This is a genomic window from Paenibacillus sp. Root52, assembly GCF_001426865.1.
Lineage (GTDB): Bacteria > Bacillota > Bacilli > Paenibacillales > Paenibacillaceae > Paenibacillus.
The window spans coordinates 57,672-288,357 of sequence record NZ_LMFO01000030.1; the positions used below are offsets into that span (position 1 = coordinate 57,672).

The window sequence follows — 230,686 nt, forward strand, 5'->3', positions numbered from 1 at the left end:
AGGGCGTAAGCTGAATCATCAATGGTTTATAGGTTATGGGCCAGTGGAGAATCCCAAATATGCAGTTGCTGTGTTAGTTCAACATGTCGCTCCGGGAAGCTCTCACCAAGCCACGGCATTGTTTCGCAGCATTATGGATTACTTGGCAGAGGGATCGCCATCGTCCGCAGGTTGAGACGCCTGTGCAGAAGGGGTGCCATGACGTTCAGGTTCTTCTGAATGATGACTTGCTGCTCCGGCAGCAACTGGTGTATCCATGACGAGTGGAGAGGAATCAAACTCATCTTTTGGCAAGTGAATCCATTGTTGTAGATATCCCTGTTGCAGCAATTCTTTCAGCAAGATTAATAACACGGGAGACAATACCACGCCTGCAAGTCCGAAGATCGAGAGCGAGATAAGCATAAATGAGAGCATCAAGTAAGCCGAAGAGACACCGATGGAATTACCTGATATTTTGGGCTCAAGCAACTGGCGTGTCAGCATCGTTACTGCGAGCAGGACAACTAGGCCGATGGCTAATGTACTGTTTCCAACAATAAACAGATAGACGATCCAAGGGATGAATACAACCGGAACACCGAGCAGCGGAACAAGGTCAAAGACTGCACAGATTGCCGCAATCGTAAAGGCATTACTTGTTCCTAAGATCAATAATCCAGCATAGATCAATACAAAGGTGATTAACATCATGATCATCTGTGCTTTTAGATAGGAACGAATGGTTTTGAACACATGATTGCGCATGAATTCAATCGCCAGCTTTAATGTTTTTGGTGTTTTGGCACGGGCGAATTTACGCCAGGATTCAATCTCAATACTAAGGAAAAAGGCGAGAATAATGGCGATCCCGAAGTTGGTAATAAATGAAGAAAAGGAGCTTAGGAATCCAATAAGATACTGAGCACCACTCGTTACCCATGTCGAGATGAATCCAGTCAGTGTAGCAAAATATTCATTTACTTTGTCCATGATGCTTACAGGCAAGGCATCCGATTTGTCCTGTGCGAAATGAACCAAGTTGGTGAATTGCTGTTGAACCATTTCAATATAGGATGGAAAATTATCCTGTAGGTTGGAGATCTGAGAGATAATGATAAGCCCCAATCCAAAAAACAGAGCGACAATGACCCCGAGAAATAACAAAACCGATATAGCCGCCCCTAACGTTTTCGCTAATCCTCTTCGATGTAAGAAACGAGCCAGTGGTTCGATCATCCAATAAACGATAAAAGAAAGGAACACGGGCGCAGCAATTTGATACAAACGGCTGAATCCGTACATGATGAAATAAACGGTCAACACGAGTAACGCAATGTCGAAGACGGTGCGTCCATATTTTTTGTATAACGGTAACATAGGCTCTACTCCTTCGTATGTATGAGGTGAAAGGTAAAAATAGGAATGCATTCATTGTACACGATCATACTCTTTTTTGGAAAATAGGATTCAAGATAAGTCTGAATTGTGATAAAATTATAGGTGGTTTCTTTTCCATAGCACATAGATTGGTAGCCATAATTCAGCGAGAGAGACGGGGAATTGAAGCATGACGAGTCTACTTCATAGCCTATTGATATGGGCATTGTATATTTCATCATTTTACGCCTTTATTCCAAGTTTGATTAGTAGGCTTTTTGGTTTTCGGGTATTCAGGCGAGGAAAAAGCGAGACCGAATTTGCCCTGACATTCGACGATGGGCCAGATCCAGTGTATACACCAAGGCTGCTGCAGCTGCTTAAGCAATACGATGCCAAAGCGACGTTCTTTGTTGTTGGAGAGCATGCAGCCCATCATCGGGATTTAATCCAGCGAATGCATGAGGAAGGGCATCTGATCGGAATTCATAATTATATTCACAAGACGAACTGGTTAATGAGACCTCAAACCGTTCGGAAGCAGATTCAGCAGACGGGACAGATTATTCATGAAGTGACCGGGGTGAAATCCTGTTATTACCGCCCGCCATGGGGCATCATGAATTTGTTTGATTTTTTTAGCAAAAAAGATCGGAAAATTATATTATGGTCATCCATGTTTGAAGACTGGAAAAGCCGAGTAGGGGTGCAGAAGCTAACCGAACGAATGCTGAAAGAGCTGAGGGGTGGCGAGGTCATGTTATTGCATGATCGCGGTACAACGTTGGGAGCTGACGCACAAGCGCCTGAACATATGCTTGAGGCTCTGAAGGTTGTTCTCCAAGAGGCCGACAGACGAGGGCTGCATAGTGTGAGGGTGGATACTATAATGGGAGGAGGCGCTATAATGAGTGAATCCCAAGAGAACAATCAATCTCAGGTTCAGTTATCCTTCTGGAAGAGAGGTATTGTCGCGTTATGGTTGCTCTGGGAGAACGTGTTTCACTGGATGTATCATCTGAGAACAGCTTCTCCGGGAGATCCGTTATTACATTACCGCCCACGTGTGTACCATGGTGCAATGGTTGAGATGACCGATGGACATGTGATGCAGAATGGGGATCAAGTGATTGAACTTCATTTTGATAATAAAAAATTATTCGAATTAGGCATGACCTCACGTTCCAGTATGCACTTAGCGATTCGTATGATTCGTGCAATCGAACAGCAGTTACCTGATTTGGCTCGGCAGATCGCTTCCGATCCGAAGCTTAGCTCAGCTAAAGCATTGTATGGTGTCAGCATGATTAATCGTGGGCCAGAGAAGTTTGGCTTTACGGTTCGGGATTTACCCCCTGGGCCGTTTAGTGCGGCTTCTAAGATCTATCTGAAATTACTGCTCAGTGTGATTCATCCTGCAGGCACCAAGCGTCTGAAACAGCGTTCGGAACAGCTTGTACCTAAAGTCATCGCCATGTCACTGGAACATCTATTGCAGCACTATGGAACGAGAAGCTTCGCTGCAGCGTCGGTTGAGCAGGTTCATACTACTGTGAAGGAGCCACAACAGGATTTGTTGTCAGGAGCTGAATTGAGAAACGTTCCTCCAATGTGATAAGAACGCATGTATAAGTAGATAAGTAGAGATACAAAAGTCATGATTTCTTTTTTTTCTTCCTAATGTTAAGAAAAAAGGGTGGTTCCTTACCGTGTTGGTAAGAAGCCACCCTTTTGTTATTGTTTCTGATAAATGTTATGGAACCATTTTAATTAGATTTTCAACACGCCGCCGTTACTTGCGTTTGTTACAAGTTTGGAGTAACGAGCCAGTAATCCGGTTTTCACTTTTGGTTCAAAGCCTTTCCAACCTGCACGACGACGCTCGAACTCCTCGTCACTGATGTGCAACTCGATAATACGGTTGTTCAGGTCAAGCTCAATGATATCTCCTTCTTCAACAAAGGCGATTGGACCACCTTCAGCCGCTTCTGGAGAGATATGTCCGATACTGATTCCGCGGGATGCGCCAGAGAAGCGTCCATCAGTGATCAGGCCGACTTTGGCACCGAGACCCATACCAACGATTTGAGAAGTTGGAGCAAGCATCTCAGGCATACCTGGTCCGCCTTTTGGTCCTTCATAACGGATAACTACAACATGACCTTCTTTAACTTTGCCATTCGCAATGCCTGCCAGAGCTTCATCTTGAGAGTCGAAGCAGATTGCGGGACCTTTGTGATATCCGCCAACCGAAGCATCTACTGCACCAACTTTGATAATAGCTCCTTGAGGTGCAAGGTTACCGAACAATACAGCCAGTCCACCTTTTTCAGAGTGCGGATTATCTATTGTGTGGATACAGTTGGTATCCTGAATTTCGTGACCTTCAACGTTCTCACGGATCGTTTTACCTGTCACGGTAATGCAATCAGCGTGGATCGCGCCTGGTTTCTTCAGCAATTCGTTCAGAACTGCACTTACGCCGCCTGCATTGTGAACATCTTCGATGTGCAGATCAGAAGCTGGAGCAAGCTTAGCCAGATGCGGTACGCGGTTAGCTACTTCATTGATGCGCTCGATTGGATATTCAATGCCTGCTTCATGAGCCAATGCCAACGTATGCAGTACCGTATTGGTAGAACCACCCATAGCCATATCCAGAGCGAACGCGTTATCGATTGCTTCGACAGTAACGATATCGCGTGGTTTCAGGTCAAGTTTGATGAGTTCCATCAATTGTTTAGCAGATTGTTTAACAAACTCACGACGCTCAGGAGCAACAGCCAGAATAGTTCCGTTACCTGGCATAGCCAGTCCCATTGCTTCTGCTAGACAGTTCATGGAGTTAGCCGTGAACATACCGGAGCATGAGCCACAAGTTGGACAGCCAAACTGTTCAAGCTCAAGCAAGCTCTTGTCATCAATTTTACCCGCTTGGTAAGCACCTACACCTTCAAATACGGAAGTCAGGGAGAGAGCTTTACCGTTGCTATCACGACCGGCTTTCATCGGTCCACCACTTACGAACACGGTAGGGATATTACAACGAAGTGCACCCATCATCATACCTGGTGTGATTTTGTCACAGTTCGGGATACATACCATACCGTCGAACCAGTGAGCGGATACTACCGTCTCAACGGAATCGGCAATAATATCACGGCTTGGAAGGGAGTAACGCATACCAATGTGTCCCATTGCAATCCCATCGTCAACACCGATTGTGTTGAACTCAAATGGAACGCCGCCAGCTTCACGGATTGCATCTTTTACAATTTTACCAAACTCCTGCAGATGTACATGACCAGGAACGATATCAATGTAAGAGTTACATACGGCAATAAACGGCTTGCCAAAATCTTCTTCTTTAACGCCTGCGGCACGCAACAAACTGCGGTGCGGTGCACGGTCAAAACCTTTTTTGATCATATCGGAACGCATCTTATTGGCTGACATGGTGTATTTCCCCCCAAATTATATAGTGTATTCGAGCAACATGAATGGAAATAAAATGGCAGTGGCTCTGTCGTTAAATTTCATCCGTACTCTAAAAAAATAGACCGACAATTGCCGGTTCGAGCTTCCCGTAGTTTGTGAAATTCTTTGCTGCTTTAAACCCGTGAACAACCCGGTTTTTTTATAGAGTCTATCACAATCGTCGTCATATTTCTACAATCAATAGAAAGAAGCCGGCTTCCAAATCCATGGAGTTCGACTTCTAAGTTTGAACACAGCTATTCATATATATCGGATCGAAATGTTCAAGATAAGTTAGTTGCTTCCGCCTTTGCGTCCAATTTCCCGATAAAATTCCTTATCATGTGTCTCGGAAGTGGCGTTCCCGCCCTTGCGCCCTATCTCTTTATAGAAGTCTGTGTTATGGGCATCCGAGGTCGCTTCACCGCCTTTTTTACCAATGGTTTGGTAGAAGCTACGATCATACTTTTTGGAGGTGGCTTTACCACCCAGTCGTCCCGCTTCTTCGCGAGTCATTTTGTGTTCAGACGTTTGTGGACGTGCCATTACAAATCACTCCTTAGATCATAAGTTGTTTTTTGTAGCGCGTATGCCTATTTACCACGGTCTTTGCAGGCTGAAACAAAATGATTCGGACACATTATAATCATGCAGAGCGTTTGGAAACCTCCTGACGATGGAAGGTGAAACGCGAAAGATTGGGTTCAATAAGCGGTCTGAATGTATGGCGAACCGCCGGATGTGCAAGCATAACAGCAAACAGGACTGCGATCACAATGATGACCGGAATATATAAGCTGCTTTCCATATAATTGTATACGCCAGACCAGATCACCAGACGAACGAGAAATCCGTGCAACAGGAACACATACAGGGTGCGTCGTCCCATTTCTGTTATTTTAGAAGTGAGTGTAGGAACCCAAGCTAGAAATAATGCAGCTGACCCAAACTGTACAGCGTACATGCCTAGGCGGTAGATGCCCGCATACCACTCGGAATGACCCAGTTCAGCATAAGTCATGCTTCCCAGCAGCCAGCCAGGTGAGAGCGGAATTCCGCCTACGCCAATCAAAATGAGTACACCCACGGAGAATAGTGCAGCTACATAACGACTCCAGTTTGATTTTAGATGGGAGCGAATGGCTGTTCCGTAGTCATAACCAATGATAAAGAACGGAAGGAAAACAAACGTACGACAGAAGCTGAGCCAGAAACCGTCTACAGGTAGATATCCAGCGATGATTCCAAGAATAATGGAACCAATCAACCGGTAGATCGGTTTCCAAGATAATGTGACACGAAGTAAGAGCCTCCAGCAGAAATGACTGGCTAGGAACCATAATAACAAGTAAGGTGCAAAAAAAGATAAGCGCATATGTGGCGTATGGAACACCGTGAAATCCATCAATGCGTATAAGGATTGAAATAGTACATACTGGATGGCGATGTGCTGAAGCACACGTTTACCGGATTCTCCTTGAAGAGTGTGTCTAGCAAAATACCCGGTTACCCACACGAACAGTGGCATATGAAACGTATATATCCACAGGAACAATGTCTCTGCTCCAGCAAAACGTGTAATAATTGGTTCAAGCGCGTTCCCTACAAGAACACATACGATGAGCATGAATCTTAAATTGTAAAAAAATGAATCTGGATCATCACGATGTGTTGTCCGAATGTTCATGATGTAGCCTCCTGTTACCCCTTTGTATGCAAAAAGTACTTCTGCAATAAGGGTAATATGAAAGTGATTAATTTATTGTGATATTTTTCACAATAGAAAGCGTTATCCTTTCACCAAGCTGTGACAACAAAATGAACGCTTTGGGATTGACAACGCTTGCATACGGGATGACAATGGTACAAGAAGATGAGAAACTGTAAATATAAGGAGGGATGAAATATGTCAACGAAAACGAGCCAAAGCCCTGATATTATCACGTTTGGTGAGAGTATGGGGCTTTTGACCGCGAAGGATACTCGTGGATTGGAATACGCAGCTTCATTAGATAAATCATTTGGTGGGGCAGAGAGCAATCTGGCGATTGGTGTCGCACGTCTTGGCCATACAAGCGGCTGGTTTGGACGACTTGGTAGAGATGCATTGGGTAGTATGATCTTGAAGGCGATTCGGGGTGAAGGTGTAGATGTATCTAGAGTGACCCTAAGTGATACGGAACCTACTGGTCTTATGATTCGTGAGAACGCTTCCGGGAAAGCATCGGTTCATTATTATAGGAAACTATCTGCTGCCAGCGCGATGACACCTCAGCATCTTGATCAGGACTATATCGCAGGTGCACAAATTTTGCATATCACTGGCATTACAGCAGCGATCAGTCCAACAGGTCTTGCTACCGTTGAAGCTGCTATACATATCGCCAAGCAGGCTGGTGTGAAAGTAAGTTTTGACCCGAATCTGCGCTTAAAGCTCTGGTCGATTGAAGAAGCACGTCCTGTTATCCTTCGGCTGGCTGAACAGGCGGATTATTTCTTGCCTGGTCTGGATGAGATGAAACTGTTATACAACGAAGAAGATGATCAAAAGGTGCTTGATCGTTTATCCGCTCTGGACGCAGTCTGCATTGTGAAAGGCGGTCCTGATTTGACCTATGTATTAGTGAATGGTACCCTAACGGAAGTTCCGTACTTCAAAGCGGATCATGTGCTGGATACGGTCGGAGCGGGTGATGGTTTCTGTGCAGGATTTTTGTCAGGCATTATCAAAGGTTATTCCCCTCAAGAAGCTACTCGACTAGGAAACCTGACAGGTTCTATGGTGATACAGGCTGTGGGGGACTGGGAAGCACTCCCGACGTGGGAGCAGGTAGAGGCTAAGCTGAACAACGTAGCTCATGTTGAGCGCTAGTCGCTGCTGATATCATGAATGTCTCATCTTCGTTCTAAATGTAAGGATTGCAATGACGATCACATTGACAAGGGAGAGAATGAAATGAAGAAGCTTCAGCTACTGCAAAAAATAACGGACAACGGTGTCGTTGCCGTCCTGCGTGCGGATTCTGCCGATCAAGTTATTGCTATGGCGGAACAAGCCATTACTGGTGGGATCAAAGTCATAGAGATCACCATGACAGTTCCCAGTGCCCTCAAAGCGATTGAGAAATTAAGTCGTGTCTATCATTGGAATACACAAGATCCTGAGAAGTTTGCCATTATTGGTGCGGGCACCGTTCTAGAACCCCAAACAGCGCGTGCAGCTATTATGTCAGGTGCTGAATTCGTCGTTGGGCCATCTCTGAATCCAGATACCGTTCAGATCTGCAACTTGTATCGTATCCCTATTTTGCCAGGTGTGATGACGATTGCAGATGTTCAACGTGCTTTGGAACTTGGCGTGGACATTGTGAAATTATTCCCAGGTAATCTGTATGATCCTTCAATTATTAAAACAATGAAAGGTCCAATGCCGCAGGCGAATTTTATGCCAACAGGTGGGGTTTCTTTGTCTAATTTGGGTGATTGGATCAAGGGTGGCGCGGTAGCGGTAGGAATTGGTTCCGACTTGACGACCGAAGCAGTAAAAACGGGGGACTTGAGTCATGTCCGTCGCAAAGCGGAACAATATATGGACGCTTATCGTAAGGCCAAAGCCGAATAGGATGAATATGCGGAGAATGGGAGCCGGGACGTATGAGGCTCTCATTCTTGCGAGCCGCGGCACCTGCGGAAGCGAAGAAAGGTGAATGAAGTTGAGAAATAGGAATCGGTACAACACAGGGCGCAAGAAAAGGGGCATATGGAAATTCCTGCTCGTTCTTCTGGCGCTCATTGTCATTGGTTTAGGATATGTTGGTTATAAAGTGTTAACCCCTTATGGACCACAGGAAATAGCTCAAACGGCTATGGAAACTGCGGATCAGGTCACGGTAAGTGAACAAGAGAACTGGATTGATTTTGCTCCTGAAAAGCCTGAAGGTGTGAGTGTTATCTTTTATCCGGGTGGATTGGTTAAACCGGAAAGTTATGCACCGTTCGCCCATAAGTTAGCGGAAGCAGGCCATCATACCATTATCGCCAAAATGCCTGTCAATTTGGCGGTGCTTAAGCAAGATCTAGCTGATGAGATTCGAAATGCATATCCTGACGAAACATTCGTCATGGGTGGACATTCTCTAGGTGGTTCAATGGCTGCTCGTTATGCAGCTGCCCATCCTGATGCGCTTCAAGGCATATTCTTCTTAGCATCATATCCAGATGAAAAAGGTAGTGTGAAATCATTAGATATTCCAGCGTTATCCATTCTGGGAACGAATGATGAAGTTGTAAATTCGACGAAATATCAAAGTGGGCGTGCTTACTTACCTGAAGATACCGTGTATTATACCATCGAAGGAGGAAATCACTCCCAATTCGGTGATTATGGTCACCAGAGCGGTGATGGAGAACCTGGAATCAGTGAAGAAGAGCAGTTAACACAGACGGTAAAAACCGTTTTGGATTGGCTGAAAGGCATTCAATAAATCGATGTTGCTAAGGGAGGAAATCATATGACCTTCAAGCTTCACGTTCACGATGTAGCGTACCCCTGTGAGGGTATTCTCTTTGACAAAGATGGAACTTTACTAGAGTTCCTGCATCTATGGGGGCCTTGGGCAGAGACCATGCTACGGCAAATGGAAGAGGCACTTACCGAACGGGGGGCTACGTTTACAGTTGATCGTGGTGACGTGTTAGGCACGAAGCATGACGGTGCAGGCAAGATCATCGGATACGATCCACAGGGACCATTCGTGATTGCTACAGTAGATGAAAGCAATGGATTATTGGCTGGACAGTTGTATGCGGCGGGCATCCCGTGGAACGAATCAATCACGATGATTCGCAAGTTCTCAAGTGTAGCTATGCGAGAGGTGCGTCAAAATAAGCTTGCAGAGCCTATGACAGGTCTCATACCATTTTTGCAGCAATGCAGAGATGCATCCATTCCGATGGCGGTTGTAACCTCCGACAGCACCGCAGCAGCAGAAACACATCTGGATTGGATGGGGATTCGATCCTATTTTACATCCATCGTCGGCTCTGATCGGGTTACATTAGGCAAACCAGATCAAGAATCGGTTATGCTGGCTTGTAATGAATTACATATTCGTCCTGATCGAGCGATTGTTATTGGTGACAGTAACGGGGATATGCAGATGGGACGTAGTGCAGGGGCATCCTGCGTTATTGGGTTCTGTCCACAAGATCAAGCTGCTGACCATTTACATGATGCCGATGTCATAATCCGAGCTTATGAGGAGCTAGGCTTGTTTCCTAACGAAATTTGAAGGTTCAGCGGTTCATTTCAATAGAAGGAGGAGAGAGAGGATGAACGCAACAGAACAATTGGTCTCTTGGATTCAGGAAAGTAAGAAAATTGTCTTTTTCGGCGGGGCAGGGACTTCAACCGAAAGCGGAATTCCCGACTTTCGTTCTGCCGCAGGCCTTTATCAAACGGAGCAGCATTCACCTTATCCACCGGAGGAACTGCTGAGCCGTCATTTTTTTGATCAGCACGCGGATATCTTCTATGATTTTTATCGGGGGAAGATGCTCCATCCACAAGCCGAGCCGAATGGCTGCCATCGATTGCTTGCACGCTTGGAGAATGAAGGGCGCCTACAAGCTGTTATCACGCAAAATATCGACGGTTTACACCAGAAGGCTGGTAGCAAGAACGTGCTTGAATTGCATGGATCTGTTCATCGTAATGCGTGTATGGATTGTAAACGATTCTATTCACTGGATGATATCATTCGTTCTCAAGATATCGTTCCTCGCTGTATCTCCTGCGGCGGGGTAGTCAAGCCAGAGGTAGTGCTGTACGAAGAGGAGTTGGACCAGAATACGTTGTATCTCTCCGTGGATGCGATCTCTACAGCGGACTTGTTACTGGTAGGCGGGACATCACTTACCGTACAGCCTGCAGCCCAACTTATTACGTACTTTCAAGGCAAGCATACCGTACTGCTTAACGCTACACCTACCGCGTATGATCGTCAGGCTGATTTACTGATTACAGAGCCCATCGGTGAGGTAATGAATACTGTGGACCAGCTTCTGGGTTAGAAGGCAAATTAAATAACCGCACGCTCCGGTATGGCGCCGGATGAATAGAAGCGGAATCTGGGGAAAGAAGGGATTCAATATGGTCTACGTGGCCAGCGATACACGCTACGAGGTAATGAAATATAATCGAGTTGGACGTTCCGGCTTGAAACTTCCGGCTATTTCACTTGGACTTTGGCATAATTTCGGTGGTATCAATAATGCGGAGAATGGACGTAACATGATTACACGTTCGTTTGATCTTGGCATTACACACTTTGACCTCGCCAACAATTATGGACCTCCGGCTGGATCAGCAGAGCAATTGTTTGGACAGGTGCTGGCACAGGATCTGAAGCCCTATCGAGACGAGCTTATCATCTCCACCAAGGCTGGGTATTATATGTGGCCTGGACCTTATGGCGAATGGGGCTCCCGCAAAAATCTCGTATCTAGTCTGAATCAGAGTCTGAAACGGATGGGACTCGATTATGTGGATATTTTCTATTCCCATCGCTATGATCCTGAAACACCACTGGAAGAAACGATGATGGCTCTTGACCATATCGTGCGTTCGGGTAAAGCCCTCTATGTAGGGATATCGAATTACCCTGCAGAACAGACCAAGCAAGCTGCAGAAATTCTGAAGGGACTAGGGACACCGCTTTTGATTCATCAACCTAAATATTCGATGTTGGATCGTTGGATTGAAGACGGGTTACAGGATGTCCTGGAGGAATATGGTGCGGGTAGCATTGCTTTTTGTCCGCTTGCTCAAGGGTTGCTCACGAACAAGTACTTGAATGGTATTCCTGAGGATTCTCGTGCCAAAGGGCCGTCTGTATTTCTGAATGAAAATAACATCTCACCAGAGACGCTGCGCAAAGTCCGCGCGCTCAATCAGATTGCGGCTGCGCGTGGTCAAAGTCTGGCACAGTTCGCACTCGCCTGGGTACTACGGAGTGGCAAAGTGACATCTGCATTGATCGGTGCAAGCCGTCCTGCTCAGATTGAGGAGAATGTAGCAGCGCTAAGCCAACTGGATTTCTCTACCGAGGAATTGGATCGAATTGAATCCATCCTTCGTCCTGAACATGGAGATAAGTAATAAGCTCGCTCTTTCCATGCATTCCTAATAGCGGTTGTTCCAAAAAGTAAGCTTTTGAACCTTTTACTTGATAGGATCATGGCGACCGAAGCTCTGATTGAAATAAATGAAGTGAAAAAGGTGCATCTTAGCCATATCGGCGTGGATGCACCTTTTTTTAGATCATAGAATTTATAAGTTTTCAGCGGAGCTGAACAATTCAATTATCGCAAGAAAACCCACAACTAAACTCGGTCTTTCTTCTGTGAAAGTACGACGTTAGGCATTTTCTTATGTTTTCTTGGCTACGTTACTTCTCGAGAGTATGTTCTCCCTGTATAGACTAGGGGCTTCACCGTGAAATCGTTTGAACTGTTTGGAGAAGTATAGCGCATCCGCAATCCCTACAGAGTCAGAGATCTGTTCAATCGATAGGTCTGGTCGTTCGCGGAGTAACTGCCGCGATTTATCAATGCGTAGCTTGAGCAGATACGTTACCGGAGTTAGGCCGGTTTCTTGTTTGAATATACGCGATAGATAGGCGCGATTATAACCTAGACTGGCTGACATCTGTTCAATGGAGACAGGATAGGCATATTGTGTCGACATGTATTGGATCATCTGTTTAACGGTTCTGCGAATTGAAGATTCACCTGGAATTAAAGTTTGATCCTCAGCAAGGTGATTTTGCGCTTCAGCGAGAATCATATACAGTGTGCCCAGAGAGGTAAAATGAGAGCTTTCTTTGCGCTGGGCAAAAGCCTCCTGCATGACAGACAGCCAGTCGGCAATACCGCATGCTGTCCCAGCATGAAACACGGATTTCTCCGGGCGAAATCCGGCAGCTTCCGTATGCTGACTTGCTTGGCTTCCCGTATAGGCGATCCAACGATATTGCCAAGGATTCCGGGCATGAGATTGGTAGCTAACTAATTGACCAGGATGAATAAGGAAGCAGTCTCCGGCGGCTAACTCGTATGAATGCAGTTCTGTACGGAATGTACCAGAACCCTTCTCTACATAATGTAATAGGTAATAATCGTACAATTTCGGCCCAAGGGCGTGTCCAGATAATGTCTGACTTGCTCCTGCAAACAGGACATGTAGTGCGCCTCTTTCATAATATACGGGATTGGAGGCCACCGAATAACTAAGAGCACCACTTTTGCCCGACGTCTCTTGAAGCTTCGTGTTTGGTGGGTTTGGGGTCTGCTCCGATCGGGACTCAGTCATGAGTACAAGCCTTCTTTCTATCTACATTAAGAATGTGTTATTTGCTCCATTATACGTGTTAAGGTCACATTTATCCATATGAAACACACATGGTTTCATTTCAAGAGGTATCGCTTTCTTATATAATAACATTAAGAAAACCTACAACATTGAGATGAGGTGCAGCAGCGGTGAACATAAATGAATTGAAACAAAAGTTTATCGATAAGTACGGAGAAAGTGGAGCGGACATCCGTGTATTTCATGCCCCTGGTCGTGTGAATCTGATCGGTGAGCATATCGATTACAACGGTGGATATGTACTTCCGGCAGCACTTGAATTTGGTACAACATTGGTTATTCGAGAGCGAGAGGACAACAAGCTGCAACTGTCCTCCACGAACATGTCCTACGAAGGAACGTTGACCACTTCTTCTGTTGGAGAAGAGAAAACAGGTGAATGGACGGACTATCCTGTTGGTGTCATGGTTGAGCTTGCAGGCAAGGGTGTGAAGGTAACGAAAGGGTATGACTTCCTATACCACGGCGAAATTCCAAATGGCGCAGGACTTTCATCGTCAGCTTCCTTGGAAGTTCTCACCGGATACGCGATCCAATCATTAGAAGGTGTGTCCGATATCGATACGGTGCAACTAGCACTGCTGTCGCAGAAGGCGGAAAATGAATTTGTTGGCGTCAACTGCGGAATTATGGATCAATTTGCCGTTGCCAACGGTGCAGAGGATCATGCGATTCTGTTGATGTGTGATACCCTTGAATACGAGAAGGTGCCATTCCGTACAGGTTCCTATAAACTGATTATTGGTAACACGAACAAACGTCGTGGTTTGGTGGATTCGGCTTATAATGAACGTCGTTCCCAATGCGAGCAGGCACTTGCCATTTTGAAGGAACAGCTGCCTGCACTGAATTACCTGGCGCAATTAACGCCAGAGCAGTTCGTAACACTTCAAGATCAGATTATAGATGAGAAAGTGAGACAGCGTGCACAGCACGTCGTCGAAGAAAATGCACGTGTACTGGCATCGGTAGAAGCATTGCGCGAGAACGACCTCGTTACCTTTGGCAAACTGATGAATGCTTCTCATGAATCGCTTCGTTCTTTGTATGAAGTAAGCTGTGAAGAACTGGATGTTATGGTGGAAGAAGCTCAGCGGATTCCAGGTACACTTGGTGCTCGAATGACAGGTGCAGGATTCGGCGGTTGTACAGTATCTCTGGTACATGAAGATGATGTAGAGCGTTTTGTTAGTGAAGTTGGGGCAGCGTATGAAGCACGTACGAGCCTCAAAGGTGAGTTTTATGTGTGCGGAGTAGGCGACGGCGTTAAAGAATTGAAGGAGGCGAAGTAAAATGGCAATTTTGGTGACAGGTGGAGCAGGATATATTGGTTCGCATACGGTAGCGGCTTTGTTAGAACGTGGTGAAGAGGTTGTAGTTCTGGATAACTTGCAAACAGGGCATCGCGAAGCATTACTCGGCGGTAAATTGTATGAAGGGGATCTTCGTGACAAAGCGATTCTGAAGAAGCTGTTCGCAGAGAACTCGATTGACGCAGTTATTCACTTTGCAGCGAACTCCTTGGTAGGCGAGAGCATGACAGCTCCGGTTAAATACTATGACAACAATGTCTTCGGTACATTGTGCTTGCTAGAAGCAATGAATGAAGCGAATGTGCGTAAGATTGTGTTCTCCTCTACAGCAGCAACCTACGGTGAGCCTGAGAAGGTGCCGATCGAAGAGAGCGACCGTACAGAACCAACCAACGTATACGGCGAAACTAAGCTCATGATGGAGCGCATGATGTCTTGGTTCGATAAAGTACAGGATATCAAATATGTATCCCTGCGTTACTTCAATGCAGCCGGTGCTCATGACAGCGGCAAAATCGGTGAAGATCACCAACCGGAAAGTCACTTGATCCCACTCGTGTTGCAGACAGCACTGAAACAACGTTCACATATCGCTGTGTTTGGTGACGATTATGACACTGAGGACGGAACATGTATCCGTGACTACATTCACGTAAGTGATCTGGCAGATGCGCATTTGCGGGCTGTAGATTACCTTCGCAAAGGCGAGAGCAGTAACGTGTTTAACCTTGGTAACGGTACAGGATTCTCAGTTAAACAAGTCATCGAAACAGCTAAGAAAGTAACTGGATTGGATATTCCGGTTGTACAAGAGCCACGTCGTGCAGGTGACCCAGCAGTTCTGGTTGCTTCGTCTGCTAAAGCAAGATCCGTGCTGGGCTGGAGCCCAACACGTACCAACCTGGAAGATGTCATTCAGAGCGCTTGGGGCTGGCACCAATCTCACCCTAATGGCTACGGGAAAAACTAGGAGGCGAATACCCATATGTCACAGACTCATAATGCAGCAGGTGCCACAGAGCGGACACCCGAGCAGCAGGAAGCACTGCATGCCATTGAACGTCTGGTTGCATTTGCTCTGCACAATAAGCTGATTGAAGAAGCAGATTGGGATTATAGCCGTAATCTCTTGCTGGAACAGTTCGGATTCTCGGAACCTTATGCTGGAGTATTAGATAATACTGTACCCGATGGTCCACAGGCGATGTTGGATACATTGATTGATTATGGATTCACCATTGGTCTTATCCCTGAAAATACAGATACGTACCGTGATTTGCTGGATGCCAAAATTATGGGTCATCTTATGGCTCGTCCATCCGAAGTCGTTCGTGCTTTCCGTCACACGGAGCAGACCGAAGGCATCGAGGCGGCAACCAAGCAATTTTATGAGCTATCGATTCACTCTAACTATATACGGATGGATCGGATCGCGAAGAACGTTTACTGGACACAGGATACGGCTTACGGCGATATGGAGATTACCATCAATCTTTCGAAACCGGAGAAAAGTCCGAAAGAAATCGCAATGGCAAAATTGCTTCCACCACCGGTCTATCCGAAATGTCAGTTGTGTCGTGAAAATGTGGGTTATGCGGGTCGGGTGAATCATCCCGCTCGTCAAAACCTGCGTGTAATTCCGTTGGAGCTGAACGGTGAGCCTTGGTTGTTCCAATACTCGCCATATGTGTACTACAACGAGCACTGCATTATTTTCCATCATGATCATGTACCAATGAAACTAACCAAAGACACGCTGCGCAGACTGCTTGCTTTTGTTGGGGAGTACCGACATTACTTTATCGGCTCTAACGCCGATCTGCCGATCGTAGGTGGCTCAATTCTGACACATGATCACTTCCAAGGTGGACGTCATACGTTTGCGATCCAGAATGCACAGCCTGAGGCGGTATTCCGCCATGCGGATGCACCTGGACTTACGCTGAGTCTTGTGAAATGGCCGATGTCTGTAATGCGATTGGCTTCCCACGATCCAGCAGAGCTGCTTGAGGCAGGTAATGCTGTATATGAAGCTTGGAAGGTCTACAGTGATTCTACAGTGGATATTGAAGCGTTCAGCGATGTGGACGGAGAACAGGTACCACATAACACGGTAACCCCAATCGTTCGTCGTAGTGCAGACGGTGGTTATGAGATGGATCTTGTTCTACGTAACAACCGGACGAATGATGTGCATCCTGAAGGTATTTTCCACCCGCATCGTGAGATGCATCACCTGAAGAAGGAGAACATCGGACTCATTGAAGTCATGGGTCTTGCGATTCTGCCAGGGCGTCTGAAAGAAGAGTTGGACGGCATTGCTAATATTTTGGCAGGAGACAACGAGCTGGCTGATGCGGCACAGGCTGTGGATCATGATTTGAACAAGCATCTGCGCTGGACTGAAGAATTGAAGCAGAGCCACGGCGCTAATTTAACCAAAGAGGAAGCCGTTACGCTTGTGCAGCAACAAGTCGGTTTGAAATTTGCTGAGATTCTAGAACATGCAGGTGTGTACAAACATGATGAAGCTGGACGTCAGGCGTTCCGTCGTTTTGTAACTAGCATGGGTTATACCGAATAACTTAGACATTTCTTTCTTAGGGAAATAAATATCTATGAAACCAAAAGCACCCGCTCAATTAGGAGCGAGTGCTTTTGGTGTTTGCCGATCGTTTGGAATGGGATTCTCACCCATGTATAATGGGAAGAAGTGTGTAGGATCACAATGAATATGAAGAAACGGGGATGAATAATTGGAAAAGCAGGCATTGAATATTCCGTTGATTACAGATGCAAAGGAATTGCAAAGCATGGTGGGGGAACCGCATGAACATGTACGTAATAAGGCGATTTCCTATGTAGATTCGCATGTTCAGAATTTTGTATCCATGTCACCCTTGTTTTTCTTATCTACGTCCGATCAAGATGGGAACAGCGATGTATCTCCCCGGGGTGATGAAGCAGGATTTGTGAAAGTGTTAGATCCATACCGTTTGGTTTATCCCGAACGGCCAGGTAATCGCCGTATTGACTCATTAATTAACATATTATCTAACCCAGGAGTGGGCATGCTTTTCTTGATTCCAGGTATGAACGAAGTGCTGCGCATCAATGGGACAGCCTCCATTACCAAAGATGCAGAATTTATCGAGAGTATGAATTGGAATGGTAAAACGATTGGTGCGGCTGTTATTGTCGATGTGGAAGAATGCTTTATCCATTGTCCACGTGCATTTAAACAGGCAGGATTATGGGATTCCGAAACCTGGACACAATCTGAGGATTTGCCTTCCTCCACTGAAATGTTCCGAGCACATTTGCAGATTAACGGATTGTTATAAAGTTAGCATCTATAGATTTGTTTTTCTAGATATGGGGTACTATAATGGGAGTTGCGTTACAAATATAAATCTCCAATGGAGGCGATATAGATCATGAGATCTTTTCAATTTTATAATCCAACCCGCTTGATTTTCGGTAAAGGACAACTAGAAGCGTTGAAGACGGAAGTTCCGAAATACGGCAAACGGGTTTTGCTTGTATATGGTGGCGGTAGCATCAAACGTAGTGGCTTGTATGATCAAGTCATCGGCTTGCTGGGCGAAATTGGCGCAGAAGTAACTGAACTGGCAGGCGTAGAGCCTAACCCACGTCTTTCAACAGTTCACAAAGGGGTAGACCTCTGCAAAACGAATAACATTGACCTCGTACTGGCTGTTGGTGGCGGTAGTGTACTCGACTGTGCCAAAGCAATTGCTGTTGGTGCGAAGTATGACGGTGATATGTGGGACTTTGCACAGCGCAAAGCTGTAGCACAAGATGCTCTCCCGCTTGGTACAGTGTTGACGATGGCAGCTACAGGTTCCGAGATGAACTCCGGTTCCGTTATTACGAATCAAGATACACAGGAAAAATTGGGATGGGGTAGTGCATATTCATTCCCAGCATTCTCAATCCTTGATCCAGTCAATACATACACGGTGCCTCGTGATCAAACGGTCTATGGTATGGTTGATATGATGTCGCATGTGCTTGAGCACTATTTCCATCTAGATGCCAATACACCTGTGCAACTCGGATTCTGTGAGACCATTCTTCGTACAGTAATGGATGCAGCACCTCGCCTCGTGGATGATCTGGAAAATTACGAGCTGCGTGAAACGATCCTGTACTGCGGAACGATGGCATTGAACGGCGTTCTTAACATGGGTCTTGCAGGTGACTGGGCAACACATAACATTGAGCACGCGGTCTCCGCTGTGTATGATATTCCGCATGGTGGCGGACTCGCAATCCTGTTCCCACACTGGATGAAGCATAATCTAGATGTGAAGGTTGATCGTTTCAAACGCCTGGCTATTAATGTGTTCGATGTGAACCCTGAAGGTAAATCGGACAGACAGGTAGCTGAAGAAGGCATTGAGGCACTGAGCCAGTTCTGGACGTCCATTGGAGCACCTAACCGTTTGGCTGATTATGATATCGATGACAGTCAGATCGATGTAATGGCCGATAAAGCAATGTTATTTGGTCCATTTGGTAACTTCAAAAAGCTGCAACGTGAAGATGTTGTATCCATCTACAAAGCTTCTCTGTAATTAAATAGAGATTAGTCGCATAGCTATGACTTAGTGAAACCGCCAGATTCCTCCTAGGAAACTGGCGGTTTTTCATGTTTTTTAATATGTGATGCGGGACGCTTAAGCTTGACTGAGCATTGTAAAGCATGAGGTGAAGAACATGATGATAATACCCATTATCGGCTTCTGAATACATTTGAGGAAACATTTTGAAACATTTTGCCGATTTGTACGTATTTATTTACATGTGGAATGCCCAGTTAGAATTGAGATTGCGGCAGAGGAGAGGAGGAACGGGGAATGGAGTCAATCTATTGGGGCTGTCTTATCGGCGGAGCCATATTTGCGGTCGTGAGTCTTGTGCTAGGTGACTTAATTGATGGCTTGCTGGACGGAGCCTTTGAGTTACCTGGTGTTGATTTTTTCAAACCCGTTGTGTTGGCTGGTTCCATTACAGCTTTTGGCGGGGCAGGCATTATGCTGACACGTTATAGCTCGTTAAGTGCGATGACGGGTCTAATATTATCCCTGCTAATAGGTATTGCTGCAGCTATACTGGTATTTTTTGCATATATCAAACCGATGCGCAATAGCGATGTCTCCATTGCATTCTCAATGAAGGATCTATCAGGCAAAATTGGGGAGATTACGATTCCGGTGCCAGAAAAGGGTTTTGGTGAAGTAATGATCCGTTTCGCCTCTGGCAGTACAATTCAAACGGCATCCAGTTTTGAACATCGTCCCATTGCTGCGGGAGCGCGTGTTGTTATTATTGATGTAGTAGACGGTGTGTTACGAGTGTCGGAATGGGAAGATGACGTACTTAAAGATGTGTAAGTAAGAACAGTAGTAAGATGAAGCATTCATCAATGATTAAAGGGAGAGATGTGGAATGGATTTGAATTGGGATGTATTGTTGATTCCGGTTGTTGTGGTAGGTGTAATTTTGATTCTGGGTTTGGCGTTCTGGGCGAGATACAAAACGGTTGGACCGGATGAAGCGATGATCGTTACGGGGTCATTCCTGGGTAGCAAAAATATTTCCGATGATGACTCTGGCCGAAAAATTAAAATTGTTCGTGGTGGCGGCGCATTTATTCTGCCGGTATTCCAGCAATCCGAGTTTATCTCATTGTTGTCTCACAAGCTGGATGTCTCCACACCTGAGGTTTACACCGAGCAGGGTGTACCGGTTATTGCAGACGGTGTCGCGATTATCAAGGTCGGGGGCGCTGTAGAGGATGTTGCTACAGCAGCTGAGCAATTTATCGGTAAACCTGTAGAAGCGCTGAGAAGCGAAGCACAGGAGGTGCTGGAGGGGCATTTGCGGGCTATCCTCGGTACAATGACGGTGGAAGAAGTATACCGGAACCGGGATCGGTTTGCACAAGAGGTTCAGGGAGTAGCGGCTAGAGATCTGAAGAAAATGGGGCTGCAAATTGTCTCATTTACCATTAAGGATGTTCGTGACAAACAGGGCTATCTGGATGCTCTCGGTAAACCGAGAATTGCCGCGGTGAAGCGTGATGCTGAGATTGCTGAAGCGGAAGCGATGCGTGATGCGCGTATTCAGAAGGCTAACGCAGAAGAACAGGGTCAAAAAGCCGAGTTGCTGCGTGATACGAATATCGCCGAGGCAGCTAAAGAAAAGGAACTAAAAGTAGCGACGTTTAAGCGGGATCAGGATACAGCGAAAGCAGAAGCCGATCAGGCGTACCATATCCATGAAGCTCGCGCGAGACAGACCGTGGTGGAAGAAGAAATGAAGGTTGAGCTCGTTCGTAAAGAACGCGAGATTGATCTACAGGAGAAAGAAATCGTCGTACGTGAGAAGCAATACGATGCGGAAGTGAAGAAGAAGGCAGAAGCAGACCGTTATGCGGTGGAACAGGCTGCCGAAGCGGATAAAGCCAAGAGAATGCGTGAAGCCGATGCTGTACAGTACTCCATCGAAACGCATGCCAAGGCAACAGCTGAACAGAAGAGACTTGAAGGCCAGGCTATGGCAGATGCAGAGCGTGCTAAAGGTACAGCGGATGCTGAAGTTATCCGTCTGCGTGGTCTAGCCGAAGCAGAAGCAAAAGAGAAGCTTGCTGAGGCTTTCCAAAAGTTTGGCGAAGCAGCCGTGCTCGATATCATTGTCAAAATGCTGCCTGAACTGGCTGGCAAAATTGCAGAACCAATCTCATCCATTGATAAATTGACGGTGGTAGATACTGGTAAAGGTGAAGGGGCAACGCGTGTTAGCAACTATGTAACTGAACTGATGGCAACAGCGCCAGAGATGCTCAAAAGTGTGTCCGGGATTGATGTCGAACAGTTAATTAAAGGCCTTACCAAAACCAAAACAGCTGCACCAGTTGCTGTGCAACAGAGCGATTCTGGAACGACTCCGTCCATCGTAGATAGAATTGTGGAAAAAACGAGAGATGACGAGTAAGTATTACAAGCATTGTAAGTGGTAAGCTCTATTGACCTTAAGGCGAATTTTTGTTACTTTTTAAGCAAGACGTCCGGCGCGGTTTGCCCGCTCCGGATGTCTTTTCGTTCGTAACAGGGTGTGACTTCATCACGCCCAAGATGGTGTGAAAAAAGAGGTGCAAACAATGAGCAGCCTGCATGTAGATAAAGCGCTAAACAATAATGTAATCATTGCACAGCATCCTGAACATGGGGAAGTCGTCGTCATTGGTAAAGGCATCGGCTTTAACCGCAAAACAAGTGACAATATCCCACTTATGGCTGTGGAGAAAATGTTTATTTTGAAGAACCAGCAGGAGCAGGAGCAGTACAAGCAGCTTCTTCCACAAGTGGATGAAGCGTTGATCGAGATTATTAACGAAGTCATTACGTATATTGCTGAACGTACGGATGTTCCATTAAATGAGCATATCCATATCGCATTAACTGATCATATTTCTTTTGCGTTGAAGCGTAAGGAACAGGGAATCGTCATTCAAAATCCATTTTTATATGAAACGCGCGAAATCTATCCGGAAGAATATCGTATGGGTGAATACGCTGTTCGTTTGATTAAAGAGAAGCTGGGCGTCGATTTAGGGATGGATGAGATCGGGTTTATTGCCCTTCATATCTATAGTGCTATGACGAACCAGAACATCTCCCAAGTACGAGAGCATTCTCAATTGATAACGGATTTGGTGAGTCTTGTGTCGAAGCAGTTGGACTATTCGTTTGAAACGGAATCGCTGGATTATTCACGTTTATTAACTCATCTGCGTTTTGCTCTAGAGCGTGTTCGTCGTGGAGACAAAGTCGAGGAGCTTCATAAATTGGATTCTCTTTTGAAATTGGAATACCCTGAAATGTACTCGCTTGCATGGAAGCTAACAAAAGTTATGGAGAAAAGGCTGAATCTGCCTGTGTATCCAGCTGAGGTGGGATATCTTACTATTCATCTTCAACGGTTGTATCAGAGGAAAGAAGAAGAGAAGAAGTGATATATTTCCACATGTGGAATGGTTTTTAGGAAATTTCCTGTAAAGGCTTGCACTGAAATTAAAGTGATGCTACAATGGTTTCCGTAATCAAGCAACTGAATAAACATAAGCGACGTGTTACTGACTCGATCAGGCATGAGTTATTAAAGTGTGATTGTTCTTACCTTAACCCGGGTATGCTATACCCGAAAAGGTTAGTTCGATTCCTTTATTAATTCATGCTTTTTTTGTGTCCCCTTGCTTGCATCAAGACATACTAACATAGAACGAAAGGGAGTAAACGACGCGATGTTCAAAAAGCTTTTTGGTGTTCTGCAAAGAGTTGGTAAAGCGCTAATGCTGCCTGTAGCGATCCTGCCTGCGGCAGGATTACTCTTAGGCATTGGTAACATGCTGGTTAATCCAGACTTTTTGCAATACGTTACGGCGCTAGACACCCCTTGGGTGAACTCGATCGCAACGATTATGATGAATGCGGGTCAGATCGTATTTGATAATCTTGCGCTGTTGTTCGCCGTTGGTGTAGCCGTAGGATTAGCTGGTGGTGAAGGTGTAGCTGGACTTGCAGCCATCATCGGTTATCTGGTCATGAATGTGACACTAGGTACAGCTGTAGGTGTTACGCCAGCCATGATTGGGGAAGTACCGGGGTATGCGAGTATACTAGGTATCCCTACATTAAGTACCGGCGTGTTCGGAGGTATTATCATAGGTATTACCGCCGCACTATGCTACAATCGGTTTTTCAAAATTGAGTTGCCGTCTTATCTAGGTTTCTTCGCAGGCAAACGTTTTGTTCCGATTATCACTTCAGTCGTTTCCCTCATCATTGGGTTACTTCTGGTGATTGTCTGGCCTCCAATTCAAAATGGACTGAATGCTGTATCTCATTTCATGGTAGATACAAGTCCAACATTGTCGGCATTCATCTTCGGTGTAGTTGAACGGTCATTGATTCCGTTTGGCTTGCATCACATTTTCTACTCACCATTCTGGTTTGAGTTCGGTGAATACGTGAATAAGGCTGGAGATGTTATTCGAGGAGATCAGCAAATTTTCTTCAATCAGCTTCGTGATGGTGCCGATATTACGGCGGGAACCTTCCAAGTAGGTAAATTCCCGTTCATGATGTTTGGTTTGCCCGCAGCGGCACTTGCGATGTACCATGAGGCAAGACCAGAGCACAAAAAGTACGTAGCAGGCATCATGGGTTCGGCAGCGCTGACCTCATTCCTGACAGGGATCACAGAACCACTAGAGTTCTCCTTCTTGTTTGTAGCGCCTGTGCTATTCGCAGTACACTGTATCTTTGCAGGTTTGTCATTCATGACCATGCAAATTCTTGGTGTCAAGATCGGAATGACCTTCTCCGGTGGGTTCATAGATTTCCTGATCTTCGGGATTATTCCGAATCGCACACCATGGTGGGACGTTATTATCGTTGGTTTGATTCTTGCGGTGATCTACTATATCGGTTTCCGATTTATTATTCGCAAATTCAATCTCAAGACGCCAGGACGTGAAGAAGCAACCATGGAAACAAGAGCAGGCGGAGGTTCGGGTTCGACAGACGACCTACCGCACAATATTCTTGCTGCATTCGGTGGGCAACAAAACATCAAACATCTGGATGCATGTATTACTCGTTTGCGGATTGAAGTGAACGAGAAATCGAATGTGAATAAAGACCGTTTGAAGCAATTGGGTGCATCTGGCGTGCTAGAAGTGGGTAATAATGTACAGGCCATCTTCGGTACACGTTCAGATACAATTAAATCTCAAATGCAAGACATCATCGCAGGACGTACACCTGCACCAACTCCGGCTTCTGATGTGAAGCCAACGCCAGAGGAAGAAAAGGCGCAAGGAGAGCAAGGTGAACGTATTGTTGCAGAAGATATCGTCATGCCAGTCAATGGTGAGCTACTGGATATTACGAATGTACCTGATCCGGTCTTTGCCGAGAAAATGACAGGTGACGGATTCGCAATTCTGCCACATGACGGAACGATAACATCTCCTGTGTATGGTAAAGTGTTTAATGTATTTCCAAGCAAACATGCCGTAGGTATTATGTCTGACGGTGGTAAGGAAGTGCTTGTTCATATAGGTGTGAACACGGTGAAGCTGAAAGGTCAGGGCTTCAACGTGCTTGTGCAGGAAGGGGACTTGGTATCGGCAGGACAGCCGATTATGGAAGTTGATCTGGAGTATGTAAAAGCGAACGCTCCATCGATTATTTCACCAGTCATTTTCACCAACCTGCCAGAGGGCTCTACAGTCACTCTTAAGAAGAGTGGTGTGTTGAAGATTGGCGATCAGTCAATCATTGAGATAAAATAAGAAGTGTTACGATGATGGCAAGCAAGTGTAAATATATGCAATGCCTAAAAAAAACAAATTGCGAAAGTGAGATGATTGTAATGCAACAAACATTCAGAATTACAGATGAAGATGGTATCCACGCACGTCCGGCGACAGCCTTGGTAAATACAGCAAACAAATTCAAGGGTGCAGAATCCTTTGCAGAAGCTAACGGTAAAAAAGTAACATTGAAATCCATTCTGGGTGTTCTTTCCCTCGGATTGGAACAAGGCGACACTATCAGCATCATCGTTGAAGGCGAAGGCGAAGCTGAAGCTCTTCAAGCTTTGACTGACGTTATGGTTAACGAAGGGTTGGGCGAAATTAATGCTTAATGTTTCCGGGATCGCGGCTTCGGCGGGTATTGCTATCGCCAAGGCGTTTATCTTGGAGCATCCTGATTACTCTGTAGAAAAACGCCAAATCAACGACGTTGACGCAGAGATCGCGAAACTCGACTCAGCTCTGGGTAAATCCCAGGCTGAGCTTGAGGCGATCAAAGAGCGTACTTTACAAGAGCTTGGCGAGAAAAAAGCTGAGATTTTTGCTTCGCATTTGCTCATTCTGAATGACCCGGAACTGATTGATCCGGTTAAAGCTAGAATTGCAGATGACATGATCAATGCAGAATTTGCTTTGAACGAAACGGCATCGCAATTTATCTCCATGTTCGAGAACATGAAGAGTGCATATCTTCAAGAACGTGCAGCAGATATGCGTGACGTAACCAAACGTGTGCTAAATCACTTGCTTGGTATCGACTTCATGAGTCCAGCGGAGATCAGTGAAGAAGTGATTGTGCTTGCGGAGGATCTTACACCTTCCGATACAGCGCAATTGAATCGCCAATTCGTTAAAGGTTTTGCAACGAACATTGGTGGACGTACTTCTCACTCCGCAATTATGGCGCGCTCGCTTGAAATCCCAGCTGTTGTTGGAACAAAAGACATTCTGGCTCAAGCGAAACAAGGCGATCTGATTATTGTGGACGGTCTGGATGGTCATGTCTTGGTTAATCCTACAGACGAGGTTGTTGCTGAATACCGCGCCAAACAGGAGCAGTATGACGCACAACGTGCGGAGTGGAGAAAACTGCGTGACGAGCCAACCGTAACTGTGGATAACGTTCATGTGGAGCTCGCAGCAAACATTGGTACTCCAAATGATGTTGCAGGCGTTCTAGAGAACGGTGGAGAGGCTGTAGGTCTGTATCGTACGGAGTTCTTGTACATGGGCAGAGACAAGCTTCCTTCTGAGGACATCCAGTATAATGCTTACAAAGCTGTATTGGAGAAAATGGAAGGTAAACCTGTTGTTGTTCGTACACTCGATATCGGTGGAGACAAAGAGCTTCCATACCTGGATCTGCCAAAAGAAATGAACCCATTCCTCGGCTTCCGCGCAGTTCGTCTGTGTCTGGATCGCCTGGATATCTTCCGTACACAATTGCGTGCATTGTTGCGGGCAAGCGTACACGGTAACTTGCGTGTCATGTTCCCAATGATTGCAACACTGGGTGAATTCCGTGAAGCAAAAGCTGTCCTGCTCGAAGAGAAGGAGAAGCTCGTTGCTGAAGGTATCGCTGTTTCAGACAGCATCCAACTCGGAATCATGGTCGAAATTCCTTCGACTGCAGTTCTGGCGGATCAGTTTGCTAAAGAAGTGGATTTCTTCAGTATCGGAACAAACGATCTGATTCAATACACAATGGCTGCTGACCGTATGAACGAACGTGTATCTTACCTGTATCAACCATACAACCCTGCCATCTTGCGCTTGGTTAAAATGGTCATTGATGCAGCTCACCGTGAAGGAAAATGGGTTGGCATGTGTGGAGAAATGGCAGGAGACGAAACCGCAATTCCATTGTTGCTTGGTCTTGGACTCGATGAGTTCAGCATGAGCGCAACATCCATTCTGCCAGCACGTAGCCAGATCACGAAGTTGTCCCGTGCGGACATGCAAGAGTTGGCTGCCAAAGCATTGGATATGCAAACGGCTGAACAAGTCGTTGAATTGGTTCAAAGCATTCAAGCGTAATTTTGCCGGGGTTTCCTCCGGAGCTTAAAGGTCTTCTTTTTCCGATAATGAGCTGCGTTGATGCAGCGATTTTGCCAGTATCCGCTGTTACAGCGGTTACTGGCTTTTTTTTGTTTCGAGCAGCATGTGCCGCGATCTACCTGACAGTAGATGCCGGCTTCTTTTGATTCAAGCAGGGAAACTATTCAGTCGGATTAGCTAAAAGTTAAGAGCTAGATACCAAGAGCCAAGTGCCAGTGCTGAGAGCTAAGGTCTCTCGCCAAATGCCGAGAGCCAAGTATCAAATGCTATGTGTAAGTGCAAAGAGCCAAGATTTAGCAGGCATTCAGTTCTAAAGAATCTGAGACGTCTTATTCAGGTGTTTGAAGCGCCCGCAGAAATCTAAAGAACTTGAGACACGTTATATCAGAAACACCAGCCATTTTTCGTGTTAATAGCCGGTGATTTCGAGAAATAACGTGTCTGGTGTTCCTAAAAATTGAAAAAATGAGCCTATAGGCCAAATAAGATGTCCTGGATTCCTTAGAATATCTTCAGAGTCAGTGCTATCGTTCAAAGGCATCAGCCAGTCTGGAGGAGAACTACGACGGACGCCACCATGTGTGAGCCTACGGGCTCAATAAGATGTCAGGGTTCATAGAGTATCTTATGGATCAGTGCTGTCCCTCCAGTGGCATTAGTCAGTCTGGAGTTAAGAACTACGACGGACGCCACCATGTGTGAGCCTACGGGTCACAATAAGATGTCATAATTCATAAAGTATCTTATGGATCAGTGCTGTCCCTTCAGAGGCATTAGCCAGTCCGGAGTTAAGAACTACGACGTACGCCACCAGTGTGAGCCTACGGGCTCAATAAGATGTCATGATTCATAAAGTATCTTATGGATCGGGCTTTCCCTCAGAGGCATAAGCCAGTCTGGAGTTAAGAACTACGACGGACGCCACCATGTGTGAGCCTACGGGCTCAATTAGATGTCATGGTTCATAGAGTATCTTATGGACCGGTGTTGTCGCTCACGGTTATAAGCCAGTGTCTGGAGCCGAAAATCCCACTGGACATCACCATGTGAGCCCATAAGCCAATCTAGACGCGAGTAATATAGACGCCATAATTGATCTGAATACAGCTTACCTACGTTCAAGATATGTTTTAACAGCATGATGGGGCGGCAACGCTAGTTTCCGTAAAAAGAGAAAGCATCGGGGTAGTAACACTGGTATCCGTAAGAAGGGGAAAGCGACTGGGCGGCAACGCTAGTTTCGTAAGAAGAGGAAAGCAACGGGGTGGTAACACTGGTATCTGTAAGAAGGGAAAAGTAACTGGGTGGCAACGCTAGTTTCTGTAAGAAGAGGAAAGCAACTGTGCTGTACAACTGTGCTGTAACAATGGTATCTGTAAGAAGACAAAAGCAACTGGCAGCAACAATGCCATCAGCAGAAGGGGAAAGTAACATACAAAAGCTCTTGCATAAGTATAATCCGCAAGAGCTTTTGTGTGAACAATGATTTGATTAGGCGAGTTCTATAACTCTGAAAGGTACAAAGTTTGCAAAACTTTTTGTTCCAAAAGGAGCAGATTGTGCCCAATTTACGTTCCAACCAAGGAAATTTCCACAGACGTACCGATCTACGCAAGAAGTAGCCAACACAGATGCAGTATGACAGAAAGTCAGCGGAAAGTCAGCGAAAAGGCAGAGATAAGGCAACGAAAAGACAGTGAATGGTGCCCTTAAATCTGATTTACCCTTAAGTCTGATTTGCCCTCAAATAAGATTCTAAATGTCCTAACTGCAAGCACAGTTCAATACAGGTTTACGAGCAGCGGTTGTTTCGTCCAGACGAGTTACCGGTGTGCCGTAAGGGGCGTTAAGCACCAATTCAGGTGTTTCTTCTGCTTCCTTCGCAATGCGGATCATCGTATCAATGAATCCATCTAGTGTTTCTTTACTTTCAGTCTCGGTAGGCTCAATCATAATGCATTCCTCCACATTAAGTGGGAAATAGACCGTTGGCGGATGATAGCCAAAATCAAGCAACCGCTTGGCAACGTCCAATGTACGAACACCATATTGCTTCAATCCACGGCCGGACATCACGAATTCATGTTTACATACACCTGGGTATGGAATTTCGTAATAAGGTGCAAGACGTGCCATCATATAATTCGCATTAAGCACAGCACATTCAGATACACGTCGCAGTCCCTCAGGGCCGTACGTACGCATGTAAGCATAAGCACGTACCAAGATGCCGAAGTTGCCATAGTATGCTTTGACACGTCCGATGGATTGATCGCCTTCATAATCCAGAGCATAGAGGCCTTGATCATTTTTGATCACCATCGGTTTAGGCAGATAAGGCACGAGGCGGTTTTTCACGCCGACAGGGCCAGCACCGGGGCCGCCGCCACCATGTGGGGTACTCATCGTTTTGTGCAAGTTCAGATGTACGACATCAAAGCCCATGTCTCCCGGACGGGTAATGCCCATAATTGCGTTTGAATTAGCGCCATCATAATACAATAATCCGCCTGCCTCATGCACAATTGAAGCGATCTCCTGGATATCCTTCTCGAACAGACCAAGCGTATTAGGATTCGTAAGCATCAATGCGGCTGTGTCGTTGCCCACTGCCCCGCGAAGTGCATCGAGGTCAACAAGGCCATCCGCTCGGGAAGGAATGGTTACCGTCTCGAACCCAGCAACCGTTGCACTGGCTGGATTAGTTCCATGGGATGAATCAGGCACGATTACTTTGGTACGCACTTCACCACGACTTTCGTGGTAGGCTCGAATCATCATAAGCCCCGTCCATTCGCCATGTGCGCCTGCAGCTGGTTGTAAAGTTACGGCATCCATACCAGTCAGACCAGCAAGATCCTTTTGCAGTGTGTACAGCAGCTCAAGAGCACCTTGAATACTGGACTCATGCTGATATGGGTGGATTTTGGCGAATCCACTGTAGCGTGCAACATCCTCATTAATTTTGGGATTGTATTTCATCGTACAGGAGCCGAGTGGGTAAAACCCATTATCTACTCCGAAGTTACGGCGGGATAGAGCTGTATAGTGACGAATGACATCGACTTCGAATACTTCAGGTAGCGCAGCTGCTTCTGCCCGTAGCATTTCCCGGGGAATCAAAGCTCCAGGATCTTGGCGAGGCACGTCACATTCCGGTAGGGAATAAGCCACCCGTCCAGGGCTGCTAAGTTCAAATATGAGAGTCTGTTCAGGAGCGGGAGATGCTGTTGAAGCAATATTCTTCAATTCGGTTTCGGTGTTCACCGGCGATGCAGTAGCAGACGCTAACTCGGTTTGCCCTAGTGATGTTTTCGTTTCTTGGCTCACAACGATCCCTCCAATGCTCGTACGAATTCGTCAATTTCTTCTTTGGTGCGTCGCTCCGTAACTGCGATTAACATATGTCCGGCAAGCTCGGGATACTCCCGGCCGAGTTCGTAACCACCGATAAAACCTTTATCCAGCAATGCTAGTTGCAGGGTATCAACGTTTGTTCCTTCAGGCAATTGAATGACGAACTCGTTAAACGTTGGTGCGTTGAAGGTTGCTTTTACACCAGGGATAGCTTTGAACACTTCGAATGCATAATGACTCTTCTGCAAATTGAGATCGGCTACATCGATCATGCCCTGTCTTCCCATGGTGGACATGTACACGGATGCGCTGAGTGCAAGCAAGGCTTGGTTGGAACAAATGTTAGACGTCGCCTTTTCCCGGCGGATATGTTGTTCGCGTGCCTGAAGCGTTAGTACGAAGCCGCGTTTGCCATTACGATCAGTCGTCTGACCTACGATTCGACCAGGAATACGGCGCATATGAGCCTGTGATACAGCAAAATATCCACATGTTGGTCCGCCCAGTGACGCGGCAATTCCCAAAGGTTGAGCGTCGCCGACAACAATGTCAGCACCAAGCTTGCCAGGAGCCTCTAGCAGTCCAAGTGATATTGGATTGGCACTGACAACAAGTAGGCTTTTATGTGCATGAGCAAGGTCAGCTGCTTGTTGGATCGGTTCAATGGCACCGAAGAAGTTCGGGCTTTGAATCATGACTGCGGCTGTATCTTCAGAAATAGCAGCTTGTAAGGCATCCCAGTCAGTTACGCCGTTCTGATACCCGATCTCGACCATATCGAGACTTAAACCATGAGCATAGGCTTTCAATACTTGGCGTGCTTCCGGGTGGACGGTACGGGATACGATCAATTGTTTACGGCGAGTAGCTGCTGCTGCCAAATTCCCTGCTTCTGCAAAAGCTGTCGCACCATCGTACATACTTGCATTGGCCACGGCCATGCCTGTTAATTCACAAATATATGATTGAAATTCAAATATGGCTTGAAGTTCGCCCTGACTAATTTCAGGCTGGTACGGTGTATATGCAGTATAGAATTCTGAACGGGAGATTACATGATTAATGACAGAAGGTATATGGTGGTCATAGATGCCTGCGCCAAGAAAGCTTGCGTGTGTCTCGAAGTTGGCATTGGCTCCGGCTTGTTTGGACATATGACGTGTAAGAGCATATTCATCTAACCGAGAGGATACGGGAAGCTCGCCCTGATAACGAATCTCCTGCGGGATATCTCGAAAGAGATCTTCAATCGTGTCTACACCAACTGTTGCCAGCATAGCGCTCTGATCCTGCTCGGTCATGGGAATGTAACGGTGCTTGGTCATACTTGATCAGCTCCTTGAGTAGGTGTCTTAGGCGTGCGTATCCGTTTATGAAAAGGGGTCTTTACGACCTCGGCTTTTAGTTTTTTGCCACGAATCTCAATCTCCAGTGGCGTACCTAGCGCAGCATATTTGCTGTCAATGAGGGCTAACCCAAGATTCCGTTTCAGCGTAGGTGATTGTGTGCCTGTCGTTACTTCGCCAATCTGTACACCATCCGCGTAAAGAGGGTAATGGGGACGCGGAATTCCACGCTCCAGCACTTCGATACCGACTAATTTACGAGCAGGCCCATCATTTTTCTGCTGGGATAAAACGTCGTGTCCGATAAAAGGCCCAGAATTCAGCTTCACAAACATACCAACCCCAGCTTCCAGCGGGGAGATCGTAGGTGATAATTCCTGTCCGTACAAAGGTAATTTTGCTTCAAAGCGTAGAGTGTCCCGTGCACCAAGCCCAGCCGGAACTAATCCGTGATCCTCCCCAGCATGCATCAATCCGTTCCATACCGTAGCTGCTTGATCTGCTGGAACATAAAGCTCAAAGCCATCTTCGCCGGTATATCCGGTGCGGGATAACAGCAATTTTACACCGCAGACTTCCGCATTCTGTACAAAACGAAACGGCTCAATAGTAGCTACATTGATGTCCGTAACTTTTGTGAGAATATCAACAGACAATGGGCCTTGCAGTGCTAGGAGGGCAGTCTGCTCAGAGTCATTTGTCATGGTTACCCCAGGAGCAAGATGTTCTACCAACCATGCCCAATCCTTATCGGTGTTGGAGGCATTAACCACTAACATATAATGCTGTTCCTCTAGCTTATACACGAGCAGATCATCCACCACACCGCCATCGGGATAACACATCAACGTATATTGTGCCTGACCGGGAACAAGTGCAGTTACGTCATTCGTGGTCATTTGCTGTAAAAAAGCCTCCGCTTGCTCACCCTGAACGGTGAATTCGCCCATATGGGATACATCAAACAGTCCAGCGCGTTCACGAACAGCCTCGTGTTCCTTCTGGATGCCACTAAATTGTACAGGCAGCTCCCAGCCACCAAAGTCAATGCAACGTACACCTTCATACTGCTGATAGAGTGGAAAGAGTGGAGTTCTAAGTAAATCAGACATCGAATCACCTCTTCATTAGCCGTCAAGCGGCTGAATGTGTTGCATATGGATTATCATTGAAAGAACATGATCGTTATTAAAAATGGTATAAGTATGTTGATTAATGAATATTAGTCTTACTTAAAGCCGTACTTCTGAGATGCGTTATGCCGCACGGTCTGGTTCCTGATGTCATCTTTTTTTGGGAAAAAGGAAAAGGACAGGCCAAAGAACCGGCATGCCAGAAGCACGCTGTATTCTTAGGCTCTGTCCTTGGTACCTGAGAGTTACCCCGCCGCCAATGCAGCAGGTTTCCCCTTGGGTGATCGTAACGCCCTACCGGGCGGGTAGATGCTCTCCAGAGTTGCGTCCCGTAAAAGTCCTTTTGCCTGAGAGATTCACCGCCCGCTTGTCGGGTGGTTTACTCCTTCGGCGTTACCGCATGAACATCCAGATTTGGGTGTTTGGGTAATCTCTCCCTTTACATTCATCCGCGATATTGCACACAACGAAAACAGTTTTACTCCTTCCATTAATACGCGAATTGCGTAGTAATGTCAAGAACAATGTCATCAGTTTTCTAATAAATACGAATAATATTGTTTAAATATACACTAATGTTCGGATAAATCAAAAGACTGCGCTTACTATTCCAATAATAACTAGTATATGTAAGTTCGTATTTTGATGAGCTTGTTTTTTAGTAGTAGAATATAAATAAATTGTAAGGTATCTTGACATTTGAATCGAAAATATCATACGCTATGTTCTGGGAAAAAGGAATGGCTGAAGAACGCATGCACTCATTAATGAAAAGCGAGGCGGATATCGATGAGCGAATTGAAAAGTGATTTCCTGTACAGTGAAGAGCACGAATGGGTGCAGACCGTAGGGGAGGATACCGTACGTATTGGTATTACCGAGTTCGCGCAGCATCAGCTGGGTGACATTGTGTTTGTTGAATTGCCTGATCTTGAATCCAGTGTACAAGCCGAAGAGAGCATTGGTACGATTGAATCTGTCAAAACGGTGTCTGATTTGTTTTCACCGGTTAGCGGCTCCATTATTGCGATCAATGATGCATTACAAGATGCACCAGAGCTTGTAAATAGCTCTCCTTATGAAGAAGGTTGGATGATTGAGATCCGGGTGAACGGGGATTTGAGTGCAGCCTTATCTAAGCTCATGAACGCGGACGCTTATCGCAAACATACCGAGGATTAAACTTGGAATGTAATTTAACATACCTATAATAAATATGAGCACCTTTTGTGGAACAAAGTAACCGCCTTTTGGGTGAAGCTTTGAATCACGAAGGTGCTTTTTGTTGTGGTTTGTCGTGCTGAATAAGCGAAGAAGGGATATTATTTGCTGATAAATGGATAGGTACTAAGTCCCTATTTTTGGTAAGGATAACTATAGTTTCAAAGGCAGGAAAGATGCCAACGATTGCCTATGGGACATGGAAGTTGATGGATGAACGTACAGCAATGGAATGACTTTAGTTCATTTGGGGCTATCATCCTGAATTCACGGAATACAGTTGTTTCTCGTATTGGAGCGTCTATAATGACATATAAGCAAGGAACGACAGCTTTCTTGAATTTAGAATTTAACAACATGTGGAGGTGTACAAGTCTATGAAAAATATCATTCAAAAAGTGTTGCTGGCTTCGATGGTTACGGCGGCTGTGTACCCGCTGGTTCCTGTCACTCTGAATCAAGCTTCTGCAAGTGATTACATTGGCACAGTTCCCCAACCTCAGTATTCAACGATCGCAACCTACACCATGGACAAAAGCACAGTAAAAGATTTAGCAGCGAACATGCGAGCATTATCCAGTAACACAGCCATTCTGGCAGAAACGATTGCACCGATCATTGCGACCAGGATCTCTCCTGTATTAGGGGGATATGTGTCGGCAGCGTCACTCGCAACAGCATTAAGCGTCAACTCACAATTGTCCACTGAAGTGTTATACGCAGCAGATCACAATATGAGAGTGAAGGTTGAGATCCAAGACCTGCCTTATCACACATCATATTCAACACGAACAATCTTTACTGCTGTTAATTAATGATGAACTAAAATTAATAAATAAATCTTGATAGGTCTTCTTGTCTTAAGCATCCTTCAGTGTAGGTAGCGAACACCATGGATCTGTTACGAAGCACTGCAACGTTGGAAGCTACAAATGAGATAAAAATAAAATCGTTAGATATCTTGCACACCGTGGATAACATAGGGCATAGAAATAGGCAGCGCAGAGTGATGTTACAATCACGCTGCGCTGTTTGGCTACCAAGAGGCGTTCATCTTCGCTCCAAACGCTAACGAACCTACCGCATCTTAATAGGCATATTATCAACGTATGCAGGATTTAACGAACCTCAGTATCGCTATTCCGTCATAGAGCGGTGTCAAAACCTCAAAATACAACTAAATTTACGAAATAGTGCCTCTGTGATTCGTTAGATTTCAGATCCCGGAAAATGAGAGCAAATAGCGTGTGTCAGATTCATTACATCAAAAAAACACTAAATGGGCTATCCCCGTCATATTTATGACTTATGGGACAGCCCATTTTGCTACCAAGAGGATGCCATTTACCCCCGTGCCTTAAACTCTGCCAGACATGTCTGACAAATGCACGACTTTCTTCGTTGCTCCGCAGGAATCCGGTCGAACACGCCTTCAGGAAATACAGCGTGATTACACCAGCACTCAGAATGCGGAGCGCCAGCGGCATACGAACATCCATTGGCTTCCCCACAGAGGGGACAGACCAGTGGATTCATCTGAGCCTCCTTAAGATTTGCATTTGCATCACGATCTGCGCCCACATCTGTATCTGAGCTTAAGTTAGACTCCGATTCGAATTGTAATTCTGATCTTAATTCTCTATTCAATTTGAATTCCACCTTTATCTCGGTCAGGTCTTTCTTACAGTATATCAGATACTAGGATCATCATTGTTGTTCAGGAGGCAGTTCTATCTGAAGTCCTTCCACATGTTTACGTCCCATAAGTTTACGCTTCTTCCGGTTCACTTTGCTCTCGAATACTATATCGAGGTCATAGTTGTCAGGGTAGAGTTGATCGGCAGCGATATGCAGAGTCAATCTCTTCTTGTGAATCTTAATCTTGCGACCGCGTAGCATCACTCCGATATTGCCACGAGCATCCTCAACGTCGCATACAGTTCCGGTTTGATCAAGATACCCGATGTAGACCCGGTCTCCCTTTTGGAATACGTAGGCTTTTACAGCTGTCTCTGATTCTTCCGGCTTCATAGACGTAAGCGCCGACTCAGCCACAGAAGGGGTGTTGGTAGGCACGAAAGGTTTGGCTATGTCACTTACAGGATGTTTTTCTGTTGATTGTGAAAGTGAGCTTTTGTGTGGCTTCTGTTCAGACTGGGAGGTTATGTGGTGATCCCCCTTCAATTCCAATAAGCTATCCGATTGAATTAATGGATCTTCTTCCGTTTCACCTGATAGGGTTGAAGAAGGTTCTGTTATCCATTTCTCTGTTGATGAATTGCTCTGTTGAACGCCCTGGTCGGAGATGGACTTCGAACGATCGATAATGTGTTGTGCCATTCCTAGTTTCAGTGCAATGGCATACGCATAACTTTGTCCAGCTTCCCCAATTCGCAACCGATATAACGGCTGAAGTGTTGCCGTGTCGAATTCCATCCGAGCATTTTCAAAACCTGGTGTAGCGGCAGCAAAATGCTTAATTTCTCCAAAATGGGTGGTGGCTACAACCGTTGCTCCTCGTCGATGCAGCTCTTCAAGCATGGCGATGGATAATCCAACCCCTTCCCCTGGATCTGTACCAGAAGCCATCTCGTCAATGAGAACGAGTGTTGAGGAATTAGCCTGTTCCAGGATACCGATCATGTTGCGAATATGGGCAGAGAACGTGCTAAGCGCTTGCTCCATGCTTTGACCATCTCCGATATCCACCGCAATTTCACTGTATACAGACATCGTACCACCTTCTCCAACAGGGACAAGTAAACCGGATTGCATCATAAGGGTAAGTAGTCCGAGTGTCTTGAGTGCTATTGTTTTACCCCCGGTATTCGGCCCCGTAATAATGAGTGAACGATAGTTCGTGCCAATTGTAAAATCGAGTGGAACCATAGATTCGCCCATCAATGGATGATGTGCACGTTGGATTTGAACTCTTCCTTCTGCATTAACTTGAACAACGCGTCCATCCATAGTGACCGCATATTTTGCTTTTGCCAGTAGAAAGTCTAGTATGCCTACCGTCTCGGTATTCAGAGCAATTTCACGACTATATGACTCAGTGAGCGTGGTCAACTCACCAAGGATTTTCATCTCTTCTCGAGATTCATCTCCCTGTAGTGCTGCGAGTTCACTATGAAGACTCATCAGTTCTACCGGCTCAATATATACCGTTTGCCCACTTCCTGATTCGTCCAACACACTGCCCTTGACCAGCTTGCGGAATTCCTTCTTGATCGGCAGAACGGTTCTTCCATTACGTTGACTAATAACATTTTCCTGCATGATGGAGCGATGTTTGCCGAGCAGTGAATCGAGCTTACGCTTCATTCGCTCTTCATTTACCATCATTTTTTTACGGATTCGTGTAAGCTCTTTGCTCGCCAGATCTTGAATACGTCCGTTATGGATACTACGTTCAATCTCGCTGAGCAATGATTCCATCAGCATCATAGATGCAGCATAACGGCTGACGGTTGGAGCGATCTCGGATTTGCCCTCCATATATTTCATCAGCTGTGCACAGCTTCGCAGAAATTGTGCAAGATGACTGAAATCACGTTCACTGAATAAATATCCTGTGCCTAGCAGATCCATGATGGTTTCCATCCCATCAAGGGATGGAATGGGGATGCTCGCGCCGTAACGGAGCATAAGAGCAGCTTCTGCTGTTTCTTCTAGCCGCGTCTGAATCCAATGTACATCATTCATCGGTTTCATGTTATGAGCATGACGTTTGCCCAAATAAGATCGCGCGCAGAAGGCTACGTTTTTTTGAATTTCAAAATAATTCAGTGTGCGTAAAGTGTTTTCGTTCATGGGAATCTCTCCTTAATATTAAAATATGGTGTTTGGTTATTGCAGCTGATTTATTCCTGTAAAACGCAAAAAGGGCAGAGAATGAACAAACGTCATTCTCCGCCCTAAGCTGTATGGGAAAGCAGAGTCCAATAAGGTCTATAACAAAAAAATCCACGCTGAACACAGCGCGGAAATAGACCCGGACAAGTACAATCCCGGAGGCGATTTATGATATCCGCTGTTCTTAACTAAGTACAGGGATCTGGCTCATCATGAAATACACGTATGCCTGAGGGCATATGCGAAATGAGAGGCCAAACTCCTGAATATGAAACTTGGTTAGTTAAGAACGCTCACCGACATCAAAATCTCTCCTTTGATTGAGGAATATGCAACTAATATAAGCTGGAAATTACCTCAAAGTCAACCCGGAAGTTCATCGTTCAGAAGAAATGAGTGGACTTGAATAAGAATGGGTTTTAAAATAACAATAGTAAATTAACCCAATGTAAGCGATATTATGAAATGGAAAGTTTGTAGAAGGAGGGTGCTCTTCTTTGCCAAAATACTTGCTGCGTCTGCTATGCTTCACCATGATCCTTGGAGCGCTTCCAGTCATCATTATTGGCTCTGTCTCATATACGATTGCTTCACAGGATATTGAGCAAAAGGTGCGCGAGAGTAATCTGCAGATATTACATCAGACTCAGATGAGGGTGGAGCAGGTGCTGCGCAGTTTGCAATTATCATCTATTCAATACGTAAATTCTCCTTTGGTTTTACAAGCGATGAAACATCCACTGGATAGTAGCGAATTTGAGCAAATCCGTGATCTGACATCTGGCTTTAACAATTTACAGGTAGTGACTAATATTGATCAGGCTTATTTAGTCAATCTAGATGAGGACTGGGTTGTTTCGATGCGTTCGTTTGGCAAATTAGACGATTTTAGTATCCGAGATCGAATCGGCTCGTATCTGAAGTATACGAACAGTTTATTCTGGGTGACGCAGAATGTAAACTCAGCAAAAGAAAGTGTACCTGCATCGGCAGGCGTGGGCGATTCAACACAGGAGATCGTTCCCGCACTCATTTCTTCGGACAATGTGGTTAGCATGGTGTTCAAAATCCCGATGATGCCGACGAATGTCAAACCGAAAGGATTTCTTGTGATTGATATTTCCGATACAGAGCTTAGCTCTTATTTGAGTCGGAATACGAATTCAGGAGATATGTATGTGCTTGATCGGGATCAGAAGTTCTTCCTGAATGATGCGGATCAAAATGGGAAGTACACTGCATTGAATGAGGAAATTCAAGAAAAAGTGCAAGTAACAGGGCAGTCAGAAGGCTTCTTCAATGCAGATGTAGAGGGGAATCAGGTGGCTGTTAGTTATAAACAGTCACAGCTTAACGGATGGTTGTACGTATCTGTTGTATCTCTTGGGCAGATTACTGCTCAATCTCAGAAAATTGCATTGGTAACGGGAGTGGCAACACTGGTGATGCTGGGATTAACCGGATTAGTTGCCTTTTACGGGAGCCGGCGGATGTATTCACCCATTTCGAGACTTCTTCAATTCACTAAAGGGCTGGACTCTCCTATGGATTCGAAAGGTCGAAGACAGGATGAATTCAGCTATATTGAAGAGCGATTATCGACCTTATTCAGTTCAGAACAGACCATGCGAGAGCAGATGAAAGGACAACACGTTCATTTACAGGAATTTTTTATGACGAAACTATTAACAGGCAAAATATCGGAAGAGGACTTCAGATATCAGGGTGATCTATATGATTTTCCAACCAACTGGTCGAGCCTTGGTGTGCTTACACTTCAGATGGATACCATTGAGGGGACGCGTTATGAGGAGCAGGATCGGGATCTGCTGCTTTTCGCTGTAAATAACATCGTTGGAGAATGGCTTCCTCCGGAAATTCGGTTCACACCAGTCATGATTGATGACGCCCAGGTTACCGTTCTGGCCTCTGAACTGCATGATGAATTGCAACTAAAAGAATGGATGCACACTCAAGCCGAAGGCATACGAGAACGTGTCGTCACTTATCTGAATCTGCCCGTAAGTATTGGGATCAGCCGATCTTATCAGGCCATAGGCGATACACCACAAGCTTATCAGGAGAGCCGGGAAGCACTCCAAGGGCGAGTGAGCCTGGGTAGCCGTATTATTTTGCATTATGAGGATATTCAGCCGCGAGGTCAGACGGAAGCCGCCCTATATACACAGTTACGGATGATCGAAGATCAATTGGCTTCTGCGCTGAAGCAGGGTGATGTGGAGAAAACGGATGCCTACTTCACGCAGTACTTGGGATTACTTGCAGATAAGAAACTACATTTCAGTGAGTATCCGGTCATTATGGTTCAATTGTTGTCCCGTGTATATCAATTAGTACAGGAACAGGGTGGAGATGTGGCGGAAGTGTTGGGGGAGAAGGCGTCGATGGCTCGTTTGTTGAAGCTGTCTACACTGGATGAGATGACGAATTGGTTCCGCAAACGCTTATTTCAACCGGTCATCCATTTCTGGCGGGAGCAGGAAGAGTCTCAATACATGAATATCGCTCGACGAATGATCCGATTAATCGAAGAACGTTATGATCGTGAGCTGTCACTTGAGGCTTGTGCGGAGGAATTGAATTTTCATCCTGTTTATTTGAGCCGTGTGTTCAAGAAAGAAGCAGGCGTGAACTTCACAGAATATTTAGCCCAATACCGTATGGAAAAAGCCAAGACCTGGCTACAGACAACGGATCTGAAAATATCAGAGATTGCAGAGAAATTGAACTACACTAATCCGACGGCTTTTATTCGCACATTTCGTAAAATTACAGGCACGACCCCGGGGAAATATCGGGAACAACAACGGTAGAAATAGACCTGCTTCGCCTGCTATGGCGGGCAGGTTTTTTTGAGGTAATGTGATGCGAATCATCTCTGGGCTAACTTTTCCTGTGGACTAGAAGAATTAGAAGATCACAGCCTCGTTTACAGATTGTCCTCATCTTTTCCCAGGAGTTAAGACAGAGATATTGAGGTTAAAAGCAGTTCATTACCGGTGTGAATTCAATTACACAAAAGCTGTAAACCCTTGCTACATAAGGGGAAACAAGAAGCTAAAATGAGACGATAGCCAGTGATGTGTTTATCCTCCACAATGAAGACATGAATTCAGGAAGTGATATTTTGTAATCGTTTCCAATGTGGGGAGGAAGACACTATGAAAGCCGAAACGGCGGCTCAGACACGGCCCGCTACCCGCAGTGACAAAAACCTACTGTGGAGGGACATCATCAAAAACCGGTGGCTCTATATTATGTTAATACCCGGTGTGCTTTACTTTATTATCTTCAAATACATACCTATGTATGGCATTACGATGGCTTTTCAGGATTACACGCCTTACAAAGGCATCCTCGGCAGTGAGTGGGTTGGTTTTAAGCATTTTTCACGTTTCTTCGGGGAACCGCAGTTCTGGACTTTATTCCGAAATACGTTCTTGCTTGCCATCTATAACATGGTGTTTTTCTTCCCACTGCCAATTGTACTGGCACTGATGTTGAATGAAGTTCGTCGTGAACGTTTCAAACGATTCGTACAAACACTTGTCTATGTACCACACTTTGTATCATGGGTTGTTGTTGTTGGTGTGTTCTACATGTTGTTCACCACTGAAGGCGGTGCCATTAATGAATTGCTCTACAATCTGACGGGACAAAAAGTTGCCTTCTTACTTGAGCCAGGCTGGTTCCGTACCATGATTGTTGGACAATCCATTTGGAAAGAAGTCGGCTGGGGTACAATCATTTTCCTTGCTGCCCTCTCTGGTGTAGATACACAGCTCTATGAAGCGGCAAGAATCGATGGCGCCAACCGCTGGCGTCAGACGTGGCACATTACGCTGCCTGCTATTCGTAGTACCATTGTTATTCTGCTCATTCTGCGTCTGGGCAACTTCCTGGATACAGGCTTTGAACAAATCTTCCTGATGCTGACTCCGACAAACCGCGATGTGGGCGAGGTGTTTGACACCTACGTGTACACGAAAGGTCTGACACAGGCACAGTACAGTTACAGTGCTGCCGTGGGATTGTTCAAGTCGGTCGTCGGTCTGGCACTTGTACTAGGTGCCAATAAGTTGGCCAAAAAATTCGGGGAGGAAGGCGTCTACTGACATAAAGAGCAGGCGCTCTTCACCAGACAGGAGTGAACATTAAGATGCAACAGGATAAAACGTGGGGTAACCGGATTTTCGACTTTCTCAATCATGGCTTGCTATTGTTAATCGGAATTGTGACCGTCATCCCATTCATTTATATTTTGGCGGTCTCCTTTACAAGCCCGAGTGAAGTAGCCAAGGGAGGATTCATTCTTTTTCCTAAAGAATTCTCACTTGCTGCATATCGCTATATTTTCTCTACAGATACCCTGATTCGTAGTTTGGGTGTATCCATCTACATCACCGTCATTGGAACACTAATTAACTTGTTGTTTACGTCTCTTATGGCTTATCCGCTCTCAAGAAGATACTTGCGTGGACGTCAGCCGATCTTGTTAGGTGTACTGTTCACCATGTTATTTAGCGGAGGCATGATCCCGACCTACTTCGTCGTGAAATCACTACACCTGACAGACACGTTATGGTCGCTCATGCTGCCTACGGCAATTAGTGCGTTTAACCTGATCGTTCTTAAAAACTTCTTCCAGGCCATCCCTGATGAACTGGAGGATGCGGCCAAAATAGATGGATGTAACGACGTCGGCGTATTATTCCGAATTGTGTTGCCTTTATCCATGCCGGCGATGGCAACGTTCTCCTTGTTTTATGCCGTAGCTCACTGGAACAGCTTCTTCAGTGCAGTTATCTATATCAACGATAGTCAGAAATGGCCGGTACAGGTGTGGCTACGTGAGATTGTCATTCTGGCACAGAGCCGGATTGGGGATACAAGTATCGAGGAAACGGAGATTCAGCCACTCACCATCCGTATGGCGGTTATCGTGTTCTCAACCATTCCAATTATGCTTGTCTACCCGTTCCTGCAAAAACATTTTGCCAAAGGGGTGATGCTAGGTTCGGTGAAAGGTTGAGTTGGCACATGTTAAGAAATCGGAACTTTAAAACAGTTAAAGCTGCATAAAAAGGGGAGGTTTCATTCTATGAAAGCAACAAAAAAGAAAGCCGTAGCCGTTCTGAGCACACTTGCACTGGTTACAGGTTTGCTCGCGGGATGCGGATCAGATGAGGGTCAGGCTGCTGAAGGCGGCGTGCAAAATGTATCCATTGCGATCGCACAAGTAGGGGACGTTCCAAGCAAGGATAATGAAGTACAGAAGAAAATTGAAGCGTATACCAATACGAAACTGGATGTCCAGTGGATTCCGGCTTCAGCGTACAATGACAAAATCAATGTCATGATCGCTTCCAGCGACATGCCTAAAATTGTGAAAGTTCAATATAACCCTACGGTAACAAGTGCGATGCGTAATGAAGTGTTCTGGGAAGTTGGACCGTTGTTGAAGGATTATAAAAATCTGTCTGCACAGAACGAGCGCTTTTTTGACAACATCAAGGTTGAAGGGAAAATTTACGGCGTACCTGTATTCTCCGATATTGCCCGGGCAACCGTCATTTACCGTAAAGATTGGTTTGAGAAGCTGAATCTCAAAGTACCGACAACACCAGATGAATGGTATGAGACGATCAAAACGTTGTCCACTTCTGATCCAGATGGAGATGGTCAAAGTAATACATTTGGTCTGATGCTGTTCAAGCGTTACAACGAGGATCAATATTCCTTCACAACTCGTCTTGGTGTAAGCTTTGGCGCGCCAAACAAGTGGAAAGTGGAGGACGATGGAAGCTTTACACCGGAATTTATGACGCCTGAATATAAACAAGTCATGGATCTTCTGAAGCGTTTGTATGATGAGAAGTTGCTTAACCAAGATTTTGCAGTATTTGATTCCACAGAAGCTGAGAAGAAATACGATTCCGGTTTAGTGGGTATGCGTGTGGGTGTTGCACAGAACGGTAAAAGTCAGCAGGAACGTTTATCCAAGAACAACCCAGATGGTGTAGTAGATATCGCTGGATTGTTAGGTTCAAATGGAGATCGCGTTGCAGGACAGACAGGTAACTCAGGTATTCTGGCATTCCCTAAATCCACGGTGAAATCGGAAGAAGAACTGAAGAGTTTGTTAGCATTCATTGATAAGTTGATGGATCCTGAAATGGCTACACTCTTGATGCGTGGTATCGAAGATAAACATTTCACCAAGGTTGGTGAAGATCAGGTAGAGATGAGCGACTTCGACGCTTTCCAACGTGAAGTGAAGCCGTATCGTGATAATTTCCCTTATGTTGAGGGCTATAATGTACCGAAACTGAAAGATACTGAGCTGGGTGAAAAAGGAACTGCACTCGCGAAAGAGCTTGCGGAGCACGCTGTTCCGAACCCTGCCCTTACGTTGTATTCTCCTACCTATGGTGATCGCGGCGCGGATCTTGATCAGATGATCGCGGATGCGCAGACCAAATACATTATGGGCAAGATCGATGAAGCAGGCTGGCAGAAGGAAATTGAGAATTGGGCGAATGCAGGTGGAAATAAAATTCGCGAAGAATATGCGGAGGACTACAAAAAGCAAGCTCAATAATGAGCTAGAAGCGGAGGAGCGCGATGAAAGAAACGTTACAATTTACGCCAGTGCGAATGGCTGAACAGTTCATGGAAAGTTATCGTAGCCATGACTTGTACTCCACCTGGCATTATGAGAATGGTTGTATATTAAAAGCTTTAGAAGAGTTGTACACCCATACGGGGGAACAAAAGTATTTTGACTATATCCAGGAACTAATGGATCATTTCGTGCAGGAAGACGGTACGATTCGAACCTATGGTGTTGAGGAATATAATCTGGATCAGATTAATCAAGGGAAATCGTTATTTCTACTCTTAGAAAAAACAGGAAAGGAGAAGTATCGCCAAGCGGCTGACCTACTTATGGTACAGCTCAAAGGCCAGCCGCGTACAAGCGAAGGTGGGTTCTGGCACAAAAAGATATATCCTTTCCAAATGTGGCTAGATGGGTTGTATATGGCGACCCCTTACCTGACGCAATATGGAGCCGTAACGGGTCAAGACAAGTGGTTTGATAAGGCAGCACTACAGTTGCTCTTGGTAGAGCAGCGCACACGTGATCCGCGGAGCGGTCTGTTGTATCATGCTTGGGATGAGAGTAAAGAGCAGCGCTGGAGCTCAGGGGAAACGGGTTGTTCTCCCCATGTCTGGAGCAGAGCCGTCGGCTGGTATGTGATGGCTGTGGTAGACACATTGGACTATTTGCCAATGGATCATGAACAGCGTGGACAGATTGTAGGTATTTTCGAACGACTGGCTAATGCGCTTGTACATGTTCAGGATCAACAGACTGGATTATGGCCGCATCTCTTGGATCAACCAGGTCGTGAACGCAATTACTTGGAAGCATCGGGGACTTCGATGTTTGTGTATGCCTTAGCTAAAGGTGTGCGCAAAGGATATCTGAGTGGTAAATTTAAGTCGATTGCGGAAAAGGGATATCAAGGTCTGTTACAGCATTTGCTGCAAACGGATCGAGAAGGCGTACTCTCCTTAACGCAATGTAATGGTGGAGCTGGCCTTGGCGGCAGTCCTTATCGTGATGGTTCATATGAGTATTATGTAACAGAATCAATTCGGATCAATGATCCGAAATCGGTCGCTCCGTTTATTCTTGCAGGAGTGGAGATGGAACTAGCTACATGCTAGTTCTTTTCTTCAGAACATTTATGATAGCGCATTCATTTATTGGTTTTGCTTCAATCCATCATATGGCTCCAACTACCCGTGAGCATCTTCTAGTCAATGGAGGCATGTAATGATTAGTTTATCCAAAAGGAGAGATGGTTCATGAGCCCAAAAGTACGGATGTCTCGTTTAAGCGGATTGGTTGTCATAGGTGCAATGTCCGCAGGACTGCTCGCAGGTTGTGGGGGAGAGAAAGCACCTGCTGCGACGGGAGAAGGCAAGTTTCCCATTTCCATCTCTTTAATGCAGGTAGGTGATGTACCTGCGAAGGAGAACGGGGTTGAGCAAAAGATTGAGGAATATACGGGTACCGATGTGAATGTGCAATGGATTCCGCAGTCTGCTTTTGATGATAAAGTGAACGTCATGGTTGCTTCGGGCGAGATGCCCACCATTATGCGGGTGAACTATGTACCGACAACATTTAATGCAGCCAAAACAGGCTTGTTCTGGGAACTTGGCCCTTACCTGAAGGATTATAAGAACCTGTCTGCCCAATCCGAGGCGTATTTTGAAAATATCAAAATAGAAGGCAAAATCTACGGTATCCCTAATTTCCGTGACATCGGCCGTACCGCGATTGTGTATCGTAAGGACTGGTTTGACAAGTTGAACTTGGAAGTACCCAAAACTTTGGATGATTGGTACAACGTGATGCATTCCATGCGCAAGGATGATCCTGATGGAAATGGCAAAGAAGACACCTATGGTGCATTGCTATTCAAGCGGTACAATGAAGGCGTATCTTCCCCACTTACACGGATTGCAGTGAGTATCGGAGGCGTAAATAAATGGGGCGTGGACGACTCGGGTAAACTGACACCAGAATTCATGACTTCGGAATATGTAGACACGATGAAGTTGTTCAAAAAGTTGTTTAGTGAGGGACTCATTAACAGTGATTTCCCTGCACTTGATCCATCGGAAGCGGACAAAAAGATGGATTCCGGTCTCATTGGCATAAAGCTGAACGGGGTAGCTCAGAACGGCAAGTCATCCCAGCAACGTCTCACACCGAATGCACCGGATGGAGAGATCGATGTCGCTCCATTCCAAGGACCGGATGGAATTCGTATCGCTGGGGAACCAGGTAACTATGGTATGCTCGTCATTCCGAAAGCTGCCGTACCTGATGAAGAGCAGTTGAAGAAGGTACTCACCTTCTTGGATCAGCTAATGGATGAAGAACTTAGTACGTTACAATTACGCGGTTTGAAGGATGTGCACTATACCGAGACTGCTGATGGCAAAACGGAGCTAAAAGACTTTGATGCATATCAACGGGAAGTAAAGCCTTACCGTGATAATCTTCTAAGTATTGAGGGTTACAATGTTGCTGAACTGGTGGACGTACCTATTGGTATGAAGGGTACAAAGATGGCACGTGAGAATGAACAGTATGCAATTCCGAACCCTGCCCTGACACTCTCTTCTGCAATCTATACGGAGAGAGGTCAAGAGTTAGATCAGATGATCTGGGATGCCCAAACCAAATATATTATGGGTAAACTAGATGATGCAGGCTGGGAGCAAGAAGTGGCAAACTGGAAGAAATCCGGTGGTGACCAACTGATCTCAGAGTTTGAAGCATCGTATAAGGAATTGAACGGTAAGTAATCAATTTTATCATCTACGTTCTAAAATAAGGGTTGCGAATCTTTAAACTGTACCCTATAAGATGGACACTTTAAAAAAGGTCATCTTGTAGGGTCTTTTTTGTGTACAATGAATAAAAAACGAGCGGTGGGCAAGCAAATGTCAAAAAAACACTTTACAACGCAAGAGCAAGATCAGTTAAGAAGAAACCCCTATGTGAAAAATGTTAGTGCTAAAGCTATTACGTACACGGATTCGTTCAAAGAACGATTTATTCAAGAACACCGTCAAGGTACGCTTCCCAGTGAGATTTTTCAGGAGGCGGGCTTTCCTATTGACGTCTTGGGTGCAACCCGGATTCGAAAGGCTTCCAATCGATGGCGTACGGCTTATCAGGAAAAAGGAGCTGCTGGATTAACTGACGGTAGAAAACACACTTCAGGCCGTCCTCTCACCCGTGAATTAAGTCTTGAAGAAAAATATGCCCAGTTGGAAGCAAAAATGAAATGGCTTGAAGCGGAGAATGAATTCTTAAAAAAGCTCGATCAACTCGAAAGGCAGATGAGAAGAAAGAAATCCAACTGAGTACACGACAAAAATTCGAACTGATTCAACAGATGATTCATGCATACTCTTTTCAACGCAAGGTTCACGCTCTTTGTACCATTGCTGGCGTTTCACGTTCAGGCTATTACCAATATTGTAGCGAAGATGCCAGGTTACATCGTCAAAAGCAGGAACAGGAAGATCAGAAGGTGAAGGCGATCATCCTGAAAGCTTATCATTACCGTGGGAGGAAGAAAGGTGCCCGTCAAATCAAAATGACGCTCGCACATCAATACGGCGTCATATACAACCTCAAGCGAATTCGTCGTATCATGCAAAAGTACAGCATCGTTTGTCCGATTCGAAAAGCAAATCCCGCACGTCGTATGGCTAAAGCGACCCAAGAGCATCGAACCTGTCCCAACACGTTAAAGCGAGCCTTTAAGCAAGGGATTGCTGGCAAGGTTCTCTTAACCGACATCACATATTTAACCTATGGGACAACCAAGCGAGCCTATCTATCGACAATTAAAGATGCTGAAACGAATGAAATTTTAGCCTATGAAGTCTCCGCTTCCCTTGGATTGGACATGGCGATCGAAACGTTGAAACAACTCAGAAAGCATCGTCATCTCTCTCCAGATGCCTTGATTCATTCGGATCAAGGATTCCACTACACCCATCCGAAATTCCAAAAGCTTGTGAAACAAATGGGGCTACATCAATCCATGTCACGCCGAGGAAACTGTTGGGATAACGCTCCACAAGAATCTTTCTTTGGGTATTTTAAAGATGAAACAAATTTCAAAACATGTATGACTCTGGAAGAGGTTAAGCAAGAAGTGAGGAGCTACATGATCTATTACAATCATTACCGAGGTCAATGGAACTTAAATAAGCTGCCGCCTGCACGATACAGACAGCAGCTTGAAGTAGCCTAACCTTTTTTAATTGTCCTTGACAAGGGGTACAGATCACTTCGGGTTCGTAACCTTTTTTATTCATTTCTATTATGAATGGACTGTGGAAGGGGTATAAGAGTAGAGGAGCACTTATAACATAGTCAACTTGACGCCCACAGAGAGGAGCACACAGACATGATAGAGCAATATGAATACGAGGATCAACGGTATGTTGAGGATGTAAACGATACATATGAGGGAGACGATCTAGGTATTACGATGCAATCAGCGTCATGTAGTTTCAAAGTATGGACACCGAAGGCTGCTGAAGTTCATCTGTTGTTATATCCCCCATCTACAGACGGGAGTCCTGAAGAATATTCTGATCGGTCGGGACAATTGAAACCTAAAGAAATTCCCATGAATAAACTAGCTCAAGGCATCTGGCACGTCGAGATGAGCGGTGATTGGTGCAGCTATCGTTATATGATTCAGACTACCTTCGGGGACGGAAGACGCGAGATAGCAGTAGATCCTTATGCCAGGGCTGTCACCATGAATGGAGAGATGGGGGTGATCGTCAGACTGGAGCATACAGATCCCGAGGGATGGAAAGAAGATGTTCGGCCAGAACTCGCGAGCCCGGTGGATGCGGTGTTGTACGAGCTACACGTGCGAGATTTCTCGATTCACCCTTCATCTGGGATGAAGTATAGGGGCAAATATCTGGCTTTTACTGAGACGGGTTTACTGGATTCAGAAGGTAATTCCATCGGTATTGATCACTTGGCTGAGCTTGGCATTACTCATGTGCATCTGCTACCCGTATTTGATTTTGCTACAGTAGATGAAGCTCAGGTAGATACATCCAATTCCGAACGATCTAATTATAATTGGGGGTATGATCCACTCCACTACAATGTGCCAGAAGGCTCTTATGCAACAAGGGCGGATGAACCAGAGACTCGAATTCGAGAGTTCAAATCGATGGTGATGGCTCTGCATCAAAAGGGGATCGGCGTCATTATGGATGTGGTCTACAACCATACTTTCGACACTGCGAGAAGTTCATTTGAGAAGCTCTATCCAGGGTACTACTACCGTCAATTGGAGGATGGCACATACAGTAACGGATCGGGAACAGGCAATGAAGTAGCGACGGAGCGTCATATGGTGCGTAAATTCATTATGGATTCTGTACGCTATTGGGCAGAGGAATACCATGTAGATGGGTTTCGATTTGACCTGATGGGGCTCATTGATACAGCAACGATGAAAAGTCTGGCGGCAGACCTCCATGAGAAGGTCTCACCATCCATCCTGTTATATGGAGAACCTTGGGGCGCACTGGAATCGCCTCTTGGAGACGATATGACGCTTAAGGGGGATCAACGTGAGTCTGGTTTTGCTGTCTTTAATGATAATTTTCGCGGAGCTATTAAGGGGGACAGTGATGGTGCAGGAACAGGGTTTGCAACAGGTGCAGAAGGAGCGGAAGAAAACGTGTGGGTTGGCGTAAAGGGAGCTATTACCGATTTTACTGCAGCTCCGACAGAAACCATTAATTATGTTACCGCCCATGATAATCTTAATTTGTGGGACAAGGTTGCGTATACGCAAGGACTGGAGGATACACTCGGTTTTATCAGCTATGATGAGGACGGCAGTGTCAAAGGATACGACAATGTGCAGCAAGCGGTTCAACAAGCGAGCCCGTATAAGCAGGTTGAAGCTGAACATGTGCTAGAGAATGAAATGGTACGGCGATGTTTGCTTGCCAATGGCATTGTATTGACCTCTCAAGGTGTACCATTTCTGGCTGCTGGTGATGAATTGCTGCGTACCAAGTTTGGTGACGCTAACAGCCATGAGAGCGGGGATGTAGTTAACGCTATCCATTGGGAATACAAAAAGCAGTTCAAACCGGTATTTGATTATTATCGCGGTTTGATTCGTCTGCGTCGAGAGCATCCTGTTTTTCGCCTTCGTACCCGAGGAGAGATTGAGCAGAATATACGTTTGCTTGAACAGGGCAACGGTATTCTGGCATATGAGTTACTCGGCACAGCATCAGGCGATTCGTGGAAGCGAGTCATTGTTGCCTATAACGCTGCCAAAGAAAGTCGAGCGCTTTCCATTCCGTCAGCACAATGGCATGTGGTTGTGGAGCAAGGACGAGCGGGTACGGATACGATCCGTACAGTAGTAGGTGGAGAGCTTAGCATTCCGGCCATCTCAATGACAGTTATGTATTGCTCATAATCACAATCAATAAACAGAATAGGTATAGAAATGATCTGCCTCTCTTCTTTGGAAGAGGGGCTTTTTTGGCATAAGACGTTAGCGTGTTGGATCATATTGAACATTTCATGCCTTTTTCGTCTGGACAGGTATAAATGCTGTCAATCTATGGCACTTGTTTACATATGCTGTATTTTGAAAGCGATTGCTGCGGGCGATAGAACTTTTGCCCAGATATGACTTCATCAAAAGCGAGCATAAACCGATATGTTGAGTATCAGACAACCTTGGGTTGACAAATGGCGTCCCACTTCGTAACATCGGGACAACATGAAATTCATGCATATAAAGGCGGTGGGAACGATGCCGGAATGGACATCTTTTCGTTATGATGGCAACGATCTTGGCTTAACATATACTCGTGCTGCAAGTTTCTTTAAACTGTGGGCACCAACGGTACAACAGGTTTCACTACTCCTTTTTGAAGGTGCTGGAATCTATGATGCAAAGGGAAAGGTAACTGAACATACAGATGGCCAAGAGCATTTGATGGCTCAAGAGCCAGATGGAATATGGAGCTTGAAGCTTGAAGGGAACTGGGCGGAGTATTATTACATGTATCAGGTCACCCATGCCGATCAGCGTATAGAAGTGGTGGCAGACCCTTATGCTCGGGCAGTATCTGCCAACGGGCAGCGGACAGCGATTATTGATCTCGAGGATACACATCCGGTCGATTGGGAGCAAGATGTGAAGCCTACTTTTCTGCACCCAGTAGATGCTGTGATCTATGAATTACATGTACGTGACTTCTCATCAGATCCACATGCTAACATTCCGTATAAGGGGAAGTATCTTGCCTTTACTGCTTCGGGACTGACAGATAATGCGGGCAATTCCATCGGCGTAGATCACCTTACTGAATTAGGCATTACACATGTACACTTGCTGCCTATAGCCGATTATCAGACGGTAAATGAATTGGTTGCTTCCGAAATTACTACGGCAGCTAAAGTACCTTATAACTGGGGATATGATCCGCAACATTATAATGTACCCGAGGGTTCTTATGCGACAGATCCGCATGATCCGGCAGTTCGGATTCGGGAGTTCAAGTTGTTGGTACAGTCGCTACATCGACAAGGAATACGTGTAGTGCTTGATGTTGTATACAATCATACGTACAGCATAGAGGAAGGTCCATTCGAACGCATCGTGCCTGGATATTTCTATCGTCATCGTGCGGACGGTACGCTGAGCAACGGATCAGGTGTGGGTAATGAGCTGGCTACCGAACGTCCTATGGTAAGAAAATATATTGTTGATTCTCTTTTATACTGGGCAGAAGAGTATCATATCGACGGTTTTCGTTTTGACCTAATGGGACTGATTGATACAGAAACAATGAATGAATTAACACGTGAGCTGCGAGAGCATATCGATCCGTCGATGTTGATTTATGGTGAACCTTGGACGGGGGGAGACTCACCGTTAGAGCGAAAGACACTCAAAGGAACACAGCGGGGCCAGGGGTTTGCCGTGTTCAATGATCACTTTCGAAGTGCCATTAAAGGAGATAGTGACGGAACGGGCACCGGATTCGCTACCGGGGCTGCCGGTAAAGAATACGATCTAGTCACAGGAGTAGCAGGAGCATTGGATGATTTCACATCATCACCTATAGAGACGGTCAACTATATAACGGCGCATGATAACCTCAATCTATGGGACAAAATTGCAACAGCAATGAACCTTCGACATGAACTTGGTTTTCCGACGTGGAAGGATGGTCAGCCTGTGGAAGGTGGCAGTGCCGAATCTGCGGTAAAAGCAGCCAACCCCTACCGATATGTTCAAGAGGATCATGTCCTAGATCATGAGATGGTTCGTCGCTCTTTAATAGCGTCAGGCATTCTATTGACCTCTCAGGGGATTCCTTTCCTGCATGCGGGCGATGAAATGCTCCGTTCCAAATCAGGAGATCAGAACAGCTATCGTAGCGGTGATGCGGTTAATGCAATCACTTGGGCGAATAAAGCTAAGTTCCGTCCTGTTTTTGACTATTATCGTGGCTTAATCCATCTGCGTCGTACACACCCGGCTTTTCGAATGATCGAAGCCCAACAGGTACGGAATCACCTGCGTATTATGCGTGCTGAGGGCAACGTTGTTGTTTTTATGCTCCACGATGGAGCGAATCAAGATACTTGGAATCAGATTATCGTCATCTACAACAGTTCCGCTAATCAGCAGCAGATTCATTTGCCGGAAGGAAACTGGCATGTGGTGGTGAATGATCAACATGCGGGTACGGAGCCGATCACAACCGTTAATACTAGCGTCTCTGTCGAGCGATGGTCGCTGATGGTGCTATATGATACAGAGCGTGCATGTGTTGCAGAACCGGCAGTGGTTGAGATTAATAGCCCACGTCAGGTGTATAGTCCTGGGGAGACAGCAGAGCTAAGAGCGGTCGTGAGGGATCTTCTAGGCAATGTCGTGGAGAACACTGAAGTACGATGGACTTCTTCTAATCCTGATGTGATGCGTATCCAGTCGAATGGTGCAATTCAGGCTGTGCAGACGGGAGAAGCATCCATCACCGCTCAATGTGGTGAGCTTACTTCAACCTGTACATTACAGGTGGAGCAACGCTATGCTGAACGAATTGAGATCGTGGGTGAGCCGATTATGTACACCACACGCATTAGCCGTTTTCGAGCATTGGTTCTAGATCAATTTGGTCAGCCTCTGCAAGGAACCAAGCTTCGTTGGAGCTCATCGAATCCGGAAGTAGCAGCTGTTAGTACAGCTGGTATTGTACGTGCGCTGACGCCTGGATCAAGCGATATCGTAGCCGAGGCAGGTGGGATTCGTGCCTCCGTCATGACGAAGGTGCATAAGCAAATTTCACGCGTTGTTACCCTTCGATATGAACGTGAGGATCAGCGCTATGAGGGATGGGATGTGTGGGTCTGGGGCACAGGTATGCAAGATGGAGCCGTTCCTTTAGAACGTGTAGGAAATGTGGCAGAAGCTCGATTCCGTGTTGCCGCAGGCCTGCATCATCTCGGCTTGATCATTCGACTGAATGAGTGGGAGGCCAAAGATACGTGTGGAGACCGTTATGTGGATATCGTGCCTGAGGATGGAGATGTGCAAATCATCGTGCGCAGCGGATCAGATCAGATGCAGGTTATTCGGGCAAATGCTGAAGAAGAACAGGATAGTGCATAATTCAATCCAGTTGTAATTGGCAGCATGTAATGTAAGACCACGTTGTGCAGGCAGTCGGGAGTGGTTCCGGCTGCTTTTGCTATACGTAGAGTTACGCTGATTAATCACTCGAACAGAGTATAGATCACTGCGATAAATATAGAAGTATAGTGCACTATATAGACTAAATTGGTAAAATTATGGAACTTTCCAGCGATTTGAAGCGTAATGAAAGTAACGACACTATTTTTGAGGTGATGAAATGAAGATTATAAGTAAATTGCTGCTCCTCTGTATGATCCCAATTCTATTGTCCTCCTGCTTACATAACGGGGAAAGTCCTCAACTGACCTCTGATTCGGATCTGAAGCCTCCAGTCGAAATTTCGATTGAAGAGGCGGAAGCCAAGATCCCATTTGACATTAAAGAACCGTCAGTTCCATTCCAAATGACTGAAAAATCGATAAGGATTCTAGCAGCCAATGACCCATACGATGCTGTAGAAATTACGTATGTCAATATAGACCAAGGAATTAACCTGATTATGATGATTACCAACTCAAAGGTTAAGACGTCCCCCGATGGAAAGAAAGGTCTAAAACTAGCTAATGGTTCGCAAACTTGGGATCAGGGAAACGATCATATCAGTGCCATTTATTGGAGGAATGAGGGATTAACATACTCTCTGGTTTCAGGAAAAAATAACAACCTCGAACCCTTATATGATTACAAAACATTAATTGAAATAGCAGATACGATCCGATGATTGATTCAGTAAAATTCATTATGGTAATGGGAGATTGTTATAGTCAAAAATAAAAAAATGTACAAGTAATGTTTGAGAACCTCTTTCAATGGGGTAAATATAGATATGGCTCCTAATTAGGCCACAGAATATAAAGACCCATTTGGTTTAATTGCGAAGCATCTGGCTTCCTCAAACCAATATGAAGTAGGGATCCCTTGAAGGAGGATGTTCAATCATGAAATCCAACGGAAAAATGGCTCAACTTACGGCAACCCCAAGAACTGAAAAGAAAGGTGCAGCCTTGCGCCTGTTGAGACAGGGCGGACGAGTTCCGGCTGTCGTGTATGGCCCGGGACAAGATGGCGCCCCAATACATGTAGATGAAAAAGAAGTGCTGAAGGTAGCGCGCACAGGCCGCTCCGAAATGTTCAACCTCAATGTAGAGGGTGGCAAAACAGTTCCAGTGTTGATCAAGGATCAACAGGAACGTAACGGACGTCTGTTGCATGTAGACTTTCTGCAGATTTCTAAGAATAAACCAATCAGTGTAAGTGTAACTCTTGATTTCCAAGGTACGGCTGCTGGCTCGAAAGCAGGCGGCGTATTCCAGACACAGGAAACTCAGTTGGAGGTCGAAGGATTGCCAGCTGACTTGCCTACTTCTATCGAGGTAGATGTAAGTGGACTGGAGATCGGTGATCGTCTAACGGCTGCCGATATTAAATTGGATAAAGGCTTGACGCTAATTACGTCTCCTGATTCCATTATCGCTTCCGTAATGCCGCCACAAGCGGTTGAGGAAGAGCCTACGGCTTCTGCAGATGAAGCAGAACCAGCGGCTGAAGAAGAGAAGTCTACAGAAGAATAAGCAAGGTATAAAATCCTGCGGGATTCTAACCTTACTCAAGCCCAGTCCATTGGACTGGGCTATTCTTAGTTGTTAAGACAGGAGAGTAAGATGCATGGATGAACAATCCTTAGCAGAATGACAAGATGTAGTCATGAACGGTTGAAACGAGGGGTTGTAACGCATCAGAGTGCTTGTGCGTTTATAATATATAGGTACGGCTAAGTATAGGTTAAGTTGAAGGAAAAGAAGGTAGGTATGTATCATGTTTGATCCGACTGTATTTGATAATCTGAAAGTAGGCTTCGAAAATACGCTCTATGACCTTGATAATTTAGATGAGCTCATTCTGATCACGGATCGTCGAGATCGCCTAGAGATGGCGAGCATGTCCAGAGAGTTTGTATTGCAATTCAGTTTACGTGCACATCCTGAAGTGACCGGAGAAGTGGTGTTAAGCAGTTCTCTTGAAGCCATTGCTGCTGAAATATTGGAAAAGCCAGATGGGGTGCCCGGCTGCCGGCTGCAACTTCGGTTTGCTATGAAGATTGTACAGCCTGATCCAGATTGTGAGAGAATACGTACAATATTACAGCAGAGCTGGCCGCAGCAGAGTATAATCCTGAAGCTCCAGTACGTGTATGAAGAGGAACCGAGGATATATGTTGTCTCCGCTGAAGTCTATTTTGACCGTAATGTGAACGAGGAACAGATGGGGGATATCCCAGAACTTGCTGAGCACATGATCGATGCTTTAACCCAATTGGTAGCGCTACATACCTCATAGGCTCAAGCCTTGTCTCTTGATCAAGAGACAAGGCTTTTTTGTGAAAATTAATATAGGTAATCAGACACAGGTAAAAGGGATTTGAATTATTAATTTACGCAAGCAAGTAAGAGAATGTATATTGGAATAGCGTTATAAGTGCAAGAGAACTAGATGTTAGTGGTGAAATTGCGAAAGTGAATTGGGTCTAAAGATTTACCAGTGTACTAAAGGAACTAGTTTTCCTTGCCGATAAAGTATCGAAGGGGAGAAACTACATGACAGAGAAATTAATTCGTCTGCTACGTATACTTCAGGCTATACAAGCAAATCCCGGTATTACAGCCAAAGAATTGGCTGTAAAATGTAATACAACGGTACGCACAATATATCGTGACCTACGGATTTTGGACAGGGTTGCCCCTATAACAAATGAAGGTTATGGCAAAGGTTACCGTTTTATTGGGGGATTTTCCATGTATCCTCTTGATTTTACGGAAAAGGAAGCGATGGTTTTCTCCATGCTTCCATCTGTCGTGGATACCTCTAAGCTGCCTCTTGAATTCGATTCTGCGTTTGATAAAGTGATGTCTGCTCATTCCAGATCGAATGCAAAAAGCAGTGAAATTGTGGAAGATATTGCAGGTATTATTCGTATGGGCACTCCTGCCTATCGGGAAGAAGGTAAAGATCCCAATTTGTTAATTCCGATTATTGAAGCTATTCTTCATCAACAAACGATTCGAACGCAGTACCATACACTGACGAATAATGAAATCACAATTCGGGACATTGACCCCTATTATCTTATACCGCGTGATCAACGCTTTTATCTAATTGGTTATTGTCATTTGCTGCAAAAGGTGCGTCTATTTCGAATCAGTCGATTTCTTGACGTGGTTCGGATCAACAATCATTTTGACAAAAGTGATTTCAACATAACGCAGTACATGAAGCATACATGGTCTATTGACCGTGGGGACGAACATATCCATTTCAAAGTTAAATTTTCGGATAAAATAGCCCCTTACATAAAAGAAGAGGAGATGTTTGTTCGTCCTCGTATGACAGATACGCCCGATGGTGGGTTGTTATTCGAAGTGACATTGAACAGCAGTCGTGAATTTCTGAAGTGGCTATATCAATTCGGGCCTCAAGCTGAAGTGCTAGAGCCCCGTGAATTCCGTAAGGAAATTCGTAATCAATTAACTCAATGGTTGAAGCATTATGATCGGGAAGCCTAAGTTCCCATGTGAACTGAAGAGAAAACGTAAAGGAGTATGATTCATGAGTAAAGAGTTATTCGCAGCCATGTATGGGATGGAACACTATCATGGTGTTAAGGCTTTGCATGTAGGAGACATGTTGTTTCTGGTCAAGGATCCTGATAATCGTAGGGATCAACATGCAATTAAAGTCGTCATTCCCCCGATTGGAACGGTAGGATACATTGTTAATGATCCCCGTCTGATTCCTCACGGCTGTTGGACAGGTTCGGACTTCTATGACATCTTCAGTCAACAGACCTGCGCAAAGGTAAGGTTTGCGATGAAGGACATGATTATCGTAGAGCTAATTGAGATTGTACAGGTTCCCGTTCCGCATATGGACACATTTATAACAGGCTGGCAATCACGAGAAAAGGCTTGATTTATCTCGCTTTTATTCGCGAATTAGCCGGGTATAGGCGGCTTCTAGATGTAATGCCGTACGCTCCCAGCTAAACTTATGGATGGCGTGTGCTCTCCCGTTTTCGCCTAAGGAGTGAGCCAGCGCTGGATTAACGGCTAGTTTATACAGAATTGTAGCAAAAGGCTCTGGCTCATGATATGGATGTATTAGATAACCATTATGCCCAGACTCAATGATCTCTCGTATACCTCCATTGTCTGAAGCAATTACCGGAATACCTGAGGCCATAGCTTCAACGTTCACCAGTCCAAAAGCTTCATGTTGCTGGGAGGGACACACAAGACAGTCCACAGCTCGGTATAAACGATCGATTCGTTTATGTGCAATCTGACCGCGAAAAGAAGCACGTACGTTCATTTTTTTGGCTAATTGACGCAGTTTACGAACGTATTGGAGGGGGCCTTTACCTGCAATAATGAGTTTGACTGATATGTGTTGTTGTAGACGTGCTATTGCACGAATCAGGACATCGATCCCTTTGCCAGGGATGAGTCTACCAACATAGAGGACGCAGAAAGACTCTGATATATTAAACTCCGTTCGGAGATCTTGACGTTCAACCGCTGTAGCAGGCTTGAAGCGTTCGAGATCCGCACCTAATGGAATAACGGACATGAGACTTGTTAATTGGGGGAATCGACGACTGAGGCGTTGTTTGAGTGAGAGGCTGTTGACAGCAATTAGATCAGCCTGTCGCATCAACGCGAGACGTGCTGATCCTGGCTGTGCGAACGTAAGAGAATGGAGATAGAGGATCACAGGGATATGAGGAAGGTTTTGTTTGATGGCAGCCATGCAGCGTGGTCGATTGTCGACTTGAATCAGGTCAAACGTATGGTGTTTCAATAAACGTATAACAGCTTTGCTGTATTGCTCTGTATTGGTGGCAGGCAAACGCCGTATGGTCATTCCTTCAGTATATTCCGTTGTGGGCAGACCTGGCATTTCACGACTGATGATAGTAACTTCATGCCGGAGGGAGAGTTCGCGAGCGATGCCTAAGATACAGATCTCGACTGATCCGTTTCCAGGTACAGGAAGTTTTTCCGGTGCAACCATAGCGATTTTCATCAACCTGTCTCCTCCTTGTCCCTCCAGCGTAAACAATCTTCGTCATATCCTATGTACAAATCAGGCTTTTGGTTCAAAAGCTGATGCCGTGGATAACATTTCCACTGAGCGCAGTTGGGAGTATGCCATGTTTAATGTGGTATACTGGTTGAATTCAATGGTATTGAATATGAGATAGTATTCAGGATAGGTATGAAGCCAGGAGGAAAGACATGTTACATTCAACAATGGGTCGCTTTCGATTGCTAATGTGGTTGCAGGGACTCTCTTATTTGTTATTGCTTTTTGTTGCTTTTCCATTGAAGAATGCCGGGATTATGCCGCAGGCTGTTACCTGGTTTGGTAATCTGTATGGTTTTCTTTTCTTGATGTATCTGCTGATTGTGGTCAGCATGCATACTTCGCAAAAATGGCGTATACGCCGATCATTGGCGCTATTCTTCATTTCGTTTGTTCCGCTCGGGAATTTTGTATATGACTTTGTGGTTTTTCGAAAAATGGTTCGTTAAATAAAGCTTGACTTTAATTAACGTTATGAATATGATGAGAACAGGTTATTGAAGCCTGTTTCATCTAAAAACTACATATCCTGATGTTAAAGGGGAGTAGCTTTCACAGTAAAGTCGTCAATTCGGGATTTATCCCCGGCTTTATTGGCAGCAATTTGTTGTTAGCGAGACCTTTACCAAGTTTTTATGCTGGGTAAAGGTCTCTTTTTGTGGATAAAAAGGATCTTTACCAGCGATGGTAAAGGTCCTTTTTTTTGTACATCATAAGGATACTAAGGAGGAGTCAATTTTGGAGTTGTCATTATTATTAGAGTATGGATGGGTGCTTGCCGTCTTAGTTGTCCTGGAGGGATTGCTGGCAGCAGATAATGCATTGGTGCTCGCGATCATGGTTAAACATCTACCAGATGAGAAACGCAAAAAAGCGTTGTTTTATGGTTTGTTAGGAGCATTTATATTCCGTTTGGGATCGTTGTTCCTAATTTCGTTCCTCGTTGATGTGTGGCAGGTTCAAGCGATTGGTGCGCTGTACCTCTTGTACATCTCCATCAACCATATCGTCAAGAAGATATTGGGTAGTCGTAACAAAACCGATGAAGCTGCTGATCAGACACCGAAGAAACCGAAGAAACAAGCCGGCTTCTGGATGACGGTCTTCAAGGTAGAAGTAGCGGACATTGCATTTGCTGTAGACTCAATCTTGGCCGCTGTTGCACTAGCTGTTGCGTTGCCGCCAAGTGGATTAGCTCCAATTGGTGGTCTCGACGGCGGACAGTTTATCGTTATTTTCTTGGGAGGATTCATTGGTCTCGTGATCATGCGGTTTGCAGCTTCCTTCTTCGTTAAATTGCTGCATTCCCGTCCTGGTCTTGAAGTAGCTGCTTTTGTTATCGTAGGTTGGGTTGGGGTTAAACTTTCAGTTATCACACTTGCACACCCTTCTCTTGGCGTACTGGATGAGCATTTTCCAGAAAATAAAATTTGGAAATTCGGATTCTATATTGTCCTGATTGCGATTGCCGTTTGCGGCTGGTTCTTCTCTTCTAAAGTACCGGAAAAAGAGAACGAAAATCCGGTCGAAGAGTTGGAGCAACAAGTAGGAAAGTAAGCTTGAGTTTTCTTGAAATAACATGTGAAATGGATAGGACAAAGGCAAGATTCGCTTACAGCGGGTCTTGCCTTTTTGTTATGCATCATGCGGACGAGCTACGCGATTCTTTAGGGTACCCGATAGCAGCGCTTATTTTAATTTCCAAGAATAGGGTTGACACATGGAAAGAAATCCGCTTAATATTGTATATATCATTTACGAAGGGAGGTCGCGAGTCATGACGCTGGTCTACAATTGGAACTACACGCAACAGAAATTACAACACAGCTCACACACAATTGCATATGCAGCTCATTGTCTCATCGGCCTCATACGGGCAACATAGGAGAAGGAGCGTATCTGTGAAGAGTCAGAATGACTCGGTATGGATAGGCTGTTCTCCGCTAATTTAGCGATGGAAACTAGAGTCGCAGCTTCTTCAAGCTGCAACTGTTTTCCATTATGGTGATGAAGAAGTCATGGGCATTCTGTCCATGGCTTCTTTTTTTGTGCCTTTTGCAGAAGAGGGACAACGAATCTGGATATTACAGCAATTTTAGAAAATGTTTAAAACTTACGGATAAATGAAAGGAACAAACCAATTTTATGAATACACAACCTAATTTATTTGCGGATGCCAATGATTCCTTGGGCGGATACCGGCATGAAGTCAAATTGCCGGCGGGGGATCTAACCGTATATGCCGCACAACAACTATTCTCCTCTCTGGACTATAAAGTGTTCGAGATGGCCAATAACAATTTGCAGATCCCCGGAATTTCGTATATGAGCTATACACCTGACGTGCATGTCGGTGTTGGTACATGTATTGGTACAACAGCGGTATGGGATGCGACCAATGGGTATGTATCCCCCTCGATTGTAGGCAGCGACATTGGCTGTGGCATGAGGGTGCATATGACTAATTTGCATAAAGATGATTTGAAAGATGTAAAATTGCGCCGAAAGCTCGTTAAAGCGATTGAAAAGGTACTGCCTATGGAAGCGAACCAGCGGGGGCATTATTCTGACATTCGATTAGAGCACATTGTTCGCAAAGGATTACATGGATTACCGAAGAAATATATACCTGACGGCTACACACCTAAGAAGTCTACGTCTATTACCCATGTGGAGAGCAGTAAATTCACATTTGATGAAGAAGTGCTGAACCTTGTCCCAGATATGACATGGCATCGTTCCCACCGCCAGCTAGGTACATTGGGTGGAGGGAATCATTTTGCCGAAATTCAAGCGATTGAGATCGCCGAGGAGAATCGTGATATTGCTGAAGCATGGGGGTTAGTGGACGGACAAATTGTAGTAATGATCCATTCCGGTTCTCGCACCTGGGGAGGGCATATAAGTCAAACCAGTTCATCAGCAATCGCCAAAATGATGCAGCGAAACGGTCTCGGAACATCTGACCCAAGACTAGTCTTTGCCCCACTGGAGCATGCCGAAGGACGCCATTACGTGAATATGATGTATTCCGCATTAAACTACGCTGTGGTGAATCGTCACTTGATTGCTTACTCAATTCGTGAAGCCTTCCGTGAAGTGTTCGGATCCAAGTGCGAATTCCGTACACTGTATGATCTGATGCACAACTATGCTTGGGAAGAATCCCATGCTGATCAAGGCTCAGTTTTCGTACATCGCAAAGGGGCAACACGTGCATTGCCAGCGCATCATCCTGATAATCCGAAGCCATATCTCGCCACTGGACACCCTGCGCTGATTCCAGGCTCCATGGGCACAGCTTCATATATCATGGTTGGTCAACCGCAAGGAGCAGATAACTTCTATTCCATCTGTCATGGTGCAGGGCGTATCCGTTCACGTAATGCAACGAAGCGTTTAGTCACTTTGGCGGATTTTGAACGCGCGCTGGGTGTAGGTACAGAGAATGAGATTGTTGTCAATCAGCGTTCACTAGAATCGATTATTGATGAATCACCACAGGCTTATAAAAATGTTGATGAAATTATTGATAGTGTTACCGGCGCGGGATTGGCTCAAGTTGTTGCCAAATGTAAACCGCTTGCCGCTGTGAAGGGAGCTAAATAATGACAGTACACAAGGAACATGTGAAGCAAACGAATTCACCGAGAGCGATCTATGCCTTTGATGAGCATAATGATGGTCGAATTGAAGGATACTCAGCATATGCACGTCTCATTCGCGGCATTTCGGAGGCGCTCTATGAGCGATACGGAACTCAATATGAACTGTTTGCGAGCGATGATCCCAATAGCGAATATTGGGATCTGCTGAGAGAGGATCTACGCACGGATAATCCTGAAGTAGAGATTGTGGCTCGAATTTTCGATGATTTGGAACTGCGCACATTACATTATGACGATGAGGGAGATGTGCCATCTTACGGCGTGCATTACTCCATCCGCAACAATGTATTTGCTTATCCAAGCTGGGGCGTGGCGCTTGTACGCATTCCTTTCTTCCGGGAAAATGGAATATATAACGAGGACTTTGTTTTTGCCATCGGAGAAGAAGAGCTGAAGCAATTTCTGGGCAGTGTACGTGAGCGTGAACGACAGCAAAATATGAAAAAAGTAACGGTATACACTGACGGGCGCAATGGCAGTGACCGTCATTCAGAGTCGATTACTCGTTCAGTGACCAGAGATGAGGTGGTATTATCGCCTCAGATCAAACAAGATATTTTCCGCTCACTGGATCAATTCTTCGAAGCGGATCGCTCCTTCTATCGGGATTACGATATCCCTTACAAACGTGGAATTCTCCTCTATGGTCATCCGGGTAACGGTAAAACGACATTGGTGAAATCCATTGCGGGAAGCATTCCAGGGCCTGCTGCTTATTGGCAGATTACGGAGTACACGAATAGTGAATCGGTACGTGATGTGTTCGACGCGGCGAAGCGTTTAGCGCCGATGGTGCTGATTATTGAGGATATTGATTCCATGCCGGAGGAGGTGCGTTCATTTTTCCTGAACACGCTGGATGGTGCTACGTCCAAAGAGGGTATTTTCTTAATTGGGACAACGAATTATCCAGAAAAAATAGATCCGGGTCTGATGAACCGTGCCGGACGTTTCGACCGGGCGTACGAGATTCCCATGCCAGACGAGGCGCTGCGCCTGCAATATTTGCAGCAGCGGGGCTTCGCAGTTTTCGCTGGTGAGGAAGGCACGAAGGAAGCAGCGCGTTTGACGGATTCCTTTTCACTCGCACAGCTAGGAGAACTATATGTTAGTACAGCATTGGAATGGCATCAGAACGGAGAGGCAGATATGATGAAGATCATTCAAGCCATGCGTGGTGAATTGGACAAGAGCCACAAGCATAATTGGATGACGCAGCCTGGAAAAGGACGTGCTGGATTTTATTGATCTGCCCGTATCCTGTTGGAGAATGATGATCGGATAACGCCCAAAATATTATAAATCTCAAATGGTTATACTAAGGTTGTCTGGTAAGACATACAATGACTTTCGGGAGGTACAAAGCAGCTCTGCTGTGTAAGTAATCAGTTACCGGAAGTTATACCGAGAATGAATCCGATACCGTCGTGGGTAGCAGCCTAGAAATGAGTGTTATGGAAATAAGGTAATATACAACAAATTTCGTATAGGTGTTTAAATGCTTCCGTAGCGGTTAATAGTAGACAGACAACAACAAAAACTTTTAATTAGAGGTGAATGATATGGGTTGGTTATGGTCATTAATTATCGGTGGTATCATTGGATGGTTGGCAGGACTTATCGTTGGTCGTGACATTCCCGGCGGTGTAATTGGTAACATCGTAGCTGGTTTCATCGGTGGATGGTTAGGTGGAGTCATTCTGGGAGATATGGGTCCAGAAATGGGCGGATTCTTCATCGTACCGGCATTAATCGGTGCTATCGTACTGGTAGCAATCGTGAGCTTGATCTTCCGTTCTATGGGTCGTAGCCGCGGGTAACGATATTCGAGATAATGCGAATTCTTGCAAACACATATGAAGCTGTGTAGTGGGTAACGCAAGGGCTCGATCACATAACGGATGACTACGAAGAGGTTGATGGAAGTCCACATAAGTGGATTTCCATCAACCTCTTGTTTGTTATTATATTTACTTCGATAGATGTATTTCTTATAATTTTGTTAGGGCTTGTTGCTTAATTAGAAAGGATGAGGTGGAGTGGAGAAAGCTACATTTGCTGGAGGTTGTTTCTGGTGTATGGTTACACCGTTTGAAGAGCAACCGGGCATACATGGTATCATATCCGGCTATACCGGCGGTCACGTCGATAATCCAACATATGAACAGGTCAAAACGGGAGAGACGGGGCATGTCGAGGTGGTAGAAATCACATTTGATCCCGAGGTATTCCCTTATGAACGGTTACTGGAGCTATACTGGCCTCAGATTGACCCTACTGATGATGGAGGGCAGTTCCAGGATCGAGGTTCACAGTACCGGACGGCTATTTTTGTGCATAATGAACGCCAACGTGAGCTTGCAGAACAGTCCAAACAGGTTGTAGCTTCTAGCGGTCGCTTCAATCAACCGATTGTAACGGAGATTCGGGATGCAGTAGTGTTCTATCCTGCAGAGGACTATCATCAAGACTATCATAAGAAAAACGAGAAGCATTACAAAGAAGATCGTGCGATATCTGGCCGTGATGAATTCATTGAAGAGAACTGGAAATAATGTCGTAGTGATCTGAAAGTGACGAATCTAAAAGGTAACGAAATGCGAAAATCCAGGGAGTTCCGGTTGGAACCCTCCTGGATTTTTGGTTTATCATATGATTACTTCATTATAAATGAAGCAGATCGAAAATAGATGTTTATAACCATTTACGTATTAATTGTTCGTTGTGTTTAGGACATATTTGGACAATGCCTCGTTCTTGAAGGTATAAATAATATCATTCGTATAGGTGGAGTAACCCTTCATATCTTCAGGAGATGAGGTAAACGTATATTCGTGAATGCTCTCCAAGGTAGTAGGATCAAGGATGTATCCTGTGTTAGCAAAATCAATTTTATAATTTCCATCCTGTGTATGTTCAATGACAGTTAATACATCTTGTTGATCCTTGAACATGCGCTCCGTTACCTTGCCTTTCATCGTATACAGCTCAAGCTTCTGGCCTGTAAACACGGTATATCCGTTACCTGCCGTTTGCACGAAAGCATTGCCGGCAATGGATCGACCCCAAGCGAGTTTACCATCTGAACCAAAGCCCATGAGTTTATTGCCTGTATTGTCGAAATTGGCACGCATGATGACTGAGCCGTCCTCCAGGATAGCCAGCGATTCGCCACCACCGTCACCGATTGTGTTAGCGTTGGTAGGGAATTGATAGAAGGAAAGACGATTCAACGTGAGATCATAAATTTCCAGCTTCGGATTCGCCGCTTGATGCCAGTAGTTGCCTACTTTGGTCTGCTTGCTGGCATCTACAACAATGCGGTCATTACCTGCTTTTAGCACAGCACCATTGATGGTTTTCGCTGTGATCAGCTTGCCCTTGGCGTCATAAAGTGAAATGGATGAACGAACAGAACCGTTCGATAAAGGCCCCGTACTGGAAGCAATCATTACTGTACCATTATTCATTAGATATAAGTCAGATGGCGCGTTGACCGTTTTGACCCAATTTGTTTTTCCGGAAGTATTGTAAGAATATACTTTTTTCGTTCCATCGGAATATTCCATGTATACATAGGCTGTTCCGTTATCGGCGTACAACGAATTGGAGTATGTAGTATAAGGGCCACTTTTCTCATGAAAAATAACGTTCCACTTCAGTTTACCTGTTGTAGCATCCAGTGCCTGGAGTGAGTCCAGATTCCAATCAAGCGTCGTTTTGCTGTTGATTTTGGTTACAGGCTGATAAGAGTGCACGTACACCAGATTTTTGGAGGGTACGGCGTGAATTTCCTTAATTCGAATGTCTTCCTGAGCGTTCACTTCAGAGAGCATGAGAGATGAGGAAGTCCAGGAAGGCTTGGTTAGCGCTTCCGTTGAAGTTGCTGCGTAGCTTGGTGTATTCATGCTGAAGAGGAGCACGCCGCTAAGTAAAAGGGCAGCCCATGTTTTGGTATTTCGTTTGCTGAGTGTATGCAAGTTATAAACCACCTTTCTTCGGTTCGAATAGAACCGATTGTTGAATTCTACCATTTATAGCAAGTTGAATTCAACCTAATGGGTTGTAACCTTTTATCAATATAAATAGGTAATTGTAGTTGTTTGCAGAATTTTGGCGGTTACAAGGAATTCATCTTCTTTCGGCCGAGGTGGAAGTCTGATATATTTAGTCCGGTGGCGAAGACGAATCATAGATTTGGTATCATTTTGATAAGGGAATGGACAAGGAGAACAGACATGAATTGGAACGACAATTGGACCACCTGGGTCATCGGCTGTATCGCTGCATTACTCATATTGGTATGGATTATTCGCCGTATTATTGGGCGAGGGCAGCGCATACGCAGAGAAGCCAATCCCCGCAAAATTACAATTCGAGACATTGATAAAATGCAGGATGGATCGGAATTCGAGCTGTATCTATTTCATTTGTTTCAACAGATGGGATATGCCGAGGTGCACAAGACGACAAGCAGCCGAGATTTTGGAGCAGACCTCGTGTTTACGGATAGATTGGGTCGAAGAAATGTCATTCAAGCGAAGCGATACGGGGCTAACCATCCTGTAGGGCTAAGTGCTGTGCAGGAGATATTTACATCCATGCGTTATTATGAAGCAGATCGTTCTATCGTATTGACGTCGGCTCGATACACGGAGGCGTGCCGAACACTCGCTGCTGTGAATGGTGTAAAGTTACTGGATCGAGAGGATCTAATGGACTTAATTACTTTGTTCAAATCGAGAAGAATCGAAGAGGCGATGGAATTAATTGAGGAAGAGGATCACGAACCGATTGAAACATGGCAATCCCGGCAAAAGAAAGCGACCAAAGCAGCCAAATAAGAATTGGCTTCCTGTTTACAGAATAATAGTTTGTTGAATGTGTCGGTAAGATGTACAGTCTCAAGGCACTCATACCTTCACATTCAACTGATGCACATGGTATATTGGGGATATCCCAATTCAAGGAGTGTGTTGTCATCATGGCACGAACCCAAACACAAAAGGCATTACGCAAAGCAGAGCTTGCAGGACAATGGTGTTCAGAACAAAGCAGAAGAAATAACAAAGATTACGGTGCAATCTCGCAGCATGTTCGCATCATGCCTACGAAACAAGAAAAATTACAAAAGGTCAAACACAAGAAGCGGATCCAGGATGGTGGTGCTTCTTTTTATTTTGTCTTTGCTCGGTTGAGTTGTTGAAAAGTGATACAAAAAGGGAGAGCCACAAGACTCCCCTTAAATTTAACGTATTATTTTCACAATTAGCGTAGGTGTGGAACCTCTACATTGGGATCAACGTCTGCTTCGTAATCTACGCCGTCGGTTTCAAAACCAAACAGTTGGAAGAACTCTTTACGATAACCTTCGAGATCAGACAGATCATAGATATTATCTGTAGTCAGCTCGTTCCAAATCTTCGCAACTTCCTCCTGCACGTCGCCCCTCATCTCCCAATCGTCAATACGAATGCGACCTTGTTCATCGGTTGGTACATCGCCACCTGTATATAGACGATCCGCGAAGAGACGCTGTAATTGCTCGATGCAGCCCTCATGCAATCCTTTTTCTTTCATGATTTTGTACAATGCGGAAATATACAACGGTACAACCGGAATCGCTGAGCTGGATTGAGTAACGAGTGCTTTGGCAACGGTAACGTAAGCACGTCCACCCGTAGCACTCAAACGATCATTCAGCTTGTGCGCTGTCGCTTCCAAATGATCCTTCGCCTGACCGATGGAACCTTCACGGTAGATGGCTTGCGTAAGCTCTGGTCCGATGTAAGAGAACGCGATCGTTGTAGCATCATCAGCAAGCACGCCACCTTGTTGCAAGGCATCCATCCACAGTTCCCAGTCTTCTCCGCCCATTACGGTTACGGTTTGGCGAATTTCTTCTTCGCTAGCTGGCTCCAAGGTAACTGAACTAACTTCACCTGTATGGAAGTTGACCGTTTTGTTCGTGTACGATTGTCCAATCGGTTTCAGAACGGAATTGAACACTTCACCTGTATTTGGATCAACGCGGCGTGCGGAAGCTACGCTGTAAACAACGAGATCGACTTGACCGAATTCGCTACGGATCAATTCAACGGCTTTCTCTCTCGTTTCGTTTGCAAATGCGTCACCTGTAATACTGTACGATTGAAGACCGGCTTTTTCGGCTGCTTTCTCAAAAGCGGCAGAATTGTACCAACCTGCGGAAGCGGTACGTTTATCAGTGGACGTGCTTGGGCGGTAAATACCGATTGTATTGGCACCTGCTCCGAAGGCAGAGACCACACGTGAAGCTAGTCCGTATCCGGTTGAAGCACCAATGACAAGCACATTGCGCGGGCCTTTGATTTCAGGTTGGGATTTTACATATTCAATCTGTTCCTGCACCTGTGCAGCACAGCCTACAGGATGGGAGGTTGTACAGATAAAACCACGTGTTCTTGGTTTAATAATCATATATTGGCATCCTTTCATGTTCAGCTCATATGTTACATACCTTCCTATTGTAAAACAATTGGCTCCGAAACGGAAACCGTTTGATTCATTTTTAGGAATAGTGTGGCAATCGGCATTTGAGTTTGCGATGATAGTACATAACATGAAGATGATCATATATCCATTTCATTTGTCAAAATAATAGGAAGGATACATAAAATTATGCTCAAGGAACGAATTGAATTTCTAAGTAAAAAGAAACAAATCTCGCGCAAAGATCTTGTGGATGGCCTGGTTACCCAGGCACACTTTGCTAATATTTTGGCAGAACGCTACGCACTTCCTGAAGACTTGGCAGAGGCCATCGCAGAGCGGTTAGGGGTACAGCCATCATACCTATTACTTGCGGCTGCGCAGGATGAGCAGACACTTTCGCGTGCCGAAGCGATCTTTGACCAGTTGTCGGTTGCCGCCTCGGCGATCCCAGAGGAGAAGGTACATGCATTGGATGACCGAGATGATACACTTACGGTGGAGTTAACCACTGCCTTAATGAAGGCAGTCTATTATCAGCAATTAAATGATGCATCCGCACATGAATATATACATAGCTCATACCTGAACTTTTATCTGGAGAAATACGGTCGTCCGGATGATTCGGATCTCCCACGTCCGTTATACAAGGCCTTGTTATACTACAAAATACAATACTATCGTTCTAAACATGCTTTTGTGGATGTTCTCACACATGCAACCCGACTTAGTTCGTTACTTCCTCAAGGAAGTGAGTTTTGGTTGTCTGTGCAGAACATCAAGATGGAAGCGTACATTCAGGTTAGGCAGTACGAAGAGGCCAAGCAGGTGTTTGAGCAGACGATGCGTCATGTTGTAGATCAGCGATTATTTCATCGTTTATCTGGACTATATGTAGCTTATAGTGGATATTGCTTCACCATGGGGTTTGTGCAAGAGGCGCTCTCGGCGCTGACTATGGCGGAGGCAAATTTGGTGTACACCAGTAATCAGGGGGAGCTGATGACCGCTATTGCGAATAACCGGATCGTCATGTTGACGATGACGGGGGAGCTGGATCAGGCCATGGGCGAGATTGAAAGATTCGATTCACTTTTGCAACAGGAGCCAGAAGAGACACAGTACGGCATGAAGCCGCTTATTCTCATTTATCGCTGTGAAATCGCCTTGGCTCGTAAAGATTGGGGTATGCTTGCTCTAAGCGTGGATCAACTGCTGCAGTGTGCGACGACGCAGGATCAACAGATGAGCGGAATCTTCTATCAAAGTCAACTTGCACTAGCACATGGGGATCAAGGCGTATTTGTGGAACGAGCTTTGGCATGTCTACCTTATTTTGAATCGGCACAGCATGCACTAAGGCTAGAACATTTATATGAAGGGTTAGCAGTTGTATCGGAGGATCAGCGCAAGTATAAGGAAGCAGCGATGTATTATCGTAAGCTTGTCTATCTGCTACGTAATAAATAAGATTTATCATCGAATTATCTGTCTGATCGATCAACAGAAAAAAAAGCATAGGATAGTTTGGTTAATCTTCCGGCTGTCCTATGCTTGGTGTACTAATAGATGAATTTGCTTAGTTATAGCTATCTTGATGTAGGTTCCTATTGATCATTTTTTGTGAGGTTCCCATTCTCTAGTAGTCTTTGAATTTGAGTTGTTAATTCTTCGTTGTGGATGTAATAGTGCCCACCCTGTGAATTGGGAGTGAACCCCAGCTTAATCTGGTTGTTTTCTAGCAGAGATACCGCGTATAGAAAGCCACTTCTGTCTTCTTGGTTTGAATCAGGCATGAAGGTCATGTCTTTTACTTGATTAATCCATTCTTGAATCTGTTTTTTGTTTGAGAATACTTTTCTCACGCCTGAGCTACCATCCGTAATCTCAATGGAATCTACATTTGCCATATCCCCTGGGTAGAATTGCTGTAACGTTTGGGTGGTGAGCTTCTCGACTTGAGGTTCGTTGCAAGCAGTAACCGTAAGCCCACTGAGTAACAGAAGTACAAGTAGACATAATTTCTTCATGTTGCTCCCCCTCGTTTGTAAAATTTGATAATCTTCATCCTCATATCCCATTTCTTTAGGGTGTGTACGCAAAAAAATATGCAGAAAGATAAATTGAAATTAGGACCGTCATCTCTTTTATTGTGATAATCAAGAAATAGGTGTCATAATGAGCGCGAAAGCGGAGGGTAAATCTCTTCATTCGTCGTTTCTTTTGTATGTACTCAGAAGTGTATTCAAGAGTATGTCGTTATGTTTATACTTAATATATAACAAATAACACAAATAAAAGAGGTGCTCACCATGGGATGGTTCAGTAGAAAGAACAAACAGGAAGATGCGATTGCAAAGGCTGACAAGGTCATGAACAAAGGACTTACTGGCATGATGATGAAGGGTCTGGTATCTAAAGAACATCGAGAGGCAATTAACCAGAGCATCCATTCAGCGAAGCAAGCACAATTAGGTGCGAGTGGTTCGCTTCCTTTAACAGCGACTGCTGTCGTGGTAGCGGCTACGGATACCGGGAAACTAATCAACTTCGACCCGATCGTTATACTGGTTCTGGATGTGACTGAGACGAATGGGACTACATATCAACGAACACTGGAGACGTTAGTATCGAAGATGCAGATTCCACGGGTAGGAGATCGTGTTGGGCTAGGTCAGAATCCCGCTAATCCATCTGAATTAATCTATATGGGACTACTACCAAGCTAGGTTGATAAGTAGGAACGTTAGTGAGAACAAATGCTTGGATGGACTAAAATAATATTACGTTTAACAACTAGACATAGATATTGAAAGGGTGGTACTTATGGTAGGGTTTTTGAGACTTATTGGGTTATTACTTGTATTTGGTGTTGGATTCTCGCCATTTTTGGCAGAAAAATTGTGGAATGATCCGTTTATTACGATGCAGGCTTGGTGGTATAGACCTGCAATTTATACGGGATTTGCATTGATTTTTGTCCCTTCAATTCTAAGCGCTATTTTCGGCAGAAGCCGTGTGAAGACAGGGATACCTGCCCTTGGTGTCATCACAAGTATACAACAGACTGGAACCTATATTAATGAACAGCCTGAAGTACGTATCGGTGTTACCGTCTCCCGTAAAGGACATGAGAAATACGATGCTACGTTCAAGACAATCATTCCGTTGACGTCTATGGCGCAATTCCAGCCAGGTAGCTTCATTCCACTGCTGGTATCTGAGAAAGATGAACGTAAGGTAGGTTTGGACCTGAATGGACAATTGTCGCAGCAGGATATGCAGGAATTATTGAATGAGAAAATGGTTCAGGAGGGCGTGTCTCCCGAGATGATGGATATCGCCCGTACTGGCGAGAAAGCAGTAGCAAAAATACTGGATGTCACTCCAATCGGCGGAGCGAGAGAAGGGAAAATCAAGCTCAAGCTTACTCTCCGCGTGACCAAGACGAATGGAGAAACATTTGATATTACTACAGAGAAGGAATTGCTGGCATCCGCGTTATCTCAGGTGCAACAGGGACATATCATTAACATCTTCTATTCTAAGCACGACCCATCTAAAGTAGTGTTGGCTCTGAATGTGCAGGAAGATCAGATGAATCAGCTGTTCTCCTCCTAATTAATGCTACACTAATAATCCCCAGATTTCCCTTGTATCAAAGGGTCAGAATCTGGGGATTTATTTCAGTATGAAGCTGTTTCGAGCTTGTGCTATAAATTGAACATTGCTGAGTAAAAGCTACGTAGCTGACTCCTCTATTAAATGCATTAGGGCAATAGAGAGGTTAGCATCGTTCGAAATGAAGGAAATAAAGGTTGTGCTAACGGAGCAAGCTGTGTCCGAGTCCATGATAGCTGCCCAACCAGAGCCTCATGGTCAAACCAAACAACAGCATAATCCCCATCCTCGCTGGGATTATGGGTATCCCAACACACAGGCCCTGCATCATCTTCGTAGGTTGCAAAAGGAATATACCCCTGCGCAATCAAGGGCTCCCATGTTTCCCATAACGTATGTAAACTCCGCAATGGATTGTCTGATGGCAAATCCGGGAGCCCAACCATGAAGTGATCATAACGCAGATACACATTTAGAACATGTCGGGTTGTAAGGTAGGCAAGATACAATGGAGGAACCGGAAGTGGAAGATCATGCAATTGTTCTAATCTTCGAACCTGGTCTTCTGTAACCGTAGAGGGTATCATCTTCCAACGAACCCAGCCTTCCTCATCGACCTCACCCACTTGCATGTTATGAGGTACTCCATAATCTTCCTCTTCCGTTTTGGCAGGATGAGACATTAGGATATCCCGATGTGGGGTGTCAAAATAAGCCTCCAACGTACTCACAATCAAGTTCTGATCCAGCTTCAATTCCTGCATTGTACATCATTCCTTATTCACAGATTTATATCATGATGCTTCATAAAATTATACGATTCCTAGGCGCATGCGATACGAAAATAAAGCTGATCTGGCATGCCCATCGAATACCTTCACTGCCAGTTGTCTGAACTCATCCGCGGCAGTCCGAACTTCATCTGCACCAAGCTTCAGAGCAGTTTGTAATCCACCCTGGCTTAGAGCCAGATTGACATAACGGTCTGCGTCGAATGTCTCTCGCTGATGGAATACAATCTCACGAACATAGCGGAACAATCCTGATTGCTGAATCTGCCCTAGATGTCCGTCTTTACTCCATTTATAAGCCTGACTCTCTGGACTGGATAGTTGCAATGCTCGGTTGTCTGCGGTAAGCACTAATTGCTGGTACGCCTGTTCAAGCTGCCAATCTAGCATAGGAGGCCAGTCACAGTCGTAAGCTGCGAAGATCCCTCCCGGTCGCAACACACGAGCGAACTCGGAGAGAGTCGATTGAGGCTCCATCCAATGAAAGGACTGTGAGCAAGTCAGTATGTCTACACTGTCGTCAGGTAAGCCAAGCTCATGCGATAAGCCAGATACAAATCGGAGGTTATCCGGTTTTCCTGCAGACTCCCATTTGGACTCGGCAACTGTTCTCATATCATCACTTGGCTCAAATCCGATAATACGATCTGCTTCATGAAGCCAGATCCATGAGGATAACCCTGTTCCACAGCCTACATCTGCAATCATACGTGGTTTATGACCTAAATACGTCGTTAGAATATCTACAACTTCGGTGGGAGCAGAAGGTCGATTCTGGTCATATAACGCACCAAAGCCTGTAAATCGATCTACATTGTTACGTCTAATGTCTTGCATGGACAAACCTCCTTCTGGGGATAGACGGACGGGATACCACAACATACAACTACAATGTTTCCAAACCCATTCTCTTACAGTATACCATTCATTCCTGATCTAGACTGGATTGATCGCTGCTTTGTTCCTGTAAATGTGCGACAGCCATCCGATGGCGATGGAGCAATTCCTGCCGGATATACGATGGCTCTAGAATCGTGAGTTCAGCGCCAAATGACATAAGGAAAGAATACAAGCGTTCGCCCTCATGAATCTCTAAGGATACAAGCAATCGACCATCAGGCCGTTTCTCAATCCGGGAGGGGTCAAAGTAATCGTATGCCCGATATGCAATTGCACTTGAGAATTGTAGCTTTAATGATATAGGTGTGTTGGCTGTGTGATCCTTCGTGTCAGAGCCCTCGCTTGTTGTGTTCTCGTCCATAAGTGTGGATCGCAGCTTGAGTTCAGATATACGTTTCATTTTATAGGTCTGGGCTTCGGGGTGGTGAGGTCGATTCCGGTCATAGCCTTTGAAGTACCAAGTATTGTTTTTGAAAATTAATTTGATCGGTTCGATCGTCTCTATACTAGACTCGCCGTCTGAATCGACATAATGAAATGTCATGAGCTGCTTGCTGAGGATGGCAAGCTTCACCTGGTTAAATAGTTCTCTCTCTTGCATGGGAATGCTACCCCAAGGAGAAAAATCAAATTCAATCCAGTCCAGCTCATGGTCAAACATGGCGGTGAGCCGTTTCAACATATGTGCACTGTTCAGATGCGGGATGGCACTCACGCTATAAAGACCTAACAAAATCTCATTCTGATCATCTTCAGATAGAAGCGACTTATCCATGACATAATTATCCATGAGATGAACACCACCATGTTTACCCGTTGTGGTATACACGGGAATGCCTGCCGCACTTAATCGATCGATGTCACGGTATACGGTGCGTACCGATATTTCAAACAGGCGTGCCAGTTCAGGTGCAGTCGATTTCTTTTTCTCCAATAACAACAGTAGCATTCTGAATAATCGGTTATTTTCCATGTTGTAATTATACCATGACAGAAGGTGTCAGGGTATGGATGTTAGACTGGGTATATAGTGTTGCTAAGCGAATAGAGACGAACAGAGGAGGAACGAAGATATGAAAATGAAAGATGGATTTTTCTGGGGTGGCGCTACGGCTGCCAATCAATTTGAAGGTGGATGGAATAAGGGCGGCAAAGGCCCAAGCACTTCCGATATGATGACAGGGGGTACGCATACGACTCCACGACGCATTACATCTGTATTGGAAGAGGGAACGTATTATCCGAGCCACGAAGCGGTTGATTTTTACGGTCATTACAAAGAGGACATTGCTCTTATGGCTGAAATGGGCTTCAAAATGTTCCGTATGTCGATCAACTGGTCAAGAATCTATCCTAACGGTGACGATCTGGAACCGAACGAAGAGGGATTGAAATTCTACGATAATGTCTTTGCTGAGCTGAGAAAATATAACATTGAACCACTCGTGACGATTTCTCACTATGAGACACCATTTGGTCTAACCGAGAAGTATAATGGCTGGGCATCCCGTGATTTGATTGACTTCTATATTCGATATTGTACAACCCTCTTCAACCGCTACAAGGATCAGGTGAAGTACTGGTTGACGTTCAATGAGATCAACTGTCTGACAATGCCGCTTGGTGCGTATATGGCGGGTGGTATTCGATTTGAAGGCAAAGAGACGCTGACGGATGGAGTCGATGAACCACAGACTCGTTTCCAAGCATTGCATCACCAGTTCGTTGCGAGTGCGAAAGCAGTTAAGCTTGCTCATGAGATCAATCCTGATTTCCAAATTGGCTGTATGATCGCCTTCATGACGACATATCCGAATACATGTAACCCAGACGATATGTTGCTCGCACAGAAGAAGGATCAGATTTCGAACATGATCTGTGGAGATGTGCAGGTTCGCGGCGCATACCCTGGATTTGCTAAACGTTTCTTTGCGGAGCAAGGTATCCAAATCGAGATGCACCCGGATGATGCACAGACACTGCGCGAAGGTTGCGTAGACTTCTACTCCTTCAGTTACTACATGTCTTTGGTTGAAAGTGCAGATGAGACGCTGGAGAGAGCAGAAGGCAACCTACTGGGCGGTATTAAAAATCCGTATCTGGAAGCTTCCGACTGGGGCTGGCAGATCGATCCGAAAGGACTGCGTTACACGTTGAACCACCTGTATGACCGTTATCAGGTTCCACTGATGGTGGTAGAGAATGGTCTGGGCGCGGTTGATGTGGTAGAGGAAGACGGCTCCATTAACGATGACTACCGGATTGACTATCTGAAAGGTCACATTGAGCAGATGAAAGAAGCTGTTGCAGATGGCGTAGATCTTATTGCGTATACGATGTGGGGATGTATCGACCTTGTGAGTGCTTCTACAGGGGAGATGAAAAAACGGTATGGCTTTATCCATGTCAACAAAGACAATGATGGTAATGGTGATCTGAGCAGAACACCGAAGAAGAGCTTCTACTGGTACAAAAAAGTCATTGAATCCAATGGTGAACAACTGTAATTCACTGTAATTGGCTGACGATATAATAAAAAATGTAACCCGCTTGTCCTGTAATAGGGATAGGCGGGTTTATTAATCTGTTGTTACGCTACTCTACTTTAACGTACTCTACAGATACATAGATAATAGATTCTCGACCATATGGTATAATCATGAAAAAAAGGAAATGGAGGCATGTTATGAAACGAATATCCTTTCTAACCATACTCATTGTCCTTGTTACATTAGGATTTACCATTTACCCGGGAGAGAAAGCCTATGCTTGTAGCTGTGTCGACAGTAATGCATTAGAAAAGCTAGATACCTACTCGGCGGTATTTGAGGGAAAGGTTACTGAAAAAGGCGCCCGAAGCCAGTTCGGATTTGGCGAATACCGCAAATATACTTTTGAAGCAGTAAGAGCATGGAAGGGAGTTCATGAGCAGAAGCTTACAATTCATAGTCTGGATCAAGGTTCCGCATCATGTGGATTTCAATTTACCAAAGGTGAAACCTATCTGGTGTTTGCTTCCTCGGATGAAAAAGACCAAACGCTGAAAACGACTCTGTGCAGCGGTAATAAACCCATTTCCCAAGCGGGTGAAGATGTAAAATTACTAGGAGCAGGAGAGTGGGTCACTGAAGATGACTCGGGTTCAACGAATTCAACTGCTAATTATTTATTCCCACTCGTTCTAGGTAGTATAGGGTTGTTTCTTGTTATTGTTGTAGCAGTAATTTATGTCCGTAGACGGCAGAAGTAACCACTTCTTTAATTCAGTTGTTTCATATATTCATAGGCGGTAATGCCAAAGAAACGTTTGAAATGACGGTTAAGATGCGTGAGATCCACGAACCCGCACTGAGCTACAGCAGCGTAGATGTCCTTATCGTTCTCCAAAGATTGGCGTGCGCGCTCTACTTTGCAATTCAGGAAAAACTGGTACGGAGAAATACCGGCTTGTGCTTTGAACTCACGAATGAATTGATATTTGGACATGCCAAGTTGGGTGCAAAGGTCGTCCAGTTTAAGCACATCGTCGATACTGTAGAACATCATTTCTTTTGCCGTACGCACAAGGCTGCTGGTAGCTCTATGCGGTACGATTACTTCGTTTTCTCTAGCTAACAGGCTCGCTAGATTGAGCAGTAGCTCGCTGCATAAAGCTTCGTCTCGGCCATGCTGAACAGCATCGTTCACCCTGAGAATTGCTCGCGCAAGTTCAGGGTCATAAACGATGGGTGTTGAGAAGTGTAACTCCTTCTTTCCCAGCACCTCGGCCATCCGTTCTGGCTTGAAATATAACATGACATAATCGATTCCTTCACGGTCATAGGAGCTACCATCATGCGTCTGCTCTCGATTGAATAACATGACGCCATTTTTGTGAGAAGCTTGATAATGACCATCCAGATTATATTGTTGAATGCCTCGAAGAGTTACCCCTACCGCATATTCCTCGTGACAATGTTTTTTGTATGTGAAATCTGTAAAGCTGGCGGAGAGAGCCAGCACATCCTCTGATTTTTTGTAATTGAACAATTCCACCAAGCTAACCTCCGATCACGAGATGATTCCCGATACCATAATGGCTGAGTATAACAAAAATAGAGCCATGAGGATACTCGTTGTTTTTTGATGATGATTAAGAAACGTTCTGAAGATAGACCCGAACACGACCCAACTGGAGTAGGCTAAAAATCCAATGAGTGTAATGAGCATAACGAACATAAACGAAGATAGAGAACTATTGTAATAGGGCAATACATAACTAGGAATGACGGTGAACGTAAACAGAATGACTTTGGGATTCAAAAATTGCATGATGAACCCGTTCAGGAAACCAGTAACTTGTTTCGGTGCATCCGAAGTGGAGCCCATTTTGTATACCTGGTAAGCCAGGTATAGCATGTACATACTCCCTACGATCTGCATCATTTTTATCATGCTGGGCAGAACGCCTGCGAGCAGATGATTAAGAAAGGCGGAAGCGGCAAGCAGCAGACCGAACGCAAGTGTGGCACCCCACACATATTGCATCGTTTTGCGTGCGCCTATCTTCTGCGTTGAAGACAGAATAACAATATTGCTAGGGCCAGGTGTGAAGGTAACGATAATGCAGTAGATCAAAAAGGATGTAATATTCATCTGAAGTCCCCTCTAGAAGTAATATGGTTCTATGATCATATGCCAGAGAGACTTCGAGCTTATAGTACATTATTGCAGCAGAATTATTGACTAGAGCAGCGGTAGCTTCTTTTCGAAAGCAAAGAGTGGTTTTCTTTTTGAATGATTGCGTTTACAATTTAGAACGAAGTGTAAGGTGATCAGACCACTTAAGGGAAGTGAACGGTATGAAGAAAATGCTGTTGGTATACATTTTGCTTATTGCAGCATTTGCATTATATGTTCTGAGATTTGAATACACCAGTCAGGCGAACAGTTCTTGGGAGAACCGGGGGCTGCGTGGTGATATTGGCGAGACATACATCATGATAACGTTCCAATCCGGTCTAGAGTATTGGAAGAGTCCGCTCAAAGGATTCGAGGATGCCGCGGATACGCTTGGCGTGACTGTTGAATACCGCGGAGCTACCCGATATGACGCGAAGGAGCAGACAACTGTAATTGAGCAGGCAATCGCGCGGAAGCCCGCAGGTATTGCTATATCTGCCATCGACCCACAATCGTTGATCCCGGCGATTAACAAGGCAATCGAAGCGGACATTCCCGTCATCCTGTTCGATGCAGATGCACCCGATAGCCAGGCCTATTCCTTCCTCGGGACGGATAACTACAAGTCTGGTGTAACGGCAGCGGATAAAATGGCTGAGTTGTTGGGGCGTGAGGGTGAGGTTGCCGTTCTGACCCTACCGGGACAACAAAATCATGAAGAGCGAACGAAGGGTTTCCGGGATACGATTCAGGAACGATACCCGTCCATGAAGGTCGTTGAAATTGCGGATGGACACGGAGATGCGGTGATATCTAGAGAAGAGACGGTAAGAATGATGAAGGCTCACCCGCAATTGGCAGGTATTTTTGTGACCGAGGCAACAGGAGGGGCAGGAGTCGGTGAGGCTGTGCAGAATGCAGGGGAAGGTCACGGACTGCAAATCATTTCTTTTGACACGAACAAAGTGACACTCGACATGATCAAGAATGGTACGATCTCGGCCACGATTGCGCAGGGAACCTGGAACATGGGATATTGGTCGCTTCAGTATTTGTTCCATCTTCATCACCAGTTAACAGTGCCTGCTCCATCCTCTTCTCGCGAAAATGCGCCGTTACCGGTAATGGTAGACACAGGGATTTCAGTAGTGACACGCTCCAATGTGGATGATTATTATGCCAAATAACAAGGAGCATGTTGAGGAAAATAATGCTTGGAATCGGCAAAATTGGCACTCTTCGCTCAGAAATGGTGTTAAGCGTTTATGGCTGCGTAATATGCCACTGCGCTACCAGTTGATGCTGTTATTTTTACTATTTGCTATCGTACCTTCGGTTGGACTCGGATTGCTTGTGAACTGGACGGTAGAGCGGGTGGTGGAAAGACAAGTTGAGGGACATACGATGCAGCTTATTGGCAAAGTGAATGAAGGTCTTAATACCAAAATGGAAAATTTGCAAAATATGACTTACTTGATTGCATTTGACCCGGATATCGATGCATTTATGCATGGAGATACACCTCCGGATCTGGATGAGGAACTCGATTCGATAAGCAATACAGAGAGTGCTCATTTAGAGCAGAAGCAGCAGAAGCAACTGTATGACATCAAGCAAACTTTGCAGGGATTCACAACGTTGTACCCGGAAATCGCTGGCATCGTGCTCGTCAATGGCAACGGAGACTATATTAGTAATGAGATGTATCCCCGAACGGAGCAGGGGTTGACCGAGGAGGCATGGTATCGAGAAGCTTCAGCTCACCCAGGTATCTTTACTGTACTAGGTCAACCGAAAGAGCGTAATATTACGACGCATGTCCGCTACAAGGATGATGAGATTGTATCGGTTGCACGCTCCATTACAGATGAAGAATCGGGACGTGTGCGAGGAGTCATTATGATTGATCTTAAGCTGAGATCTGTCTCGCAGGCTGCACGCAACGTGACCTTGGGTAAATCCGGGTATGTCATGGTAACGGATGCAGAAGGACAGAGCGTGTATAAGCCTCAACATCCCCTGATTAAAGATATCCCTGCGGATTGGTTTCCCTCCGAGGACAGCGGAACGTTTACCGCCGAGACGGATGGTGGCACGTTATTATTCATGTACCAGTCCTCCACCTTTACCGGGTGGAGAACCGTAGGCGTATTTCCAACAAGGGAATCCATTACGGAGGTTCGGCAGATACAGTTTTATGTGGTTAGTTTTGTGTTTGTGGTGTGTTTGTTCGGTTTAAGTGCGTCTCTATGGTTCTCGCGTTCTATCGCTCAGCCTATTTTTCGCTTAATGTCTTATATGCGCAGAGCAGAGACTGGTAATCTTAGAGCAGGTCGCTGGAGCGATCGTGCCGATGAGATTGGCATGTTGGGGAACAGCTTCAATCGAATGCTCGTACAGATTCGGCAGCTCATGTCGCTGAATGAATTACGGGAACGACAGAAGCGGGATGCGGAAATGCGTAGTTTGCAGGAGCATATTAAACCCCATTTTTTATACAATACACTGGACACGATTCACTGGATGGCTCGCAAAGAGGGGGCAGATGACGTATCGGGCATGGTGGGTGCGCTGTCTCGACTGTTTCGAATTGGGCTTAGTAAAGGTCAGGATTATATTCCGCTGCGTTCCGAGCTTGAACATATTAGCAGTTACCTGCAAATTCAGCAGACACGATACCGTGATCGGTTACAGTATACATTGAATGTTCCTGAGGAACTGCAGAACCTGTACATGTTGAAGTTGTTGCTTCAACCATTGGTGGAGAACGCTATCTATCATGGAATCAAAGGTCGACGTGGGCCAGGCCTGATCCGTGTGGAAGCTAGGGTAGAACGTGGCAGATTACTTCTTATGGTGGAGGACGATGGAGCGGGTATGTCCGCCGAGCGACTTGCAGAAATGACAGATTTGCTAGATGTTCCTCTAGAGAGCTTGGAGTCAACTTCTCCAGGTATGACCGGTAAAAGCTATGGGATGCTGAACGTACAAGCCCGATTACGACTGTCCTTTGGTGATGAATGCGGAATCGTACTGGCAAGTCGGGAAGGCGAGGGAACTTGCGTAACTATTATTCATCCGCTAATGCAAGAACTGCCACCACTCCCACGAGCGCAGCGACTTAATAATGAAGAGAGGCAGGAGAACGAATGAAGGAGTCTATTGAATCAACAACGACTACCAAGAATTATCGTGTGCTTATAGCGGATGATGAACCAATCATTCGGGAGGGCATTCGGGATGCAATTGACTGGGCCACTCTCGGAATGGAAGTGGTCGGTGAAGCCGAGGATGGTGAGGAAGCACTGGAACGTGCGGTCGACATGGATGTTGATGTCGTATTAGTTGATATGAATATGCCGTTTCTGAACGGAATCGAACTGATTCGGGCTCTTCAGCAAAAGTGTCCAAGATGTCGTTATTTGATCATCTCAGGACATGATGAATTCGCTTATGCTCAAGAGGCTGTTCGTCTGGGCGTGGAGGATTACATCCTGAAGCCTGTAGAAGCTGAGCAATTGTATTCTGCACTTGGGCGCTTGCGTCAGCGGTTGGATGAAGAACATCAGCGGACAGCCTATGTAAGGCAGGCTGCCCATCAGATTGAGCGCAATATTCCTCTGCTACGGCAGCGATTCTGTCTAGAGTGGCTTGAAGGGCAGATTGGAGGGAGAGATCTAAAGGAACAACTTACCTTTTTGCGTCTGCCCTCCACGCCACCTATTCAGATTGGAACGGTACGTTGGCCTGCTGCAGAAGCACGAAAGACCGTCATGAGGGAGAATGATCGTCAACTGTTCCTTTATGCTGTTGAAAATGTTGTTAGTGAGCTGCTAGGAGATCTCCCGCATGTCTTATTTCGGGACGCCAGCGGGTTAATTGGCATATGTCTATGGCAGGAAGCTCCAGTTGAAATCGCTTCTCTGTTAGAACAGCAGATCAGTGCCTGCCTAAATATCGCCATTCATGCCCATGTTGAGCTTCATACAGGCACACTGGAGGAAACCCCAAGCACGTATCGTCTTTGCCGTGAGCGGGTCTATGGGGAAGTTCGGTTGTCCCCGCTGGTTCGCAGGGCAAGACAACTTATTCAGGAAGAATATGCAGAGCGGGATCTAACGTTAGAATCGCTCGCCACTAGATTGCAAGTGTCCGCTGTATATCTTAGCCGAGTGCTTAAGAAAGAGCTCGACAACTCCTTCGTTACGCTCGTCACGCATGCTCGCATTCGCAAGGCTGTGCAACTGCTTGATTCCACAACGCTACCCATTCATATGATCGCGGAGCGTGTAGGTTATGATACGCAGCACTATTTCAGTACTGCATTTAAGAAGGCGATGGGCATCTCGCCAGCTCAGTATCGCAAAGATGGAGGAACGGGCAATCGTTCTTCGGTTACACAGTAATTATGAAAGTTAAAATATGAATGACACCATAACGATGACTATCATAAAGATGTGATCTACTTCCATGAAGTGAAGTAGAACATGTCTTTTTTGTTTTTCCTTGAAGATTGATTGCTAGGTTCCAACAATGTAACGATGTTTTCTTCTTTACTTCCATCAAAAGTTAAATTTTTATAAAAAAGGTTCAAAACCTGCAAAGACCTCTCTGCTGCTGAAATGCTACGATAATTCTCGAACAGGAAGTCGCAAGGCACATACTACATTCATTCGTTGTAAGCGTTATCTCAGTTGTTGTGAATAATCGTATGACCTGAGGAAAGGGGAACTTCATATGAAAAAAGGAGCGATATGGATCTGGCTTCTGGTGATGACCTTGATGCTCTCGGCTTGTAATCTAGCTGAAAGTGACCTGGGCAGCAAGGAAAAAGGATATGTCGGTATCTCGATGCCTACCAAATCATCCGAACGATGGGTCGGGGACGGAGAGAACATGGTACGACTGTTCCAAGAGCAAGGTTATAAAACAGATCTTCAGTATGCTGAGGATGTGGTCGAGAATCAGATTTCACAGATTGAGAACATGATTACAAAAGGTGTGGATGTGATGGTCATCGCATCCGTGGACGGTAACACACTAACCGATGTAATCAAGAAGGCGCATGATGAAGGGATACAGGTCATTTCGTATGATAGGCTCATTAGAAATACCCCGTATCTGACCTATTATGCCACGTTTGATAACTTTAAGGTGGGTGTGCTCCAGGCTTCCTACATTGAGCAGAAGCTTGGGCTTAAGGAAGGAAAGGGACCTTATAACATTGAATTGTTTGGCGGATCGCCAGACGACAATAACGCCTACTTTTTCTTCGACGGTGCAATGTCTGTTCTGAAGCCTTACATGGATTCCGGCAAGCTGGTTGTTCGTAGTAAACAGATGACGATGGCACAGATCGCCACTTTGCGCTGGGACGGTGCACTTGCACAGTCACGCATGGATAATCTCCTCAGTGCTTATTACTCTGGAGACAACCTAGATGCAGTCCTATCTCCTTATGATGGTATCAGCATCGGAATTATCTCGTCCTTGAAAGGGATTGGTTACGGAACAGCAAACAAGCCATTACCTGTCATAACAGGACAGGATGCCGAGCTTGCTTCAATCAAATCCATTGTTGCTGGTGAGCAGACACAGACGGTATTCAAGGATACACGGAAACTGGCGGAACAAACGGTGGAAATGGCTAATAGCATTTTGCAAGGTGAACAGGCGGAAGTGAATGATACAAAATCATATAACAACGGAATTAAGACAGTTCCAGCATATCTTCTTGATCCGATCTCTGTAGACCGAACCAATGTAGAGCAGGATATTGTTGGCAGTAAGTATTACACGAAGGAAGAGATCGGCTTGAAATAAGGAATGAAAGGAGCACATCCCATGGCCGGAATTATTCTGGAAATGAAGAATATTACCAAAACATTCCCTGGCGTCAAAGCGCTGGAAAATGTCAATCTGCAAATCCGTGAGGGCGAGATTCATTCGATATGCGGTGAAAATGGTGCAGGCAAATCGACACTCATGAAGGTGCTTAGCGGTGTATATCCATACGGCACGTATGAAGGTGATATTTTATTTCAAGGCAAACCGTGTGAGTTCAGAGACATCAAGCAGAGTGAAGATCTGGGGATCGTCATTATTCATCAGGAGTTAGCTCTGATCCCCTACCTTTCCATAGCAGAGAATATATATTTGGGCAACGAGCGTGCAAGTAAAGGAATTATTAATTGGAAGGAAACGTATGTGGGTACGCGTGAACTGTTAAGCAAAGTAGGTTTAAGTGAAGATCCGAATACGCTGGTATCTAGCATCGGGGTGGGTAAACAACAACTGGTTGAGATTGCGAAAGCACTCTCCAAAAAGGTGCGGTTGCTTATTCTGGATGAGCCCACTGCTGCATTGAATGAGGACGATAGCGAGAATCTGCTGCAATTAATGTTGGAATTCAAGAAGCAGGGCATCGCATGCATTCTGATCTCTCACAAGCTGAATGAGGTCTCCAAAGTGTCGGATGCCGTAACCATATTGCGAGACGGCAAGACCATTGAGACGCTGGATATGAGAAAAGATCAGGTTACAGAAGATCGGATCATTAGTGGAATGGTGGGACGTGATCTCACGAGCCGTTATCCTGAGCGTCATGCTGCCATTGGCGACATCGTTCTGGAAGTGAAAGACTGGACAGTATACCACGAGCAACATGCTGAACGAAAAGTACTGGATCAGATCAACATGAATATTAGACGTGGTGAAATTGTAGGTATTGCGGGGCTTATGGGCGCTGGACGTACCGAACTTGCCATGAGTATATTCGGCAAATCGTATGGACGCAATATATCAGGACAACTCATGAAAGATGGCAAGCCCATCCAAAACAATAGCGTTACCGAGGCCATTCAAAATGGGTTTGCTTATGTCACCGAGGATCGCAAGGAATACGGGCTTATTCTGATGGATGATATCAAGCGCAATATTTCATTGACAGGCCTCAACAAACTGACGAAAAATGCGGTTGTGAATGAGCACGAAGAAGTGCTCGTAGCGGAAGAGATGAAGAAGAGTATGAACATCAAAGCACCTAATATTTTGCAGAAGACCGGTAACCTTAGTGGGGGCAATCAACAGAAGGTGGTGCTGAGTAAGTGGATTTTTGCCGGACCCGATATTCTCATTCTGGATGAACCGACCCGCGGCATCGACGTTGGAGCCAAGTTTGAAATCTATACCATCATTCATCGTCTTGCCGCTGAGGGTAAAGGGGTACTGGTTATTTCATCCGAACTGCCGGAGGTTCTTGGCCTCTGTGACCGGATCTATGTGATGAATGCTGGGAGAATTACCGGAGAAGTTGGCCGTGAACAAGCATCGCAGGAAACGTTGATGAGATATATGACCAAGTCTGGAGGCGGGAAGCATGGAATCAATAACGAAACTGTTTAAAAGTAACATCCGTCAATATGGTATGATCATTGCCTTAGTCGTTATTATGCTTTTGTTTGAGGTACTGACCAACGGGTTGTTACTTAAGCCCATCAATATAACAAATCTAATTTTGCAGAATAGCTACATTCTAGTACTGGCCATCGGGATGGTGCTGGTCATCATTACCGGTCACATTGATCTATCGGTTGGTTCCATTGCAGCCTTTGTTGGTGCAGTTGCAGCCATTATGATGGTTGACTGGCAGCTTCCGGCATGGCTTGCGGTGATCGCGTCTTTGCTGGTTGGAGCCTTGATTGGTGCATGGCAGGGCTTCTGGATTGCATATGTGCGAATTCCCGCCTTTATTGTAACACTCGCCGGTATGTTATTGTTCCGCGGGTTGACGATGATTGTGCTTGAGGGTCAATCCATTTCACCTTTTCCAGGGGGATTCCAGAAAATAAGCTCAGGCTTTTTACCGGATATTCAATTCTCTGGGCTTGGGTTGGTGTCCATTATTGTGGGGATTCTGCTTACCTTGTGGTACATCTTCAATGAACTGCGTGAACGTCGTTCACAGCGCAAATACGGCTTTCAAGTTGTATCTCAGGGACTCTTCCTGCTTAAGTTGATTGTGGTAGCAGTGGTAACGAATTTGTTCACCTTTGTGCTTGCAAGTTATGCAGGTATTCCGAATATATTGGTGCTGCTGTTCGTCCTAATCGTTGTCTACTCGTTCGTCATGAACCGTACCGTGATGGGTCGTCACGTATATGCTCTTGGAGGTAATGAGAAGGCAGCGGGTCTGTCTGGCGTCAAAACGAAAAAGGTAACCTTCTGGGTATTTGTGAACATGGGTACACTCGCGGCAGTATCTGGACTGATCTTCGCTGCACGTCTGAATGCAGCTACACCAAGGGCAGGTACCAACTTTGAACTAGATGCGATTGCTGCCTGCTTCATCGGTGGAGCCTCAGCTTCTGGAGGGATCGGGACGGTCTTCGGCGCTATTATCGGGGGTCTGGTTATGGGTGTGCTCAATAACGGGATGTCCTTGATTGGTCTCGGTATTGACTGGCAACAGGGGATCAAAGGTCTGGTGTTGCTGCTCGCCGTTGCATTTGATATCTATAACAAAAACAAAAGAGCTGCCTAAGTGTAAAATGGTTATGGATGATGTCTGCATAAAGCAATAAACAGACCTAGATCACGGGATCAGGGTCTGTTTATTGCTTTACTTGTTTATGTTTTTCCAGTTATATTCCGGCTGCATTTACATCAGTGCGTCTAGGAAACGAGTGGCAATGCCGAAATAGATAAAGAGCGACAGAATATCATTTAACGTTGTAATTAGTGGCCCTGAGGCAACGGCGGGGTCTACCTTGAATCGGCTGAGTAGAAGTGGGATACAAGTTCCAGTCAGCGTACCAATCACGAGTGTGAAGAACAGAGATACCCCGATAATCGCACCAAGCAGCCAGTCCCCTTGCCAGAAATAAGCGATGACGGTAATCAGGATTCCGCAGACTAACCCGATCATCGTGCCCACCTTAATCTCCCGACCAATCAGTGCCAGCACGGTTGACTTGTCCAGCTTACGTCCGATCAGTCCACGTACAACGACAGCCAGAGATTGTGTACCTGTATTCCCCGTCATCCCGGCGATCATGGGCATGAAGAAGGCGAGCGCGACGACTTGGTTCAACGTATCTTCAAAAAAGTCTACAATACTTCCGGATATTAATCCGATCAGTAATAACAAGATCAACCAGGGAAGTCTGCGTTTGACCGCAACCAGTGGTTTCGTATCAAAATCAATATCTTTACCCCCGCCCCCCATCTTAGCTAAATCCTCACTCGCTTCATGCATAATAATATCGATGACATCATCCATCTGTATGATCCCGCACAGCCTATGATTCTCATCCACAACCGGGAGTGCCATGAACTCGTAACGCTGCAGCAGCTGCGCAGCTTCTTCCTGATCCATATCTACTGTAGCGTAGATCACACGCCTGGTCATGAGTTCTTCAACCTTGGTCTTATCGTCTGCCAAAGCAAGGGAGCGATAACTTACAACACCCACGAGTTTCCCCTCATTATCGGTTACATAGAGGTAGCTGGAGGCGGAGATATGCATCGTACCTTGCGATTGTCTTAGTGCTTCCTTGGCTGTCTCATGCGCGAGCAGGGTACGATAGCGATCTGTCATGATCCGTCCAGCTGTCTCTGGCGGATAATTAAGCACAGACCGGATGATGGCGGAGTGATCGAGATTCATATCAGACAGCAATTCTTCCCTACGTTTAGCAGGGATATCATGCATGAACCGGATTAGATCGCTCTTATCCATCTGTTGCATGACTTCAAGTGTTCGTTCTGGCCCAAGCCGTTCAAACAGTTGGATCTGTTCATGCAACTTCAAGTTCTCCGCTAGATCGGCTAGCGCATCGGGTTTGAACAGGAGTAGAAACCGATTTCTCTCTTCTTCAGGGAACTTCTTATATATAAGTGAAAGATCATAGGGATGCAGTTCCTTCACCAATTTATAGAATTCAGGTAAATTTTGGGACTGCACATGTTGGACAAGTTGTTCGGTGATCTCCTCCACGGAGAAATCTTTCTTGGTATGAGATCCGTTCATATCGACACTCCTTTCTGAATGGTCAACTTCATATTTTTAAACGAAATGGGTTGCCAGTTAAACAAGGCTTCAAGAAAAAGGGGAATGTATCGTATGGAACAGGTGAAGAGAAGCTTGAACACTTCGGGATGTATTAGGATATGGAAATCTTGCTCAACCATGCAATATGAGCTTACAAACATGCGCTGCAAGGATATACTTGATGTACAGCAACAAACGAGGGGGACATGTACTAGTGGAGGCAGATATCAGAACACAGTTACTCAGCCTGGCTGAGCCAGAGTATCAAAAGTTTACGGCAGCACTTATACCTAACATTACGAATCTATTGGGGGTTAGAATGCCTGAACTACGTAAGTTGGCAAAACAGATTATTGCAACGGATTGGCGTGCCTACCTGGAAAACGCAGACGATGATTACTTTGAAGAAGTCATGTTGCAGGCGCTGGTTATTGGATATATCCGTACAGATCCAGAAGAATGGCTGCGGCATATTGCTTGGTTTGTCCCCAAAATCAATAACTGGTCTGTATGCGATAGCTTCTGTGGTGGATTAAAATTGACGAAAAAAGAACAAGAACGGGTATGGCATTTTGTGCAGCCTTATCTGGTATCCGAGCTAGAGTATGACATCCGCTTCGGCGTTGTGATGTACTTAAACTATTATATGGAAGAGCCTTATATCCATCAGGTGTTGGCTTCATTGGACCAGGTTAGACACGAAGGATATTATGTGAAAATGGCTGTGGCATGGGCGATTTCGATTGCTTATATTAAATTGCCCGATATAACGATGCGTTATCTCAAGGACAATACGCTCGATGATTTTACGTACAACAAAGCGCTCCAGAAAATAACCGAATCGACTCGCATTGATCCGCATACAAAACAAATTATTCGTGGGATGAAGCGCAAGCTGAAGCGATCAGTTTGACCCTCATAAGCGTACAATTGGAACATGACATGGAAGGATGATGGATATGAGGCAAAAGATCATGTGGACCCCGTTGGAACTAGATGGTCTGCCCTGGATCGTACTCGCAACAGAGAAGGGTGTAAGCCGTATTATTATGCCTAATGAAACATTGCAGGACTGGGAAGGTTGGATTGCTCGTGTAGCTTCTGGGGTTGAATTAATAGAGGATGAACAGACGATTAACCATACAGGTATTACCGAGTGGCTCACATCGTACTTTGCCGGAGAAAAGGTAGCATTTAAAGCGGACATTCCACTGGATCTGATTGGAACAGCATTCCAGCAGCAAGTATGGACAGAGCTTGGACGAGTTCCTTACGGTGAGACTCGAACCTATGGCGATGTTGCGTCTGCAATTGGAAGACCATCGGCAGTACGTGCAGTCGGTGCAGCGAATGGAGCTAACCCCATTCCAATTCTATTGCCATGCCATCGCATTATTGGTGCAAACCGCAAATTGACTGGGTTTCGTGGCGGGCTAGACATGAAACGCAGACTGCTCGATATTGAACAGATCGAGGGCGTATCTGACGGTGGGCATGCGAGGTTTAGATTCTAGATCGTTATGCTGGTGTGTAGATGATAGGAGTTAGCCATGAGATATAACCACCAAACCACTAGAAATAGGATGAACAAACAGAAATACAGGCATGAATCATGCCTGTATTTCTGTCTATTAAGAGCGACTCCAAACGCTAAACGTATGGTATGCCAACGTTATACATATTTTTGCTACGTTACCCATTATGCTACGATAAATGAATCAATTTCATAATACCTTTAGCTGCTTAAATCAAGGCTAGATATAGATCGAAACGGTTTAATTTGTCTATATCTAGTTACATAAAACTCGGTTTAATGAGTTATGAAATTGATTCAAATATTAAATAAAACGGGGTGGGAGTGAAGGGTCATATGTTGAATCAGGCCTATTGGCTAACGAACGTAAATTTGGAGCAGAGTTATGTGATGGATGGACAAGAAGTGACCGGAACACGGACAAGCTTATGTCACCTTCGCATTGAGAACGGAGTTATTGCAGAGATTAGAGGTATTGAAACAGCGCTTCAGAGTGCACTACCCAAATACGATTGTCACGGTCTGTTGTTGCTTCCTTCGTTCGAAGAGGCCCATATTCATCTGGACAAAACATATTACGGAGAGCCGTGGCAGGCGGTTAAGCGCATAGGCAGCATCTTCGAACGTATTGAGGAGGAGCGGCAGTTGCTCCCGAAACTATTGCCTGAAGCTAGAGGTCAAGCAGAGCATATTTTACAGCTTATTCAGCGCTTAGGCTCTACGCATGTAAGAAGTCACTGTAACATTGAGCCGGTGAGTGGACTGAAACGATTAGAAGCAACCAAGCAGGCATTGGATGCATTCTCGGGCAAGCTTTCTTCCGAAATTGTGGCTTTTCCACAGCATGGACTTCTTCGCTCCGATTCTGTTGGATGGATGGACCAGGCCATGGCTGAAGGTGCAACGCATGTAGGTGGACTAGACCCAGCTACTGTGGACGGAGATGTCGAGAGATCGTTGCATGCGATGGTCGAACTGGCTGTCCGCTATCAGGCAGGTATTGATATCCATCTGCATGAACGTGATGAAGCTGGGAAGCAAACGTTACAACAATTAGTTAAGCTAACTGAACAGGCAGGGCTTCATGGAAAAGTCACGGTGAGTCATGCGTTCTGGTTCGCTAATGCGGACGCGCAGGAGGCAGAAGAGACGGCCATTCAGATGGCATCTCTTGGTATGAGTGTGGCATCTACTGTGCCAATTGGCAGAATGATGATGCCTCTGCCGATGCTTCATCGCCATGGGGTGAAGGTCAAGTTGGGAACCGATAGTTTGACAGATCACTGGTCACCTTTTGGGAATGGAGATCAATTGGAGAAAGCGGGACGTTACGCAGAATTGTACGGATATTCAGATGAACTTTCCTTGGCTCAATCGCTAGGATTCGTCACGGGCGGTATAACTCCAATCGACGCTCAAGGGAATCAGGTCTGGCCGAAGGTAGGCGATACAGCTAGCTTTATGCTGGTTCACGCGAGTTGTTCCGCCGAGGCGGTTGCTCGAAGAGCCAAACGGCAGACCGTATGGTATGAAGGGCAATTGGTGAGTGGATCGATATAAACGAAAATGATCAGCGCATTGTATAGAGATGGAGAATGCATCAGCCACGGGAAACCGTGGTTTTTTTGTTGCATAAATCATATGTCCATGGATGTAATTCTGGGTTATGATGGAAGCATATGAAATATTTCGATGAAAAGCAGCTGGAATCTTCGTGAAGAATAAAATGATAGATTTAACAAGAGAGGTGCAGAATGAGACCGAATACACCCTATCGTTTAATCCAAGCAGATCCATCTACATATGCAACGTACTTCGCCACGTATCGCAAAAATGTCTGGTTCAGACCAAGTTGGCCGGACATTCATTCTATGATGCTTGAAGCAACGGATTGTTATTGGATCTATAGAGCAGAGCATCGGATCGCGGGAATTTCTTTGGTTGATGATGAGCTAGGTTCCTTATTTATGATTCCACCGCATACGTTAACGAAGGAAATTGTTGAGTTTCTGAAAGATCATATGATTCGTAAGAAGAGCGTACCTGATCAATTACATGCCTATAATGTTATGCCTGAACATATTTCATTATTTGAACATGCTGAATTCAACAAGCTGAGCACGCGGAAATGTATGATCAGGCCTACTGAGCCATTGGAAAATCCTTTGACATCGAAGTTAAAACGCATTCGGCCTGAACGAGTTCACATGCCCAAACTAGCTGAGATGATGATCGAAGCTTATCGCGGCGGAGTAGAAGAACAGTCAATGGATCATTGTCAGAATGATCTCACATATTATTTTGATCATTATGAGCAGGATGAACTGCGCGCTGCTTCCTCTATTTTGGTTGAGCAAGATACAGAGCGTATGGTTGGATTCTGTCTTGTAAGCTTGTGGGAAAAGTTACCTCTAATCTATGATATCGCTGTGACACCAGCCTATCGATCAGAGGGACTTGGAGGATACTTGTTACATCATGCAATAACGACCTTAGCACCCCTGTATCCTGTCATTCGCCTGTTCGTTACCCAGGGCAATCCCGCCGAGCATTTGTATACTAAAGTTGGCTTCCTTTCTGGTGAGGAACTTTCTCATCTCGTATGGTTTGGAACGAATCATCGAAGTTGATATGACCGAACATATGCTGGTTCAGAGGAGAAACAACTTATGAAAAGAACACGGTCTATACGTAGGATGATCTATGTCGATCAAGAAGCTCAAGGCAGAAGGCAAATCAATCTGACGAGGAAACTCATCGTTGCGCTCTTAACCTCTCTTAGTTTTGCCTTTATTGTGAGTATTCCTTCAGTAAGTGATATGGAAGGCTTCAGAGTCTATATGATCGTATTTCTGTTATTTGGTACACCGCCTATCTTCCTGATCGGTATCCCAAGTTCTATCCTATTAGACAAGTGGTTAGCCCCGGTGCTCAAGAAAAACAAAGTTTATTTCATGGGAATACATGTGATCGCTTATGCGATGGTTGGTTTCCTTGGTACCTATTTATACCTTTTCGCGCTTAATATCGGTAAAGTGATAGAAGTTAGAGAAGTCTTGTTCATGACCTTATATGGCATCATTGCTGCGGTGTTATTTTTCTTCATTGATATAGGGATAAAGGTCTTAGTCCAAGCACGAAATGCAAATAACGAGCAGAGGTGATGTACATGATTCGAGAAGCTGAGGGTAAGGATGCTATTGCAGTTGAACGACTATATCAAGAATTGTTACCGAATCATTCTGATATTCATGTGTTGCCTGAAAGATTGGAAGAGATTCGAATTAACCCGAACAGCTATCTGTTTGTATATGAGGTGGATGGAAGTCTTGTGGGGGCGGCGCATTTACATGTTTGTTTGGATGCACTGAGTGGAACGAGACCCTTCGGTGTGGTTGAACGAGTGATTGTGACGCAGGAACTGCAGGGCAGAGGATATGGTTCGAGATTAATGGAGCACCTGGAGGAAGTCTGCAAGGAGAAAAATTGCGTTAAAGTGTTCCTTACCAGTAATGCATTGCGGCAAGACGCGCATCAATTTTATGAAAAGTTAGGTTATGACGGCGAAGCAAGTAAGGCATTCAAGAAGTATCTGTAGAAGCGAATTTCGTATCTAGTAGTGTTCAAGAAAGGGGAGATACCATGAATTTTGTCATAACAGGTTTATCAATCTGCTCTATGCAAAGTCAGTACGTATGAACAACGGCGGTTGTTTGCATAGAGCCTAAACTATAGATCTATAGATCCGCCTTCATTTTCTGCACGAAAAAGAGTTCATCGGTTGACTTTGCTACCTTAAATATCAATTTTTTTAAGGAGCGAGCCAGATGAAATATACAAATGCTGATTCATTATTACCAGAAGAATTATTACAAGAGATCCAACGATATGTGCATGGCGGAATGATCTATATCCCGAAACGCAAAGATACCTATTCAAAATGGGGAGAACAATCCGGCACTCGGGTTATGCTTAACCTAAGAAATCGCGAAATACGTGAGAAGTTTGCTGAAGGAGCTACAGTAGATCAGCTGATCGATCAATACGCGTTATCTTCGGACAGTATCAAAAAGATTGTATATTCTCGCAAAAATAAATCGTAAATTATGAAAATCCATGTTAGAGCAACGTCTAATGTGGATTTTTCAGTATGTAAAGAATGAGTCCTACTCAATCCTTATCTATTTAAGGCATTTGAATGTCCTTATACTGATACTTAATCGTTAACTGCTTAATATACAACTCATATCGAGAGGATGGAACATCAATGAATATTACTATTGAATTAACCAATGAACAAACGAAATTCATCATTAACAATCTGTATCCCATGTACTTGCACGATCTGTCTGAAATCTGGGGATTCAAACCTAACGCCTATGGAATCTTTGAAGAAGATGAGACGAGGACATTGGCAGAGCAAAATAAGGTTTTTGATATCTGGTGGTCGAAGCCAGGCGTACTATATCCATATTTAGCACGAGTAGAGGGTATCCCAGCAGGATTCGCTTTGGTGGCGACACCACCATACACACCTCATGGCAGCGACTTTTATATGAATGAATTTTTTATTTTGCGATCATACCGTGGGAAGGGAATTGCTGAACATGTCGCTACTCAGGTGATGAACGAGCACCGAGGCACGTGGGAGGTGCAGACGAATGCAGCGGAAATCAATGTTAGAGCCCAGCAATTTTGGAAAAAGACATTAGCACGATATACACACGGAATGTACCAACAAGACACACTGGAACCTGATGAGGATGGAACGAAATTGAAGTTCACACTGAATAACCAAATTGTTGAATTAGGATAATTAAGGTAAATATGTAGTCACTTCGTGTATAATTAGTAGGAGTAGATGGGGATGAGTAGAATGAAGGGAGTGAAAATTACCTATGGTACAACCAAAAACAAAAGAAACCGATGGCAGTGTCATTGAGTTTATTGAAAGTGTAGAGAGCCCGAAGAAACGTGAGGATGCGTATCAATTATTAGATATTTATACAGAAACAACGGGATATGAAGCCAAAATGTGGGGGCCGAGTATTATTGGATTCGGCAGCTATCATTATCGATATGAATCAGGACATGAAGGTGATGCACCGCTGGTCGGTTTTTCACCCCGCAAAGCCAAGATCAGTTTATATTTTGCTACAGGAGATACGGAGCGAGAGGCACTATTGAGCGATTTAGGTAAGCATACGACTGGGAAAGCTTGTGTCTATATCTCTAAAGTTACAGATATTGATGTGGGTGTATTACAAGCGTTGATTACACAATCGGTCAGTTTCTTGCAGGAAAAGTATCCGAATCAATAGAGTGATTAGCTAAGGCTGAATGACGAGTAGGTCTATGAGTTGTAAGCTAATTCTCTAAAGATTGGAGGATATAGAATTGAAGATCAATTATAGAATTCTTAATATATCAACATGGTTAACGGTCATATCTGTACTGCTCCTTCCTGGAAAAGTATATACGGAAGGAGTATCGCGGACAGAATATGGGTTACCGTTTCGATTTTTCACACAATATCATCTGGGACATACAACGGGGTACCCTTGGTTTATGGCAGGAGTATCCATCGGGCTAGGTGCGTTCATTATTAATGTGCTGATGATTTATTTCTTCATACACGTTGGTATATACATTAAGAACAGATGGGGTTCATCTCGTGTGGAACAGTGACCGCGAAGCACGCGGTTTTTTCGTTTTTGCGCATAACATGATCACATGAGGAGGGATAACTCAATTTTAAATTCGGGAATTTTTAAGTAGAAAGGATGGAGTTATTATGGAGCAAGCAGCTTATATCTCTGAAAATACGTTACAACTTATATCTCTGCATGATTGTTTGATAAAAGAGGTGGTTGTATCCGGTGCGGATCTAATCTTAACGTTTGGACATATTGATGTGCTCGCAGATCATCCTCTGAATTCGACTGGACTAAGCATGTGCACGGGAGAAGCGAAGCTTCGGTTAGAACATGCCGAGGGTATTGAGTCTGTCTTGTATGATACTTCTGAGAGTGCTAAGCAAGACGACCCTGATGCGGAAGAAGACTCTCATCCGAGAGAAGTCGACATGCTAGAGATATTAGAGGATTTTGAAGTGTTACAGCATTCGGAGCAGCGTCACCCAAATGGATATGTACATCGGTTCGAGGGTATTGGATCGGTTAAACACAACACAGATTATGCTTACGTTGTGATTCGTTGTAATCGTGTGACAATGGAATGGAATGAGTTCACAGATAAAGCTTGGTTTGAAGGTTGGGCTGACAATAAGTAGAAGGTGTGAGAGAACTGCTACGTAAAATACTAATATTCTTATTGGCCATACTCCCTACGATCATTTCGATACAACTTATGATTTTTTATTTCCCCGCAACGGGGTTAGGAAGGATCTTAACGGTTCCATTTACGTATATGGTGAACGTTCTGATCATTCTGATCGGGATGTTCATTAGCTCAAAGATTGCAGTGAAGAATAATCGTCTTCAATGGTTCAACATTTTCATTTGGATAGCAATCATCCTAATGACGATCATAATTGTAATCGTTCTTCATCCTCAAGAGTACGGACCTACGCCCTGGCGAGTAATCCTCAACAACCTGTCCTAAATCCTCATGTCTCGCATAGGTATGGTATAGAGGGAGCGTGATGAGGATGGAACAGAAGGTACGGGATTATTTTGAGTTGAAACAGCAGCAAAAGGAGATCGAGCAACGTCTTTCTGTCCTACGGGATGACATCTTGGGGTACTGCGCGGAGCAAGGTGTGTATGAGACAGAGCTTGGTGGGTATGTTGTAAAAACGGTGCTACAGCAGCGGAAGGAATATGATGATCAGAAGCTATACGCAATTCTTCCCGATCCTGAAATCTGGCGTTTACTGTCCAAGGTGGACAACAACAAGCTCAAGAGTCTGCTCAAGCTCAATGTGCTCTCCGAGGAACAGATTAGTTCAGCAGTTACCGTGAGGCCAATCACCTTATTACAGGTGGACAAGCTATAAGTCACCAGGAAACGAATCAAGTAAATTATACGAGTTAAATGAGTAAGCGCCCTCCACATCCATTGTCGTCTGTAGCGACGAATGAGGAGAGGCGTATTTTTGTATGAACAGGCGTTTGGTTCAATCTGTGGGGGTAAGAAGTTTAATTTGTTCATAGTAAGCGTATTCATAAACAGATATGATGAAGTTAAAACCTTCGGGGGAGGAATGAAACATGTCGAAAGAGATTCCATCTTTACACTATGCATTCCGAGAGAATTTCAAAATTGGTGCCGCTGTTCACACAGGCCTTATACGCACAGAGGGGGATTTCATTGCCCGTCATTATAACAGCATCACTGCAGAGAATCAGATGAAATTTGAAGAGATCCATCCGGAAGAGGAGCGGTATTCGTTTGAGGCAGGCGATGAGATCGTTGATTTCGCCGTTCGTAACGGGATGTCTGTTCGTGGGCATACATTAGTATGGCATAATCAGACATCAGATTGGGTTTTTCAAGATCCAGCTGGTGGCACGGCGTCTAGAGAATTATTGCTGTCACGCCTGAAGTCACATATCGATACAGTGGTTGGACGTTACAAGGGTCAGATCAGCGCCTGGGATGTTGTTAATGAAGCGATTGAAGATAAAACGGATCTGACGATGCGGGACACCAAGTGGCTTCAGATTCTGGGGGAAGATTATCTGCTGGAAGCGTTCCGCTTAGCTCATGCGGCTGATCCTCAAGCACTGTTATTCTATAACGATTATAACGAGACTGATCCGGTCAAGCGGGAGAAAATTTACGAACTGGTCAAAGGTTTATTGGAAAAGGGAGCACCTATTCATGGGATTGGCATGCAAGGTCACTGGAATATTCATGGCCCATCTATTGAGGATATTCGCATGGCGATCGAACGTTATGCTTCACTGAATGTGCAACTTCACATTACAGAACTGGATCTGTCTGTATTCCGTCATGAAGATCGAAGAACCGATCTGATCGAACCAACCGCTGAGATGATGGAGCTACAGGAGCAACGCTATGAAGAGATCTTCCGTCTCTTCCTGGAGTATCAAGCTTCGATTACTTCGGTCACGTTCTGGGGAACATCGGATCACTACACGTGGTTAGACAACTTCCCTGTGCGTGGACGCAAGAATTGGCCTTTCGTATTTGATCAACAACGACAGCCCAAAGAATCGTTCTCGCGCCTGATAAACGCGGCAAAAGGAAGTGTACCTACAAGCAAGGGGATTTCTTAAATCGGTGAGTTTCGCATAACGAGGGTTCCAATAGCTGTGTTTGAGGTATTCTGAATAACGGAGAGCCTTACTCATCCAAACCTTGTCTAAGGTGGCGGAGGTAAGGCTTTTCACGATTCCTGTAGAAAAATTTCTATTGTCGCATGGGCCGCATAATGCCATACTGGATACAAAAATGGAAATGGAAGGTGGGTTCATGCACAAAGTCATTGTGGCAGATGATGAGCCGTATACACTGGAAGGCTGGAGAACAATGATTGACTGGCAGGCTTGTGGCTACGAATTATGTGGTACGGCGACAGACGGTGAAGAGGCGCTTTCCTTAATCGGTGCGGTTGAACCTGATCTTGTGGTAACCGATATTCAAATGCCTGTACTGGACGGTCTAGGATTAATTCGAACGATGCGTGAGGAGTTGAAAAATACCGCCAAGATCGTTATTGCCACAGGGTATTCCGAATTTGGTTATGCCAAGCAGGCGATCCAGTACCAAGTTGACGAGTATGTGCTCAAACCGCTGGTCACCGAAGAGATTCATCAGATATTGCTGGAACTCATCCCACCATTAAACCAGCGTAGAGACGAGAAAAAGTACACTGGAACCGTTGATCCCGGGAGTGAAATGGCGATCCACAGATCCATAGGACTAGACACGCCAGAGCATTACGATCATGAAGGGATGCTTTCGTTGTCGAGACAACTGTTGGTGGCCATTGAGGCAGGCGACGTTGGTGAAATCCAAGCTGTAGTCGACAAGATACTATGCTTGATCGTGAGATCGAAAATGTCTCTCAGCCAGGCTCAAAGTGTCATCCGATATATGCACGGTGAGTTGCTACGTAAGTTCAGCGAAAAGAAAGACTGTATGCTGTTGCTTCAGGAGAGAGCATGGCATGAAGCGGAGAGCTGGACATCTGGAAAATTAAAAGGGCTATGCATTCAATTATCAGAACGTCTATCTCAGTCTTTACCCAAGAAGTCCACCATGAGAAGTCCGGTAGCCGAAGCGATCGAATATTTAAATGAGCATTATTGCACGAAAATAAAGCTACAGGATATTGCCCAGCAAATCCATGTGAATTCGGCTTATCTTGGTCAGCAGTTTAAGCAGGAGGTCGGCGTCAGCTTCAGCGAATATATTCATAGACTTCGGATTGAGGAAGCGCGTAAATTGCTCCGCCGAACCCATATGAAAATTTCGGATATTGCATCCAAGCTTGGCTATCACGATGCAGAGTATTTTACAGATAAATTTAAAGCGCTTACAGGAGAACTCCCATCTGTCTACAAAAACAAAAGTCAAGGGTGATTACGTGCGAAGAAATAGATGGATGTTTCACAAGGTCAATGATATTCCTCTTCGATCGAAGCTACTGCTGATCTATATCTTTAGTATTCTTCTGCCGGTCATAATTATTAATGTATTCTTCTATCAGCGAACCTCTTCAGATATCAAGATACGGGAAGAAGAAAACTTACGCAAATCAATTGAGCGGGCGGCAGGAGAACTGCTGGGCATGATTGATGAGAGTGTGGCTTTGAGCCGGATTATAGCAGCCGATGACACCTTATATCAGGCGCTCGATCAGACGTATGACTCGCCCGTTGAGTATTACAATCAATATGATGGATTTCTACGTGATAAGTTGACTCGATATATGTCAGCCAACATTCTGGAGGTTCGTATCTTAACGGATAACGATACCATTCAGACGGGCAGTCATTACGCTGTGATTGGGCAAGGGGAACGAGCTGTTCCGGGGATGGAGCGCTTGCAGGAAACCAAAGGTGGGATTTTAGTTGTGGATTATGACGAAACCACGTTGTTTCATCCAGGTAGGCGTATTAGTGTGATTGGCAAAATGGATACATATACATCGTATTCAACCTATGCCAAATATTCCAAAATTGATCTGCAGCTTAGTCGAGTGTACAGTATTTTGAATCGTGAAACGAATAGTCTGCAGCTTCGTCTAGTTGACGAAAATAATCGGATTGTGGTGTCCAGCGATCAGTCCCAACAGGCTGCAATCCAAAGTTCGTCTTCATCGACAGATGAGGGGAACTCTCGATATCGATTAGAACGAACATTAGGCAACCTTGATTATCTGAAGGGCTGGAAATTAATTGGGATCGCTAATACAGATCATCTAGATCAGTTATTGGCAGAAGCACGCAACTCGATCTTGTGGCTCGCATTAATTAGCACGATTATTCCTTCTGTGCTGATTTATATTATTCTTCGTTCTTATCATTATCGCATTCAGAAGCTGTCCAAACATATGAAGAGAGTGCGCAATGATCGCTTTGATGTGATTGAAATTCAAGAGGGCCGTGATGAGATCGGCGGATTGATCCGTACGTTCAATATGATGGTTGGCAAAATCCAATCTCTCATCAACGACGTCTACAAATTAGAAATCAGACAAAAGGATCTAGAGCTGGATCGAGTTCGAACGGAATTATCGATGCTTCAAAGTCAGATGAATCCCCATTTTTTGTTCAATACATTAAATGCCCTACTCGTTGTCAGTACGAAGAATGGTTATACGGAAGTTACTGAAATAATAAAAAGCCTATCTTTGTTAATGCGGCAATTACTCAGCAGATCCGATAACCTTGTCCCTCTAAAGGAAGAGCTGCAATTCACGTCCCTCTATTTGCAGATTGAGAAGTTTCGGTTTGGTGATCTATTCAACTATACATTTGAGATCGATCCTGAAGCGGCTTCACTGCGGATTCCACGCATGAGCATTCAGCCCCTGGTTGAAAATGCATGTAAGCATGGGTTACAGGCTCGGAAGAATGGTCGACTGATTCGGGTAACGGCCAGACTGACGAAGTCTGGTTTGGATATCCGAGTGATCGACAATGGAGTGGGCATGGATGAGGGGAAACTGAATCAGCTTATGAGGGATGTGCGTTCTGATCGTGCGATGGATGGTCACGTGGGTATTCGTAACGTTTACCGACGGCTTGAGCTTTTTTATGAGGGAGCTGCTATATTCAACATTCGTAGTGGACTAGACGAAGGAACGGAAGCAGGCTTTCTTATTCCATTCTCGATTATGGACACGAAGGGATAGGAGGAATGAACATGTATAAGGTTCTTCTTGTGGATGATGAACCGTTTGCGATAGAGGGACTACAACTGTTAATCGACTGGGAGAAGCATGGATTCGAAGTCGGCGGGATATGTGCCAACGGGGAGGATGCTATAGATGCAATTTCCCGTGAGCAGCCTGACTTGGTCGTAACCGATATTCGAATGCCGGTCATGAATGGGCTGGAACTCATTGAAGAAGCCCGCCGGCTTGGTCATCGCTCAACATTGTTTGTCATTACGAGTGGGTATAGTGACTTCAATTATGCAAGACAGGCGATACGACTCGGGGTATCCCATTATTTGACCAAACCGGTGATCGAGTCCGAAGCGGATGAAGTGCTGCAACGGCTAAGAGAAGAATTGGGGCACCGAGAAACGCGCGAGTTAATGTTGGATCAGGCTTATAATCAGCGAACGAAGCAAGCTTTACTTACGTTAGTCACGAACCAAGATCAGGCAGAACTTGGGGATGAGATGGATTGGGTTGTGCATGAGTTGTCTGCTAAAGCACATATGTGGGCCTACTTGTTAGTGATGATTCAAGGCGATAGCGCAAGTGCCAAACAGGCGATCCAGCAATTTATGGATGATGAGCATTGCGGGTACCTGCTGGATGCCGAATGGAGTCCTTATGGCATTGTCTGGTGTGGCTGTAGCGACGCTTCTACCCGTTCGGATCAAGACTTACGGCAATTTGCAGAGCGGCTCCTAAACGTTCTGGATCAGCAGGCGGCAGCAAGTCGGGTGCAAATAGCTGTAGGCTGTCCTGTCAGCCAAGTGCAAGAATTAACGACCTCTTACCGTGCTGCCGCAGAAGCAGGACGCTTTTTATTTTTTGATGATACACGGCTTCTGTACGCGGAGGACATGAATGAACAGCATTTGCTGTTTGATCCGGATACGTTAATGGAAGCAGACCTCATTATGGAGCTAATCGAAAACGGTTCCGGGGCAGAATTATCGACGTCTGTCTGGCGAGCGTTCAATACATTTAAAGATCAAATGGCTGCACCAGAGCTGGTTCATATTTTTGCAACCCAGATTATGTTTCGCGGACTTTCACTCTTCAAGGAACTGGGCGGAGAACCGAATACATTGATGCAAGACTCAGCTCTCCATCTCCATGAACGGCGTTATCAGAATATAGAGGAGACAGCCAGAATGTTAGAAGCATTCTGCCTCAAATGCCAATCGGAGATCGGGACGCTGCGAGAACGACGTGTGGGTGGAACCCAGGCTATGGTAGCGGAATACGTCCACAATCATTACAAGGAAACCTTTACGATCAAAGAGCTCGCCGAGCGATTCTATATTCATCCGGTTCATCTGGGGCAATCCTTTATGCGTAAGTATGGCAAAGGGGTGCTGGATGTTGTGCATGATCTGCGAATGGAGGAAGCGAAGCAACAGCTTCGAGAGACTGACCAGGCATTGTATATTATTGCGGAACAAGTAGGTTATCGAAGCTATCAACATTTTCTGAAACAATTTGAGAAAAGGGTGGGTATGAAACCAGCAGAATATAGGCTGCAATCTACGCTTAGCGAGTAATAATGATGACTTGTACATCATGAACATCTGAAATTAAGGGGGGAAGGACCTTAAATTTAACTATTTTGGAAACGCATACATTTCATCATAATAAGACCTGTAAGCAATCCAACTTCCAAGGAGGGGCAATACATGGGGGTCTTGAAGAGGAAAAAATTATGGGGATCCGTTTCACTCGTTCTGGCAATCAGCCTAGCGCTGGTAGGTTGCAGTGGTGAAGAAGCCAAGACAACAACGGTGGACGGCAAGGAAGTTTTGAACATCTCGGCTTTTATTGGTACGCCTAACCAGGCGCCGGCTCAGGATAATCGGATATACAAACAAATCGAAGAAGAGCTTGGCGTTAAGCTGAACATGGAATTCCTCGTGGGTGATCTTCAGCAAAAATTGGGGGTTATGATTGCAGGTGGAGATTTCCCCGATCTGATCACAGCAGATACGAAATTGGTTGCGGCTGGTGCCGTTATTCCACTGGAAGAATTGATTGAGGAGCATGCACCTAACCTGAAGAAGCATTACGCTAAAGATTGGGAGCGAATGAAAGATTCCAGCGACGGACATATCTATTGGTTACCAAACTATGGCGTTTATACCGGTGAATTCATTAGTAACTATTATTCCGGTCCTGCCTTCTGGATTCAAAAGGCGGTTCTGAAAGAAGCCGGATATCCAACACCTAAGACGCTAGATGAATATATGAAGCTGATTCGTGATTATGCTGCGAAGCACCCTACAACGGAGGATGGTCAGCCGACCATCGGATTCACTACACTTGCATCCGACTGGAGAACGTTCCCGTTGCTTAACCCACCAGAGCATCTGACGGGTCATCCGAATGATGGTGGTGTTGTCGTAGATGACAATGGCGTGGCAAGTGTATTCGCAGATAAGGATATCTCCAAACGTTATTATAAAGAGCTGAACAGTCTTTATAACGATGGTTTGCTTGATAAGGAAGCCTTTGTACAGAACTATGACCAATACTTGGCCAAAATCTCTTCTGGGCGGGTTATCGGCATGTTCGATCAGCACTGGAACTTCCAGCAGGGTGAAGACCCACTCGTAGCTCAGGGCAAAATCAGTCAAACTTATGTCGGGTTACCGCTTGTATACGATACAAGTATTAAGGATCACTATTTAGATCGTCCGGTCATTAACCTGAATAACGGATTTGGTATTAGTAAAGATGCCAAAGACCCGGTAGCCATCCTCAAGTTCCTTGATGCGCTCATGGATGAGAAATATCAGAAGCTGCTGTCCTGGGGTGAAGAAGGCGTGGATTACATGGTGAACGAAGAAGGTCGATTCTATCGTACACCAGAGCAGCGCACAGAGCAGGAAGACCCAGCTTGGAGACTGGCTAACAAAGCGGAAGGTTTCTACGGTGCAGCACCCAAGATGGAAGGAACCTTTGAAGATGGCAATGCGATCGGAGCAACGAATCAACCAGAGGAGTTCTATGACGGCTTGAAGCCAGAGGATAAAGAGTTGTTGGATGCTTATGGTTACAAAACATGGAGTGATTTCTTCTCTCCTGCACCTGAGAATCCAGTGTATTATCCAGCATGGCAGGTAGATCTGCAGGAAGGTTCAGATGCTTCCGTTGCGAATAAGCAAATGACAGATACTTCCCTTAAATTCTTGCCTAGAGCAATCATGTCCAAAGCAGATGAGTTCGATTCCGTCTGGAGCGAATATGAGGATGCATACAAGAAAATCGATGTGAAGGCTTATGAAGACCGAATTAACGAGCAATTGCAATGGCGGATTCAGAACTGGACCGTGGAAAAATAGAAAAAAGTGAATTAGAGTCTTCCGGAAGGTGTGAATGGCATGCAGGAGCATGCATTACGCATTACGTACCTTCCGGGGTCTCTTGCTAATCGCTGTAGCCTAATAGGAGGAGTGAAGGATGGCGAACACGCCTAGAGCCATACAGAATCAATCAGCTCCAACCGTTGCTGCCAAGACGTCTATGTTCAAGCGTTTGCGTAGCCAGAAGCAGCTCATGTTTATGTCTTTGCCGATCGTCGCGTATATTCTAGTATTTTCGTACTATCCGATCTGGGGCTGGGTCATGGCTTTCCAGAATTACAGTCCAGCGAAGAGCTTCGCGCAGCAGGAGTGGGTCGGACTTAAGCACTTCAAGTTTCTGCTTACGGACGACGCGTTTCTGAACGTGCTTCGCAATACCATCGCAATGAGCTTAATCAATATGATTCTTGGATTTGTGACAGCTATTTTATTTGCGGTGCTACTCAATGAGATCAAAAACAAGCTCTACAAACGGACAATTCAAACGATCTCGTATCTGCCCCATTTTCTATCATGGATCATCGTTACGAGCATTGTAGCGAGTTCGTTATCCGTAGACGGCGGGATTGTCAATGTTGTGTTGATGAAGCTGGGATTCATTGACGAACCGATTATGTGGCTTAGTGTACCGGAATACTTCTGGGGCATTGTCGGCGCTTCCCATGTGTGGAAAGAGGTCGGCTGGAACGCCATTATTTATCTGGCAGCCATTACTTCCATTGACCCTTCGCTCTATGAGGCGGCCGAGATCGATGGAGCGAATCGCTATCATAAAATGCTGTATGTCACACTGCCTGGAATCAAGTCCATCGTCATTATCTTGCTGATCATGAACATGGGATGGATTCTGGAAGCAGGCTTCGAAGTACAGTACTTACTGGGGAATGGGGTCGTTGTGGACTGGTCCCAGACCATAGATATCTTCGTTCTGAAATACGGCTTGCAGATCGGTAACTATTCTCTCGCAACCGCTGCAGGTATATTCAAAACCATTGTCAGTATCACACTGATCTTTGCAGCTAACTCGCTTTCCAAACGCTTCGGTGAGGACCGATTAATATGAGGAGGACATATCGATGGGAATAAACAAGTCTCGGCTTGAGCCGATTGTCTTCCATACGTTTAACGGCGCACTGATGATTTTTATTGCAGTCGTGACCCTGTATCCGTTTCTGAACACCCTTGCCATATCGTTCAATGCAGGTAATGACACGATCCGTGGAGGCATCTATCTATGGCCGCGGGAGTGGACAGCCCAGAACTATCGAGCCGTATTTGCTGGGGGAACCATCTTCCAAGCCTTCGGCATCTCGGTTGCGAGAACCGTGCTAGGCACGGTGCTCAGCTTATTTCTGACTTCTATGCTCGCTTACACTCTAAGCCGCAGAGATTATATCCTGCGTAAACCGATTACGATTATCGTTGTACTGACGATGTACTTCAGTGCAGGTCTGATTCCAACCTACTTCCTAATCAAGGATCTGCATTTGCTCAACAACTTCCTAGTGTATATCATTCCGGGTTTGATCAGCGCATTTAACATGATCGTGATTCGAACGTATATTCAGACACTGCCGGAAGGACTAATTGAATCCGCTAAGATTGATGGAGCCGGTGATTTCAGAACGTTTATCTCGATTATCTTGCCGTTATGTCAGCCTGTACTTGCTACGGTGGCTTTGTTCATCGCAGTGGGTCAATGGAACTCGTGGTTTGATACGTTCTTGTATGCATCATCCAAGCAGAATCTGAGCACGCTGCAATACGAATTAATGAAGCTGTTATCCTCGTCAATGAATTCGAATAGCAGTGCTGCTGTTGCTAACGGAGCAGATCTCGGCGCAGCTCGGAATATGGTTACACCTGTATCGATTCGTGCAGCCATTACAATCGTAGCAGCTTTGCCAATCCTGGTGGTGTATCCATTCTTGCAGAAGTATTTTGTTCATGGATTACAGCTTGGAGGCGTTAAGGAATAGTCGAGCGTCAACGTGAAAATACAGGCGATTTGAAGAAGCTGTGGCAAAAGAATAGTAGAATGCAACCGGTCATGGGATGACCGGTTTTTTTTGAGCTTATGTAGTTTCTATATTGATTATTGGACGAGGATAGCTCATGCAATTAGGAACAAAAGGACAGTGAGTATGCCTTATGCATGGATAATATGGTAAAATTTATATGAATGATTATCCTTTCACAGCTCAGGAGGAAACAATCTATGAGAAAAAGAATCTTGCCTATCCTAATGATGTTGCTCTTGTTGGTAGGATGCTCTAGTAATAAGCTATCGCTTCATGGAGAAAGTGTGAACTGGAATGTAAGTGTTAGTAGTGAAAATAAGAATGGCCCTATAAGCTTCGTAATCCGATACATAGGGGAAGAAGATCAGCCGAGAAATGTTCGTTATCAGTTTGCTGGACAGGCGATTTCACCGAGTGGTTCTATAGAGAAGCTTAATGCTCCTTATAAGGAAATTTCGTTTAAGAGTGATTCGAATGATCATGAATCTGAGACGCTTCCGATCCCCGTTCATATTCAGTGGAACCGAGATCAGGAAGAGACGATCTATGTGGAGTAAAATAAACGAAGATAACCGACCATATATGGGTCAAGTGACTGTTTGGGAATCGAGACAGATGGAGTATGAGGTTTTGAATATCGAGTCGGAAGAACTGATTTTGTGGAAGTATGTGGGGAAGAGTGACCATGATAATGAAGTTGATTTCGATGAGCTCTTGCAGGAATATTTCCAAGCATTGAAGTCGGGGTGCAAACCCTAAATGTAGTGGGGAAAGTGACATAGTGAGCTTACTTTTCGAGCTTCCATTTACATCAACTCTGTAGTTGATTACACTTGAGGTACCGTAACTTGATTACGTAAATTATTATCATCAGGAGGAATCCATCCATGCATCAAACTGCACATATTCAAGAAGCTAGAGATTACATATTAAGCAGAACCAGCTCCAAGCCAACTGTAGGTATGATACTGGGTTCAGGACTTGGCGCTCTCGCAGACGAAATTCAGAACGCAACGGTTATTCCGTATAGTGAAATCCCATACTTTGCTAAATCCGAGGCTGTGGGTCATGCCAACGAATTGGTCATTGGAGAACTGATGGGCAAAACCGTTGTTGCGATGAAGGGACGTCTTCATTATTATGAAGGCTTTACACTAGAGGAAGTGACGTTCCCGGTACGTATGATGAAAGCATTAGGTGTAGAGCAATTGATTATCACCAATGCTTGTGGCGCGATCAATACAAGCTTTGAACCAGGTCAGCTTATGATCATTACAGATCATATTAACCTGGTAGGTAACAATCCGCTGATGGGGCCAAACAATCCAGAACTGGGCACACGCTTTCCAGACTTGTCCCAGGTATACAATCCAGAGCTGCGCAGCATTGCGCTTCGTGTTGCAGATGAGCAGAAAGTTAGCTTGCAGCAAGGTGTCTATGCTTGGTGGAGTGGACCGGCTTATGAGACACCAGCGGAGATTCGCATGATTCGTACGATGGGTGCAGATGCAGTAGGGATGTCGACTGTGCCTGAAGCTATTGTTGCGGTTCATGGGGGCATGAAAGTGTTGGGTATTTCTTGTCTCACTAATATGGCCTGCGGCATTCTAGATCAGCCGCTTAATCATGAAGAAGTCATTGAAGTAGCTGCCAAAGTAAAAACAACGTTCACAGGGCTTGTCAAAGGTATTCTGCAAGAGATGTAATCGGAAGAGCAGCATCTCTCCTAATATTGCAAGTTGGTGATCATAGGAGCATTGTCCAAGATAGAGCTGAATCTGTCTGGGCAATGCTTTTATGTGCATATTTTTTTGAAAGTTTCATAATGGATGAGTCCAATTGCGTAGCAAAAGATGGGCGGAAGTTCTCTCGTGTTTTCGTTTTTCTTATTGTACAGTTGTAGGATATGGGAACGTGAAGATTCATGAAAGTGAGGTATCTTAAGTGCAGAACATTAGAAGAACGAAACAGATTGAAGGCACAACAACACCTGGCATCATACATAATGGCGGACATCATTTTCTCATACCTGTGCAGATTTATGAAGACGGCATGATTAATTGCTGGGAACTGGTTGATCTGAAAGAGCTGAAGCAGAAAATCGAGGAGTATTGGTTAGGCCCTGATGTACCTGTTGGAGAGACGATCTCCATCCATGGATTAGGTGCTTACCGAGTGGAGCAAGCGAACTGGATGCATAACAATAGCAGTTATTATGAACATATTGAGCGTAAGATCAGAGCGCTTAATCCCGAATTTCGTAATATATTCGAAGTCACGCCACGTCTACAACAACTGAAGGAGAATAGAAGGGTGTCATATTCGCCTCAAGCGGTTGATTTTGCAGTAGTGCAGGAACTGTTCTATGAGACGATTCAGGGCGATGGCTTCTCTATTTTCATGAAATACGAAGGACAGCATTACCTGGTTCATCTGGTGGTGTATGAGAATGGTAAGGTGGCGATCTATCAGTTGCCCGAGTATGTCGAGATGGCTATAGATGAATTAGCATCGTGGTTTCGGGATGGAACCTTCTTTACGACGATTGATCGCCCGGTAGCTATTCGGATACTGGATCTGGGCGAAGTGACGTTCTCAGAAGAGCAATATGCCGAGAATGTTGAGGATAAATACCAGGAACTGCTGGATATGCATAAGAAATTGACAGGAGAACAGACCACGTTTGAAGCATGTCGACATGCGTACCACATGTATCTGGAAGATCCGAGTGAATTCAACCGAGCTGTGCTGAAGGAAAAATATGAACGGGTGCCCGAGCATCAACGGATGTACTTGGGCGATATGGATAGCCGGGATATGGATTATCAGCGAATTATATATACGCCAGAGGAGAAACGAGAAGTGTAGCCTTTGCATCTCCAGCAGAGGTGACCCATTCATAAGGAGGATGAGGAGTGGAATGAGTAGGCAGGCTGAACAATTGTGGCAACGTATCATTGCCAAAGGGACAAGCGTTGATCCGAGCTTTGAAGTGGCACTTCATCTCCAGCCGGGAGCGACAGAGGCAGATTTTCGTTCTGTAGAGAACGAGTTGGGTGTGATATTGCCAGAAGAGATGAAGGCATTATATCGTATCCATGATGGACAGATATGGGACATCGACGGAGCTGCTTTGGTCAGAAACCTAACGCTAACCCCTCTTGCGCAAGTGAAGGAGAATTGGGCTTTTCTTCAGGAGGAATTCGAACCTGATGAGTTGGAAGCAGACATGGATGATGCGATTAAACCATTGCTTTGGAACGCCAAATGGATTCCTATTGCAGAGAATGGTGGGGGAGATTATCTATGTCTGGACACGGATCCTGCATCTTCGGGAAATGTGGGACAAGTCCTCTATTTCTGGCATGATTGGGGTAAACGTTCGGTTGAGGCTCCGGGATTATTTGCGTTTTTGGAGCTATGTTTAGAGGAAGAAGAGGACGACTAACTATTAGAACTCTCGGCGTGCAACACTTTGAAACACAAACACACAAACACACAAACACACAAACACACAAACACACAAACACACAAACACACAAACACACCAAAACACCAAAACACCAAAACACTTAAAACGTCGTCCTTGGAAGGAAACGTTTAAGTGTTTTTATGTGTTTATCACCTTGTTATATGAATTTCGTTCAAAGATTTATGCTGTAGAGTAGAAAGATCACCGTTCAAATGTTTCAGGTTTGGGAGAAATATAGCAGCTATAGAGCAGATGAAAGGAAGAAGTCCGAGAGATACAAATAAGAAGGGTAGACCATACATTTCGGCAACGGCCGCACCTGCAAAAGCTCCGACGGGTTGAAGTCCGCCACCAATCAAGAAACGAATAGAATTGACCCGACCTTGCATGGAGCTAGGTACAAGTGTCCCGTGTAACGAAGAGCTGAGAGAACCGAAGAAGGGACCAGCCACTCCTGCGGCACATAAGGTAATAAGTGCAAATGGGTAACTTGGAAATAATCCTAATAAGGCATTACAAAGCCCAATGACAGCTAAGCTACACAGCATGACGGTTCGTCTTTTCTTAATCTCACCGATCCATGAGATAACGGCTAGCCCTAGGAGTGTGCCAAATGCCGAAGCAGTAGTTAGGGTTCCCATAGCGGCAGCATCTCGGTGCAGCACTTCGCGGACAAAAGGAATCATCATCGTCCAGATGGCAACGGACGACATGTTGCTGATGGAAACCATCAGCATGATCGAGAGCATCGCTGGGAATCTCCGATAGAATGAGAAGCCTTCTCCAATATCTCGAACATAAGCTTGAAGGGAGAAGGTTTCTCGTAATGCTGCTGGTTTCTGCATAGCGGGCAGATAGAGCAGGGCAGTAATTGCTGCAAGGTAACATATCGCGTTGATACCAAGGGTAGGCAATGCACCAGCGGCAGCCGTTAGCGCTCCGGCGATGGCTGGCCCCAGCAAAGCAGCGGCGTTCCGACAACCATCAATGACTGCAAATGCCCGTAACAGTTTATGTTCACCAGCGACACCGGGTACAACAGCCATGGCTGTGGGCATAAATAGGGCGGAGCAGGCTCCGCTGAGCGCTGCGGCAACGAACAGATGCCAGAGTTGCAATTGTCCTGTGATCCCCATACTCAGTGGTAGCAATAGAGCCAGTAACCTTACTGACGCTAGTCCCGCCATAAACTTTCCACGATGCAGACGGTCGGATAAGGGCGATCCAAGCAACCTGAAGGCTACCTCGGGAATGCTGAAGCTGAGTGCCATAGCTCCCATAGCTAGCTTCGAGGCAGTTAACTCATAGACCAGCCATTCCATAGCCAGCAGACCAAACACATCACCGAGAGAACTGAGTGTAACTGTAGCTAATAAACCATAATAACTTCGCTTAACCATATAGGGTCCTCCGCAGGGTAGAATCAAGCCATTTGTACAGAGGAAGTTGCTTGAATTCAGCTTCCAATATAAGCTCCAATCTGCTGTGGGAGGTTGTTCAGAGCTTCCAAGCGCAGGCTATATTCCGTGTTCTTGTGGTCATAATGTACGATAATTAGTCCGGCTGCTCGCAAGGCAATGAGATGGTAATGTATCGTGCTCTTCGATAGTCCTACCTCGCGTACAATCTCAGTAAACGTCAATTGCTTACCCGCCAGTAATCGTAAAATGAACAATCTAGTTTCATCCGATAGTGCACGGGTTAGACGCAGTAATCCAGGGTTGGGTCTTCCCGGTTCGGTGGGAAGAATGTCACACGAGTAACTGGTGAAGATGATCTCGTCAAAGATCGCTGAGGTGACAAATGGACGCGCATGGTATTGAGGGATAAGAATGATCTTGTTCAGCACACCGTTAGGATAGATTCGCATACCCTGTGTAGCTTGTTCATAGACCTCTTGATCATTGCCTCCCTGTAAACGGGCACGTCTAGTCTTTGCCTCGTGCGAGAGACCTTCGATAATGGCTGGATCGATGTTCTTAAAGTAGTGTTCATTCCATTCCCGTATGGCTTCAGATGTCCGGCTGCGCAGATCGGGCAGATTAGAGGGTACAGACAATTTCAAGCCAGCAGCGATATCATACAACTGTCCCGAAGACAAACCTTCAAGCCAATCCAAAAAGCCATGAACCGAGCGATCCCCAGGGCAATGCCATATGTATGGTGCAAGACTGAAGTTGTCTGTAGCTTTCATCGTATCTCTCATGTTTTGTAGCTTGGCTGGTGCAAATTGATCCTGTACATCACGAATCCACAGTTTTCCAGCATCGAGAGCTGAATGATTCTGTTTACCCATAAAAGCGGACAGACTGCTTACACATTCATAAATGGGTGCAAAATCAACCTCCACTTGATAGTTCATAGTTGTACACTTCCTTTCCTTTCAGTATGTAATCTATCTTTCTATTTTTGTTCTATATTTATAGAACTAGTAATTTGTTTTATTATATACGAACGATTATATTTGTTACAACACAAATATTTCAACGGCTCTCTCCCACATTTCCCTAAGTAAATGAAGAGTACTTTACTTACGAGAAGCAGCTTCGTAATGGGAATACTTGTAGTTCATTCAATGACTTTGTTGTCCTAGTAAGCAAAAAAATGAAGGTAACTTTTTTTTCAAAGATGTATAGTGAGGTTCTAGAGAGGGGTGTTGAGGTGGTTCCAGTTACGATGCGACAATCACATCAGGAAGACAAGGAACAGCTTGCAGAATTAAGAGCCTTGGTTCTGTACGATGATCTAACGCGGTTAGGGAGATATGATGAGGTGAGGGTACGTGAACGTTTCCGTACAACATTCGATCCCGACTATACGTGGATTATTGAAGCTGAAGGCTCTATGGTGGGGTGCATTGCATTTAAGCCTAGAGCAGAGGAATATTTGTTAGAACACTTTTATATTCATCCAGACCATCAGGGCAAACGAATTGGAACGCAGGTGCTGAACATGTTACTGGATCGGGAAGAGATTCGGGGCAAACGAGTTACCTTAAATGTGCTGCAAGGAAGTCCAGCGCGGCGATTGTATGAGCGTCTAGGGTTTGTTCTGGATACAGAAGATGAAGTTGACGTGTTTATGTCCAAGCTAGTTCCACAGGAGTCTAACCATAATCATTAAACAGGTTAAACGGAATATAGATCCATTCATTTAATTGTTGAATGGGTCTATTGAACTTTTCTATTATACATTCACGATGGGATATTCTAATATACTCTATAACCTACTTTTTATATAGGAATTATTGAATATGAGGAATGTCGATGGTTCATTGGAAACGGAATCTGTATATTCTGTGGCTGGGTTTGTTCTTCAATCATATGGCATACACCTTATCTATCCCGTTCTTTCCACTGTTTCTGCAAAATGATCTTGGTATCCAGCAGGGGGTGGAGGTCTGGGCAGGCATCGCCATCTCCATTAGCTTTCTAATCAGTGGACTCTGTGCCCCGTTCTGGGGATCACTAGCGGACAGATACGGGAGTAAGCTGATGCTGATTCGCTCAGGGGTCGGTCTCGCGATGGCACATTTAGCCAACTATTGGGTATACGATCCCTTTACCTTTATAGCTGTTCGGGTCTTCCAGGGACTGATGGCTGGGTTCAATCCGGCATCCCTAACGCTGGTTGGTACCAACACGCCAGAGAAACATGTGGGTTATGCACTAGGAGTCATCTCAACAGCTACAGCCGCAGGAAGTATTCTTGGTCCGCTGGCAGGTGGAATTCTTAGTCAATGGGTAGGTCTGCGTGGATGCTTCATTGCCTCAGGGATCATTACACTGCTATCTGCTCTCATGGTGCTGGGTGTTAAGGAATCACGAGAGCCTCGCAACATCGCTCGTTCCAGCATTCTAGATGATGTAAAGCAAGCAGTGAGCACACCAGGTCTAATGCGGATCTATGGGCTGATTTTGCTCGTCTCTACTTCAGTGTTAATTATTGAACCCGTGCTGACGCTGTACGTTGTGCAGATTGGTGGGGATGTCAGCCGTGCGACACTTAGTGCCGGGATTGTCTTCTCCGCAATTGGTATAGCAACGGTTATTATGGGGCCTCGCTGGGGACGCATCGGTGGAAGGATTGGATACGAGAAAACGTTGTTTATCGGTCTGCTGGGTGGAGGCATCGGTAGTCTATTGCAGTTGACTGCGACAAATCTTATTTATTTCGGTAGTCTGCGGTTTGTGTATGGGCTCTTCTTCGCGGCCGTGTACCCGGCTCTTAATGCACTCATTATTCAATATGCAGCTAAGGAATTTCGAGGTAGAGCCGTTAGCTTAAGTCAGAGTGCAAGCCAGTTCGGTATTGTACTAGGACCACTTCTCGGTGGCTTTCTGGGAGGGTGGACAGGTATTCCTTTTATATTCCTACTCACGGGAATTGTACTGCTGACTGCGGCTTGGGTGGTTAGGGCGAAGGAGTTCAAGCAAGGAGCTATCCGGAAGGTTATGACAAGTGATCGTGAGACAACGCTTAACAAATTATAGGGAGGGCTTCAATATGGCGCAAAGACAGTTGAGATTGGGAGCGAATCTAAACGAAGTTGGGAATAGCATTTCATTCTGGAGACATCCGGATATTCCGATTAATGCGAGTGTAAGCCTGGATTTTTATAAAAAACAAGCGCTCAAAGCAGAGGAAGGCAAGTTCGATCTGCTTTTTATTGCAGACGGTCTCTTTATTAATGAGAAATCCAATCCTCATTTCCTGAATCGATTTGAGCCGATAACGCTCTTATCTGCGCTGGCGGGAGCAACCTCTCACATTGGTCTTGTAGCCACATTGTCGACATCATATAGTGAGCCGTTCACGGTGGCTAGGCAGTTTGCTTCACTGGATCATATCAGTCAAGGGCGTGCAGGCTGGAATGTGGTGACTTCACCGTTGGAAGGATCAGCCCTCAATTTTGGCAAAGGTGAGCATCCGAATCATGCATTACGCTATGAGATCGCTGAGGAGCATCTCGAAGTTGTCAAAGGTTTGTGGGATTCATGGGAGGATGATGCCTTTGTCGGAGATAAAGAGAACGGGGTGTTCTTCGATCCGGCGAAGTTACATACGTTGCATCACCAAGGGAAGCATTTCTCCGTTCAAGGTCCGCTGAACGTCGCACGTTCCAAGCAAGGACAACCGGTTATTTTTCAGGCAGGCTCTTCTGAATCGGGTAAGGATCTGGCTGCTCGATCGGCTGATGCGATCTATACAGGGCATGAGACGTTAGAAGAAGCGCGCGAGTTCTACCAGGATGTGAAGGCAAGAGCAGCAGCTTATGGACGCAACCCGGAAGAACTGCTAATCTTCCCTGGCATTGGGCCTATCGTAGGCAGAACGGAAGAGGAAGCGGAACGCAAGTATCAAGAGAGCGCTGAACTGGTTAGTATTGATCAAGCGCTGAATTACTTAGGACGGTACTTTGAGCATTATGATTTCTCCCAATTTCCACTGGATGCGCCGTTCCCTGATATTGGTGATCTGGGCAGCAATAGCTTCCGCAGTACAACGGACAAAATCAAGCAGCAGGCTCGTGAGCAAGGACTGAGTTTACGCGAAGTAGCTCTGCTTGCTTCAACGCCAAGAACATCCTTCATCGGTACACCCGAGCAAATCGCTGACCAAATTCAGGAATGGTTCGAAGGTGGCGCGGCAGATGGCTTCAACATTCGTACCGTTGTTCCAAATGGCTTGGTGGATTTCGTGGATCTAGTCGTTCCGGTATTACAAGAGCGCGGCTTATTCCGCACAGAATATGAGCAGGATACATTGCGTGGCAACCTGGGTCTTCCGATTCCGCTTAATCGTTATTCGCTTGAGACGGCGCAATAGGTTCGAGCTTCTGTTAAAAGGCATATGAAAACAGTCGATGGGCTTGATCCTTTAAGCTAGCTAGTTGGAACAAAAAAACAGAAACAAAGAAAAACCGTTCCAAGGCTGGGAACGGTGAGATGATGAACATGAAAGCTCGATGTTTAATGTTGCATGTTAAAAGCTTGAAATGGACCGTATGTCTGTGAAATGTGTCCTTATTGGTGGGTCATGTTTCTCCGATACTGGTATGGCGTGACGCCGTACTCCTGTTTGAACAACTGAATGAAATACTGAATTTTACGGTACCCGATCATTTGCGCGATATCGGCTATACGGAGTTCGGAATCCTGGAGCAACTGGGAAGCTTTCTCCAACCGTTTCCTCGAAATGTAGTTGGACACGTTCTCTCCGGTCTCTTGTTTGAACAGCTTGGAAAAGTAGACTGGATGAAGATGCGCGACTTTTCCTAGTTCATCCAGACTAAGACCGTGGGAAAGATGGTCTTCAATGTATTTTCGTACTTTATCAACGATGGATTGAATGGACATTTGTTTGTTGATACGGATTCTGCTGAACATGTCGATGAGAACGGATCCGAACTTGTCGGGGTCTTGAAGCCGATTGAACATCCAATCGGCTATTTTCGTTGTATCCTGATTTTTGTCCTTGAGATAGATATACGTGATGATCTCCATAAGATAGATTTGTTTTTGTTTTCTGTTAGTGATTCGCTCATACGTATGTATGATATTGCCTATCGTTTCCGAATCACTTTCCACTGAAGAAAGGGCAGTTGCCCCAACAAAATCGCTAGAGCTTACGTCTTCATTCAGGAAGAAACGATAGAAATGATCCCGTGTTTCATTCCGGTTGGTCAATGCGAACGGTGAGGACAAGGCCGCTTGATTCCACTCGGCAGCGAATCTCCGTGCTGTTTCTTCAGGTATACAGGCGACCAGATGTGATCCTGAAGGCCAAACGAATGAAGTAGATGGCTCTGCAACAGTATGTTGTACACGTTCTACATCTGCTTCTGTGTAATGCTCAAGCTTGAAGAAGCAATAACGATGATCTCCTAAACATGCTGCGTATACATCATACTCTTCCTTTAAAGTTTCGTTCTGAGCAAGTAGCGAGAGTAGATAGCCCATACCCTTAAAATGCTCCCAATTGACGGCGTGAACAGGACGTGATTTCTGGATCTTTTGAATGGCTTTGGACATCGCATGCTCTACATCATCTTTATCAACAGGTTTAAGTAAATAGTCCAGAGCCCCGAGACGGATTCCTTGCTGTGCATAATCGAACTCGGAATATCCGGAGAGCATGATGACTTTGGTTGGTAAGTTGTTTTGATGAATGTGGTGCAGCAGATCTATTCCCGAAACCTCAGGCATGCGAATGTCCGTAATCAAGATGTCGATCCGGCGTCCGTTCAACATTTCTCTCGCTTCAATGGAATTGGTCGTTGTCTCAATCTGATGAATACCGAAGGAACGCCAATCCACCAAATGCTTCATATACTCCACGACATAATGTCCATCATCAACAATTAACAGCTTCATATGCTCTCTCCTCTCTCAGTCGGAACATGAATCATCAGCAGGACAGACAGCCCGCCCCAGTCATTGGTTGAAAATGCTAACCCGCTACGATCGCCATACGTATTTTTTAGACGCCGATTAACATTCCAGAGACCGACACCTCGGGTTCCCTCAGGCGGGGTGTCGCTATCAAGCTGAGTCTCCAGCTTTTGGATTTCATCCGGTGTAAGACCCTTTCCATCATCGGATACCCGAATGAGAATGACTTCCTCTGCTTGCTTAACATCGATGTTCACCCGGTTGGCTCCCTGTTGCCCTTCAATACCATGCTGAATCGCGTTCTCCACGACAGGCTGGATGATCAGTGGCATGAGTGGAAGAGAGTTGAGTTCTGGCGGAAGATCGATGGCATACTCTATTTTTTTACTCAGGGTCATGATGATTAAGAAGTGCTCTGCAAACTGCAATTCCTCTTGTAACGTGACTTCATGTTTATCCAGTCTGGTCAAGTAACGATAATATTCAGCCAGATGTTTACTCATTCGCATGACAGCATCAGGAGAGAATTTGGCTACGGACATAATGAAGAATAAACTGTTGTACAGAAAATGAGGATTAATCTGGGCTTGCAGTTGCTTCAGCTCTGCACTCCTTCTCAAATCCGTCTCGGTCTTCAAGGATACAAACAGATCCTGAATCTCGGCTACCATGTGATTAAAGCTGCGAAAGAGGACGTAAAATTCGTTATCCGTATTTTCCGTAATTCGTGTACTATGATTGCCCTGCTCAACCTGTAAGAACTTTCTCTCCATTAAGCGAATGTTACGATCGTAATTCCGGTAGAACGTAAAGATGACGATCAGCCCTAGTGTCAGAACAGCTATAATACTGATAAGGAATACCTTTCGGTTATGATCAAGCGGTTTAAGGAAATCATTTGTACGTGTATAGGTGATCAGATAGGTGTCGAGTGCTTCAATATAACGGGAGAGAACATAGTAGTTTTCGGAATTCGTATGGTAATCATATTTAAGTGTAGCTCCCTCTTGCGGTAACAGAAGTTCTGAAATCGCTTTCAATAGATCGTTATCTACTTCATCCTCGTCCCATAATCGGTGATCGTCAAACCACAGAAAAGCGTTCGAGCTATCATTGTTAACAGCCTTCTGAAGTAGGCTCTTCAGATAATCATTGTTCAGCTTAACACCAACGACATATTGAACCGGCTTCAATTGCTCGGATTTTTGGATATACGGGTAGGCTGCAAAATAATACAAGCTATCATCGATAATACGCCAGCCAGGTCGCTGAATCTCGTTGAATGGAAGTCGCGCCTCCAGCGAATTGCTGGTAGATAGAAATGTTCCTTCATTTTTCCAATAGATGCCGATGGATTCAATCGAGCGGCTAGACAGAAGGGTTTGGCGTAAGCGATCGACAATATCATTTTTCTTCATCTGAGAGTCGTAGTTACTTAGCTCCAGCACTTGCCTTTGATAAAACCTGACATCACTGTCAGCCGCAAACTGAACCCCGTACATATTAGCCTCATACATAATTCCGTCCAGGATGCCCTTTACATAATCAAGTTGGTTCTTGGAGGCTCCGATCATATTTTCTTCCAATGTCTTCGAGCTCAATCGATTCATCACGAAGAATAAACTCAGTGTTAATAACAGGAAAAATACAAAGAAATAGATAAAACGTTTCATGTACATTTTTCTAATCATGTGTGTTCCTTTCCTATACGCAGAACTTGAAGTACTACCGATTGCAATTCCATTTTCATCATAAGCCAATCTGGATAAAAGCGGAAGAGTGACCATGCTTTAAAATGAAAGCGGTTTAAAATTGATTCAGATTGAGGTTATGATCTTCACATTTTGGCATTTTGACATGAAAGCGCTTTTGTTAAGCTTACATTACGAGGACGCGTCCCCAGAGCCATCACAGAGGAGGTATGCACCATTAATGAGATTGGTTCCGTAAAAGCAGGCTCGAATATAACGCCCAGGGTGTCCCGGCGAACGCCTTGGAAAAAGGAATTGAAGAAGAGCTGGCCACTGTATGTATTGTGTATTCCCGCCTTCGTATTTGTTTGTATCTTTTCATATGGTCCGATGGTCGGTCTGCTCATGGCTTTTCAGGATTATAAACCATGGCTCGGGATCTCAGGTTCCCGCTGGATCGGGCTGGACAATTTCGAAAGAATCTTCCGGTATGACGAAGCAACGCAAGCCATTATCAATACGTTGATTATCGCCGTTTCCAAAATTATCGTTGGTATTATCGTTCCTATTGTTATGGCTATTCTGTTAAGCGAGCTGCGGAATGTTGGCATTAAGAAAAGCGTGCAGACACTCGTTTATCTGCCCCATTTCTTGTCATGGGTTACGGTTGCAGGGCTCATGATTAACATCCTTGGATTGGATGGAGGCATCAACCAGATGCTGACCCGCATTTTCGACATCGCTCCCATTTACTTTTTGGGTGACCCGGATCTGTTTAGATTTACGGTCGTAGTCAGCGATGTATGGAAAAGCTTTGGGTTTGGCATGATCGTCTATCTGGCGACCATTGCAGGGATCAACCCTTCGTATTATGAGGCGGCCGAAATTGATGGTGCGACACGTCGCCAGCAAATTTTATACGTTACCCTGCCAAGTATGCTGCCGATGATTATTGTCATTTCTACGCTCAGTCTGGGAAATATTCTGGACGCTGGATTTGATCAGGTGTTCAACCTTTACAACCCTCTTGTCTACAGTACGGGAGATATTATTGACACCTATGTTTATCGTTCTTCCTTGTTGAATGGGCAATACGGATTCGGTACAGCGGTAGGGTTGTTCAAATCGGGGATCAGTCTAATCTTGATCGTCGTATCCTATAGGCTGGCCTATAAGTATGCCAACTACAAAATATTCTAACAGGAAGGAGGGAGAGGCAGTATGTACCATAAGACGACAGGGTATAGAGTTTTCTCAGTATTCAATTATGCGTTTATGATCTTGGCAGGACTGGTGTGTTTTCTTCCACTGCTTCATTTGCTCGCGCAATCCCTCAGTAGTAAGGCGGCAATAAGCGGTAATTTGGTATCCTTTTGGCCGGTCGGCTTCAATATGGACGCCTATGTCAAAACGTTTAGCAATTCTAATTTTATCAGTTCCATGTGGACTTCGATTCTACGAACGGTCCTGGGAACATCCATCAGCATGTTTATTCTTACTTGCGCAGGATATGCGCTGTCCAAGGAATTTCGGGGACGCAACGCGCTGATGTGGTTTTTTATCTTCACCATGCTCTTCTCTGGGGGATTAATTCCTTCTTATATTTTGGTTACAGGTCTTGGTTTGAAGGATACCATCTGGGCGTTGGTCTTGCCGGGAGCTTTCGGAGCGTATAACCTGATTCTTCTTGTCAATTTCTTCAAAACGATTCCGAAAGCGCTGGAAGAAGCAGCATTTATCGATGGAGCTTCCTTTTTTGCAATCCTTAGCAAAATTTATTTACCGTTGTCTCTACCAGGCATAGCTACGGTATCCTTGTTTATTATGGTGGGGCACTGGAATTCCTGGTTTGACGGTATATTGTACATGTCGGATGCGAGTAAGTATCCGCTGGCTTCTTTCTTACAGACCGTAGTGGTGCAGAGCAACATGCAGAACATGGCGATGAGTCAGTCGGAAGTGGAAGCGATGTCGGAACAGAGCATCAAGGCAGCCCAAATATTCGTGAGCACATTGCCAATTATTATGGTTTATCCTTTTTTACAACGATATTTCGTGAAGGGAATTGTGCTGGGGGCTGTCAAAGAGTAAGAAGAGGTAAGTCACATGTTCGGATTCATGCTTACATGGTTTGGATTCCATAGTATCCATAGAAACAGCCATTTGATCGAAGGGGGATTATCTCTATGAGAAAAAGAAGTAACGTGTGGAAAATGTTAAGTACAATCATGTTGTCAGCACTTGTGGTAGCCGGTTGTAGCAGTGGAGAGAGCAATAACGTTGCCACGCCAGAATCCGTGCTGAAGGATGGGAAGTATGATCCACCGTTGACCATGACGATTGCCAAACAACAGGATGAGAATTCGGGGAAATACATCAACGGCGAAAGCCTGAATGACAATGTGTTAACTCGCTGGGGCGAGGAAAAGCTCGGCATTAAGATCGAAACTACGCTGCTTGGGGGTGATGCTTCACAATATAATACCAAGTTACGACTCGCGCTAACGGGTTCCGAGAAACTGCCAGACGTTCTACCGGTCTATGATACGATGCTGATTAACGACTTGATCGAATCTGGACAGGTGAAGGAAATTACGGAAGATATCGCAGCATACATGCCTGACCGAATCAAGGAAATCTACAAACAATATCCATCGACCTTCAATCCGGTTGTTCGGGACGGCAAAGTGTATGGTATGGCCATTGCGCCAAATCTCACGGAAGGTGAAGTCATGTTGATTCGCCAAGATTGGCTCGACAAATTGCAATTGAAAGCGCCAACAACACTGGAGGAGTTCGAGCAAGTCATTGCGGCATTTACGAATGATGACCCGGATGGTAATGGCAAACAGGATACATATGGCTTTACTTTCTCGGGGAAAGATTCGTACAACACAGGCTGGGTGAGTGATCCGGTCATGATTTTCAGTGCATATACAGGTAAACATCTTCCAAGACAATGGGTTAACGATAATGGCAAACTGACCTATGGATCGGTCGCTGCAGGCAACAAGGAGGCACTTGGCAAGCTGCGTGATTGGTATGCGAAAGGATATTTGAACAAAGAGCTGGCTACGCAGGGAGCATGGGACGCTTTGTCAGACTTTACGGAAGGCAAGGCAGGCATCATCGTCGGTCGACCTTGGTTATACGGCAGTGTGAAGGATGTGGAGAAAAATATAGAGGGTGCCAAAGTTGTTCCCTATCCGACCGTCCAAGGCGTGAACGGAGATAGAACCTATCAAACTGCCCAATTAAACGATGGCGTATTTATGTTTAACAAGGACTTTCAGAACATGGAGGCCTTCTTCCTATACTACGATAAAATGTACGATGCTGCGTTTGGGACAGGAGAGTTTAAATACGGCTATGCGCAGGGATATGACTACGATATCGTCAACGAAGAAGTCACCTTCGACCCGCAGCAATTCAATACACCGTTGGAAGCCGTGCAAGGGGTAGGGAAAATGGCCTTTACGAAAAACACACCGAGCGTCGACGGTCCTGGTCAGTCTTACTACGATCTGGCTAACGGGGTAGAGGCGGATACAGGTGTTCTCCTTCAGAGTGATTCAAGGGATCAAACGACCAAAGACGGATATCGAATCTCTTATGAGAACCGCGATTCCTTGGTACCCAATGATTTTAACGGCCCACCTACACCAACGATGCAAAACATATGGGAACAGTTGACGACCATGGAACAAGAGATATTCACCAAGATCATTTATGGCAATGAACCGCTCGAAGCGTTCGATACCTTTGTTAAGCAATGGCACGAGAAGGGCGGCGATGAAGTAACTGAGGAAGTCAACGATTGGTACAATCAAGCGAGCAAGACAGATGTCATGGCATTGATGAATCTGAAATAATAAGGAGATGACTCAGCGTGATGATAAAAAAATCAAGAATAGCAATCATTGTTGCATTTCTATTGCTGGCATACCATTTCTCTGCTGCTGTACCAACCACTCAAGCTGCGGGTGAAGAGACGAATATTGCTGCAACGCTGTTTGTACTAAAGAACGATTCTGAGGTGAACAATGCCAAGATCCACTGGGCACCTGTTGACGGAGCGACCGGGTACGAATTGCTTCGCTCCGAGAACAATGGGGCTTATGAGTTATTACAGACCTTAACCGGGACAACAACAGATGATTATGGTCTTCAACTAGGTAGCACGTATACCTATCAAGTGAAAGCGTATGGGGGAAGCACCGTGCTAACCTCTGCGGTTTCACCCGAATATACGCCATATGTGCTTCCAGAGAACCTGACTACGTTTGATAATACAACCAAGTCAACTCTGAACCTGCCGAATGAACTCAAAGTCGGGGATACCTACTACAGATTCAACTTTGTTCAAAAGCCAACAGGTGGATTCGGTCAGATGATCCAACAGACGTCAACCGATGATATTACCTACGGCAACGATAAAGTGGTGCTATCTTATACCGATCATCCAGACTTGGCTGATAGCAAATTTGAGGGGATCAATATTCTATATCATGAGTCCACGAATAAGTTTGTATTTTGGGCTCACTATGAGAACAGCAGAGATTACACACTAGCCAGAGTGTCGGTGGCATCTGCCACACCTGGAGAAGATTTTACATTTCATAAGAGCTTCCGACCAGGTGGAAATGAATCTAGAGATATCTCCATTTTCAAAGATGATGATGGTACAGCGTACTTGATCTCTACGGCGAATAATAATTCGGATACGATATTGTATCAGTTAACTTCCGATTGGCTGGATGTCGATCACCAAGTGTCTACCATTTATCAGAACCAGCACCGGGAACTGCCCAAGGTAATCAAAAAAGACGGCATCTATTATTTATTCTCCTCCCAAGCTGCGGGCTGGTATCCAAGCATACCGATGTACTCATCTGCCACAAGCCTCGATGGAGAATGGTCTGAACTACGCGTAATTGGCAATACCTCGACCTTCTCGGCACAGTCTGGCTCGGTTATGCGGGTCACGCCAGATACGGGCGACAATGTCGTGATGGTTGCATATCGCTGGATGTTCGGATGGGCAGGCACGCAAAATGGAACCACAGAGGAACGATTGTTACCAGTTTGGTTCTCTAACGGATACGCATTCTATGATTATTTTGATCAGGTGTTATACGATACAGTCAATGATGTCGTCGTTCCTGTACAGGACGGAAAACTACTGTCACAAGGGAAAGAGGCAACTGCACAAACGGCAACAGGAACGAAACCAGCGAGTTACGCCAATGATGGAAGCTATCAAACCGAATGGGTGGGTACCAGCGTTGCGTGGCCACATTGGTGGAAGGTAGATCTCGGATCGGAGCAGCAGATTAACAATGTACAGATTTCATGGTGGATGCAAAAAGGCTCCGAAGGATTCTATAAATATAAAATCGAGACGAGCAACGATAATGTGAATTGGACCGTCGCATTGGATCGAACGGATAATAAATCCTACGGATTTACTTCGGACACCCTCTCTAGCACGGCTAGATATGTGCGAATCAATATGCAGGGTGCAACGCTTCATAATAATCCTAACAACTGGTACACACCAAGATTATGGGAAGTCAAAGTGTTTGGAGAGGACATCGAGTAAGCTCGCGACTCAGCGTCCTAGTTAACGATGTAGTAATTAATGATGTTTTCCAATCGTGAATGACAATAGAAGAGAGGTAACGTCATGAAGACACAATTAGTCAACGGTAGTCTCTGGAATGATATCAACGGTGAACCCATTCATGCTCACGGTGGGCATATGTTATTTCATGACGGTTACTATTATTGGTACGGTGAAGACCGAAGAGATGATCACTATGTGAGTTGTTACCGATCCAAGGATCTGTTCCAGTGGGAGTTTCGGGATCACATCCTGACGACTTCGACTCCGACGGCATCCATACGAGTCCGCACGAAGTTGGAGTTAGTGAATGATGAGGGTGGTAAGGTAAACCTTGAGCGCCCCAAAGTTCTTTTTAATCCCGTGACTAAGAAATTTGTGCTCTGGGTGCACTATGAGAATGGAAAGAATTACAATGACGCGGCATGTGCTGTAGCCACCTCCGATTATCCGGATCGTCAATTTGTCTATCATGGGAGCTTCAATCCTTACGGGTATATGTCGAGAGATTGCACGCTCTTTCAGGATGATGATGGAACAGCCTATTTTATCTCAGCGGCCAGAGACAATGCGGATCTGCATATCTATCGTCTTCAGGAAGATTACCTGAATGTAGAACGTTTAGTCTCGAAGCTGTGGCAGGGTGAATACCGGGAAGCCCCAGCCGTGTTCAAGCGGCATGAGAAGTATTATATGCTTACCTCTTTTTGCACAGGATGGAACCCGAATCAAGGGAAGTATGCGATGGCGGATTCAATGGAAGGTTCGTGGAGTATGCTCTATGACTTCGGTGATGAGACGACGTATCGTACACAGCCGGCTTTTGTACTGAAGCGATCAGCGCAGGAATATCTATATTTTTCGGATCGCTGGAATGGGTCGGATTATTTCCAATCTAGTTATGTCGTGTTGCCTATTGAGTTCAATGGCGCTGTGCCCGTTCTTAACGATTATGCTGCGTTGACCTTGAATAGCGAGACGGATTCAATTCTTTTTGCAAAATAGGTTGTACCATACCATCGGAGCCAGCCTGCTCATTCATATTCAATGCTAGATCGCTCTGCGAGTCGTTCAATGACTTGCAGAGCTTTTTCGAGTTCTGGCGCTTGCAAATGGAGCTGGGTGCTATACTGCATGTCTAATGGATAAAGGTATCTACCATCCAATTGAAGAACTTCTGCTTTTCTTCATAGTGGGGATAATGAGCTGACTGCTTGTAAGAGATAAATTCCTTGTGTTCTGCTTCAATGTTGTCGAAGAACAACTTAGCTGCATGGGAAGAGGTCATATAGTCGTAATCCCCCATTATGAAATAAAAGGGTAGATCCAGCTTCGTAATCATGGAAGGCAAAGGATGATGCATAGCCTCACCGATCAGCACCTCTTGTGAAAATATAATCCCTTTATTGTAGCGGATGGCATCAAGCATCGTATATTCACTGCTGAACGTCATTCCGAAGAAGCTGGCTTCAGGGCTGTCTATCAACCTTAAAGCACCACCATATCGCTTCACGATATCGCGCGGTACAAAGGCTTGCCCTTGTGCAATGGCACCATATATCTGCTCCAACTGGTGTACGTCCTCATCATTACCAGCCAGCCGAGCTTGCTCCATCATCTCATTCCATCCGTCCGTCTCGCTCTGCTGGATATCCGCCATTTGTCCAACTCCAATGTAGGCTTCGTATTTGTCCGGTGCTTGCTGTGCAGCAAGGGTGCCGATGTACGTGCCGTAGGAATGCCCCATTAAGATCACTTTCTCTTTCCCAAGACGTGTAGTGATGTAATCCGTGATGGCTAGTGCATCTTGCACTAACAAGTTAGCAGAAAGATTGGTATAGTCTTCGAAAAAATGATAGGATTTGCCGCTTGCTCTCTGATCATAGTTGACAATTGTAAATCTCGTTTCCAATAGATCTTGAACTTTCTTGGCGTAAGGAATCTCAGATGCACCAGGTCCACCGTGTATATACAGAATAACCGGATTACTCAGATCCTGACCCCGGATCATGATCTCATGATCTGTGCCATTGATGTTCACTTGTTCTAGTACATGGACACTGTTAGAACCTTCTATTGAGGCTGTCCATGTTGGAAAATATAGAACGGCAATACTTAGTGCCATCACTGTAATAATCAAGCATAACAACATGGTTTGTTTCACCTTTTTCATAGGGTATGTACCTTTCTACTTCGAATTTATCGATGTGCTAGTTGCTCATGAACGTATACCTAATGTTACTCGATCGGTGATCATTTCAAATCGTACGCTGGCGTGAGATTATAGTCCGTCTTGAGTCTTAGGTGGAATTTTGTCGGATTCTACTGTGGTTAGGTGTTGCGAAGGAGCGGTCTGGAGCCATATTTGAGGAAATACAAATGTCGATTAAGCCGTTGATGTCGACCGAAAATCAAGAGTTTCGTTAATTGAATTTACGAGTTTACGTTCACATAACAGAGCTTAATGAAGTATGTCAGCGATATGAGCAAAAGCGACAATTTTACTTATCACGTTGAGTCATATTTAGGGTTCGTAGCGAGTCAACGATCACGTTCTACGCGCTCTTTAGGGTGATATGAAATTATTTACAATTCATGCACAATCCACAGATTTCCTTTTTACAAATCGCTCCTATAATAGCAATCGTACAAGGTAATTTTGAGTAGAAACGTGGGAGTATGGGGGGATGAGCCAGCAGGGGTTAAGCAACATTTTGCATCGATTCAATAAGTGATTCTCACAACAAATGATGCAAAATGCAGATCCGAGCAATACGCAGAACATGAACAGCAGGACACGACAAACAAGGCATATTATATGGGAAAAGAAGGGTGAACATAGCCAATGGTAATGAAAAAGGCGTTAGTAGTGTCCATGGTAGCCACAGCGTTAGGCACTTCTGTAGTAAGTGCGGTCTCGGCTGCTCCTGCCGTGAAACCTGTCTCCAATGCAGCTCAGATCCAACATTCCACGTTTACGATAAACGGTAGCACCATCACGATTCGTTCGATCGTTAAGAACGGTGAGACGTTAGTATCGCTTCGTGATGTAACGAAAGCCATCGGTGCACAGACCGAGGTACATAACGGAACCACAACCATCAAGTTAAATGAACATACTGTGCAGCTTGAGCAGAATTCCAAGCAATTCGTAGTTGACGGTACTACTACGAATCTGACCCAACCGGTTGCCCTTATTGGGGGAACGAGCTACGTTGCACTTCGTCCGCTCATTGCTGGAGTTGGCGGTACACTTGTGAAGAGAGCCGGCGTACTTGAGATTAGCACGATTCCATTGTTGGCAGAAGCCGAGAGTCCACGTTTCGCTGGAACGGATAAGCTGATTGTATCCAAAAATGACGACAAGGGCAGATCGGACTATCTCGTGAATGCAACGAACGGTAAATATGAACTGTTGTTCACGACAGACGGCGGATCAGACCTCGTTATCTCCCCGAACGGTGACAGAGCGGTCTATACCAACGCCGAAGGAGCCGTCTACACCATTGACCTTAACACACAAAATTCAAAATTAATTACGAGTGATAACAGCATCAAGTCCGACCTGGTGTGGGCAGCAGATGGTAGTGCGATTTACTTTTTGCAAGGGGAGAAAGGATCGGTCATTGCCAAGCTGAAACTTGCTGATGGAGCCATTACCAAACTGGTGGAGGACAAGGTGGATTATAAAGAGAATTTGAACGTTTCCGCGGATGGCAAGAAATTTGTCTATACAGTAACGTCACTTAGCAAAGTGACTTCGGATTCAACGAATGTTGACGAAGATAATGTATCGATCGATTTCTCGTCTGATCAACAGCAGATTTATTCGTATAACATCGGTGATTCAAAACCTGAAGCGGTGAAACTCACCACTACAACCGATGACAAGCTGTTTGTATGGTCTGCAGATGGACAGAAGGCTTATTACGTTAGCGTACCGTCTACAGAGGGTAAGGCAACACTGATGTCTGTTGATTCATCCCAGAAGGTGAGCTTTGTGTATGCGGATTATGACGTAGAGCAAGTGATTCTGTCGAACGGAAAATTGGTTGTGCTTGCCGCTCAAGATGACAACAACAGCGTGATTTATTCCATCGATACGATCACAGGCAACCAGACGAAGCTATTCACGGTATCCTCGAACGTATCCTCCATTGCGGTTGTTGGATCCCAGATTGCCGTAGTTGAGAATGGTCAGGTGTTGGTGAGTTCGGGACAGGGCTGGAGAGCCGTAACGAAGTAAGGATTGAAAAAATCAAATATTAACCATGCTTGTTAAATTGAGAGGAGCTTATTTTCCCATGAAAAAATGGATCAAACCCTTCACAGCAATGCTTATGGCTGTAACGCTAATTGGTGGACTTGGTGGCGCTACGACGGCATCAGCTGCCAAAAGCACGGAGAAAGGCAAAATCGTAATTAATGGTTCCTCGGCTTTGCTGCCACTTACCCTTCAAGCGGCTAGTGAATTCAAGAAAGATAACCCAAAGGTCAAAATCTCTGCTTCCGCAGCGGGTTCTATTACAGGCCCTCAATCCGTTCGTAAAGGCATTGCTGATATTGGCGCGGTAGACTGGGATGCTTCCAAGGACGTACCTGGCTTCAAGAAATTTGATGGCTTGGTAGCGAATCCGGTAGCTGTAACAGTGTTCACGGCGGTTGTGAATACGAATGTCGGTGTAAGCAATCTGACAACCAAACAATTACAAGATATCTTCTCTGGCAAAATTACGAACTGGAAAGAGGTAGGCGGTTCGGATGCAAACATTGTTGTAGTTAACCGTAAATTCGGATCAGGTACACGAGTTAACTTCCAACAAAAAGCACTGGATGGTAAGGACTTCATGAGCAAAGGGGACAACTACAAAGAAGTTGGCTCCAGCGGTGACATGAAAACAACGATTGAAACGACACCTAATGCGATCGGTTATATCGACCTTCCGTATGTAACGAGCAAAATGAAGGCTGTCTCCATCAACGGTGTAGCACCAACAGAGAAAAACGTTCTGAACAAAACGTACAAAGTATGGGGCATTGGATATTACATGACGAAAGGTCAGCCAACAGGGGCTACCAAAGCGTTCATCGAGTATATTCAAAGCAGCAAGTTCCAGAATGGTTCCCTGAAAAAGCTGAAGTTCATTCCACTCGCAGCTGTTAAATAACTTATATGTAGCCGTTCGTTTATTCCACATTTCATAAGGCAAGGGATAGCCAGCTTCCGCGCATGGTCGCCAAGCTGGCTTCTCTATGTGAAAGGAAGAGTTCGTCATGATGGATATGAATGCACCTGCCAACAGCTCCGCGCCAAATGAGCTTGGCTCGGGTGTGGGTAAGGCTCCCGGCTCGGGAACACGCTTTGACCGGAAGGCACGTCTAAGGTGGTCTAACAAACTATTTCGCGTGATTTGTATTAGCAGTGCACTATTGGTATGTCTGATTTTGTTATCTATTCTGGTTCTCATGCTTCGGACGGGTATACTCACATTTGCCGATGTTTCATTGAAGGAATTCTTCTTCTCCACGAACTGGGATCCCGAGAATGAGCACTACGGTGCGTTAACCTTCATTCTGGGCACGCTGGCTCTGACAGGGCTCACCATGCTGTTTGCCATTCCGATCTCCGTCATCGTTGCAGTGTTTCTGGCGGAAATGACACCGAAATGGCTTCGACAAGTGTTACGTCCTGTGCTGGATCTGCTGGTGGGTATTCCTTCGGTCGTATATGGTTTCCTCGGACTGACGATCCTCATCCCATGGCTTAGGGAGATAAGTGGCAACGATCTCGCCGACGGTCTGCTCGCAGCCTCCATCGTGTTGACCATTATGATTCTGCCTACGATTAGTCGGATTAGTGATGACGCCATATCAGCCGTGCCGAATAAATATAGAGATGCGGCGTATGCCCTAGGCACCAACCGTTTTCAGACGATAACCCGTGTTGTCTTACCTGCGGCAAGAGGTGGAATTACCTATGCGGTCATTCTCGGAATGACACGTGCTATCGGGGAAACGATGGCTGTGGTGATGGTTATCGGCAATACAGCGCAGCTTCCAAACAGTCTGTTTACACCAACATCCGTGTTGACGAGTAATATCGTTATGCAAATTTCAAGTGTAGAGTTCGATTCGACCTGGAATCGGGGTCTGTACATGATGGGCTTTATTTTGCTCGCGATCTCCATATTGATGATTGTTGCCGTAAGAATGTTCCAGAGAAAAGGGGTACAAGGCTCATGAGTATGAGAAAAGAGGTAAGCGCGGGTTCCCCTTATTTATTCAGTAAACGCAGAAGAGCTTCCGTGCTGATGGATCGGCTGTTTACGAGCATGGTCTGGGGCATAGGTATCGTTGTGATTCTATTTATCATTGGACTGCTATTTCTTCTAATGGAAAAAGGGCTTCCAGAGCTGAGCTGGGACTTCTTATATGGTTTACCAAGTGAGATTGAAGAAGGTGGTGGGATCGGGCCGGCACTATTTAATTCGTTCTATGTGCTGATCATCTCGCTGCTCGTCTCTATTCCAATCGGCATGGCAGCCGGAATCTATCTGGCGGAATTCGCCCCGAACAATAAACTCATTGAGTTTGTACGGATCTGTGTGGAGGGATTGTCCTCTGTTCCGTCGATTATTTTTGGATTGTTCGGGATTGCCTTATTTGTGGAGTTCTTTGAAATTGGTCTAACCATCTTGGGCGCAGCGATTAGCCTTGCTTTCTTGAATCTGCCGGTGCTGACACGGGTGACCGAAGAATCGATTCGAGCGGTTCCGGTAGAACTTCGCAATGCATCGTTTGCACTGGGCTCAACACATCTACAGACGATTCGCAGTGTGTTGCTGCCTGTTGCTCTGAACGGGATTATGACAGGGATTTGCCTCACCGCAGGGCGGGCATTTGGTGAGAGTGCCGTTATTATTTTGACCGCAGGTGTGTCCACTTCAGGGGAGATGTGGGATTTCAATCTGTTCTCGCCGGGAGGAACCCTCGCCGTGCATTTGTGGTATATCCAATCTGAAGCGATTGTACCGGATGCCGAGCTGATTGCACAGAAAACGACGACTGTACTGATCTTCGTAGCTTTGCTCATTAATATCCTGTTCCGTGTACCACTGTGGTTTAATGCACGCAAGACTCAAGTCTGAAGCTGTATGCCTAGTCTAATTTGGAGAGGCGACTTGCGAAGAAGAGCTTATGCTTACGTCAATATTGAATCTAAATGGATAGGTTAAATTACGACAATATCGTTTATCTGGTTTATCCTTCGCATAAGCGAATAAGGAACGTAATTCATTTCACCACTGGGAGGGCACCTTGTGCAACCTATTATCGAAATTAATAAGCTGAATTTATATTATGGTGCATTCCAAGCGCTTAAAGAGGTCTCGATGGACATCTCGGAACGAGCCATTACTGCCTTTATCGGGCCGTCTGGATGTGGGAAGTCCACGCTGCTACGTACGCTCAATCGGATGAATGATCGCATTCCCGGCACACGCATTGAGGGGAAAGTGGCTGTAGGAGGAACTGACATCTATCATGGAGAAGTGCATGTGGAATCTCTTCGCCAAAAAATCGGAATGGTCTTCCAGCAGCCCAATCCTTTCCCCAAATCCATCTACGAGAATGTAGCCTTTGGGCCGAAGCAACATGGGATTCATGGCAAGAAAAAGCTAGATGAGATCGTTGAACAGAGCCTTCGTGCGGCTGTGTTATGGGATGAAGTGAAGGATAACTTAAAGCGTTCCGCATTAAGTCTATCTGGAGGGCAACAGCAACGTCTCTGCATTGCACGCGCACTGGCGGTAGAGCCGGATATTTTGCTGATGGATGAGGCTACAGCATCCCTTGATCCCGTCTCAACCTTCAAGATTGAGGAGCTGACACATGAGTTGAAGGAACGCTACACCATCGTCATGGTCACCCACAATATGCAGCAAGCGGCGCGGGTATCCCAGCAGACGGTATTTTTCCTCAATGGTGAGGTCGTGGAATATGGCGCAACTCAAGATCTATTCGCAAGTCCCGTCGATTCGCGCACACAGGATTATATTAGTGGTCGATTCGGCTGATCAAGCAAATGCATTACAAGTTATATTATATGACTGCTATATCAAATATCAGATGCAAGTCTTTCAGATCGGTTCTGAAAGACTTTTTGTTTTTCATATTTTCCAAGGAGCCTTCGGGATGTTATAACGAAAAAAGGTTGTATGTTCATGCTTAACATAAATCCAGGGCGGTGATGGGGGAGTGTGTAATGCTTTGTACAAAGGGATTCCTTCATCGCTGGTGGCATACTCCTCAATCGCATCTATATCTATGTAATCAACTTTTCCCTGATAGGATAAAGTCTGCCCGTTAAGCGTGACCTGAGATGCGCCTGACAAAACTCTCTTCGCCGTGTTGAATATGCCAACCTTCCCGGAAGACCATAGGAACAGATCACTTGCAACGAATAAACTAAGCAGAACAACGATGCCCACGACCCAGCGCTTTTTGTTCACTGTCATGTATATTGACCTCCATTAAGTAGAGTTAGAATCCATTATAAAATATAGATACATCACCAGAGTTGCCGAGAGAGTCTGTTTGTCGTACTCATCCATTTCTTGCTATAGTTGTATTATGACAGAGTAAGTAGAACTTGATCATTACTAATTTCATCTGGGGAGGACTATTTATGCAAAAGCTTTTTCAGGAAATGATTAAAAATGATATCAAACCCTATTTTACCAAACAGGGGTACTCCAAGCAGAATCTAAACTTTCAAAAAACGGATGGAGCATTGGTTTACAAGTTCAACATTCAAAAAGTAAAGTTCAATACGGTTCATCGTGTCGGTTTCTATATCAATATAAGTGTCCATTCCACTGAGTTGGCCGAATTGCAATCCGGACAGCCGGGGGCAAGCATTGTGGAGAATAAAGCTCATTTTATCTGCCGGATTAGAGAATTGGTTCCATCCGCTCCAGATGAATATGTCCTAACAGCCGAGATTGACCCAGAGTCATTAAAGAGAGAGCTGTTGGCGCATTTAGAAGAAGCGATGACATTCCTGTACACCCTAACAAGCGCCAGAGATATAGTAGAGTATTATATGGCTAAGACAGCACTACATTTAAGCGACGAAACCTTCCGCTTTCTATTGCAAACCGGCGATACGGAAGAGGCCAGACGTTATTTCCAGCAGCTCCATACCAAGTATGGAGACCAAAAGCGCTGGGTGATATTTGATAAGAAATTTACAGCTATTTTTGCCGAGTACGGAATGAAGCTGTAACACCGATCTGGAGAGGGGACTAATTTACCCAAACAGAATCTAGAACAGCGTCAACTTCTGGAATTCTAGTGACGGATGGTTTATCAATGAGATTACCTTTGACCATAACCATCGAGATGTCTGACAAGGCTTCAATCTGCTCTAACGGACTCTGTTCGAGCACAATCAGATCAGCCTGTTTGCCAATGTCCAGTGTACCTGTGACCTTGTCAATGCCTAGGATTTTCGCATTTGTACGGGTCACCATGTCAATGACGTGCTTGTTGCTCAGGTTGGTCTGTCTCATATAATGATCCATCTCTCTCCACATATCATAATGAGTCACGAAAGGCATTGCGGCATCCGTACCGATCCCAACCGTGATATTGTTCTCAATTGCTTGTCTCATACTTTGGAGCATAGAATCATAGACCAATCTGGAATTCTCCTTTACCGTTTGACTAACCTTGGTCACACTTGTATCCAATGAAGCGGAGGGGTAACCGGCTTGCAAAGTTGGAATCAGAGCGGTGTAACCATGCAGGGCATTGGGGTTATTTTGATACAAACGAATAATCTCGTCGTCCATCTCTGCACCATGCTCAATCGTATCGACGCCACCTTGTAGCGCAACTCGAACACCTTCCGTGCTTTCCACATGGGCTGCTACCCGCATACCAATCTTATGTGCTTCATCGCAGATCGCTGCAACTTCCTCGACCGTCATCTGTAGGCGACCAGCCTCCCCAACCATCTTGGCATCTGTCACACCACCTGTGACGCAGATTTTGATCAGATCGACGCCGTGCTTCACATTGATTCGTACATTTCTCCGTGCCTCCCAAGGCGAGTCGCCCACCAGTGCCAGGTAAGGAGCACCATGCCCGCCCGTCACACTTAAGAAGAACCCCGAGACAAGTAGGTTAGGGCCTACAAATTCACCGTTATTAATCTCATCCCGAAGTTGAACATCGGTGTAAAAGAATTCTCCCACACTGCGCATTGTCGTTACCCCCGCATGAAGTGCGGTGAGCGCGTTGCGTTTCATTCGTTTTTTCAACATACGTCTACCGAATGTCGTATTCAATATCCGATCATAGGCAAACTGCAGCATACCCTCACTAACCGAGAGACTGAACGGCTTCCCATCGGCAAACAGGTGCACATGTGCGTTAATGAGCCCTGGCATCACATATTTTCCTGAGAGATCCATTGTAGTGTAGTGGCTTGGGATATGTAGCTCATGATCTTGACCGATATCCTTAATTAGTCCTTGCTCATTGACGAGAAGGGTCATATTTTTTTGCAGATTACGGTTCGCATCTCCGTGAATTAGATTAACGTTTTTTAATGCATAAGCGGTGTTCATGTTGTGTTCCTCCTTAGGTAGTAGGGTGTTTGGTTTAAAAGTGAATTATTAATTCATTTTTGAGTCAAAAAAATAGGGTGACTTCTGATATGGATTTTTTACGTGCAAACCAGATGAAGTTAAATCGATCTAATCTGCACGCATTGTTTTGTTTTCTACCCATGGATAGGGGATGACAGGTCAGGGGCTGTTATTCGTTCAAGCTCTTCATCCCGTAGAGTCTGTATACATACAATGCCTCAAATATCTGTTTGCGGCTGTCCTCACTCATCTCGCGTTTTAACAAGTCCAGGTTCATGTCGATCACGTTGTGGGCGAGAATATCGAGCAACACTAAGTTTTCTTCGGTGCCAATCTCATACCGTTTATATTGATTTTTGAGATAAGCCTTCTTGGTCTCGATCATTAGCTCAACAAGTTCATTCTTGGCGTTGGTGTAGATGGTGCCTTTATTTTTTTCAAAGATAATGACGATCTGATTCCGATACTTCCGTAACACATCCACTTGTTCCTGCAACAGTGCAGACTTACGCTCGCTATCCGTTTCTTCGAACACAGTTTGGTTATCAAAGTGAATCGTCTCCACCAGCACCTTCTTCAGATAATCTACCAGATCTGGCGGCACGACCGCATAGAATAGATCCTTCTTATTCTTAAAATAGGTATAGATATTGCCCACGGAAATGTTAATCTCACTCGCAATATCACTCATCTTGGCATCCACATAGCCTTTCTCAAAGAAAACTTTGAGCGCTGCGTATTCAATCTCTTTCCTAACTTCGTCTTTCTTGGCTTGCACCATCGGGAACGACTCCTTAATAGTGAATGAATGATTCGTTATTAGGGTAGACCTTTTTGGAGAGGTTGTCAAATGGAACTCCCAATAGGCAATTGAGAACATATATCTAATTATGATATGAAAAATAATCTAATAATGTTGGTACTTATTTCATAAGCAAAAAGCTAACATGTTTCTAAAGAGTTGATTGGTGAAAATTGTAATAAATTGAGTTCTGTTACATGACTCCTAAAGAAGCAGACGAGGTGTGATTCATGAGCATTATTGATGTAAGCGGTATCACTAAAGTGTATCGGCAATACAAGCGATTCCCGGGACTGATCGGTTCCTTGAGAAGCTTAGTCACGAGGCAGTATACGGAAGAGGTAGCTGTACGCAATATCTCATTTTCAATCGAGGAAGGAGAAGCAGTAGGATATCTAGGGCCAAACGGTGCGGGGAAATCGACGATGATCAAGATGATGACGGGTATATTGGTTCCGACCTCAGGACAATTGAGCGTGCTGGGCTCAACCCCGCATGAGAACAGACAGCATAACTCGCAGCATATTGGTGTTGTCTTTGGACAACGAAGCCAGTTGTGGTGGGATCTTCCCGTTCGGGATTCCTTCGATCTTCATAAATACATATATAAGCTATCAGACGATACGTATCACCGAAATCTCACCATGTATTCCGAACTTCTATCGTTATCCTCATTTATCGAGAAGCCAGTCCGGCAATTAAGCTTGGGGCAAAGGATGCGCGTGGAGATCGCAATGGCTCTATTACATGATCCTAGAATATTATTCTTGGACGAACCAACCATCGGTCTGGATGTTATGGCAAAAGAACAGATTCGAGAATTTCTAAGAATGATTAATCAGGAGAAAAAAGTCTCCATCGTACTGACAACGCACGACATGAAGGATATCGAGGAGATCTGTCACCGAATGATTGTTGTGAACAAAGGCAATATGGTGTACGACGGATCTGTGGAACAACTACGTAGAACGCTTGGTGATCAGCGTCAGGTAATCATTGATTTCCGGGAAGAGCCTGGAGCAATTGATATCCCGGGCATGCAATTAATAAAGAACGAGGGATTACGGAAAACGTATTTGTTTGAAAAAAGCGACAGAACCGTATTTGATTGCGTGAATCAGATTGCACGTGAACATGCCATTGAAGATGCCTCGATTGAAAGCGTTGATATCGATTCAGTCATTCGAAAGCTGTATAAAAAGCTGGAGGAAGAAGATCGAGCGAATGCGCATGAGAGGAGAGCCTAAGGTTGAAAACGTACATTATGTTCGGGGTAAAAACATTCTCCAATCAACTTTCGTATCGTTCTGAAGTATGGCTAAGATTGTTAGGTAATTTCGTTGCTATTCTGATTCTGACTGAAATATGGAAGGCCGTATTAGGGAATGGAACCATTGAAGGCATCGGTGTAGAGCAGATGATTACATATAGCATTATCAACACACTTCTGGCGGCCTTACTTCTTACTGGAATTAGTTCCAAGGTAGATAACAGTCTCAAAACAGGCTCCATAGCTTCTGAACTGATCAAACCTATGTCTTATCCGCTTCACCTATTATCAGAAGGACTGGGGAATTCGGTGTACCAGTTGTTATTCACATCCATTCCTTCATTACTCATTGCATGGGTGTTTTTCGGTTTTCTTCCGCCAGCTTCTGCGACCCATTTGTTATTATTCTTGATTGCGCTGCTCTTGGCCTTGGCGATCTCTTTCTTGTTAGGGTATCTCATATCCTTACTGGCATTCTGGCTAATGAATCACTTTGCTCTGAATTGGATGTTGGGCGGCCTCATTACCATCTTCTCGGGTTCTTTTTTACCCTTGTGGTTCTTTCCAGATTCGTGGGTGACCGTGACCAAACTTTTACCCTTCTTATATCTAGGGTATCTTCCTGCTGCGGTTTATTTGGGAGCGATCCCACTTCATGAGATAGCGACGTTGATTCTCACTGGTATGGCATGGATTGCCGGACTTACGCTCCTTGTGTGCTGGTTATGGAATAGAGCGATCAAACGTCTGGTTGTACAAGGTGGATAAAGTAGAGAGGCTGATCTAAATGACTTTCAAATTGTTCGGGAAATTAGTATATTTGTTAACCAAAGAACGAATGGAATATCGCGGGGACTTCTTGCTTGCCGTGATTGCACAAATCATCAACTATACTGGCGACTATATCATTATTTGGCTGTTCCTACGTAAATTCGATACATTGGCAGGCTGGTCTTGGCCTGAAATTGCGCTCTTATATAGTCTGGGGCTGTTCACTTACGCACTTGGCGCGTCGTTTTCATTTGTACAAATGCGTGAACTGGAGAGTCAGGTCAAGAATGGGACGTTTGATTCGATCCTGATTAAACCCGTGAATCCGTATCTTTACTTAGTATGTAGGGGATTTAACCTGGGCTACCTTGCGCATGTGGCGATATCAGGGTCTGTGCTGCTGTGGGCGCTGTATAAGTTGAATCTAAGTTTCACCTGGGTAGAAGTGGTGTACCTGATCCTCTGTATTATTGGCGGAGCCATGATTCAAGCGGGATTCATGTCGGTAATCGGGGCTGTATCCTTCGTGTGGGTGAAAACTAACTTTTTGTTTACGTTATTTTTCAGATTCAAAGAGTTTATATCGTACCCACTTCCGGTATTCGGTACCTTCATCCAAGTGCTATTAACGTTTGTCATTCCTTTTGCATTTATCAATTATTATCCGGCTGCATTTATGCTGACCAAGGAGACCGCACTTCTATCATCATGGACGATGTGGATCGTACCGATCGTAGGCCCGCTCTGTTATTTCCTTGGTTATCGGATATGGATGTCGAGTGTGAACAGGTATCAAGGTGCGGGTGGGTAGTGGAGTGGGGTGTGGGTTGAGTTTGGCGTTAAAAGATGATTGTACTTGACATTGTGAAGTTAGGGTCAACGGTAAGTTGAAAAATATATAGCTGGTTCTTATAGAAGAAATGAACAAGGAGCACTTGTGCAATGCTCCTTGTTTTTGTTATCTGGTATCTACGAATTCAATGATGTCAGAGTTGGATTTCTTTAGAGCAAGCGTCTTTTTATCGTTATTAGACAGTAGTTGCTCAAATGTCACGTTATAGGACTCTAAAGCTTTTCTCCAGTCACCAGTCGTGGTAACCTCAGAAGCTTTGGAGAGGAACTTTTCATAGATCGTCTGTTGTTGTTCCTCCGAAGGAAGTTCGTCATTTTCGAATTGTAGACCTAAATACAATGTCTTACTGTCTGGGTCGTAAGCATAATGCGTTGAGGTGACATCAGCTTCATTGGCTTCAATATTTAGACTTGATTCCTGCATCGTCTTAATTAAATCACCAAGAGAAACTGTTTCTTTTTCGTTACAGGCAACGAGTAATATTGAGACAAGGGTAATTAGGCTTATGATTATAGTAAATCGTAACTTGGTCATTCGTTATCCTCCTTCAAGTAAAAGTTAAAAACCGCTTTTGTTTTCTCATTAATAAAAATAACATTTATGTAAATTTATTTACATATCTAACTATGCTTATAAAGCCAATAAATCTAAATTCATAGTGAACGCTGGAAGATGGAATGGTACGTTTTTACGTACCACATTGCGCTTCTCAAAATGTTAATCTCTCCTTAAACAAAGGAGTGGTAACATGACAAGTACCAACAGCGAGGATCTTAATTCACAGTACGCTCAACTCGTCCAATTAGAAGACGATTACGTTGATCAACTGATCATCTGTAACAAGCTCATTCTAGATGCTATGGACATCATTGCGAAGCGTGCAAAAGTGCTACACATGGACACAGTTAAGCAGGCAGCATACCATCTCCACAACATGGAGCAGGATCTGAACCGAAAGTTATTTCAAGTCAGACTGAAGAAAAGCATCTTGGCAAACCACATGAGCCAGTCTACATAGCCACAATTATAATGGAGGGCAGTATAGATCATCTTAGGGTGATACGGTACCGTCCTTTTTCTTTTCCAACAAAACCGTTTTCGTTTCCAAATAAAGCATTGACTTTCTTCACCAATCAACCTACACTGTCAATTATTAAAACACCTTTAAAAACAAAGTTTGAACATTTTAGAATCATGTGAAATGAAGGAAGGGAGGCGTGCATCTTACGATGTTACCAACATCACACAACACCCAACAGGTGAAGCGGATTAACGTTGAGCTCGTGAAGAATACGCTTAGAACGATCGGTGTGGGCACGAAGGCTTCCATCGCGAATTTAACGAAACTCAGCGTGGCGACATGTGGCACGATCCTGAATGAATTGCTTCAGACCGGTGAGATCGTGGATCTGGGTCCGGATGAATCAAGCGGGGGAAGACCAGCAAGTCGGTATCAATTTAATGCAGATTATGCGAGTGTGCTGTGCCTCATTATTCGAACAGAGGGTGGCATCCATTCAATTACCCATACGCATTCGAATCTGAATGGAGAGCGGTCGGATGAGCAAACGCTCATGTTGGATGAGATCAATGTGACGGTGGTTGAGGATCTGATTGCCAAGCTGATCGAACAGCATCACAACGTACAGGCGATTGGTATTGGTATACCTGGTGTGGCACATAACGGCGTGATTGGTCTTTGTGATGTTCCGGAGCTAATGTTCCAACCGCTGGGGCAGAGACTCAAGGAGCAATATGAGGATGTAGAAGTGGTCATTGGCAACGACATGAATCTGACGGTGTATGGGCTGTATAACCAGCAACAATTTGAGGAAGAGAAGAATTTTGCGGTCGTGACGTTTCCAGAGAATCATTTTCCGGGTGCAGGTTTTATCATTGACGGTCGTCCGCTGACGGGGAACACAGATTTTGGGGGTGAGGTGTCGTTCCTGCCTTTTGGTGTGTCCCGAGAAGAACAGCTAAGAATGTTGAAAACAACAGAAGGCGTGAAGGAACTGGTGGTTCGCACGTTAGTTTCCATTATTGCAATCATCAACCCTGCCACGATTGTGGTCACAGGAGACACGATGAATCCAGCGATGCTGGATGACCTCAGACAAGGTTGTCTGGATCACTTGATTCCGCAGGAGCACATGCCGGAGCTAATCATCCAGCAAGATACTCGTCATGCATATGTTACAGGACTGGTGGCTGTGACACTGGAGAGCTTGACCTACCGCATTCAGGTCATCGAGAAGCAGTGGTAGTTACTACTTTTATATGAGTTAGGCAAAGCTTTTACACGACAGCGGAAAGTGCAGGAGCAATCTGAAGAGCACGTTTATCACCGGATTTTCCCCTTTAGAAGGGGATCAGCAAAATCTAGGTACAACAGTGATCGGAAGATGGTACTGCAATCGCAGTGGTGAAGTGTAATTATTTTTTTCTGAACTTACAGGAGGAACTTATTTTGAGTCAGCAAGTAGATACCCAAGGGAACAAGAGAAAGTTCAACAAGCTATATGCCATGCAACTGGCAACGATCTTTCTGGGCTTTATCGTATTTGGTATATCGGAAAATATTAAGGGGCCAGCGATTCCGCGCATTCAATTCGACTTCAATCTCGATGAGAAACAGCTCGGTACGTTGTTGTCCCTGAACGCACTAGGGTATCTGATTGCCTGTTCGTTCACGGCTATACTGGTTCGCAAATGGGGCATCAAGGCAGTAAACATTATTTCGTTTGCCTCCATGATCCTCTCGGGTGTGTTTATTTATATGTCGCATACATATCCGCTCTTTGCTTCATCCTATTTCTTCATGTACATCGGTAACGGGATGCTCGAAATCGCACTAGCGATTCTGGGTGCACGGATTTTTGTGAAAAACACAGGTACGATGATGAACTTATCTCATTTCTTCTATGGATTGAGTTCAACAGTTGCTCCGTTGCTCGCAACAGGAGTGATGTCACTGAAGGTGTTTGGACACGAACTGGATTGGCGCGGCATGTATCTGGTGATGCTGTCGCTCTGTCTATTGCCGATTATTGCGGCACTGCGTAGCAAGTTTCCAGGAGATGATCTTGCTCACGAAGATCGAACTTCCCTCAAGACATTAACGCGTGATCCAGCGATCTGGCTGATGGTGATGATTCTTTCTTTTGGCGTAGTATCGGAACTTGCGGTTGGGGGATGGCTTGTTAACTTCCTGGAGAAGGCCTATACATGGGACACGGTAAAAGCTTCTGGATTATTATCTGCGTTCTTCCTTGCTTTCTCACTGGGACGTTTGTTGCTTGGGCCACTGACAGACCGGATCGGATTCGTCTTGTCCCTGATTGTGTTCTCGGCGTTCTCGGCAATATGTACGTTTGCGGCTATCTTGGGCGGAGAGCGTCTGGCTGTACTGTTTGCTGTATCTGGCGCAGGTATTGCGATGATCTATCCTACCGTTATGGCGTTTATCGCCAAGCGTTATCCGAATGGCAGTGATACCGCGATAACTTTCACCGTTACCTTAATGGGGGTTGGTAGTGTTATCGGTAACTATGTGATCGGCTGGGTCATTGAAGGCGTGAAGCAAATGTACGGTGCGACAACGCAGCTCGGCCTACTGCGCGGACTTCAGGCGGGCTATGGATTTATTGGACTGTGTGCAGTCATCTGTGCGGTGTCTGGCATCGTGTTGTACGTGTATCTGAAAAGAAGACAGGAACTCATCTGATGAACAGGGATAGGACATCTTAATAGGTAAATGAACATTATTTAAACACTGACGAACTTTTCTCCTTAGGGAGATAAACGTCAGTGTTTTTTTATTAAGGGAGTGATGTGACCGCCCTTGAAAATTTCTTGTAGTAACGTAACGGAATAGAAGGCATTCGGAGTTACAGCGAGTTTTTTTCAAAATTATCGATTCTAAGCTTATTCTGTCATTAGAGTAGGAAGTAGTCACAAAATCTAACTAAAAATCATTTATAATATTAAAGGGAACACAATCATTGATTTTAACAAAGTTAAAGTTTATTATAATAATATTAAAATAAATACGTGTTAAGGAGGTACCCTTATGACGATCAAAAGTGTCCCTGAATGGATGATTAATCTCGATGAAGAGGATGTTACATTTATCAAAAAATTCATTCTTCAATCCGGATCGCTGAAGCAAATCGCCTCCATTTATCAAGTTACATACCCGACAGTTCGTCTCAGACTCGACCGATTAATTCAGAAGATCCAGATCACGGAAAGAGAAGATCAGGATCCGTTCATCTCTCTCGTTAAAAGACTGGCCATCAACGATAAGATTGATTTTGAAACAGCCAAGCTGCTTGTCAACGAATACCACAATTCGAAGGATAAAGGAGAGAGAGAATTATGACGGTTACTTTAATAACAATAATTATTGTCCCCTTGCTTATGTTGGTGGGAGCTTTAGCATTATTTTTCGTCATTAGATATTTTATTAAATATAACGCCCAAGTGAATAAGAAGAAGAGCCCACAACAAGAAGAGTTGGAACGAATGAAAATTGAAGATTTGAAGTAAAGCCAAAAGCCCATCCTAGCATAATCATAAACGACTTCATGTTGAAATCCATGTCTGACTTCAGAGATGGGTTTCTTTTTGATGTTTTGAACAAGTGAGTGTAACTTTTCATAGGTAAGTACCATCTAGTATATATACGGTTTGAAGGTAGGGGGGCGAATGAGATGAAAAACAAACCATTTGTATTCGGCGTGTTGATCATCGTTCTAATCGCAGGCATCAGTTACATTATTGCAGATCAGACGATAGAAGACAGGGTAGGTATAAGTATCAGCGATCATCATATCTTTGCAGACTATGAAGAACTGGCGGAACATACTGACCTCATCGTTGAGGTGACCGCAACGGATGAGTCTACTTATGTGATTGAGGATAGGAGCGGAAGAGGTCATACAGTGACCCGTGTATCGGTGAATCAAGTCTTTGCGAATTCAAATCAGCAGAAGCTTCATGACCAACTTGATATTCTGGAGCCTACTTATGTCATGCGCAATAGAGGGCTTTATACGGGTGTAACTCGTTATAACTATGGTCACTATACCCCCATGTACGCGGATCAGCGGTATGTCTTGTTCCTGTCTTGGGATGATAAACGGCAAGGCTATTGGGTGCGTTCGTTAGAGCAGGGTAAGTTCAATGTAGATCATAGAGATACAGAAGAGCAGGCGACCAGAGCCAACAATCCGCAGCTACAAGCACTTAAGACAGATGTATTACAACATTTAGCTTATTTAGACTAAAATCTGAAAATGGTGTACTAATGACTAAGAAGTGGGGTGAAGTTACGAGAATACTCAAGAGTGGTCTAATTGTTGTGGCCATTATAATTATGGCGTCCGTAACGTGGTACAACTCATATCAGAAGGACATGCGTGAACTGGAAGAAAGGCTACGAACCCATTTAATTGTTGAACAAGGCATGGATGAGAAGCGTATTGTAAGTATTGAAGCACGGCGTAGCAAGATGCCGATGTATCCTGTTGTGGTGCAATTCAATGATACTCCCCAAGAATACATCTATGTGTTTCGAACTGATCAGTGGATACAGCTGACGCCTGAACCCTGACAGCACAAGCTCCCAGTGCGTAGTGATGACGGCGATCAGTCGAACCAACGGAATGCACGGAGGAGCTGAGACCAAGCGCGTAAACTTCAATGGTTTAATAATATCCATGCCTCTCTCCCAAAAAAACAACAAAAAGAAGCCTGACTACTGAATGTCAGGCTTTTTCTTATTTCTTTAATGACTCATCTTAACTGGTTTTAAGCTGATGAATAAGAGCTACGAACAAGATAAACAATACCACACGCTTAATCTACAATCTCAGACTCCGCTGGTCATATTGCCGGGCATCCTGCTCTTGCTTCAAATATCGTTTAATCGGTTGATGCAGCAGTAGCACAAGTAACATGAAGAAGTGCAATACAACCAGGAAATTCTGTAGGAAGACTAATCCGAAGAAGAGTGTCATGCTCATGAAGGTGATCGTCAGCTTATACCGTCTCTTCGAAATATACAAGATGGTTAGGATGGGCGGGCCTACGATGAGTATGATACGAAGTAGGATACTTGCAAAATAAGCGATTTGATCAAATAATGGGAATCCGGCGAAAGAAGCCCTATACTGAAACAGCTCCATAAGCACAGCCACCATCGAAATGATGATGTAGATGGATTGCACCCCTAATAAAGCTCGAATGATGTTAAGTAGTGTTGGCATTTTGGCATTCAATACGGTTCTCTCCCTAATCAATATGTAGTTCTCTAATTATACGGTGAGGATGTCATATTTTGTATTAACCCAAAGTCTATATTTTCCAATCATTCAATAGAGGCATATGTCCTAGAATGGGTCAGTGGAAGATTCATAATGCACTACATAAGCATGCAAATGCCAAAATACTCCTACTTGCGAAATGTAAAATTTATCAGGAGAAGAGGATCATCTTCAATAATAAAGATATTCATATCCAATCTTAGCCCTCTTTTCAATTCCAGCCCCCTATTTTTGGATAAAAAGGATAGCTGAAAAATATTTTAAATTTAAAACGCTTTCCTTACTGTAGGTTTATATTATATCTGCCGATATAGAATTAACCCATATGAAGTGGGCTTTAATAATGACCTAAAATGGATGGTGAATGTATTGAATTTAATCGCTAAGGCGAGAGAGCGAATGGCCAACATGTCGTTCAAAGTAAAACTGCCGCTGATGATCAGTGTGGTGGTATGTATCGTACTGGCCGCTACAGCTGTGCTGTGTTACAAGGTGGCCGAAAGCATCACAATGGACAAAAGTAAAGATGAGATTCGAGCAACCTCTGATCGGGTGGGGGAGGGGTTATTTGCTACATTAAGTATGGAGGAACAATCAACATTTCTTATTACCACACACGGAATCTTTCGGGATTTGTTAGACATTCGAAATCAAGAAGGACAAAATACAGAAGCTTTTTTTGCGGACAATAGTGAAATGATAGATCAAGCGAATGGAATACTGGCGGATAATCTGGCAGGTATGGAGGGCAATAGTACCATAATCTTGCTGGATCGTAGCGGGGTCGTGGTAGCATCGAACAATCCCGAAGCGCTTCAGGGGGATCGGGCAGATCGTTTGTATTTCCAACAAGCCATGGAAGGCAAGAACATCATCAGTGAGGGGGTAATCTCGAAGTCGTTAGGAACACTGGGCAACGTCTTCGCTATGCCAATCTATGATGAGAATAATCAAGTGCTGGGCATACTCACTTCGGTGGTATCCACTGCGTTCTTTGTAGATCAACTGCAGAGTATTAAAATTAATGACGCTGGAAAAGTCATTGTTCTGGATCGTGTAGGAACGATAATTTACCATTCAGCAGATGAGAAATTGATTAGCCAGAAGATGGCAGATGGGGAATATCAGTCGTTGGTTGATCTGCCTGCAAGTGATCAACTGCAACAGGGTGAGGTCAGCACTGACGATAAAGTCGTATTTTACTCCAAGATCCCAAGATCCGATTGGACGATTATTGTGGAGGATAGCTACGAGGATGTAAAGAAACCATTAACTGCGATGGCAAACAAGATGTATATCGTTCTTTTTGCTGCAATTGCTGTCTCGATCGTATCGGGCATCTTGATCTCGCGCATGGTAACCAAGCCAATCAGCCGTCTGACTGTCCTGTTCAGACAACTTGCGGGTGGTGACTTGACCGTTCAAGCACAGGGAAAATACAGCGGTGAATTCAAGGAATTGGTCGATAGCTTTAATGCTATGGCACAAGGCAATAAACAATTAATCTCCAGGATGAATCATTCCATTGGAGTCCTGAATACCAGCACGACTGAGTTAGACCGTTCCACACAGCAGACGTCAGCATCGATTGCTGATACAACTACAACAGCCGTGGAAATCTCGCGCGCTATGGAGTCTCAGGCGAATGATACCGAAGCGATTGTTAATAAATTCATGAACGTAGGCGACAAGATCGCGAGTGTGAACGAAATGTCACAAGAAGTGAAGCAGAAGGCGGATGGCATTACAGATGCTTTCAAGAATAACCATGCCGTAATTGATGCACTCATTATGGTCAATGATCAGAATGAGGCTGAAGTGCACAATATTTCGCAGACAACCCTTCAGCTTGCGGAGAGTTCTTCCGATATTCATCAGATCACGGGTACTATCTCGGAGATTGCGACGCAGACGAAGCTGTTAGCACTCAATGCATCCATTGAAGCAGCGAGAGCAGGGGAGCATGGACGCGGCTTCGCCGTAGTGGCATCCGAGATTCGCAAGCTTGCGGAGCAGACCACTTCCCAATCAGAGAATATTAGCCGCATTGTGACCCAGACGATTGAGCATGTGGAGCAAAATAACCGCAGCGTTCAAGCGATTGAGACGATTACGGAGCAACAGAAGCATAGCGTGAATCAGACGAAGCAGACCTTTAATTTCGTCACAGAGCATATGAATGATCTCATGGATCAGGTCCAAGCCATTGCCTCCCAGATTGAATCCATTGAACGAGATAAAGATGACGTCTTGGGTGCGGCACAGAACTTGTCCGCTTCAGGTGAGGAAGTATCCGCTTCTGTGGAGGAAGTGACCGCGACGATGCAGGAACAGTCTGGCATGACAGGGCATCTTGCCGAGATGGTGGACACGATTAATGGTCTAACGGAGCAACTTGCTGCTGAATCAGCGAAGTTTAAAACGGAATAGTATGCTTAAATCGCAATGACACAAAAACCTCCATTCCCATGTATGATAGGGATGGAGGTTTTTGGGTTTTTGTGTATTTTTATGCTATATTTTTATCGTACATACCATGCAGTTGGCTGCGGAGCTACTTCTGCCGTGTCCCGAAGATCGTACACCTTCACATTGCTGCCATAGATCATGGAATCGCTGCATAGGCGAAAGCAGGGGAAGCTGTTTTCCGACTGCAGGCGTAGGCTAGGTTCAAAATAAATTTGCTGCTGCTTGTTGATGAGAAAAGGGAGCGTACTGGATTCAATCGGGATGTCATCGCTGTCCGGTTCATTAACGATCAGGAGTACAGCAATACCGTCACATCCACATCCATCCGTGTCATAAAACAGCTTGAAATAGCCCGGCTGATCCTTGAGTTTTGCGCTAAGTCGTGACTCTGCCAATGGGCTAACCTGAATGATCATACAACGTTCACACTCCTCTAATCACCAATTGAATTCGCTTACATTAATAATGTATGGAGAATCACTGGCAAATAGAAGATGAAATCGAGAACGAAACGGATAAAAACAAATATGTATTGTCTTCATCACGCGAATCATGAACAATACAAGAAGTAACCGTGGAAGACTCGGGTACTAAGTTAAGAAATAACGTAAAGATTTAACCGAGAGACAACTCATGAGCTAGCCCAACATATAGTTGAAGAAGTAGACTAAGGAGTAGTTCAGAAATAACAGGAAATAGTTAAGTCATTGTTAGGAGCAAGGAGGTATCATCATTGAGAATTATTACGCTGCAAGAGCACCCGATTGAAACCTTTGGTTATCTAAATGCCGTCCCAGGCGGAGAAGTGCAAGCGGCACAACTGCCCATTTATCTTGGCACTATCTCAGGTCTTCCGAAAGGAATGGATGCGCTGATTGTAAGCTCGGATTTGCAGGGGATTGTGCCTCTGCCTTACGTCAGAGAGGATGCTAAGATCACTGCGGATTCAGACGTTCATATTTCTCCAGATATATCATCTCAAGATGAACGAACATTGAACATGGATGAGGATTGTTTACTAGGCGAGATGTTACCGGATTATGTGCGCTTGCTACTTGAAGTGGAGATGCCTGAGATCGATCCGAATCGAGTGGGTGTTTTGCTATGTGGTGACCTATATGCCCGGCGCGGGAAAAGGGGAGCCAGCGGCAATCCGGTTCCCGTCTGGCTTGCCTTCAGGGACGCCTTCGGCTGGGTTGCCGGCGTGGACGGCAACCATGATCTCACCGATGAGGCAGGCGCCCATCGGTTGCACAGCGACACGGCTATCCACTACATGGATGCGCCTGTCGTGATTAACGCGAGCCTGCCCTTGGATGGGCTCGCGTCCTCTGCCGCCAGTCAGCCGCTACGCGTTGCTGGCCTCGGCGGCATCATCGGCAGGCCGGACAAGCCGAACCGGCTGCCGGAGAAGCAATACCTGCAATCCTTGAGCAAGCTGCTGAAGCAGCAGCCGGATTGCCTTTTACTGCACCAGAGCCCAGGCATTGCCGAGCTCGGGCTGAAGGGTGAAGCTTTGATCCGTCAGGCGTTGGAAGCCGGATCGGAAACGGTCGTGTTCTGCGGGCATACCCACTGGCAGACCTCGCTCGTGCAGCTAATCAATGGCACACAGATTGTGAATGCCGACAGTAAGCTGTTTATTTTTACAAGAGAGCAGGATGGAAAGACTGAGAAGGGTTAAAAGCATTCTCATGACATGGCAGGTGAGCCGCTCTGGCTCCAAAGTTGTGGAATGAAACCCGTTTCATCGATAATCCTTATCTGGTATGATAAGCAGGAAAATCAGTGAAAAAGGAAGGTTCTACATATGACACCAATTACGATATATGATATTGCCAAAGAGGCGAACGTATCTGTATCCACGGTTTCCCGGGTGCTGAATGATACGGCACCCGTACGTGCAAGCACGAGGGAAAAGATCATGTCGATTATCGCCAAGCACCAATTCCAACCTAACGCCCAAGCGCGCAGTCTGATCAAAAAAGAAACAGGCACCATTGCGATCATTCTGCCAGATATTACGAATCCATTCTTCCCGGAAGTATTCTGGGGCGCAGAGAATGAGGCACGTGGTCTGGGATATACATTCTTTCTCTGCAACACCGCAGGCGATTACAATCGGGAGTCTGAATACCTGTCCATGCTGCGCGAGAAGCGGGTAGACGGTATTATTTTCCTAGGCGGGCGCATTAATATGCAGTCTTGTCCGGATGACATGGCTCAGGAATTGATTGATGTTGGCAAACGTACGCCAATTGTACTGGTCAATGGCAATATTGCCAAAGGCGGGTTCCACCGCGTGTATACGGATGAAGGAGCTGGGGCGGCTCTAGCTGCTGAACATTTACTCGAACTGGGACATAAGGACATTGCATTTGTAGGTGGATTGAAGGAGTTAGCGACCACGATGGTTAAGGTCAAGGCTGTTCAGAAAAAGCTCCGTGAGCATGGGCTCGAAATCCCGAAGGACAGACTCTTATTGGGTAGCTTCTCCATTGATGACGGTAAGCGGGAGATGGCTAAGCTTCTGGAGTGTGATAATCCGCCAACAGCAGTCATCTGCGTGAATGACAATACAGCGATTGGTGCAATGAAGACGACCATTGAGCACGGCTTATCCATACCGAGAGATATTTCGATCGTAGGTTTCGATGATACACCGCTTGCAAGTGCTGTGATTCCTGAACTTACAACCGTCTCACAGAACACGTATCAACTGGGCAAACTCGCGGTGGATAAGCTGCATGAGTTGATTAATCAGCGACAAGTGAAGAAGCAGACTGTCCTGCAACCAGAACTTATCATACGTCAAAGTACAGGGCCAGCACCACGATGAAAAGGGTTAGGTTCTCAAAAAGAAAGCGTTGACATTTTCTCTAAGGGTGAAATATAATGAGTGCGTAAATGAAACCCCTTTCATAAAGTGAATCGGGTTTTATGTTTCAGCTTAATGAAACCCATTTCATGAAATGGGTTTCAATGAAATAATCCATTCATTATCCAAGGGGGCGTACAGTATGAGAAGAAGTTTAAAGGTCATTTCGTTATTGATGCTGGTCATGGTATTTGGTCTGACAGCCTGTAGTAAAGGCGAGAATGGTGGAGCAAGCGGTTCGGAAGGTGGCAAGGTCGATCTAAGTATGACGATCTGGGGCTCAGAGGATGAGAAGAAGATTTATCAGGAACGGCTCGACATTGTGAAACAAACCTATCCGGACATTAACGTGAAGCTCAACGTTGTTGCAGGGGATTATGACCAGAAGGTACAGACGATGATTGCCGGGGGTACTGCACCTGACATCATGATGATTGCCGAGAACTATCAGGCGTACGCCTCTAAGAATCAGATTATTCCGCTCGATGACATGATCAAGGAGCACAATGTGAACATGTCAGAGCGTTATTCAGACGATATCGCGAATTTGATGAAATATGATGGCAAACAATTCGGACTGCCTGACCGCGCTGGCGCGATGGTGCTTTTCTATAACAAAGATCTGTTCGACAAGGCTGGTGTAGAATACCCAACCAAGGAATGGACACAAGAAGATCTGCTGGCGGCAGCTCAGAAGCTGACCGTGCAAGAGAACGGCAAAACGGTTCAATGGGGCTACTATCCAGGTAGCTGGTGGCCGCAATGGATGCAATTAATCTACCAGAACGGTGGCGGAATCTTCGACGAGAATGGTAAACCTTCGTTCAATACAGAGCCTGTCCGCAAAGCGTTGCAGTTCATGAATGACTTAACATTCGTACACGGTGCAAGCCCGACACCAACGGAGATTGCGGATATGGGAAATATCGGTGCTGACCCACTATTTGCTCAAGGTAAAATTGCGATGGAAACGACAGGATTCTGGAATATTGGTTCACTTGCTAAGGTAGAAGGCATCAACTGGGATATCTCTCCGATCTGGGGTGAGACCAATGCGTTCTTCAACGGCTTAACGATTACGAATGCATCCAAACATAAAGAGGAAGCGTTCAAGGTGATCGAAGCACTCACTACACCTGAGGCTCAGATGCCAATGATCAAAGCAGGCCAAGATGCACCAGCAACGAAAGCAGGTCTATCTAGCGACGAGTTCCTTAATGCGGAATATGGTGGCAAAAAAATCAATATGGCTGCTTTCAGTGAATCTACCATTTACGCTGAACCGTTCAATCCACAATGGAATGAAATGATGAAGCTGATCAATGACAAGCTGGGTGTGTATTTTAACAACAAAGCTTCACTCGATGATACCGTAAACGAGATTCAGAGTGGACTGGAAAGAATCTATAAATAGAAGTTGTTCAAGAGCGAACCTTTTGAACACGAACAAATAGATCGACAGGGGGACAGACGGAATTCGGCATGAACCCGGGTTTCGTCTGCTCGCTTTGTTATGGGAGGGCTTAACGTGAAGAAAAAGGACGGGAAATGGTTTTATATCTTTATCTCGCCTTGGCTAATTGGTTTCCTAGGACTTACCCTGGGCCCGATTTTGTTTTCCATCTACATGAGCTTCACCAACTGGGACCTGTTCCAGTCCCCGAATTTCATCGGTATTGATAACTACAAAATCTTGTTAACTGATGACCCGATCTTCTGGAAGTCGGTGGGTAACACCTTTTTCTATGCCTTGATATCGATACCACTTGGTATGTCCATCTCGCTCTGGATTGCCTATTATCTCAACAAGAAAATCAAAGGGATTACATTCTTCCGCATTCTGTTCTATCTACCTTCTGTCGTTCCAGTCGTAGCAAGCTCCTTGCTCTTTATCCACTTGCTTGCACCAACAGAGGGTTTAATTAACCAAGCGCTTGCTGTATTCGGTATTCAAGGTCCTGCTTGGCTTCTTGATCCAAATTGGGTCAAACCTGCATTGATTCTCATGTCCTTATGGGGCGTTGGGGGCGGCGTGGTACTGCTGCTGGCGGGTATGAAAGGTATCCCTCAGGAGTTGTACGAGGCCGCTGCCATCGATGGAGCCAAAAGCTCGCAATCCTTCTTCCACATTACATTTCCGATGCTTACGCCTGTCATTTTCTTCAACCTGGTAACAGGCATGATTGGCGCACTTCAGACATTCGCACAGGTATTTATCGTTACGGCGGGTGGGCCGGATAATTCTAGTCAGATGGTTGTGCCGTACCTGTTCCAGAACGCATTCCAGTTCTACAAAATGGGCTATGCATCCGCAATTGCGTGGGTATTATTCATCATCATCATGGCACTGACCCTGGTTGTGTTCCGTTCATCGGCGCTATGGGTGCACTACGAGGAGGGAAAAGCGAATGAGTAATCCATCCACTGTCGAGAAGACGATATCCTATATTTTTCTGATTCTGGTCGGGGTGCTTCTGGCTTCCCCTTTCCTGTACATGATCTCCATTGCACTGGCGAGTGACGCAACGACGGTAAAATCAGCCTTTACGTTTATTCCACTCGAATTTCAATGGTCGAACTTCTACACCATCTTTACGAATAACAATCTTGGTACTTATCTGAAAAACTCCATTATTATCACGGTATTCACGATTATCGGATCTGTATTGTCTGCATCGATTGTATCGTATGGTTTCGCACGGATCAAAGCGAGAGGCAGTCGTTTCTTATTTATCGTGCTGCTCAGCACAATGATGATCCCGGGTGAGGTTACGATGGTACCGCAATTTATCATCTTCCGCCATCTGGACTGGATTAATACCTTCTATCCACTGATCGTACCGAGCTTCTTCGCGGGTGCGTTCAACGTATTCCTGATCCGGCAATTTGTCATGAGCATTCCAAAATCACTGGATGAAGCAGCGATGATTGACGGCATGGGTCATCCGGGGATCTACTGGAAAATTATTATGCCGCTGACCTATCCAATATTGGCTGCTATCGCTATTTTCTCATTCTCCTACAACTGGGGTAACTTCATGGGGCCGCTCATTTATATCAATGACCCGGAGAAAATGCCACTAGCCCTGGGTGTTCAACTTCTGACTACTGTTGGTGGTGGACAGATGCCACCATGGAACTTAGTCATGATCGCTTCCTTGTTCCTAACAATTCCGATGGTGCTCGTTTATCTATTCGGACAACGTTATGTCTATGAAGCAAACATTAGCGGAGGTAGCAGCGGTATCAAGTAACGAAAGTGGTATAGCGCGACATTGCTAACGTGTGCAGCCTCAAAGAAACAGTTTAACGTTAGGCAACCAAATGTATAGACAAACAAGTGTCAGACACACAAAGGTGACTACACATGCACGATCGGTGCACTTGGAGAGAGGATTGTGTGAACCATGAGTCGTGATCAACATCGTAGCAGACGCAGACGAAACTACATCCTGATGGGTGCTGCCCTGGTTGTACTGCTAGCTGGAGGAGGAATTGTATTGAATCAATTTGCCAATGGACAATCGAAGCCACTTGCCTTTGAGGGAGAACCTGTAAATTTGAAGCTGGAGCAGTCCTATGATCATTTTGAAGGTTGGGGAACATCACTTGCGTGGTGGGCGAACAATATGGGTGAATGGAAGGATCAGGCGAAGGTAGATGAAGTGATGGATCTGGTATTTGACCCAGCCAAAGGGCTTGGACTGAATATTGTTCGTTACAACATTGGAGGCGAGGAGAACCCTGAGATGAAAGCATTACGTCCAGGGGGAGATGTTCCTGGCTTCCAGCCTGAACCGGGCGAATGGGATTGGGAGGCGGATGCAGGTCAACGTGCGGTGTTGAAAGGTGCGTTGGAACGAGGCGCTGACATTGCGGAAGCCTTCTCGAATTCGCCGCCGTACTGGATGACGATCAGCGGATCTGTGACTGGAGCAGTCGATGGAAGTAACAATTTGCAGGAGGATCAATACGATGCCTTTGCGGATTATTTAACAGAAGTGGTCAAACATTATCGCGATGAATGGGGCATTACGTTCCGTACACTTGACCCTTTGAACGAGCCATCCTCGGATTGGTGGAAGAAGGGCAATATGCAGGAAGGCAGTCATTTTAGCAACGATAAGCAGGCAGAGATCATCAAGAAAGTAGCCGCTTCCCTTCAGAGTAAAGGTTTGGATGGCACGGTCGTTAGCGCAGCGGACGATAATAGTATTGATGAGACGGTATTCAATTTCAGTCTCTATGATCAGGACACATTGGATGCGATCTCACAGATCAATACTCACTCTTATAATGGAAGCAAAATGGAGGAACTCCGCGAACTTGCTAAGAAACAGGGTAAGAAGCTGTGGATGTCCGAGTATGGAACAGGTGGCAGCGAGCCGCATAGTCATGACGATATGACATCAGTACAGGAACTGGCTGAGCGCATTATGTTCGACCTCAAAGTGATGCAGCCTTCGGCTTGGGTATACTGGCAGGCGGTAGAAGATGAAGGTGCAAATAACAACTGGGGCTTCATCCATGCGGATTTTGCTGCACAAGATTCGTATGAACTCACCAAACAGTATTATGGTATGGCTCAATTCACGAAGTTCATTCGTCCGGGTGCAACGATTATTCCAACGGATGATGGACGGACGCTGGCGGCATATGACAAGACCAGTCAACGGCTGGTGTTAGTGATTCGTAACGAGTTATCTGCTGGCAAAACCTCGTTTGCACTGGAGCCGTTTACCTATGGGAATTCGACCACAGCACAGGTCTATCAAACCTCACCGGATCTAGATATGAAGCAGCTTGAGGACGTTAAAGTATACTCAAATGGAATAGAAGTCAATACGGCAGAGAACTCCATTACTACCGTTGTATTGGAAGGGGTTACACTTCAATCTCAATAATGGTATGTTATACAGGTTGAACTGAATTAGATAGAAGGAGGGGAACACATCGATGAGAGAGAAACCATCCCTGTTGGTTCAAGATCAAGCAGGCGAGAACAATGTCGATTCCCAAATTATTGGCTCCACATCAGACCAGCTTCCATTGGAGCTGACGTATGACCAGCGTAGCTTCATGCTAAATGGAGAGCGCGTATTTCTGAATAGTGCTACAATTCATTACTTCCGTATGCCAAAGGAAGAGTGGAGACAGTTGCTAGTGAAAGCAAAGCTTGCTGGCATGAACTGTATTGATACGTATTTTGCTTGGAATGTCCATGAGCCTGAGGAAGGGCAGTGGAACTTCGAAGGAGACAACGATTGCGGAGAATTCCTTGATCTGTGTGCAGAGCTCGGAATGTGGGTTATTGCTCGTCCGGGGCCGTTTATCTGTGCTGAATGGGATTTCGGCGGCTTCCCTTATTGGCTCGGAACGAAGCCTGACATGAAGTTCCGTGAAAATAATGAAACCTATCTCCATTATGTGGATCTGTATTTTGATCAACTCGTACCGATTATCCGTAAGCGTCAGATTTCCTCTGGCGGTACTGTTATTCTGGTGCAAGTCGAGAACGAGTATGAATATATCAAGGACGACGAAGCGGCAAGCGAGCATATGATCTATCTGCGCGATGGTTTATTACAGCGTGGAATTGATGTGCCATTGATCACTTGTGTCGGAGGAGCAGAAGGCACTATTGAGGGCGCTAATTTCTGGTCGGGTGCAGATGAGCACTATGCGAAGCTCAGAGCGAAGCAGCCCGATACGCCGAAGATGGTGACCGAGTTCTGGACTGGTTGGTTTGAGAACTGGGGTGGTCCTTCCGCAATCCAGAAGACGCCGGCTCTACTTGAGAGACGAATCATGGAAATTCTCCAAACCGGATATACGGGTATTAGCCACTACATGTTCTTTGGCGGTACGAATTTCGGTGGATATGGCGGTAGAACGATAGGTAGCAGCGATATCTTTATGATCACTTCCTATGACTACGATGCTCCGCTGAATGAATATGGACGTGTAACCGAGAAATATGCAGTTACGAAAACGGTATCCTATTTTGTAGATGCATTCGGACCATTGCTGCTTCAATCGGAAGAGGTTCCTACAGAGCAGATTAAAATCCGCCATCCGGAAGGATTGTCTGTACGTGGCCGCACTGCGGATAACCAGAATATCTGGTTTGTAGAAAGCCACAAAGGTGAACGTGAGGGAACCACCATTACGTTTGAAGATGGTCGAACACTTCCGATCACTGTAAATCCAGGTCAGATCATTCCGGTGCTGGATCGCGTTCGTCTTGCGGATAACGTCTATGTAACAAGCGGAGCCTTGATCACAGGTAATGAGATGATTAACGGAGAGCTGAACTTGTTCATCTCAGCAGATTCCGGACAGCGATCTGTATTGGATCTGGAAGCGCCTGCATTGGAAGTTGTCAGCAGTAGTATGCAGGTTCTTGTGGAGAAGGATTCGGAACGAGACCTATATCGCTTCGACTTGTTCCACTTCCGTGAACCGGGAATCATTCGTCTTCAGGCGGGCGATGTGTCCATTCGATTGATTGTGCTGGATCGGGACTCGATGAACCGTACATGGCGATTAGATGGTATTAGTCAGAATGAACATCGTTATGCGATTGGTTTTGATGAAGTTCAAATGCTAGCGAATGGCCAAGTAAAAGGTTCAATCTCTGATCTGGATCGCACCGTAGTGTTACTCGGCGAGTGGCGGGATGGCGAGCAGACGTGGACAGGGCGCGAATTCATCGCTCGAACAGAAACAAGTGAGCCGTTGTCAGCTTCATCCGTTGCAGCACTTACACCTCCAGTGGTACCAACATTGTCACGTTCTCCAGAGGTAGCACGTGTGCAACTGGCAGCTGATCAGCGTCCAGCAAGTGGGCAGCCCGAGCACTTCTCACAGTACGGGCAGGATTTCGGTTATCTGCTCTACGAGTGTGATTTCGAAAGTCCGAATGGCGGAATGACGCATATTGTACTTCCTGATCTTCAAGATACCGCAAGAGTCTATGTGAATCAGGTAGAACAGGCATTAGTGCGTCAGGTTGGTGCAGCAGGTGTGAACATTCAAGCAACCCAAGGTCATAATACCCTGCAGATTCTCGTGCAGCAAATGGGTAGATTGAATTTCTCACCGAATCTCGGAGAGAGCAAAGGACTTGCTGGTCCTGCATATCTGGGCGGTTCGGTGCAAGATATTCGTCGTGATTGGCAGGCGGCAGATACTTCTATACAACTGGATGAAGTGAATAATCTAACGGAAGCTCCACTTCTAAGTAGAAGCTTTGAGCTAAATGGCAATGACCGCGCGATTCTGGTCGGTGCTGTAAGCAAAGGTCTACGCGTGAACGGCACCGAAGTACCGATGGAAGGTTATCATGATTGGTTCTCCTTCGCTACGGTTGACCTTTCCAGCTATCTGCGTCAAGGTGAAGTGAATACCTTGGAGATGCCTTATTCCAAATCACCGCTTGAGCGGCTTGAACTGATCTTGTATCGTAGTGCCGATGAATTGAGCGGTTGGCGTATGGCGGGTAATGATGCATTGCTTCCGCAGCAGTGGGAGACACAAGAGGCAGGATCGCCATCTAGTCTTCTCGGCGAACATGCGGCTACTATTGGCAATCGTACTGCCAATCAGGGAGAAGGTCAGCCTGCATGGTACCGTTGGAACTTTAAAATGCCAGCTGTATCCGACCAGTTTGTTGTGAATGTGAAGGTAAGACTTACTGGAATGAGTAAAGGCACGCTTCATCTCAATGGTCATGATCTTGGACGTTACTGGCAGATTGGTCCACAGGAGGATTACAAAATCCCTGTTGCCTGGTTACAGGAAGAGAATGAGCTAATGTTATTTGATGAAGAAGGACGCTCTCCAGATCGAATTCGTCTATTGTTTGACGAGCCATCCAGATATCCGTGGGTGAGCATCAAGTAGACGGAATAGTGAATATTTAGGTGAAATAATTGTAGTTCAAAGACGTGTGTTGGTACTGAATCGTTAAGAAACGATGGGGTGCCAATACACGTTTTTTTGTTTTTACAGTGGATTCATATGCTGACAACATGATTGAATACACAATCGCTGATGGAGACGCACAGATACCTGTTTCTATTCGAATAGCGAGAGGATAGCTTCACGGAGGGTCTGTCTAAGATAGGCTTTCTTATCTATAGTAAAGCGTTGTAAAATATTCTAAAACAAAGGAGATGACATATGAGTAATCGATTTGATTTTGATGATTTCCCTCAACTAAGGACAGAACGATTCAACCTTCGGTCGGCAGAGGTCAAGGACAGCCATGATATTTTGGAATTGTATTCGAATGAAGCTGTAGTTGAGTTTATGCCGTTTACCCCCTTCGAGTCAGTAGATGATGCGAACGGTGAGATGAGTTGGTATGCGAAGATTTTCAGAGAAAAGTCAGGTTTACGTTGGATGATTGAGGATGGTGAATCTGGAAAAGTCATTGGAACCTGTGGGTTTCTCAACCTGGAAGAGGTACATAACCGCGCTGAGATTGGATACGATCTACACCCGGATTATTGGGGACGAGGTGTCATGACAGAGGTAGCAAGAGTTATTATGCAGTTTGGATTCACGAGCATGCAGCTCAATAAGATCGAAGCAAGAGTAGAACCGAAGAATGAAGCGTCGATTCACCTGTTGCGCAAGCTTGGTTTTCAGCAGGAAGGCGTTTTGCGGGAGCATGAGTTTGAGAAGGGCAGATACGTTGACCTTGCCGTGTTCTCTAAACTGAGAAGTGAAAAAGGTCATGCACAAGTATCCGCACGTATCCCAGAAGAAATAGAGTGAGCTGTAGGTGTGCCTCAAATTCATGTTTGTCAATGGGTCAAGCTATTAAACTGATCAAACCCGGGACGTAATCACGGTTAACGGCTTGATCGATTAAAATATACTTAGTTTTAAAGATTAGGGACTGTTCCTATTTGTGAGATAGGGATCAAAACACCTTTCTCGACGATTGCCATCGTTGTACTGGTTAATGAATCGAGATAGAGCGTTTCAGACTTTAGCGTGGGAATAAACGATTTAATAGGGGCATTATCTGTGGGCGTACTCTTGTGGGACATGCTCATGATAATGCCTTTTTGTTTCCGCTTGCGTCTTGTTCCGTATATTTAATTGCCCCGTGACTTTATATTTTAGAGACTTTATACAAAATGGAACGATTACGTTCCGTCCTCCCTCTGTACTTCGATTCTATCTCAGAGTTGATATATCCTCATTAACAAAGAGGTACTATGTTGTCAAAATCATAGGAAATGAAACTGTTCATATTGCACAAATACACCTCATAATTTGATACTTTCTTCGTATTCAATTTTGTCCATAAAATCCCGATTAATATAAATACATGATATTTAGGATGATTATGAAAATAATGTTGGATACAAGGAGGATTGTTGTGAGTATTTCCGCTATTACGTACGGTCAGGTGAAGATAACACCGTACGAAATCACTCGTTTGCAAACACTTGAAGTTCACCGATCGTTAAATGGACATGCCAGATTAAAATTGGAAGCGGTCATACCGGAGGTGCGAAAAGACAGTTATGTACAAGCCACGACATCTCAGACAGATATCACAGTGAAGGTGGTGGACGATGAAGGGAATGAAACTACGTTTTTTTCCGGTATTGTGCTTTATGTCAAAGTGAAAGTCATTAACGGTGTACATACGCTTTTAGTAGATGCGATATCCCATACCCATCTGCTGGATCTGAAGCTACACAAACGTTCATTCCAAAATCCGAACCTCACCTATGCTAATCTGGTCAGGAAAATCATATCCCCCTATGACGGTTCGGATGTGATTGATTACGTGACGGAAGGAAAGAAGATTGGCGACTTCGTGATGCAGTATGAAGAGACAGACTGGCAATTCATTCAACGGATGGCTTCCCATTTCTATACGGGGCTGATTGCCGATTCGACGTCAGGGAAGCCCAAGTTCTACTTTGGCGTGCCCGAAGGTCAGTATAAGGGAGAATTCTTGGCTACACATTATATCGCTACCAAACGAATTGCCGATTACCGTTCAGCAATGGAAAATAAGATGCCTGGTGCAAAAGACCTTGATTATATCGTCTACGAGGCGGATAGCAGGCAGTGGTTCGCTTTGGGGTCGGAAGTTCAATTCAAAGGGCGAAGATGGAATGTCGGCGAGGTCACCTCGCGTTTTAAAGATAGCTTATTGGAGCACACCTATTCATTATTTCCCTTTGAAGGAATGCGGCAAAAGAAGCGCTACAATACGTCTATCATTGGCGCATCGATTCAGGCTAAAGTGCTTCAGGTCAAAGGGGATAAAGTGCGAGCGAAACTGGATATGGATGAGCAGCAGGATGAGAGTACGGCTTACTATTTTCCGTATTCTACTATTTACGCCTCTGAGAATAATACCGGCTGGTACTGCATGCCTGAGGTGAACGATCATATCCGAATCTATTTTCCGAGTAAAAAAGAAGAAGAAGGCATCGCCATCAGCTCTGTCAAGCGGCAGGATCCTGAACAGGCCGTTAAACCATCAGGCTCGTCTGGAACGACGACAGGAGCATCTCCAAACGGAGGATACTCGGGTGGAAGTTCGGGTGTTTCCAGTTCTACACGTAGCAGCGTTAGTTCCGCCGGCGCGGGAAGTTCTCCAGAGAGCGTACGGGTCGTTCCCCCCGCTCCTGTCCCCGAAGATCGGATGGGCAATCCCGACATCAAGACTTTCCGGACGAAGTATGGCAAAGAAATCATGCTTGCTCCGGATAAAATCGTCATTTCTGCAGGAGGCATGTACATTACCGTCAGTGATGAAAGCGGCATTGAAATTGTTAGCGATCAGAATGTGAGTATCACAGCTGGACAGGACGTTGTCATGTCTGGGCAGACGATTCGCATTGCTGGTAGTAAAATCGAACTGACCGGTAAGGGAAACACGATTACGTTAGAAGAAGAGCTGAAAATGCATGGATCTGAAATCAAACTGAACTAGTTTCTGTCCATGACAACAAGAACAGTGGCTACCACGTTGGAAAGGAACAACAATGAATAAAGAAGAGGCCTTAACCCACTTCAATCAGGTCGTGCTGGAACCTGCCATTCACTATGCTCTTTCAACCCTTAGAACTTATGTTGTGGAACACAGAGAGGAATTAATCCAAGCTTTCGTGGAGTCGATCAGGCAGCTATGTATTCAAGCCAAAATGGATCAGGAACAGCAAGGCAAGCGTTCTGTCGCATTCATTCATTGTTCCATGCTAAGAATGTCGCTAGTTAATGGTAGCTATGCCTACCTCTTGGAGGCTTACTCCGAGGACTGGTATTGGGATGACATCGGATGTTTCCACGAATACGACGCAACATGGGCCTTTGCGCCATTGAACGAACTACAGGATTCGCTGATTGTAGAAATGAAACGCTATGGAGGAAAGCTGAACGCATCGGATGCAGAACGGATGATCTTGCAAGCGGCAGCACAATTCAATGCCTTCGTTATGGCCATCGCCCGAATGGCTGTACCCCATATTTTGAACTTGCCAGAGATGCAAGCATTAGATCGATCAGATCGCTTCCAGATCAGGGTTGGGGAATATAAGGACTATAGTGAGCCGGTGCACATCAGGGAAGGCGATCACCGAAATATACAACACCTACGAAAAAAATTATCAGCAGCAGACGGTTTGGAGAATGCTTACGGGGACTATACTTCGCTTTCTTTGCCTGAGGGTTCATTTGATTATGTCGATGTTCGGTATTCCGACTTCAGTGACGCTGACTTTAGGAAATGTAGCTTCAGAAATTCCGTTCTCATCGGCACAAAGTGGCACCGAAGCAACCTGAGCGAAACGGATCTTCGCGGAAGCGTGCTCACCGATGCCAGTTTTTGGGGATGTAACCTGAAGGGAGCCAACCTTTCGGAAACCTCGGATGGAGGAAACGGGGATGGATTTGCAACAACTTCGCTGGGACTTCAAGGTATTTCCTTCGAAAGAGCCAATCTAGAGAACGCGGATTTGAGAGGCGCCAACTTGGCCCAAGCCGATTTCAAAGAGGCAAATCTTACAGGTGCACAGGTATGGATTCATGATCGCGACAAGTATGAAGACCAATGGAGCGACGAGCAACTGGCATCGGTACTTTGGGTGGCAATACCCACGCGAGAAGACAAGGAGGGACTATGGTTCAGCAATATTACGAACTGATCGAAGACCAACGAATATTGAATGTATTCAGGCCACCAGTTATAGATACGCCTTATGATGAATTGCCATTCTCTTCAGTTCGGAGGATCGAGCGAAAACCACATGACGAAATGACCGATTGGATAACAAGGCCTGCCTACTATATGAGCGATCGCATGAAGCGGCTTATGGAGAACGTCGACGAAACGATTCCGTTTAAATCGGTAACCTTTATCAATGAAGAGAACGGCGAACCATTCAGCTACTGGGTTTTTAAGCTCTCCAACGCATCCACGTTCTCCAAGAAAAGTGTTTTTCATCCGGATGGTTCATTGAAACAACTCGTATTGGATGCGCAAGCGGTGCAGGATCAGCGGATATGGATGTTGGGCGATGTAAGAGAAACGCGTGTACTGGTTCGTCTGGATTTGGCCGAAAGCATGCTCCGACGGGGGTTCACAGGCTTTGTGTTTCGGAAGGTGGAGATGGAATGAAACCCTATGGTGACGAAGTGCTACTGAAATTAGATCGTAGTATCCGTCTCGCGAAGCGTGCCCAGGAAGACGCGATATTGGAGCTGAATGCATTAACGGAAGAAGAGATCTTCGACGGTGTTAGGCATGGCAATCTCACCCTTCATGGAACATTAATCAGGTTTACTCCACAACAATTTTGGGGGGATGGATTTTTGCTTCCGTTACCAGACGTTTTGGTTCAAGTGCCTCGGGGAAAGTTACAGCAGGATCATAACCGTCAGGGACATGAAGAGGCTATGTGGACAGACGAAATACACGGGATTACCTTCGGTCTAACGAGATTGAACCATCCGCTCGAAGCCAGCCAGGTTCAAGCCATTGGTCATGCCATGACTGAGCAGATGCGAATCCGTAAAAAAGATGCACAGTGGCTTCATGAAGAAACGGTGCATGGAGATCCTCTTGTTATGTTTTACAGTGAATCGATCCAACCATCGGTGCGAGGCATCGCTTACGACATATTCTTCGTAACTTCAGTGGACGGCAGACTGGTTACGGGCAATGTTCGCTTTCCTATGGAACAGCTTCAAATATGGCGACCGATAACAAGGGCTATATTCATGTGTGCTCAGGTCACCGCATAGACGGATGGCCAACACATATTTTGCAGAGGAGGAGAAAACATGTTGCTTCCCATGCTTGTCAAAGCCCTCCTGTCTGGAGGGTTTAGTGGAGAGTTCACGTATGTGGTGCGTGGCGCAGAGATAACCTGCAGTGAGGGCTCGGAACCCGGCGTATTAAATCTACCGCTTTCTCACGGAATTTATATTAAAGAACAGCCTGTAATGAACGTTGCCGACGTTATACCACTGGCCAACGTGGGACGTTGCGGGTTTTGCAAAGTGGATGGGGCGTTATGTGTGCCAGATACGTTTTTCAACAAATGGACCCAAGGCAAAGAGGACGTGTTAGTGGAGGGGGAGTCAGCTCTTCTTAACAGGTCGGAACTGATCTGTCGCAAGGGTGGAACGATAACAATAAATGAGGATGGACAACTGTAATTAAAAGTAAAAAGGAGAAGAAAGGGGAACGTCGTGCAGAACGAAGAACAATCGACACTGACATACGAGGATATCCTGATCCATTGGCCGTATGGGCCTGTACGATTGGATCGGCTGCAGTGGATCCAGCAGGCCGGTTCACATGCCCGTTTATCCTTTAGTGGCTGGATCGATGAGGACTGGGAAGAGACCATTCTTCAACAGGCGGGGAGCCACGATCGTGTCGGATTCATTCGAAAAGATAATACGGGACGGGAAATTCCGTTGTTCAAAGGGCAGTTACATGACATTTCCATTGAAGCGTTCAGAGGAATGACTTATGTAAGAGCGGTGGTCATCTCCCATACCTACGAATTGGACACGTTTCAGCGAACGAGATCCTTTCAAAATGAGAACTTGAGATATCTGGATATTGTCCATCGTGTTATGGACGCGTATCCTGAAGGAGACTACATCGACTATGCCTTGGAGGAAAACAAGACCGGAGTCTTTCTCATGCAGTATCAGGAGACAGATTGGGCATTTTTGAAGCGGATTGCTTCCCACATGGGAGCGGATCTTATCCCTGACGTGACCGCGCACAAGCCTCGTTTTTGGATTGGTTATCCGGAAGGCATAAGGAGCTTCGAACTGAAGGAACGGCCGTATGAGAAGGCACGTAATCTGGAGAACTATTTACATACCGTAGCTCATGAGCAGCATCAAGTGAACGAAGAGCAATATACGACGTTTACCTTTAACTTGGGTCAGGAACTACAGCCAGGCGACGAAGTATCTTGTGATGGAGCGACGTACCTTATCAACCGCCGCGAAGCAGTCATGGATCGTGGAATGTTACAGTGGACGTATACCTGCGCGTTGCCTACCTTCCATCCTTTGACGAAAAAGTTGCAGACGGATATCATTGGTGCTTCCATAGATGGTAAAATCATCGATGTAAAGCGAAATCAGGTCAAAGTTCACCTTGATATGGATGAAGATCAGCAAGCGGGCGAAGCAAGATGGTTTCCATATGCCGCAGAAGGCAGTCAAGTATGGTACATGATGCCTGAGCCTGGTGCAAAGGTGAAACTGTACTTTCCTAGTGCTGAAGAAGATGAAGCGATGGTCATGCAATCGGTTCGGGAGGAGCCCAAGGAAGCAACGCATGCCGCAAAAAGCAGCAAGGTGATGCWCAAGAGGGCTCATTATACATTTCCATGGCGGCGGGTAACGGGGTGACCTTAAACAGTACGACGCATATCCAGATTCAATCGATGGGAGACGTTAACATTAGCGGTGGGAATGTCTCGCTCAACGGGGCTGAGGGTCTCTTCATTCAAACAGCAACCGATCATGTGGAATTAGTCGAAGAGGTAAACGGCAAGAGTGAGAAGGTGCTGCTTGAAGCAGAGATTCATCGTTCATTTGAGATGATTGAGTCGGCATTCGACCAAGCTTTAGCAAGCATGGGAGAAGCAGTATTGAAGCAAGAACGCTTAGCACGAAATTGGGAGCTTAGGCACCAAAGCGAACTGAATCGCAACATTGATGAAGGCAAGAGCTTGCTCCGCATGGTAGGAGATGTCGCAGACATCTTATATACAGGACTCGAAGGCCCCGATCAAGTCCGAGCCACGTATAGTAGCTTCAAAGATGGTGGATATGTCGGCCCGTTAGAGGAGAGGAATGCAACGTGGCAAGGTCTAGTCAAGACATGGGACTATGCAAGCGATGTGGTGACACTTCAAAAGTCTTGGGGTGAGCTCGGGAATGACGCCTTAGGGGTTGCGAGTGAATTCATCACTCCTCTCATGAACCAGGCCAAAAAAGATCCGATCACCATGCTGACGTTCACTGAAGAAGAGAGTAAACAAGCGGGTGTCTCGGATGCGGAAGCTAATTTAGCTCAGCTCGACATTGCGGGAATGGCGCTAGGAGGCAGTTCGCTAGTCAAGAAAAGCGCCATGAAAATCAATAAATTGGGACGTAAGTCGGATCATGGAGATGGTTCGGGGCCAAAAGGTTTCCTTCATGGAGATGGAGATGGCCCAGACAGCACCAGTGCAGTATTAAAAGATGGGAAATTCAAGACCAATGCGGCATTGCTTCCTCCATCTCTGAATGAGTTGGGCGAACTCATCGCTAAAGCGGTGGGGAAAATGACGGAAGGTGCTGCGGCCAGTATTCCGTGGCGCATTAGGTACGTACAATTACCTGACGGTGGGAACGTACCAGTCATTATGAAGATGGACAGACAGGGTTCATCAGGTAACCGTAAGGAAGACCTCAAGGGTGGAACTGAGGGGACGGGTAATGTTGTACAGACACCAAGGACTGGACCAGAATGGGAGGAGTATTTCCGTTCAAAATATGGTAATGGAAATGTAGACTGGAAAACTAGTTCTGAGTACAAGCTATATGGTGAAAAGTATATTCCTTATACACCTAAAATCAGACCCAATGCTGTGATCACCAAACCTTCGTTACCTTCGGGAGGGAAACCAGAAGGGAATTATGCTGAGATTCCACCAAAAGGTGATAGAGGATTAGAAAGACAAAATGAATCTGCTAATGTACTTGCCGAACAAGGATATCGGACTGTAATGCTTGATGAAGTTCCAAATGGAAGTGGTTTCGATGGAAATGGCTACGGTATTAATCCTGATAAAAGTCCAGACTTCATAATAGAGGGCCAAGTGTTTGATTGTTATGCTCCTGAATCAACTAATCTAAGTACTATTAGTAAAATGCTCAGAGATAAAACCACAAATCAAGCAAGGAGAATAGTGTTGAATTTAAATGATTATCCTTTTGAAAAAAGAACTGAACTTATAGAGTTTATATTAGGTCAGACTCACAAGGATTTAAAACATTTAAATGAACTATTAGTCATTGAAGGCCGTCAAGTAACTAGAGCATACTGGAGGTATAAGTAAGTGGATTATTCGTTAAGTATTGGTTCTGATTTTCCTAAAGAAGAATTGAGCAAATTGCTGTATAGTATGTTATGCGAAGTATTATTTGTAGAATTAATTAATTATGAGGCAGAAGTATGGGACAGATCTTATACTCACAGCGTAAGTGTCGGTTGCACATATTTTTCAATGAGCATTAATTTAGATGATGATGAGGACTATACAGAACGTTATCGGAAGGCAAATCTTGAAGCGTATGGTGTAGATACGAATGTTTTTATTAGTATTCAATTTAAAACGTATACGATTGAAATCGGATGGCTAAAACTACTTGAAGTCGTTGGAAGACTATTGAATTTAAACAATCTGGATTTGGTTGTTGAGGATCAAACTGCGTGCCCTCTATTTAAAAGAATTAAAGGGCGTTTGATTATTAATAGCAATTTAGATTATAGAGCATGGTATCTGACAAAAGAAAATCTAGCACTATTGAATTATCCATATGAAGAGGGGATGGTGTAAGGATCAGGAGTATATAAGATAATACCTTCCTATTATTTTAGCGGTTGATTTCAATTAAACATAACTCATGTAATAACAAATAAAGATTTCTCCATTTCAGTTGTACGCACATCAACTGCTTAAGTTTATAAATTAAATAATGCTATTCCGTTACATTTAATAGGTCGATTATGGTCAGATACCACCATTTAAGTTTATAAATTAAATAATGCTATTCCGTTACATTTAATAGGTCGATTATGGTCAGATACCACCATGATTGACTTGTTTTTTTGTGCCCGAGCCTGGTGCAAAGGTGAAACTGTATTTTCCTAGTGCTGAAGAAGATGAAGCGATGGTCATGCAATCGGTTCGGGAGGAGCCCAAGGAAGCAACGCATGCCGCAAAAAGCAGCAAGGTGATGCACAAGAGGGCTCATTATACATTTCCATGGCGGCGGGTAACGGGGTGACCTTAAACAGTACGACGCATATCCAGATTCAATCGATGGGAGACGAAAATGTCTCGCTCACCGGGGCTGAGGGTCTCTTCATTCAAACAGCAACCGATCAGGTGGAATTAGTCGAAGAGGTAAACGGCAAGAGTGAGAGGTGCTGCTTGAAGCAGAGATTCATCGTTCAATTGAGATGATTGAGTCGGCATTCGACCGAGCTTTAGCAAGCATGGGAAAAGCAGTATTGAAGCAAGAACGCTTAGCGCGAAATTGGGAGCTTAGGCACCAAAGCGAACTGGGTCAGATAAATTATAAAAAGGTTGAGGAAGTCAATAGAACGTATGGCGCTGGCTAACCAAATGATGATTTTGGCGGCTAAAATAAGTCCGGCAATGGATCTGGAGGAAATGGATGTGATCCAGACGGAAATTGCCTTGCTTCGAGAACAGCATGATGCATTGCCTACGGTGGAGGACATAGCAAATGAAAGAATAACAAGTGAAAAGCTGATAGATTTGGTTCATGCAATTGATGAAATGATGATTCAGACGGGGAAACTTATGGAAACTTTGGACGAAGATCATCCTGACCGGGTAAGTTTAAATGGTGAAATATTAGGTTTGAGAAGGGCGCAAACGGCTGTGAGGAAGTTTCATACAGGAAATAATAAAGGGGAAGAAGTGATGGATGAAAAATTAACTTTTGATGAGATATTATTTCATCCAGGAGCGTGAACAGATACAACAGTAGCAGATTCAACAACGTTTATGTGATCAGGCTAGGACTCAGAGTAGAAATGCAACACAAAACCAGGATCAAGAACGCTAAGTTTGAAATGTATTTAGTCTTGTTACTCTCGTCCTATCGTTACTCTTGTCTAAATTATTTTAAAATAATTCACTTAGAATACAATCTAAAGGAGTTATTACACATGAAGAAAAGCAACATCATTTTTATATTAGCGATTATACTAATATTAGGTGGAAGTTTGTTTGCAAAGAATTTGTATGATAAGAAATCTAATGAGGATACTCTTGATAATTTAGTTTTGGATAAGATCGCTGGTAATACAATCACTTCAATCGATATAGCTCATTATCTGGAAAATGATATATCAACAGAAAAAACAGTGACGGATCCAAATGAAATCAAAGCAATTATAGAAGAATTCGAAAACAAGAGAGTGGAAAAGTCATCGAGTCTAAAAGAAGTGGATAAAGAGGAGTCCTATAGTCTCCATTTAAAAACGGAACAAGGTACTATTTTCATTATCATACTCTATGCTAACAATTATACTCTCTTATTTAATGAAATTTCTAACATAAATAAAGATGGCACGTACAAGATGATTGATTCAATAAACAAAGATAAGATTGTAGAAATGTTCAATCCATAAATGATGTACGTTCTCCAAACATTTGTTGTAATTCAAAAAGCTCTCCAGAGGAGAGCTTTTTGAATTATTTTAAGTATTAAGCGTCCAACCATCCGCTTCGTTTGTCATAGGCTGCAAGCATGACAGGTTTACCACTTTGTAATCGAATGATATCTCCGCGATTATTGAACTCAATAAATGGGACACGATATCGAATCATAGTGAAATTTGGATTTCGGTCAAAGTATTGAAGCATTCTATCTAGTAAGTTCCTCGATCCCCTTTTTAATCAGACCTTCAGCTGCTACTTTTTTCATGATCTGAAATCTTTCTTGTTTGCTTCATTCTTCCAGATGACCAAGCACTCTTTGAAGCAACTCATTCTCCTGTTTCAGGTTTGTACATAGCCCTCTTAATCCAAGTATTTTTACGTTGACCTCGCTGATCCATCAGTCCAAACTCACCTTGTTCTCGATATTTTCGCATCCAGCATTTCATTTGTCCTGGGTCATGAATCCCCAAATATTCATTAATCTTTCGATAAGTCCACCCCTCAACCGTATGCAGACGAATAGCCTAATTTTTTATCTTCTCCGAATACGGTTTAAACCGTTGTCCCTTAATCGCCATAAAAAATACACCCCCTAGAATTTCATCGGCTAAATCCAGAAATTTTTCCAATTTCTATTCTATGGGGTGCCTTCAAAGTGGGTAGCTTTGCAATGCGGCTAATTTCAATCGTTTGATTGAAATTAGCCGTGGTCGCCCGCCCACCTTTTTAGACAAGTGAAGATGTTACAGCATCGTGGCTTTATCCAATTTGTTCAATGCGGTAATTAATTGTGGAATCTCATATGAAGAATATCTGATAATACTTAGTTAGCGCCGAGCTTGTTTGCTTCACTCTTCACTATGTCTGCCAACTGTTTTACATGTTCCATAGTGGGGTTCAATTTTAATTGAACATCTTGCTTTGCTTTTACGATACTTTTTGCTAAATCTCTTAAACATCCCACTCGTTTGCCAATGATTCGCTCCTGGCTGTTGAACACCGTCGTTCGAAGTGTTTCTTCACGTTGCATTCTCTTGTCCTCTATCGATTGTATGTGATGTGTAGTTTGAGCATGTTGAACGCCATAACCTGCCAGGATTGTGTACAGTTCATTTCGCTTAACCGTTGTCTTACTTTGTAATTTAGACTGATAACGTTGTAAAGACTGCTTAGCAGTATGTAATCTCTTGATTGCTAACTCCATTGCAAGCTGACGTCGAGAAGGTAGAAATTGACGACGGAACCAAGGAATCTTCATTATGCGAATCTTCACATTTTCCTGTAAAAAATTGATTTCATTAACGGCGGCTTGTATAATTTCAACGACTTGTCCGATAGGTATTTCTAATTCCATCCGGTTCTCCTGCCTAACACGTTCGAAGTCTTCACGTAAACGGGCTTGTTCCCTTAGTACGGTTAGCTTTATCTCTTTTTGTTTTGCTGTAGTCACTCTTTCAATATCTTTGGCCAGATTTTCAGTTTCTTCGTTTACCAGCGTATTTAGTTTTTCTGCTTCAGTTTCGTAGCGCTCGATGGCACTTTTGTAAGGAGCTCGCTTTACCTTATTTGAAACGAATCTTCCAAAGACTGCTCCACTAATTCCTCCCACAACGGCTCCTACAGCCGTACCAACAGGGCCTATTGCTGACCCGATCACTGCTCCGGCTTTGGCTCCCGCAGCTCCTCCGACTCCCGTTCCAGCCGTATCCAGACTGATATTCTTAAGCGAGTGTGTGATTTCCGTCTTCCCTTCAGCTAAAAGTGAAGCTTCTCGCCAACCGGAAAGCAGTATGGTCAGAACAGGTAAGTGACTTCCTATAATGTCTGGGCTTCCTAAGAGTAGATCTGTAGCACGCTCAGTCTGAGATATAACATCTGCGTTATTCAAGGCACTATCTACGATAACCAGGTGTTCTTGTCCGGAGCTGAGAGCAGTCATCATTTGATCGATACCATCTGTGGTGTTTAGATAAATAGTGTTTTCAGGTAGGTTTGCCATATCACCAGGAACTAAAACTGGAATATCAGGGTATTTTGCAAAGTGTTCACCCAAACTCGAATATTCAGAGACCAATTTGACGTTTACTTCATGACCGCCAACCAAAAGATCCCAACCGATCTGATTAGATGCATCAGGCCATTCAACAGAAACACCTGCTGTCTCAAGGTGATCTGCAGCATAGACCTCTCCTATATGTCCAGCAATTTTACTAATGCCTTGCTCACTCATGCCTGTCCAGAAAGAGTGCTGGTACTCTCCGATTTTCTGAGAAAGATCAGAGAAATTATCGAATTGTTGATTTGTCATCTTCTCCATGCCGGTATACACATACTCGTCCACTTGAAAGAAATCTTGTACTAAATCAAATCCGTACAATGACGCCGCTTCAAAACCAGCGAAATAAGCAAATTTATTCTCATAAAAGTTAATTATTTTGTTGTTCAGTTTTGTTGGATGCTTGCGAGGATTAGAAGCTGAACTTGTCGATTTTTTCCTCGAATGAACTATTATTGCACGATGATCGTAGGGAATAGGCAAGTAGTTGCGACTTAGAAGCTGAATATCATTGCCTGATGTCATTCGTTGATATAGTCTTGATGGTATTATGTAATTTCTCATAGTATCGCTCCTTGTTTTTCTGCCACTCATGGTTATTTAAATTGAAACTATGTGTTTTCTACTTGAAGTTATTTGGTTTGCTAATTTGTAAGTTTCGTCAAACCCAATCCTTTTGTATCTATTTTACTACAACTGGGTATATGTTCCTATATTTCTCTATCATCGCTACAATTCCGACTTTATGTTTTTGTTTCTTTACATTTAGCAGTACATTTATCTGCAGGTCTTCAAGTAATAAGAGGTTATTGGAGGTTTAATTAATGGATTTTAGGTTATCTGTTGCTTTTGATTTGTCTAAAGAGGCGTTGCGAAAGATACTTTACGATATGATATATATATACGGTTCTAATGAATTAGGACAATTTAGTACAGATGTATTTTTTCAAATTAACAATTTTTTCGTTAAAAACATAAGATTAATGATGCAGTATCAGACACTGATAGTAAGTCAAGACCTGTTTATAATACTTCGAAAGAAAGACAAGTTACTTTGCTTAACATTTTAAATAAAAATCTCCGTGAAATTAGTGATTTGTGCAAAAAAAGTAATATGGAAATGCCTACAGAGATGAAATTGACTTATGATGTATCTAAGAACAAATTAGATGCTCAGTACACTTACGAGATAAAATATACAAATGATCCTGAAAAATTATCTAGTCACATATTTGATGATTGGTTCGAAGAAGTGGGCAGAAAGTTATAGTTTACAACCCAAACGACAAAATCGTGCAATACAACCAACAACGCCACAATGCGAGCTAGCCGTCCGTGTTGTGGCCTTTTTTTATCCACTATATGTATGACGGGTAGATGAGATAGATCACCCTCAGTGCCTAATGAAACCATCATTCAACCAATAACACATATAACCCATGTAATACCCGTATAAAGATTTCTTCATTGCGGTTGTACGCACATCAAATGTTTTAATTTTATAAACGTTAATAACGCTATCCCGTTACATCAAACAGATTAATTATGGTCAGATACCCCATAATTAATCTGATTTTTTATCTTCGTTTTTTTAATTAACTCGCAACTGTAGAATATTCCGCCCCGATAGAAAAGCTGTCTAAATCACCGAACCTCCTTTAATGGATAGATCGACTTGTCTAACTCGATGGGTCACTTTCCACTTGAACCCGCATGATAACATGAAGTTTTTTTAAGTGTCTACTTAAAAAGAAAATACCATTTTAAGGTACAATGTTTTTGTTCCCACAAATGAATAGATATTTAAAATATTTCTTATTCGCTCCGGTAATACGTAAATCGCAATCAAACAGAAATCGAATATGCCTGATCACCTTGTCCTTGCGAATTCACCCATGATATATTGGAGAGATGTGAGGAGATGAGGATATGAAATTAGTGTCCTGGAATGTAAATGGATTACGAGCATGTGTGACTAAGGGATTTATGGATTATTATCAGGAGAGCCAGGCTGATATTTTCTGTGTACAAGAGACGAAGCTACAGGCAGGCCAGATCGAGATGGATCTGGGTGATGATGTATATCAATACTGGAATTATGCGATCAAAAAAGGCTATTCCGGCACAGCGGTATTTACCCGGATAAAGCCACTGTCCGTCTGGTATGGGATGGAGGAAGACAGTGAGCCGGAAGGTCGAATGATTACACTGGAGTTTGATGAATTTTATCTGGTGAATGTGTATACACCTAATGCAAAGCGTGACCTGACCCGATTACCTTACCGTCTCGAATGGGAGGATCGTTTCCTGAAATACCTTCAGCAGTTGGAAGCGACCAAACCGGTTATCGTATGCGGTGACCTGAATGTGGCCCATCAAGAGATTGACCTGAAGAATCCAAAGCCCAATATGGGCAATTCAGGGTTCACATTAGAAGAGCGAGGTAAAATGACGGACTTGCTCGCGGCAGGATACGTGGATAGCTTCCGTCATCTGTATCCGGATCGCACAGATGTGTATAGCTGGTGGTCGTATATGCCAAAGGTTAGAGAACGGAACGTTGGCTGGCGTATCGACTATTTTCTGGTATCCAATCAACTGGTCTCAAAAGTCGAGGATGCACACATTGACTGCCATGTGATGGGCAGCGATCATTGTCCTGTCGGGCTAACATTAAATTGTATAGGTTGAACTAGACATTTACACAAGGACGGAGAGGACAGAAATAACGTGAAGAAGCGAAGCGTTCGCCTGAAAGCTTTCTGCAAGAAAGCTGCATCGGAAGCATAAACCATCCCGGATTTTCCCTTAGAAAAAGGGAATCAGAAAATCTGGGGATAACAGCGATCGGAATGTTGTTCTGTCATTGGTGTGGTCAGTGTAAATATTTTAGTTCAATCGCAATAATTCGAATGCAATATGCCGCAAGTTTCCGAGGAGTGACAGGAGACTTGCGGTTTTTTAGTTATTTTCAACGATCCCGGGGAGGATTACATACTAGACTAAAGTTGGGGATTAGACTAGGCTCTGGATCGTTTCTTGCCATGAGAACATGGGTTAGGATTAATACATACATAAGGAGTCTTGGCGTAGCATGGATTCGGAACGGATATCAAGTTGCATTAGGAGGACGAGAATGGATAGATGGCTTGGGAGAGGTATTCGGATTGTTGGCGGTGTGATGGTTGTAACAGGTGTTCTGTTATTTGTTGGGGCGGGCTACATGGTAGTACAGGATGTGCAAACGAGGCAGGCTTATCTGCCAACGGAAAGAATAGATGAGTTTAATAGGAGTCATGTACAGGTGAATACATCCAGTACGTTACATTCAGGTGGAATAAGGCTGGCTTCAGATCCCGAAGATTCAACCTTGATTGAAGAGTTTACACAAGTTTATGAGCATTTGAAATCTTCACTGAACCTGGAGTTATATGAATAAGCGAATTGTGGCTTGATTGAATCATAGCCGAGAAGGAGGAAGAGGGATGAAGGTAAAGGTGATGGGCGGATTCCTAGCTTGGTTTCTGGTCAGCTTCTTACTATCCATCGCAGCACTATCTGTCATGATGCTGTATGCCTCAACGTACGTTGAAGCGGCTTCATATATAGATGCATCACATCTGATTACGATGAGTTCATCGTAATGACTGTAGGATAGGATTTCTTAGGTTTCTTAGATCTTTAATTAGGGTAAGGGGGGTGAAGAGATAACCAAATAATGAATGTAGATGTGGATTAAGTCAACTCAAGGATAAGTCCACATGATAACGATTGAGCTGAATATGTATAAGATATTCCTTAGTCCATACACAACACATAAGGAGTGAACATAATGAAATTACCTCAGAAGCATCTCATGATGTGTGCTGCTGTAGCAATGGTTATTGCGCTAAGTGCATGTAGTGGTAGAACAGGGCAGCCAGCACAGGATACAGGACAGGTTAATTCCGAATCATCGGAGTCGACGGGTGAAGTGAACAATGATGCTAATAACGAAGCAACCGCAGCAGAAGTGAGTTCCCCAGATGGTACAGCGGAGATTGTGGATACCGATGAGGAGACCAATTCTGAGGCTGGTGGTGATAACGCAGCAGCAGAGGGGACTCAAGAATTACCAGACGTCTTGCCAACAGATTTCCCTATGCCAGATGACGCTCATATTCAGCTAGCTAACTCCGGTGACAATGATGGTAAGAAGTCAGCTATGGTAATCTACACCACGGAGCAGGATATGAAGACAGTCTCCAAGATGTATAAGGACTATTTCGAAGCCAAAAAATTAACCGATGCAGGTCAGACGTTGGATGACAAAAATATCATTATTCAAGGGACTGATCCTGAAACGAAGCAGCAATGGTCACTGATTGGCGGAGCCCTGGCTAGCAAGGAAGGTACGATTGAGCTGACACTTACGTGGGCTGAATCTTGATAGCTGGAACAACTCAATATAGAACATATGATACGTCTTGCCTTACATTGTCGGTGGCTCTGTTGCCACATAAATGTAAGGTTTTTTTCATTTAGAACTGGAAACACAACAGGTTACATGGTATGTTATATCTTTATAGAAAGATAGACAACTACTGACGAAGACAGGAGAGGATTGAACATGGTTAAAGTGGGTATTGTGGGTTACGGTAACTTGGGTAGAGGCGTTGAGAAAGCAATTAAGCAAAATGATGATATGGAATTGGTTGCTATATTTACACGTCGTGATCCAGAGCAGATGGTAGGCGAAGATACATCCGCTCGTTTCGAACATATCTCTGCCGCTGAGCAATACATAGGCAAAATTGATGTGATGTTGCTGTGTGGAGGTTCGGCTACAGATCTTCCGGAGCAGACACCTGTCATTGCACGTCTATTCAACACGGTAGACAGCTTCGACACACATGCCAAAATCCCTGAATTCTATGCAGAGGTTAATGCCGCTGCCGAGCAAGGTGGACATGTAAGTGTCATCTCTACGGGCTGGGATCCAGGATTGTTCTCCATGAATCGTCTGTTGGCGCAATCCATTCTGCCTGAAGGTAAAGAATATACATTCTGGGGAACTGGCGTTAGCCAAGGTCACTCTGATGCGATTCGTCGTGTGCCAGGTGTCAAAGCCGGAGTTCAATACACTGTACCTGTAGAAGAAGTGATTAACCGTATTCGTGCAGGTGAAACGCCAGAGTTGTCTACTCGTGAGAAACATTTGAGACAATGTTACGTTGTGGCTGAAGCAGGAGCGAACGAGGATGAGATCCGTGAAACGATTGTATCCATGCCGAACTATTTTGCTGACTATGATACAACGGTAACCTTTATTACGGAAGAGCAATTGAAAGCTGAACACGAAGGTATGCCGCATGGTGGATTCGTGATTCGCAGTGGAGTTACGGGAACAGCTTCCAAGCAAATTATTGAATTTGGCTTGAAATTGGATAGTAACCCTGAGTTCACAGCAAGTGTACTGGTTGCGTATGCAAGAGTTGCACATCGTCTGAGCGCTGAAGGTCACAAAGGTGCCAAAACAGTATTTGATATTCCACTGGGTCACCTGTCTCCTAAATCCGCTGAAGAGCTTCGTCGTGATCTGCTCTAATCAACGAGTTTAGAATTTATAAAAAAAGAGCTTTACCGTCATACTCACGTTCGAACAGAGTAGGGACGGATGAAGTTCATCAGAAAGAGCCCGTCCTTCGGTTGATTGAAGGACGGGCTCTTAGTTGTTTCATTAGGATCACCAGATAATGCCGCTGGGTATATTCATACTGCTGTTGTCGGGGAAGTACGATCTCTCAGTATGATGCTGTACACTTGATCTTATGTAGTCCAGTGATCAGGCATTTTCACATGAGTAGGCAGCTTCGTCGTGCTATTTCCCTTGGCTGAGTTAAGCTGTGACTGTGTTAGGAAAAGACTGCCTCTCAGATCTGCCCCGCCAAGGTCTGCATCCCGTAAGTCAGCACCTATGAAGTCGGCTGCTCTTAAGTCTGCATTTCGTAGATCTGCCGCGATCATAAGCGCACCCCTGAAGCTAGTACCGCGAAGATCTGCTCCTTTGAGGTTGGCACCTAGATAGTCCATCCCACCGGCACGTTTATTCATTTTGGACTTTGATTTGGATTTTCCATGACCCGATGCTGTATCAGTCTGTTTCATGCTGGAGATGGCTTGGGTACGGATCATCTCGCTTCCTTGCAGCAAGAGCTCACTTATACTTGCTCGGTGAGTCGGGATATCCAGCCGTAAAATGGCTGCCGGCTCCAGTAGTGTGAGTTGTTCTGTTTCTTGATATTTTTCACGCAGACGTGAATGAATCGATATTGTTTCTGGATATGCCAGCATCTCATTCACATAGCTCATCATTTCCTGTAGCTGTCTCATCACAGGTAGGCAGTCGAACATTTCCGAAGCAAGCTCGGGGTGATCCCGCCAGTCCTTACCTGCATATGTAAGCTGTGAGAGCTTCTGTCCCGCTCCAAAACAATCGTATACCGTACAACCTTTAAATCCTTTCTGTCTAAGTTGTGTATGGATGCCGCATCGATTATCGTTGCGGAGGTTCGGGCATGGCGTGCCACTGGATTTATCAAAAGCAAAATCGGAAGATTTGCCATAGGGCAGTGCCACGCAACATAAGCCAAAACATTGCTCGCAGTCTGCGCTCAGATGCAGGGGTGCCTCCGTGCTGACGAAGGGGTGGTTAGACATTATTGTACACTTCCTTTAAGAGGTTGTTCAAAAAAAACGTTACTTTTGATTTTTGACCACAACAGATATGCATGATCTTCGTTCCACAATCTCGGTATTCACAACCAATTGGACTGCATTTGGATCCGTATGATCGATCTTTTCCATCAATAGCTTCACAGCGTTCTTGGCTAACAGATCCTTTTTGACATGCACGGTGGTTAATTCGGGACTGATAACTTTGGCTTCAAAAATATTATCAAATCCCATCACTGACACATCTTCAGGGACACGAACGCCTATGTTCTGTAGTGACTTGATCGCACTAATGGCAATGTAATCATTCTCGCAAAATATGGCTGTAGGCAGCTCTGCCAGCTGTTGAATGGACTGCTGGAATCCTTCCTGTGGCATCACACGCATGGGATGCATATCGAAGAATAATCCATCCTCTACCGTTAACTGATGCTCACGAAGAGCGGCGTTAAAGCCTTCTTCCCTTTGCACAAAATTGACGATGCGCGTATGCGACCGAACATAACCTATTCTACGGTGTCCAATCTTAATTAAATGTTGACCTGCTTGGTAACCACCCAGCTTGTTATTAATGGAGATAAAGCTTGCATCCATATATTCAAAGCACGTATCCAAAATGACCACATTAGCATGGTGGGATCGTATAGGCTCGATCATATCTGGCGTGAGATTGGTACCGAGTAGCAGAATGCCAGCGGATGGCTGATCCTTTTCCAAGGCCAGTAGTTCATGATGTAGATTCTGTATATCAATGGAAGAGATCACCAAGGTATTCCCATGCTGCTTCACTTGATCGGTAATATGATGAATTAACTCATTGAAAAAAGGTAATGAATCATAATGTTCGGTAACGATATCTGCATTTTTACAGGCGACAAAACGGATAATGGCATGAGGTTTCTGAATTTCCTTATCGGACTTCAGTGTTCTCGGTCTATACCCGTGTGCCTGAGCAATATCTAATATATGTTCTCGGGTCTGTTCACTAACCCCAGGTTTATTGTTAAACGCAAGTGAGACCGCAGCCTTCGATACCCCCGCAAGCCGCGCAATATCATCAATTTTCAATATACAACCTCCTAAATGGCCTGCATGTCCTAAGTATACCATGATTTAGGTATGTCTCCGATGGGGATGTCGTTCGTAAGGGGGATAAGCTCGTGGAGTTTGACCTTGCGGCTATTCAGGCGGCTGGTTATGATACGACAACATCGGTCATTGTATCCAATACCTCATCGTATTCGGATATTCAGATTAATTCTTCTTCTCAGGTGGAGCAGGGTGCAGTTCTAATTAGTGTTAAATAAAAGAGTTTTTGCATACAAATATGTTAGAATTGCTTGGAAAAAAGTAAGGGCAGCGTCCGGTTTTACGGATCACTGCCCTTTGTCATGCACGTCATAATCTAGTGCATAGTTATACCGTTACCATACGAACCTGCTCAGACTGTTTATGCAGGTTTCGGAGAATTATACAATACCTTGAGCCAGCATCGCATCAGCCACTTTACGGAAGCCGGCAATGTTTGCCCCTGCAACGAGGTTGCCCGAGCAACCGTATTCTTCTGCAGCTTCTACGCAGCTTGTGTAGATGTTTTTCATAATTTGCTGCAACTTCGCGTCTACTTCTTCAAATGTCCAGGACAACCGCATGCTGTTCTGTGACATTTCAAGTGCAGACACAGCCACGCCGCCAGCGTTAGCTGCTTTTGCTGGTCCAAACAGGACGCCTTTTTCGAGGAAGAGGTCAATAGCTGCCAGCGTTGAAGGCATGTTGGCTCCTTCGCCAATCGCTTTTACTCCACCTTCGATAAGCGTAGCTGCCGCATGCTCATCAATCTCATTCTGAGTAGCACAAGGCAACGCAATATCACAAGGAATAGACCAGATTCCTTCACAACCATTAGTGTAAACCGCATGAGGATGTTCCTTCACATATTCACTAATCCGTAGACGATTCTCTTCTTTCAGGCGTTTCACGGTTTGTAGGTTAATTCCTTCTGGATCATGAATGTATCCGCCAGAGTCGCTACACGCGACAACTTTGGCTCCAAGCTCCTGAGCTTTCTGGATCGCGTAGATGGATACGTTGCCTGAGCCGGAAACGACAACCGTGCTGTCTTGGAAGCTTAATCCTTTGGCTTGAAGCATCTCGTTCACGAAGTACACACAACCGAAGCCAGTCGCTTCTGTACGAGCAAGGCTACCGCCATAGAGCAGACCTTTACCTGTCAGGACACCTGCTTGGTGACCTCCGCTAATGCGTTTGTACTGTCCGAACATATAACCGATCTCACGGGCACCTACACCGATGTCGCCTGCAGGAACGTCCGTATCTGCACCAATATATTTATAGAGCTCTGTCATGAAGCTTTGCGTAAACCGCATCACTTCCTGATCTGATTTACCTTTTGGATCGAAGTCCGAGCCGCCTTTACCTCCTCCGATTGGAAGACCTGTTAAAGCGTTTTTGAAAATTTGCTCAAAACCAAGGAATTTAACAATGCCTGAGTATACGGATGGATGGAAGCGAATTCCACCTTTGTAAGGGCCGATAGCACTGTTGAACTGTACGCGGAATCCGCGGTTAACTTGAACCTTGCCTTGATCATCCACCCAAGGTACACGGAAGGTAATTACACGTTCAGGTTCAACCAATTGTTCCAGCAGACCGTTCTCCATATATTTAGGATGAGCCTCGATGACAGGAATGAGTGAGTCCAGAATCTCTTTTACCGCTTGGTGGAATTCGTTCTCCTGCGGGTTTCTAGCGACTACGGATTCATAGACGGAATGAACATATTGTGAAGCGATAGACTGAGTAGATTCTTTAGTTAGTGTGGACACTTTTCTGATGCACTCCTTTGTCGTGTTAAAGTCTGTAATTACCCATTTGCATAAATTGCACAAAAGTTTGTAGTTAAATATACAGGAAATGCTATAAAAATACGAGATAGAAATCCATAAAATGTTTTTTATGACGTTATTAAAATGTTCTATAGATCTACCATATGATGTTAAGGATAGGGCGAGTCCTAAAATTCCGAAGAGCGAGTTTTGAGACACGTCCTAAGTTTAAGTTACCTATTTAGCTGGATTTAATAATTAGTTTTGGTAAGATGGATGTAGAGGTCTCGGCAATCGGGATCTTCATTTTATATTCAAGGAGGCATACAAGATGTTGCAAAGACTCAGACACATGAACCAAGAGAACAAGGCTTGTATAGGAGGTGAGATCTATTATGAACCATAGATCCCATTGCCATAATTGCAGAGAGATGCTGGTGAGCCAGCTCATTACTTTGGGTGAAGAGAAAAAAACATTTCTCAACGCCTATTTTGACGTGCGTGAACCTGAATGGTTTCAGATGGAACGGATGCTTACTACGTACACAGAACATGTAGAGCAGCTGTTGCTGGGATCAGATGAACTGTTGAATTCCACTGTGCTAATTGGGAGCCGTATCACCTTCGAATATGTGGACTTCCATACATCGGATTCGTTCTGGATCGTAATGCCGGAAGAGGCAGATGCAGATGAGAGTCGCATCTCGTTCCTTTCCCCGGTTGGAAGACAATTGTTGCTTGCTCGCCAAGGGGAAACCCGGAGTGTGAATATCCCTGCAGGTTCTATGCGGGTGCGCATTACAGATATTCAATTGCAGCGCGAGCCGGTCACTGGGAAGGTTGAAGGGGGTGCAGATTATGCACTTTAAAGAGACGGATCTGCCGGGCATTGGTCGAAAGTATTGGCTGCATACACGCAGCGGTGAGCATCTGGTGATTGTCATTCATAATGACGAGCGACGAGATCTTTTTCATATGGAGTCTGGGGAAGTACCGGATGAACCTGGAGATATGAGGTCTTTGGTGACGCTGGATGACGATGAAGCAAGAGCAGTCGCCGCTATTGTAGGTGGGATGACGTATAAACCGCAATTCCAGGAGCAACGCGAGGTTATGCTAGATGGGTTGCTGATTGAATGGTTGCGGATTGAGCCACACGCAGCAAGTGTTGGGCAGACCATTGGGGATCTGAACATTCGCCAAGCTACAGGCGCAGTCATTCTGGCTGTGGTGGAGAAGGATAGGGCGAAGCAGCTTAATCCAGGGCCTGAGTATACGTTTACCGCAGGGGCAACCCTTGTTGTTGCAGGAGAGCGCGAGCAGCTTAGAGAGCTCAAACGTTTGCTTGTTGATGGAAGGCTATAGCCTATGGATATGCTCATATTTGAGGTGGGAATTGCCGTTGCGCTAATTACACTTACGGGATTAATATCTGCACGACTACGATTTTCTGTTATTCCATTTTACATCCTGGTCGGTATGGCTGTTGGACCGCATGCACCGCAGTTTGGCATTGTGGATTTACGATTTATCGAAAGCTCGTCTTTTATTGAGTTTATGGGCAGGCTGGGTATTTTATTTTTATTGTTTTATCTGGGACTGGAGTTCTCGGTCTCCCGATTGTTGAAATCGGGTAAAGCCATTCTTACGGGTGGTATATTCTATGTAGGTCTTAATTTTGTCTCAGGTTTGCTGTTAGGCTGGTTAATGAGCCTGCCCCTTCAGGAAACGATGGTTGTGTGCGGCATCATGACCAGCTCATCTACGGCGATCGTAGCCAAAGTGCTTGTGGATTTGAAGCGGACGGCGAACCCTGAAACGGAAATTATTATGGGTATGATCATGTTCGATGATCTATTCATCGCAATCCATATCTCGATTCTGACTGGACTTGTACTGAGTGGGGCGACTTCGTTCCTGAGTGTGCTGTTAGTATCGCTCTCTGCTCTACTTTTTATCGTATTGTTCCTGATTATTGGCAGGAAGAGTATCAAAGCTATTGATAAAGCACTCAATATCAAGTCATCGGAATTATTTCTGCTTACCATCATGACCCTACTGTTCCTCGTGGCCGGGTTCTCGGAAACGCTACATGTTGCTGAGGCCATCGGTGCGTTAATGATTGGACTTGTGCTTGGTGAATCCAGACATGTCAGCCGAATCGAACAGCAAATTATGCCGTTTAAAGACTTTTTTGGTGCGCTGTTCTTCTTCAGCTTTGGCCTGACCATTGAGCCGTCTTCCCTCGGTGGAGCTGTCGGGATGACACTGATTGCCGTCGTTCTGACTATTCTTAGCAATTACGGTGCAGGCATGATTGCTGGTAAAATGGCTGGTATGTCGACAAAGGCTTCGTTGAATGTAGGTTTTACTCTAGTTTCGCGGGGAGAGTTCTCTATCATTATGGCGAATATAGGTAAGGCAGGAGGTCTGATGGCTTCCATTCAGTCTTTTGCCGTGTTATATGTGCTGATTCTGGCGGTACTTGGACCTATTCTGACCAAAGAATCTCCTCGCCTGTATGCGAGGTATGAACGGTTCCGGAATCGGGCGAAACAAAAGGAAATCGGATAAGCGGGTAATTATAATAGCCGTGATAGACATGATAAGCTGTGCGGATTATGTATAAGGCAAGAAAAGGCGCCACATTTCGTTGGAGAATGATCGTCTCCAAGGTGTGGCGCTTTTTTTGCGTAATAAGGGAGAAACCGTAGTTTATGTAACGGATCGTCATTAGTAACTCTGACTTATGGAATGAAAATGCTGTGACCTCAGGTCAAGTAAACCAATGAATGGGGTAATTATAAATAGAGAAGATTATGAGAATAACCTATCACATGTCATTCCATTTTGAAGAAAGGCAGGGATTCAATATGAAGGCTATAGTGATTGAAGCATTTGGCGGACCTGAGCAATTGAAGGAAAAGGAAGTCGATAAACCGGTATGCGGTGTGAATCAAGTTTTGATCCGTACACAGGCGACCTCTGTTAATCCAGTTGATTTCAAAATAAGACAAGGTCACTTGAAAGAAGCGGCAGATCAGCTACCGATGATTCTGGGTGGTGACGTCGCAGGTACTGTGGTTGAAGCGGGTTCAAACGTTACTCGTTTCAGAGAAGGAGATCGTGTATTTGCACGTCCACGTCAATTCGGAACCTATGCGGAATATGTTGCTGTAGATGGGGATATTGTTGCGCGTATACCGGAGCAGTTGAGCTTTGAGGAAGCAGCTGCGATTCCGCTCGCCGCGATGACAGCTTGGCAGGCACTGGTGGATCATGGCCGTTTGGGCAAAGGACAGAAGGTGCTCATTCATGCCGGTGCGGGTGGAGTAGGCACATACGCCATTCAAATCGCCAAATCGTTGGGCGCTGAAGTTGCTTCCACCGCGAGTGCAGCTAACGAAGAATTACTTCGCTCATTAGGTGTGGATCATTTCATTAACTACAAGGAACAGGATTTCTCGCAGATTCTCTCAGACTATGATGTAGTATTGGATACGATGGGCGGCGACATACAGCGGAACAGCTTCAAGGTGTTGAAGTCTGGAGGACATCTGGTATCCCTTGTGCAGCAGCCGGATGAGAAGCTGGCGAAAGAAACTGGTGTGATAGGCAGCGTGTTCATGATGGAGCCGAAGGGAGATCAACTTGAACAGTTGGCCGAGCTTGCGGCTGAAGGGAAATTGAAGTCGATCATTGATGAAACGTATCCGCTAACTGAACAGGGTTTGCGTGATGCTCACGAAAAAAGTGAGTCACATCATACGCGGGGTAAGCTGGTTATTACCGTGAATTAGTTTGGAATCCGTAAGTTAATCGAGCAAGCCAGAGAAGGATGAGGGATGAATATTACGGTAAAATCAATACTTTTCAACCTCAAGATCCTACGCCGTTCTCCATACAGGAGTGCGGCTTTTTTTGGCGTTCCTTTTCGGTTGTATGAAGTTTGCAGCACACGGTACTTGTATCTTCTTAAATAAATTAAATCAAATTCTTCACCAATGTGCAGCGTTGAGATATAATAGAGGTTGTTCAAAAAGTCCGCTTTTGATTACGAAGGATGCCCTGAGGCATCTCAACGTCGAAGATGGATTCAGCCGAAATAAGCGGGATGCTAACGAAGCTTGTTTCCTTCGGAAACATGTAGTTGCTCACGTAGTTTTGCCTACGCTCCGCTACTCCATTTCTATCTTCATCCCATCTTCTCGGTACTGAAAACCATCCTTTTTGAACACGCATTAATAGGGGGAATTTATTCCATTCTACATATGAGGTGATCCTGATGTCGACTGAACTTATTCAAGCTATTCAATTGTTAAAAGAAAAAAAGTGGGTAGATCTGACACATACCTTTGGGCCAGATTCACCTCACTTCTCAGCCTTTGATGCAGCTCAATTTGATACGCTATTCAATCACGACCAAGGATTTTTTGCACAAAGCTTTCGATTCCCCGGGCAATATGGTACTCATCTGGATGCGCCGATCCATTTTGTACGTGATACTCGTTATCTGGATCAACTCGGGTTGAAAGAGTTAGTATTACCACTAGTTGTAATCGACCAGTCAGCAGCCGTAGCAAGCAATCCTGACTTTACGCTGGATGTGGAGCATATCCTAGCATTCGAGCAAGAGCACGGTGAGATTGAAGTGGGTAGCTTCGTTGCTCTACGTACCGATTGGAGCAAGCGTTGGCCAAGCCATGAGCTATTTGATAATAAGGATGCTAATGGGGACAGCCATGCACCAGGATGGTCGGTAAGCGCACTGAAATTTCTGTTCGAAGAACGGAGCGTAAAGGCTATCGGTCATGAGACCTTTGATACAGATTCAGCAATAGATTATCGTAAAAATGGAGCTTTACTCGCCGAATACTATGTCTTGGCACAGGATACATATCAGGTGGAGCTTCTGACAAACTTAGATCAGGTTCCTGCTAAAGGCGCAGTCATCTTCAATCTCGTTCCCAAAGCGGAGAAAGCATCCGGATTCCCGGTCAGATCCTTCGCTATTCTGCCATAAATCTAGCTAAAGTATCGTCTTATAGAAATGTATTATGTAAAATGCAGGGGAGGCGAATGCCTCCTTTTTCTAATTACTTATGATCTGATGATGAAGCTTGATTAAATCGTTCCGTAATTCTCTTCTGTTCCTTCTTGCGCCGAATCCAACGTTTGAATGCACTCTCTGCTTTTCTTCCTTCTAACGTTTCTTTCAAGCCTTGAATCATGAATTCAGATCTCCGTCTGTCATCCCGACTAATCTCGCGTAATTCCTTAATAAATTTGTCGTCCATATCTGCCTCTCGCTCATTCAGGATAGATTTCTATTATACCGAACGTACGTTCTTTTATCAAGTTTTTCCATGATACATATTGTCGAATCCTTGTAGTGACAAGAAGCATAGGAACGTGGTGCACCTTGTGTGACAATGTTCTTAGCGTGATCGGATTTAATCGTCGTGTATAGTATCGTTTTGGCAGGAGGTTCAAAATGAATGGAGTGGGGGGCGGTTTTCATGGTACAGCCAACATTAGCTAGATCGTGGTTACTTGCAATGATGCATGGGATATTAGGGATTGGAGCAATTGCTGGAGGAATAATGCTAATTATAGATCCGACGGGGGATGCAATTGGTTTACCGAATACGTTATTGGAGCATTCTCCATTTGCTAACTTTCTGATCCCGGGCATATTGTTAATGTTAGTTCTTGGCGTGCTGCCCATGATCATCGGCATATCGCTCATCCGTCACATTCACTCAGCGCTCTGTGAGAAGCTTAATCTCTTTCCTGACCGCTACTGGGGTTGGACGTTCTCCTTATATACCGGATTTGCGCTCTTGATCTGGATTATGGCACAGGTGTACTGGATTCAGGCCGCCTCGTTGATCCACTTAATCTATTTTGCATGGGGCATAGGAATTCAGATCGTAACCTTACTGCCTGGGATACAACGAAGATATTCGCAATAAACATAGCTGCTGAAGATGCTATTAACATTGGATACAAAACGGCTGTACCACGATCAAGAAGAGATCGGGTACAGCCGTTTGTTGTTAAGCGTTTATTTTGAAGCGTTGTAGTTGCTCAAGAACTCTTTCACCTTGGCTGGATCAGCCTTCAATTCATTACCTGTCTGAACCAGTGGGCTTAATGTGGAGAATGCTTTTAGTTTGTTGTTTTTGTAGAATTGCAGAATTTCATCCTGATTAATAGAGTATAGAACAGCTTTTCTCAGGTCACTGCTCTTGGATACTTCACGATTTGCTGTGTTAAACAGCAGGTAAGATACCGCGTTGCTCGGGATACTCTGTAGGTGCAGCTTGCTATCACTCTCAACGATGTCATACTTCGTTTCAGGCACGCCGTAGTAGAGGTGGATCTCACCGCTACGCAGGGCGGAAAGTGCGCTGTCTGCATCAGCGATAAAGCGTACATTTACTTGTGAAATTTTCGGCGCATACTCGGTTCCTGTGCGATAGCCAGGATTTTTGAGGAACACGCCTTCATAGTCATTTTTGTATGACAAAATGTATGGCCCACTTGTATACAACGTATTGTTGTACGCTGCCCCTTCGGTTACAGTGTTTTGATCACCGTAAGGGATGTCTTTGTTCACATCAAAGGATGCCACATCATAAGTGTTGATGCTTTCTACTTGTTTCTTGGACACGATACCAGCCGATTGGTGAGCCAGGTAGTTCAATACTTGCGGGAACGGTTCAGTTGTGGTCAGTTTGATGACCTGATATTTACCTGCTCCGTTGTCTGCTTTGGTTTTGTCAGATACAAGCTCTGTAATTTTGCTGTCCAATCCTTGTTCCAATGCATCCTTGATTGAACCGCCACCACCAGTTTGTTGCGTAGACTCCAGTACGCTCAGATCTGTAACCAGCTCGGTTTTTTGGATATGCTCATGCAAGCTGTATGTCCGGTGATCAGGCACGGAATCTTTATGTTTGGCACGATCCATGGAGAAGATAACATCGTCCGCACCAACGCGTTCACCCGTATCTACTGCTTTTTTGTTGTCAATCTTCGCGAAGTTAATATCATCTCTCAAGACGAAGTAGTACTCGGAGTTTCCATCCGCGATGCTGAAATTGTGGGACAAGGATCCTTCAGCAGTCAGTTGGTCGTCATCCGTTAGGTTGACTAGACGTACATACATATTGGTATTCAGTTGGTTAATAGAACCATCATTACCTTTGATCGGGTCAAGAGAGGTTAGAACAGACGCGCTTTGCGTCAAGATCAGAGGATCTGTTTCGTTTTTGGAGCTGTCCTTGAATTCAATTGGTTCCCAAGCCATTGCACGGGATTTGGACAAGCGCACAGTATCTTGGTTGATCACGTCTTTATTCAGTGCCTGGTTTTTCAGTGAGTTATAGACTGGAGCGATATACGCTTGATCCGTTACCAGACGTTGCTCCAAGTTCTTGTACGTTTCTTTGTATTGATCTGGCGTTTGCGTAGCTGCTTCATCAATCAACTTGTCGATTTCTTCATCAGCCAAAATGCTGTAATCTCCGCCTGTTTTGAAAAGAGAACGAACGGCATAATCCGGGTTCCCCGTAACTGTTGTCCAGCTTGATAAAGCAATGTCATAATTCCCAGCATCCTGTTGGGATTTGTAGCTACCGTAATCCGGTTGCAGGTTCAGCTTCACGTTGAATCCATTCTTAGTCAGTTGGTCACGGATGATGTTTACATCGTTCTCGGAAGAACTTTGTGCCAGTAATGTAATATCTACAGGTGCTTGATTCGTGGTAGTCTCTGTTGTATCCGAAGTTGACGCTTCAGACTGAGTGTCGCTCTTCGTTTTTACGCTGCAGCCGGAGATCACAATAACCAAGATGAGCAGCAGTGAAATGAGTGTACGTTTTTTCATGAAAATACCTCCTATTAGAATGAAATTAATGAATTATTAAATTAAATGAAGTTATGCTTTTTCAAGCTTAGGATCAAGCGCATCGCGCAGTCCATCACCGAGAAAGTTAAACGAAAGAACAAGTAGAATAATGGCAAGACCAGGATAAATGGCAAGATACGAATGTGTCTCCAGATACGTACTGCCTAGTTTGAGAATGTTGCCCCATTCCGGAATATGCGGCTCAACGCCGAGCCCAAGATAACTCAAGCTACTCGTGGCGATGACGGCTCCACCAATCGTAAGGGTAGACTTGATGATCATAGGAGCTAGAGAGTTCGGAATGATGTGTTTGAAAATGATGGAACGGTTGTTATACCCGAGTGCACGTGCTGCCTCAACGAATTCAAAGGTAGATACGTAGAGCACACTCGCTCTCATTGTTCGGGCGTAGGTCGGGATGGAGCCAAGGCTAAGCGCCAAAATCAGGTTGACGGTATTCGCTCCAAATGCCGCGATGATCGCAATTGCAAGCAGGATACCTGGAATAGCATACAGTACATCAAGCAGCCGCATGATGATATTGTCTGTATGTTTACCATAGAAGCCTGAGAATGCTCCGAGCACCCCGCCAATCAATACGGGAATGATGGTCGACATACAACCTACAATGAGAGAAATTCGAGCACCGAATACAATTCGGGAGAACAGACAGCGTCCAAAGTCATCCGTCCCAAGCGGGTAGGCGAGAGAAGGAGGTTGTAACAGGGCTGAGTAATTGTTCTCAACGGCTACGCTATAATCGAACGTATAGAAGCTACAGATCGAGATCGAGAATAGGAAAACGATGAAGAACAAGCCTGACATCGCAGTTACATTTGGAGCAAGTCGTTCCCATAGATCGTTCCAGAAGTTAGATTTTTGCTTCCCTTGGCGGCGTATCCTTCCAAGAAGGGTAACACCCAGCAACAGAGCGAACAGGTTGCCTGTAATAGAAGTCAGGATAAGCACTACACTGACGATCAGCATCCAGCGAGGAAGCATCTGTGCTGGCGTATACTGGGATACGATGAACAGCACGATCAGATCAATGACCATAATTAGAAGAAGTACCGCCATTGCTGGAAGAAATGTATCCGCCACGTAGGGTTTGAATATATTCAAGCCCGATACACCTATCACGAAGAGCTGAGTCAGCACGGTATAGACAGCGAAGGTATACTCAACGCTCTTACCTCTTCGAATCAGATGAAAGGCAGCCGTGACAATAAAAATATTACCTGTGATAATGGCCAGAAGTTGAATCCATCCCATCCTGCGAGTCCAGACAGAGATCGAGCCATCGCGGATCAGGTCTTTGCGTAATTGATATGTCACGAAGCTCTGAACGAGTGTGAAGAACAGGTAAGCCAGAAATGCAGTTAGAATAAATGGTCTGAACACGTTCTCCCCATAATCATAGCTATTGAACATTAAGAGCAATGTCAGGAGTAGCGAAGTGATCCAGGCGAAGTTAGCCTGACTATATTCTGAAGAAGACTTCAGTCGAAAACGCATCTCTTGTGTAATAGAACCTGATTTTGTCATTTAAATTGCACCTGCTTTAAGCGGTTGTAAGAAAGATAAGGAAGATAAGGAAGACCAGACTTTTGAACACACACTTTAATATTGTTTCATCTTCGAACGTACCCTCGGATCAATAAAAGCGTACATCAGATCAACGATCACATTGATAATCGAAATCGTAATCGCAGTGTATACTACTCCGCCCATAATACTCGGAATATCGGGTATAAATTGCTTATCCACAATGTAGCTGCCCAGACCGCTGATGTTAAACACTTTCTCTGTTACCGCGGCTCCGCCGAGCATTCCGCCAAATTGCAGACCGACAACCGTCACGATAGGAATCAATGCGTTACGAACTGCATGTTTAAGAAGGACGTGCCGCTCACTAAGTCCTTTAGCCCGAGCAGTCATGACGTAATCTTCATGAATGACTTCGAGTGTAGAAGAACGGGTCATCCGTGCAACGGCCGCTGTGAGTCCGGTTCCCAGAACGATGGTTGGCATGATCATGGATAACCAGTTCTGCGGATTGAAGGTAGCGGGTAGCCATTGCATTTTGATTGAGAAATTCAGAATGAAAATAAGTCCTTGCCAGAAGTTTGGAATCGATAATCCGATTAATGCGATAAACATGAACGTATAATCAAATAATGAATTCGGCTTGATTGCTGAGATAATACCGATCGGCAGTGCGATCAAAATGGCAATCAATAGTGAGATAACAGCCAAAGTTAGCGTAATCGGAAACTTCCGAGCTATGGTGGCTGTGACATCCTCATTCCCCGCAAACGACCTCCCAAGATCAAATAAGGCAATGCCTTTGATATTATTCCAGAGCTGCACGAGATAAGGCTGATCTAGTCCATATACGTGATTAAAAGCTACAATCTGTTCTGGCGTTGCTGTCTCTCCCAGAATGTTAGCTGCCGGATTAAATGGTGACAGATATAAAATGGTGAATACAAGTGTGGCTACGCCCATTATGACGAATATAGTCATGAGTAGTCTTTCAAATATGTACTTGAGATAGGGATTGCCATACAACAATAAAATGCCGTACATCAGACAGCCTGGAATAAGTGATAACACGAAAAACCACGGATGGTTAATCAGTGAGCGGAAGGTATCCGCCATCGTCGTTCGTTGTTGTCCTTTTTCCCGAAGTTTGAATGTTGTACGCTCGTTCACCTCTTTGCGAAGCGTTTCTTCTAGCCATTCTTGCGTTTCACGTTGGAATTCGCTCTCACTGACATGCTGCTTGAAGAAGCGATGCTTCCGTCGAAGTTGTTCTTCTATTTCTCCGTGAAGTTGATCTCGATAGGCATGAGTCAGCATTTCCTGTTCTGCTTCTTGCCTAGCGACCTTCCAGCCATCCTGTTGTCTTCTGGATCTCCAGACCAATAACACGATTAAATTAACGGGCAAGCCGAGAATGAATAGAACATATCGATAGGAGGGGTGGAGCAACATTTTGTCGTAGATAAAGCCCAAGGTGTGTGCAAGCCGTGACATTCTGCTGCCTTCTGCTACATTCAACCCAGGTGAACCTCCTTTCATCCAAGTTAAAATTGCATTATTCCGATGGATATAGTATATATTATTTTAGGGTCTACAGATTGTCAAGGAATAATGAGTATACATACGAATGGTTATGAAAATATGGAAGGAAGCAGGTGTTGTGATGCAACCTTTGTTAAAGGTAAATGATCTATCAGTCTCTTTTCATTCCGGGGAGAATGAGTTTGAGGCGGTAAAGAATGTCAGTTTCGAGGTGCGTCCAGGTGAAACACTTGGCATTGTTGGGGAGTCTGGTAGTGGCAAAAGTGTGACTGCTCGCTCCATTATGAGATTACTAGCATCTCCGCCTTCACGCATGAAACAAGGGGAGATCTGGTTCAAGGGAACCGATCTTGTGAACAAAACGCAGAAGGAAATGGAGAGCATTCGAGGTCGTGATATCGGAATGATCTTTCAAGATCCAATGAGTTCACTTAATCCGACCATTAAGATTGGTAAACAAATTTCGGAGAGTTTGATTAAACATCAGAAGGTATCCAGACGAGAAGCGAAGAAACAAGCGATAGCGATGCTTGAACTGGTAGGTATATCGCAAGGCGAGGTACGTTACAATCAGTATCCACATGAGTTTTCCGGTGGTATGCGTCAGCGTGTCATGATTGCTATTGCACTTGCCTGCCGACCTGAGCTATTGATCGCCGATGAACCCACGACTGCGCTTGATGTAACCATTCAGGCACAGATTCTCGATTTGATGAAAAATATGCAGCAGCAATTAGGCACCTCGATCATTTTGATAACCCATGATCTTGGGGTTGTTGCAGGCATGTGTGATCGGGTTGTGGTCATGAAGAGTGGGGAGATCGTAGAAACGGGCACAACGGCCGAGATCTTTGCAAGTCCAAAACACCCGTACACTTCCAGATTACTGAGCGCATTGCCTCGACTGGATGAGAAGAAGAAGCCTAAGCCCGTCTCGCTTGTTCCTCGTGACTTGGAGGACCATCAACCTTTGCTGGAAGTGAAGTCTCTTCGCCAGCATTTCAATCTGGGGAAGGGCAATACCTTGAAGGCCGTGAATGATATTAGCTTTCATATTCGCCAAGGTGAGACGCTGGGGGTCGTGGGGGAATCAGGCAGTGGTAAGTCCACGACTGGACGTGCAATTCTAAGATTGCATGAGCCTACGGGCGGTGAAGTGTTGTTTAAAGGGGTTCCGCTGAACCGTCTATCCGCTTCGGAGATGAAGACGATGAGGAGGCATATGCAGATTATCTTCCAAGATCCGTATGCTTCACTGAATCCGAAAATGAGAATCATGGATATTATTGGCGAAGCGCTCGATATTCATGGATTGGTTAAGAATACGTCGGAACGTGAGAAGCGGGTGGAGGAATTATTAGAACTGGTGGGACTTGATCCGTCACATGCTCAGCGTTATCCGCATGAATTCTCAGGAGGACAACGGCAGCGGATAGGGATCGCAAGAGCACTAGCGGTGGAACCGGAGTTTATTGTATGTGATGAGCCTTTATCTGCATTGGATGTCTCCATTCAGGCGCAGATTGTGCAATTACTAGAAGAGTTGCAGCAGCGTCTTGGTCTGACTTATCTCTTCATTGCGCATGATCTATCGATGGTCAAACATATCAGTGACCGTGTGGCGGTTATGTATAATGGCAAAATTGTCGAGTTAGCCGAGAGTGAAGAGTTATACAGCAACCCTCAGCACGCTTACACGAAGGCATTGTTATCTGCTATTCCTGTTCCGGATCCTGCGATAGAGTCGAAGAAAAAACGAATCGTAAGCGAGGAGCACCGAGATGCTGGTGTGGATCGCTATCAATTGGAACATTCCAGTTGGGTTGAAGTGTCTGATGGGCATTGGGTAGCTATATAACGAAAAAGAACCCCGACCATGAATCATCGAGATTCTAGTCGGGGTTCTAAGCATATGATGCATGCCTATAATGGCAAGAAGATTACTTGAATTGTACAGATTTCTTGATCGTATCAATCGATGCTTTGCTCTCGTCATCCAGGTACGTAAAGATGAAGTTAAAAGCATAACCTTCGATAATAGCACTGTAGTAGTCTTGTGTAATCGTTGTGCCATCGCCAGCATCCATCGTAATTTGCATCAGATCCATCTCTTTGCCACCGATCGTTTCAGTGGTGATGTCTTTGTAATCATACGGGAACTGACTCGCTTGCATGAATTCTTTCGTTGCTTCGAGATAGTCTTTACCTGTACGAATGCCTTGCAGCAAGCTTACTTTCTCAGCAATTGCCATAGCAGAAGGGCCAACTTGTTGTCCACCTAGTGGCAGTTCAGATGCCATTAACAGGTTGAGTGTTTTTTCTTGAGACAACTCTAGTTGTTTTTTCTTCGTAGCATCGTCTCCAGCAATAGCTTCGGAAGAGGCGCTAGTCAACTGATTCATGCCTGCAGCATCTTGGAACTCCCATTCTTCCGGGAATTTCAGGGATACGCCGAAGTAATCGTTGTTGTAGCTACCTTTTTCCGTCGTTCCGAGCTCGACATTTTGGGTGTTATCTTCTGTAGCTGTTTCCGTAGCCGTTTCTGTGTTTTCCGTGTTCTCGGTATCCTCTTTAGCGGCGCTATCTGTATCTGTGCCCGCAGTTGCTGTTTCTGTTTTGGTTGTGTCTTCTGTGCTCGTAGCCGTATCGGCTTTGTCACCGCAAGCAGCTACAACGAGTACGATCATGATTAACATGGCAAATAGTGAAGCTTTTTTAGAAATAGACATAATACCCTCCTGATGTGTGTTCTCTTAACTTGAATAAAGAGGCGTTCAAAAGTCTGCTTTTGAACACGCATTTCAAGTGTACTTATGTACTCTTTAATTTTAGCACACCTGTTCTCTTTTCCCACCTATAGGAATCTATAGGGGTACCTGTTATAAATAAGACAATCGGCTAGCCATTGAAACAGCTTCAGTGCTTGATTGCACACCTAATTTGTTAAAATCACTTTTTTGTGATGATTAACGGTGCATTCCTTAATTTTTAATTTCAGTGCAATCGCCTTAACAGTAAGTCCATTCGAGATCATCTCCAGGATCGTTAACTGGCGATCGGTGAATTCCACCGAAGTCTGTCCAGTAGCCTGAGAGGCTTGCAGACTCTGATAGCTATTTTGCATAAATGCAGGAATGAGCTTGGCTATAGCAATAAGTTCACTCTGCAGATCAGCGTTGATGGTAGACACATCTAAATAACCGGAATGCTTCAGACCCACGGAGAGGGGAGTAGCATAGCAGTGCCAGGTTTGAAACAGTGGGTTTTCATGCAGCTCTGGTGGTAGAAAAATGGGTTTATGTTGATCCATCGTTTCGGATATCGCATTCACACCACAGCTCTTGGCCGTGAAGATCATCCCCAGACGAATAGGAGACTGCTGCACCTCATCGGTTAGATCACAACTGTGATCCATTGCGATCAGCACGCCATCTGAATCCGTAAGAAGGAATAGATACGTTCCTGATAAATTTTCTTTGATATTAGAGATGCTGTGCTGGAAGGCACCGATTAGAAAATGATTGATTTTCAGAACCCGATCGAGCTGGGGCTTGGATAAATAATGGATCTGTGCTGCCTTGGGTACAGGCATCTGGGCCTTAGGCCAATGCTTGCTCAAAGCAGTTGTTGTCGCACTCATATCGATTCCTCCTTGCGATGCAACTTGTCGTAAATCTATATCTTTTCGTTATTAGCCGATCGTATCAATGATGTTCCCATCTGGGTCGGTAATTTCCGTACGTACGATGCGGAAGGTGATACCGGGAAGCGTGTTTAACTCAAACGTTTGGGCTTTCGGTTTCAGCTTCTCCATAAGTTCAATGACGGCTGCGTCATTTACAATTAAGGTAACGTTGTTTTCGTTCTCCTGAAAAGATGGCTCGTCTCCAGCCTTAAACGTGATGTTCACGTTAGGTCCGATTAAGGAGAGGGAGTCTCCTTTAGCTGTGCGACTACGTAATATTCTGCCGATGAGTCGAGCCTGCTTGGCTCCAACTTGAAGTACAGCGGGTTCGGCATTTTGAAGCGTTTCTTGATGAACGGACGTCCATTCAAGTTGTTGTATGAACAGAAAGGCAGTACTGGAACCTTCTTGCTCGATGCCTCTTGTTACAGCCTCTTCCACGACAGGGATATCCACATAGGAGTTGCGTATGAGATCGGTGACGTATTTTGGCATAAAGCCAGCGCAGGCAGCTAAGAATCCACGGGTATTCCATGTCTGTATCGTCTCCAGCTCTCTACAAGTCACGCCGACCATCTGAATGAATTTAACGGCACCGTTCGGTGTAGCTATCTCTTCAAGATCAGGGTCTTCAATAAAAGCAAGCGCAGTCAGCAGTGTGTCAGAGCCGAGGCAGATCGGGCCGTTAGCGTCCATGTAATCGCCTGGATGAAAAATATTACCGCTATTGAAGACGTATCTTCCGATATTTTGCAACAGGTTGAGCGCCCAAGCGGGCGGTTCTTCTTCCTCTACATTCCGAAGTAGCCGGAAGGTCAGTTCGAATCCATAACCACTGTGATCAGGATCATCCGTTTCTTTATCATAGAGTTCGGAGAAGCCATACGTGACGAAGTGCCAATGCGGCGTCGGTGTCTCCACGCGATATACGCTTATTCCATTGAGTGGATCAGGCCCACCAAGCATATAAGGGATTGCAGTCCCGTAGTGTTTAGGCTCTTGATTACCATAAAGCGCGTGAGTCGCAGCATCAATGGCATCCCAGCCGGAAGTGTTTTCTTCTTGAGACATGATGAATCCTCCTTGACTATTCTTTCCCCCGAAAAACATTTAAAATTAAGTCTAACGGTTACAGAAGTGGTTTCAAAGCGGCTTTAGGATGAATTTGTGTGAGATAGAACTAGTCATATGGGGAGTGATTTTACATGAGTATGAAAGAAATCTATATAGAGGAGTTTAAGCAGGATAATTGGGACGCATTCGTCCAATTGTTTGACGAGTTATATGCGCAAGTGGATCCAAAATGGATAGAACGCGCACGAGTACGGAAAATTCCGGCAGATGTGAGTCAGGTACTTCTGTGTGAAATGGGGGAGTATGCATTTAAGTGGCTAGAGAAGAATATCCCTGCTTTGGGGGACCAAAGTCCTGTAAGTTATTTGGAAACAGAAGAGGGAACAAATGCGCTTAGAGCAGCTATTTTACGTATGCCACGTTAAGGTTATGATGCTACAAAATACACTGGTGTACAGTGAAGTTGATTTTGTGAAATGATTATGTTACGCTTACATCACAAGAGAACACAACAGAATACGTAAACGACATCTTTTGATGGATTGTAACTGCGTAGACAGGCAAAACCTAAACTGATGGTGAAATGAAAGCTCCTTTTTCGGGATGCTATTTTACCTTGAGTTTAGGTTTTTCTTGTTTTTGCGTAAAAATATACGTGTATATTTTGTTGCGATTGAACAATAATGTCGTGGGTATGGTGTTGATTTTGCTCTCTTTTGGATATTCTATCTTTCTGACTTGTCAATAAAAATACAAATTGAAATGAGGTTGTTATTCATGACCACAGCTAAAAAAGGATTCCCTGAAAACTTCCTATGGGGCGGCGCTACAGCGGCGAACCAATTGGAGGGTGCATTTGATAAGGATGGCAAAGGTCTCTCTACTGCGGATATGATCGCACATGTTCCTAAAGAGAAGCGTACTGGCGGCCATGCAATGGAAATTTCATCTTCCCGCATTGAAGAGATTCTGGCTGGCAAAATCGAAGAACGTTTCCCTAAACGTTTTGGTATTGATTTCTACCATCGTTTCAGAGAAGATATCGCATTGTTTGCGGAAATGGGCTTCAAAGTATTCCGTTTGTCCATTCACTGGGCACGTATTTTCCCGAACGGTTATGATCAAGAGCCTAATGAAGCAGGTTTGAAATTCTACGATGAAGTATTTGACGAATTGTTGAAACATGGCATTGAGCCGCTCGTAACGTTGTCTCACTATGAGACTCCACTCGGTTTGACGCAAAAATATAATGGCTGGGCTGGCCGTGAAGTAATCCAACATTATGTTAGATACGCAGAGACCGTATTTAATCGCTATAAAAACAAAGTGAAATACTGGCTTACTTTCAATGAAATTAACGTAATGGTGTTCAGTCCTTACACTGGCGGCGGAATTCTCATTGATAAAGTAGACAACAAGCTGCAAACCACATATCAAGCATTGCATCACCAATTTGTTGCAAGTGCATTGGTAACGAAGCTTGCGCATGAGATTATCCCAGGTTCCCAAGTGGGCTGTATGCTTGCACGTATGGAGACATACCCAGCAACTTGTAATCCAGTAGATGTTCAACTGGCTCAGCATGAGAACCAGCTTAACCTGTTCTTCACAGACATGCATGCTCGTGGTCAATACCCGAACTACATGGCTCGTTACTTTGAAGAAAACAACATCGTGATCCAAAAAGAAGCTGGCGATGACGAAATCTTGTTGAACAACACCGTTGATTTCATCTCCTTCAGCTACTACATGTCTGTAACAAAATCAGCTTCCGCTGATTTGGAAGAAACAGCAGGTAACTTGACTGGTGGCGTGAAAAACCCTTATCTGGAAGCTTCCGACTGGGGCTGGGAGATTGATCCGATCGGTCTGCGCGTAACGCTGAACAACTTCTGGGATCGTTACCAAAAACCGTTGTTCATCGTTGAAAATGGTCTGGGTGCTTACGACAAGGTTGAGGAAGATGGTTCCATTCACGATACGTATCGTGTAGATTACCTGAAGAAGCATATCGAGCAAATGAAAGAAGCTATCAAAGATGGCGTAGAGTTGATTGGTTTCACAGCTTGGGGTCCAATTGACCTTGTAAGTATGTCAACTTCTGAAATGTCCAAGCGTTATGGCTTCATCTATGTTGATCTGGATGATGAAGGCAACGGGACATTGGAACGTTCGAAGAAAGATTCATTTGACTGGTACAAAAATGTAATTGCAACGAATGGTGAGCAACTGTAAAACGTTGATCCCTAGGATATAACCGAATAACATCAGATGAATTCGGATTGTTACCGCATAAGAAGCGGGCAAAACCTAACAATAAAGGGGCGTACTCATGGAGCTACATGCTCCATAAAGCCCTTGTTGGTTTTTGTCCCGCTTTTTTATGTTTGTTACAACAATAAGAGGAAGGAATGATTGAATTGACTACACCATTTCCAAAAGACTTTCTATGGGGCGGCGCAGTAGCGGCCAACCAGCTTGAAGGAGCATACAATACTGACGGCAAAGGCCTGTCTGTACAGGATGTAATGCCACACGGGATTACAACGCCAAGAACTGAGGGGCCAACTGAAGATAACCTGAAGTTGATCGGGATCGATTTTTATAACCGCTATAAAGAAGATGTGAAATTGTTTGCAGAGATGGGCTTCAAAGTATTCCGTACATCTATTGCATGGTCTCGTATTTTCCCGAATGGTGACGAGCTGGAGCCTAACGAAAAAGGGCTGCAATTCTATGATGATCTGTTCGATGAGTGCCATAAATACGGCATTGAGCCACTGGTAACGATTTCTCACTATGAAACGCCACTTCACTTGTCCAAAACGTATGACGGGTGGGTTAACCGTAAAATGGTTGATTTCTATGAGCGTTACGTAACTGTACTGTTCAATCGCTTCAAAGGAAAAGTAAAATACTGGCTGACGTTCAATGAGATCAACTCTATTCTCGAAGAGCCATTCATGAGTGGTGGGATTTTCACACCAAAATCGGAATTGTCGAAGCAAGACTTGTACCAAGCCATCCATCATGAGCTTGTGGCGAGTGCACTAGCGGTTAAGCTAGGACATGAGATTATGCCAGAAGCCAAAATTGGTTGCATGGTGCTGAGCATGCCGACTTACCCACTAACGCCTAACCCAGATGATGTTGTTGCAGCTATGCATGCAGAGCAGCGCAATGACCTGTTCGCAGACATTCATGCACGCGGATATTATCCAAAATACATTAATCGCTACTTCAAGGCGAACAATATCAACATCAAGTTTGAAGATGGCGATGCTGAGATTCTCAAACATACCGTTGACTTCATCTCATTTAGTTACTATGTAAGTATCTGTGAGACAGGAGATCCGGAGAAACGCAAAGAAGGTAAAGGAAACCTGTTTGCAGGTGTAATGAACCCTTATCTTAAAGCAAGTGAGTGGGGCTGGCAGATCGATCCACAAGGTTTGCGCGTAACCTTGAACAAGTATTATGACCGTTATCAAAAACCGTTGTTCATCGTTGAAAATGGTCTAGGCGCCGTGGACGAGCTGATTACGGACGAGAATGGCAATAAAACAGTGAATGATGAATATCGTATTCAGTACTTGAATGATCACTTGGTGCAAGTAGGCGAAGCAATCGAAGATGGGGTAGAGGTTATGGGTTACACATCTTGGGGCTGTATTGACCTGGTAAGTGCATCTACTGCTGAGATGAAGAAACGTTATGGCTTCATTTATGTAGATCGTAATAATGATGGTTCTGGTACATTAGAGCGCTATAAAAAGAAATCTTTCCACTGGTACAAAGAAGTTATCGGTTCGCATGGTGCAAGCCTTAAAGGAACGAACGAATAATTATCCTGGTTCTAAAGCCTCAGCCCATCTTCGCGGTACGTAGCGTCGAATTTTGTTGAATATGAGCTAGGAGCATCTTGCTTATGTTAGATTATACGACATTAACCGCTTTCACAAAAACATTGTCATATGCACAATTCTGTGGTAAGATGGGACCTAAGGCTAATGAATACGGATTGTTACTGTTCAATCAGGCAAAACCGGAGGCAGGACATGTTCTCGTGACCTGCTTTGGTTTTGCCTTTTACTACTTTTGACGGTGCAAGGTGATGTGGAGAAAATGAAAATTGAGAAGGTGCTTAATAACAACGTAGTTACTGTGATCGATCCGGGCGGAAACGAACTGGTCGTCATGGGGCGGGGAATTGCCTTCAAGAAGCATACCGGTGAAACGATAGACGAAAGTCTGATCGAGAAGATATTCTCATTGGAGAGCAAGGAAGTATCGCAGAAGCTCAAGACGCTCCTGTCGGACATTCCTGTTGAATATGTTGAATGTTCTGATGAAATTATTCGTTATGCAGAGACGGTGTTAGGTGAGAAACTGCATGAGAGTATCTATATCTCACTAACGGATCATATTCATTTTGCCATTGATCGGCATCGTCAAGGATTACAGATCCGCAATGCTCTATTTTGGGAGATCAAGCGCATGTACCGCAAGGAATATGCAATCGGTCTCAAAGCACTACAGATTATTGAAGAAACGTTGGGTGTACTTCTGCCCGAAGATGAATGCGCATTTATCGCTATGCATCTGGTCAATGCCCAGATGAACGGTGAGATGCGAGAAACCATCAGCATTACGAATATTGTCAAAGACATACTCAACATTGTAAGACGTAGCTTTGTCATTGAGCTTGATGAAGATTCTTTAAGTTATTATCGCTTTTTGACTCATTTGAAGTTCTTTGCGCAACGTGTGTTACAAGGAACGGCAATTGAGGATAAGGAAGAAGATAATCCGCTTCACGATCTCGTAAGTAAACAATATCCCGAGGCACATGCTTGTGCAGTAAGGATTAGTGATTATACTCGTAAGATCTATAATCGGGTATTATCCAAAGAAGAAATACTGTACCTGACCATTCATATTGAACGTGTGGTTAGGAATGAACAAACAATCGAATAAATTTGGGATTGTTACTGCAAAAAAGGCAAAACCTAAACGTTGAATAATGATAAGCTTACTGCTTTGTCATTATTCAGTGTTTAGGTTTTTTTTAAACCTTCATTACACATCAAAGGAGCAATTCACAATGGATAAACAACAATTGTCCAAGGACATTTTGAAGTTGGTCGGTGGCGAAGAGAATATTGATCAAGTCACACACTGTATGACAAGACTTAGATTTAACTTGAACGACAACAAAAAAGCAGACAAAGCGACACTGAAAAATACACCAGGTGTTATGGGTGTTATGGAGAACGGTGGACAGTTCCAGGTCATTATCGGTAACGATGTGCCTGTAGTGTATAACGCACTGGTAGGTAACATGTCCAAAGGTGCAAATACTGGCACTTCAGGTGCTTCAGCTTCAACTGGCGAGAAGAAAAAGAGAAATCCAATAAGCGCGTTGTTCGACTTCATCTCAGGTATGTTTACACCAATCCTGCCTGCGATTACCGGTGCAGGTATGATCAAAGGGATCGTGGCTATCCTTGTCGCACTTGGTTGGTTGTCTGATATAAGCTCAACGTATATCATCTTGTCCGCCATCGGTGATGGTGCCTTCTATTTCCTGCCAATCATCCTGGCAGTAAGTGCGGCGAAGAAATTGGGAAGCAATATGTACATTGCTGCGGCGCTTGCTGCGGGGATTATGCACCCGACCATTACAGCTTTGCTAGCTGATGGCCACAACTCATCGTTTATGGGGATTACAGTAATTGCAGCATCGTATTCTTCTACAGTTATTCCGATTGTTCTTGCAGTTTGGATCGCTTCATATGTAGAGAAAGCTGTTGACCGTGTTATACATGCTTCACTTAAATTGCTCATTGTTCCAACGGTTACCCTGTTAATTATGGTTCCTCTGACATTGATGACTGTCGGACCATTGGGTACAGTTCTTGGTAACGGACTATCTGGTGGTATTTCCTGGTTGTTCGATAATATGTCCATTTTTGCAAGTATCTTGATCGGTGGTACGATGTCACTATTGATCATTACAGGTATGCACTATGCTTTGTTGCCAATCGTCGTTGGTTCGATGACAACATTAGGTTACGATTTTATTATTCCATTGATGTTCGCAGCTAACTTGGCACAAGGTGGTGCAGCATTTGGTGTGGGTCTCAGATCCAAAAATGCACAAACCAAATCGCTCGCGTATTCCACAGGTTTGACTGCTATTATGGGAATCACCGAACCTGCAATGTACGGAATTAACATGAAATTCAAAAAACCGTTTATCGCAGCTCTAAGCGGTGGTGCTATCGCTGGTGCGTTTATGGGGATCTTCAATGTTAAATCTTATGTTATTACAGGACTTGCGGGTCTTCCGAGTATCGCAGCATTTATCAGTCCAGCAGTAAGCACATTGATCTATGCTCTAATTGGTGGTTTGATTGCAATCGTAGCGGCAGCCATCATTACGTACATCTTGGGCTTCAAAGAAGACAATGCTCCGCAACCGGCTGCAACAACACCGGCTGCTGAACCTACTACACCAGCAACAACATCAGCTCCTGTTGTAAAAGAAGAAACAAAAGCACAGGATGAGCAAATTTTCAGCCCAATGACTGGGGAAGTTAAACCACTTAGCGAAGTACCAGATCCTGCATTCTCCGAAGAAATCATGGGTAAAGGGTTCGCTATTCAGCCGACAGAAGGACGTGCCGTATCTCCAATTAACGGAACAGTGTTCTCCTTGTCGAAGAGTGGACATGCGATTGGTCTTGTAAGTGATACGGGTGCAGAAATGCTGATTCATATCGGGATCGATACCGTGAAGCTGAAAGGTCAATTCTTCTCTCCTAAAGTTCAAGCTGGAGCGAAGGTGTCCGTAGGTGATGTATTGATGGAGTTCGACCGGGAAGAGATTGAAAAAGCCGGTTACACAACAATTACACCTGTCATTATTACAAACATGCATCAGTATGAATCCATTGAATCTGCTGGACGTACAACGATCACAGAGAAAGAATTGATCTATACGGTTAAAGCATAAGCATGGGTTAAATAAGAATAAAGCAGCAGCCTTACGGAGGAACTTCGTAAGGCTGCTGCTTTTTTGTAGCTTATTTATTTGTAGCGTCTATTCAGCACCTACTTCTTCCAAAATCAATGATTGCTGCTGGATATTGACGGTGGTCATAGCCGATCAGAGCTGGGAGATTGATTTTTATGCTTAGACCTTGTAGCTCACTAATTCTGCTTAGCTATCCGCTTGCAAGGTGCTTGGTGACTTCTCGGTGACGGACGGCAGCATATCTTCAACCATTTGTACAAAATGCTGAGCCGGCTTGGATAGGTGGCGGTGATGCAACCATACAAGCGCTGATCCTACGGTTGAGGATTGGTCAATAATACGATAGATATGTAAGACATGTTCATGATGCAGTTGAAGGACGGTGCGGGGCACGATTGAACTTGCAAAACCTAGACGTACAAGCTCCATCAGCATCGCTACATCCGAGCATTCCCCCATAATGGATGGACTTACGTGATGTTCACGAAATCTATCGAGAATTAGTTCGAACATCCCTAGTCCTTCCGTGCTTGGTAACAAGAGTGGAATGTGAGCGAGCTGCTTCAAATAAGTCTCACCGTTCATTCCGGTTTCAAGAGGTGTAGCCGAGATATAGTAGAGAGGTTCCTGGGGGAGATGCAGCACTTCGTAATGCTCTGTTCTCACGGGCATCCTTACACAGGCCAGCTCTATTTTGCCATCATCCAGCAACTGACACAGTTGCGCAGATTCATTTTGTTGAATTTTATACGTAACCTTTGGGTGGGTCATTCGAAATTGTTGAAGCACGCGGGGCAGCAGACTATCCGAGATCGTATTCATGCCTAGGTTGAGTTTACCGCGGACACCTTGGCGAAAGTCCTGTATTTCCATGACGGCTTCTTCCATGTACTTGGTTATCGTAATGGCATATTCATAGAAGCTTCGACCAGCTTGTGTCAATTCCATTGTCCGTCCTTGGCGCTCAAATAAAGCAACACCTAGTTCTTCCTCCATCAGCTTAAGTTGCTGACTTAAGGGTGGTTGTGCCATGTGCAGTCTTCGTGCTGCTGCGGTAATCTGCTTCTCTTCGGCAATGGCTATAAAATAACGACATTGTTTAATATCCAAAAGGATGCTCCTTACTAACAAGTATATGTAGATCATATAGAAAGGCAATAAAACATGTATTTTTAATATACTACATCTCCGTGGTACTATACATAAGGTTTAGACATTTACCTAGTGAGGTTGGGCTAACATAAGCCATGGAATATTATCGTTTCGCGAAAGGAAATCAACACGTATGACCAAACAACAAGAGCATCTACGAACTCCAAATGTAAAACAATTCTCCTCTTCCGTTCTTGCAGGCATCCAATGGTTTTTCTTCTTATTTACAAATACCGTTGTTGTGCCGTTATCCATTGGACATAATTTTCAACTTACACCAGAAGCTATTGCTACATCGATGCAGCACTCCTTTTTGCTGACAGGAGCGGTTTGTATCTTACAAGCGATATGTGGACATCGGTATGCGGTAATGGATGGACCGTCAGGGCTGTGGTGGGGGTTGACACTTAGCTTAACGGTCTCCGCTTCATCCGCAGGAATGAGTCTCGAACGGGTTGGCGGTGGACTGACAGCAGGCTTTATACTGGCTGGATTAACGATGGCGATCCTAGGTTGGATGGGTGCTTCTCATGTGCTTCAGAAGCTGTTCACGCCAATGGTTAAAAGTGCAATGTTATTTCTATTAACGATTCAATTGACCATGAATTTCTTCAAGGGCATGATTGGATATACGGAGTTTGGCACATTTAATCTACCGGTTGCGGCATTATCTATACTCATTGCGGTTCTTGTTGCGTGGATTCAGCTGAAGGGGAGAGGCAAGCTTGCCAATTATGCAATCTTGATCGGTATTATTGCGGGCTGGATTGCTTATCGCATACTCATTCCTGGACACCAGAGCACCCAGACTCAGGCAGTGGGTGAGTTTTTCACCTTTTTTCCATGGGGGACGCCGAAGTGGGAGCCTGGAATCGTCATTACCGCTTTTTTTGTCGGGCTGGTGAATATGACGAATTCCATTACAACGTTGGGGGCTGTGGAGAAAATGTATGGGGTTCAAACGACGGTTCAGCAGTATAAGCGTTCCTATGGATGGACTGGACTGTTTACGGTTATCGCTGCATGTGTGGGGGTGATTCCCTTTGGTGCATTTGCTTCTTCCATCGGGTTTCTGGAGAGCACCCGTATTTTGCGTCGGTCAGCTTTTATACTGGGAGCTGGGTTGTTATGTATGTTGGGACTAATGCCTATGTTGACAAGTTTCTTTGCTCAAATGCCACCGAGTGTGGGCAGTGCTGTACTATTTGTAGCGTATTTGCAAATGTTTGGTACGGCAATACGAACGCTTGAGGGCACGGTCTTCAACTCCAAAACGATTTATCGTATTGCTCTTCCCATTCTTACGGGTGTTGCTATTATGAACATATCAGCAGAAGCATTTCAAGGGTTGCCCATCTATCTAATTCCTATGATCAGCAATGGTCTTGTCATCGGTGTGGTGATATCGCTTGTGTTGGAATCTACGGTGAAGTGGTCTAACTTGGATAACTCAGCTAAGCCAAGTAAAGCGGCTTAAAGTTAGGAATATAACTCTTTTTCAGCAACAGTCCTATTATGGTATAGGGCTGTTTTTTGTGCCATTTGTACCTATTTGACGATAATTCTATTTTGTCCTGCAAGCATGCGCATTTCTTTATATAGACGCTCTTGCTGGTCTTCGGCAACCTCAAACTCAACGCCATAGTGCCAATGGTTTCCTTTTTCCGCACCCCAACGCAGTAAACCCTCCATATATAAAGGTTCTTCCGTTAATGTTGTAGCAAGCCCAATTCGGATCTCATTGGAATCTACGTTTAACCGGAGCGGGAAGGAGAGCTGACAGCCAGAACGACTGATATCGCATAGCTCGGCTTGAATGGGTTTGTCTGGAGCAGGTGACCCGTTAATGCTTATAATGTACACTTCCGATGTTATAGGTTGCTTTAAAAAATAGCGAAAAGGTGTTTTTCTCTGGTTGATTGACATGTACTCCTCCATATATTTCAAAAAGTCAGTTATCGTTATATCGTCAAAAGAACAGCAGAAATGAAGAGAAGTGAAGGAAGTCAGGATGGTAGGGGATCGCAAAAATAAATAAATATACGCCATATCCTGATGAGTTCCGAGAGATGGTACAAGGGAAAGATCGTTCTCAAGTTCCTTTAACAGTTGAAGAGAGCTTGATATAATGCTGAACATAGTGTGCAAGAAACTCGTTGTATTTAAAAGAGTTGAATAACTACATAGAACACAAAATTCAGATGTGTTATAGAGAAGAGGGGCTTAACATGAGACAAGTACCATTTAGCTTTATTACAGACACGGCAACGATGTGTATATATGATTTGGATACGTTGAAACATCGTTTGCAGGATACAGTAGACTGGTGGTCGATCCCTGAGGATGAACTGGCCGAGGTTAATGCTGGACATTGTCTTTTTATTAATCTGGGTACAGATGGAGCATATGAAGTGGATTGGAGCCTGAACGCCTCCTTGTTAGAAGGTGAACGAATGGGTCAAGGGCAGATATACTATCTTAACGTGCCTACAGGCAAGATCTTCATGGGCGCGGCAGAGGATGTTACAGCGGACGAACTTGAGCCTGATGAGGCGTGTGAAGGCGTGCTACTGGAGATTGAACCAGGTAATTATGCTTGCACTATATGGAGGGAGAACAATCGTATCCATGTGACGATGGAGCCCAGCGCGAAGGGAAGCAACCATTTGGAGGATTTGATACGCATCTGAATGAAAAGGAGGAACTTTGGATGTACGAACAACAGCTAGCACGTATACAGGACAAGCTGCATGCACTGCGAAATGCGGATGTAGAGCTAAGCTTGTTCGGAGCGGAGAGTCATGAGTATGTGCTTGAGCCGGTATGGACGACCGAACAGATTAAGCAATTTGAACAGAAATGGAAGGTGCAACTGCCGAGGGATTATCAGGCTTTTTTGCTAACGGTGGGTGCAGGAGGCACAGGTCCTTATTATGGACTGGAGAAGCCCGAGGATGGTGTTTATGCGGTGCTGGGATATGATAATGAGTTAAATGCGATATCCGATCCTTGCACATTAACGGAAGCATGGAATTGGGATTATGACTGGTATGATGATAGCCGAACAGAAGAAGAGTGGAGCCGTCTTGAACATGAATACTATGATCCAAAGTGGTCTGCCGGGATGCTGCGTATCAGTGATTTTGGCTGTGGCGTTTCTATGAATCTGGTCGTCAAAGGTTCTTCCTACGGAGAGATCTGGGCAGATGATCGTGCCAATAGTAACGGAATCTATCCGGATCATTATATGGGAAATAAGGAACGACTTTGTTTCCTAGACTGGTATGAATTGTGGCTTGATCAGTCACTGCTTGAATGTGAGGAACAAGTAAGAGAATCATCGAATGAGCCTCGTTGAGCCGTAATCTTGGGAAAGAGGGATGTGAGTTAGAGAAAGGAGGCACGTAATGGGCTTAGAATATGGAATTAAAGTGGCACCTTCCACGAAGATTCCCGAAGTTATAGAACGACTCAGCAGTGTTATTATTGTGCATGAAAACTATAGCATAGAGCACACTCCAACAGGGTTTGCCATTGTACAGGATCATGCGGCTTGGCCGGAAGTGATGCAGTTGTCAATTGAACAAGCTGTTGGGCTTGAAGAAGTTGAGGATGGAATGCAATACATCTATTGTTTGTTCCATATTGGAGGCGAATTAACTTCCAATTGGTTAAGGCAGATGCAGACCGAGACAGAACGTATAGACGGATTGAGTGAATGGTTTGAATTCTAAAAAGATAGGTTATGCCAATACAGTCTGACTTATATGGAGGGGATAGGGAATGACAGGTACATCGAAGCCGGAAATCCCCGTCTTGATCTACCGTTATCAAGGGCCTCGTAGAAATATCGGATATACGTTATCACCCTTCTATCTGAAGGAGCAGCCGGATGTCTCTATGGATGACATGTTGTTTATCTATGCAGTGGATTTTGATTATATTCAGCCGTTCTTGGAGAAGCATTATCCCTTAATTGATGCACTTACCGGAGAGAGCATGGAAAAGTTCGACCCTTGCTGGGATAATCCCCTGATGAAGGAAGCATGGCTCATGATTTTGGAGGATCTAGAACAACATCCGGTAGAAGAGCTTGAATTGCGGTCATTTATCGAAAGATTCACGTTTTGGATCAGGAAACATGTACATCAAGCAGATGGTATCGAAGTGAGCGGAAATCTGTAAGATAGATGTTGTTGGTAACTTGTAATCAGATGAGGTTTCCACATGTTGCATTGTGCTGATTATGAAAGAGGCTTCTCCCATGGGGCTAACCCCATCTAAGGAGAGAGGCTTTTTTTGCTATAAAAAAACCGTTTGGGCAGTTCACCCGTCATTACATATAGAAAGAGAGAAAAGGAGGGGTTACGAGGTTGGGAACCAATGCTGAGATGAAAAAGATGGTTTTCATTCAGACGAACGATGAAACGGTGTTTGTTCAATCCATCATGGAGCATCAGGATACATTGTTCTCTATTGCCTACAGTTATCTGCGGAATCGTCATGATGCATTGGAAGCCATTCAGGAGATGACATGCCGGGCATGGATAAAACGCAGCTCTCTCAAAAACGACAAAGCGTTCAAATCCTGGATCATCCGTATTCTGATCTACATCTGCATTGATGAACAGAGACGTCGTAAGCGCACAACAGTGATTCCTAATGAAGAGCTGGATGATGCGTTTAACGGTGCTACCGTAGACGGAATCCAAGCCGATCAGCTCGCGATCCGTACCGTTCTGGAATCCATTAAACCGAAGTATCGTCATGTGTTGCTGCTGAAATATTATAACGATATGACCTTAATTGAAATTGCAGCGATTCTCGGTAAACCGGAAGGCACGATCAAGACATGGCAACACAAAGGGTTGGAACAGCTTCGTAAATTGATGAAAAACCGGGGGGATTGGCATGAATACTAGTCCAGAGGAAAAGGTACTAATCGCGGATGCTGCCCGGTTACAGCGGGATGTGCGACAGATGAATAAATCCGATACCACACATGCAATCCAGCGTGGACTCGCAAGGGCGCGCAGGACGAGGCGGCATGATCGAAGCCTGACAATGAAGTGGATTTCGTTGCTGCTTGTAGTGTTCATTGGAGGTGCTTGGCTGGTATCAGAATTCTACGAGCGCACACCCAAGCAACTAACAGCAGAAGAACAAGCATCATATTGGGAGCAGCTTGAGCCTTTTCGCACATTATTCCAAAGGGATATTGATCGGAGCACAATGGTATCTGCTATTAATAATGGCTATGTGCAGATGGTTGACCGGACTGTCGTATCAGACTCCTATGAGCTGACGGTGAATGCAGTTACGGCAGACAGGACCAGATTAATTGTGTTATACACAGGTAAGACGGATGCCACGCAAGATATTTACTCCGTGAACCAAGTGAAGGTTGTAAATGCGGAGACGAATCAATCTCTTGGATCAATGCAAGGCCTCAATGTACCGACAAACGAAAATACGATATATGGTCGGACGTACGTTATGTTGGATCCGAATGAACCGATGCCTGAGAAGATAACGATGACCTATCAAATTTCGTCCAATACTCCCAATGTTGAACAAGGTTCAGCTACAGTCAAAAGCGAGACGGCTCGATTTTCGGAGCAGATGAATATCTCATTTACATTGGATTCGAAATTCGTTGCAGCTAAGACAGATGTGATAAAGCCCAACTATTCATTTACATTGGAAGGTCATTCGTTTTTGTTATCTGAAATAGAGATGTCACCACTCTCAACAAAAGTCCTAATCCAAATGGAGAACAGTGAGAACATGGATGATGAAGAGAAACAATCCATGATGGATCTGATCAGAGGAGTCAATATAAGGTCTATAACAAAGGATGGCCAAATCACATTACTAGGTTCCTTCTCTAATTATTTCTCTGGAGACGCATTAGTATCTCTAGGATCGGATCGTGTCTCGGAAGATGGCATAATCTATATTCTAGGTAGTAATTTGTTGGATGACCCACAATCACTAACATTCAGGCTTCATTCTCAGCCGGGCAAAGTGTACGATTCAATGAATGAAGTGGAGAAGGATATGTTAGAGATCAAAATTAAATAGATGCGAAAATTCAATAGCGAGTAAAACTAGGGCGAAGCACTTTCTTTCTTCGGAGGAAACGGCTTCGTCTTTCTTCTATGTGCAGACCCAGTGCGTTGTTGCGAAATAAATAAAAATTTTATTTTTTGCATATTTTGTATTGTCACATGGCGGGTTACATTATATAATCGGCTTGTAAGAAAAATTTTACAAAGGATGGTGGAATTTTGAAGAAATTTTCAGCTCTTTTACTCGCGGTCACTTTGTTGTTGTTAACCGTCTCGGCAGCTCCTCCTACTACATATGGTGCGGCTAATTTCCCGAATACGGGAACGACTGGGTTGACGGGCTTTGCTGGTAATGCCAAGAGTGTGTCAGGTGTTTCCAAGTCTGCTATAACAGGTGGTAAGAATGGTCAGGTCATCTACATTAACAATCTGAACGATCTGAGAACTCATGCTGCGGATACTACGCCTAAAATTTTGGTCATTGAGAAAAATATCTCTTCATCCACCCTGCAAAAAGTCAACTTTGGTGCCAACAAAACCATTGTTGGTTCCTACGACAATCATAAGCTTATCAACATCAACTTCAGATCCACAGCTAGCTCAAGCAATGTGATTTTTCAAAATTTAAGATTTGAACACTCTGCCAATATTAATGCGAATGATGATATTCAACTATACATTACTTCAGGTAACAACTATTGGATTGATCATGTGACTTTTGCTGGACACAGCTATAGTTTCAACGGTAACGATCTGGACAAACTGCTCTACATTGGTGACCGTGCGGATTTTATCACGATCAGCAATTCTAAATTTTCCAATCATAAGTATGGCGTTATTCTAGGTCACCCTAATGATGGAAACAACAGCTACAATGGCGTTCCTCACATCACAATGTCCAACAATTACTTTGAAAATGTGTATGTACGTGGTCCGGGGCTATTCAGATATGGCTACTTCCATTTGAAAAACAACTATGCGAACAATTTCAATCAATCTATTACCATTGGTGAAAAGGCTCGTATTTATTCCGAAAATAATTATTTCGGTGCTGGTGCTGAAAAAGGCGGCATCCTCGATGATAAGGGCAAGGGGGAGTTCACGGATACAGGTAGCACACCTGCATTGAGCGCGAAAACTTCTCCAAAAACGAACTGGAGACCTAGCACGAACTACAGCTATGAAGTTCAATCTGCTAGCTATGCCAGAGAGTTTGTAACGAAATATGCAGGTTCATCGAATACCACTCTTGTATTCGGAAAATAGGAATTACTCAAGGAATAGACCCCTATCGGTGATAGGGGTCTATTCTTGTTTTATGTTAGGTGGCATGTCTCTAAATATCAAAAGTGTAATGAATATAAAATTTATATTTAATTTAAATTAATATATGCCGATATAATATTAGCGTGTATTGCTCTCAATAGATAGAATGCGTCAGATCCAAAGATAAATTAGTCTGTGAGTATGCATCTTTTTAAGAGTGAGGCACGAGAAAATGAAAGTGAAAGTACATATGAGTTTAAACGATGATTGTTCGATTTTAACTAAAAGGGCGGAGAATGAATGAATCGTTACGATGAAATTATGTGGAACAGAAACAAAATCATCACTATCATCTTATGGTGTGTAGTAGCACTAGGGTTTGCTATGCTCTTTATGCATCCGAAGTTAATTGTTTCGAACATTATCGCCATTTTGTTCGCATCATGGACAACTTACGCTAATGTGAAGAAAAAGCACATTCATCTCATTCCATGGATCATTACGATTCTTATAATTGGATGTGGGATTTATGGGGGATGGGGAAGTAACCAATCCATTATGACCATTTTGATCTCCTCCGTTTTACTATTGTATCCAGATAAGAAAATGTTCTTGATTGGCTTCTTAGTGATGTATGCGAATGATATTCTTAAGTTGTTCATTCTTCCAAGCACGACGGCAGAAGTTTTTAATAAAAATATGACCCAAGTCATTCTTGTCGGAGCAATTGGTGGAATTCTATTTTTGGTTGCACATATGTCTCAGAGGCTCTTCCGTGAAAGTGAGAAAAGATGGGCTGAGGTCGAGCAAACTCGTGTCAGGGTAGAAGCGATGCTAGAACGGGTTAAAGTTTCGGTTACAGGATTAACAAGTTTCACAGATCAATTGAAGCTCAAGGTTGACGAAACTGGTTCAATTATGAATGAAGTAACGATTGGATTCAGTGAAGTGGCAAAGGGTGTGGAGTTCCAAGCCACGAGTGTAGCGGCAATATCAGGCTCCTTGTCCCAATCTGATCAGCATATTCGAGACGTAGCGGTTAACTCGTCTAAAATGAAGGAACTATCTTCGCACATGACCCAAAGCACGCAAACAGGAAGTACTCAAATGGAGCAGTTAAACGTACAGATGCAGGGGATTTCTGATCAAATTAAGATCACTGCGGATGATATGGAACGATTCAATCAAGAGAGTGAGTCTATGACCATACTGCTGAGCAGCATCACGGAAATTGCTAGTCAGACGAATCTCCTTGCCCTTAATGCTGCTATTGAAGCGGCTCGTGCTGGAGAACAAGGTCGTGGTTTCGCCGTCGTTTCAGAGGAGGTTCGCAAGCTCGCCGAGCATTCTGGACAATCGGCCCAGGAAATTGCTATGGTGCTAGCCAGATTAAAAGAACAGACACAGGTTCTGACTGATCGTTTCGTAAATATCCGTAAGTCACTGTCGAAAGGCCAGGAAACTGTAGAAACCGCTGAAGATGTATTCCGTACGATTAATGGCAATTCTCAGCATGTCTTGAATCAAGCGATGGACATTGAAGGCAGTTCGGCGACCATGAAAGATGCTTCAACCAAAGTAGTTAATGAAGTCGCTGAAATATCTAGCGTGACGGAGCAATCCAGTACAGCGGCAGAAGAGATTCTAGCAAGTATGGAGGAGCAGCGCAATCTTACGCAGAACATTGTGAATAGCTTTGATGAGTTAGAATTACTAATCAGAAGTTTGAATGAATTGGTAGCGGATGATGAGAGCTCATCGGGGACTGTTCCAAGTGAATAATCAGCAGAAGTTTGAAGAAGCATAATCCGAGGTAAAATAGAGCCTGTCCTAACGTGTTAATGTAAAAGGATAGGCTCTTTTGGTTTTATTTATAGCTTTTTCTGTACTTAGGCAAAATCTCGTTTCTTACGGAAAGATAAATGTCGACAACTTGTATAAATGCGTAAAGGAAAGTATGATGATTGTGTGGAATAATTATACAAATTCATCTTATTTGGAGGTTATAGAATGGTGTTTCCGACACATATTGTATCGGCAGGTGGAATTGTAGAAGATGGAACTGGAAATATCCTTTTAGTAAAAGCGCATGACGATGGTTGGGTGTATCCTGGTGGGATAACTGAAATAGGGGAAAACCTGATTGATGGTGTCATTCGCGAAATCAAAGAGGAAAGTGGAATAGATGCCACAGTAAGTCATTTAATAAGTGTTGTTTCAAATACAGCGATCCATAAGTGGTATGACGGTGAGACTGATGTCCCTACAAAGGTCATGTTTGATTTCGTGTGTAAAGCTGTGGGGGGAGAGTTAGCTACTTCTAATGAAACGAGCGAGTGTAGGTGGGTTCCCAAGGGAAATGTTCTGGATTGGATTACTTTACCTGGAATTCGTAAGCGTTATGAAGCTTATTTGAACTTTAATGGTTCTGTGAATTATATGGAGTACGTGACTGCGTCAACCACAGAATTTAATGTCAAGCTTCAAAGGAATGTGTAGCTCTAAGATGGATCGTTGTTTGTACTAAAGGAAAACGTGATTGCAACATTTGGGTAAGGTAAGCTCATGAAATTAAAAGGAGTTAATTTTACTATGAAGGATTTACATAACTTTGTTTCAGCTTACACCCATGATAAGAAGCATTTACATCTTGCGATCGGGATGATTAGAGAGGACGATATTGAATACTTTTCGTATAGTAATGATAATAAGAAAAGTATGATTCCTGCTGAGAATAGGTTATTTGAAATCGGTTCCATAACCAAAGTTTTTACATCCATGCTTTTATTAGCAATAGAGCAGGAAAAACTGCTTTCCTCGGATGACATGGTTGGTAAGTTCGTGCCAAATATTAAAAACGACTATTTAAATAAGATTGCCTTGAAAAATCTTGCTACTCATACCTCAGGCTTACCTGCATTGGCAACAAACCATAATTTAGCTAAAAAAAGATCAAATCCGTATTCAATGTATACCGAGCAAGATTTAACTGCTTTTTTATCTAATGCGGATTACACGGATAGCATTGGTTCATTTGGATATTCCAATATCGGTGTGGCTATACTGGGAAACATTCTATGTAAGGTGTCAGGAAGTACGTATGACGAACTGTTAAAAAAATATATAACGAGTCCATTACAGATGAATGAGACAGCCGTTATGCTTGATTCAGAACAGAATGGCAGGTTTTTGAATGGACATGCTTCAACTGGCAGAAGAGTCCCTCATTGGGATCTTTCTATACATGAAGGAGCTGGGGGAATCAAGTCATCTGTTCGCGATTTGAGTTTATTTGTCCAAGCCAATCTGAGCGATGCTAATCCGATTGCTTCTATACTAGCAAAAAGTCATCTTCCGATGTCGATCGGAAATTCCAACCTTTATTTTGGCTGGGGCGGGGATGAAATTCTAGATAAAGATATCCTCTGGCATAACGGGGGGTCAGCTGGTTTTAATAGTTATCTAGCTTTCAACAAGGAACTCCGTGTAGGGATTGTATTACTGTCCAATTATTCTTTTTTCTCAAACGTGCTTATCGATCATTATGTTGCTCAATTAAAGAAATGGATTACTAGAAAAGAGCCTGCTCATGGAACTATGATAGACTCTGTAGGTAGAAAAATACTCGAAGCAATGCTAAGTAATGAGGAGTCATTAAAATAATAATACATATATGGAGGTAATTAAGTTTGAATACTCACTACTATTTCAGTTGGTTTAACCATTATTTCCCAGAGAAGCTGGTCAAATTATTGCATGAGGACATCACAGACAGACAATCGCTTGTTATGATTAGCGCTGATCCTTCTAATTATGAAGATGAGCAGGTTAACTTTGATGATATTTCGGAATGGACATGGTTGAAGCAGGCTGACATTATGTTCGATGAATATCATTTCGTTGATTACCGTATGCCGAAGGAAGATGCCCAGCGTTTCATTCAGAACGCTTCTGTCATTTTTTGTTGCGGTGGATATCCTGTTTTGCAGCACGATTTTTTGGTGGATTATGAATTAACGGATGTTATTAAGAACAGCAATGCTGTTATCATGGGTGCCAGCGCTGGCTCGTTAAACATGGCTGCCAAATGGTTAAACTTGACCAACACTGGCAACGAAATTGAAACAAGTACGATTTATGATGGAATTGGCTTTGATCATTTTGCCTACGAATCTCACTCTCAACGCGACTACGCCACGTTTGTTCAAGGGTACCTGTTCCCCTTGTCTGAGAAAATGGATGTTTATGCGGCAGAACAGGAGAGCGCTATGCGTGTGAAGGACGGCAAAATAGAAACATTGGGGCCTATCTATTTAATTTCCGACTCAAAGATTCAGAAATTGGCTGAGACGCTCTAATTAGGGTGAGTGCTGTGGCTTGTGACCTGACAGAATGAAATACTGCCTTCAATGGCGGTATTTCTATGCTCGGAGGATTTTGACTGCTCATTTTATAGACAAAATAGAGCATTTCTAAACAAGAAGGTGTTCGGTGATTCTTTTACACTGTAGAAGAAAGGAGACGAGAGACCTTGGAGATGCTTAAACTGCTACGCCAATCTATTGATTATGTGGAACAACATCTACACTTGCCGATTGAGATTGAAGACATTGCTAGATCCGCCATGAGTTCGAAATATCATTTTCAGCGAATGTTTCACGCAGTAACTGGTGTTACCGTGACCCAATATGTGAGAAATAGAAGGCTTACGCTTGCGGCGCAGGAGCTAGCAGGGACGGATCGTAAAGTCATTGATGTCGCGCTTAAGTACGGTTACGACAGTCCTTCGGCGTTTACAAAAGCATTTCAAAGAATGCATGGGGTAACACCTCTTGAGGCAAAGAAAATGAATGTGAAACTTAAAGCATTTCCTCGAATCTCCTTTCAAATTCAGGTTAAAGGGGAAACGGAAATGAATTATCGAATTGTTGAGGAAATGGGATCAACCGTTATTGGGATAAGTATTACGATCCACAAGGATGCGTACAGCGAGATACCCGTATTTGTGGAGGGAATTTGGAGCAATGGTATCCATGATCAGATTAACGGTTTGATAGGGAAACCGGCGGGATCACTGCTGTATGGTTATCATTTTGACTTCGATGAGGATGGTTCAAAGCGCTACTTAATGGGAGCAAAACTACCGGAAGGAAAACAGGTTCCGGATGAATTAATGGTCCTACATGTTCCTGATCAAACTTATGCGGTATTTGACAGCCGTGAGACGATTCCGGACGGTGTGGACATCGGATTGGGTATTCTGGATGTCTGGAAACGTATCTATTCTGAGTGGTTCCCCTCTACAAGTTTTGAACAAGTAGAAGGGCCATGTTTAGAGAAGTATTATTGGGTTGATGATTCACATCAAGAATCAATCTGTGAGGTATGGATTCCGGTTAGTAAAAAGTAGAAATGGTTTTATCGCAGTTCTTGGTCACCATAAGGTGGCCATTTTTTAATTAAATACGATTATGAAAGGCAGGATAATTTAGTTACCATACACAAAACCATACGTTCGTGAATACGAATTGAAGGATTCAAATTAATATCTACGCCGAATTCGAATCATATTCACAAGCGAGTAACTGATGTGGTGCATCTGTAGACAGCCCGATAAAAAGTTTGGCTTGGTGATGATACAACTGTGGATGAACTTCTGTCGTGGTGGCATCACAAGTCAGGGTAGAGCAATTCCATACGTGCAGATCGAGCCCATATCTCCATGTAAAAAGTTTATCTTGATCTGCGGCCATACCCGCTTGAGCATGGGGGAAGACACCTTCTACCAGACTCGTTGTGCTGAAGGCAGGCACAGAAGTGATGACGCCCATTCGCTCACCTGTCTGTACATTAAATAAAATAATGGCGGGTGACACGCCTTCTTCCTGCCAATCTTCTTCATCAACCATTTCTTCGTCTACTTGACCCCAGATTGCTATAGTATCGGGGGAAATCCAGGCAGAAGGCAGATCCCAATCCATGGTTTGCCATAGGTTATGGATCGATGATCCGTTTTCGGATTCCCATGCATGATTTAACCAGTTTTCCAAACTCCAAGTACGCGTAATACCTAAAGGCGCCCATACCCATCCACTATCTACAATCCATTTCTGATCAGGCGATACACTTAATTTGCCGTGAAAATAATTGAGATAATGTTCACTTGTATCCGGCTCGTCCGTATTCTGATTCGAATCATTATTGTACGCTGGAGTGGGTCTACCTGTAAGGGAGGTACCACGGAGAACATCGGTTAGATCTAACCGATTCCACTCTGTGCCGTGGACTAAGATCAAACGCTGATCTATATATGCAAAGCTCAGTGGGTATGTAGAGACATCATAATGATAGTCGTCTCGCGATAATTGCAGGATTTCTTTTCCCGTTAATAGGTTATATACAGCCGCACGCTGGCCATAGATATTAGATACTGCAGCGACAGATCCATCTGGGCTAGTCACGATCTGAACAGGATGAAGTAAATTCATCTCAGGGATGTTCGTTTGCAGAATTCGTTCGGTTACTCCGGTATGTAAGTTGAGCTTCCATAACTCCGCATGTTCATTCAAGGCAAGCACCATGATTCGCTCTGGGTTGGGAAATTCCTCGGTTAGTTCTTGGATAGCTATTAATGTTCCAGGTGAGGGATGAAGCTCAGGAAGTGGAACGGAATAAAATGACATGATGCACCTCCGAGACAAGAGTTTTACAAGATTTGTACACGGTATTCAAGATTCAATATAATAGGGAGAAGAATATTTTGTCAAAAGCTTAACAGTATACATAGGATCAGAGGAATAGGAGGCAGGGGAACCTGATGAATTGGGTGGAAATTAGCAAAATAAAAGATGTGAATCAAATTCGGGAAGCAGTCCAAGGTTTGAATATCAATGATAGAGATGAGCGGGGGCGGACACCGTTGATGCTCTGCTTAACTGCGCGCATGCCTGTTGAAGGTATACGCTGCTTATTAGAACAGAGTCCAGACCTAGAGATCGAAGATAAGCTTGGGGATACCGCACTCAAAAAGGCGATACGATTCAAGCAGGTGGAAGCCATTTCGCTTCTACTTGAATTTGGAGCCAAGCTAGATTCTCCACAGGGCATTCTAGGCACGGCATGGAACGCTGCACGGTCTAATCCAAACATCGCTGATCTGTTACTAGATACACCAGGTGCAGTCCGGTTGAAGTTAACCGATGACGAGCAGAGCAAGGTAGATGCTATTGTATATGAAGAATCGATCGAGCAGGCCATCGTCAAGATTCGTGAGCTGGATTCCGCAGTGCTGATACATGCCGTTGTTAGCGAATATAACTGGGATGATGGACCTGAGCCGATGCTGGCTGTTTGTGAACATCCGGCATGTGCACAGATAACACAACTGGATATGCTAGAGTTAATGGAAGCAGACTACTGGCTTGAAATGGATGAGGAAGAGGTGCGTCAGCGCGTTGACGGGCCTGCTTACCGCCGGCTCGCAGAGCAATTGTATGATAGACAGTCCAGAAGGAGTTGAGCAATAATGGACTCTCGTATCGAGAAAGCCATAGTAGAACAGTTGCAGCAGGAATTACAGCATTTTTTCATCAATCCAGAGCATATAGGCCTGCAACCGCAGATGTCTAATCATATATGTTCAGCGAGCTGTACCTCGAATCCGTCTGGGTCAGTAATGTAAATAAAGCGCAGATGAGGATTGGGCTGAATTGGGCCGCGGACAATCGGAATATCCAGCGCTTTCAGTTGCTCTATCGCTTCCTCTAGGGAATTCACTTCATACCCAATCGATATGCCAGCCTCCGGTTTAAGGATGGATTCGCTGCCCTCAATCAGTTCTAGCTTTGTTTCATTTGCTATGCCAAGCATAGCAATCTGTCGTCCGCGACTCTCGAATCTGCGCTGAATCGGAAGCCCTAGCTTTCCGTTGTAAAACGCAAGCGAGTTCTCTAAGTTGCTCACACGCAGGGTGATCCAGTTTAGTTTAATTAACATGGGAGAATCTCTCCTTTTTACGTCATATGTAAAAACAATATGTTTATTATACGGCAAAGATAAGCCAAGCAGATATACTTTACAAGTATATTTTAGAGATTGAAAGAGCCCGCACATTATTGTGCGGACTCATTTGGCGTTTTAATCCAATGCTTTTATTGAATCAGATCAACAGCCATCTGTGGTACAAATGCATCAACGCCGTTATACACGATCACACCGTCAAGCATTGTTTTATTGCCATTTACAAGAGCGATGTTTTTGTAGATTTGCAGTTCCAGCTTGGTGCTACCTTTTGTAACAAGGATTTTAGGGTTCTTCGCATCCGTTAGATCCAGCTTGTACGTTGCACCTTTAGCTGCAAATGCTTGCTTTGCAGGTACAAATAGCTGTTTGCTCACGCTGTCCAGATCAAGGTTAAGCACACGCGCCATATATTTAGCTACATCGGTGTTGTCGATCACGCCAAATGGACGGTCATTGTTTGGAGCATACGTGTAGAGCACCACATCTCCACCCGTGTGGCCACCAGATGTCCAGCCAATTCCCGCACGTTTACTGATCATTGGTCCAACCACATAATTGAGGGTGCCTGGCTTCGCTTCTTTGATTGCTTTCACTTCTTCTGAAGTCAGGTCGGAGATGCCATAGTATTGTTTCATCACGGCTTTGATGTTTGTGCGCTGAGCGTTCAGCTTCGCTTCAACACCCTCACCTGTTAGCTTAGCCTTTTTCAAAGGACCGATAAATGTGGACAAAGGCTCTTCGTCGTACGTACCTGTTGTTAAATTGTTACCAATGGTAAGTCCGCCGTTACCATGGTCTGTTACTGCAACAACAACGGTTTCTTGGTTGGATTTGGCAAAGTCCATAGCCGTTTTGACTGCATCATCAAAGGCAAGGACATCACTAATGATACCGATTGGATCATTGGCATGTGCTGCCCAGTCTACTTTACTACCTTCAACCATGAGGAAGAAGCCATCCTCATCTTTGGAAAGAACATCAATTGCTTTGGAAGTCATTTCTGCAAGGCTTGGTTGTTTGGCTGGATCACGATCCATATTATAAGACATACCTGCAGGTGCAAACATACCCCACAGCTTGTTCGAGTTAGATGCTTTCATTGCTTCAGGCGTAGTTACATAATCATATCCCAGCGCTTTAATGGAGGAGACAAGATTCTCGCCATCTTTACGACCAGCAGGCTCAAGATAGCGGCTACCGCCACCGAGTACAACGTCCATACCATTGTAAACTTGTTGTTTGCTCAGAGCGTCGTAGTTTTTGCGGTCTGGATAATGAGCCGAGAAGTCAGCTGGCGTAGCATGCATAATCTCAGAAGTAGAGATGATTCCTGTTGCTTTACCCGCAAGTCGGGATGCTTCAAGAATGGAGGCTATCGGCTTCTTGGCATCACCTGGTGCAATTGCTTTCTGTCCAGGCATGGTCGCTTTATCTGGCAGGACGCCAACGTAACCCGTGTGAGATTTGTAGCCTGTTGCAAAAGCTGTTCCTGCTGGCGCCGAGTCCGCAATCGGCGCATCCGCGGAGTGAGTACGTACCAGACCACTTGCCATAGAATCCAGTGTAAGAGATGAACCCTTGTACCAGCGAGCAAGAGCGGTAGCGTCATTAGCCATTCCGTCTGGGATCAGGATAATCACATTTTTGATTGGGGATGCACTGGACGTGCTATCCTCCACAGCCCAAGCGGCACTGCTTCCACCCAGGGTAGCGGTTACAATCGTAGTCACCGCGAGCATCATTTTTGCTGCACGAGCGTTAAAGCGAGTTAACATGAACACAGCCTCCTATAAGATATGTATAGTTTGGTATCCAGAACCAAGTGTAATCAATGAATGATAAATGAGCGTCACCTGTAGATTAACTAAATGTAAATTTTACGATTAGATGGAAATGGATATAGCTACGTAAGATAGAGGTAGGAGTAAAATTAGGGCTTAGATCGAGTCGGGAGTCACTATCTTAGAAGATAGAAAGCTGGGCGAATACTTAGCGTAGCTGTCATATCCTAGAGACATTTTTCTTGCGACTGGTAATTTTTCGCAAAAAATAAATTGCAAAAAAAGATATTGCGAACGCTTACATTATGTGCTAACATCACCATAACAACAGGATTGTAACCAACTCCGGGCAATACCTGTTATAGTTTTGAATACGCTTACTTATATGTATTATTGAATGACCTCAAATTCTCAGGGTTGTTACTGAAGACAGGCAAAACCTGAATTGAGGGCAGAAGACACGCTGTAGCGACGTCTATTTGCCTTCGATTCAGGTTTTTTTTATACAGATAAACGCCTGATGGGTATTGTCTTCGTTTGAAACGCCGTAGCAGAATCATAACCGGAAGGGGGACATTTTCGGTTCACAGACAGAGATTTAGGAAGATCTAGGTTTGGAATACTTTGGTTATCCGTAATGATGTGCCATCGTATATTCCATCACACACTATCTGACAGCGAGGAGATTTACGACATGAAAAAAATCAAACGATCCATCGCGGTAGCAACCGTTCTAGGCTTATGTTTATCAGCAATGCCTGCCTATGCAGCCGGAGCTACAGCGCCAGCTTCCAATGCAGCGATCGACAGGCTGATCTCATCTCAATTAATTAAAGGCAATGGTCAAGGGGTTAACGCAGCGTATCTGAACAAAAAAGCAACACGTATTCAGGCTGCTGTTCTGTACTTGCGTTTGACTGGATTGGAGAAAGAGGCGCTTGCCTATACCGGCACAGATACGTATGGAGATGCGCCTTCAGCTGGAAAATTCCTACAGCCTGTTGTTGGTTATCTGAAACAGCATCCTTATCTGGGGATTGCTGACGGAGCGAACGCGTTTAAACCCAATGCGACACTTACGTCTGAAGACTATGCAGCACTGTTGTTGAAGGCGCTTGGTTATGAGGCTGGGACAGATTATAAACAAGGTGAGGCAGTATCCTTTGCGGCATCGAAAGGAATCAATGCACTCCAAGGTGGCAAGGGCCCACTCTCGAATCGCCAAATGGCCGAGGCAACAGCTCAGGCCTTGCAAGTGCAACTCAAAGATGGGAGCGGCACACTTGAACAACGCTGGCTGAAGCACCAGCAGGATCAAGGATTTACGCCACAAACACTTCAGCAGACGAAATATGGCTCCATTGATGGCAAGAACTATGAGCAGTACGGAACACTTGGCTGGCTAGGTGTGCCTTATGCAGCACCACCTGTAGGAGAGCTACGCTGGAAAGCGCCAGTTGAACCGAAGGCATGGACGGGGACACGTGAAGCGAAGGAATTCGCTGCCAACAGCTTGCAACTGTCTGGGCAAAATACAGTAGGTAGTGAAGATTCACTCTATTTGAATATTTGGAGACCCGATACAACGAGTTCTAAACTTCCGGTAATGGTATTCCTGCACGGCGGCGGGAACATGACTGGATCAGGCAAGGACTTCCAAGGTGAACAACTTGCACGCAATACAAACAGCATTATTATTTCGGTGAACTATCGTTTAGGCGCGCTTGGATTCTTCAAGAATGAAGCGTTGGAGACAGGTAATGCTCTGGATGATTCCGGTAACTATGGACTACTTGATGCGCTCCGTGCATTGGAGTGGGTACAGGATAATATTGAAGGCTTCGGTGGTGACACGGATAACGTAACGCTGGCAGGTCAGTCTGCAGGAGCACGGGACGTGCTGGCTACGCTCATCTCACCACTCGGAAAAGGACTATTCCAAAAAGCCGTTGCATTCAGTGGTGGATTAACGACTTCATCGCCAGAAGAAGGTGAGCAAAAGTCGGAAAGTGCTCTGGAGAAATTGCTGGTAGAGGAAGGCAAGGCAACCACCCCCGAGGAAGCAAAAGCGTGGATTGCGAAGCAGTCTAAGGAGCAGCTAGCTACGTATCTACGTGAATTGCCTGCGGACAAGCTGGTTAAGGTGTTTGGTGGCACGGCAATCCGAATGGAGCCATTCCCGCACCTGTTCCGTGATGGCGCAGTCATTCCAAAAGAGGGCTTCTCAGCTCTGGAGCAAGGCAACTACACTAAAGTTCCAGTATTACTGGGTAGTCTGGATACCGAATTCGCGGCATTTGCCTTCGGTGATCCGAACTTCTCCCCATCCATTAACGATGGAACATTGTTCACAGATGCAACCAAAGCGGAACAATATGCTGCGGCTATTCAATACGGTAGTGAAGCGTATGCCGGCTTTAACGCAGAGCGGGTAGCCGAGCAACTGACAAATGTTGCAGGCCAGCCTTCCGTTTATGCATATCGGTTTGCATGGGGCACACAGCCTGGTGTAATTTCGGAACGTTTGCAGACATTGCTTGGTGCTCCTCACGGCGCAGATATGGACTTCTACACAGGGCATGCAGCTGGTATAGCTGCGTACTTCCCAGAAGGATACTTCAGTGAGGCGAACCAACCAGGTCGTGACCAGTTGTCCACAGCTATGGCAGCATATCTGAAACAGTTCTTGTATACAGGTCATCCTGGGGATGGCGGATCTGCGAATCTCGCAGAATGGACGCCTTGGACGAAGGATGCAGCGACACCAATTATGCGTCTAGATGCAAGCAATACAAAGGCCGAGGTTGGCATGTCTTCACAGTACTATCAAGGCAAAGAAGCAGTCATGGCGAAAATGAAAAAAGAATTGCCTGAAGAGACGTACAAGCTGCTGACGGAAAAAGTATTCGCAGGCCGTTTCTTCTGGGAATAAAACGATTTTAAGTGTGTGCGACTGAACTGTAAAAATGAATAGCAAAAGGGACAAGAGAGCTAATCTCTTGTCCCTTTTGTTGTCTGTAGGGAGTTTTCAGACACGACCTAACTTCCTTATTTCAATATAGCGTCGTTGAAGAGTTACTGGTGTTCCTGCTTTTAAGACTTTTCACTTGCAGCGAGCATTAAGGTATAAATCTGGCGAGTCGTATTGACGTTGCGAACGGTCATTTGTTTGTAGACAGCCGAACCTGCCAGCTTATTCATTCCACTTTTGGAGGCGTCCTCCCGACTCACGCTATACAGTAAGGCACCTGAGATATAAATTAACGTGCCAATGCCTGGTTTCAGAGGCAGCTTGTCCAGAATAGACGCGTCATTGATCTCATCCCAGAGGAACATAACATCACTCTTCGCTTGATCGTCATTGCTCCATTCCTCCGGCAGTGCGGTAATAACGGTGTGCATTTCATGGATATTTCGCACTACAACTCGGATCTGTAAGCCAAAGTCCGTCGCAATGGCTTCCTGAAGAATGTGTGCCAGCTCTGTATTGGCATTCTCAAGCTCTGGCTCATAAGCAAAGATAATGTTGCCTGAGTTGATATAGGTCACAACCTGTTGCATGCCAGCCTGCTCAAATGTTTCCTTGAGCTGCTTCATGTTAATTTTATTATTTCCACCAACATTAATACCTCGCAGTAACGCAACATAGATCATATCCATATCTCCATTTCCTATAGTGATTCAATTATTCTTGTAACGATAGATAAGCGAGTAAATGAGTGACGTACTCTTCTTTTTCGAGCACTTCGCTCAATAGAGGTATGACGTGCTCCAGGTATTCGGGTTTGGTCTCATACGTTTCCTCGTCTTTGACTTCTCCCTCGTAAACTCGCGCAGCTTCAATGAGAATAGCAAGTACGTGGAAAAATTCCGCAAATGATCTCGCAATTGGATGAGGCTCTCCACCTGCAAAGGCTGCATAGACAGGCGATTGCGGTGCTTGTGTATCCACAATAAGAGGATCATCATTCAAGTTAGCAATAACGACATGCTGTGGCTTCCAGTCTGGCGATTCTTGATAAGTCTCTTCCATACCAATCCAGCGGTAGCCCAACTGTTGACGATAGAGATGCTCAGGTGCAACAAAAAATAGCAGGGCAGCATCACCGATCTCTACAGCAGCGCTTTTCATTTTAAGAGTGCCCTCAGCCTTAGCATCCACCATCTCATAGTTGGAGTAAAAGTACATCAATTCGGGTGAGAGCGGAATTCGCTCATCGATAACAGGTACTTGCTGGCTCGGGAGGGGGCGTATATCATGTTCTTTGAATAGTCCATAGGCTTCATTGTATACATTCTGTTGCTCGATAAAACGGATTAACGCTGTATTTAGTTCCTTCATCGTATTCTAATCCTCCTAATCAGGCGATGGACGGCACTTGCATTTGCACTTGTACTCGTCGTGTTTCCTTCGTGTATTGTTGTTCTGCAGCTAAGCATTAGTTTACATGAAAATATAGGAAGGTGGCATTTATTTTCGAATCTGAATTTTAAAGAGCTGGAGCAACTGGGGTTCGAGGTGGATTGGCTTAGACCGACCGTAAGTTAGAGAGAAAAGATAGGACGAATCTAGGTCTATATGACCTATTTCATACTGAATGCGTTTACAAGTAAGCGTAATCATGCTATACTTCCAGTCAGTTAAAGGATTGTTACTGCATTCGCAGGCAAAACCTAAATATCGATATGTGTAGGCAATGCCCTACCCATGTTGATGTTTGGGTTTTTTTTGCTTTATATGGCTCATATTAAGCACAGAGATCGAACAGGATAATCCGAATACACATCACCACGAGTACGAGAAGGGAGAGTAAGCATGAATAAGAAAACGGGATTTAGCATGCTGGCTGCACTTTTGGCTTGCATGCTCATCATGAGTGGTTGTACATCTACAACGCCACAAGCATCGGATAACCAAGGGAATCAGGCGACAGAGCAGGAAGGTAACCAACCTGAGCAGACAACGGACAACGAGAAACAGAAGGCAAGAACGGTGATTACGACGGATGGAGAAGTGGATGATATGAACTCTGTCATTCGTTATCTCTATTATGCCAATGAGATGGATCTAGCCGGAATTGTGCTTACCAGCTCAGTCTATCACTATGCTGGTGATAAGGAGGCAGGCATCGAACCGTTCCGCTGGACTGGAACCCAGTGGCTGTATGATATGCTGGATGCTTACGAGGAGATATATCCTAACTTGAGCACACATGCAGATGGTTATCCTAAACCTGAGGAGATTCGAGCCATGACCAAAATTGGCAATATCTCTGATAAAGGTGAGATGGAAAAGGAAACAGAAGGTTCAGAATTCTTAAAAACGCTGTTTCTGGATGACGATTCAAGAGACTTAGTTGTACAAACCTGGGGAGGAACGAATACAACCGCTCGGGCACTGAAATCCATTGAAGAACAATACAAGGATACTGCCGAGTGGGCTAACATTCAGAAGAAGGTCAGTGACAAGTTGCTGCTCTATATCATCCTTGATCAGGATGACAGTTACAACGAGTATATTGCGAAGAACTGGCCAGATATTCGTATTTTGAATGACCAGTCGAACTTCTGGCATTTTGCCTATGCATGGAAGATGCATGCCGAAGAAGTAAACAGCAAACTGCACGGTGATTGGATGAGCAAGAACCTTCTGAACGGACATGGCAAACTGATGGATATGTACGCTACGATGGGTGACGGCAAAATGATTGAGGGCGAATTAGCAGAGGAGCAACGCGGAAGCGCTGATTACCTCAAGAACAATCCGCAATATGATCAATATGATTTTATTTCCGAAGGAGATTCCCCATCTTTCTTCTATTTAATTGATAACGGTCTTCGCAGTATGGAAGATCCATCGTATGGTGGCTGGGGTGGACGCTTTGGTGTCGTGAACGATAAGCTCTACCGCAATAATGTATTGGACTACGATCCGTACTCCAAACGGTATGAAGCCGAATATTCTCTCATGAGATGGTTTGATGATATTCAGAATGATTTTGCAGCTCGTGCGGATTGGGGCGTAACAGATCAGTATGAGAATGCGAATCACAACCCAACGCTCACGATTAAGGAAGGGTTGGATCTGACCGCTGCGCCAGGCGAAGAATTAACGCTGCATGCGGAAGGGCAAGACCCGGATGGCGATCAGCTGACGTATAAATGGTGGAGATATTTCGAAGCGGATACCTATCAAGAATCTAAGGAGCAGGAAGGCAAGGCAACGCCAGAGATGGCTGGAGATCTGCAGCTTGGATTACAGCGCCCATTGGCTAAGGATGAGAAGCTCGATGAGCTTGAACTCCAAGGAAATGACACAGACACGGTAACATTCAAGGTACCTGAAGATGCCCAATCTGGCGATACTCTTCATATCATCGCAGAGGTACAAGATGACGGCGAGCATAACTTGAAGCACTACCAACGTGTCATTGTCACAGTGCAATAAACCCTTCGAATGGATGAATCCTTATTCGTCCAGATGAAGAAGTAAGCCCTGATCATAATGATCAGGGCTTTTTTATCAAGAAATGCTTTTAAATATACTACGAAATTCAACTGTTCTAATGAACACGATCTGCTACTTGCGTTGTATGCCTGACCAAAATACATTCCAAGCGATGGCTAGTGCCTGCTCATACGACTGACGTGTCTCATACACGAGCTGAACATCAAGTCCATCCATCAGGGTAACGAAGGCAACCGTTGCCTCTTCTGGACTTAGACGAATATCTGTGGCCTGAACGGTAGCAAAGGTAGCCGACAATTCTTCCTTCAGCGTGCCAAGATAGGTTCGATACTGAGCTAATACAAAATCGTGAACCTCCAGTGGCGTAATAAAGGAGAGAATGTACATAAAGGCTACATTAGGATGGGTCAAAAAGCGGTTTTTG

208 protein-coding genes, 1 pseudogene and 2 riboswitches (2 of these 211 only partly in view) are annotated in these 230,686 nt (G+C 44.8%); of the genes and pseudogenes, 158 read left to right on the top strand and 51 right to left on the bottom strand.

From position 1 onward, the window contains the following. A protein-coding gene (locus ASD24_RS23815) for a peptidoglycan D,D-transpeptidase FtsI family protein (RefSeq protein WP_235540792.1) crosses the window boundary here: on the top strand, window positions 1–175 show its final stretch. Its footprint begins 1,646 nt before the window's first position; the window shows 175 of its 1,821 coding nt (coding positions 1,647–1,821); its start codon lies beyond the left edge, outside the window; its stop codon occupies window positions 173–175. Here the strand turns inward: ASD24_RS23815 and ASD24_RS23820 are convergent. Beyond that, a complete protein-coding gene (locus ASD24_RS23820) occupies window positions 139–1,359 on the bottom strand; it encodes an AI-2E family transporter (RefSeq protein ID WP_056701281.1) in 1,221 nt (406 codons plus the stop codon). The genes ASD24_RS23815 and ASD24_RS23820 overlap by 37 nt on opposite strands. A gap of 262 nt (window positions 1,360–1,621) precedes the next feature. Here ASD24_RS23820 and ASD24_RS23825 point away from each other — a divergent pair, with 262 nt between their 5' ends. Next, window positions 1,622–2,974: a polysaccharide deacetylase family protein gene (locus ASD24_RS23825; protein WP_235540794.1), complete on the top strand. Its 1,353-nt coding sequence runs from the start codon at window positions 1,622–1,624 to the stop codon at window positions 2,972–2,974. 155 nt (window positions 2,975–3,129) lie between these two features. Here ASD24_RS23825 and ilvD read toward each other — a convergent pair whose 3' ends face one another. The 3 genes from ilvD to ASD24_RS23840 form a co-directional block, all read right to left on the bottom strand. Next, a complete protein-coding gene (ilvD, locus tag ASD24_RS23830) occupies window positions 3,130–4,815 on the bottom strand; it encodes a dihydroxy-acid dehydratase (protein ID WP_056701284.1) in 1,686 nt (561 codons plus the stop codon). 315 nt (window positions 4,816–5,130) lie between these two features. Next, window positions 5,131–5,382 carry a KGG domain-containing protein gene (locus tag ASD24_RS23835; protein WP_056701286.1) on the bottom strand — a complete coding sequence of 84 codons (252 nt, stop codon included), beginning with the start codon at window positions 5,380–5,382 and terminating at the stop codon, window positions 5,131–5,133. A gap of 100 nt (window positions 5,383–5,482) precedes the next feature. Then, a complete protein-coding gene (locus ASD24_RS23840; RefSeq protein WP_156395534.1) occupies window positions 5,483–6,523 on the bottom strand; it encodes an acyltransferase family protein in 1,041 nt (346 codons plus the stop codon). A 219-nt stretch (window positions 6,524–6,742) separates the two neighbouring features. On the opposite strand from ASD24_RS23840, the gene ASD24_RS23845 reads away from it, so the two are divergent. The 6 genes from ASD24_RS23845 (at window position 6,743) to mgrA (ending at window position 11,995) form a co-directional block, all read left to right on the top strand. After that, entirely contained in the window at window positions 6,743–7,708 is a 966-nt protein-coding gene (locus ASD24_RS23845; protein ID WP_056701288.1) for a sugar kinase, read from the top strand. Window positions 7,709–7,792: 84 nt separating this feature from the next. Then, on the top strand, window positions 7,793–8,458 hold the full coding sequence (locus ASD24_RS23850) for a bifunctional 2-keto-4-hydroxyglutarate aldolase/2-keto-3-deoxy-6-phosphogluconate aldolase (RefSeq protein WP_056701289.1): 666 nt from the start codon (window positions 7,793–7,795) through the stop codon (window positions 8,456–8,458). 85 nt (window positions 8,459–8,543) lie between these two features. After that, entirely contained in the window at window positions 8,544–9,320 is a 777-nt protein-coding gene (locus ASD24_RS23855) for an alpha/beta fold hydrolase (protein ID WP_056701291.1), read from the top strand. A gap of 27 nt (window positions 9,321–9,347) precedes the next feature. Beyond that, window positions 9,348–10,127 (top strand): HAD family hydrolase, encoded by a 780-nt coding sequence (locus ASD24_RS23860; RefSeq protein ID WP_056701293.1) that lies wholly within the window; start codon window positions 9,348–9,350, stop codon window positions 10,125–10,127. 40 nt (window positions 10,128–10,167) lie between these two features. Further along, window positions 10,168–10,908 carry an NAD-dependent protein deacylase gene (locus ASD24_RS23865; protein ID WP_056701295.1) on the top strand — a complete coding sequence of 247 codons (741 nt, stop codon included), beginning with the start codon at window positions 10,168–10,170 and terminating at the stop codon, window positions 10,906–10,908. A gap of 79 nt (window positions 10,909–10,987) precedes the next feature. After that, window positions 10,988–11,995 carry an L-glyceraldehyde 3-phosphate reductase gene (gene mgrA / locus ASD24_RS23870; RefSeq protein ID WP_056701297.1) on the top strand — a complete coding sequence of 336 codons (1,008 nt, stop codon included), beginning with the start codon at window positions 10,988–10,990 and terminating at the stop codon, window positions 11,993–11,995. A 270-nt stretch (window positions 11,996–12,265) separates the two neighbouring features. Here mgrA and ASD24_RS23875 read toward each other — a convergent pair whose 3' ends face one another. Then, window positions 12,266–13,207 carry an AraC family transcriptional regulator gene (locus ASD24_RS23875; protein ID WP_082560530.1) on the bottom strand — a complete coding sequence of 314 codons (942 nt, stop codon included), beginning with the start codon at window positions 13,205–13,207 and terminating at the stop codon, window positions 12,266–12,268. A gap of 170 nt (window positions 13,208–13,377) precedes the next feature. Between ASD24_RS23875 and ASD24_RS23880 the strand changes: the two genes are divergently transcribed. The 11 genes from ASD24_RS23880 to ptsP all read left to right on the top strand — a co-directional run bounded on the left by ASD24_RS23880 (window position 13,378) and on the right by ptsP (window position 27,028). After that, entirely contained in the window at window positions 13,378–14,559 is a 1,182-nt protein-coding gene (locus ASD24_RS23880) for a galactokinase (RefSeq protein WP_056701298.1), read from the top strand. Between the two features lies 1 nt (window position 14,560). Next, window positions 14,561–15,550 (top strand): UDP-glucose 4-epimerase GalE, encoded by a 990-nt coding sequence (galE, locus tag ASD24_RS23885; RefSeq protein WP_056701300.1) that lies wholly within the window; start codon window positions 14,561–14,563, stop codon window positions 15,548–15,550. A 15-nt stretch (window positions 15,551–15,565) separates the two neighbouring features. Beyond that, entirely contained in the window at window positions 15,566–17,164 is a 1,599-nt protein-coding gene (locus ASD24_RS23890; protein WP_056701302.1) for a UDP-glucose--hexose-1-phosphate uridylyltransferase, read from the top strand. Window positions 17,165–17,336: 172 nt separating this feature from the next. Beyond that, on the top strand, window positions 17,337–17,924 hold the full coding sequence (locus ASD24_RS23895; protein ID WP_235540796.1) for an MSMEG_1061 family FMN-dependent PPOX-type flavoprotein: 588 nt from the start codon (window positions 17,337–17,339) through the stop codon (window positions 17,922–17,924). Window positions 17,925–18,017: 93 nt separating this feature from the next. Next, window positions 18,018–19,181, top strand: coding sequence for an iron-containing alcohol dehydrogenase (locus ASD24_RS23900; protein ID WP_056701305.1), 1,164 nt, complete (start codon window positions 18,018–18,020; stop codon window positions 19,179–19,181). A 282-nt stretch (window positions 19,182–19,463) separates the two neighbouring features. Further along, complete coding sequence (locus ASD24_RS23905; RefSeq protein WP_056701308.1) at window positions 19,464–20,000, top strand: protease; 537 nt, start codon at window positions 19,464–19,466, stop codon at window positions 19,998–20,000. A 55-nt stretch (window positions 20,001–20,055) separates the two neighbouring features. Then, window positions 20,056–21,603, top strand: coding sequence for a flotillin family protein (locus ASD24_RS23910; RefSeq protein ID WP_056701310.1), 1,548 nt, complete (start codon window positions 20,056–20,058; stop codon window positions 21,601–21,603). Window positions 21,604–21,769: 166 nt separating this feature from the next. Next, a complete protein-coding gene (glcT, locus tag ASD24_RS23915) occupies window positions 21,770–22,624 on the top strand; it encodes a glucose PTS transporter transcription antiterminator GlcT (protein WP_056701312.1) in 855 nt (284 codons plus the stop codon). A gap of 288 nt (window positions 22,625–22,912) precedes the next feature. Then, window positions 22,913–24,967 (top strand): glucose-specific PTS transporter subunit IIBC, encoded by a 2,055-nt coding sequence (gene ptsG / locus ASD24_RS23920; protein WP_056701314.1) that lies wholly within the window; start codon window positions 22,913–22,915, stop codon window positions 24,965–24,967. A gap of 80 nt (window positions 24,968–25,047) precedes the next feature. Continuing rightward, the gene (locus ASD24_RS23925; RefSeq protein WP_036617010.1) at window positions 25,048–25,323 is read left to right on the top strand and encodes an HPr family phosphocarrier protein; all 276 of its coding nucleotides are present in this window, start codon (window positions 25,048–25,050) and stop codon (window positions 25,321–25,323) included. After that, on the top strand, window positions 25,316–27,028 hold the full coding sequence (ptsP, locus tag ASD24_RS23930; RefSeq protein WP_056701316.1) for a phosphoenolpyruvate--protein phosphotransferase: 1,713 nt from the start codon (window positions 25,316–25,318) through the stop codon (window positions 27,026–27,028). Before ASD24_RS23925 ends, ptsP begins: the two co-directional genes overlap by 8 nt. Before the next feature lie 1,785 nt (window positions 27,029–28,813). On the opposite strand, the gene gcvPB is transcribed toward ptsP, so the two are convergent. The 3 genes from gcvPB to gcvT all read right to left on the bottom strand — a co-directional run bounded on the left by gcvPB (window position 28,814) and on the right by gcvT (window position 32,864). Beyond that, entirely contained in the window at window positions 28,814–30,298 is a 1,485-nt protein-coding gene (gene gcvPB / locus ASD24_RS23935; protein ID WP_327205258.1) for an aminomethyl-transferring glycine dehydrogenase subunit GcvPB, read from the bottom strand. 77 nt (window positions 30,299–30,375) lie between these two features. Beyond that, window positions 30,376–31,731, bottom strand: coding sequence for an aminomethyl-transferring glycine dehydrogenase subunit GcvPA (gene gcvPA, locus ASD24_RS23940; RefSeq protein ID WP_056701318.1), 1,356 nt, complete (start codon window positions 31,729–31,731; stop codon window positions 30,376–30,378). Continuing rightward, on the bottom strand, window positions 31,728–32,864 hold the full coding sequence (gene gcvT / locus ASD24_RS23945; protein WP_056701319.1) for a glycine cleavage system aminomethyltransferase GcvT: 1,137 nt from the start codon (window positions 32,862–32,864) through the stop codon (window positions 31,728–31,730). Before gcvT ends, gcvPA begins: the two co-directional genes overlap by 4 nt. A 244-nt stretch (window positions 32,865–33,108) precedes the next feature. Next, window positions 33,109–33,207, bottom strand: a riboswitch (glycine riboswitch). 3 nt (window positions 33,208–33,210) lie between these two features. Further along, window positions 33,211–33,334, bottom strand: a riboswitch (glycine riboswitch). 340 nt (window positions 33,335–33,674) lie between these two features. Between gcvT and gcvH the strand changes: the two genes are divergently transcribed. Continuing rightward, window positions 33,675–34,067, top strand: coding sequence for a glycine cleavage system protein GcvH (gene gcvH / locus ASD24_RS23950; protein ID WP_056701322.1), 393 nt, complete (start codon window positions 33,675–33,677; stop codon window positions 34,065–34,067). Between the two features lie 416 nt (window positions 34,068–34,483). After that, entirely contained in the window at window positions 34,484–34,921 is a 438-nt protein-coding gene (locus tag ASD24_RS23955) for a hypothetical protein (RefSeq protein WP_056701323.1), read from the top strand. A gap of 529 nt (window positions 34,922–35,450) precedes the next feature. Here the strand turns inward: ASD24_RS23955 and ASD24_RS31140 are convergent. After that, window positions 35,451–35,753, bottom strand: a complete 303-nt coding sequence (locus tag ASD24_RS31140; RefSeq protein WP_235540798.1) for a cysteine-rich CWC family protein — start codon at window positions 35,751–35,753, stop codon at window positions 35,451–35,453. Window positions 35,754–35,813: 60 nt separating this feature from the next. Continuing rightward, complete coding sequence (locus ASD24_RS23965) at window positions 35,814–37,922, bottom strand: endonuclease MutS2 (RefSeq protein WP_056701325.1); 2,109 nt, start codon at window positions 37,920–37,922, stop codon at window positions 35,814–35,816. 539 nt (window positions 37,923–38,461) lie between these two features. On the opposite strand from ASD24_RS23965, the gene ASD24_RS23970 reads away from it, so the two are divergent. The 14 genes from ASD24_RS23970 (at window position 38,462) to ASD24_RS24040 (ending at window position 58,270) form a co-directional block, all read left to right on the top strand. Next, on the top strand, window positions 38,462–40,798 hold the full coding sequence (locus tag ASD24_RS23970) for a helix-turn-helix domain-containing protein (protein WP_056701327.1): 2,337 nt from the start codon (window positions 38,462–38,464) through the stop codon (window positions 40,796–40,798). Window positions 40,799–41,146: 348 nt separating this feature from the next. Further along, entirely contained in the window at window positions 41,147–42,100 is a 954-nt protein-coding gene (locus ASD24_RS23975; protein ID WP_056701329.1) for an ABC transporter permease, read from the top strand. A 44-nt stretch (window positions 42,101–42,144) separates the two neighbouring features. Continuing rightward, window positions 42,145–43,017: a carbohydrate ABC transporter permease gene (locus ASD24_RS23980; RefSeq protein ID WP_056701331.1), complete on the top strand. Its 873-nt coding sequence runs from the start codon at window positions 42,145–42,147 to the stop codon at window positions 43,015–43,017. A 69-nt stretch (window positions 43,018–43,086) separates the two neighbouring features. Further along, window positions 43,087–44,586, top strand: a complete 1,500-nt coding sequence (locus ASD24_RS23985) for an extracellular solute-binding protein (RefSeq protein ID WP_056701333.1) — start codon at window positions 43,087–43,089, stop codon at window positions 44,584–44,586. Window positions 44,587–44,609: 23 nt separating this feature from the next. Continuing rightward, window positions 44,610–45,719: a glycoside hydrolase family 88/105 protein gene (locus ASD24_RS23990; protein WP_056701335.1), complete on the top strand. Its 1,110-nt coding sequence runs from the start codon at window positions 44,610–44,612 to the stop codon at window positions 45,717–45,719. Window positions 45,720–45,860: 141 nt separating this feature from the next. After that, window positions 45,861–47,375: an extracellular solute-binding protein gene (locus ASD24_RS23995; protein ID WP_082560531.1), complete on the top strand. Its 1,515-nt coding sequence runs from the start codon at window positions 45,861–45,863 to the stop codon at window positions 47,373–47,375. A gap of 138 nt (window positions 47,376–47,513) precedes the next feature. After that, a protein-coding gene (locus tag ASD24_RS24005; protein WP_442952605.1) for an IS3 family transposase occupies window positions 47,514–48,841 on the top strand; the annotation gives its coding sequence in 2 pieces (ribosomal slippage) (window positions 47,514–47,883 and window positions 47,883–48,841; 1,329 coding nt in all). 156 nt (window positions 48,842–48,997) lie between these two features. Continuing rightward, window positions 48,998–51,064 carry a type I pullulanase gene (gene pulA, locus ASD24_RS24010; RefSeq protein ID WP_056701342.1) on the top strand — a complete coding sequence of 689 codons (2,067 nt, stop codon included), beginning with the start codon at window positions 48,998–49,000 and terminating at the stop codon, window positions 51,062–51,064. 342 nt (window positions 51,065–51,406) lie between these two features. After that, entirely contained in the window at window positions 51,407–54,280 is a 2,874-nt protein-coding gene (pulA, locus tag ASD24_RS24015) for a type I pullulanase (protein WP_056701343.1), read from the top strand. A gap of 241 nt (window positions 54,281–54,521) precedes the next feature. Beyond that, on the top strand, window positions 54,522–55,025 hold the full coding sequence (locus ASD24_RS24020; protein ID WP_056701345.1) for a hypothetical protein: 504 nt from the start codon (window positions 54,522–54,524) through the stop codon (window positions 55,023–55,025). Between the two features lie 217 nt (window positions 55,026–55,242). Then, entirely contained in the window at window positions 55,243–55,875 is a 633-nt protein-coding gene (locus ASD24_RS24025) for a 50S ribosomal protein L25 (RefSeq protein WP_056701347.1), read from the top strand. 244 nt (window positions 55,876–56,119) lie between these two features. Then, window positions 56,120–56,641: a hypothetical protein gene (locus ASD24_RS24030; RefSeq protein ID WP_056701349.1), complete on the top strand. Its 522-nt coding sequence runs from the start codon at window positions 56,120–56,122 to the stop codon at window positions 56,639–56,641. A gap of 257 nt (window positions 56,642–56,898) precedes the next feature. Further along, the gene (locus ASD24_RS24035) at window positions 56,899–57,864 is read left to right on the top strand and encodes a helix-turn-helix transcriptional regulator (protein WP_056701351.1); all 966 of its coding nucleotides are present in this window, start codon (window positions 56,899–56,901) and stop codon (window positions 57,862–57,864) included. 43 nt (window positions 57,865–57,907) lie between these two features. Next, a complete protein-coding gene (locus ASD24_RS24040) occupies window positions 57,908–58,270 on the top strand; it encodes an HIRAN domain-containing protein (protein WP_056701353.1) in 363 nt (120 codons plus the stop codon). A gap of 12 nt (window positions 58,271–58,282) precedes the next feature. Here the strand turns inward: ASD24_RS24040 and ASD24_RS24045 are convergent, their stop codons facing one another. Further along, the gene (locus tag ASD24_RS24045) at window positions 58,283–59,383 is read right to left on the bottom strand and encodes a glycosyltransferase family 4 protein (protein ID WP_056701355.1); all 1,101 of its coding nucleotides are present in this window, start codon (window positions 59,381–59,383) and stop codon (window positions 58,283–58,285) included. A gap of 212 nt (window positions 59,384–59,595) precedes the next feature. On the opposite strand from ASD24_RS24045, the gene ASD24_RS24050 reads away from it, so the two are divergent. From ASD24_RS24050 to msrA, 6 genes are all read left to right on the top strand, one after another. Beyond that, entirely contained in the window at window positions 59,596–59,892 is a 297-nt protein-coding gene (locus tag ASD24_RS24050; protein WP_056701357.1) for a DUF3817 domain-containing protein, read from the top strand. A gap of 289 nt (window positions 59,893–60,181) precedes the next feature. Further along, a complete protein-coding gene (locus ASD24_RS24055) occupies window positions 60,182–61,000 on the top strand; it encodes a TerC family protein (protein WP_056701359.1) in 819 nt (272 codons plus the stop codon). Between the two features lie 588 nt (window positions 61,001–61,588). Continuing rightward, window positions 61,589–63,052, top strand: a complete 1,464-nt coding sequence (locus ASD24_RS24060; protein WP_056701363.1) for an RtcB family protein — start codon at window positions 61,589–61,591, stop codon at window positions 63,050–63,052. Continuing rightward, window positions 63,052–64,359 (top strand): AAA family ATPase, encoded by a 1,308-nt coding sequence (locus ASD24_RS24065; protein WP_056701365.1) that lies wholly within the window; start codon window positions 63,052–63,054, stop codon window positions 64,357–64,359. Before ASD24_RS24060 ends, ASD24_RS24065 begins: the two co-directional genes overlap by 1 nt. Window positions 64,360–64,673: 314 nt before the next feature. Beyond that, window positions 64,674–64,931 carry a GlsB/YeaQ/YmgE family stress response membrane protein gene (locus ASD24_RS24070; RefSeq protein ID WP_056701367.1) on the top strand — a complete coding sequence of 86 codons (258 nt, stop codon included), beginning with the start codon at window positions 64,674–64,676 and terminating at the stop codon, window positions 64,929–64,931. Between the two features lie 219 nt (window positions 64,932–65,150). Further along, window positions 65,151–65,666 carry a peptide-methionine (S)-S-oxide reductase MsrA gene (gene msrA / locus ASD24_RS24075; protein WP_056701369.1) on the top strand — a complete coding sequence of 172 codons (516 nt, stop codon included), beginning with the start codon at window positions 65,151–65,153 and terminating at the stop codon, window positions 65,664–65,666. 156 nt (window positions 65,667–65,822) lie between these two features. Here the strand turns inward: msrA and ASD24_RS24080 are convergent, their stop codons facing one another. After that, window positions 65,823–67,091, bottom strand: coding sequence for an outer membrane protein assembly factor BamB family protein (locus ASD24_RS24080; RefSeq protein ID WP_056701370.1), 1,269 nt, complete (start codon window positions 67,089–67,091; stop codon window positions 65,823–65,825). A gap of 258 nt (window positions 67,092–67,349) precedes the next feature. On the opposite strand from ASD24_RS24080, the gene ASD24_RS24085 reads away from it, so the two are divergent. Both ASD24_RS24085 and ASD24_RS24090 read left to right on the top strand, forming a co-directional pair. Then, entirely contained in the window at window positions 67,350–67,955 is a 606-nt protein-coding gene (locus ASD24_RS24085; protein ID WP_056701372.1) for a restriction endonuclease, read from the top strand. A gap of 140 nt (window positions 67,956–68,095) precedes the next feature. Further along, the gene (locus ASD24_RS24090) at window positions 68,096–68,317 is read left to right on the top strand and encodes a hypothetical protein (RefSeq protein ID WP_056701374.1); all 222 of its coding nucleotides are present in this window, start codon (window positions 68,096–68,098) and stop codon (window positions 68,315–68,317) included. Window positions 68,318–68,379: 62 nt separating this feature from the next. On the opposite strand, the gene fabV is transcribed toward ASD24_RS24090, so the two are convergent. Next, window positions 68,380–69,570: an enoyl-ACP reductase FabV gene (fabV, locus tag ASD24_RS24095; RefSeq protein ID WP_056701376.1), complete on the bottom strand. Its 1,191-nt coding sequence runs from the start codon at window positions 69,568–69,570 to the stop codon at window positions 68,380–68,382. A gap of 201 nt (window positions 69,571–69,771) precedes the next feature. Here fabV and ASD24_RS24100 point away from each other — a divergent pair, with 201 nt between their 5' ends. Beyond that, window positions 69,772–71,052: a hypothetical protein gene (locus ASD24_RS24100; protein WP_056701378.1), complete on the top strand. Its 1,281-nt coding sequence runs from the start codon at window positions 69,772–69,774 to the stop codon at window positions 71,050–71,052. 137 nt (window positions 71,053–71,189) lie between these two features. On the opposite strand, the gene ASD24_RS24105 is transcribed toward ASD24_RS24100, so the two are convergent. Then, a complete protein-coding gene (locus ASD24_RS24105) occupies window positions 71,190–71,612 on the bottom strand; it encodes a hypothetical protein (RefSeq protein ID WP_056701382.1) in 423 nt (140 codons plus the stop codon). Between the two features lie 282 nt (window positions 71,613–71,894). Here ASD24_RS24105 and ASD24_RS24110 point away from each other — a divergent pair, with 282 nt between their 5' ends. Continuing rightward, entirely contained in the window at window positions 71,895–72,311 is a 417-nt protein-coding gene (locus ASD24_RS24110; RefSeq protein ID WP_056701385.1) for a hypothetical protein, read from the top strand. Window positions 72,312–72,408: 97 nt separating this feature from the next. Next, window positions 72,409–73,203 (top strand): hypothetical protein, encoded by a 795-nt coding sequence (locus ASD24_RS24115; protein WP_056701387.1) that lies wholly within the window; start codon window positions 72,409–72,411, stop codon window positions 73,201–73,203. A 149-nt stretch (window positions 73,204–73,352) separates the two neighbouring features. On the opposite strand, the gene ASD24_RS24120 is transcribed toward ASD24_RS24115, so the two are convergent. The 3 genes from ASD24_RS24120 to ASD24_RS24130 all read right to left on the bottom strand — a co-directional run bounded on the left by ASD24_RS24120 (window position 73,353) and on the right by ASD24_RS24130 (window position 75,843). Continuing rightward, a complete protein-coding gene (locus tag ASD24_RS24120) occupies window positions 73,353–73,967 on the bottom strand; it encodes a hypothetical protein (protein ID WP_056701389.1) in 615 nt (204 codons plus the stop codon). A gap of 48 nt (window positions 73,968–74,015) precedes the next feature. Further along, window positions 74,016–74,831 (bottom strand): class I SAM-dependent methyltransferase, encoded by an 816-nt coding sequence (locus ASD24_RS24125; protein WP_056701391.1) that lies wholly within the window; start codon window positions 74,829–74,831, stop codon window positions 74,016–74,018. Window positions 74,832–74,919: 88 nt separating this feature from the next. Further along, on the bottom strand, window positions 74,920–75,843 hold the full coding sequence (locus ASD24_RS24130) for a helix-turn-helix transcriptional regulator (protein WP_056701729.1): 924 nt from the start codon (window positions 75,841–75,843) through the stop codon (window positions 74,920–74,922). A 124-nt stretch (window positions 75,844–75,967) separates the two neighbouring features. On the opposite strand from ASD24_RS24130, the gene ASD24_RS24135 reads away from it, so the two are divergent. Together ASD24_RS24135 and ASD24_RS24140 are read left to right on the top strand one after the other, a co-directional pair. Next, the gene (locus ASD24_RS24135) at window positions 75,968–77,401 is read left to right on the top strand and encodes a glycoside hydrolase family 1 protein (RefSeq protein WP_056701393.1); all 1,434 of its coding nucleotides are present in this window, start codon (window positions 75,968–75,970) and stop codon (window positions 77,399–77,401) included. A gap of 179 nt (window positions 77,402–77,580) precedes the next feature. Further along, window positions 77,581–78,144: a hypothetical protein gene (locus tag ASD24_RS24140; protein ID WP_056701395.1), complete on the top strand. Its 564-nt coding sequence runs from the start codon at window positions 77,581–77,583 to the stop codon at window positions 78,142–78,144. Between the two features lie 8 nt (window positions 78,145–78,152). Here ASD24_RS24140 and ASD24_RS24145 read toward each other — a convergent pair whose 3' ends face one another. Further along, the gene (locus tag ASD24_RS24145; protein WP_056701397.1) at window positions 78,153–78,929 is read right to left on the bottom strand and encodes an AraC family transcriptional regulator; all 777 of its coding nucleotides are present in this window, start codon (window positions 78,927–78,929) and stop codon (window positions 78,153–78,155) included. A gap of 15 nt (window positions 78,930–78,944) precedes the next feature. Beyond that, the gene (locus ASD24_RS24150) at window positions 78,945–79,529 is read right to left on the bottom strand and encodes a LysE family translocator (RefSeq protein ID WP_056701398.1); all 585 of its coding nucleotides are present in this window, start codon (window positions 79,527–79,529) and stop codon (window positions 78,945–78,947) included. Window positions 79,530–79,735: 206 nt separating this feature from the next. Between ASD24_RS24150 and ASD24_RS24155 the strand changes: the two genes are divergently transcribed. The 6 genes from ASD24_RS24155 (at window position 79,736) to mmsB (ending at window position 88,098) form a co-directional block, all read left to right on the top strand. Continuing rightward, on the top strand, window positions 79,736–80,743 hold the full coding sequence (locus tag ASD24_RS24155) for a substrate-binding domain-containing protein (protein ID WP_056701400.1): 1,008 nt from the start codon (window positions 79,736–79,738) through the stop codon (window positions 80,741–80,743). Between the two features lie 91 nt (window positions 80,744–80,834). Next, window positions 80,835–82,709: a cache domain-containing sensor histidine kinase gene (locus ASD24_RS24160; protein ID WP_156395545.1), complete on the top strand. Its 1,875-nt coding sequence runs from the start codon at window positions 80,835–80,837 to the stop codon at window positions 82,707–82,709. After that, window positions 82,706–83,962, top strand: coding sequence for a response regulator (locus ASD24_RS24165; RefSeq protein WP_056701404.1), 1,257 nt, complete (start codon window positions 82,706–82,708; stop codon window positions 83,960–83,962). The genes ASD24_RS24160 and ASD24_RS24165 overlap by 4 nt, the downstream gene beginning before the upstream one ends. Window positions 83,963–84,293: 331 nt before the next feature. Next, window positions 84,294–85,379 (top strand): multiple monosaccharide ABC transporter substrate-binding protein, encoded by a 1,086-nt coding sequence (chvE, locus tag ASD24_RS24170; protein WP_056701406.1) that lies wholly within the window; start codon window positions 84,294–84,296, stop codon window positions 85,377–85,379. Between the two features lie 21 nt (window positions 85,380–85,400). After that, window positions 85,401–86,960: a multiple monosaccharide ABC transporter ATP-binding protein gene (gene mmsA, locus ASD24_RS24175; RefSeq protein WP_056701408.1), complete on the top strand. Its 1,560-nt coding sequence runs from the start codon at window positions 85,401–85,403 to the stop codon at window positions 86,958–86,960. Beyond that, window positions 86,935–88,098: a multiple monosaccharide ABC transporter permease gene (gene mmsB / locus ASD24_RS24180; protein WP_056701410.1), complete on the top strand. Its 1,164-nt coding sequence runs from the start codon at window positions 86,935–86,937 to the stop codon at window positions 88,096–88,098. The genes mmsA and mmsB overlap by 26 nt, the downstream gene beginning before the upstream one ends. Window positions 88,099–88,215: 117 nt before the next feature. On the opposite strand, the gene mgtE is transcribed toward mmsB, so the two are convergent. After that, window positions 88,216–89,586 (bottom strand): magnesium transporter, encoded by a 1,371-nt coding sequence (mgtE, locus tag ASD24_RS24185; RefSeq protein WP_056701412.1) that lies wholly within the window; start codon window positions 89,584–89,586, stop codon window positions 88,216–88,218. Window positions 89,587–89,821: 235 nt separating this feature from the next. On the opposite strand from mgtE, the gene ASD24_RS24190 reads away from it, so the two are divergent. The 24 genes from ASD24_RS24190 to ASD24_RS24310 all read left to right on the top strand — a co-directional run bounded on the left by ASD24_RS24190 (window position 89,822) and on the right by ASD24_RS24310 (window position 111,346). Further along, window positions 89,822–90,520 carry a DNA alkylation repair protein gene (locus ASD24_RS24190; protein WP_056701415.1) on the top strand — a complete coding sequence of 233 codons (699 nt, stop codon included), beginning with the start codon at window positions 89,822–89,824 and terminating at the stop codon, window positions 90,518–90,520. 61 nt (window positions 90,521–90,581) lie between these two features. Beyond that, entirely contained in the window at window positions 90,582–91,121 is a 540-nt protein-coding gene (locus ASD24_RS24195; protein ID WP_235540802.1) for a methylated-DNA--[protein]-cysteine S-methyltransferase, read from the top strand. A 356-nt stretch (window positions 91,122–91,477) separates the two neighbouring features. After that, complete coding sequence (locus ASD24_RS24200) at window positions 91,478–92,701, top strand: amidohydrolase (protein WP_442952606.1); 1,224 nt, start codon at window positions 91,478–91,480, stop codon at window positions 92,699–92,701. Window positions 92,702–92,895: 194 nt separating this feature from the next. Further along, window positions 92,896–93,771 (top strand): GNAT family N-acetyltransferase, encoded by an 876-nt coding sequence (locus tag ASD24_RS24205; protein WP_056701419.1) that lies wholly within the window; start codon window positions 92,896–92,898, stop codon window positions 93,769–93,771. A 39-nt stretch (window positions 93,772–93,810) separates the two neighbouring features. Further along, a complete protein-coding gene (locus ASD24_RS24210; protein WP_056701421.1) occupies window positions 93,811–94,305 on the top strand; it encodes a hypothetical protein in 495 nt (164 codons plus the stop codon). 5 nt (window positions 94,306–94,310) lie between these two features. Further along, entirely contained in the window at window positions 94,311–94,739 is a 429-nt protein-coding gene (locus ASD24_RS24215; protein WP_056701423.1) for a GNAT family N-acetyltransferase, read from the top strand. A 229-nt stretch (window positions 94,740–94,968) separates the two neighbouring features. After that, window positions 94,969–95,244 carry a CD3324 family protein gene (locus ASD24_RS24220; protein WP_056701425.1) on the top strand — a complete coding sequence of 92 codons (276 nt, stop codon included), beginning with the start codon at window positions 94,969–94,971 and terminating at the stop codon, window positions 95,242–95,244. Between the two features lie 164 nt (window positions 95,245–95,408). Further along, window positions 95,409–95,957, top strand: coding sequence for a GNAT family N-acetyltransferase (locus tag ASD24_RS24225; protein WP_056701427.1), 549 nt, complete (start codon window positions 95,409–95,411; stop codon window positions 95,955–95,957). A gap of 82 nt (window positions 95,958–96,039) precedes the next feature. Next, window positions 96,040–96,462 (top strand): DUF1801 domain-containing protein, encoded by a 423-nt coding sequence (locus tag ASD24_RS24230; RefSeq protein ID WP_056701429.1) that lies wholly within the window; start codon window positions 96,040–96,042, stop codon window positions 96,460–96,462. A gap of 76 nt (window positions 96,463–96,538) precedes the next feature. Next, window positions 96,539–96,829: a hypothetical protein gene (locus tag ASD24_RS24235; RefSeq protein WP_056701431.1), complete on the top strand. Its 291-nt coding sequence runs from the start codon at window positions 96,539–96,541 to the stop codon at window positions 96,827–96,829. A 106-nt stretch (window positions 96,830–96,935) separates the two neighbouring features. Further along, a complete protein-coding gene (locus ASD24_RS24240; protein ID WP_056701433.1) occupies window positions 96,936–97,433 on the top strand; it encodes a hypothetical protein in 498 nt (165 codons plus the stop codon). A gap of 372 nt (window positions 97,434–97,805) precedes the next feature. Further along, window positions 97,806–98,159 carry a hypothetical protein gene (locus ASD24_RS24250; protein WP_056701436.1) on the top strand — a complete coding sequence of 118 codons (354 nt, stop codon included), beginning with the start codon at window positions 97,806–97,808 and terminating at the stop codon, window positions 98,157–98,159. Window positions 98,160–98,373: 214 nt separating this feature from the next. Continuing rightward, entirely contained in the window at window positions 98,374–99,405 is a 1,032-nt protein-coding gene (locus tag ASD24_RS24255) for an endo-1,4-beta-xylanase (protein ID WP_056701437.1), read from the top strand. 91 nt (window positions 99,406–99,496) lie between these two features. Next, complete coding sequence (locus tag ASD24_RS24260; protein WP_056701439.1) at window positions 99,497–100,714, top strand: response regulator transcription factor; 1,218 nt, start codon at window positions 99,497–99,499, stop codon at window positions 100,712–100,714. A gap of 4 nt (window positions 100,715–100,718) precedes the next feature. Next, window positions 100,719–102,491: a sensor histidine kinase gene (locus ASD24_RS24265; RefSeq protein ID WP_235540804.1), complete on the top strand. Its 1,773-nt coding sequence runs from the start codon at window positions 100,719–100,721 to the stop codon at window positions 102,489–102,491. Between the two features lie 11 nt (window positions 102,492–102,502). After that, a complete protein-coding gene (locus ASD24_RS24270; RefSeq protein ID WP_056701444.1) occupies window positions 102,503–104,062 on the top strand; it encodes a response regulator in 1,560 nt (519 codons plus the stop codon). Window positions 104,063–104,194: 132 nt separating this feature from the next. Beyond that, window positions 104,195–105,856 (top strand): ABC transporter substrate-binding protein, encoded by a 1,662-nt coding sequence (locus tag ASD24_RS24275; RefSeq protein ID WP_056701445.1) that lies wholly within the window; start codon window positions 104,195–104,197, stop codon window positions 105,854–105,856. Between the two features lie 181 nt (window positions 105,857–106,037). Further along, window positions 106,038–106,940 carry an ABC transporter permease gene (locus ASD24_RS24280; protein WP_235540825.1) on the top strand — a complete coding sequence of 301 codons (903 nt, stop codon included), beginning with the start codon at window positions 106,038–106,040 and terminating at the stop codon, window positions 106,938–106,940. A gap of 13 nt (window positions 106,941–106,953) precedes the next feature. Continuing rightward, a complete protein-coding gene (locus tag ASD24_RS24285; RefSeq protein ID WP_056701450.1) occupies window positions 106,954–107,856 on the top strand; it encodes a carbohydrate ABC transporter permease in 903 nt (300 codons plus the stop codon). A gap of 239 nt (window positions 107,857–108,095) precedes the next feature. Further along, on the top strand, window positions 108,096–108,455 hold the full coding sequence (locus tag ASD24_RS24290) for a hypothetical protein (protein ID WP_056701452.1): 360 nt from the start codon (window positions 108,096–108,098) through the stop codon (window positions 108,453–108,455). Continuing rightward, on the top strand, window positions 108,445–108,657 hold the full coding sequence (locus ASD24_RS24295; protein ID WP_056701454.1) for an immunity protein TriTu family protein: 213 nt from the start codon (window positions 108,445–108,447) through the stop codon (window positions 108,655–108,657). The genes ASD24_RS24290 and ASD24_RS24295 overlap by 11 nt, the downstream gene beginning before the upstream one ends. A 128-nt stretch (window positions 108,658–108,785) precedes the next feature. Then, the gene (locus ASD24_RS24300; RefSeq protein ID WP_056701457.1) at window positions 108,786–109,604 is read left to right on the top strand and encodes a purine-nucleoside phosphorylase; all 819 of its coding nucleotides are present in this window, start codon (window positions 108,786–108,788) and stop codon (window positions 109,602–109,604) included. Between the two features lie 238 nt (window positions 109,605–109,842). Next, window positions 109,843–110,766: a DUF7638 domain-containing protein gene (locus tag ASD24_RS24305; protein WP_056701459.1), complete on the top strand. Its 924-nt coding sequence runs from the start codon at window positions 109,843–109,845 to the stop codon at window positions 110,764–110,766. A gap of 52 nt (window positions 110,767–110,818) precedes the next feature. Beyond that, the gene (locus ASD24_RS24310; RefSeq protein WP_056701461.1) at window positions 110,819–111,346 is read left to right on the top strand and encodes an SMI1/KNR4 family protein; all 528 of its coding nucleotides are present in this window, start codon (window positions 110,819–110,821) and stop codon (window positions 111,344–111,346) included. 173 nt (window positions 111,347–111,519) lie between these two features. Here the strand turns inward: ASD24_RS24310 and ASD24_RS24315 are convergent, their stop codons facing one another. After that, a complete protein-coding gene (locus ASD24_RS24315) occupies window positions 111,520–112,770 on the bottom strand; it encodes an MFS transporter (RefSeq protein WP_056701463.1) in 1,251 nt (416 codons plus the stop codon). A 56-nt stretch (window positions 112,771–112,826) separates the two neighbouring features. Beyond that, entirely contained in the window at window positions 112,827–113,732 is a 906-nt protein-coding gene (locus ASD24_RS24320) for an ArsR/SmtB family transcription factor (RefSeq protein WP_056701464.1), read from the bottom strand. 314 nt (window positions 113,733–114,046) lie between these two features. Between ASD24_RS24320 and ASD24_RS24325 the strand changes: the two genes are divergently transcribed. The 3 genes from ASD24_RS24325 (at window position 114,047) to ASD24_RS24335 (ending at window position 117,199) form a co-directional block, all read left to right on the top strand. Then, window positions 114,047–114,493 carry a GNAT family N-acetyltransferase gene (locus tag ASD24_RS24325; protein WP_056701467.1) on the top strand — a complete coding sequence of 149 codons (447 nt, stop codon included), beginning with the start codon at window positions 114,047–114,049 and terminating at the stop codon, window positions 114,491–114,493. 143 nt (window positions 114,494–114,636) lie between these two features. After that, entirely contained in the window at window positions 114,637–115,863 is a 1,227-nt protein-coding gene (locus tag ASD24_RS24330; protein WP_056701469.1) for an MFS transporter, read from the top strand. Window positions 115,864–115,876: 13 nt separating this feature from the next. After that, a complete protein-coding gene (locus ASD24_RS24335; RefSeq protein ID WP_056701471.1) occupies window positions 115,877–117,199 on the top strand; it encodes an LLM class flavin-dependent oxidoreductase in 1,323 nt (440 codons plus the stop codon). Window positions 117,200–117,396: 197 nt separating this feature from the next. Here ASD24_RS24335 and ASD24_RS24340 read toward each other — a convergent pair whose 3' ends face one another. Further along, window positions 117,397–118,746, bottom strand: coding sequence for a response regulator transcription factor (locus tag ASD24_RS24340; RefSeq protein ID WP_056701473.1), 1,350 nt, complete (start codon window positions 118,744–118,746; stop codon window positions 117,397–117,399). Then, window positions 118,743–120,455, bottom strand: a complete 1,713-nt coding sequence (locus ASD24_RS24345; protein ID WP_056701475.1) for a sensor histidine kinase — start codon at window positions 120,453–120,455, stop codon at window positions 118,743–118,745. Before ASD24_RS24345 ends, ASD24_RS24340 begins: the two co-directional genes overlap by 4 nt. 315 nt (window positions 120,456–120,770) lie before the next feature. Here ASD24_RS24345 and ASD24_RS24350 point away from each other — a divergent pair, with 315 nt between their 5' ends. The 5 genes from ASD24_RS24350 to ASD24_RS24370 all read left to right on the top strand — a co-directional run bounded on the left by ASD24_RS24350 (window position 120,771) and on the right by ASD24_RS24370 (window position 127,083). Further along, window positions 120,771–121,655 carry an ABC transporter permease gene (locus tag ASD24_RS24350; protein ID WP_082560534.1) on the top strand — a complete coding sequence of 295 codons (885 nt, stop codon included), beginning with the start codon at window positions 120,771–120,773 and terminating at the stop codon, window positions 121,653–121,655. A gap of 21 nt (window positions 121,656–121,676) precedes the next feature. Continuing rightward, window positions 121,677–122,546 (top strand): carbohydrate ABC transporter permease, encoded by an 870-nt coding sequence (locus ASD24_RS24355; protein ID WP_056701480.1) that lies wholly within the window; start codon window positions 121,677–121,679, stop codon window positions 122,544–122,546. A gap of 95 nt (window positions 122,547–122,641) precedes the next feature. Continuing rightward, the gene (locus ASD24_RS24360) at window positions 122,642–124,327 is read left to right on the top strand and encodes an extracellular solute-binding protein (protein ID WP_056701482.1); all 1,686 of its coding nucleotides are present in this window, start codon (window positions 122,642–122,644) and stop codon (window positions 124,325–124,327) included. Between the two features lie 20 nt (window positions 124,328–124,347). Continuing rightward, window positions 124,348–126,057 (top strand): galactose-binding domain-containing protein, encoded by a 1,710-nt coding sequence (locus ASD24_RS24365; RefSeq protein WP_235540827.1) that lies wholly within the window; start codon window positions 124,348–124,350, stop codon window positions 126,055–126,057. A gap of 84 nt (window positions 126,058–126,141) precedes the next feature. Next, window positions 126,142–127,083 carry a family 43 glycosylhydrolase gene (locus ASD24_RS24370; protein ID WP_056701485.1) on the top strand — a complete coding sequence of 314 codons (942 nt, stop codon included), beginning with the start codon at window positions 126,142–126,144 and terminating at the stop codon, window positions 127,081–127,083. 133 nt (window positions 127,084–127,216) lie between these two features. On the opposite strand, the gene ASD24_RS24375 is transcribed toward ASD24_RS24370, so the two are convergent. Then, window positions 127,217–128,251: an alpha/beta hydrolase gene (locus ASD24_RS24375; RefSeq protein WP_056701488.1), complete on the bottom strand. Its 1,035-nt coding sequence runs from the start codon at window positions 128,249–128,251 to the stop codon at window positions 127,217–127,219. Between the two features lie 678 nt (window positions 128,252–128,929). On the opposite strand from ASD24_RS24375, the gene ASD24_RS24380 reads away from it, so the two are divergent. From ASD24_RS24380 to pstB, 5 genes are all read left to right on the top strand, one after another. Continuing rightward, entirely contained in the window at window positions 128,930–130,324 is a 1,395-nt protein-coding gene (locus ASD24_RS24380) for a stalk domain-containing protein (RefSeq protein WP_235540807.1), read from the top strand. 58 nt (window positions 130,325–130,382) lie between these two features. Continuing rightward, entirely contained in the window at window positions 130,383–131,246 is an 864-nt protein-coding gene (locus ASD24_RS24385) for a phosphate ABC transporter substrate-binding protein (protein WP_056701493.1), read from the top strand. 115 nt (window positions 131,247–131,361) lie between these two features. Continuing rightward, complete coding sequence (pstC, locus tag ASD24_RS24390) at window positions 131,362–132,321, top strand: phosphate ABC transporter permease subunit PstC (RefSeq protein ID WP_442952608.1); 960 nt, start codon at window positions 131,362–131,364, stop codon at window positions 132,319–132,321. Continuing rightward, window positions 132,318–133,226 carry a phosphate ABC transporter permease PstA gene (gene pstA / locus ASD24_RS24395; RefSeq protein ID WP_056701497.1) on the top strand — a complete coding sequence of 303 codons (909 nt, stop codon included), beginning with the start codon at window positions 132,318–132,320 and terminating at the stop codon, window positions 133,224–133,226. The genes pstC and pstA overlap by 4 nt, the downstream gene beginning before the upstream one ends. A gap of 171 nt (window positions 133,227–133,397) precedes the next feature. After that, window positions 133,398–134,153: a phosphate ABC transporter ATP-binding protein PstB gene (pstB, locus tag ASD24_RS24400; RefSeq protein ID WP_056701499.1), complete on the top strand. Its 756-nt coding sequence runs from the start codon at window positions 133,398–133,400 to the stop codon at window positions 134,151–134,153. 93 nt (window positions 134,154–134,246) lie between these two features. Here the strand turns inward: pstB and ASD24_RS24405 are convergent, their stop codons facing one another. Then, complete coding sequence (locus tag ASD24_RS24405; protein ID WP_056701500.1) at window positions 134,247–134,594, bottom strand: hypothetical protein; 348 nt, start codon at window positions 134,592–134,594, stop codon at window positions 134,247–134,249. Window positions 134,595–134,764: 170 nt separating this feature from the next. Between ASD24_RS24405 and ASD24_RS24410 the strand changes: the two genes are divergently transcribed. After that, the gene (locus ASD24_RS24410; protein WP_056701502.1) at window positions 134,765–135,364 is read left to right on the top strand and encodes a DUF4304 domain-containing protein; all 600 of its coding nucleotides are present in this window, start codon (window positions 134,765–134,767) and stop codon (window positions 135,362–135,364) included. A gap of 19 nt (window positions 135,365–135,383) precedes the next feature. On the opposite strand, the gene ASD24_RS24415 is transcribed toward ASD24_RS24410, so the two are convergent. Then, window positions 135,384–136,712, bottom strand: coding sequence for an amidohydrolase family protein (locus tag ASD24_RS24415; RefSeq protein ID WP_056701503.1), 1,329 nt, complete (start codon window positions 136,710–136,712; stop codon window positions 135,384–135,386). A gap of 190 nt (window positions 136,713–136,902) precedes the next feature. Next, window positions 136,903–137,514 (bottom strand): TetR/AcrR family transcriptional regulator, encoded by a 612-nt coding sequence (locus ASD24_RS24420; protein WP_056701505.1) that lies wholly within the window; start codon window positions 137,512–137,514, stop codon window positions 136,903–136,905. 251 nt (window positions 137,515–137,765) lie between these two features. Between ASD24_RS24420 and ASD24_RS24425 the strand changes: the two genes are divergently transcribed. The 3 genes from ASD24_RS24425 to ASD24_RS24435 are packed head-to-tail and all read left to right on the top strand — an operon-like array spanning window position 137,766 to window position 140,387. After that, window positions 137,766–138,782, top strand: coding sequence for an ABC transporter ATP-binding protein (locus ASD24_RS24425; RefSeq protein WP_056701507.1), 1,017 nt, complete (start codon window positions 137,766–137,768; stop codon window positions 138,780–138,782). A 2-nt stretch (window positions 138,783–138,784) separates the two neighbouring features. Continuing rightward, complete coding sequence (locus tag ASD24_RS24430) at window positions 138,785–139,573, top strand: ABC transporter permease (protein WP_056701509.1); 789 nt, start codon at window positions 138,785–138,787, stop codon at window positions 139,571–139,573. A 19-nt stretch (window positions 139,574–139,592) separates the two neighbouring features. Continuing rightward, window positions 139,593–140,387 (top strand): ABC transporter permease, encoded by a 795-nt coding sequence (locus ASD24_RS24435; RefSeq protein ID WP_056701511.1) that lies wholly within the window; start codon window positions 139,593–139,595, stop codon window positions 140,385–140,387. Between the two features lie 147 nt (window positions 140,388–140,534). Here ASD24_RS24435 and ASD24_RS24440 read toward each other — a convergent pair whose 3' ends face one another. After that, window positions 140,535–140,963, bottom strand: a complete 429-nt coding sequence (locus tag ASD24_RS24440) for a hypothetical protein (RefSeq protein ID WP_056701513.1) — start codon at window positions 140,961–140,963, stop codon at window positions 140,535–140,537. A gap of 214 nt (window positions 140,964–141,177) precedes the next feature. Here ASD24_RS24440 and ASD24_RS24445 point away from each other — a divergent pair, with 214 nt between their 5' ends. From ASD24_RS24445 to ASD24_RS24470, 7 genes are all read left to right on the top strand, one after another. Next, window positions 141,178–141,447 carry a hypothetical protein gene (locus ASD24_RS24445; protein WP_056701516.1) on the top strand — a complete coding sequence of 90 codons (270 nt, stop codon included), beginning with the start codon at window positions 141,178–141,180 and terminating at the stop codon, window positions 141,445–141,447. A 211-nt stretch (window positions 141,448–141,658) separates the two neighbouring features. Beyond that, window positions 141,659–142,696: an ROK family protein gene (locus ASD24_RS24450; protein ID WP_082560535.1), complete on the top strand. Its 1,038-nt coding sequence runs from the start codon at window positions 141,659–141,661 to the stop codon at window positions 142,694–142,696. Between the two features lie 260 nt (window positions 142,697–142,956). Beyond that, the gene (locus ASD24_RS24455; RefSeq protein ID WP_056701735.1) at window positions 142,957–144,156 is read left to right on the top strand and encodes an MFS transporter; all 1,200 of its coding nucleotides are present in this window, start codon (window positions 142,957–142,959) and stop codon (window positions 144,154–144,156) included. Window positions 144,157–144,501: 345 nt separating this feature from the next. Continuing rightward, complete coding sequence (locus ASD24_RS24460) at window positions 144,502–144,813, top strand: DUF2089 family protein (protein WP_056701518.1); 312 nt, start codon at window positions 144,502–144,504, stop codon at window positions 144,811–144,813. After that, complete coding sequence (locus tag ASD24_RS30430) at window positions 144,810–144,980, top strand: hypothetical protein (protein ID WP_156395536.1); 171 nt, start codon at window positions 144,810–144,812, stop codon at window positions 144,978–144,980. The genes ASD24_RS24460 and ASD24_RS30430 overlap by 4 nt, the downstream gene beginning before the upstream one ends. Before the next feature lie 164 nt (window positions 144,981–145,144). Then, entirely contained in the window at window positions 145,145–145,720 is a 576-nt protein-coding gene (locus tag ASD24_RS24465) for a hypothetical protein (RefSeq protein ID WP_056701520.1), read from the top strand. Window positions 145,721–145,740: 20 nt separating this feature from the next. Beyond that, complete coding sequence (locus ASD24_RS24470) at window positions 145,741–146,046, top strand: DUF3139 domain-containing protein (RefSeq protein ID WP_056701522.1); 306 nt, start codon at window positions 145,741–145,743, stop codon at window positions 146,044–146,046. 250 nt (window positions 146,047–146,296) lie between these two features. Here ASD24_RS24470 and ASD24_RS24475 read toward each other — a convergent pair whose 3' ends face one another. Then, on the bottom strand, window positions 146,297–146,713 hold the full coding sequence (locus tag ASD24_RS24475) for a hypothetical protein (RefSeq protein ID WP_056701524.1): 417 nt from the start codon (window positions 146,711–146,713) through the stop codon (window positions 146,297–146,299). A 402-nt stretch (window positions 146,714–147,115) separates the two neighbouring features. Between ASD24_RS24475 and ASD24_RS24480 the strand changes: the two genes are divergently transcribed. Then, window positions 147,116–149,188, top strand: a complete 2,073-nt coding sequence (locus tag ASD24_RS24480; protein WP_082560536.1) for a methyl-accepting chemotaxis protein — start codon at window positions 147,116–147,118, stop codon at window positions 149,186–149,188. A 92-nt stretch (window positions 149,189–149,280) separates the two neighbouring features. Here ASD24_RS24480 and ASD24_RS24485 read toward each other — a convergent pair whose 3' ends face one another. Then, window positions 149,281–149,643, bottom strand: coding sequence for an iron-sulfur cluster biosynthesis family protein (locus ASD24_RS24485; RefSeq protein WP_056701528.1), 363 nt, complete (start codon window positions 149,641–149,643; stop codon window positions 149,281–149,283). Window positions 149,644–149,960: 317 nt separating this feature from the next. Here ASD24_RS24485 and ASD24_RS24490 point away from each other — a divergent pair, with 317 nt between their 5' ends. From ASD24_RS24490 to ASD24_RS24580, 20 genes are all read left to right on the top strand, one after another. Then, window positions 149,961–150,911 (top strand): metallophosphoesterase family protein, encoded by a 951-nt coding sequence (locus ASD24_RS24490; RefSeq protein ID WP_056701531.1) that lies wholly within the window; start codon window positions 149,961–149,963, stop codon window positions 150,909–150,911. A gap of 126 nt (window positions 150,912–151,037) precedes the next feature. Beyond that, window positions 151,038–152,066, top strand: a complete 1,029-nt coding sequence (locus ASD24_RS24495; protein ID WP_056701533.1) for a LacI family DNA-binding transcriptional regulator — start codon at window positions 151,038–151,040, stop codon at window positions 152,064–152,066. A gap of 181 nt (window positions 152,067–152,247) precedes the next feature. Beyond that, on the top strand, window positions 152,248–153,519 hold the full coding sequence (locus ASD24_RS24500; RefSeq protein WP_056701535.1) for an ABC transporter substrate-binding protein: 1,272 nt from the start codon (window positions 152,248–152,250) through the stop codon (window positions 153,517–153,519). A gap of 114 nt (window positions 153,520–153,633) precedes the next feature. After that, the gene (locus tag ASD24_RS24505) at window positions 153,634–154,521 is read left to right on the top strand and encodes a carbohydrate ABC transporter permease (protein ID WP_056701537.1); all 888 of its coding nucleotides are present in this window, start codon (window positions 153,634–153,636) and stop codon (window positions 154,519–154,521) included. Beyond that, window positions 154,514–155,359 carry a carbohydrate ABC transporter permease gene (locus ASD24_RS24510; RefSeq protein WP_056701540.1) on the top strand — a complete coding sequence of 282 codons (846 nt, stop codon included), beginning with the start codon at window positions 154,514–154,516 and terminating at the stop codon, window positions 155,357–155,359. The genes ASD24_RS24505 and ASD24_RS24510 overlap by 8 nt, the downstream gene beginning before the upstream one ends. A gap of 153 nt (window positions 155,360–155,512) precedes the next feature. Further along, window positions 155,513–157,009: a glycoside hydrolase family 30 protein gene (locus ASD24_RS24515; RefSeq protein ID WP_056701542.1), complete on the top strand. Its 1,497-nt coding sequence runs from the start codon at window positions 155,513–155,515 to the stop codon at window positions 157,007–157,009. A 52-nt stretch (window positions 157,010–157,061) separates the two neighbouring features. Next, complete coding sequence (locus ASD24_RS24520; protein WP_082560537.1) at window positions 157,062–160,010, top strand: beta-galactosidase; 2,949 nt, start codon at window positions 157,062–157,064, stop codon at window positions 160,008–160,010. 279 nt (window positions 160,011–160,289) lie between these two features. Beyond that, window positions 160,290–160,889, top strand: coding sequence for a GNAT family N-acetyltransferase (locus ASD24_RS24525; protein WP_056701543.1), 600 nt, complete (start codon window positions 160,290–160,292; stop codon window positions 160,887–160,889). A gap of 613 nt (window positions 160,890–161,502) precedes the next feature. Next, window positions 161,503–163,080: a contractile injection system protein, VgrG/Pvc8 family gene (locus ASD24_RS24530; RefSeq protein WP_056701545.1), complete on the top strand. Its 1,578-nt coding sequence runs from the start codon at window positions 161,503–161,505 to the stop codon at window positions 163,078–163,080. 52 nt (window positions 163,081–163,132) lie between these two features. After that, complete coding sequence (locus tag ASD24_RS24535) at window positions 163,133–164,290, top strand: pentapeptide repeat-containing protein (RefSeq protein ID WP_056701547.1); 1,158 nt, start codon at window positions 163,133–163,135, stop codon at window positions 164,288–164,290. Continuing rightward, the gene (locus tag ASD24_RS24540; protein ID WP_056701548.1) at window positions 164,266–164,763 is read left to right on the top strand and encodes an imm11 family protein; all 498 of its coding nucleotides are present in this window, start codon (window positions 164,266–164,268) and stop codon (window positions 164,761–164,763) included. The genes ASD24_RS24535 and ASD24_RS24540 overlap by 25 nt, the downstream gene beginning before the upstream one ends. Further along, window positions 164,760–165,389 (top strand): hypothetical protein, encoded by a 630-nt coding sequence (locus ASD24_RS24545; protein WP_056701551.1) that lies wholly within the window; start codon window positions 164,760–164,762, stop codon window positions 165,387–165,389. The genes ASD24_RS24540 and ASD24_RS24545 overlap by 4 nt, the downstream gene beginning before the upstream one ends. Before the next feature lie 39 nt (window positions 165,390–165,428). Next, window positions 165,429–165,806 carry a DUF4280 domain-containing protein gene (locus tag ASD24_RS24550; protein ID WP_200956191.1) on the top strand — a complete coding sequence of 126 codons (378 nt, stop codon included), beginning with the start codon at window positions 165,429–165,431 and terminating at the stop codon, window positions 165,804–165,806. Between the two features lie 33 nt (window positions 165,807–165,839). Continuing rightward, window positions 165,840–167,027, top strand: coding sequence for a hypothetical protein (locus tag ASD24_RS24555; protein WP_056701553.1), 1,188 nt, complete (start codon window positions 165,840–165,842; stop codon window positions 167,025–167,027). Then, the gene (locus ASD24_RS24560) at window positions 167,024–168,724 is read left to right on the top strand and encodes a hypothetical protein (protein ID WP_162248971.1); all 1,701 of its coding nucleotides are present in this window, start codon (window positions 167,024–167,026) and stop codon (window positions 168,722–168,724) included. Before ASD24_RS24555 ends, ASD24_RS24560 begins: the two co-directional genes overlap by 4 nt. Continuing rightward, the gene (locus ASD24_RS24565) at window positions 168,725–169,225 is read left to right on the top strand and encodes a hypothetical protein (protein ID WP_056701558.1); all 501 of its coding nucleotides are present in this window, start codon (window positions 168,725–168,727) and stop codon (window positions 169,223–169,225) included. 295 nt (window positions 169,226–169,520) lie between these two features. Next, window positions 169,521–169,676 carry a hypothetical protein gene (locus tag ASD24_RS31145; RefSeq protein WP_156395537.1) on the top strand — a complete coding sequence of 52 codons (156 nt, stop codon included), beginning with the start codon at window positions 169,521–169,523 and terminating at the stop codon, window positions 169,674–169,676. Then, on the top strand, window positions 169,673–169,855 hold the full coding sequence (locus tag ASD24_RS24570; RefSeq protein WP_162248972.1) for a hypothetical protein: 183 nt from the start codon (window positions 169,673–169,675) through the stop codon (window positions 169,853–169,855). The genes ASD24_RS31145 and ASD24_RS24570 overlap by 4 nt, the downstream gene beginning before the upstream one ends. A gap of 144 nt (window positions 169,856–169,999) precedes the next feature. Then, on the top strand, window positions 170,000–170,392 hold the full coding sequence (locus ASD24_RS24575; protein WP_056701563.1) for a hypothetical protein: 393 nt from the start codon (window positions 170,000–170,002) through the stop codon (window positions 170,390–170,392). Window positions 170,393–170,589: 197 nt separating this feature from the next. Continuing rightward, a complete protein-coding gene (locus tag ASD24_RS24580) occupies window positions 170,590–171,054 on the top strand; it encodes a hypothetical protein (RefSeq protein WP_056701565.1) in 465 nt (154 codons plus the stop codon). Between the two features lie 76 nt (window positions 171,055–171,130). Here the strand turns inward: ASD24_RS24580 and ASD24_RS31360 are convergent, their stop codons facing one another. Both ASD24_RS31360 and ASD24_RS30805 read right to left on the bottom strand, forming a co-directional pair. Then, entirely contained in the window at window positions 171,131–171,253 is a 123-nt protein-coding gene (locus tag ASD24_RS31360; RefSeq protein WP_268795356.1) for a hypothetical protein, read from the bottom strand. A gap of 655 nt (window positions 171,254–171,908) precedes the next feature. Then, window positions 171,909–173,666, bottom strand: coding sequence for a glycine zipper domain-containing protein (locus ASD24_RS30805; protein WP_235540809.1), 1,758 nt, complete (start codon window positions 173,664–173,666; stop codon window positions 171,909–171,911). A 1,404-nt stretch (window positions 173,667–175,070) separates the two neighbouring features. Between ASD24_RS30805 and ASD24_RS24600 the strand changes: the two genes are divergently transcribed. The 5 genes from ASD24_RS24600 to ASD24_RS24615 all read left to right on the top strand — a co-directional run bounded on the left by ASD24_RS24600 (window position 175,071) and on the right by ASD24_RS24615 (window position 178,728). Then, the gene (locus ASD24_RS24600; RefSeq protein ID WP_056701572.1) at window positions 175,071–175,832 is read left to right on the top strand and encodes an exodeoxyribonuclease III; all 762 of its coding nucleotides are present in this window, start codon (window positions 175,071–175,073) and stop codon (window positions 175,830–175,832) included. Window positions 175,833–176,277: 445 nt separating this feature from the next. After that, window positions 176,278–176,580, top strand: coding sequence for a hypothetical protein (locus tag ASD24_RS24605; RefSeq protein WP_056701575.1), 303 nt, complete (start codon window positions 176,278–176,280; stop codon window positions 176,578–176,580). A gap of 46 nt (window positions 176,581–176,626) precedes the next feature. Further along, a complete protein-coding gene (locus ASD24_RS30445; protein ID WP_156395538.1) occupies window positions 176,627–176,785 on the top strand; it encodes a hypothetical protein in 159 nt (52 codons plus the stop codon). Window positions 176,786–176,973: 188 nt separating this feature from the next. Next, window positions 176,974–177,570, top strand: coding sequence for a hypothetical protein (locus ASD24_RS24610; protein ID WP_056701577.1), 597 nt, complete (start codon window positions 176,974–176,976; stop codon window positions 177,568–177,570). 180 nt (window positions 177,571–177,750) lie between these two features. Continuing rightward, window positions 177,751–178,728 (top strand): diaminopimelate dehydrogenase, encoded by a 978-nt coding sequence (locus ASD24_RS24615; protein WP_442952607.1) that lies wholly within the window; start codon window positions 177,751–177,753, stop codon window positions 178,726–178,728. A gap of 221 nt (window positions 178,729–178,949) precedes the next feature. On the opposite strand, the gene ASD24_RS24620 is transcribed toward ASD24_RS24615, so the two are convergent. Further along, window positions 178,950–179,840, bottom strand: a complete 891-nt coding sequence (locus ASD24_RS24620) for a pentapeptide repeat-containing protein (RefSeq protein WP_056701581.1) — start codon at window positions 179,838–179,840, stop codon at window positions 178,950–178,952. 39 nt (window positions 179,841–179,879) lie between these two features. After that, window positions 179,880–180,923 (bottom strand): LacI family DNA-binding transcriptional regulator, encoded by a 1,044-nt coding sequence (locus ASD24_RS24625; protein WP_056701583.1) that lies wholly within the window; start codon window positions 180,921–180,923, stop codon window positions 179,880–179,882. A gap of 62 nt (window positions 180,924–180,985) precedes the next feature. Between ASD24_RS24625 and ASD24_RS30050 the strand changes: the two are divergent. Further along, a pseudogene (locus ASD24_RS30050) lies at window positions 180,986–181,162 on the top strand (PTS glucose transporter subunit IIA); the annotation flags it as partial. A 162-nt stretch (window positions 181,163–181,324) separates the two neighbouring features. On the opposite strand, the gene gdhA reads toward ASD24_RS30050, so the two are convergent. Then, window positions 181,325–182,701 carry an NADP-specific glutamate dehydrogenase gene (gene gdhA / locus ASD24_RS24630; RefSeq protein WP_056701585.1) on the bottom strand — a complete coding sequence of 459 codons (1,377 nt, stop codon included), beginning with the start codon at window positions 182,699–182,701 and terminating at the stop codon, window positions 181,325–181,327. Between the two features lie 395 nt (window positions 182,702–183,096). On the opposite strand from gdhA, the gene ASD24_RS24635 reads away from it, so the two are divergent. The 5 genes from ASD24_RS24635 (at window position 183,097) to ASD24_RS24655 (ending at window position 187,724) form a co-directional block, all read left to right on the top strand. Beyond that, complete coding sequence (locus ASD24_RS24635) at window positions 183,097–183,570, top strand: GreA/GreB family elongation factor (RefSeq protein WP_056701586.1); 474 nt, start codon at window positions 183,097–183,099, stop codon at window positions 183,568–183,570. Next, complete coding sequence (locus tag ASD24_RS24640) at window positions 183,560–184,066, top strand: cation:proton antiporter regulatory subunit (RefSeq protein ID WP_056701588.1); 507 nt, start codon at window positions 183,560–183,562, stop codon at window positions 184,064–184,066. The genes ASD24_RS24635 and ASD24_RS24640 overlap by 11 nt, the downstream gene beginning before the upstream one ends. Window positions 184,067–184,069: 3 nt before the next feature. After that, window positions 184,070–185,275, top strand: a complete 1,206-nt coding sequence (locus tag ASD24_RS24645; protein WP_056701591.1) for a cation:proton antiporter — start codon at window positions 184,070–184,072, stop codon at window positions 185,273–185,275. Between the two features lie 299 nt (window positions 185,276–185,574). Beyond that, window positions 185,575–186,501 carry an NADP-dependent oxidoreductase gene (locus ASD24_RS24650; RefSeq protein WP_056701740.1) on the top strand — a complete coding sequence of 309 codons (927 nt, stop codon included), beginning with the start codon at window positions 185,575–185,577 and terminating at the stop codon, window positions 186,499–186,501. Window positions 186,502–186,986: 485 nt separating this feature from the next. Then, window positions 186,987–187,724: a cyclase family protein gene (locus ASD24_RS24655; RefSeq protein ID WP_056701593.1), complete on the top strand. Its 738-nt coding sequence runs from the start codon at window positions 186,987–186,989 to the stop codon at window positions 187,722–187,724. Between the two features lie 73 nt (window positions 187,725–187,797). Here ASD24_RS24655 and ASD24_RS24660 read toward each other — a convergent pair whose 3' ends face one another. Continuing rightward, window positions 187,798–187,998 (bottom strand): hypothetical protein, encoded by a 201-nt coding sequence (locus ASD24_RS24660; protein ID WP_056701596.1) that lies wholly within the window; start codon window positions 187,996–187,998, stop codon window positions 187,798–187,800. A gap of 222 nt (window positions 187,999–188,220) precedes the next feature. Between ASD24_RS24660 and ASD24_RS24665 the strand changes: the two genes are divergently transcribed. Next, window positions 188,221–188,676: a hypothetical protein gene (locus tag ASD24_RS24665; RefSeq protein ID WP_056701742.1), complete on the top strand. Its 456-nt coding sequence runs from the start codon at window positions 188,221–188,223 to the stop codon at window positions 188,674–188,676. A gap of 92 nt (window positions 188,677–188,768) precedes the next feature. Here the strand turns inward: ASD24_RS24665 and ASD24_RS24670 are convergent, their stop codons facing one another. The 3 genes from ASD24_RS24670 to ASD24_RS24680 form a co-directional block, all read right to left on the bottom strand. Next, window positions 188,769–190,595, bottom strand: a complete 1,827-nt coding sequence (locus tag ASD24_RS24670) for an ABC transporter substrate-binding protein (protein WP_056701598.1) — start codon at window positions 190,593–190,595, stop codon at window positions 188,769–188,771. 51 nt (window positions 190,596–190,646) lie between these two features. Next, window positions 190,647–192,161, bottom strand: a complete 1,515-nt coding sequence (locus tag ASD24_RS24675) for an ABC transporter permease (protein WP_056701600.1) — start codon at window positions 192,159–192,161, stop codon at window positions 190,647–190,649. A gap of 75 nt (window positions 192,162–192,236) precedes the next feature. Then, window positions 192,237–193,679 carry an ABC transporter permease gene (locus tag ASD24_RS24680; RefSeq protein WP_156395540.1) on the bottom strand — a complete coding sequence of 481 codons (1,443 nt, stop codon included), beginning with the start codon at window positions 193,677–193,679 and terminating at the stop codon, window positions 192,237–192,239. Window positions 193,680–193,824: 145 nt separating this feature from the next. Between ASD24_RS24680 and ASD24_RS24685 the strand changes: the two genes are divergently transcribed. Beyond that, on the top strand, window positions 193,825–195,561 hold the full coding sequence (locus tag ASD24_RS24685) for an ABC transporter ATP-binding protein (RefSeq protein WP_056701744.1): 1,737 nt from the start codon (window positions 193,825–193,827) through the stop codon (window positions 195,559–195,561). Between the two features lie 82 nt (window positions 195,562–195,643). Here the strand turns inward: ASD24_RS24685 and ASD24_RS24690 are convergent, their stop codons facing one another. The 3 genes from ASD24_RS24690 to ASD24_RS24700 all read right to left on the bottom strand — a co-directional run bounded on the left by ASD24_RS24690 (window position 195,644) and on the right by ASD24_RS24700 (window position 198,459). Then, window positions 195,644–196,432, bottom strand: coding sequence for a hypothetical protein (locus ASD24_RS24690; protein ID WP_056701604.1), 789 nt, complete (start codon window positions 196,430–196,432; stop codon window positions 195,644–195,646). Between the two features lie 206 nt (window positions 196,433–196,638). After that, window positions 196,639–197,343 (bottom strand): LuxR C-terminal-related transcriptional regulator, encoded by a 705-nt coding sequence (locus ASD24_RS24695; protein WP_235540811.1) that lies wholly within the window; start codon window positions 197,341–197,343, stop codon window positions 196,639–196,641. A 51-nt stretch (window positions 197,344–197,394) separates the two neighbouring features. Next, on the bottom strand, window positions 197,395–198,459 hold the full coding sequence (locus ASD24_RS24700; RefSeq protein ID WP_056701607.1) for a suppressor of fused domain protein: 1,065 nt from the start codon (window positions 198,457–198,459) through the stop codon (window positions 197,395–197,397). A 134-nt stretch (window positions 198,460–198,593) separates the two neighbouring features. On the opposite strand from ASD24_RS24700, the gene ASD24_RS24705 reads away from it, so the two are divergent. The 6 genes from ASD24_RS24705 (at window position 198,594) to ASD24_RS24725 (ending at window position 205,480) form a co-directional block, all read left to right on the top strand. Beyond that, a complete protein-coding gene (locus ASD24_RS24705) occupies window positions 198,594–198,887 on the top strand; it encodes an antitoxin Xre/MbcA/ParS toxin-binding domain-containing protein (RefSeq protein WP_235540813.1) in 294 nt (97 codons plus the stop codon). 352 nt (window positions 198,888–199,239) lie between these two features. After that, the gene (locus ASD24_RS24710) at window positions 199,240–200,697 is read left to right on the top strand and encodes a glycoside hydrolase family 1 protein (RefSeq protein WP_056701609.1); all 1,458 of its coding nucleotides are present in this window, start codon (window positions 199,240–199,242) and stop codon (window positions 200,695–200,697) included. A gap of 176 nt (window positions 200,698–200,873) precedes the next feature. Next, window positions 200,874–202,307, top strand: a complete 1,434-nt coding sequence (locus ASD24_RS24715) for a glycoside hydrolase family 1 protein (RefSeq protein WP_056701610.1) — start codon at window positions 200,874–200,876, stop codon at window positions 202,305–202,307. 83 nt (window positions 202,308–202,390) lie between these two features. Beyond that, the gene (locus ASD24_RS30455; protein WP_156395541.1) at window positions 202,391–202,564 is read left to right on the top strand and encodes a hypothetical protein; all 174 of its coding nucleotides are present in this window, start codon (window positions 202,391–202,393) and stop codon (window positions 202,562–202,564) included. A gap of 23 nt (window positions 202,565–202,587) precedes the next feature. Continuing rightward, on the top strand, window positions 202,588–203,439 hold the full coding sequence (gene licT / locus ASD24_RS24720; protein WP_056701613.1) for a BglG family transcription antiterminator LicT: 852 nt from the start codon (window positions 202,588–202,590) through the stop codon (window positions 203,437–203,439). A gap of 127 nt (window positions 203,440–203,566) precedes the next feature. Beyond that, window positions 203,567–205,480, top strand: a complete 1,914-nt coding sequence (locus tag ASD24_RS24725) for a beta-glucoside-specific PTS transporter subunit IIABC (protein WP_056701614.1) — start codon at window positions 203,567–203,569, stop codon at window positions 205,478–205,480. A 207-nt stretch (window positions 205,481–205,687) separates the two neighbouring features. On the opposite strand, the gene ASD24_RS24730 is transcribed toward ASD24_RS24725, so the two are convergent. Continuing rightward, complete coding sequence (locus ASD24_RS24730; RefSeq protein WP_056701616.1) at window positions 205,688–206,611, bottom strand: LysR family transcriptional regulator; 924 nt, start codon at window positions 206,609–206,611, stop codon at window positions 205,688–205,690. A gap of 175 nt (window positions 206,612–206,786) precedes the next feature. On the opposite strand from ASD24_RS24730, the gene ASD24_RS24735 reads away from it, so the two are divergent. After that, a complete protein-coding gene (locus ASD24_RS24735; RefSeq protein ID WP_056701618.1) occupies window positions 206,787–208,130 on the top strand; it encodes a uracil/xanthine transporter in 1,344 nt (447 codons plus the stop codon). 71 nt (window positions 208,131–208,201) lie between these two features. Here ASD24_RS24735 and ASD24_RS24740 read toward each other — a convergent pair whose 3' ends face one another. Next, window positions 208,202–208,579, bottom strand: a complete 378-nt coding sequence (locus ASD24_RS24740; RefSeq protein WP_056701620.1) for a PilZ domain-containing protein — start codon at window positions 208,577–208,579, stop codon at window positions 208,202–208,204. Between the two features lie 302 nt (window positions 208,580–208,881). Between ASD24_RS24740 and ASD24_RS24745 the strand changes: the two genes are divergently transcribed. From ASD24_RS24745 to ASD24_RS24800, 12 genes are all read left to right on the top strand, one after another. Then, window positions 208,882–209,343 carry a DUF6386 family protein gene (locus tag ASD24_RS24745; protein ID WP_056701622.1) on the top strand — a complete coding sequence of 154 codons (462 nt, stop codon included), beginning with the start codon at window positions 208,882–208,884 and terminating at the stop codon, window positions 209,341–209,343. A gap of 20 nt (window positions 209,344–209,363) precedes the next feature. Next, complete coding sequence (locus ASD24_RS24750) at window positions 209,364–210,011, top strand: SMI1/KNR4 family protein (RefSeq protein ID WP_056701624.1); 648 nt, start codon at window positions 209,364–209,366, stop codon at window positions 210,009–210,011. Window positions 210,012–210,060: 49 nt separating this feature from the next. Then, window positions 210,061–210,387 carry a hypothetical protein gene (locus ASD24_RS24755; RefSeq protein WP_056701626.1) on the top strand — a complete coding sequence of 109 codons (327 nt, stop codon included), beginning with the start codon at window positions 210,061–210,063 and terminating at the stop codon, window positions 210,385–210,387. Window positions 210,388–210,436: 49 nt separating this feature from the next. Further along, a complete protein-coding gene (locus ASD24_RS24760; RefSeq protein WP_056701628.1) occupies window positions 210,437–210,838 on the top strand; it encodes a hypothetical protein in 402 nt (133 codons plus the stop codon). 188 nt (window positions 210,839–211,026) lie between these two features. Continuing rightward, window positions 211,027–211,575 carry an RNA polymerase sigma factor gene (locus ASD24_RS24765; RefSeq protein ID WP_235540815.1) on the top strand — a complete coding sequence of 183 codons (549 nt, stop codon included), beginning with the start codon at window positions 211,027–211,029 and terminating at the stop codon, window positions 211,573–211,575. Continuing rightward, window positions 211,565–212,737 (top strand): DUF4179 domain-containing protein, encoded by a 1,173-nt coding sequence (locus ASD24_RS24770; RefSeq protein WP_056701630.1) that lies wholly within the window; start codon window positions 211,565–211,567, stop codon window positions 212,735–212,737. The genes ASD24_RS24765 and ASD24_RS24770 overlap by 11 nt, the downstream gene beginning before the upstream one ends. Window positions 212,738–212,943: 206 nt before the next feature. After that, entirely contained in the window at window positions 212,944–213,990 is a 1,047-nt protein-coding gene (locus tag ASD24_RS24775; RefSeq protein ID WP_056701632.1) for a pectate lyase family protein, read from the top strand. 300 nt (window positions 213,991–214,290) lie between these two features. Then, window positions 214,291–215,772: a methyl-accepting chemotaxis protein gene (locus ASD24_RS24780; protein ID WP_056701634.1), complete on the top strand. Its 1,482-nt coding sequence runs from the start codon at window positions 214,291–214,293 to the stop codon at window positions 215,770–215,772. Window positions 215,773–216,000: 228 nt separating this feature from the next. Further along, a complete protein-coding gene (locus ASD24_RS24785) occupies window positions 216,001–216,489 on the top strand; it encodes an NUDIX hydrolase (RefSeq protein WP_056701636.1) in 489 nt (162 codons plus the stop codon). Window positions 216,490–216,582: 93 nt separating this feature from the next. Continuing rightward, entirely contained in the window at window positions 216,583–217,653 is a 1,071-nt protein-coding gene (locus ASD24_RS24790; protein WP_056701637.1) for a serine hydrolase domain-containing protein, read from the top strand. Window positions 217,654–217,679: 26 nt separating this feature from the next. After that, complete coding sequence (locus ASD24_RS24795; RefSeq protein ID WP_056701640.1) at window positions 217,680–218,348, top strand: cyanophycinase; 669 nt, start codon at window positions 217,680–217,682, stop codon at window positions 218,346–218,348. Window positions 218,349–218,527: 179 nt separating this feature from the next. Continuing rightward, entirely contained in the window at window positions 218,528–219,400 is an 873-nt protein-coding gene (locus ASD24_RS24800; RefSeq protein ID WP_082560547.1) for an AraC family transcriptional regulator, read from the top strand. Window positions 219,401–219,539: 139 nt separating this feature from the next. Here the strand turns inward: ASD24_RS24800 and ASD24_RS24805 are convergent, their stop codons facing one another. Continuing rightward, window positions 219,540–220,673 carry a hypothetical protein gene (locus tag ASD24_RS24805; RefSeq protein ID WP_056701641.1) on the bottom strand — a complete coding sequence of 378 codons (1,134 nt, stop codon included), beginning with the start codon at window positions 220,671–220,673 and terminating at the stop codon, window positions 219,540–219,542. Window positions 220,674–220,807: 134 nt separating this feature from the next. Here ASD24_RS24805 and ASD24_RS24810 point away from each other — a divergent pair, with 134 nt between their 5' ends. Next, window positions 220,808–221,509 (top strand): DUF4274 domain-containing protein, encoded by a 702-nt coding sequence (locus ASD24_RS24810; protein WP_056701643.1) that lies wholly within the window; start codon window positions 220,808–220,810, stop codon window positions 221,507–221,509. A 110-nt stretch (window positions 221,510–221,619) separates the two neighbouring features. Here the strand turns inward: ASD24_RS24810 and ASD24_RS24815 are convergent, their stop codons facing one another. Next, window positions 221,620–221,985, bottom strand: coding sequence for a VOC family protein (locus ASD24_RS24815; RefSeq protein ID WP_056701645.1), 366 nt, complete (start codon window positions 221,983–221,985; stop codon window positions 221,620–221,622). A 155-nt stretch (window positions 221,986–222,140) separates the two neighbouring features. Continuing rightward, window positions 222,141–223,787, bottom strand: a complete 1,647-nt coding sequence (locus tag ASD24_RS24820) for an alkaline phosphatase (protein WP_056701647.1) — start codon at window positions 223,785–223,787, stop codon at window positions 222,141–222,143. 700 nt (window positions 223,788–224,487) lie between these two features. Between ASD24_RS24820 and ASD24_RS24825 the strand changes: the two genes are divergently transcribed. Continuing rightward, the gene (locus tag ASD24_RS24825) at window positions 224,488–226,725 is read left to right on the top strand and encodes a carboxylesterase/lipase family protein (RefSeq protein WP_056701649.1); all 2,238 of its coding nucleotides are present in this window, start codon (window positions 224,488–224,490) and stop codon (window positions 226,723–226,725) included. Window positions 226,726–226,886: 161 nt separating this feature from the next. Here the strand turns inward: ASD24_RS24825 and ASD24_RS24830 are convergent, their stop codons facing one another. Together ASD24_RS24830 and ASD24_RS24835 are read right to left on the bottom strand one after the other, a co-directional pair. Then, window positions 226,887–227,447 carry a DUF1697 domain-containing protein gene (locus ASD24_RS24830; RefSeq protein ID WP_056701752.1) on the bottom strand — a complete coding sequence of 187 codons (561 nt, stop codon included), beginning with the start codon at window positions 227,445–227,447 and terminating at the stop codon, window positions 226,887–226,889. Between the two features lie 31 nt (window positions 227,448–227,478). Then, window positions 227,479–228,135, bottom strand: a complete 657-nt coding sequence (locus tag ASD24_RS24835) for a hypothetical protein (RefSeq protein WP_056701651.1) — start codon at window positions 228,133–228,135, stop codon at window positions 227,479–227,481. Window positions 228,136–228,609: 474 nt separating this feature from the next. Between ASD24_RS24835 and ASD24_RS24840 the strand changes: the two genes are divergently transcribed. Beyond that, on the top strand, window positions 228,610–230,241 hold the full coding sequence (locus ASD24_RS24840) for a DUF1593 domain-containing protein (protein ID WP_056701653.1): 1,632 nt from the start codon (window positions 228,610–228,612) through the stop codon (window positions 230,239–230,241). Window positions 230,242–230,373: 132 nt separating this feature from the next. Here ASD24_RS24840 and ASD24_RS24845 read toward each other — a convergent pair whose 3' ends face one another. Then, window positions 230,374–230,686, bottom strand: partial view of a TetR/AcrR family transcriptional regulator gene (locus ASD24_RS24845; protein ID WP_056701656.1) — the 3' portion only. The gene runs 260 nt beyond the window's last position; the window shows 313 of its 573 coding nt (coding positions 261–573); its start codon lies beyond the right edge, outside the window; the stop codon is at window positions 230,374–230,376.

Excerpts from the sequence above, each read along its gene's own strand:
- ASD24_RS23820 (WP_056701281.1), bottom strand. The coding sequence starts at position 1,359 with ATGTTACCGTTATACAAAAAATATGGACGCACCGTCTTCGACATTGCG.
- ilvD (WP_056701284.1), bottom strand. The coding sequence starts at position 4,815 with ATGTCAGCCAATAAGATGCGTTCCGATATGATCAAAAAAGGTTTTGAC.
- ASD24_RS23835 (WP_056701286.1), bottom strand. The coding sequence starts at position 5,382 with ATGGCACGTCCACAAACGTCTGAACACAAAATGACTCGCGAAGAAGCG.
- ASD24_RS23840 (WP_156395534.1), bottom strand. The coding sequence starts at position 6,523 with ATGAACATTCGGACAACACATCGTGATGATCCAGATTCATTTTTTTAC.
- ASD24_RS23845 (WP_056701288.1), top strand. The coding sequence starts at position 6,743 with ATGTCAACGAAAACGAGCCAAAGCCCTGATATTATCACGTTTGGTGAG.
- ASD24_RS23850 (WP_056701289.1), top strand. The coding sequence starts at position 7,793 with ATGAAGAAGCTTCAGCTACTGCAAAAAATAACGGACAACGGTGTCGTT.
- ASD24_RS23855 (WP_056701291.1), top strand. The coding sequence starts at position 8,544 with ATGAAGTTGAGAAATAGGAATCGGTACAACACAGGGCGCAAGAAAAGG.
- ASD24_RS23860 (WP_056701293.1), top strand. The coding sequence starts at position 9,348 with ATGACCTTCAAGCTTCACGTTCACGATGTAGCGTACCCCTGTGAGGGT.
- ASD24_RS23865 (WP_056701295.1), top strand. The coding sequence starts at position 10,168 with ATGAACGCAACAGAACAATTGGTCTCTTGGATTCAGGAAAGTAAGAAA.
- mgrA (WP_056701297.1), top strand. The coding sequence starts at position 10,988 with ATGGTCTACGTGGCCAGCGATACACGCTACGAGGTAATGAAATATAAT.
- ASD24_RS23875 (WP_082560530.1), bottom strand. The coding sequence starts at position 13,207 with ATGACTGAGTCCCGATCGGAGCAGACCCCAAACCCACCAAACACGAAG.
- galE (WP_056701300.1), top strand. The coding sequence starts at position 14,561 with ATGGCAATTTTGGTGACAGGTGGAGCAGGATATATTGGTTCGCATACG.
- ASD24_RS23890 (WP_056701302.1), top strand. The coding sequence starts at position 15,566 with ATGTCACAGACTCATAATGCAGCAGGTGCCACAGAGCGGACACCCGAG.
- ASD24_RS23900 (WP_056701305.1), top strand. The coding sequence starts at position 18,018 with ATGAGATCTTTTCAATTTTATAATCCAACCCGCTTGATTTTCGGTAAA.
- ASD24_RS23905 (WP_056701308.1), top strand. The coding sequence starts at position 19,464 with ATGGAGTCAATCTATTGGGGCTGTCTTATCGGCGGAGCCATATTTGCG.
- ASD24_RS23910 (WP_056701310.1), top strand. The coding sequence starts at position 20,056 with ATGGATTTGAATTGGGATGTATTGTTGATTCCGGTTGTTGTGGTAGGT.
- glcT (WP_056701312.1), top strand. The coding sequence starts at position 21,770 with ATGAGCAGCCTGCATGTAGATAAAGCGCTAAACAATAATGTAATCATT.
- ptsG (WP_056701314.1), top strand. The coding sequence starts at position 22,913 with ATGTTCAAAAAGCTTTTTGGTGTTCTGCAAAGAGTTGGTAAAGCGCTA.
- ASD24_RS23925 (WP_036617010.1), top strand. The coding sequence starts at position 25,048 with ATGCAACAAACATTCAGAATTACAGATGAAGATGGTATCCACGCACGT.
- ptsP (WP_056701316.1), top strand. The coding sequence starts at position 25,316 with ATGCTTAATGTTTCCGGGATCGCGGCTTCGGCGGGTATTGCTATCGCC.
- gcvPA (WP_056701318.1), bottom strand. The coding sequence starts at position 31,731 with ATGACCAAGCACCGTTACATTCCCATGACCGAGCAGGATCAGAGCGCT.
- gcvT (WP_056701319.1), bottom strand. The coding sequence starts at position 32,864 with ATGTCTGATTTACTTAGAACTCCACTCTTTCCACTCTATCAGCAGTAT.
- gcvH (WP_056701322.1), top strand. The coding sequence starts at position 33,675 with ATGAGCGAATTGAAAAGTGATTTCCTGTACAGTGAAGAGCACGAATGG.
- ASD24_RS23955 (WP_056701323.1), top strand. The coding sequence starts at position 34,484 with ATGAAAAATATCATTCAAAAAGTGTTGCTGGCTTCGATGGTTACGGCG.
- ASD24_RS23965 (WP_056701325.1), bottom strand. The coding sequence starts at position 37,922 with ATGAACGAAAACACTTTACGCACACTGAATTATTTTGAAATTCAAAAA.
- ASD24_RS23975 (WP_056701329.1), top strand. The coding sequence starts at position 41,147 with ATGAAAGCCGAAACGGCGGCTCAGACACGGCCCGCTACCCGCAGTGAC.
- ASD24_RS23980 (WP_056701331.1), top strand. The coding sequence starts at position 42,145 with ATGCAACAGGATAAAACGTGGGGTAACCGGATTTTCGACTTTCTCAAT.
- ASD24_RS23985 (WP_056701333.1), top strand. The coding sequence starts at position 43,087 with ATGAAAGCAACAAAAAAGAAAGCCGTAGCCGTTCTGAGCACACTTGCA.
- ASD24_RS23990 (WP_056701335.1), top strand. The coding sequence starts at position 44,610 with ATGAAAGAAACGTTACAATTTACGCCAGTGCGAATGGCTGAACAGTTC.
- ASD24_RS23995 (WP_082560531.1), top strand. The coding sequence starts at position 45,861 with ATGAGCCCAAAAGTACGGATGTCTCGTTTAAGCGGATTGGTTGTCATA.
- pulA (WP_056701342.1), top strand. The coding sequence starts at position 48,998 with ATGATAGAGCAATATGAATACGAGGATCAACGGTATGTTGAGGATGTA.
- pulA (WP_056701343.1), top strand. The coding sequence starts at position 51,407 with ATGCCGGAATGGACATCTTTTCGTTATGATGGCAACGATCTTGGCTTA.
- ASD24_RS24020 (WP_056701345.1), top strand. The coding sequence starts at position 54,522 with ATGAAGATTATAAGTAAATTGCTGCTCCTCTGTATGATCCCAATTCTA.
- ASD24_RS24025 (WP_056701347.1), top strand. The coding sequence starts at position 55,243 with ATGAAATCCAACGGAAAAATGGCTCAACTTACGGCAACCCCAAGAACT.
- ASD24_RS24030 (WP_056701349.1), top strand. The coding sequence starts at position 56,120 with ATGTTTGATCCGACTGTATTTGATAATCTGAAAGTAGGCTTCGAAAAT.
- ASD24_RS24035 (WP_056701351.1), top strand. The coding sequence starts at position 56,899 with ATGACAGAGAAATTAATTCGTCTGCTACGTATACTTCAGGCTATACAA.
- ASD24_RS24040 (WP_056701353.1), top strand. The coding sequence starts at position 57,908 with ATGAGTAAAGAGTTATTCGCAGCCATGTATGGGATGGAACACTATCAT.
- ASD24_RS24045 (WP_056701355.1), bottom strand. The coding sequence starts at position 59,383 with ATGAAAATCGCTATGGTTGCACCGGAAAAACTTCCTGTACCTGGAAAC.
- ASD24_RS24050 (WP_056701357.1), top strand. The coding sequence starts at position 59,596 with ATGTTACATTCAACAATGGGTCGCTTTCGATTGCTAATGTGGTTGCAG.
- ASD24_RS24060 (WP_056701363.1), top strand. The coding sequence starts at position 61,589 with ATGAATACACAACCTAATTTATTTGCGGATGCCAATGATTCCTTGGGC.
- ASD24_RS24065 (WP_056701365.1), top strand. The coding sequence starts at position 63,052 with ATGACAGTACACAAGGAACATGTGAAGCAAACGAATTCACCGAGAGCG.
- ASD24_RS24070 (WP_056701367.1), top strand. The coding sequence starts at position 64,674 with ATGGGTTGGTTATGGTCATTAATTATCGGTGGTATCATTGGATGGTTG.
- ASD24_RS24085 (WP_056701372.1), top strand. The coding sequence starts at position 67,350 with ATGAATTGGAACGACAATTGGACCACCTGGGTCATCGGCTGTATCGCT.
- ASD24_RS24090 (WP_056701374.1), top strand. The coding sequence starts at position 68,096 with ATGGCACGAACCCAAACACAAAAGGCATTACGCAAAGCAGAGCTTGCA.
- fabV (WP_056701376.1), bottom strand. The coding sequence starts at position 69,570 with ATGATTATTAAACCAAGAACACGTGGTTTTATCTGTACAACCTCCCAT.
- ASD24_RS24100 (WP_056701378.1), top strand. The coding sequence starts at position 69,772 with ATGCTCAAGGAACGAATTGAATTTCTAAGTAAAAAGAAACAAATCTCG.
- ASD24_RS24105 (WP_056701382.1), bottom strand. The coding sequence starts at position 71,612 with ATGAAGAAATTATGTCTACTTGTACTTCTGTTACTCAGTGGGCTTACG.
- ASD24_RS24110 (WP_056701385.1), top strand. The coding sequence starts at position 71,895 with ATGGGATGGTTCAGTAGAAAGAACAAACAGGAAGATGCGATTGCAAAG.
- ASD24_RS24115 (WP_056701387.1), top strand. The coding sequence starts at position 72,409 with ATGGTAGGGTTTTTGAGACTTATTGGGTTATTACTTGTATTTGGTGTT.
- ASD24_RS24120 (WP_056701389.1), bottom strand. The coding sequence starts at position 73,967 with ATGCAGGAATTGAAGCTGGATCAGAACTTGATTGTGAGTACGTTGGAG.
- ASD24_RS24125 (WP_056701391.1), bottom strand. The coding sequence starts at position 74,831 with ATGCAAGACATTAGACGTAACAATGTAGATCGATTTACAGGCTTTGGT.
- ASD24_RS24130 (WP_056701729.1), bottom strand. The coding sequence starts at position 75,843 with ATGCTACTGTTGTTATTGGAGAAAAAGAAATCGACTGCACCTGAACTG.
- ASD24_RS24135 (WP_056701393.1), top strand. The coding sequence starts at position 75,968 with ATGAAAATGAAAGATGGATTTTTCTGGGGTGGCGCTACGGCTGCCAAT.
- ASD24_RS24140 (WP_056701395.1), top strand. The coding sequence starts at position 77,581 with ATGAAACGAATATCCTTTCTAACCATACTCATTGTCCTTGTTACATTA.
- ASD24_RS24150 (WP_056701398.1), bottom strand. The coding sequence starts at position 79,529 with ATGAATATTACATCCTTTTTGATCTACTGCATTATCGTTACCTTCACA.
- ASD24_RS24155 (WP_056701400.1), top strand. The coding sequence starts at position 79,736 with ATGAAGAAAATGCTGTTGGTATACATTTTGCTTATTGCAGCATTTGCA.
- ASD24_RS24160 (WP_156395545.1), top strand. The coding sequence starts at position 80,835 with ATGCCACTGCGCTACCAGTTGATGCTGTTATTTTTACTATTTGCTATC.
- ASD24_RS24165 (WP_056701404.1), top strand. The coding sequence starts at position 82,706 with ATGAAGGAGTCTATTGAATCAACAACGACTACCAAGAATTATCGTGTG.
- chvE (WP_056701406.1), top strand. The coding sequence starts at position 84,294 with ATGAAAAAAGGAGCGATATGGATCTGGCTTCTGGTGATGACCTTGATG.
- mmsA (WP_056701408.1), top strand. The coding sequence starts at position 85,401 with ATGGCCGGAATTATTCTGGAAATGAAGAATATTACCAAAACATTCCCT.
- mmsB (WP_056701410.1), top strand. The coding sequence starts at position 86,935 with ATGGAATCAATAACGAAACTGTTTAAAAGTAACATCCGTCAATATGGT.
- mgtE (WP_056701412.1), bottom strand. The coding sequence starts at position 89,586 with ATGAACGGATCTCATACCAAGAAAGATTTCTCCGTGGAGGAGATCACC.
- ASD24_RS24195 (WP_235540802.1), top strand. The coding sequence starts at position 90,582 with ATGTGGACCCCGTTGGAACTAGATGGTCTGCCCTGGATCGTACTCGCA.
- ASD24_RS24200 (WP_442952606.1), top strand. The coding sequence starts at position 91,478 with ATGTTGAATCAGGCCTATTGGCTAACGAACGTAAATTTGGAGCAGAGT.
- ASD24_RS24205 (WP_056701419.1), top strand. The coding sequence starts at position 92,896 with ATGAGACCGAATACACCCTATCGTTTAATCCAAGCAGATCCATCTACA.
- ASD24_RS24210 (WP_056701421.1), top strand. The coding sequence starts at position 93,811 with ATGAAAAGAACACGGTCTATACGTAGGATGATCTATGTCGATCAAGAA.
- ASD24_RS24215 (WP_056701423.1), top strand. The coding sequence starts at position 94,311 with ATGATTCGAGAAGCTGAGGGTAAGGATGCTATTGCAGTTGAACGACTA.
- ASD24_RS24220 (WP_056701425.1), top strand. The coding sequence starts at position 94,969 with ATGAAATATACAAATGCTGATTCATTATTACCAGAAGAATTATTACAA.
- ASD24_RS24225 (WP_056701427.1), top strand. The coding sequence starts at position 95,409 with ATGAATATTACTATTGAATTAACCAATGAACAAACGAAATTCATCATT.
- ASD24_RS24230 (WP_056701429.1), top strand. The coding sequence starts at position 96,040 with ATGGTACAACCAAAAACAAAAGAAACCGATGGCAGTGTCATTGAGTTT.
- ASD24_RS24240 (WP_056701433.1), top strand. The coding sequence starts at position 96,936 with ATGGAGCAAGCAGCTTATATCTCTGAAAATACGTTACAACTTATATCT.
- ASD24_RS24250 (WP_056701436.1), top strand. The coding sequence starts at position 97,806 with ATGAGGATGGAACAGAAGGTACGGGATTATTTTGAGTTGAAACAGCAG.
- ASD24_RS24255 (WP_056701437.1), top strand. The coding sequence starts at position 98,374 with ATGTCGAAAGAGATTCCATCTTTACACTATGCATTCCGAGAGAATTTC.
- ASD24_RS24270 (WP_056701444.1), top strand. The coding sequence starts at position 102,503 with ATGTATAAGGTTCTTCTTGTGGATGATGAACCGTTTGCGATAGAGGGA.
- ASD24_RS24275 (WP_056701445.1), top strand. The coding sequence starts at position 104,195 with ATGGGGGTCTTGAAGAGGAAAAAATTATGGGGATCCGTTTCACTCGTT.
- ASD24_RS24280 (WP_235540825.1), top strand. The coding sequence starts at position 106,038 with ATGTTCAAGCGTTTGCGTAGCCAGAAGCAGCTCATGTTTATGTCTTTG.
- ASD24_RS24285 (WP_056701450.1), top strand. The coding sequence starts at position 106,954 with ATGGGAATAAACAAGTCTCGGCTTGAGCCGATTGTCTTCCATACGTTT.
- ASD24_RS24290 (WP_056701452.1), top strand. The coding sequence starts at position 108,096 with ATGAGAAAAAGAATCTTGCCTATCCTAATGATGTTGCTCTTGTTGGTA.
- ASD24_RS24295 (WP_056701454.1), top strand. The coding sequence starts at position 108,445 with ATGTGGAGTAAAATAAACGAAGATAACCGACCATATATGGGTCAAGTG.
- ASD24_RS24300 (WP_056701457.1), top strand. The coding sequence starts at position 108,786 with ATGCATCAAACTGCACATATTCAAGAAGCTAGAGATTACATATTAAGC.
- ASD24_RS24310 (WP_056701461.1), top strand. The coding sequence starts at position 110,819 with ATGAGTAGGCAGGCTGAACAATTGTGGCAACGTATCATTGCCAAAGGG.
- ASD24_RS24315 (WP_056701463.1), bottom strand. The coding sequence starts at position 112,770 with ATGGTTAAGCGAAGTTATTATGGTTTATTAGCTACAGTTACACTCAGT.
- ASD24_RS24320 (WP_056701464.1), bottom strand. The coding sequence starts at position 113,732 with ATGAACTATCAAGTGGAGGTTGATTTTGCACCCATTTATGAATGTGTA.
- ASD24_RS24325 (WP_056701467.1), top strand. The coding sequence starts at position 114,047 with ATGCGACAATCACATCAGGAAGACAAGGAACAGCTTGCAGAATTAAGA.
- ASD24_RS24330 (WP_056701469.1), top strand. The coding sequence starts at position 114,637 with ATGGTTCATTGGAAACGGAATCTGTATATTCTGTGGCTGGGTTTGTTC.
- ASD24_RS24335 (WP_056701471.1), top strand. The coding sequence starts at position 115,877 with ATGGCGCAAAGACAGTTGAGATTGGGAGCGAATCTAAACGAAGTTGGG.
- ASD24_RS24340 (WP_056701473.1), bottom strand. The coding sequence starts at position 118,746 with ATGAAGCTGTTAATTGTTGATGATGGACATTATGTCGTGGAGTATATG.
- ASD24_RS24345 (WP_056701475.1), bottom strand. The coding sequence starts at position 120,455 with ATGATTAGAAAAATGTACATGAAACGTTTTATCTATTTCTTTGTATTT.
- ASD24_RS24355 (WP_056701480.1), top strand. The coding sequence starts at position 121,677 with ATGTACCATAAGACGACAGGGTATAGAGTTTTCTCAGTATTCAATTAT.
- ASD24_RS24360 (WP_056701482.1), top strand. The coding sequence starts at position 122,642 with ATGAGAAAAAGAAGTAACGTGTGGAAAATGTTAAGTACAATCATGTTG.
- ASD24_RS24365 (WP_235540827.1), top strand. The coding sequence starts at position 124,348 with ATGATAAAAAAATCAAGAATAGCAATCATTGTTGCATTTCTATTGCTG.
- ASD24_RS24370 (WP_056701485.1), top strand. The coding sequence starts at position 126,142 with ATGAAGACACAATTAGTCAACGGTAGTCTCTGGAATGATATCAACGGT.
- ASD24_RS24375 (WP_056701488.1), bottom strand. The coding sequence starts at position 128,251 with ATGAAAAAGGTGAAACAAACCATGTTGTTATGCTTGATTATTACAGTG.
- ASD24_RS24380 (WP_235540807.1), top strand. The coding sequence starts at position 128,930 with ATGAAAAAGGCGTTAGTAGTGTCCATGGTAGCCACAGCGTTAGGCACT.
- ASD24_RS24385 (WP_056701493.1), top strand. The coding sequence starts at position 130,383 with ATGAAAAAATGGATCAAACCCTTCACAGCAATGCTTATGGCTGTAACG.
- pstC (WP_442952608.1), top strand. The coding sequence starts at position 131,362 with ATGAATGCACCTGCCAACAGCTCCGCGCCAAATGAGCTTGGCTCGGGT.
- pstA (WP_056701497.1), top strand. The coding sequence starts at position 132,318 with ATGAGTATGAGAAAAGAGGTAAGCGCGGGTTCCCCTTATTTATTCAGT.
- ASD24_RS24405 (WP_056701500.1), bottom strand. The coding sequence starts at position 134,594 with ATGACAGTGAACAAAAAGCGCTGGGTCGTGGGCATCGTTGTTCTGCTT.
- ASD24_RS24410 (WP_056701502.1), top strand. The coding sequence starts at position 134,765 with ATGCAAAAGCTTTTTCAGGAAATGATTAAAAATGATATCAAACCCTAT.
- ASD24_RS24415 (WP_056701503.1), bottom strand. The coding sequence starts at position 136,712 with ATGAACACCGCTTATGCATTAAAAAACGTTAATCTAATTCACGGAGAT.
- ASD24_RS24420 (WP_056701505.1), bottom strand. The coding sequence starts at position 137,514 with ATGGTGCAAGCCAAGAAAGACGAAGTTAGGAAAGAGATTGAATACGCA.
- ASD24_RS24425 (WP_056701507.1), top strand. The coding sequence starts at position 137,766 with ATGAGCATTATTGATGTAAGCGGTATCACTAAAGTGTATCGGCAATAC.
- ASD24_RS24435 (WP_056701511.1), top strand. The coding sequence starts at position 139,593 with ATGACTTTCAAATTGTTCGGGAAATTAGTATATTTGTTAACCAAAGAA.
- ASD24_RS24440 (WP_056701513.1), bottom strand. The coding sequence starts at position 140,963 with ATGACCAAGTTACGATTTACTATAATCATAAGCCTAATTACCCTTGTC.
- ASD24_RS24445 (WP_056701516.1), top strand. The coding sequence starts at position 141,178 with ATGACAAGTACCAACAGCGAGGATCTTAATTCACAGTACGCTCAACTC.
- ASD24_RS24450 (WP_082560535.1), top strand. The coding sequence starts at position 141,659 with ATGTTACCAACATCACACAACACCCAACAGGTGAAGCGGATTAACGTT.
- ASD24_RS24455 (WP_056701735.1), top strand. The coding sequence starts at position 142,957 with ATGCAACTGGCAACGATCTTTCTGGGCTTTATCGTATTTGGTATATCG.
- ASD24_RS24460 (WP_056701518.1), top strand. The coding sequence starts at position 144,502 with ATGACGATCAAAAGTGTCCCTGAATGGATGATTAATCTCGATGAAGAG.
- ASD24_RS30430 (WP_156395536.1), top strand. The coding sequence starts at position 144,810 with ATGACGGTTACTTTAATAACAATAATTATTGTCCCCTTGCTTATGTTG.
- ASD24_RS24465 (WP_056701520.1), top strand. The coding sequence starts at position 145,145 with ATGAAAAACAAACCATTTGTATTCGGCGTGTTGATCATCGTTCTAATC.
- ASD24_RS24470 (WP_056701522.1), top strand. The coding sequence starts at position 145,741 with ATGACTAAGAAGTGGGGTGAAGTTACGAGAATACTCAAGAGTGGTCTA.
- ASD24_RS24480 (WP_082560536.1), top strand. The coding sequence starts at position 147,116 with ATGGTGAATGTATTGAATTTAATCGCTAAGGCGAGAGAGCGAATGGCC.
- ASD24_RS24485 (WP_056701528.1), bottom strand. The coding sequence starts at position 149,643 with ATGATCATTCAGGTTAGCCCATTGGCAGAGTCACGACTTAGCGCAAAA.
- ASD24_RS24495 (WP_056701533.1), top strand. The coding sequence starts at position 151,038 with ATGACACCAATTACGATATATGATATTGCCAAAGAGGCGAACGTATCT.
- ASD24_RS24500 (WP_056701535.1), top strand. The coding sequence starts at position 152,248 with ATGAGAAGAAGTTTAAAGGTCATTTCGTTATTGATGCTGGTCATGGTA.
- ASD24_RS24510 (WP_056701540.1), top strand. The coding sequence starts at position 154,514 with ATGAGTAATCCATCCACTGTCGAGAAGACGATATCCTATATTTTTCTG.
- ASD24_RS24515 (WP_056701542.1), top strand. The coding sequence starts at position 155,513 with ATGAGTCGTGATCAACATCGTAGCAGACGCAGACGAAACTACATCCTG.
- ASD24_RS24520 (WP_082560537.1), top strand. The coding sequence starts at position 157,062 with ATGAGAGAGAAACCATCCCTGTTGGTTCAAGATCAAGCAGGCGAGAAC.
- ASD24_RS24525 (WP_056701543.1), top strand. The coding sequence starts at position 160,290 with ATGAGTAATCGATTTGATTTTGATGATTTCCCTCAACTAAGGACAGAA.
- ASD24_RS24535 (WP_056701547.1), top strand. The coding sequence starts at position 163,133 with ATGAATAAAGAAGAGGCCTTAACCCACTTCAATCAGGTCGTGCTGGAA.
- ASD24_RS24540 (WP_056701548.1), top strand. The coding sequence starts at position 164,266 with ATGGTTCAGCAATATTACGAACTGATCGAAGACCAACGAATATTGAAT.
- ASD24_RS24545 (WP_056701551.1), top strand. The coding sequence starts at position 164,760 with ATGAAACCCTATGGTGACGAAGTGCTACTGAAATTAGATCGTAGTATC.
- ASD24_RS24550 (WP_200956191.1), top strand. The coding sequence starts at position 165,429 with ATGTTGCTTCCCATGCTTGTCAAAGCCCTCCTGTCTGGAGGGTTTAGT.
- ASD24_RS24575 (WP_056701563.1), top strand. The coding sequence starts at position 170,000 with ATGGCGCTGGCTAACCAAATGATGATTTTGGCGGCTAAAATAAGTCCG.
- ASD24_RS24580 (WP_056701565.1), top strand. The coding sequence starts at position 170,590 with ATGAAGAAAAGCAACATCATTTTTATATTAGCGATTATACTAATATTA.
- ASD24_RS31360 (WP_268795356.1), bottom strand. The coding sequence starts at position 171,253 with ATGATTCGATATCGTGTCCCATTTATTGAGTTCAATAATCGCGGAGAT.
- ASD24_RS30805 (WP_235540809.1), bottom strand. The coding sequence starts at position 173,666 with ATGACATCAGGCAATGATATTCAGCTTCTAAGTCGCAACTACTTGCCT.
- ASD24_RS24600 (WP_056701572.1), top strand. The coding sequence starts at position 175,071 with ATGAAATTAGTGTCCTGGAATGTAAATGGATTACGAGCATGTGTGACT.
- ASD24_RS24605 (WP_056701575.1), top strand. The coding sequence starts at position 176,278 with ATGGATAGATGGCTTGGGAGAGGTATTCGGATTGTTGGCGGTGTGATG.
- ASD24_RS30445 (WP_156395538.1), top strand. The coding sequence starts at position 176,627 with ATGAAGGTAAAGGTGATGGGCGGATTCCTAGCTTGGTTTCTGGTCAGC.
- ASD24_RS24610 (WP_056701577.1), top strand. The coding sequence starts at position 176,974 with ATGAAATTACCTCAGAAGCATCTCATGATGTGTGCTGCTGTAGCAATG.
- ASD24_RS24615 (WP_442952607.1), top strand. The coding sequence starts at position 177,751 with ATGGTTAAAGTGGGTATTGTGGGTTACGGTAACTTGGGTAGAGGCGTT.
- ASD24_RS24620 (WP_056701581.1), bottom strand. The coding sequence starts at position 179,840 with ATGTCTAACCACCCCTTCGTCAGCACGGAGGCACCCCTGCATCTGAGC.
- ASD24_RS24635 (WP_056701586.1), top strand. The coding sequence starts at position 183,097 with ATGAACCATAGATCCCATTGCCATAATTGCAGAGAGATGCTGGTGAGC.
- ASD24_RS24640 (WP_056701588.1), top strand. The coding sequence starts at position 183,560 with ATGCACTTTAAAGAGACGGATCTGCCGGGCATTGGTCGAAAGTATTGG.
- ASD24_RS24645 (WP_056701591.1), top strand. The coding sequence starts at position 184,070 with ATGGATATGCTCATATTTGAGGTGGGAATTGCCGTTGCGCTAATTACA.
- ASD24_RS24650 (WP_056701740.1), top strand. The coding sequence starts at position 185,575 with ATGAAGGCTATAGTGATTGAAGCATTTGGCGGACCTGAGCAATTGAAG.
- ASD24_RS24655 (WP_056701593.1), top strand. The coding sequence starts at position 186,987 with ATGTCGACTGAACTTATTCAAGCTATTCAATTGTTAAAAGAAAAAAAG.
- ASD24_RS24660 (WP_056701596.1), bottom strand. The coding sequence starts at position 187,998 with ATGGACGACAAATTTATTAAGGAATTACGCGAGATTAGTCGGGATGAC.
- ASD24_RS24665 (WP_056701742.1), top strand. The coding sequence starts at position 188,221 with ATGGTACAGCCAACATTAGCTAGATCGTGGTTACTTGCAATGATGCAT.
- ASD24_RS24670 (WP_056701598.1), bottom strand. The coding sequence starts at position 190,595 with ATGAAAAAACGTACACTCATTTCACTGCTGCTCATCTTGGTTATTGTG.
- ASD24_RS24675 (WP_056701600.1), bottom strand. The coding sequence starts at position 192,161 with ATGACAAAATCAGGTTCTATTACACAAGAGATGCGTTTTCGACTGAAG.
- ASD24_RS24685 (WP_056701744.1), top strand. The coding sequence starts at position 193,825 with ATGCAACCTTTGTTAAAGGTAAATGATCTATCAGTCTCTTTTCATTCC.
- ASD24_RS24690 (WP_056701604.1), bottom strand. The coding sequence starts at position 196,432 with ATGTCTATTTCTAAAAAAGCTTCACTATTTGCCATGTTAATCATGATC.
- ASD24_RS24695 (WP_235540811.1), bottom strand. The coding sequence starts at position 197,343 with ATGAGTGCGACAACAACTGCTTTGAGCAAGCATTGGCCTAAGGCCCAG.
- ASD24_RS24700 (WP_056701607.1), bottom strand. The coding sequence starts at position 198,459 with ATGTCTCAAGAAGAAAACACTTCCGGCTGGGATGCCATTGATGCTGCG.
- ASD24_RS24705 (WP_235540813.1), top strand. The coding sequence starts at position 198,594 with ATGAGTATGAAAGAAATCTATATAGAGGAGTTTAAGCAGGATAATTGG.
- ASD24_RS24710 (WP_056701609.1), top strand. The coding sequence starts at position 199,240 with ATGACCACAGCTAAAAAAGGATTCCCTGAAAACTTCCTATGGGGCGGC.
- ASD24_RS24715 (WP_056701610.1), top strand. The coding sequence starts at position 200,874 with ATGATTGAATTGACTACACCATTTCCAAAAGACTTTCTATGGGGCGGC.
- ASD24_RS30455 (WP_156395541.1), top strand. The coding sequence starts at position 202,391 with ATGTTAGATTATACGACATTAACCGCTTTCACAAAAACATTGTCATAT.
- licT (WP_056701613.1), top strand. The coding sequence starts at position 202,588 with ATGAAAATTGAGAAGGTGCTTAATAACAACGTAGTTACTGTGATCGAT.
- ASD24_RS24725 (WP_056701614.1), top strand. The coding sequence starts at position 203,567 with ATGGATAAACAACAATTGTCCAAGGACATTTTGAAGTTGGTCGGTGGC.
- ASD24_RS24735 (WP_056701618.1), top strand. The coding sequence starts at position 206,787 with ATGACCAAACAACAAGAGCATCTACGAACTCCAAATGTAAAACAATTC.
- ASD24_RS24740 (WP_056701620.1), bottom strand. The coding sequence starts at position 208,579 with ATGTCAATCAACCAGAGAAAAACACCTTTTCGCTATTTTTTAAAGCAA.
- ASD24_RS24745 (WP_056701622.1), top strand. The coding sequence starts at position 208,882 with ATGAGACAAGTACCATTTAGCTTTATTACAGACACGGCAACGATGTGT.
- ASD24_RS24750 (WP_056701624.1), top strand. The coding sequence starts at position 209,364 with ATGTACGAACAACAGCTAGCACGTATACAGGACAAGCTGCATGCACTG.
- ASD24_RS24755 (WP_056701626.1), top strand. The coding sequence starts at position 210,061 with ATGGGCTTAGAATATGGAATTAAAGTGGCACCTTCCACGAAGATTCCC.
- ASD24_RS24760 (WP_056701628.1), top strand. The coding sequence starts at position 210,437 with ATGACAGGTACATCGAAGCCGGAAATCCCCGTCTTGATCTACCGTTAT.
- ASD24_RS24770 (WP_056701630.1), top strand. The coding sequence starts at position 211,565 with ATGAATACTAGTCCAGAGGAAAAGGTACTAATCGCGGATGCTGCCCGG.
- ASD24_RS24780 (WP_056701634.1), top strand. The coding sequence starts at position 214,291 with ATGAATCGTTACGATGAAATTATGTGGAACAGAAACAAAATCATCACT.
- ASD24_RS24785 (WP_056701636.1), top strand. The coding sequence starts at position 216,001 with ATGGTGTTTCCGACACATATTGTATCGGCAGGTGGAATTGTAGAAGAT.
- ASD24_RS24790 (WP_056701637.1), top strand. The coding sequence starts at position 216,583 with ATGAAGGATTTACATAACTTTGTTTCAGCTTACACCCATGATAAGAAG.
- ASD24_RS24800 (WP_082560547.1), top strand. The coding sequence starts at position 218,528 with ATGCTTAAACTGCTACGCCAATCTATTGATTATGTGGAACAACATCTA.
- ASD24_RS24805 (WP_056701641.1), bottom strand. The coding sequence starts at position 220,673 with ATGTCATTTTATTCCGTTCCACTTCCTGAGCTTCATCCCTCACCTGGA.
- ASD24_RS24810 (WP_056701643.1), top strand. The coding sequence starts at position 220,808 with ATGAATTGGGTGGAAATTAGCAAAATAAAAGATGTGAATCAAATTCGG.
- ASD24_RS24815 (WP_056701645.1), bottom strand. The coding sequence starts at position 221,985 with ATGTTAATTAAACTAAACTGGATCACCCTGCGTGTGAGCAACTTAGAG.
- ASD24_RS24820 (WP_056701647.1), bottom strand. The coding sequence starts at position 223,787 with ATGTTAACTCGCTTTAACGCTCGTGCAGCAAAAATGATGCTCGCGGTG.
- ASD24_RS24825 (WP_056701649.1), top strand. The coding sequence starts at position 224,488 with ATGAAAAAAATCAAACGATCCATCGCGGTAGCAACCGTTCTAGGCTTA.
- ASD24_RS24830 (WP_056701752.1), bottom strand. The coding sequence starts at position 227,447 with ATGATCTATGTTGCGTTACTGCGAGGTATTAATGTTGGTGGAAATAAT.
- ASD24_RS24835 (WP_056701651.1), bottom strand. The coding sequence starts at position 228,135 with ATGAAGGAACTAAATACAGCGTTAATCCGTTTTATCGAGCAACAGAAT.
- ASD24_RS24840 (WP_056701653.1), top strand. The coding sequence starts at position 228,610 with ATGAATAAGAAAACGGGATTTAGCATGCTGGCTGCACTTTTGGCTTGC.